The organism is Schaedlerella arabinosiphila (assembly GCF_003885045.1).
Lineage (GTDB): Bacteria > Bacillota > Clostridia > Lachnospirales > Lachnospiraceae > Schaedlerella > Schaedlerella arabinosiphila.
In genome coordinates, this window is the sequence record NZ_RHJS01000002.1 from 3,460,172 (window position 1) to 3,690,857 (window position 230,686).

210 protein-coding genes, 10 tRNA genes, 1 other RNA gene, 5 pseudogenes, 1 riboswitch and 1 other annotated feature (1 of these 228 only partly in view) are annotated in these 230,686 nt (G+C 49.3%); of the genes and pseudogenes, 46 read left to right on the plus strand and 180 right to left on the minus strand.

The window, feature by feature from the left end:
- The first annotated feature begins 20 nt into the window (after positions 1–20).
- The 3 genes from EBB54_RS16590 (at position 21) to arcC (ending at position 3,788) form a co-directional block, all read left to right on the plus strand.
- On the plus strand, positions 21–1,334 hold the full coding sequence (locus tag EBB54_RS16590; protein WP_125128259.1) for a YgeY family selenium metabolism-linked hydrolase: 1,314 nt from the start codon (positions 21–23) through the stop codon (positions 1,332–1,334).
- 102 nt (positions 1,335–1,436) lie between these two features.
- Positions 1,437–2,630, plus strand: coding sequence for a knotted carbamoyltransferase YgeW (gene ygeW / locus EBB54_RS16595; RefSeq protein WP_004077700.1), 1,194 nt, complete (start codon positions 1,437–1,439; stop codon positions 2,628–2,630).
- 210 nt (positions 2,631–2,840) lie between these two features.
- Positions 2,841–3,788, plus strand: coding sequence for a carbamate kinase (arcC, locus tag EBB54_RS16600; RefSeq protein WP_004077701.1), 948 nt, complete (start codon positions 2,841–2,843; stop codon positions 3,786–3,788).
- 192 nt (positions 3,789–3,980) lie between these two features.
- Here arcC and EBB54_RS16605 read toward each other — a convergent pair whose 3' ends face one another.
- Together EBB54_RS16605 and EBB54_RS16610 are read right to left on the minus strand one after the other, a co-directional pair.
- Positions 3,981–5,324: a sensor histidine kinase gene (locus EBB54_RS16605; protein WP_243127701.1), complete on the minus strand. Its 1,344-nt coding sequence runs from the start codon at positions 5,322–5,324 to the stop codon at positions 3,981–3,983.
- Positions 5,317–6,024 (minus strand): response regulator transcription factor, encoded by a 708-nt coding sequence (locus EBB54_RS16610; RefSeq protein WP_004077705.1) that lies wholly within the window; start codon positions 6,022–6,024, stop codon positions 5,317–5,319. Before EBB54_RS16610 ends, EBB54_RS16605 begins: the two co-directional genes overlap by 8 nt.
- A 267-nt stretch (positions 6,025–6,291) precedes the next feature.
- On the opposite strand from EBB54_RS16610, the gene EBB54_RS16615 reads away from it, so the two are divergent.
- Complete coding sequence (locus EBB54_RS16615) at positions 6,292–7,425, plus strand: aldo/keto reductase (protein WP_125128261.1); 1,134 nt, start codon at positions 6,292–6,294, stop codon at positions 7,423–7,425.
- A gap of 250 nt (positions 7,426–7,675) precedes the next feature.
- Here the strand turns inward: EBB54_RS16615 and EBB54_RS16620 are convergent, their stop codons facing one another.
- From EBB54_RS16620 to EBB54_RS16775, 32 genes are all read right to left on the minus strand, one after another.
- Complete coding sequence (locus EBB54_RS16620) at positions 7,676–9,073, minus strand: AAA family ATPase (protein ID WP_125128262.1); 1,398 nt, start codon at positions 9,071–9,073, stop codon at positions 7,676–7,678.
- Positions 9,074–9,191: 118 nt separating this feature from the next.
- On the minus strand, positions 9,192–10,553 hold the full coding sequence (locus EBB54_RS16625) for an ATP-binding protein (protein WP_125128263.1): 1,362 nt from the start codon (positions 10,551–10,553) through the stop codon (positions 9,192–9,194).
- Between the two features lie 384 nt (positions 10,554–10,937).
- Complete coding sequence (locus EBB54_RS16630) at positions 10,938–11,921, minus strand: sensor histidine kinase (protein ID WP_125128264.1); 984 nt, start codon at positions 11,919–11,921, stop codon at positions 10,938–10,940.
- A 138-nt stretch (positions 11,922–12,059) separates the two neighbouring features.
- The gene (locus tag EBB54_RS16635; protein ID WP_004077716.1) at positions 12,060–12,737 is read right to left on the minus strand and encodes a response regulator transcription factor; all 678 of its coding nucleotides are present in this window, start codon (positions 12,735–12,737) and stop codon (positions 12,060–12,062) included.
- A 12-nt stretch (positions 12,738–12,749) separates the two neighbouring features.
- Positions 12,750–15,542 (minus strand): ABC transporter permease, encoded by a 2,793-nt coding sequence (locus tag EBB54_RS16640; protein ID WP_125128265.1) that lies wholly within the window; start codon positions 15,540–15,542, stop codon positions 12,750–12,752.
- Positions 15,539–16,240, minus strand: coding sequence for an ABC transporter ATP-binding protein (locus EBB54_RS16645; protein ID WP_125128266.1), 702 nt, complete (start codon positions 16,238–16,240; stop codon positions 15,539–15,541). Before EBB54_RS16645 ends, EBB54_RS16640 begins: the two co-directional genes overlap by 4 nt.
- Before the next feature lie 277 nt (positions 16,241–16,517).
- The gene (locus EBB54_RS16650; RefSeq protein WP_243127702.1) at positions 16,518–20,267 is read right to left on the minus strand and encodes a hypothetical protein; all 3,750 of its coding nucleotides are present in this window, start codon (positions 20,265–20,267) and stop codon (positions 16,518–16,520) included.
- Between the two features lie 788 nt (positions 20,268–21,055).
- Positions 21,056–21,556, minus strand: a complete 501-nt coding sequence (locus EBB54_RS16655) for a superoxide dismutase family protein (protein WP_125128268.1) — start codon at positions 21,554–21,556, stop codon at positions 21,056–21,058.
- Between the two features lie 108 nt (positions 21,557–21,664).
- The gene (locus tag EBB54_RS16660; protein WP_125128269.1) at positions 21,665–22,609 is read right to left on the minus strand and encodes an RluA family pseudouridine synthase; all 945 of its coding nucleotides are present in this window, start codon (positions 22,607–22,609) and stop codon (positions 21,665–21,667) included.
- Positions 22,570–23,202 (minus strand): hypothetical protein, encoded by a 633-nt coding sequence (locus EBB54_RS16665; RefSeq protein WP_125128270.1) that lies wholly within the window; start codon positions 23,200–23,202, stop codon positions 22,570–22,572. The genes EBB54_RS16660 and EBB54_RS16665 overlap by 40 nt, the downstream gene beginning before the upstream one ends.
- Positions 23,203–23,279: 77 nt before the next feature.
- Entirely contained in the window at positions 23,280–23,684 is a 405-nt protein-coding gene (locus tag EBB54_RS16670) for a nuclear transport factor 2 family protein (protein WP_125128271.1), read from the minus strand.
- A gap of 99 nt (positions 23,685–23,783) precedes the next feature.
- Entirely contained in the window at positions 23,784–24,128 is a 345-nt protein-coding gene (locus tag EBB54_RS16675; protein ID WP_125128272.1) for a hypothetical protein, read from the minus strand.
- A 119-nt stretch (positions 24,129–24,247) separates the two neighbouring features.
- A complete protein-coding gene (locus tag EBB54_RS16680; protein ID WP_125128273.1) occupies positions 24,248–24,436 on the minus strand; it encodes a hypothetical protein in 189 nt (62 codons plus the stop codon).
- Positions 24,437–24,447: 11 nt separating this feature from the next.
- Positions 24,448–24,582, minus strand: a complete 135-nt coding sequence (locus EBB54_RS32510; RefSeq protein WP_408640802.1) for a type II toxin-antitoxin system RelE family toxin — start codon at positions 24,580–24,582, stop codon at positions 24,448–24,450.
- 134 nt (positions 24,583–24,716) lie between these two features.
- The gene (gene queA, locus EBB54_RS16690) at positions 24,717–25,742 is read right to left on the minus strand and encodes a tRNA preQ1(34) S-adenosylmethionine ribosyltransferase-isomerase QueA (RefSeq protein ID WP_125128274.1); all 1,026 of its coding nucleotides are present in this window, start codon (positions 25,740–25,742) and stop codon (positions 24,717–24,719) included.
- On the minus strand, positions 25,739–26,449 hold the full coding sequence (locus EBB54_RS16695) for an RDD family protein (protein ID WP_125128275.1): 711 nt from the start codon (positions 26,447–26,449) through the stop codon (positions 25,739–25,741). The genes queA and EBB54_RS16695 overlap by 4 nt, the downstream gene beginning before the upstream one ends.
- Complete coding sequence (sppA, locus tag EBB54_RS16700) at positions 26,430–27,407, minus strand: signal peptide peptidase SppA (protein WP_125128276.1); 978 nt, start codon at positions 27,405–27,407, stop codon at positions 26,430–26,432. The genes EBB54_RS16695 and sppA overlap by 20 nt, the downstream gene beginning before the upstream one ends.
- An 82-nt stretch (positions 27,408–27,489) precedes the next feature.
- Positions 27,490–29,907 (minus strand): phenylalanine--tRNA ligase subunit beta, encoded by a 2,418-nt coding sequence (gene pheT / locus EBB54_RS16705; protein ID WP_125128277.1) that lies wholly within the window; start codon positions 29,905–29,907, stop codon positions 27,490–27,492.
- Between the two features lie 147 nt (positions 29,908–30,054).
- On the minus strand, positions 30,055–31,074 hold the full coding sequence (gene pheS, locus EBB54_RS16710) for a phenylalanine--tRNA ligase subunit alpha (RefSeq protein ID WP_125128278.1): 1,020 nt from the start codon (positions 31,072–31,074) through the stop codon (positions 30,055–30,057).
- Positions 31,075–31,200: 126 nt separating this feature from the next.
- Positions 31,201–31,484 (minus strand) — a binding site (T-box leader).
- A gap of 193 nt (positions 31,485–31,677) precedes the next feature.
- On the minus strand, positions 31,678–32,139 hold the full coding sequence (locus tag EBB54_RS16715; protein WP_125128279.1) for a MarR family winged helix-turn-helix transcriptional regulator: 462 nt from the start codon (positions 32,137–32,139) through the stop codon (positions 31,678–31,680).
- A gap of 78 nt (positions 32,140–32,217) precedes the next feature.
- The gene (locus EBB54_RS16720; RefSeq protein WP_125128280.1) at positions 32,218–33,273 is read right to left on the minus strand and encodes an NAD(P)H-dependent flavin oxidoreductase; all 1,056 of its coding nucleotides are present in this window, start codon (positions 33,271–33,273) and stop codon (positions 32,218–32,220) included.
- Between the two features lie 36 nt (positions 33,274–33,309).
- Positions 33,310–35,043: an acetyl-CoA carboxylase carboxyltransferase subunit alpha gene (locus EBB54_RS16725; protein ID WP_125128281.1), complete on the minus strand. Its 1,734-nt coding sequence runs from the start codon at positions 35,041–35,043 to the stop codon at positions 33,310–33,312.
- A 93-nt stretch (positions 35,044–35,136) separates the two neighbouring features.
- Positions 35,137–36,480 carry an acetyl-CoA carboxylase biotin carboxylase subunit gene (locus EBB54_RS16730; protein WP_125128282.1) on the minus strand — a complete coding sequence of 448 codons (1,344 nt, stop codon included), beginning with the start codon at positions 36,478–36,480 and terminating at the stop codon, positions 35,137–35,139.
- A gap of 30 nt (positions 36,481–36,510) precedes the next feature.
- Positions 36,511–36,939, minus strand: a complete 429-nt coding sequence (fabZ, locus tag EBB54_RS16735) for a 3-hydroxyacyl-ACP dehydratase FabZ (protein WP_004077755.1) — start codon at positions 36,937–36,939, stop codon at positions 36,511–36,513.
- 89 nt (positions 36,940–37,028) lie between these two features.
- Complete coding sequence (gene accB, locus EBB54_RS16740) at positions 37,029–37,511, minus strand: acetyl-CoA carboxylase biotin carboxyl carrier protein (protein ID WP_125128283.1); 483 nt, start codon at positions 37,509–37,511, stop codon at positions 37,029–37,031.
- A gap of 15 nt (positions 37,512–37,526) precedes the next feature.
- On the minus strand, positions 37,527–38,762 hold the full coding sequence (fabF, locus tag EBB54_RS16745; RefSeq protein ID WP_004077758.1) for a beta-ketoacyl-ACP synthase II: 1,236 nt from the start codon (positions 38,760–38,762) through the stop codon (positions 37,527–37,529).
- A 109-nt stretch (positions 38,763–38,871) separates the two neighbouring features.
- Complete coding sequence (fabG, locus tag EBB54_RS16750; protein ID WP_125128284.1) at positions 38,872–39,642, minus strand: 3-oxoacyl-[acyl-carrier-protein] reductase; 771 nt, start codon at positions 39,640–39,642, stop codon at positions 38,872–38,874.
- 60 nt (positions 39,643–39,702) lie between these two features.
- Positions 39,703–40,620 (minus strand): ACP S-malonyltransferase, encoded by a 918-nt coding sequence (gene fabD / locus EBB54_RS16755; protein WP_125128285.1) that lies wholly within the window; start codon positions 40,618–40,620, stop codon positions 39,703–39,705.
- Positions 40,621–40,748: 128 nt separating this feature from the next.
- Entirely contained in the window at positions 40,749–41,675 is a 927-nt protein-coding gene (gene fabK, locus EBB54_RS16760) for an enoyl-[acyl-carrier-protein] reductase FabK (RefSeq protein WP_125128286.1), read from the minus strand.
- A 53-nt stretch (positions 41,676–41,728) separates the two neighbouring features.
- Positions 41,729–41,953, minus strand: coding sequence for an acyl carrier protein (gene acpP / locus EBB54_RS16765; RefSeq protein ID WP_004077767.1), 225 nt, complete (start codon positions 41,951–41,953; stop codon positions 41,729–41,731).
- A gap of 168 nt (positions 41,954–42,121) precedes the next feature.
- Positions 42,122–43,183, minus strand: a complete 1,062-nt coding sequence (locus tag EBB54_RS16770) for a beta-ketoacyl-ACP synthase III (RefSeq protein ID WP_125128287.1) — start codon at positions 43,181–43,183, stop codon at positions 42,122–42,124.
- Positions 43,184–43,377: 194 nt separating this feature from the next.
- Positions 43,378–43,575 carry a hypothetical protein gene (locus EBB54_RS16775; RefSeq protein WP_148099378.1) on the minus strand — a complete coding sequence of 66 codons (198 nt, stop codon included), beginning with the start codon at positions 43,573–43,575 and terminating at the stop codon, positions 43,378–43,380.
- Between the two features lie 463 nt (positions 43,576–44,038).
- Between EBB54_RS16775 and EBB54_RS16780 the strand changes: the two genes are divergently transcribed.
- On the plus strand, positions 44,039–44,671 hold the full coding sequence (locus tag EBB54_RS16780; RefSeq protein ID WP_004077781.1) for a hypothetical protein: 633 nt from the start codon (positions 44,039–44,041) through the stop codon (positions 44,669–44,671).
- A 62-nt stretch (positions 44,672–44,733) separates the two neighbouring features.
- Here EBB54_RS16780 and EBB54_RS16785 read toward each other — a convergent pair whose 3' ends face one another.
- From EBB54_RS16785 to EBB54_RS16875, 19 genes are all read right to left on the minus strand, one after another.
- Positions 44,734–45,588 (minus strand): YihY/virulence factor BrkB family protein, encoded by an 855-nt coding sequence (locus EBB54_RS16785; protein WP_125128289.1) that lies wholly within the window; start codon positions 45,586–45,588, stop codon positions 44,734–44,736.
- Between the two features lie 167 nt (positions 45,589–45,755).
- A non-coding RNA gene (ssrS, locus tag EBB54_RS16790) (6S RNA) lies at positions 45,756–45,936 on the minus strand.
- Positions 45,937–46,035: 99 nt separating this feature from the next.
- Positions 46,036–46,767: a lipoate--protein ligase family protein gene (locus EBB54_RS16795; protein ID WP_125128290.1), complete on the minus strand. Its 732-nt coding sequence runs from the start codon at positions 46,765–46,767 to the stop codon at positions 46,036–46,038.
- 42 nt (positions 46,768–46,809) lie between these two features.
- Complete coding sequence (locus EBB54_RS16800) at positions 46,810–47,370, minus strand: DUF5714 domain-containing protein (RefSeq protein WP_125128291.1); 561 nt, start codon at positions 47,368–47,370, stop codon at positions 46,810–46,812.
- Complete coding sequence (locus EBB54_RS16805; RefSeq protein ID WP_125128292.1) at positions 47,358–48,722, minus strand: DVU_1553 family AMP-dependent CoA ligase; 1,365 nt, start codon at positions 48,720–48,722, stop codon at positions 47,358–47,360. The genes EBB54_RS16800 and EBB54_RS16805 overlap by 13 nt, the downstream gene beginning before the upstream one ends.
- Before the next feature lie 11 nt (positions 48,723–48,733).
- On the minus strand, positions 48,734–50,002 hold the full coding sequence (locus tag EBB54_RS16810) for a radical SAM protein (protein WP_125128293.1): 1,269 nt from the start codon (positions 50,000–50,002) through the stop codon (positions 48,734–48,736).
- The gene (gene trsS / locus EBB54_RS16815; protein ID WP_125128294.1) at positions 49,995–51,359 is read right to left on the minus strand and encodes a radical SAM (seleno)protein TrsS; all 1,365 of its coding nucleotides are present in this window, start codon (positions 51,357–51,359) and stop codon (positions 49,995–49,997) included. Before trsS ends, EBB54_RS16810 begins: the two co-directional genes overlap by 8 nt.
- A 20-nt stretch (positions 51,360–51,379) precedes the next feature.
- Entirely contained in the window at positions 51,380–52,720 is a 1,341-nt protein-coding gene (locus EBB54_RS16820) for a 2-hydroxyacyl-CoA dehydratase family protein (protein ID WP_125128295.1), read from the minus strand.
- Positions 52,721–52,773: 53 nt separating this feature from the next.
- Positions 52,774–53,067, minus strand: coding sequence for a lipoyl domain-containing protein (locus tag EBB54_RS16825; protein ID WP_125128296.1), 294 nt, complete (start codon positions 53,065–53,067; stop codon positions 52,774–52,776).
- Between the two features lies 1 nt (position 53,068).
- The gene (locus EBB54_RS16830) at positions 53,069–53,659 is read right to left on the minus strand and encodes a DUF5714 domain-containing protein (protein WP_125128297.1); all 591 of its coding nucleotides are present in this window, start codon (positions 53,657–53,659) and stop codon (positions 53,069–53,071) included.
- Positions 53,660–53,676: 17 nt separating this feature from the next.
- Positions 53,677–55,071: a dihydrolipoyl dehydrogenase gene (lpdA, locus tag EBB54_RS16835; RefSeq protein WP_125128298.1), complete on the minus strand. Its 1,395-nt coding sequence runs from the start codon at positions 55,069–55,071 to the stop codon at positions 53,677–53,679.
- Positions 55,072–55,106: 35 nt separating this feature from the next.
- Positions 55,107–55,859, minus strand: a complete 753-nt coding sequence (locus EBB54_RS16840; RefSeq protein WP_125128299.1) for a class I SAM-dependent methyltransferase — start codon at positions 55,857–55,859, stop codon at positions 55,107–55,109.
- Between the two features lie 2 nt (positions 55,860–55,861).
- Positions 55,862–56,053: a DUF7479 domain-containing protein gene (locus EBB54_RS16845; RefSeq protein WP_004077805.1), complete on the minus strand. Its 192-nt coding sequence runs from the start codon at positions 56,051–56,053 to the stop codon at positions 55,862–55,864.
- 11 nt (positions 56,054–56,064) lie between these two features.
- Positions 56,065–56,319, minus strand: coding sequence for a hypothetical protein (locus EBB54_RS16850; protein ID WP_125128300.1), 255 nt, complete (start codon positions 56,317–56,319; stop codon positions 56,065–56,067).
- 112 nt (positions 56,320–56,431) lie between these two features.
- The gene (locus tag EBB54_RS16855) at positions 56,432–57,862 is read right to left on the minus strand and encodes a 2-hydroxyacyl-CoA dehydratase family protein (protein ID WP_125128301.1); all 1,431 of its coding nucleotides are present in this window, start codon (positions 57,860–57,862) and stop codon (positions 56,432–56,434) included.
- Positions 57,863–59,017: a 2-hydroxyacyl-CoA dehydratase subunit D gene (locus EBB54_RS16860; RefSeq protein ID WP_125128302.1), complete on the minus strand. Its 1,155-nt coding sequence runs from the start codon at positions 59,015–59,017 to the stop codon at positions 57,863–57,865. It abuts the gene before it with no gap.
- Positions 59,018–59,080: 63 nt separating this feature from the next.
- Positions 59,081–59,872 carry an acyl-CoA dehydratase activase gene (locus EBB54_RS16865; protein ID WP_125128303.1) on the minus strand — a complete coding sequence of 264 codons (792 nt, stop codon included), beginning with the start codon at positions 59,870–59,872 and terminating at the stop codon, positions 59,081–59,083.
- 199 nt (positions 59,873–60,071) lie between these two features.
- A complete protein-coding gene (locus EBB54_RS16870; RefSeq protein ID WP_125128304.1) occupies positions 60,072–60,644 on the minus strand; it encodes a TetR/AcrR family transcriptional regulator in 573 nt (190 codons plus the stop codon).
- Entirely contained in the window at positions 60,631–62,067 is a 1,437-nt protein-coding gene (locus EBB54_RS16875; protein WP_330554696.1) for a 2-hydroxyacyl-CoA dehydratase family protein, read from the minus strand. The genes EBB54_RS16870 and EBB54_RS16875 overlap by 14 nt, the downstream gene beginning before the upstream one ends.
- Before the next feature lie 226 nt (positions 62,068–62,293).
- Between EBB54_RS16875 and EBB54_RS16880 the strand changes: the two genes are divergently transcribed.
- Entirely contained in the window at positions 62,294–63,076 is a 783-nt protein-coding gene (locus EBB54_RS16880) for an EFR1 family ferrodoxin (RefSeq protein WP_125128306.1), read from the plus strand.
- An 80-nt stretch (positions 63,077–63,156) separates the two neighbouring features.
- Here EBB54_RS16880 and htpG read toward each other — a convergent pair whose 3' ends face one another.
- From htpG to EBB54_RS17010, 26 genes are all read right to left on the minus strand, one after another.
- Complete coding sequence (gene htpG, locus EBB54_RS16885; RefSeq protein WP_125128307.1) at positions 63,157–65,292, minus strand: molecular chaperone HtpG; 2,136 nt, start codon at positions 65,290–65,292, stop codon at positions 63,157–63,159.
- 208 nt (positions 65,293–65,500) lie between these two features.
- Entirely contained in the window at positions 65,501–66,934 is a 1,434-nt protein-coding gene (gatB, locus tag EBB54_RS16890; protein ID WP_125128308.1) for an Asp-tRNA(Asn)/Glu-tRNA(Gln) amidotransferase subunit GatB, read from the minus strand.
- A 5-nt stretch (positions 66,935–66,939) separates the two neighbouring features.
- Entirely contained in the window at positions 66,940–68,502 is a 1,563-nt protein-coding gene (gene gatA, locus EBB54_RS16895; protein WP_125128309.1) for an Asp-tRNA(Asn)/Glu-tRNA(Gln) amidotransferase subunit GatA, read from the minus strand.
- Between the two features lie 25 nt (positions 68,503–68,527).
- Complete coding sequence (gene gatC / locus EBB54_RS16900) at positions 68,528–68,821, minus strand: Asp-tRNA(Asn)/Glu-tRNA(Gln) amidotransferase subunit GatC (RefSeq protein WP_004077828.1); 294 nt, start codon at positions 68,819–68,821, stop codon at positions 68,528–68,530.
- Between the two features lie 66 nt (positions 68,822–68,887).
- Positions 68,888–69,979: a hypothetical protein gene (locus EBB54_RS16905; RefSeq protein WP_125128310.1), complete on the minus strand. Its 1,092-nt coding sequence runs from the start codon at positions 69,977–69,979 to the stop codon at positions 68,888–68,890.
- Positions 69,980–70,048: 69 nt separating this feature from the next.
- Positions 70,049–71,380, minus strand: a complete 1,332-nt coding sequence (aspS, locus tag EBB54_RS16910; RefSeq protein ID WP_125128311.1) for an aspartate--tRNA(Asn) ligase — start codon at positions 71,378–71,380, stop codon at positions 70,049–70,051.
- Positions 71,381–71,816: 436 nt separating this feature from the next.
- Positions 71,817–73,019 (minus strand): S41 family peptidase, encoded by a 1,203-nt coding sequence (locus tag EBB54_RS16915; RefSeq protein ID WP_125128312.1) that lies wholly within the window; start codon positions 73,017–73,019, stop codon positions 71,817–71,819.
- Positions 73,020–73,047: 28 nt separating this feature from the next.
- Positions 73,048–74,214, minus strand: coding sequence for a murein hydrolase activator EnvC family protein (locus EBB54_RS16920; RefSeq protein ID WP_125128313.1), 1,167 nt, complete (start codon positions 74,212–74,214; stop codon positions 73,048–73,050).
- Between the two features lie 135 nt (positions 74,215–74,349).
- Positions 74,350–75,303: a permease-like cell division protein FtsX gene (locus EBB54_RS16925; RefSeq protein WP_125128314.1), complete on the minus strand. Its 954-nt coding sequence runs from the start codon at positions 75,301–75,303 to the stop codon at positions 74,350–74,352.
- On the minus strand, positions 75,293–75,979 hold the full coding sequence (ftsE, locus tag EBB54_RS16930; protein WP_004077841.1) for a cell division ATP-binding protein FtsE: 687 nt from the start codon (positions 75,977–75,979) through the stop codon (positions 75,293–75,295). Before ftsE ends, EBB54_RS16925 begins: the two co-directional genes overlap by 11 nt.
- A gap of 112 nt (positions 75,980–76,091) precedes the next feature.
- On the minus strand, positions 76,092–77,183 hold the full coding sequence (locus EBB54_RS16935) for a PucR family transcriptional regulator (protein ID WP_125128315.1): 1,092 nt from the start codon (positions 77,181–77,183) through the stop codon (positions 76,092–76,094).
- A gap of 259 nt (positions 77,184–77,442) precedes the next feature.
- Entirely contained in the window at positions 77,443–78,153 is a 711-nt protein-coding gene (locus EBB54_RS16940) for a WecB/TagA/CpsF family glycosyltransferase (RefSeq protein ID WP_125128316.1), read from the minus strand.
- A 103-nt stretch (positions 78,154–78,256) separates the two neighbouring features.
- Positions 78,257–78,466, minus strand: coding sequence for a small, acid-soluble spore protein, alpha/beta type (locus EBB54_RS16945; protein ID WP_004077848.1), 210 nt, complete (start codon positions 78,464–78,466; stop codon positions 78,257–78,259).
- A gap of 203 nt (positions 78,467–78,669) precedes the next feature.
- The gene (locus EBB54_RS16950) at positions 78,670–78,861 is read right to left on the minus strand and encodes a PspC domain-containing protein (RefSeq protein WP_004077850.1); all 192 of its coding nucleotides are present in this window, start codon (positions 78,859–78,861) and stop codon (positions 78,670–78,672) included.
- A gap of 93 nt (positions 78,862–78,954) precedes the next feature.
- Positions 78,955–79,851: a DUF4097 family beta strand repeat-containing protein gene (locus tag EBB54_RS16955; protein ID WP_125128317.1), complete on the minus strand. Its 897-nt coding sequence runs from the start codon at positions 79,849–79,851 to the stop codon at positions 78,955–78,957.
- A gap of 3 nt (positions 79,852–79,854) precedes the next feature.
- Positions 79,855–80,739 carry a DUF1700 domain-containing protein gene (locus EBB54_RS16960; RefSeq protein ID WP_125128318.1) on the minus strand — a complete coding sequence of 295 codons (885 nt, stop codon included), beginning with the start codon at positions 80,737–80,739 and terminating at the stop codon, positions 79,855–79,857.
- The gene (locus EBB54_RS16965; RefSeq protein WP_004077856.1) at positions 80,736–81,059 is read right to left on the minus strand and encodes a PadR family transcriptional regulator; all 324 of its coding nucleotides are present in this window, start codon (positions 81,057–81,059) and stop codon (positions 80,736–80,738) included. The genes EBB54_RS16960 and EBB54_RS16965 overlap by 4 nt, the downstream gene beginning before the upstream one ends.
- 179 nt (positions 81,060–81,238) lie before the next feature.
- Positions 81,239–84,949, minus strand: a complete 3,711-nt coding sequence (gene addA / locus EBB54_RS16970; RefSeq protein WP_125128319.1) for a helicase-exonuclease AddAB subunit AddA — start codon at positions 84,947–84,949, stop codon at positions 81,239–81,241.
- A complete protein-coding gene (locus EBB54_RS16975; RefSeq protein ID WP_125128320.1) occupies positions 84,950–88,405 on the minus strand; it encodes a PD-(D/E)XK nuclease family protein in 3,456 nt (1,151 codons plus the stop codon).
- Between the two features lie 20 nt (positions 88,406–88,425).
- Positions 88,426–89,406: a helix-turn-helix transcriptional regulator gene (locus tag EBB54_RS16980; RefSeq protein WP_243127887.1), complete on the minus strand. Its 981-nt coding sequence runs from the start codon at positions 89,404–89,406 to the stop codon at positions 88,426–88,428.
- Between the two features lie 102 nt (positions 89,407–89,508).
- A complete protein-coding gene (locus EBB54_RS16985; RefSeq protein WP_162307165.1) occupies positions 89,509–90,564 on the minus strand; it encodes a response regulator transcription factor in 1,056 nt (351 codons plus the stop codon).
- 339 nt (positions 90,565–90,903) lie between these two features.
- The gene (locus tag EBB54_RS16990; protein ID WP_125128323.1) at positions 90,904–92,283 is read right to left on the minus strand and encodes an ABC transporter permease subunit; all 1,380 of its coding nucleotides are present in this window, start codon (positions 92,281–92,283) and stop codon (positions 90,904–90,906) included.
- Positions 92,280–93,026 carry an ABC transporter ATP-binding protein gene (locus EBB54_RS16995; protein ID WP_125128324.1) on the minus strand — a complete coding sequence of 249 codons (747 nt, stop codon included), beginning with the start codon at positions 93,024–93,026 and terminating at the stop codon, positions 92,280–92,282. Before EBB54_RS16995 ends, EBB54_RS16990 begins: the two co-directional genes overlap by 4 nt.
- Before the next feature lie 21 nt (positions 93,027–93,047).
- The gene (locus EBB54_RS17000) at positions 93,048–93,758 is read right to left on the minus strand and encodes a hypothetical protein (protein WP_125128325.1); all 711 of its coding nucleotides are present in this window, start codon (positions 93,756–93,758) and stop codon (positions 93,048–93,050) included.
- Positions 93,759–93,797: 39 nt separating this feature from the next.
- On the minus strand, positions 93,798–94,256 hold the full coding sequence (locus EBB54_RS17005; RefSeq protein WP_125128326.1) for an RNA polymerase sigma factor: 459 nt from the start codon (positions 94,254–94,256) through the stop codon (positions 93,798–93,800).
- 270 nt (positions 94,257–94,526) lie between these two features.
- Positions 94,527–95,282 carry a hypothetical protein gene (locus tag EBB54_RS17010; protein ID WP_125128327.1) on the minus strand — a complete coding sequence of 252 codons (756 nt, stop codon included), beginning with the start codon at positions 95,280–95,282 and terminating at the stop codon, positions 94,527–94,529.
- Positions 95,283–95,752: 470 nt separating this feature from the next.
- On the opposite strand from EBB54_RS17010, the gene EBB54_RS30215 reads away from it, so the two are divergent.
- The 3 genes from EBB54_RS30215 (at position 95,753) to EBB54_RS31250 (ending at position 98,296) form a co-directional block, all read left to right on the plus strand.
- Positions 95,753–95,911, plus strand: coding sequence for a hypothetical protein (locus tag EBB54_RS30215; RefSeq protein WP_154677800.1), 159 nt, complete (start codon positions 95,753–95,755; stop codon positions 95,909–95,911).
- Positions 95,912–96,023: 112 nt separating this feature from the next.
- Positions 96,024–97,922 (plus strand): IS1634 family transposase, encoded by a 1,899-nt coding sequence (locus EBB54_RS17015; protein ID WP_125126599.1) that lies wholly within the window; start codon positions 96,024–96,026, stop codon positions 97,920–97,922.
- Positions 97,923–98,203: 281 nt separating this feature from the next.
- Positions 98,204–98,296 (plus strand): putative holin-like toxin, encoded by a 93-nt coding sequence (locus EBB54_RS31250; RefSeq protein ID WP_243127703.1) that lies wholly within the window; start codon positions 98,204–98,206, stop codon positions 98,294–98,296.
- Between the two features lie 365 nt (positions 98,297–98,661).
- Here the strand turns inward: EBB54_RS31250 and EBB54_RS17020 are convergent, their stop codons facing one another.
- Both EBB54_RS17020 and EBB54_RS17025 read right to left on the minus strand, forming a co-directional pair.
- Positions 98,662–99,264: a PilZ domain-containing protein gene (locus EBB54_RS17020; RefSeq protein WP_125128328.1), complete on the minus strand. Its 603-nt coding sequence runs from the start codon at positions 99,262–99,264 to the stop codon at positions 98,662–98,664.
- Positions 99,265–99,766: 502 nt separating this feature from the next.
- Positions 99,767–102,109 carry a glycogen/starch/alpha-glucan phosphorylase gene (locus EBB54_RS17025; RefSeq protein WP_125128329.1) on the minus strand — a complete coding sequence of 781 codons (2,343 nt, stop codon included), beginning with the start codon at positions 102,107–102,109 and terminating at the stop codon, positions 99,767–99,769.
- A gap of 134 nt (positions 102,110–102,243) precedes the next feature.
- On the opposite strand from EBB54_RS17025, the gene EBB54_RS17030 reads away from it, so the two are divergent.
- Positions 102,244–103,158 carry an AraC family transcriptional regulator gene (locus EBB54_RS17030; protein WP_125128330.1) on the plus strand — a complete coding sequence of 305 codons (915 nt, stop codon included), beginning with the start codon at positions 102,244–102,246 and terminating at the stop codon, positions 103,156–103,158.
- Positions 103,159–103,175: 17 nt separating this feature from the next.
- Here EBB54_RS17030 and hydE read toward each other — a convergent pair whose 3' ends face one another.
- The 4 genes from hydE to EBB54_RS17050 all read right to left on the minus strand — a co-directional run bounded on the left by hydE (position 103,176) and on the right by EBB54_RS17050 (position 108,045).
- Positions 103,176–104,213: a [FeFe] hydrogenase H-cluster radical SAM maturase HydE gene (gene hydE, locus EBB54_RS17035; RefSeq protein ID WP_125128331.1), complete on the minus strand. Its 1,038-nt coding sequence runs from the start codon at positions 104,211–104,213 to the stop codon at positions 103,176–103,178.
- Positions 104,214–104,290: 77 nt separating this feature from the next.
- Positions 104,291–104,911, minus strand: a complete 621-nt coding sequence (locus EBB54_RS17040; protein WP_125128332.1) for a metallophosphoesterase family protein — start codon at positions 104,909–104,911, stop codon at positions 104,291–104,293.
- Positions 104,912–104,918: 7 nt separating this feature from the next.
- Entirely contained in the window at positions 104,919–106,829 is a 1,911-nt protein-coding gene (locus EBB54_RS17045; protein ID WP_125128333.1) for a BMP family ABC transporter substrate-binding protein, read from the minus strand.
- Positions 106,830–106,935: 106 nt separating this feature from the next.
- Positions 106,936–108,045 carry a GDSL-type esterase/lipase family protein gene (locus tag EBB54_RS17050; protein ID WP_125128334.1) on the minus strand — a complete coding sequence of 370 codons (1,110 nt, stop codon included), beginning with the start codon at positions 108,043–108,045 and terminating at the stop codon, positions 106,936–106,938.
- Between the two features lie 148 nt (positions 108,046–108,193).
- Here EBB54_RS17050 and EBB54_RS17055 point away from each other — a divergent pair.
- The 6 genes and pseudogenes from EBB54_RS17055 to EBB54_RS17085 form a co-directional block, all read left to right on the plus strand.
- A pseudogene (locus EBB54_RS17055) lies at positions 108,194–108,319 on the plus strand (sporulation transcriptional regulator SpoIIID); the annotation flags it as partial.
- Positions 108,320–108,512: 193 nt separating this feature from the next.
- Positions 108,513–109,328 carry a hypothetical protein gene (locus EBB54_RS17060; protein WP_004077909.1) on the plus strand — a complete coding sequence of 272 codons (816 nt, stop codon included), beginning with the start codon at positions 108,513–108,515 and terminating at the stop codon, positions 109,326–109,328.
- Between the two features lie 457 nt (positions 109,329–109,785).
- Positions 109,786–111,027 carry an AAA family ATPase gene (locus tag EBB54_RS17070; RefSeq protein WP_243127704.1) on the plus strand — a complete coding sequence of 414 codons (1,242 nt, stop codon included), beginning with the start codon at positions 109,786–109,788 and terminating at the stop codon, positions 111,025–111,027.
- A complete protein-coding gene (locus EBB54_RS17075; protein ID WP_125128336.1) occupies positions 111,020–111,715 on the plus strand; it encodes an RloB family protein in 696 nt (231 codons plus the stop codon). Before EBB54_RS17070 ends, EBB54_RS17075 begins: the two co-directional genes overlap by 8 nt.
- 199 nt (positions 111,716–111,914) lie before the next feature.
- On the plus strand, positions 111,915–113,597 hold the full coding sequence (locus EBB54_RS17080) for a recombinase family protein (protein ID WP_125128337.1): 1,683 nt from the start codon (positions 111,915–111,917) through the stop codon (positions 113,595–113,597).
- Positions 113,584–113,739, plus strand: a pseudogene (locus EBB54_RS17085) (sporulation transcriptional regulator SpoIIID); the annotation flags it as partial. The gene EBB54_RS17080 and the pseudogene EBB54_RS17085, both read left to right, overlap by 14 nt.
- Before the next feature lie 185 nt (positions 113,740–113,924).
- Here EBB54_RS17085 and EBB54_RS17090 read toward each other — a convergent pair.
- From EBB54_RS17090 to EBB54_RS17110, 6 genes are all read right to left on the minus strand, one after another.
- Positions 113,925–114,602, minus strand: a complete 678-nt coding sequence (locus tag EBB54_RS17090) for a TIGR00266 family protein (protein WP_125128338.1) — start codon at positions 114,600–114,602, stop codon at positions 113,925–113,927.
- Entirely contained in the window at positions 114,592–114,816 is a 225-nt protein-coding gene (locus tag EBB54_RS29930; protein WP_148099380.1) for a hypothetical protein, read from the minus strand. Before EBB54_RS29930 ends, EBB54_RS17090 begins: the two co-directional genes overlap by 11 nt.
- Positions 114,803–117,046, minus strand: a complete 2,244-nt coding sequence (locus tag EBB54_RS17095; RefSeq protein WP_125128339.1) for a sensor histidine kinase — start codon at positions 117,044–117,046, stop codon at positions 114,803–114,805. The genes EBB54_RS29930 and EBB54_RS17095 overlap by 14 nt, the downstream gene beginning before the upstream one ends.
- Positions 117,018–117,716, minus strand: a complete 699-nt coding sequence (locus EBB54_RS17100) for a response regulator transcription factor (RefSeq protein WP_004077920.1) — start codon at positions 117,714–117,716, stop codon at positions 117,018–117,020. The genes EBB54_RS17095 and EBB54_RS17100 overlap by 29 nt, the downstream gene beginning before the upstream one ends.
- A 197-nt stretch (positions 117,717–117,913) precedes the next feature.
- Positions 117,914–118,423 carry a DedA family protein gene (locus EBB54_RS17105; protein ID WP_125128340.1) on the minus strand — a complete coding sequence of 170 codons (510 nt, stop codon included), beginning with the start codon at positions 118,421–118,423 and terminating at the stop codon, positions 117,914–117,916.
- Between the two features lie 152 nt (positions 118,424–118,575).
- Positions 118,576–119,901 (minus strand): amidohydrolase, encoded by a 1,326-nt coding sequence (locus tag EBB54_RS17110; protein ID WP_125128341.1) that lies wholly within the window; start codon positions 119,899–119,901, stop codon positions 118,576–118,578.
- Positions 119,902–120,300: 399 nt separating this feature from the next.
- On the opposite strand from EBB54_RS17110, the gene EBB54_RS17115 reads away from it, so the two are divergent.
- On the plus strand, positions 120,301–120,825 hold the full coding sequence (locus EBB54_RS17115) for a cob(I)yrinic acid a,c-diamide adenosyltransferase (protein WP_004077925.1): 525 nt from the start codon (positions 120,301–120,303) through the stop codon (positions 120,823–120,825).
- Positions 120,826–120,943: 118 nt separating this feature from the next.
- Here the strand turns inward: EBB54_RS17115 and EBB54_RS17120 are convergent, their stop codons facing one another.
- Positions 120,944–121,702, minus strand: a complete 759-nt coding sequence (locus tag EBB54_RS17120; RefSeq protein WP_243127888.1) for a nucleotidyltransferase domain-containing protein — start codon at positions 121,700–121,702, stop codon at positions 120,944–120,946.
- A gap of 135 nt (positions 121,703–121,837) precedes the next feature.
- Positions 121,838–122,362 carry a peptidylprolyl isomerase gene (locus tag EBB54_RS17125; RefSeq protein WP_004077928.1) on the minus strand — a complete coding sequence of 175 codons (525 nt, stop codon included), beginning with the start codon at positions 122,360–122,362 and terminating at the stop codon, positions 121,838–121,840.
- A 256-nt stretch (positions 122,363–122,618) separates the two neighbouring features.
- Between EBB54_RS17125 and EBB54_RS17130 the strand changes: the two genes are divergently transcribed.
- The 3 genes from EBB54_RS17130 (at position 122,619) to EBB54_RS17140 (ending at position 125,244) form a co-directional block, all read left to right on the plus strand.
- Positions 122,619–123,731, plus strand: coding sequence for an ABC transporter ATP-binding protein (locus tag EBB54_RS17130; RefSeq protein WP_004077930.1), 1,113 nt, complete (start codon positions 122,619–122,621; stop codon positions 123,729–123,731).
- 102 nt (positions 123,732–123,833) lie between these two features.
- Complete coding sequence (locus EBB54_RS17135; RefSeq protein WP_125128343.1) at positions 123,834–124,751, plus strand: PucR family transcriptional regulator; 918 nt, start codon at positions 123,834–123,836, stop codon at positions 124,749–124,751.
- Complete coding sequence (locus EBB54_RS17140; protein WP_004077934.1) at positions 124,744–125,244, plus strand: hypothetical protein; 501 nt, start codon at positions 124,744–124,746, stop codon at positions 125,242–125,244. The genes EBB54_RS17135 and EBB54_RS17140 overlap by 8 nt, the downstream gene beginning before the upstream one ends.
- Positions 125,245–125,332: 88 nt before the next feature.
- Here the strand turns inward: EBB54_RS17140 and EBB54_RS17145 are convergent, their stop codons facing one another.
- The 6 genes from EBB54_RS17145 to cls all read right to left on the minus strand — a co-directional run bounded on the left by EBB54_RS17145 (position 125,333) and on the right by cls (position 131,146).
- On the minus strand, positions 125,333–126,073 hold the full coding sequence (locus tag EBB54_RS17145) for an NAD-dependent protein deacylase (protein WP_125128344.1): 741 nt from the start codon (positions 126,071–126,073) through the stop codon (positions 125,333–125,335).
- A gap of 11 nt (positions 126,074–126,084) precedes the next feature.
- A complete protein-coding gene (locus EBB54_RS17150) occupies positions 126,085–126,690 on the minus strand; it encodes an HD domain-containing protein (RefSeq protein ID WP_125130861.1) in 606 nt (201 codons plus the stop codon).
- A 96-nt stretch (positions 126,691–126,786) separates the two neighbouring features.
- Positions 126,787–127,341, minus strand: coding sequence for a DUF6465 family protein (locus EBB54_RS17155; protein WP_125128345.1), 555 nt, complete (start codon positions 127,339–127,341; stop codon positions 126,787–126,789).
- A 156-nt stretch (positions 127,342–127,497) separates the two neighbouring features.
- The gene (locus EBB54_RS17160; RefSeq protein WP_125128346.1) at positions 127,498–128,367 is read right to left on the minus strand and encodes an aldose 1-epimerase family protein; all 870 of its coding nucleotides are present in this window, start codon (positions 128,365–128,367) and stop codon (positions 127,498–127,500) included.
- 70 nt (positions 128,368–128,437) lie between these two features.
- A complete protein-coding gene (tig, locus tag EBB54_RS17165) occupies positions 128,438–129,520 on the minus strand; it encodes a trigger factor (RefSeq protein ID WP_125128347.1) in 1,083 nt (360 codons plus the stop codon).
- Positions 129,521–129,670: 150 nt separating this feature from the next.
- Positions 129,671–131,146, minus strand: a complete 1,476-nt coding sequence (gene cls, locus EBB54_RS17170; RefSeq protein ID WP_125128348.1) for a cardiolipin synthase — start codon at positions 131,144–131,146, stop codon at positions 129,671–129,673.
- 239 nt (positions 131,147–131,385) lie between these two features.
- Between cls and EBB54_RS17175 the strand changes: the two genes are divergently transcribed.
- Positions 131,386–131,835: a hypothetical protein gene (locus EBB54_RS17175; protein WP_004077947.1), complete on the plus strand. Its 450-nt coding sequence runs from the start codon at positions 131,386–131,388 to the stop codon at positions 131,833–131,835.
- 113 nt (positions 131,836–131,948) lie between these two features.
- Here the strand turns inward: EBB54_RS17175 and EBB54_RS17180 are convergent, their stop codons facing one another.
- The 5 genes from EBB54_RS17180 to EBB54_RS17200 form a co-directional block, all read right to left on the minus strand.
- On the minus strand, positions 131,949–132,416 hold the full coding sequence (locus EBB54_RS17180) for a DUF1934 domain-containing protein (RefSeq protein ID WP_004077948.1): 468 nt from the start codon (positions 132,414–132,416) through the stop codon (positions 131,949–131,951).
- 60 nt (positions 132,417–132,476) lie between these two features.
- Positions 132,477–133,298, minus strand: coding sequence for a glutamate racemase (murI, locus tag EBB54_RS17185; protein WP_193554409.1), 822 nt, complete (start codon positions 133,296–133,298; stop codon positions 132,477–132,479).
- Positions 133,299–133,352: 54 nt separating this feature from the next.
- Positions 133,353–134,366: a 6-phosphofructokinase gene (gene pfkA / locus EBB54_RS17190; RefSeq protein WP_125128350.1), complete on the minus strand. Its 1,014-nt coding sequence runs from the start codon at positions 134,364–134,366 to the stop codon at positions 133,353–133,355.
- Positions 134,367–134,561: 195 nt separating this feature from the next.
- Positions 134,562–138,035, minus strand: a complete 3,474-nt coding sequence (locus tag EBB54_RS17195; RefSeq protein ID WP_125128351.1) for a DNA polymerase III subunit alpha — start codon at positions 138,033–138,035, stop codon at positions 134,562–134,564.
- Between the two features lie 141 nt (positions 138,036–138,176).
- Entirely contained in the window at positions 138,177–138,416 is a 240-nt protein-coding gene (locus EBB54_RS17200; protein ID WP_004077953.1) for a hypothetical protein, read from the minus strand.
- A gap of 248 nt (positions 138,417–138,664) precedes the next feature.
- Between EBB54_RS17200 and EBB54_RS17205 the strand changes: the two genes are divergently transcribed.
- Entirely contained in the window at positions 138,665–139,585 is a 921-nt protein-coding gene (locus EBB54_RS17205; RefSeq protein WP_125128352.1) for a DHH family phosphoesterase, read from the plus strand.
- 134 nt (positions 139,586–139,719) lie between these two features.
- Here EBB54_RS17205 and EBB54_RS17210 read toward each other — a convergent pair whose 3' ends face one another.
- The 7 genes from EBB54_RS17210 to EBB54_RS17240 form a co-directional block, all read right to left on the minus strand.
- Positions 139,720–140,967, minus strand: a complete 1,248-nt coding sequence (locus EBB54_RS17210) for an adenosylhomocysteinase (protein WP_125128353.1) — start codon at positions 140,965–140,967, stop codon at positions 139,720–139,722.
- A 341-nt stretch (positions 140,968–141,308) separates the two neighbouring features.
- Positions 141,309–143,402 (minus strand): ABC transporter permease, encoded by a 2,094-nt coding sequence (locus EBB54_RS17215; protein WP_125128354.1) that lies wholly within the window; start codon positions 143,400–143,402, stop codon positions 141,309–141,311.
- Entirely contained in the window at positions 143,399–144,175 is a 777-nt protein-coding gene (locus EBB54_RS17220) for an ABC transporter ATP-binding protein (protein ID WP_004077968.1), read from the minus strand. The genes EBB54_RS17215 and EBB54_RS17220 overlap by 4 nt, the downstream gene beginning before the upstream one ends.
- Positions 144,176–144,403: 228 nt before the next feature.
- On the minus strand, positions 144,404–145,411 hold the full coding sequence (locus EBB54_RS17225; protein WP_125128355.1) for a sensor histidine kinase: 1,008 nt from the start codon (positions 145,409–145,411) through the stop codon (positions 144,404–144,406).
- 39 nt (positions 145,412–145,450) lie between these two features.
- Positions 145,451–146,128 (minus strand): response regulator transcription factor, encoded by a 678-nt coding sequence (locus tag EBB54_RS17230; protein WP_125128356.1) that lies wholly within the window; start codon positions 146,126–146,128, stop codon positions 145,451–145,453.
- Positions 146,129–146,245: 117 nt separating this feature from the next.
- Complete coding sequence (locus EBB54_RS17235; protein ID WP_004077973.1) at positions 146,246–146,680, minus strand: hypothetical protein; 435 nt, start codon at positions 146,678–146,680, stop codon at positions 146,246–146,248.
- Between the two features lie 119 nt (positions 146,681–146,799).
- Entirely contained in the window at positions 146,800–147,117 is a 318-nt protein-coding gene (locus EBB54_RS17240) for a metal-sensing transcriptional repressor (protein WP_044990547.1), read from the minus strand.
- Between the two features lie 301 nt (positions 147,118–147,418).
- Between EBB54_RS17240 and EBB54_RS17245 the strand changes: the two genes are divergently transcribed.
- The 6 genes from EBB54_RS17245 (at position 147,419) to EBB54_RS17270 (ending at position 148,137) form a co-directional block, all read left to right on the plus strand.
- Positions 147,419–147,490 (plus strand) — tRNA-Glu (locus tag EBB54_RS17245).
- An 85-nt stretch (positions 147,491–147,575) separates the two neighbouring features.
- Positions 147,576–147,648: transfer RNA gene (locus EBB54_RS17250), tRNA-Thr, on the plus strand.
- A 24-nt stretch (positions 147,649–147,672) separates the two neighbouring features.
- Positions 147,673–147,746 (plus strand) — tRNA-Ile (locus EBB54_RS17255).
- A 94-nt stretch (positions 147,747–147,840) separates the two neighbouring features.
- A tRNA-Asp gene (locus EBB54_RS17260) sits at positions 147,841–147,914 on the plus strand.
- 56 nt (positions 147,915–147,970) lie between these two features.
- Positions 147,971–148,043 (plus strand) — tRNA-Val (locus EBB54_RS17265).
- Positions 148,044–148,051: 8 nt separating this feature from the next.
- A tRNA-Leu gene (locus tag EBB54_RS17270) sits at positions 148,052–148,137 on the plus strand.
- A gap of 162 nt (positions 148,138–148,299) precedes the next feature.
- Here the strand turns inward: EBB54_RS17270 and fliD are convergent.
- Together fliD and EBB54_RS17280 are read right to left on the minus strand one after the other, a co-directional pair.
- Positions 148,300–149,223 carry a flagellar filament capping protein FliD gene (gene fliD, locus EBB54_RS17275; protein ID WP_125128357.1) on the minus strand — a complete coding sequence of 308 codons (924 nt, stop codon included), beginning with the start codon at positions 149,221–149,223 and terminating at the stop codon, positions 148,300–148,302.
- Between the two features lie 110 nt (positions 149,224–149,333).
- Positions 149,334–150,257, minus strand: coding sequence for a hypothetical protein (locus tag EBB54_RS17280; protein ID WP_125128358.1), 924 nt, complete (start codon positions 150,255–150,257; stop codon positions 149,334–149,336).
- Between the two features lie 355 nt (positions 150,258–150,612).
- On the opposite strand from EBB54_RS17280, the gene EBB54_RS17285 reads away from it, so the two are divergent.
- The gene (locus EBB54_RS17285; protein ID WP_125128359.1) at positions 150,613–150,987 is read left to right on the plus strand and encodes a DUF3795 domain-containing protein; all 375 of its coding nucleotides are present in this window, start codon (positions 150,613–150,615) and stop codon (positions 150,985–150,987) included.
- Positions 150,988–151,051: 64 nt separating this feature from the next.
- Positions 151,052–151,465, plus strand: a complete 414-nt coding sequence (locus tag EBB54_RS17290; protein ID WP_004077978.1) for a DUF3795 domain-containing protein — start codon at positions 151,052–151,054, stop codon at positions 151,463–151,465.
- Between the two features lie 184 nt (positions 151,466–151,649).
- Here EBB54_RS17290 and EBB54_RS30695 read toward each other — a convergent pair whose 3' ends face one another.
- Entirely contained in the window at positions 151,650–152,249 is a 600-nt protein-coding gene (locus EBB54_RS30695) for a hypothetical protein (RefSeq protein WP_193554363.1), read from the minus strand.
- A gap of 50 nt (positions 152,250–152,299) precedes the next feature.
- Between EBB54_RS30695 and EBB54_RS17305 the strand changes: the two genes are divergently transcribed.
- Positions 152,300–152,533: a helix-turn-helix domain-containing protein gene (locus EBB54_RS17305; protein ID WP_125130863.1), complete on the plus strand. Its 234-nt coding sequence runs from the start codon at positions 152,300–152,302 to the stop codon at positions 152,531–152,533.
- Between the two features lie 139 nt (positions 152,534–152,672).
- Here the strand turns inward: EBB54_RS17305 and EBB54_RS17310 are convergent, their stop codons facing one another.
- Complete coding sequence (locus tag EBB54_RS17310; RefSeq protein ID WP_125128360.1) at positions 152,673–153,299, minus strand: nitroreductase family protein; 627 nt, start codon at positions 153,297–153,299, stop codon at positions 152,673–152,675.
- A gap of 3 nt (positions 153,300–153,302) precedes the next feature.
- A complete protein-coding gene (locus EBB54_RS17315; RefSeq protein ID WP_004077986.1) occupies positions 153,303–153,791 on the minus strand; it encodes a MarR family winged helix-turn-helix transcriptional regulator in 489 nt (162 codons plus the stop codon).
- A gap of 194 nt (positions 153,792–153,985) precedes the next feature.
- On the opposite strand from EBB54_RS17315, the gene EBB54_RS17320 reads away from it, so the two are divergent.
- From EBB54_RS17320 to EBB54_RS17330, 3 genes are read left to right on the plus strand one after another with little or no spacing between them, the layout of a single operon-like run.
- Positions 153,986–154,405: a MerR family transcriptional regulator gene (locus EBB54_RS17320; RefSeq protein ID WP_125128361.1), complete on the plus strand. Its 420-nt coding sequence runs from the start codon at positions 153,986–153,988 to the stop codon at positions 154,403–154,405.
- A 27-nt stretch (positions 154,406–154,432) separates the two neighbouring features.
- Entirely contained in the window at positions 154,433–154,651 is a 219-nt protein-coding gene (gene dmpI / locus EBB54_RS17325) for a 4-oxalocrotonate tautomerase DmpI (RefSeq protein ID WP_125128362.1), read from the plus strand.
- A gap of 29 nt (positions 154,652–154,680) precedes the next feature.
- Complete coding sequence (locus EBB54_RS17330; protein WP_125128363.1) at positions 154,681–155,454, plus strand: SDR family NAD(P)-dependent oxidoreductase; 774 nt, start codon at positions 154,681–154,683, stop codon at positions 155,452–155,454.
- Positions 155,455–156,007: 553 nt separating this feature from the next.
- On the opposite strand, the gene EBB54_RS17335 is transcribed toward EBB54_RS17330, so the two are convergent.
- The 5 genes from EBB54_RS17335 to EBB54_RS17355 form a co-directional block, all read right to left on the minus strand.
- Positions 156,008–156,424 (minus strand): YjdF family protein, encoded by a 417-nt coding sequence (locus EBB54_RS17335; RefSeq protein ID WP_125128364.1) that lies wholly within the window; start codon positions 156,422–156,424, stop codon positions 156,008–156,010.
- 442 nt (positions 156,425–156,866) lie between these two features.
- Positions 156,867–158,525, minus strand: coding sequence for an IS66 family transposase (gene tnpC, locus EBB54_RS17340; RefSeq protein WP_016298377.1), 1,659 nt, complete (start codon positions 158,523–158,525; stop codon positions 156,867–156,869).
- Between the two features lie 152 nt (positions 158,526–158,677).
- A complete protein-coding gene (gene tnpB, locus EBB54_RS17345) occupies positions 158,678–159,031 on the minus strand; it encodes an IS66 family insertion sequence element accessory protein TnpB (RefSeq protein WP_125128365.1) in 354 nt (117 codons plus the stop codon).
- Positions 159,024–159,368, minus strand: a complete 345-nt coding sequence (gene tnpA / locus EBB54_RS17350) for an IS66 family insertion sequence element accessory protein TnpA (protein ID WP_125128366.1) — start codon at positions 159,366–159,368, stop codon at positions 159,024–159,026. The genes tnpB (EBB54_RS17345) and tnpA (EBB54_RS17350) overlap by 8 nt, the downstream gene beginning before the upstream one ends.
- Before the next feature lie 83 nt (positions 159,369–159,451).
- A complete protein-coding gene (locus EBB54_RS17355; RefSeq protein WP_125128367.1) occupies positions 159,452–160,213 on the minus strand; it encodes an MBL fold metallo-hydrolase in 762 nt (253 codons plus the stop codon).
- Between the two features lie 141 nt (positions 160,214–160,354).
- On the opposite strand from EBB54_RS17355, the gene EBB54_RS17360 reads away from it, so the two are divergent.
- Positions 160,355–160,717, plus strand: a complete 363-nt coding sequence (locus tag EBB54_RS17360; protein WP_049946600.1) for a TnpV protein — start codon at positions 160,355–160,357, stop codon at positions 160,715–160,717.
- A gap of 50 nt (positions 160,718–160,767) precedes the next feature.
- Here EBB54_RS17360 and dinD read toward each other — a convergent pair whose 3' ends face one another.
- From dinD to EBB54_RS17405, 9 genes and pseudogenes are all read right to left on the minus strand, one after another.
- The gene (gene dinD / locus EBB54_RS17365; protein WP_205128757.1) at positions 160,768–161,478 is read right to left on the minus strand and encodes a DNA damage-inducible protein D; all 711 of its coding nucleotides are present in this window, start codon (positions 161,476–161,478) and stop codon (positions 160,768–160,770) included.
- 175 nt (positions 161,479–161,653) lie between these two features.
- A pseudogene (locus EBB54_RS17370) lies at positions 161,654–162,428 on the minus strand (transposase); the annotation flags it as partial.
- Positions 162,429–162,580: 152 nt separating this feature from the next.
- Positions 162,581–162,934, minus strand: a complete 354-nt coding sequence (tnpB, locus tag EBB54_RS17375) for an IS66 family insertion sequence element accessory protein TnpB (RefSeq protein WP_016294944.1) — start codon at positions 162,932–162,934, stop codon at positions 162,581–162,583.
- On the minus strand, positions 162,927–163,271 hold the full coding sequence (tnpA, locus tag EBB54_RS17380) for an IS66 family insertion sequence element accessory protein TnpA (protein ID WP_125128369.1): 345 nt from the start codon (positions 163,269–163,271) through the stop codon (positions 162,927–162,929). Before tnpA (EBB54_RS17380) ends, tnpB (EBB54_RS17375) begins: the two co-directional genes overlap by 8 nt.
- 378 nt (positions 163,272–163,649) lie before the next feature.
- Positions 163,650–165,197: a glutamine-hydrolyzing GMP synthase gene (guaA, locus tag EBB54_RS17385; protein WP_125128370.1), complete on the minus strand. Its 1,548-nt coding sequence runs from the start codon at positions 165,195–165,197 to the stop codon at positions 163,650–163,652.
- A gap of 112 nt (positions 165,198–165,309) precedes the next feature.
- Positions 165,310–166,665 (minus strand): MATE family efflux transporter, encoded by a 1,356-nt coding sequence (locus EBB54_RS17390; protein ID WP_004078046.1) that lies wholly within the window; start codon positions 166,663–166,665, stop codon positions 165,310–165,312.
- A gap of 232 nt (positions 166,666–166,897) precedes the next feature.
- A complete protein-coding gene (locus EBB54_RS17395; RefSeq protein WP_004078047.1) occupies positions 166,898–167,125 on the minus strand; it encodes an HPr family phosphocarrier protein in 228 nt (75 codons plus the stop codon).
- Between the two features lie 143 nt (positions 167,126–167,268).
- Positions 167,269–168,795 (minus strand): response regulator transcription factor, encoded by a 1,527-nt coding sequence (locus EBB54_RS17400; RefSeq protein ID WP_125128371.1) that lies wholly within the window; start codon positions 168,793–168,795, stop codon positions 167,269–167,271.
- Between the two features lie 96 nt (positions 168,796–168,891).
- Positions 168,892–170,472 (minus strand): sensor histidine kinase, encoded by a 1,581-nt coding sequence (locus tag EBB54_RS17405; RefSeq protein ID WP_243127706.1) that lies wholly within the window; start codon positions 170,470–170,472, stop codon positions 168,892–168,894.
- Between the two features lie 484 nt (positions 170,473–170,956).
- Between EBB54_RS17405 and EBB54_RS17410 the strand changes: the two genes are divergently transcribed.
- Together EBB54_RS17410 and EBB54_RS17415 are read left to right on the plus strand one after the other, a co-directional pair.
- Positions 170,957–171,028 (plus strand) — tRNA-Gln (locus EBB54_RS17410).
- Between the two features lie 34 nt (positions 171,029–171,062).
- Positions 171,063–171,136: transfer RNA gene (locus EBB54_RS17415), tRNA-Pro, on the plus strand.
- 208 nt (positions 171,137–171,344) lie between these two features.
- On the opposite strand, the gene EBB54_RS30220 is transcribed toward EBB54_RS17415, so the two are convergent.
- Together EBB54_RS30220 and EBB54_RS17420 are read right to left on the minus strand one after the other, a co-directional pair.
- Entirely contained in the window at positions 171,345–171,512 is a 168-nt protein-coding gene (locus EBB54_RS30220; protein WP_154677801.1) for a site-specific integrase, read from the minus strand.
- 212 nt (positions 171,513–171,724) lie between these two features.
- Positions 171,725–172,552 (minus strand): annotated as a pseudogene (locus EBB54_RS17420) (IS1380 family transposase); the annotation flags it as partial.
- Between the two features lie 312 nt (positions 172,553–172,864).
- Between EBB54_RS17420 and EBB54_RS17425 the strand changes: the two are divergent.
- Both EBB54_RS17425 and EBB54_RS17430 read left to right on the plus strand, forming a co-directional pair.
- Positions 172,865–173,377, plus strand: a complete 513-nt coding sequence (locus tag EBB54_RS17425; RefSeq protein WP_125128373.1) for a relaxase/mobilization nuclease domain-containing protein — start codon at positions 172,865–172,867, stop codon at positions 173,375–173,377.
- Positions 173,370–173,561: a helix-turn-helix domain-containing protein gene (locus EBB54_RS17430; protein WP_125128374.1), complete on the plus strand. Its 192-nt coding sequence runs from the start codon at positions 173,370–173,372 to the stop codon at positions 173,559–173,561. Before EBB54_RS17425 ends, EBB54_RS17430 begins: the two co-directional genes overlap by 8 nt.
- 192 nt (positions 173,562–173,753) lie before the next feature.
- On the opposite strand, the gene EBB54_RS30700 is transcribed toward EBB54_RS17430, so the two are convergent.
- The 21 genes and pseudogenes from EBB54_RS30700 to nagB form a co-directional block, all read right to left on the minus strand.
- Entirely contained in the window at positions 173,754–174,539 is a 786-nt protein-coding gene (locus EBB54_RS30700; protein WP_243127707.1) for a transposase, read from the minus strand.
- Positions 174,540–175,395: 856 nt separating this feature from the next.
- Positions 175,396–175,563 carry a hypothetical protein gene (locus EBB54_RS17440; RefSeq protein WP_243127708.1) on the minus strand — a complete coding sequence of 56 codons (168 nt, stop codon included), beginning with the start codon at positions 175,561–175,563 and terminating at the stop codon, positions 175,396–175,398.
- Complete coding sequence (locus tag EBB54_RS17445; protein ID WP_243127709.1) at positions 175,557–176,747, minus strand: AAA family ATPase; 1,191 nt, start codon at positions 176,745–176,747, stop codon at positions 175,557–175,559. The genes EBB54_RS17440 and EBB54_RS17445 overlap by 7 nt, the downstream gene beginning before the upstream one ends.
- Positions 176,735–176,869: a ParA family protein gene (locus tag EBB54_RS32260; protein WP_334295301.1), complete on the minus strand. Its 135-nt coding sequence runs from the start codon at positions 176,867–176,869 to the stop codon at positions 176,735–176,737. Before EBB54_RS32260 ends, EBB54_RS17445 begins: the two co-directional genes overlap by 13 nt.
- 260 nt (positions 176,870–177,129) lie before the next feature.
- Positions 177,130–177,327, minus strand: coding sequence for a hypothetical protein (locus EBB54_RS17450; protein WP_243127710.1), 198 nt, complete (start codon positions 177,325–177,327; stop codon positions 177,130–177,132).
- Entirely contained in the window at positions 177,324–177,563 is a 240-nt protein-coding gene (locus EBB54_RS17455; protein WP_125128375.1) for a hypothetical protein, read from the minus strand. The genes EBB54_RS17450 and EBB54_RS17455 overlap by 4 nt, the downstream gene beginning before the upstream one ends.
- A gap of 319 nt (positions 177,564–177,882) precedes the next feature.
- Positions 177,883–178,053, minus strand: a complete 171-nt coding sequence (locus EBB54_RS31265; RefSeq protein WP_243127711.1) for a hypothetical protein — start codon at positions 178,051–178,053, stop codon at positions 177,883–177,885.
- Between the two features lie 53 nt (positions 178,054–178,106).
- Positions 178,107–178,316, minus strand: a complete 210-nt coding sequence (locus EBB54_RS17470) for a hypothetical protein (protein ID WP_125128376.1) — start codon at positions 178,314–178,316, stop codon at positions 178,107–178,109.
- 29 nt (positions 178,317–178,345) lie between these two features.
- Positions 178,346–178,714 (minus strand): PLP-dependent transferase, encoded by a 369-nt coding sequence (locus EBB54_RS17475; protein WP_125128377.1) that lies wholly within the window; start codon positions 178,712–178,714, stop codon positions 178,346–178,348.
- Positions 178,715–178,732: 18 nt separating this feature from the next.
- Entirely contained in the window at positions 178,733–179,629 is an 897-nt protein-coding gene (locus EBB54_RS17480) for a DNA/RNA non-specific endonuclease (RefSeq protein WP_125128378.1), read from the minus strand.
- Positions 179,626–180,045: a ribonuclease Z gene (locus EBB54_RS17485; RefSeq protein WP_125128379.1), complete on the minus strand. Its 420-nt coding sequence runs from the start codon at positions 180,043–180,045 to the stop codon at positions 179,626–179,628. Before EBB54_RS17485 ends, EBB54_RS17480 begins: the two co-directional genes overlap by 4 nt.
- Before the next feature lie 149 nt (positions 180,046–180,194).
- A complete protein-coding gene (locus EBB54_RS17490; RefSeq protein ID WP_125128380.1) occupies positions 180,195–181,409 on the minus strand; it encodes an LL-diaminopimelate aminotransferase in 1,215 nt (404 codons plus the stop codon).
- A 25-nt stretch (positions 181,410–181,434) separates the two neighbouring features.
- Positions 181,435–182,271, minus strand: coding sequence for a diaminopimelate epimerase (gene dapF, locus EBB54_RS17495; protein WP_125128381.1), 837 nt, complete (start codon positions 182,269–182,271; stop codon positions 181,435–181,437).
- A 50-nt stretch (positions 182,272–182,321) separates the two neighbouring features.
- Positions 182,322–182,876, minus strand: a complete 555-nt coding sequence (locus tag EBB54_RS17500; protein ID WP_004078057.1) for an ANTAR domain-containing response regulator — start codon at positions 182,874–182,876, stop codon at positions 182,322–182,324.
- A gap of 123 nt (positions 182,877–182,999) precedes the next feature.
- Positions 183,000–184,331, minus strand: a complete 1,332-nt coding sequence (gene glnA / locus EBB54_RS17505; RefSeq protein ID WP_125128382.1) for a type I glutamate--ammonia ligase — start codon at positions 184,329–184,331, stop codon at positions 183,000–183,002.
- Positions 184,332–184,399: 68 nt separating this feature from the next.
- The gene (locus EBB54_RS17510; RefSeq protein ID WP_004078060.1) at positions 184,400–186,514 is read right to left on the minus strand and encodes a glutamine synthetase III family protein; all 2,115 of its coding nucleotides are present in this window, start codon (positions 186,512–186,514) and stop codon (positions 184,400–184,402) included.
- Between the two features lie 215 nt (positions 186,515–186,729).
- Positions 186,730–187,593, minus strand: coding sequence for a class II fructose-1,6-bisphosphate aldolase (gene fba / locus EBB54_RS17515; RefSeq protein WP_004078062.1), 864 nt, complete (start codon positions 187,591–187,593; stop codon positions 186,730–186,732).
- A 293-nt stretch (positions 187,594–187,886) separates the two neighbouring features.
- A pseudogene (locus EBB54_RS17525) lies at positions 187,887–189,337 on the minus strand (AAA family ATPase).
- A gap of 147 nt (positions 189,338–189,484) precedes the next feature.
- Complete coding sequence (locus tag EBB54_RS17530; protein ID WP_125128383.1) at positions 189,485–191,023, minus strand: asparagine synthetase B family protein; 1,539 nt, start codon at positions 191,021–191,023, stop codon at positions 189,485–189,487.
- A 164-nt stretch (positions 191,024–191,187) separates the two neighbouring features.
- Complete coding sequence (gene nagA / locus EBB54_RS17535) at positions 191,188–192,333, minus strand: N-acetylglucosamine-6-phosphate deacetylase (RefSeq protein WP_004078081.1); 1,146 nt, start codon at positions 192,331–192,333, stop codon at positions 191,188–191,190.
- A gap of 34 nt (positions 192,334–192,367) precedes the next feature.
- The gene (gene nagB, locus EBB54_RS17540) at positions 192,368–193,102 is read right to left on the minus strand and encodes a glucosamine-6-phosphate deaminase (RefSeq protein ID WP_004078082.1); all 735 of its coding nucleotides are present in this window, start codon (positions 193,100–193,102) and stop codon (positions 192,368–192,370) included.
- 266 nt (positions 193,103–193,368) lie between these two features.
- Between nagB and EBB54_RS17545 the strand changes: the two genes are divergently transcribed.
- Positions 193,369–193,440, plus strand: a tRNA-Glu gene (locus EBB54_RS17545).
- Positions 193,441–193,487: 47 nt separating this feature from the next.
- Here the strand turns inward: EBB54_RS17545 and EBB54_RS17550 are convergent.
- The 6 genes from EBB54_RS17550 to murB all read right to left on the minus strand — a co-directional run bounded on the left by EBB54_RS17550 (position 193,488) and on the right by murB (position 197,981).
- Positions 193,488–193,727, minus strand: coding sequence for a hypothetical protein (locus EBB54_RS17550; protein ID WP_125130871.1), 240 nt, complete (start codon positions 193,725–193,727; stop codon positions 193,488–193,490).
- Between the two features lie 127 nt (positions 193,728–193,854).
- Positions 193,855–194,817, minus strand: coding sequence for a diacylglycerol/lipid kinase family protein (locus tag EBB54_RS17555; protein ID WP_125128384.1), 963 nt, complete (start codon positions 194,815–194,817; stop codon positions 193,855–193,857).
- A 107-nt stretch (positions 194,818–194,924) separates the two neighbouring features.
- Positions 194,925–195,182 carry an HPr family phosphocarrier protein gene (locus EBB54_RS17560; RefSeq protein ID WP_004078084.1) on the minus strand — a complete coding sequence of 86 codons (258 nt, stop codon included), beginning with the start codon at positions 195,180–195,182 and terminating at the stop codon, positions 194,925–194,927.
- Positions 195,179–196,141 (minus strand): DNA-binding protein WhiA, encoded by a 963-nt coding sequence (gene whiA / locus EBB54_RS17565; RefSeq protein ID WP_125128385.1) that lies wholly within the window; start codon positions 196,139–196,141, stop codon positions 195,179–195,181. The genes EBB54_RS17560 and whiA overlap by 4 nt, the downstream gene beginning before the upstream one ends.
- A gap of 16 nt (positions 196,142–196,157) precedes the next feature.
- On the minus strand, positions 196,158–197,036 hold the full coding sequence (gene rapZ, locus EBB54_RS17570; RefSeq protein WP_125130873.1) for an RNase adapter RapZ: 879 nt from the start codon (positions 197,034–197,036) through the stop codon (positions 196,158–196,160).
- 39 nt (positions 197,037–197,075) lie between these two features.
- Positions 197,076–197,981, minus strand: coding sequence for a UDP-N-acetylmuramate dehydrogenase (gene murB / locus EBB54_RS17575; protein WP_125128386.1), 906 nt, complete (start codon positions 197,979–197,981; stop codon positions 197,076–197,078).
- A gap of 161 nt (positions 197,982–198,142) precedes the next feature.
- Between murB and EBB54_RS17580 the strand changes: the two genes are divergently transcribed.
- From EBB54_RS17580 to EBB54_RS17590, 3 genes are all read left to right on the plus strand, one after another.
- Positions 198,143–199,450, plus strand: coding sequence for an HlyC/CorC family transporter (locus EBB54_RS17580; protein ID WP_125128387.1), 1,308 nt, complete (start codon positions 198,143–198,145; stop codon positions 199,448–199,450).
- Positions 199,451–199,577: 127 nt separating this feature from the next.
- Positions 199,578–199,665: transfer RNA gene (locus EBB54_RS17585), tRNA-Ser, on the plus strand.
- Positions 199,666–199,807: 142 nt separating this feature from the next.
- Positions 199,808–200,572 (plus strand): N-acetylmuramoyl-L-alanine amidase, encoded by a 765-nt coding sequence (locus EBB54_RS17590; RefSeq protein WP_004078093.1) that lies wholly within the window; start codon positions 199,808–199,810, stop codon positions 200,570–200,572.
- 121 nt (positions 200,573–200,693) lie between these two features.
- On the opposite strand, the gene glmM is transcribed toward EBB54_RS17590, so the two are convergent.
- The 5 genes from glmM to EBB54_RS17615 all read right to left on the minus strand — a co-directional run bounded on the left by glmM (position 200,694) and on the right by EBB54_RS17615 (position 206,287).
- The gene (gene glmM / locus EBB54_RS17595; protein ID WP_125128388.1) at positions 200,694–202,043 is read right to left on the minus strand and encodes a phosphoglucosamine mutase; all 1,350 of its coding nucleotides are present in this window, start codon (positions 202,041–202,043) and stop codon (positions 200,694–200,696) included.
- Between the two features lie 159 nt (positions 202,044–202,202).
- Positions 202,203–202,835 (minus strand): endonuclease III domain-containing protein, encoded by a 633-nt coding sequence (locus EBB54_RS17600; protein ID WP_004078103.1) that lies wholly within the window; start codon positions 202,833–202,835, stop codon positions 202,203–202,205.
- A 53-nt stretch (positions 202,836–202,888) separates the two neighbouring features.
- Complete coding sequence (locus tag EBB54_RS17605; protein WP_193554365.1) at positions 202,889–204,268, minus strand: MATE family efflux transporter; 1,380 nt, start codon at positions 204,266–204,268, stop codon at positions 202,889–202,891.
- A 304-nt stretch (positions 204,269–204,572) separates the two neighbouring features.
- Complete coding sequence (locus tag EBB54_RS17610) at positions 204,573–205,598, minus strand: sugar kinase (protein WP_125128390.1); 1,026 nt, start codon at positions 205,596–205,598, stop codon at positions 204,573–204,575.
- 47 nt (positions 205,599–205,645) lie between these two features.
- The gene (locus EBB54_RS17615) at positions 205,646–206,287 is read right to left on the minus strand and encodes a bifunctional 4-hydroxy-2-oxoglutarate aldolase/2-dehydro-3-deoxy-phosphogluconate aldolase (RefSeq protein WP_004078109.1); all 642 of its coding nucleotides are present in this window, start codon (positions 206,285–206,287) and stop codon (positions 205,646–205,648) included.
- Between the two features lie 227 nt (positions 206,288–206,514).
- On the opposite strand from EBB54_RS17615, the gene EBB54_RS17620 reads away from it, so the two are divergent.
- Complete coding sequence (locus EBB54_RS17620; protein WP_004078111.1) at positions 206,515–207,279, plus strand: IclR family transcriptional regulator; 765 nt, start codon at positions 206,515–206,517, stop codon at positions 207,277–207,279.
- Positions 207,280–207,354: 75 nt separating this feature from the next.
- Here the strand turns inward: EBB54_RS17620 and EBB54_RS17625 are convergent, their stop codons facing one another.
- Positions 207,355–208,005 carry an HAD family hydrolase gene (locus tag EBB54_RS17625; RefSeq protein ID WP_125128391.1) on the minus strand — a complete coding sequence of 217 codons (651 nt, stop codon included), beginning with the start codon at positions 208,003–208,005 and terminating at the stop codon, positions 207,355–207,357.
- A gap of 171 nt (positions 208,006–208,176) precedes the next feature.
- Here EBB54_RS17625 and upp point away from each other — a divergent pair, with 171 nt between their 5' ends.
- Positions 208,177–208,806, plus strand: coding sequence for a uracil phosphoribosyltransferase (gene upp, locus EBB54_RS17630; RefSeq protein WP_004078114.1), 630 nt, complete (start codon positions 208,177–208,179; stop codon positions 208,804–208,806).
- Between the two features lie 108 nt (positions 208,807–208,914).
- On the opposite strand, the gene EBB54_RS17635 is transcribed toward upp, so the two are convergent.
- The 10 genes from EBB54_RS17635 to EBB54_RS17680 all read right to left on the minus strand — a co-directional run bounded on the left by EBB54_RS17635 (position 208,915) and on the right by EBB54_RS17680 (position 223,386).
- Positions 208,915–209,715: an SDR family NAD(P)-dependent oxidoreductase gene (locus EBB54_RS17635; protein ID WP_004078116.1), complete on the minus strand. Its 801-nt coding sequence runs from the start codon at positions 209,713–209,715 to the stop codon at positions 208,915–208,917.
- Positions 209,716–209,793: 78 nt separating this feature from the next.
- Positions 209,794–212,061, minus strand: a complete 2,268-nt coding sequence (locus EBB54_RS17640) for an amylosucrase (protein ID WP_125128392.1) — start codon at positions 212,059–212,061, stop codon at positions 209,794–209,796.
- 279 nt (positions 212,062–212,340) lie between these two features.
- On the minus strand, positions 212,341–212,805 hold the full coding sequence (gene smpB, locus EBB54_RS17645; RefSeq protein ID WP_004078120.1) for an SsrA-binding protein SmpB: 465 nt from the start codon (positions 212,803–212,805) through the stop codon (positions 212,341–212,343).
- 67 nt (positions 212,806–212,872) lie between these two features.
- Positions 212,873–215,005 (minus strand): ribonuclease R, encoded by a 2,133-nt coding sequence (gene rnr, locus EBB54_RS17650; RefSeq protein WP_125128393.1) that lies wholly within the window; start codon positions 215,003–215,005, stop codon positions 212,873–212,875.
- A 244-nt stretch (positions 215,006–215,249) separates the two neighbouring features.
- A complete protein-coding gene (secG, locus tag EBB54_RS17655) occupies positions 215,250–215,492 on the minus strand; it encodes a preprotein translocase subunit SecG (RefSeq protein ID WP_004078124.1) in 243 nt (80 codons plus the stop codon).
- A gap of 244 nt (positions 215,493–215,736) precedes the next feature.
- A complete protein-coding gene (locus EBB54_RS17660) occupies positions 215,737–217,920 on the minus strand; it encodes an alpha-galactosidase (protein ID WP_125128394.1) in 2,184 nt (727 codons plus the stop codon).
- Between the two features lie 268 nt (positions 217,921–218,188).
- On the minus strand, positions 218,189–219,031 hold the full coding sequence (locus tag EBB54_RS17665; protein WP_004078127.1) for a carbohydrate ABC transporter permease: 843 nt from the start codon (positions 219,029–219,031) through the stop codon (positions 218,189–218,191).
- A complete protein-coding gene (locus tag EBB54_RS17670) occupies positions 219,031–219,897 on the minus strand; it encodes a carbohydrate ABC transporter permease (RefSeq protein ID WP_004078129.1) in 867 nt (288 codons plus the stop codon). Before EBB54_RS17670 ends, EBB54_RS17665 begins: the two co-directional genes overlap by 1 nt.
- Before the next feature lie 21 nt (positions 219,898–219,918).
- Complete coding sequence (locus EBB54_RS17675; protein ID WP_004078131.1) at positions 219,919–221,202, minus strand: ABC transporter substrate-binding protein; 1,284 nt, start codon at positions 221,200–221,202, stop codon at positions 219,919–219,921.
- A 324-nt stretch (positions 221,203–221,526) separates the two neighbouring features.
- Complete coding sequence (locus EBB54_RS17680; protein WP_125127523.1) at positions 221,527–223,386, minus strand: IS1634 family transposase; 1,860 nt, start codon at positions 223,384–223,386, stop codon at positions 221,527–221,529.
- Between the two features lie 479 nt (positions 223,387–223,865).
- Here EBB54_RS17680 and EBB54_RS17685 point away from each other — a divergent pair, with 479 nt between their 5' ends.
- The gene (locus tag EBB54_RS17685) at positions 223,866–224,723 is read left to right on the plus strand and encodes an AraC family transcriptional regulator (RefSeq protein ID WP_004078133.1); all 858 of its coding nucleotides are present in this window, start codon (positions 223,866–223,868) and stop codon (positions 224,721–224,723) included.
- A 148-nt stretch (positions 224,724–224,871) separates the two neighbouring features.
- On the opposite strand, the gene EBB54_RS17690 is transcribed toward EBB54_RS17685, so the two are convergent.
- The 5 genes from EBB54_RS17690 to EBB54_RS17710 form a co-directional block, all read right to left on the minus strand.
- The gene (locus EBB54_RS17690; RefSeq protein ID WP_125128395.1) at positions 224,872–226,488 is read right to left on the minus strand and encodes a Na+/H+ antiporter NhaC family protein; all 1,617 of its coding nucleotides are present in this window, start codon (positions 226,486–226,488) and stop codon (positions 224,872–224,874) included.
- A gap of 352 nt (positions 226,489–226,840) precedes the next feature.
- A riboswitch (Lysine riboswitch) is annotated at positions 226,841–227,090 on the minus strand.
- Between the two features lie 125 nt (positions 227,091–227,215).
- Positions 227,216–227,791, minus strand: coding sequence for a response regulator (locus EBB54_RS17695; protein ID WP_004078135.1), 576 nt, complete (start codon positions 227,789–227,791; stop codon positions 227,216–227,218).
- A complete protein-coding gene (locus EBB54_RS17700) occupies positions 227,763–229,019 on the minus strand; it encodes a sensor histidine kinase (RefSeq protein ID WP_243127712.1) in 1,257 nt (418 codons plus the stop codon). Before EBB54_RS17700 ends, EBB54_RS17695 begins: the two co-directional genes overlap by 29 nt.
- Positions 229,020–229,378: 359 nt before the next feature.
- Entirely contained in the window at positions 229,379–230,338 is a 960-nt protein-coding gene (locus EBB54_RS17705; protein WP_125128396.1) for a carbohydrate kinase family protein, read from the minus strand.
- A 185-nt stretch (positions 230,339–230,523) separates the two neighbouring features.
- Positions 230,524–230,686 carry the end of a LysM peptidoglycan-binding domain-containing protein gene (locus EBB54_RS17710; RefSeq protein WP_125128397.1) on the minus strand. It continues 1,655 nt past the right edge of the window, so the window shows 163 of its 1,818 coding nt (coding positions 1,656–1,818); its start codon lies beyond the right edge, outside the window; the stop codon is at positions 230,524–230,526.

The following is a 230,686-nucleotide window of genomic DNA, read 5'->3' on the forward strand; positions in this document are numbered from 1 at the left end:
TCATAAGGAGGATAAAAAACATGTTTGATTTTGACAAGATTAAGGAAGCTGCCCAGGGGTATGAGAAGGATATGACCGCGTTCCTGCGCGCCATCGTAAAGAATCCGGGAGAGAGCTGCGACGAGAAGGCTCACATCGACACCATCGCTGCTGAGATGAAGAAGGTTGGATTCGACGAGGTTCAGATTGATCCCCAGGGAAATGTAATCGGCTACATGGGAACCGGCGACAAGATCATCGCTTATGATGCGCACATCGACACCGTAGGAATCGGCAATATCGAGAACTGGAACTTTGATCCCTACGAGGGATATGAGAACGAGACCGAGATCGGCGGACGCGGCGTGTCTGACCAGTGCGGCGGTATCGTATCTGCAGTATACGGCGCAAAGATCATGAAGGACATGGATCTGATCCCGGAAGGCTGCAAGATCATGGTTGTAGGAACCGTTCAGGAAGAAGACTGCGACGGACTTTGCTGGCAGTACATCATCAACGAAGACAAGGTTCGCCCGGAATTTGTTGTTTCCACAGAGCCTACAGACGGCGGAATCTACCGCGGACAGAGAGGACGTATGGAGATCCGTGTGGACGTGAAGGGTGTTTCCTGCCACGGCTCCGCTCCGGAGCGCGGTGACAACGCGATCTACAAGATGGCTGACATCCTCCAGGATATCCGCGCATTGAATGAAAATGACGCTGAAGACGGAACCGAGATCAAAGGTCTTGTGAAGATGCTGGATGAAAAGTACAATCCGGACTGGGAAGAGGCTCGTTTCCTTGGACGCGGTACTGTAACCGTATCCCAGATCTTCTATACCTCCCCGAGCCGCTGTGCGGTTGCTGACTCCTGCGCGGTATCTCTGGACCGCCGTATGACATTCGGCGAGACCTGGGAGAGCTGCCTGGATGAGATCCGCGCACTGCCCAGCGTGAAGAAATACGGAGACGACGTTGTAGTTTCCATGTACAACTACGACCGTCCTTCCTACACAGGATGCGTATACGAGATCGAGTGCTACTTCCCGACATGGGCGATCCCGAAGGATCACAAGGTAACGAAGGCTTTAGAAGCTGCTTACAAGGGACTCTACGGCGATCAGAGAATCGGCGCTGCTGACACTCTGGAAATGCGTCAGGCACGTCCTCTGACAGACAAGTGGACCTTCTCCACCAACGGCGTTTCCATCATGGGAAGAAACGGAATCCCCTGCATCGGCTTCGGACCTGGCGCAGAGGCACAGGCTCACGCTCCGAATGAAATGACCTGGAAGCAGGATCTGGTAACATGTGCTGCTGTATATGCTGCACTTCCGACAGAATACTGCAAATAAATTATTTTCCTTTTTTCTGCCGTAGCAGTATGGATACGGTACACGATATACGAAACCTATTTACCCTAATACTTTACAAATTTTTTTCAGGAGGATTTTACAATGAAAACATTACAGGATTATATCGACAAGCTCAACGCGTTAAATTTCAAAGAGATGTACAACGGAGACTTCTTCCTTACATGGGAAAAGTCAGACGACGAGATCGAGGCAGTATTTACCGTAGCTGACGCGCTGCGTTTCATGAGAGAAAACAACATTTCCACAAAGGTTTTCGAGAGCGGCCTTGGAATCTCCTTATTCCGCGACAACTCTACCCGTACCCGTTTCTCCTTTGCTTCTGCCTGCAACCTGTTAGGTCTGGAAGTTCAGGATCTGGACGAAGGAAAATCTCAGGTAGCCCACGGCGAGACTGTCCGTGAGACTGCTAACATGATCTCCTTCATGGCAGATGTCATCGGTATCCGCGACGATATGTACATCGGCAAGGGAAATGCTTACATGCACGAGGTTGTTGACGCTGTAACTCAGGGAAATAAGGACGGCATCCTGGAACAGAAGCCTACCCTTGTAAACCTGCAGTGCGACATTGACCACCCGACACAGGCAATGGCAGATATGCTCCACATCATCCACGAATTTGGCGGTGTTGAGAATCTGAAGGGCAAGAAGCTGGCTATGACATGGGCTTACTCTCCGTCTTACGGCAAGCCGCTGTCCGTTCCCCAGGGAATCATCGGACTGATGACACGTTTCGGCATGGACGTTGTACTGGCGCATCCGGAAGGCTACGAAGTATTCGAGGAAGTAGAAGAAGTTGCGAAGAAGAACGCGGAGAAGTCCGGCGGTTCCTTCACAAAGACAAACAGCATGGCTGAGGCGTTCAAGGATGCGGACATCGTATATCCGAAGAGCTGGGCTCCTTTCGCTGCAATGGAAAAACGTACCGAGCTGTACGGAAACGGCGACACAGACGGCATCAAGGCTCTGGAGAAAGAACTGCTTGCACAGAACGCAGAGCACAAGGACTGGGCTTGTACCGAAGAGCTGATGGCTACCACAAAGGACGGAAAGGCTCTGTATATGCACTGCCTGCCGGCTGATATCACAGGCGTAAGCTGTAAGGAAGGTGAAGTAGACGCGTCCGTATTCGACCGCTACAGAGATCCGCTGTACAAGGAAGCAAGCTTCAAGCCGTACATCATCGCTGCAATGATCTTCCTTGCAAAATTTGCTGATCCGGCTGACATCCTCAAGAAGCTGGAAGAAAACGGAACACCGAGAGTATTTAAGTAATCATCGGGAACAGCAGCAATATGAAAAACAGACTGTGCAAGTTTACTTGCTAAGGGCTGATTTTTCATATTGCTATTGGGCGGGACGCCCATGAACCTCAGACAGGAGCTTCGAAGAAGCGGATAATCTGCGCAGCAGATGGGTCTGAGGTCTGCTGTTCTGAATTGGAAATCGTTACATACAAGAATCCTTACAGATAGAAAGGCAAATATGATGTCGAAAAAGAAAAGAGTTGTCATCGCGCTTGGCGGAAATGCTCTTGGAAATACTCTGCCGGAGCAGATGGCAGCAGTAAAGATTACCGCTAAGGCAATCGTAGATTTGATCGAAGACGGCTGTGAAGTCGTAGTATCCCACGGAAACGGCCCCCAGGTCGGCATGATCAACAATGCCATGATCGCATTGACCCATGAAGATCTGGAGCAGCCCAACACTCCCCTCTCCGTATGCGTTGCCATGAGCCAGGCTTATATCGGCTATGACCTGCAGAACGCGCTCCGCGAAGAGCTTTTGAACCGCAATATCACAGATATCCCGGTTGCAACCATGATCACCCAGGTCCGTGTGGATGAAAATGACCCTGCTTTCCAGAATCCCAGCAAGCCCATCGGCAAGTTTGTGGATGCAGAGCAGGCGAAGATGATGGAAGAAAAATTCAACTATATCATGAAAGAAGACGCAGGAAGGGGCTACCGCCGTGTAGTAGCTTCCCCGAAGCCGGCAGAGATCATCGAGATCGGCACGATCCGTACCATGGTGGAGGCCGGCAACCTGGTCATCGCCGGAGGCGGCGGCGGAATCCCTGTCACCAGGCAGGGCAACCACTTAAAAGGCGCCAGCGCCGTAATCGACAAGGACTTTGCAAGCTGCCTGATTGCAAAGGAACTGGATGCGGATTATCTGATCATCCTGACAGCCGTAGAAAAGGTCGCGCTCAACTTCGGCAAGCCGGATGAAAAATGGCTCAGCGACGTCTCTGTAGAAGAGGCAGAACAGTATGTAAAAGAAGGCCACTTCGCACCTGGCTCCATGCTGCCGAAGGTACAGGCTGCGATGGACTTCGCGTCCTCCAAGCCGGGACGCACCGCCCTGATCACACTTCTGGAAAAATCCAGAGACGCGGTACAGGGCAAGACCGGAACCATGTTCCACGCATAGTATGATACAGAGCCGTCCCATACTGCGCCGGGTACGCACCGCGCATCGGGATCGGCTGAAACTGACATGACTAACTCCATAAAAACTCCTCAGGAGGGGGCTGTCGGGAAAACCTGAATTTCCCAACAGCCCCTTTTTTATCTCAGCGTATCAAAAAACGCTGTCCACGCAGGCTTTACTTGCACTTCATATTCATATGCAAAATTCCAGGCACGCTTTAAACTGGTCGCAGTCGATCCGGATATCAAATTCCCCGCCCAATGCTTTCGCGTAGGTACTTACGATCGCCAGCCCCAGGCCGTTGCCCTCGCTGGTTCTGGACTGATCCCCGCGTGCAAACCGCTCTACAATATCCTCCTTCGTAAAATCCATAAAGTAACCGGCTGTATTCGTGATCTCGATACGGATTCTTCGCCTTGGTTCCTCTATCGGCTCTGTCCGGACAGGCTCAGAGGGTGAATCCTGTGTCTCTGCCAGGTAAACGGACTGCTCTGCGGCTGCCTTGGAGCCTTCATCCCTTCGGATCTCTGTTTTCACGAATACCCTCGTCTTTTCCGCGGAATATTTCAGCGCGTTCTCAATCAGGTTCTGGCAGATCCGGTAAAAATAGGTGTTATCCGTATAAATCTCTGTGTTCTCTTTCGTAAGCAGCGTCACAAATTTCAGCCCGCTTTCTTTAATCCGGTCGTCCATGTCCGCAAAAATCTGCTCAATCAGACGGTTCACCTCAAAGTGCTCCCTGTGCAGCTCCACATTGCCGCTGCTTGCCTTTGCCAGGGAGAAGAGGCTGTTGATCATCTCTCCCAGCTTCTCCGTCCTGGAGGAAATCACGTCCACATAATCCCGGACGATGCCGCTCAGCTCCTCCTTTTTAATCAGTTCGATGTAGCCCACGATGGAGGTCAGCGGTGTTTTCAGGTCGTGGGATACGTTGGTGATCAGATCCACCCTGAGCTGGTCGCTGCGCGAGACCTTCTCCAGGCTCTTCTTCTCTATCTCCAACGCCTCTGCCAGCCGCTTCTGCTGCATCATTTCGATCTGCCCCATGATGCCCTCCAGCTTCCGGTTCCAGAACCGGCTGAGCCTGTTCCGGCAGATCAGGTATTGGGTCGGGACTGTCATGAAGATCATGTATGCCACCCCGTAGTTATACCAAAATTTTGACTCATAGGACCAGCCTGCATAAACCAGTTCAAAAAACAGCAGATACACCGTTGCAGACAGTCCTGCGGCTGCCCCGATCCAATACAGACGTTTTATGGATTTTTCCCTGACTGTTTTCCATTTCTCATATTCATATCCGGCGCAGTCCTCCGGCTCCCCATATTGATGAACCAGATACAGTTTTAAAAGGATCGACACCCCCACCCCCAGCCACATATTTCCCTGTGCTCCGATCAGAAACGTTGCCTGCGGAGAATGATATCCACCATATGCTGACATGATCCAAAGTCCTGCAAGCCCGACGGCCACTGATGTAAGCCCTGAGATTATTTTCCCTTCTCTTCCTAAAAACCGAATAAACTTCTCATACATATTTTTCCATTTTGTAGCCAATGCCCCACACCACCTTTACATACCTCGGCTTCTTTGTATCAATCTCGATCTTTTCGCGGATATGCCGGATATGCACCATTACCGTATTCTCTACCGTATAATCCGCCACTCCGCCCCAGACCCGTTCATAGATCTGTTCTGCCGGAAATACCTGCCCCGGATGCTCCATGAGAAGCTCCAGGATCTTGTACTCCGTAGCGGTCAGATGCACCTCCTCCCCTTCCACAACCGCCACCCGCTGCTTTTTATCCAGCACCAGGCCGCCGTTGATGATCTGGTCCTCTGCCGGTTCCGGCTTTTTCTCACCCCATGCATGGTACCGCCGCAGATGCGCCTTGACCCTGGCGAGCAGCTCCGCCGGGTTGTAGGGCTTTTCTACATAGTCGTCCGCTCCCAGCGTCAGCCCGGACACCTTGTCGCTCTCTTCGGTCCTGGCCGACAGGATGATCACCGGAATCCTGCTTTTCTCACGAAGCTTCATCAATGCTGACAGCCCGTTGAGCCTGGGCATCATCACGTCCAGAAGAATCAGGTCGATCTTCTTCTGCTCCAGGGCATCCAGCGCCTCCATTCCGTCATACGCCTTTTCCACCTGATAGCCCTCAAATTTCAGCAGTTCACTGATGGAATACACGATCTCCTTATTATCATCTACAATCAGTATCGTCTCATTTTCCATGGGGATCTCCTCCTAACTGAGGCCATAATACAAAGCTGCTTTTCCCGCGGCCCTTTTGTGTTTACATGACTACTATAATAAAACCCGCTTAAAAGAAACTCAATATAATTCTTAAAAATATCTTAACTATTCACAGCAATGATGTTTCATTCCATTTCTATTTTTCCTTCTTGACTTAAAGTCCACTTTAAGGTGTATGATAAAAACCAGATTGATATCCTGACAACATATGGTCGGCAAGCACAATTGGAAAAGGAGAGATGGATTATGATTTATAAGGAGTTTCAGAATTTAAAATTATCTGCACTTGGCATGGGCGCCATGCGTCTGCCCACGATTGACGGAGATGATTCCAGGATTGACGAGGCGGCTTCTGAAAAAATGGTTGCCCGCGCCATGGAAAAGGGAATCAACTACTATGATACCGCATGGGGATATCACGGCGAACATTCGGAGCTTGTCATGGGAAAGCTTTTGAACAAATATCCCCGTGAGAGCTACTATCTTGCCACAAAGTTTCCCGGATACGACCTGGCAAACATGGACAAGGTGGAATCCATTTTTGAGCGGCAGCTTGAAAAATGCGGCGTATCCTATTTTGATTTTTACCTGTTCCACAATGTCTGCGAGATGAACATTGACGCTTATCTGGATCAGAAGTACGGCATCTTCGATTATCTGATGAAGCAGAAGGAAAACGGCCGAATCCGGCATCTAGGTTTTTCCGCCCACGGAAGCGTTGAAGTCATGAAGCGTTTTCTGGACGCTTATGGGAAGCATATGGAGTTCTGCCAGATCCAGATGAATTATCTGGACTGGACTTTCCAGGATGCCAAAGGAAAAGTGGAGCTGCTCCGTGAGCACCGCATCCCGGTCTGGGTGATGGAGCCGGTCCGCGGAGGAAAGCTTGCAGCACTCCCGGAGGAACATGCCGCGAAGTTAAAAGCCCTCCGCCCGGAGGAAGGCATCCCGGCATGGTCGTTCCGTTTCCTGCAGTCCTTCCAGGATGTGACGGTGACGCTCTCCGGCATGTCCAACTTTGAACAGTTGGAGGATAATATCCGTACATACGAGGAAGACAAGCCTTTAAATCAAGAAGAGATGGACACACTGCTCGGTATTGCAGACGAGATGCTGGGCAAAAAGACGCTCCCCTGTACGGCGTGCCGCTATTGTGTGAGCCACTGCCCCCAGGAGCTGGATATCCCGTCCCTGCTTGCGCTGTATAATGAGCACTGCTTTACAGACGGCGGATTCATCGCACCCATGGCCCTTTCCTCCTACCAGAAGGAAAAGCTCCCCAGCGCATGCGTAGGCTGCAGAAGCTGTGAGGCCGTCTGTCCCCAGCAGATTCTGATTTCGGAAGCAATGTCTGATTTTACGGCGAAGCTGAATATGTAAAGAGGGTTACGCCAAAGTCTTCACTTATTAAAAGAAATGAGGCTGTCGGGAAATGCGGTTTACCTGCAATGTATTGCTCTGTTGAACCAGGCAGGCAATATATTGGACAAACCGTATCGTTTTCCGACAACCTCATAATCTGAATAACAGCATTTATATTTGAAGTGAAACAAATACCTTCACATTGCTATTTCTACTTTCTTTCCGGCAAAGGCAATTCCATACTTCACAATATCATGAATCCCTCGGTCTAAGAGATCTGTATCATAATGCTAAGAATCTCCTTATTCGGCAGCGCCAGTTCCATAAAGGTTCCAAATTCCGTTTCAACTGCATTACTCACAGGCTTCAAATATCCTGCGATCAGGAGAAAGCTGAAAATCGTATCCGTTCCGTCTGTAATTCTTGGATAAATCACGTCCATATTTAACGATGCCTGTACCGTCTGTCCCTGCATCAAAGAAAACAGATTCTCAGCAATATCCGGGGTGAGGGAAGCCATAATTTCCCGGATAATCTCATTGTCACTGGTATTGGTCCAGTAGGGTTTTGCCTGACAATGATTATAAAAATAATTTGCTACAGACCATGGATTAAAGATTTCTGTGTTTCCAAAACGATATCCATCGTACCAGTCACATAATTCTTCCAATTTATCCTGTTGTCCATAATAAGCTGCCATCTCTTTTACTTCGCCCTCGGTAAATCCAAAATACTTACTATATTTCTCATCCAAAACCGAATTGACAATCGGATTATTGAGTCCACTAAACAGACTCTCTTTTGAAACGCGAAGAATACCTGTAAGAACACCAAATGCAAGAGAAGGATTATCCTTTAACCCTCCTGACATGAAATTTCTCATAAAAGTTATCACTTCATTATAGAAATTTAGGGTATGTCCCTGTTGAATCGGCGTATCATATTCATCGATCAGAACAACAGCTTTAGACTGATGATGCTTTTCGAGCATGCGTCCCAGATTCAGAAGTGCTCTGGTATACTCAACTGCATTCAGCCGATCAGACTGCATTCTCAACAGATAGTCCTTTTCCACAGGGTTAAGACAGGTGCTTGTAAAGAGTTCATCATGTCTCATGTATTCATCGCGGATAACATTTTTGATTGCTTCAAATGTACTTGCCCAATCCGCAAATTTTGCGTCTTTAAAGGTAAGTGAAATCACTGGGAAAGTGCCCTGAAGCTTCTGATACTTCTCGCCGCAGGACCAAATCTTTTTATCTCTGAAATAAACGGAGGTATCTTCTTCAGTCTTTTCAAAAAAGCTCTTGAGCATATCAATGGCCAGAGTTTTACCAAATCTTCTGGGTCTTGTAAACAGGATTACCGGTACCTGATCATCGATCAGATCACGAATCAGAAGTGTTTTATCAACATAGTAACTGTTTTTTACTACATCCATGTATGATGTATTTCCGACCGCACAGGAAAGCATTCCCTCTTTTCCTTTTCCAGAGTTTATATTACCCCGGTAAGCAAACACGGATTCTTCCGGAATCTTCCAGTCACGCCCCTCTTTTCGAGCGCCCTCAAATGTCTGTTTATTACATAGCCCCACTACTCTTCTGGTTGATAATTTCAAAATTTTAGCTGCTTCTTTTGTTGAAATACACCTGAAATCGGTCATACCATCACCCCTTTTCGGAAACAGTACAGCATTTTTCGGAATTTACTGCATTCATTATACCTGACTTTCATCCGCTTTGCACTCTTTTTTTATTTTGGTATACTTTTGAGCCAGAAACTTACCCTTCTTTTTCCACAATCTCCATCAGCGATACACTTTTCAGATACCGTTTCAGCAAAAAGCAGCAGAAGTGCGGAAACGTAAATATTTTTCCGCTGTATCCGATATTCCCCATTACCAATTTGATTCCATATTTGATATCCGGATACCTGTCACTGGCGATCAGCGTCTGCAGGGACTTTGCCCTTCCGTTCACCGCCTTTACTTCCAGAGGGATCAATTCCGAACTTGTCCGTATAAAAAAATCCTCCTCCAGTGTGGAATTTTCTTTCTTAAAATAGTACAGCCCGTATCCGCTTTTGGAAAGCGCTTCTGCTGCCACATTTTCATACAAAGAGCCTTTATACACCCCTAGATTTTTATTTTCCCGAAGGTCGTCCTGTGCTTCCTCATCCAGCATTGCCACCAGCAGCCCGCTATCGGCAAAATACAGCTTCAGTTTTGTATCATCATAATTCCCTTTCAGCGGCAGTTCCGGAAAATGCAGGCAATAACAGGTATTCACGACCCCCGCGTCCTTAAGCCATTCGATGCAGCCCCGATAATCCTTGAATCTCGCGCCGGATGCCACCTTTGAAATCTGGAACTTCTTATTGTCTCTGGCCAACTGTACCGGGATATGGCTGAACACATTGAGAATCCTGGTTTGATCCATCCCTTCCGCATATTTCCGAATATCTTCCTCATAATCCGCAAGGAGCTGCCTCTGTGTCTGCAGCGAACCCTCAAAAGTCCCCTTTTCAATATAATCACGAATCACTGCAGGCATACCGCCGAGGATACAATAGTCGATGAACAGTTCCGAACAGATCTTCATCATGACTTCTGAAAATGCTTTCAGCTTTTTCATATGATCCAGCATATCCTCCACAAAATCATCCCCATATCCTCTGGCCCACAAAAATTCTTCGAAATCCAGCGAATGCATTTCAAAGTCCTGCTTATATCCCACACTGTTGCTCTCAATTCTTCTGTAATTGATCCCCAGAAGGGAACCGCTGCATATCACATCATATTTTCCGTCCATGGAAAAAAATTTCAGCGCTGTGGTAATCTCCGGAAAATCCTGCAGTTCGTCAAAAAACAGCAATGTGCTTCCCGGGTCAAAATGCTTATCCGGATCCAGCCGTGAAATATTTTTGATAATATTTTGTACCCCATAGCCGTCTGAGGTGATCATTTTATATTTCGGTTCTTCCACAAAATTGATCTCTACGACGTGCTTATAATTTTCTTCTGCAAACTTCCGAATGGATTCCGTCTTTCCAATCTGCCTGGCGCCCTTCACAATCAGGGGTCTTCTATGTTCATCCTGTTTCCATTCCTTCAAATACACATCTATTTTTCTCTGCAGATACATCCTCTCACCTCAATTTTCCCGGTACATCATAACTGCCCTCTTCACTGATCTATGGCAGTTATTTTCGATGTACCTGTTATAATGGAATCATCTTTCTTCCTATCATAACATTTTATGGGGGAATTACAATATACATCACACAAAAAAATGAGGGAATTTTCGACATATTACAACATTTTATGAGGGAATTGTATTTGATATCTCACAAAACATGAGGGAGTTTTCGTTGATACACTACAAAAACATGCGGGAATTTTCGCTGATAGAACGTAAAGCATGTAGGATTATCGTTCACACATTGCAAAGCATGAGCCAGTTACAGTCAACATGCCGCAAAATCATGACCTAATTACGATAAAACACCGCAAAACGATACACCAGACATCAGATCACCACCTCTGAATACATCTTAATATGAAACTCTGTCCCCACCCCTTCCTCGCTGCTCACGCTGACCGTTCCATTCTGCAGCAGGATCATCTGCCGGGACATGGCAAGTCCGATTCCCACGCTGTCGCCGGATTGATTTCCCGCCTTATAAAACCGGTCGAAAATATACGGAAGGTGTTCCCTGGCGATCCCTTCGCCGTTGTCCCTGATTACGATATTTGTGGCAAGATTGTTCTGGTTTGCAAAGACCCATACCTTCCCGCCCGGCTGCGTATGCTCAATACAGTTTTTCACAATATTGGAAACCGCCTCCGCCGTCCAGTGCTCGTCGCAAATCAGCCGGATATCCCCATCCGCCTCCACTGACAGCTCCACCTCCTTTAGCTCCGCCAGGATTTCAAAGGGCTGGCAGGATTTCAGGAGCAGTTCCCGGAGCGGCACATCCTGCTTCTTCAATTTCAGCATATTGGCATCCATCTGGGACAGCGTCAGCAGATTCCGGATCAGCCATGTGATCCGGTTCACCTGTGAATCAATCTTATCAATAAATTCCGCCCTCTTCTCCTCGTCCAGGTTCGGATTTTTCAGCAGATCCGTCATGATCGTAATGGATGTCAGGGGCGTCTTGATCTGATGGGAGATATCCGAAAGCATCTGCGCAAGGTACTCCTTTTCCTTGAGCGCCCCTGCGGATTTCTCCTGATTCTGGACAACCAGCTTATAGAGCTCACTCTGCAGCACACCGAGCTGCCCTTCGCTGTACTTCGTCATCTCCGGAAGCTCCGGGTTGTCCTGCAGCTTCATCAGATACAGGATCAGTTCCTCCAGCCTTTTTTCTCTCCTGTACCGTGTCCTGACAGAAATGAAGCACAAGGCCGCACAGCACAGCAAGCCCAAAAAGGCGGTATGAGAACCGCCTGACAAAATAACCATATACGCTGAAAATCCCAGAATGATCCACTGCATTACCATCTCCATAACCCGTCTCCTGTGCCTGCAGTCAAATCGATAAAACTGCATCCTGTTTTTGACCCTCGCGGCAGTCACCAAATATCCATACAGGCATGGCTGCCTGTCTCACTGCTTCGCGGGAATTAAAATCCACTATTTTCCGGCTCACTCCATCCGATACCCGATTCCCCGCACGGTCCGGATAATCTGCCCATCCGCCGTATCACCCAGCTTCTTCCGCAGCCGTTTCATATACACGCTCAATGTATTATCATTTACAAAATCCCCTGCCTCATCCCAGATTCCTTCCAGAATCTGGCTCCGGGAAAGGGTCTGGCCCCGGTGGTTGAGAAAGATCAGAAGAAGCTTGTATTCCATGGCCGTGAGAATGATCTCTTCCTTGTCCGAGTAGACCCTGCCTGTCTGCAGATTGACCTGGTTTTTGCCTACCTGGACGATCTGCTCCAGGCCTCCGCCCTGTGCGGAGGTCCTTCTTAAAATCGCCTTCATCCTGGCCAGCAGCTCCCGGATTCGGAAGGGCTTGCAGATATAGTCGTCGGCCCCCTGCTCCAGGGCCATCACCGTATGCACCTCATCCTCACAGGCCGTCAGAAAGAGGATCGGAGCGCTGCTGTTTCTCCGGATCTCCCGGCAGACCTGGTATCCATCCCCGTCCGGCAGCATGATATCCAGCAGATAAAATCCAATGTCCCGGCAGTTTTGAATCTGCTCCAGGGCCTCCGATACTCCCGCCGCGGAAAGTACCTCATAGTTTTCCTGCAGCAGCGCAAACTTCAATCCCTCCCTGATAATCTCATCATCTTCCACAATCAGAACCTTCATTCCTTCTCCTCCTCATACCCCCTCCCTGCGCATATTCTCGTACAGCTCCTCCTGCCGTTCCCTGCCAAAGCCATACAGTGTAAGCCCTGTCAAAACCGCTCCTACCACCAGGGCAGCTCCCGCAATCCAGAGCCAGGGGGTGGGAAGCTCCAGATTCCCGAAGATCACCACCAGTCCAAACCGGACGCAGGCAATCAGCATTCCGGAAAATACTCCTGCCAGCAGCAGCGCCCACAGGAAAATCCCCGCACATTCATACAGCAGCATTTTTTTCATCTGCCCTGACGCCATGCCCACCGATCTCAGCACCGCAAGCTCCTGCCGGCTCTCCAGCCGCCAGCCCCGGATCGAATTAAACAGATTCAGCAGGCAGATCACCGATGTCAGCACAATGAAGCTGAACAGCATCACATCCACGATACCGGAAACCGCATTTGCCATGGTGGACTGATACTCGGTCTCCAGGATGCCGAACCTGGCGTCGTCCTGTTCACTGGCCCGCTGCAGACGGTCGATTATATCCGTAGGCTTTCCGTTCATCCGGATGAGCAGCATCTCATCCATCATACTGCTGGCCGCGCCTTCTACTCTGAGGATGTCTGCCATCCTGCTGCCGGCCGCCTCATTTACAATCAGCCACATATAATTGTTATTCTTAAACTCCACATAATCCTGCAGTTGGTTTGTCTCTGCAAATCCCGCGATCTCAACAGGCACCTCCACCTCTTTCTCCTCGTACGAAGAATACAGGCTGACAGGCACCGTATCCCCTTCCTTCATGTCCGTCATCCTGGAAATACGAAACATACGGTACTTCTCCGGAGACATCCCACCAATCATAAAGCTGGATGTAGACACGGCTCCTGTACTCAGCACAATAGCGGATGTCTGCTCCGGATCCAGCAGCCTGTCGGCATCTGCCCCGATTTTTCCGGCCATATCCCGCATGGTATCCATATCTACGGAAAGAATATTCACCGGCATGCTGGCGCCTCCTCTAAAACCATGTTCCTCCCGGAACTCTTCCTCCGAAAGTTCTCTGTGATAGTACAGGTTAAAAACACCGTGAAGCGCGTCCCAGTATTCCGCTCCATAGGCATCAACAGGTACCTGGCCTGCGAACATGCCGTCTCTCCATTTTGCGGTATATTCTACGCCCGCATCCTTCTCAATTTCCTCTTTCAGCGCTTCTAATTTGGATTCACCGGCATAAAGGACATAATCATACCGCTCCGTATTGAGAGACATTTCCTCCTCTCCCATTTTCACGCGGATGATCCTGTGGACGGCATCAGATCCGAATATGGTCACAGTCAGAACCACCAGAAAAACCGCCGCCGCAGATCCTACGGAACGAACTTTTTTGTTCCGGCGGAGCAGCATATTTTTTGCCAGCATCCCCTCCGCGCCGAACATATGGATAAATGAAGCCTGCATCTGATACTGCCTGCTCTTTTTCCAAATATTTCCGCGGATGCATTCCACCGGACCGATCTTTCCGATCTTTCTTGCAGGAAGCCATGCCGAAATCAGTACGGTCACCGTGCTGGCCAGGATCACGGCCGCCAGATTTTCCCAGGAGATCCGGATCACGGCCGGATCAATCGTCACCAGGCTGCTGATTCTCAGGAAGGAACCTATGAACGGGCGGAACGCCGCCATGGCCAGCCGGATCACGCCGATCCCCAGCAGGACACCGGTGGGCAGGGCGAATACCAGCAGGAAAAACGCTTCATAAAAGATGCTGCTTCTCTTCTGCCTTCCGGTGGCCCCGATGGAGCAAAGCATCCCCAGGTATCTGCTCCGTTCCTGAAAGGACATGTTAAATACATTATATATCAAAATCACTGAAGCCGCCATAATCAAAACCACAAAAAATACCGTCATAAACTTTACAACCAGATTTAATGTTGTATCCGAGGTACTCGCGGTAAATGCCAGCACATAATCATTGACGTCAATCTCATAACCGCCGGCCCCGGCAGCTCTCAGCAGTGCAGGTATATCCTGATCCGGATTGTTCTCTACATCCAGAATCAGGGACAGGTTGAAGGTTTCCAGCGCTGCGGCCTGGCTGTCCTCCAGCAGTGTGATGGCCGTATAGCCCGCCGCCCCCATCTGCTCATACGCAGGCGGCTCCATGATTCCTACTACCTGGTAAGTTCCCTTTTGTCCCGTATATGTCCGGTTTTCCCGGAAGTCCTCGTTTTCTCCCCAATAAGGAAACTCTTCCGGCACGTCCTTTGTCTCCCCATATTTTATTGTAATGTTCTGGAATGGGAATACGGTTTCTTTTATTTCAGAATTAATCCCGGTGATCGAGCGTTCAAAAAACTCCGCTTCTACCAGATCCCCTACGGCAATGTCCGAGCCGTCCTCCGCCGCGCTTTTGCTTACAATGATCTCCCGGGAGTTCTCCGGAAGACGCCCTTCGCTGAGCTTAATGTTCATCCAGTCAAAACAGGGCGCGGAGTACGCCTTCAGGTTGAGATACGGCCGCTCCGGATTGGCCGACGCTCCGAACATGGTACTGCCGAAGGCGGCAGACAGGGCAGTTTCCTTTACGTTTGGCATTTCCCGCACTTCTTCGTACTCCTCAGATGTAATGCCGTACATGCTCACATGCCACTTTCCGTTCTTTAAAGACGCCACATCCTGCAGGTAGTAAATGCCCGTATCCCTTCCCACAAACACGCAGGTCATCAGCAGCACCATAAATACGATTCCTGCAAATGTGGTGAACGTCCGCCCTTTATTCTGTTTCATATACTGTCTGGTCACATAAAAGACAATATTCTTTTTCACCGCCTGTCACCTCCCGACATCCGTATCCGTTCATCCCGGGTGATACGGCCGTCCTCAATGCTGATCATCCGGTCTGCCTGCAGCGCAATGCTTTCATCATGGGTAATCAAAAGCAGGGTCTGCTTCTGGTTTTGGTTGGATTCTTTCAAAAGCCGGATGATCTCCGCCCCGTTTTTCCGATCCAGATTTCCGGTGGGCTCATCCGCCAGCACGATGGCCGGCCGGTTATACAGCGCCCTTCCGATCGAGACCCGCTGCTGCTGTCCCCCGGAAAGCTGCCCCGGCAGGTTTCTCCTCCGGTCTGAAAGCCCCATGCCCTCCACGATCAAGTCCAGCCGTTCCTGATCCAGCTTCCGTCCGTCCAGGAGGTGGGGCAGCACAATATTCTCATCCACATTCAGAACCGGCAGCAGATTATAGAACTGGTAGATCAGTCCCACCTGCCTCCTCCGAAAAATCGCCAGCTTATCCTCGCTCAGTCCGTGAATGTCTGTTTTCCCGATAAATACTTTTCCCTCCGTGGGCTTATCCACCCCGCCCAGGATATGCAGCAATGTAGACTTTCCGCTCCCGGAAGGCCCCACGATTGACACAAATTCCCCTGCTTCCACAGAGAAAGAAATCTGATCCAGCGCTTTCACACAGGTGTCGCCGGAACCATAGATTTTTGAAATATTTTCACATCTGAGTATTTCCATTTAAAATGTCTCCTTTCAGGTATCATTTGCACGGCAGAGTACCTACTGCCGGGTCTGATCTGTTTTTTCTGTTCCTTATGATATGTTTATTATACCTTCAGCATATGACACCACGGTGAATTTTTCGGTGACAAAATTGTCATTTAACTCAAAATCGCAATAAGTCAAAGATCCATGCAAGCCTGGCTGCCTGGCTCGTTGCTTCGCGGGAATCAAATGCCCTCTGCCCAGCCGTATACTGACTGGACAGAGGGCGCTTCGCTATCTGTAAAACCGTTTATTCTCCTGTTTTCGGACTCTTCCTCTTACTGAAATCAATCTCTTTTTTCTCATCACTGCCGGAAGTGTCACTGCCTTTTTTCTCATCCCCTCCGTTAGAGACCGTATCTTTTTTCTCATCACGGTCGGGAGCGAGAGTACCTTCCCCTTTGTTTCCGGAATCTGTTTCATCGTCCTGATCCAATGGCGCTTTTTCAAAAACTACCACATACTCGGATGCATGCGAGAAAGACAAACTGATATTGCCGTCCTCCCCGATCTCTCCGGCATCCATGTAGATCATCTTTCCGGAACTGTCATAATAATATAATTTTCCGGTGCTGCCGCTGTGCTCTGCGCCAAGATTCACGGTAAGGTCTGCCCTGAATCCAAATTCTCCATTGTGGGTCAGGGTAATCTGGGTAGCCGGATTTCCTCCCGCAAGGGAATCCACAATGGCCGGAGGAATACCGTCTGTATCAACAATGACTTCCAGATCAATATCTTTCAGGTCGGCTGCAGCCACTTCGTCTCCGCTGATCGACCAGCTATAAGCCCCCATGTCAAGGACAATGTTGACTTCCTTCCCTTTAATGGCTTCCAGAATTTCTTTCGGCACTACAGTCGCTTTTCCCATCTCCACATGTACCGTTTCCCCGCTTCCGTTCTGTTCAATATCGGACACGATTTTTTGGATTTCTTCCTCCGAAAGCTTTTCGCCTGAAGGCTCCTCTGTGGCCCCGTCCTTATGTTTCGCGTCTGCCACGATAAATTCCTTGTCTCCGGTAATCTTCACAGTTTGTCCCTGTTCAAAGCCTTCCCAGAGGATATCCATATACGTTTCGTTTTCAACAGGCAGCGTAAAATCAGAGTCTTTTTCCACAACCACATATTCAAAGACATCTTTCGGATATTTCAAAATCACGACACAGTTCGCGTACTTCGCCTGTATATTCATTTTCTTATATCTTGCAATGTCTGTACCGGCCGCGATACCGACCCAATCCGACAATACAAGATCTTTGAGATGGTTCAAATCGTTCAAGGCCTTTTTCACTTCTGTTAAGGCGGCATTGTATGTAAGGTTTTCTCCATCCAGAGCTATAAGCCTGCTGCCGGAGACGAGTTTTCCTTCTTCTCCCCGGTAGGTATAAGATACCTCTGCCGTTGTCTTTCCTTTGTATACGGCTGTCACGTCTAAGTTTGTCATCTCATGGAAAATCAGTTCGCTGCCGTCAATCCCCGGAAGCGCCCATTTTTCGAACTCGATTCCTTCCGGTACGGCCGGTACTTCCAAATCGGCCAGGGCATCACGAATGGTCGTACCCTTTTCATATGTTTTGGAAACGATCTTAGATGCTTCGTTCCCATTTTCGTCAAGATACTTGATATTCCATGCAACCAGGCAGTTCTCATATCTGGCTTTTATGCCGACATATCCCATATCTTCTACCTGCGTGTTTTCATCCCCGCCGTCCAGTTCATATCCGGAAAGAAGATCCTTGTCCGCATCTTCCGGAGGTACAAAGGAGGCCAGCATTTCCCCGTAAGTCGCATCTTGATCGACAAACTGCGGTACGATTGCCATCGTCATACCCTTGTCCTTGCTTACATAAGTGAGTACCGCATTCACACAGATTTTGTCATAAACTGCACGGAAATCATAAGAAGGATTGGACGTATTTCCAAAAAACAGCTCTGTGTCTTCGCCAATCTCCATACCGGTGTTTTCCTCCCGGTATTTCACATTTATCCCTTCTGCCGGCAGCGGCGGACATAGTTTCAGCCCTTTGATGGAATCCCTTCTCCCCACTTTGATTGTCTTATTCTCCACAATCGGGCCGTAGCTGTAAGCGCCGGTCTCCCCACGTACGTATCCCTGAATGGAAAAAGTGGCATCCTTTACGTCTTCTCTGTAGGTTTCGTCAGTTTCTACTCTGTAATACCAGGGGCAGGTCTCGCGCCAGTCTGGTTTGAACTTATCCAGAGAAGTGCTATTTCCTTTAAGATCAGATACACTCAAAGACGTAAGCATCCATTCGCATGGATATGTGTTATTTGTAATAGAAATTGAACCGATATATTCCTTGGTATCCGCATTGTAATGCAGGCTCATGCTTTCGTTGCTGGAAACATTGGATACCTGTGGGTAGAAATATGCATTTGCCCGGCTGGACGGGTGTTCCTCATCTACTTTCACAGTTAAGGTGACTGTATCGCCTGGATGGAGCATTTGTCCATTTTTATCAATGGCAATGCTTTCAATCACAGGCGGTTTTGTGTCATCCAGATATCCTTCTGGATCTACGGTATAATACCATGGTCTGGTTGTATTCCAGTCTGGTTTGAAATCTGACAAGGTTGTGATATTTCTGTTCTCATCGGATAAACTCAAATAGGTAAGCTCCCATTTCGTCGGGTAAGAATTTTGTGTAATATTTATTGTTCCTGTATATTCCATGGTATTGCTATTCAAATACAGGTAACAATTTAAATATGAAACTCCCGAAGCCTGGGGGGTGAATTTTATGTTCATTGAACTTGAAGGATTCTTTTCCTCTACCTTTACTTTGACGGAAACTTTTTCCCCGGCTTTTACCGTTTGTCCGTTTTTGTCTATAGTGATGCTTTTAATTACAGGTTTCTCCCTGTCATACTTATCGTTGACAACTGTAAATTTTAAGTTTTTACCTGATTCATCCTGTCCCGGATCAAAAAAGAAATCCTGTCTTTCTGAATATATATAAATACGATCAATTGTCCATTCTGACGGGTAAGTAGTTTCTTGGACTGTATAAGTCCCTGTCAGGGTCTTCGTTTCTGCATTATATTCCATATATATGTATTCTGAATACGAAGGACTATTCACAGTTTTAATACGAAACTGTGCACTTCCCATTTCGATATCTTCACATTTTACTTGTGCCGTGAGTGTCACTGTGTCCCCTTCACGCAGCATTCCATCCGTATTAGAAGAGTTTTTCTCCAGTTTATAGTCAGAAAGAGTGAATGTTCCGGTATCTTTGAACTTAAATGTATAGCGATATTTCCCATCCTCCATAACAGGCCAATCTACATAATTGTTTGTCTCATCTTCCAGTTGAATCTTGTCAACATAATAATTGCCTTCATAGCCTTTCAGATGGCTACAGTTATATGTTCCTTCATAGAGATTTTCAGCTCCCTCAGATTGATGGAATGTAACACTATTTGTGAAGCTACTATTTTTTCTCCGAATCACAACCCTGATATTTTTGATAACGCGGTCTGCATCATAGGCTGACAATTTAAAATGAAGTGTATCTTTTTTTGTCAGTTCCCGTCCATTCTCCTCAAATTCGAAGCTTTCAATAACCGGCATGTTAATATCATAAGAAAACGGCATAATCGAGGGTTCATCCGTTTCTTTCGTCGCTGGCGTGGTCGAAGGCTCGTCTGTTTCCTTCGTCGGCGGCTCGATCTCGAAATCATCCATTTCCTTTGCCGGCGGCTCGATTGCGGAATCATCCGTCTCCTTTGCCGGCGGCTCGATTGCGGAATCATCTGTCTCCGTCATCGGCGGCTCGGTCGCGGAATCGTCCGTTTCCGGCGGCGGTATAATCGTAGAATCATCGGTTTCTTTTGCCGGCGGTTCAACTGTTGGCTCAATGGTTTCTTCCGCCTGCGTTATATCGTTCGGAACCGTAGTTTCCGTCGTTTCCTCCTGTGTCGCGTTTTCTTCTGTCTGCGCTTCTTGCTCCACTACATGGTCAATTTTCTCTACTGCCATACCCTGCATTGGAAATACCGCCGTTGCGATTATGGACGCTGACAGCAAAATTCCTAATAATTTTCTTCCGGATCTTTTCATCCATGAGACCTCCTTTGTAAAGTATGTTATATAAAATTGAGCAGGAATCATTCCTCCTGCCTGCAGCGACAGATCCTCATTCATTCCCCCTTTCTGTTTAATAAGAATATTGATCGCATTGGAACGTGAAAATCCGCCATAGCGGAAAGGGTTCTTCCACCTGGCTTGAGGGCCCCATTTCCAGGACAGACATTGTCGGTTCCAATACCGGTGTGTGCAGGATAAAAAGGAACAGAAAACGTACCTTTATTTTCCTGCACACAAAAAAAGGCAATAAATCCCTTTTCAGGAATTTATCACCTGTACTCATAAATCTATCGCCACAGAGAGATTTTACCACATCTATTGAATTTCTACAATACAATTATGTCTATTTTGTTAATTTTTTGTAACTGTTTTATTACTGTTTACACGGTGTCGTGCATTTGCCGCACGGCATCCGGCCAATACCAAAAACCTGCCGCTGGCAGCTTTTCTTGATACGATGGTATTCAGCGACGGGGCTGGCATCCAGCCCCCCGACTCTCCGTTCCGGTCCGCCCCAAATAAGCTCGCGGACGCTTAAGACCGTCGCCAGACGGCTTTTCAATAGGCTGGATGCATGACAGCTCGCAACCGGTCATCTTTTCAATGGGCTGGATGCATGACAATCCGCGGACGCTTAGTCTATGATTTCCAATGACTATTTACTGCTGTCCGCAGCCGCCCTATTCGTCGTCCTCCTCCATCTCCGGACGAACCCGCCATTCCCGGATCACCCCGCAGGCAATCTTTATGCCGCTGTCTCCGGACGGCTGGGAATGGAAATCATCCGGCTGCAGATGGATGACCACCGTTTTCCCAATCACTTCCTCGGGATGTATGCGTCCTGTATACACAGCCATCCACGCCGCCCCTCGGGTGGATAACAGGGGAGGCAGATCTCCGGCATGCTCGGGATGGGCCTTTCCTTCCGGATTATAGTGCCCCCCGGTATTTTTCAGAAGATCCGCGTCATCGCCTGTGCAGGCGCCGCCCTCGTGAATGTGAAATCCGAAAAAATGCCCTGCCGTTTCGTTGTCCTCGTCCGGCAGTCCGTAGATCTCCGCCATCAGAATCGTACCGCCGAATACATCATAAAAGGTAATTCTCCCGTGGATCTCCGGATATTCCTCCGTTCCTCTGATATCCGCATACGCCTCCGGCGCCCCGTTCAATTTTTCAATCATATCTTTCACCCTCCTGGTTCCTGCTGTATCCTGCTTGAAAACGCCGAATACATTCTCCCTGTCTATAACTTATGCAGAGGGTAAAATTATGTGCATGAAATCCTGCAATTAAATTCCGTATCCGTAATCCCATTGAAACGGAATCTGCATGTCTTCCGGCAAAGGCGCTCTAAACTCCATCCTCTCCTTCGTAATCGGATGCACGAACCGCAGCCGGCAGGAATGCAATGCCTGCCGGCTGATATACTCCATATCCGGATTATACAGATAATCACCGACCAGCGGAAACCCGAGATATTTCAGATGAATCCGAATCTGATGGGTACGTCCTGTTTCAAGACGGAGTGAGACCAGGCTGTGCCCGTTCTTCTCTTCCACCACCCGGTAATGCGTCAATGCGCGCTCCCCATGTTCAAAATCCACCTTCCGCTCAATGATTGACCCCTCCCTGCGGGACAAAGGAGCGTCAATCGTGCCGGAAGGCGGAAATACATTTCCCCGGACGATGGCCAGGTATTCCCTTTCAATCTCATGCCGGTATCCCATCCCGGACAGAATGTTTGCACTGAGCATGTGCTTCGCGACCACAGTCAGCCCCGAAGTGTCCCGGTCCAGACGGTTTGCACATCGAAAGATAAACGCTTCCTTCTGCTGTTGGTAATACCATACCAGCCCATTGGCAAGGGAATAGTGGTAATTTTTCATGGATGGGTGCATCGGCAGTCCGGCAGGCTTGTCAACCACCAGGATATCCTCATCCTCATAGATGATGCGGAGGGGAATGTTGACCGCCGGAATCTTTTCGGAGCTGTCGGTTTCCCGGATTCGCACCGCCAGCTCATCTCCCGTGGACAATGTTTTCTTCAGAATGCAGTTCAGCCCGTTGACCTGGATGCTGTCCGGCATCTTTTTCAGTTCCGTCAGGTTCTGCCTGGAATACCCCCGGCGGCGCAGATACTGCTCGATCCGAAGTCCCTGGTCTGCTTCGCTGATCAAATAAAGGAATGTGCGGTTCACTGTCCTGCCGCTCCGTTCTTCCAAAACGGCATCCATTTTTCCGTCATCTGCTCAGTCTCATTGATCTGATCCAGTTTCCGTTTTGCGGCTTCAGAGCCAAGTTCTATTTCCGCTTCGCAGACTCTTTTTTCACCCTCACGTCTCACACGTGCCTGATCCGCTGTCTGAGTTTTCTCCAGATCCGCAGATAACTTCGTCAATTTGGCGATTGTCCCGCCATCAGAAGCCGGCGTGCCCGTCTCCTCCGTCTTCTGCGGCTTTTGGCCTGAACTGCCCTGTTCCTTGGCGCTCTCGTTCTGCTTTGCCATCTCCGAAGCAATCTGTTCATCAATCTCCTCCAGCTGCTTCTCGTACTCTTCCAACTGTTCCTGAAGCCCGGCCATACTGCTTCCATCCTCATCGTCCAGCATCCTGGTAAGCAGTGATTCTTTGTTGCTGCGCAGCATTTCCTTCTGGTTCATCAGATTTGCCAGAAGGCTGGATGCCTTCCCCTGGGGCGAAATCAATGCCGTATCCGTCCGCATCGCCGGCAATGCCTGCTGCCCATGATCCATGCGGTTTCGGTTCACACTCTGATTGATTGCCGCCGCCGGGAAAAAACTGGTTGTCTGACCTGCATAAATCCTCATAGCCACTTCCTCCTTTTCGCTGTTCCGTGAAAAAAACTTCCTCTCCTTAAATTTATCGGTTATCCGGCCTGAACCGATTACTTCAATGAAGCGAACGGGCGCTTTTTTGCTGCCGGCGGTATTTTACAGCCAATTTTTTGATCCAGCCGCCACTGAGGAGCTGCCCCGTCATCTCCCCAGTATTCGTCCAGCGAAAGAATTTTACCGTTTTCTGTCTTCATAAATGATACTGCATGAAAGGACAGGCTCCTGTCGCAGGTATATACATGTACGACCGCCACAGATACATCCCCCATGGTTTCTACACGTTCAATCTCCCCGTCCCATTCTCCCGGATACTCGCAGTTTGCCCTTATGTATTCCTCCACCGTAAACTGTTCATCCGTACAGTGCCAGTTAATGTATGCATCCCTGCCAAAATACGCTCTCATCCGATCTGCGTCTTGCTTTAGTACCGCGTCCCAGAAACCTTGTATGTCCATGGGTCCTACCTCCTTAGGGTCATAAAAAGCTGCTGGTAAAAGCAGCTTTCATCAATCATCCTGTTTCAGAAAAGCAGGAAAGTCCCCTGCCGTTTTTCTTTAATCTCCTGACCTCAGAAGCTTCAGTAATTGCTCAAGATTCGCAGCAATATTCTCATCTTCCAACTGGTCAACCCGGTCTCTTGCCTGCTCCAATCTGGCCTCTTTTTCTATTGCCATTAATTTGGCAAGTATCACGTCGCTTCTATCCTGCGGCTTTCCGCTTTGATCCGCCGTTTTTCCTGCCTGCGCCTTTCCGGCCTTGGATACAGCCTTTCCTGACTGTGCTTTCTTGCTTTTTGCGGCAGTCTTGCTCGTCTGTACCTTTCCGCTTTTGGCCGCCGGCTTCCCTGCCTGCGCCTTTGCACCCTGTTTTACAGTCTTTGTGTCTTTTTTCTTAAACAAAGGAATCCCTCCGCTCCAAATTTTTACTCATATCGTGAGCATTGCATCTCAATGCTGTCCTGCAATATATATGATTATTCCGGCTGCTCTCATTTTTTCTCCTGTTCTTTTATATAGCTCTACGCCCACACATCTTCGTGAGAAAATAACTGTCCTCTTTCGATTTCCTGTCTGGCTTCCTTGATTGCTTCCACTTCATCCGGCGTAGCCGCATCCTCCTGAACAAATTTTAAGAGAATCCGGCAAACCGTATCAATTTTTTTTTCGTCTACAATCTCAACCAGACTACGCAACGTATCTCTGCTCATGTATCCACCTCCTACAATCCTTTATACGCTTCGCCTCTGAGCAGTACGGCATCAATAATAATTGTATCATACTCCATCTGGTAGATCACCCGGTAATCACCAATCCGGAGCCGATATAAATTTGAGCAGCCTCTTTCGGTAACTATACTTTAGCGTGCGAATGTGCCTCACGTCAAGCAGTATTTTCCCAATTAATATTTTATTCACAAAAGGCCCAGGAATCCAATTCCTAAGCCTTTTTTCCGAATTTGCATCTGTTTACAAATATATGAAAACTGTTTTAACAGATCAACATCGCATCCCCAAACGAAAAGAACCTGTACCGTTCCTCCACAGCCTCCTCATAAGCCTTCATCACCTGCTCCCGCCCCGCCAGCGCGGAAACCAGCATGATCAGCGTGGATTCCGGCAGATGGAAGTTGGTGATCAGTCCGTCCAGTACTTTAAAGCGATACCCCGGATAGATAAAGATCTCCGTCCAGCCGCTTCCTGCCTGAATCCGGCCGTTCTCATCCGCAGCGGATTCCACCGTCCGGCAGCTCGTCGTCCCAACACAGATGACCCGCCCGTTTCCGGACTTTGCACGGTTGATCTTCTCCGCTGCTTCCTCCTGGATCTGATAAAATTCGGAATGCATATGATGATCCGTGATCTCCTCCGCCTTCACCGGCCGGAAGGTTCCAAGCCCAACGTGAAGTGTGACCCTTGCGATATCCACCCCTTTTTTCTCAATCTCCTGCAGCAGCTCCGGCGTAAAATGAAGCCCTGCCGTGGGCGCGGCAGCGGAGCCCTCATGAACGGCATAAACCGTATTGTACCGCTCCCGCTCCTGGAGCTGGTGGGTGATATAAGGGGGCAGGGGCACCTGTCCCAGACGGTCTAAGATTTCCTCAAAAATCCCCTCATAGGAAAACTGCACCAGACGGTTGCCCTCTTCCACAACCTCCAGAACCTCCCCCACAAGCAGCCCGTCCCCGAAGCTGATCTTCGCTCCGGGCCTGGCCTTTTTCCCGGGCTTGACAAGGGTCTCCCATATGTTATTTTCTTTTCGCTTCAGCAGTAAAACCTCAACCTTCGCTTCTGTTCCCACCTTGGAGCCGATCAGCCTTGCCGGAATCACCTTGGTATCATTGATCACCAGGCAGTCGCCCTCCTGCAGATAGTCCAAAATCTCCCTGAACACATGATGGGAAACAGCCCCGGACTGCCTGTCAAGCACAAGCAGCCTGGAGCTGGAACGATCCGCCAGAGGGTCCTGAGCGATCAGTTCCTCCGGCAGTTCATAATAAAAATCCTGTTTTTTCATAATTCGTCAGAATCCCCTTTTTCTTCTTCCGCCTGCCTTCCGGCCTCTCCTGCGCCGAATGCCTCTTGCTGCCTTTCGTTTGGCAGGATCTGCGGCACTGCCTCTGCGGGATGCACATTCTGTTCGGCAGGCTCTACCATATGGTACGGTCCGCTTTGAGGTTCCGCCGGATATACAGGCGGCGTCTCCACCGGGCGCGCCTGTGCAAAGGGATACACAGGATATACCTTCACTCTCTTTCCGTATACCACCCGGGTATCGCAGAGCATATCATGGAAGCCCCGTTTTTCCCTGTCCACTCCGATGATCAGATACCCGATACAGACAAAAATACTGCTTAAGAATCTTCCCACCGTCTCCCGGTATACCACCGTCAGCAGATCCAGCTCCCCGCTTTCCTCTACGGAGATCACCCGCAGGTTCATGACGCGCTTGCCCGGCGTCGTCCCCGTATACCTGGTACACAGGATAAAATACAGCGCCTGTCCCAGATACAGCACGATGTCCTTCAGCGTATAGTGGAACAGGATATTTCCTCCCAGCACCGTTCCATACAGTGCCGAGAGCACCCCTGACATAACCAGCCTGACCACCAGCAGCAGCAAAAAAGCGATTGCGCTGTCGATCAGATACGCCGCCAAACGCACCCAGAAGCCTGCATATGTCACGCCTGCATCCGCTCTGCAGCTATCGTAATTGTTCTGCATAATACATCGGCACCCCGCTTTCCATAGATGATGCGGTTTCCTTTAGTATCTGGGCTTCCGACTTCGGAACGAGCTCCCGGAGTTCCGAAAAAAACGATGCGAAAATATTTTCCTCGCTGACCGGCTGATAATAATCCCATACGCCCAGTTCATCACTCATCTCGTTCTGCATATACTCATAGGAGCCGATCTCGTCAATGAGCCCGTTTTCCAGGGCCTGCGCCGCCGTGTATGTCCGCCCGTCGGCCAGAGCGCGCACTTTCTCGTCCGGCATATTCCGGCCATCTGCAACGATTCCCACAAATTTTCCGTAGTATTCGTCAACCTGACTCTGGAATACCGCGATCTGTTCATCTGTCAGCTTCGAACTGTCCTTAAAATCTCCGCTGGCAATGCTGACATAGCGGATGCCCAGCTTTTCATACAGGCCCGTCATGTCCATTCCTGACATGATGACTCCGATGGAGCCCGTTGTGGTATTCGTATTCGCATAGATCTGATCCGATGCCATGGAGATCATGTAGCCGCCGGAAGCCGCGTAGTGGGACATATAGGTCCATATCGGATTGCCGGACATTTCCTTATACTCTCTCAGCTTATCGTACAGCTCCTCCGATTCATATACCGTACCGCCCGGCGAATCCACGTACAGAAGGATACCCTTATTGTTCGGATCATACATTAGATTGTCAATATAATTCATGGTATCGGTATGCTGATACCCTTCCGCGATCTCAAAGATGCTGGTCGCAGTCTGCTCCTGGATCGTACCCACCACTTCCACCACCGCAATATAGTCGTAATTGGGGGTGTCATAACCATAGTCCGAAGTCAGCATTTCAACCATACTCGCCTGCAGCAGATTCTGGGACACCGTATTGGTGAATACGCTGGTCACTCCCACCGCGATAAACAATACCGCCGCGACGATCAGGCCGCCTATCTGTTTTTTCTTCATCTCTGCCTCCTTGTTGTTATGGATGAGACCGGCAAAGCCTGCTCATCCATCCGCAAAAACCGCACAGGCGCACCCTGCCTCTTTATTTCCTCAGCTCGATCCCCATGCCTTCCAGCGCTTTGAGGATCCGCTCCATGGCCTCTGTCACCTCCGCGTCTGAGAGTGTCTTGTCCTTTGCACGGAATACGGTGGAATATGCCACCGACTTGAAGCCTTCTCGGATCTGCGCTCCTTCGTACAGGTCGAACAATGCATAGCTTTCCAGATACTGTCCTCCCTTAGCGGAGATCACCTCTTCGATCTGTCCCGCCAGGATGTGCTTCGGCACCACCATGCTGATGTCCCGGGTCACTGCCGGATATTTTGCGATTCCATAATATTTCCTGTCAAATGTAGCATACTCCATAATCTCCGGCATGTCAATGACCGCCACATAGGCGCGCTCGCCGATTCCGTAGATATCCGCCACCTCCGGATGGAGTTCTCCGAGATATCCCACAACCTTTCCGTCATACAGGATGTTTGCCTGGCGACCCGGGTGAAGGTACGGTTTTCCTGCATTTGGATCGTAGGTCTCCCTGTCCTTCATGCCGATCTTCTCGAAAAATTCCTCGACCACGCCCTTCATGCTGAAGAAATCCCCTTTTCCATACATTCCCAGCGTAAACTGCATCCGTTCCTCGGGCAGGTCGGTCAGCGGAAGGCTCTTCGGAAGGTAAATATTTCCAAGCTCATAGAGGCGCACGTCCTTATTTCTTCTATTATAATTGGTAGCCAATGAGGTCAGCATCCCGTTCAGGGAAGTGGTGCGCATGATGCTGTAATCCTCTCCCAGCGGGTTCATGATCTCCACCGTCCGGCGCAGCGGCGAATCCTTCGGCAGAAGCAGTTTATCAAATACCTTGGGGCTCTCGAAGGAATAGCACATCCCCTGGCTGAATCCGCAGAACTCCGCGATATCCCTTGCCGCCTGCTCAATCCGCAGCTTGAAGGACAGCTTTCCGGTCGTCGCTTCCCCGTTTGGCAGCGTGGTCGGGATATTATCATATCCATAAAATCTCGCCACTTCCTCCGCAATATCCGCAAGCCGGAACAGATCCTGCCGGAAGGTGGGAGCGATCACTTCTTTTGTCTCCGGGTCATATTCCAGGTCAATTTTTTTGAAATATCCCAGCATCTCTTCCTCGGAAATATCGGTTCCCAGCATGGCATTGATCTTGTCCGCGTCAAACGGAACACGAACCGGTTGCTTCTCTTTTCCATACACATCCACGGTTCCGCCCACCACTTCTCCGGCGCCTAACTCTTCCACAAGCTGACATGCCCGGTCGATGGCCGCCTTCGCGTTGTTCGGGTCCAGGCCCTTTTCAAACTTGCCCGATGCATCTGTCCGAAGTCCCACGCGCTTGCTGGACTTTCGGATATTGACGCCGTCGAAGCATGCCGCCTCGAAAAGCATGGTCTTTACGTCGTCTGTGATCATGGAATTTTCGCCGCCCATGATCCCGGCGATGCCGATGGCCTTCTCGCCGTCGCAGATCATCAGCACGTCCTTGTCCACCTTCCGTTCCTGTCCGTCCAGCGTGGTAAATGTCTCCCCGTCCTGTGCAGTCTTGACCACGATCTGATGCCTGGCAATGGTCTCCAGGTCGTAGGCATGCATAGGCTGTCCGTATTCTTCCATCACATAGTTGGTGATGTCCACCAGGTTATTGATGGGGCGGATTCCCACGGAGGCCAGCCTTCTCTGCATCCACTTGGGCGACGGCCCAATCTTGATATTCTTGACGACCCTTGCACAGTAACGCGGGCACAGGTCCGTATTTTCCACAGAAACCTTCACATAGTCGTTGACGTCCTCGTCATTTCCTGTCTCTGTCACCACCGGAGGCACAAATGTTTTGTCAAATGTAGCCGCAGCTTCTCTTGCGATCCCGACCACGCTGAAGCAGTCCACCCGGTTGGACGTCACCTCATATTCCACGACTACATCGTCCAGTCCCAGTGCCTTTACCGCGTTCTCACCAACCTGAGCATCCTCCGGGAAAATGTAGATGCCTTCCTCCGGCGCCTCGGGATACATGTCCCGGTTGGAGCCCAGCTCTTCGATGGAGCACATCATCCCGTTGCTTTCCACTCCCCGAAGCTTCCCTTTTTTGATCTTGATCCCACCGGGTGTCTTAGAGCCGTCATGCCCTCCGGCCACCCGTCCGCCGTCCAGAACCACCGGAACCTTCGCCCCCTCGAATACATTGGGCGCGCCGGTTACGATCTGGGTAGTCCCGGTTCCAATATTCACCTGGCATACCACCAGCTTATCCGCATCCGGGTGTTTCTCGATCTTTTCAATCCGGCCGATCACGATTTTATCCAGATCCGCATCCAGTTTCTCATAACCTTCCACCTTGGTACCGGACAGAGTCATCGCGTCCGCGTATTCCTGCGCGGTCACATCCAGATCCGGCACATATGCTTTTATCCATGATAATGAAGTATTCAAAATCTATTCCTCACTTTCTATGATCCTTTCGTTTTCCATCCCCGCATTCTGTCAAAAAAGTCTCTGTCATGATAGAAATACGAGGGACGATTCGTTACTGTTATACATTACTGCATCACTCGATCCTGCCTGATTCCTGTTTGTTCCTCAGAACTGCTTTAAGAAACGGATATCATTTTCATACAGCAGCCGCATATCGTCGATTTCATATTTCAGAAGCGCGATCCGTTCCAGTCCCACGCCGAACGCGAACCCGCCGTATTCTTCCGGATCGATCCCGCACATTTCCAGCACATGGGGATGCACCATACCGCAGCCCAGGATCTCGATCCAGCCTGAGCCCTTGCAGAAACGGCAGCCCTTCCCGCCGCATTTGAAGCAGCTCACATCCACCTCCGCGCTGGGCTCGGTGAAGGGGAAATGATGGGGACGGAATTTGGTCTTTGTCTCCGGCCCGAACAATTCCTTTGCAAATACCTCCAGCGTTCCTTTCAGGTCCGCGAAGGAAATATGCTTGTCAATGACCAGTCCCTCGATCTGATGGAAGGACGGGGAGTGGGTGGCATCCACCTCGTCGGAACGGAATACCCTGCCCGGCGCGATCATACGGATCGGCAGCTTTCCCTGCTCCATGACACGGGCCTGCACCGGGGATGTCTGGGTACGCAGCACAATATCCTTATTAATATAGAAAGTATCCTGCTCGTCCTTTGCCGGATGATCCGCAGGAATATTCAGTTTTTCAAAATTATACAGGTCGTATTCCACCTCCGGGCCTTCCACAACCTCATAGCCCATTCCCACGAAGATACGCTCCACCTCTTCCAGGGCGATGGTGTTGGGATGCCTGTGGCCGACGCTGTTCTTCTTAGACGGCAGCGTCACGTCGATGACCTCGGCTTTGAGCTTCTCCTCGCGGATCGCCTTTTCCATTTTCTGCTTTGTCTCTTCCATGATCGCTTCGATGGCGGCCCTCGTCTCGTTCACAAGCTGGCCCACCTTCGGGCGTTCCTCGGGCGCAACATCCTTCATCCCTTTGAGTACGGCGGTCAGTTCCCCCTTCTTCCCAAGGAACCGCACGCGTACGTCATTGAGCCTTTCCGGCACATCCGATGCCTGGATCTGCGCGATGGCTTCTTTTTTGATCTGTTCCAATCTGTCTTTCATTCTGGTTTCTCCTTTCTTAGATGCAGACAATATTCCATTCCACTGAATGTCTGCTGCTCTCTGAAAAGCAGCTTCTAACTTACGGCAATACCAAATTCCCACAAAAAAAGACTTCATCCCCTCCAAAAAAGGGACGAAGTCATAATCCGCGGTACCACCCTGATTCCCATGGTTTCCCATGGGCGCTCTGTCCTTGTGTAACGTACAACCTACGGCATTCCCTACTTTCCAAAGCCGAAGGCTTCGCTGCCTCTGCCCCGTCTCAACGGCGGACGCTTTCATACAGCGGTTCAGGAATACAGCTCGCGTGGGAAATTCGATCGTCATCTGAACTAAAGAGAACTTTCAGCCGGTGATTCTCTCTCTCTGATAGAAAATGAGTCTCTACTCTGCACGGTCATTGCTTTTACTGTCCATTTATAATCATATATACACATCTCGGATATCTGTGCACTGCCTCAACAGATACCCTATTATTTTAACATAGGAAACTTGAATGTCAATACCCATTATAACATTTCGCTGATCTGCAGCAAGTGCACGACACCGTGTGAACAGTAACGATCTGCCGTCTCTTTATATCAGCTTATATAAATCTGTATCTCAATCCGCCATCCGCTCCTGATCTTCCTCGTAATTCCTGAAAAATACAGCAAGCCCGTTTAATGTTTTTGCCAGAAGCGGCAGCTCTCCTTCGTTCAGATTCGCAATTGCGGCATTGGTCATCTGGCGGTGAAATCTCTCGTGATGAAAATACGCCTTTCTTCCTTTATCCGTCAGGCTGATGTATACGACACGGCGGTCCTGGTCGCACCTCCTGCGCTCTGCGTAGCCCTTCTTTACCAGGCTGTTCATGGAGGTCGTCAGCGACCCTGCAGTGATCTTTAACTTCCTTGCAACAGCGGACATCGTACTGTCGTCCCCAAGACCGATGGCTTCTATAATATGCATGTCGTTGTTGCTGATATCCCGAAATTCATCTGTGATGATCGCTTTCTCTTCAAGCTCCAGAATTTCATAAAATAAATTTACCAGAATATCGTTGATTGTTTCATATGCATCCATAGTATCCCTCGCTTCTTTCCGGAATTTTACCGCAGGTCTGTCCTTCATACCTGTAATCGGAAACAATGCGCCGTTTGTCTATTTCCCATTGGGAAACAGCGACTCCACCACTTCCCGCACCGTCTCGATGCGTTTTGCCCGATACGCCTTCGCCCCGCAGAATAATAACGCTTCTTCTATTCTTCCCCTTGCCGCGGCAATCAATGCATCCGTAATGCAATAGGGGATTTCCGCCGGATTGCATTTTGCCAGGCAGCCATGGCACGGTGTATGGGGAATTTTCTCTCCCAGCATAACACGTTTCATGAAAGGATTCATGATGGCCCTCCCCGGCATTCCCACCGGACTTTTGACAAGGACGATGTCCTCCTTCGTCGCGCGCAGATAGGCTTCCTTATAGCGGTCGTCTGCGTCGCATTCTTCAGTCGTCACAAACCGGCTGGCAACCTGTACGCCGTCCACGCCGGCCGCAATCACGCGCTTTACATCCTCCCGGTCATAGATCCCGCCTGCCGCCGCTACGGGGATCTTCTTTCCATATTTCTCTTCGTATCCCCGTACGACCTCCAGTATCCGCCTGATTTCTTCCCGGTAATCCAGGGACGCATAGCGTTCCAGGGCTTCCCGGTCGAATCCCAGATGCCCGCCTGCCTCCGGCCCTTCGATCACCACCAGGTCTGCCGTCTGCCGGTATTTCCTGTCCCAGTATTTCAAAATGACCTTTGCCGACTTTTCGGTGGAGACGATGGGGGCGATCTTCGTCCTGCTGCCCTGCGTCAGCCGCGGAAGCTCTGTGGGAAGGCCCGCTCCGGAGATAACCAGATCCGCCCCTGCAGAAACGGCAGCCTTCACATGGGCCTCATAATCCCGGAGGGCAACCATGATATTGTATCCGATGATCCCGTCCGGGGAAATCTCCCTGGCCCGTTTCATCTCCTGTTCGATGGCCCGGAGATTGGCTTCCCCTGGATTCCGGTCAAAATCCGCTTCCCGGAATCCGATCTGCGCTGTGGAAATGATCCCCACACCGCCCTGGGCCGCAACCGCTCCTGACAGCCCTCCCAGACTGATTCCGACTCCCATGCCGCCCTGAATCAAAGGAATCCTTGCCGTTTTATCTCCGATTTTCCACATGGTTTTCTCTCCTCACTGTCTGCTCTCCCGCAAACGCTACATCTCCCGGAAACGCTGGTACCTCTTCCTGGTCAGTTCTTCCGGCCCCATCCCGCAGTAGGTCTCCAAAAATACGGAAACAGCAGATTCCAGCACTTCACACACCGGCCCCATATTTTCCTCCGTATAATTCTCCGGCTCCGGAACGATCTTCTCTATGATCCTCAGGCTTTTCAGATCCGACGCGGTAAGCTTCATGACCTCCGCCGCCTCATCCGCCCGCTTGCTGTCTTTCCAGAGGATACTTGCGAAGCCCTCTGGTGAAAGAATGGAATAGACGGAATTTTCCAGCATCCAGACCTCATCTGCCACCGCCATGGCAAGCGCTCCGCCGCTGCCGCCTTCTCCGATGATGACAGAAAGGATCGGGGTCTCCAAAGAAGACAGCTCGAACAGGTTTCTCGCGATGGCCTCGCCCTGTCCCCGCTCCTCCGCTTCCAGGCCGCAGAACGCCCCGGGCGTATCGACAAAGCAAATCACCGGACGTCCAAACTTCTCCGCCTGCTTCATCAGACGCAGCGCCTTGCGGTATCCGTCCGGAGAGGGCATTCCAAAATTGTGCTCCACGTTTTCCTTCGTGGACTTTCCCTTTGCCTGGGCAATCACTGTCACAGGGATTCCGTGAAAATACGCCAGCCCGCCGATGATCGCCGGGTCATCCTTATAATAACGATCCCCATGCAGCTCCATAAAATCCGAAAACAGATGGGAAATGTAGTCGCCGCCCACAGGGCGTTCCTTCTGCCTGGAGATCTGCACGCTCTCCCACGCATTGCGGACTTTTCCGTATGCCGCAGATTCCACCCCTGCATTTTCCCATGGATGCGGATTTCCGGTGGAAATTCCCGTTCCGTATTTCTGATTTTTCACCATTTCCCTGGGCGCGCCGGCGTGCATTTTCAGGATCTGGCCCAGCACCGCCTTCTGCTCTTCCCGATCTACGATCCGGTCAATAAAACCATGCTCCAGAAGAAATTCCGACCGCTGGAAGCCTTTCGGAAGCTTCTCCCCGATGGTCTGCTCAATCACACGGGGGCCTGCAAACCCGATCAGCGCATTGGGCTCCGCCAGGATGATGTCACCCAACATGGCAAAGCTGGCCGTCACGCCTCCTGTGGTGGGATCAGTCAATACGGAGATATAGAGCTGTCCCGCGTCGCTGTGCCGCTTCAGTGCGGCAGAGGTCTTAGCCATCTGCATCAGGGATACAATGCCCTCCTGCATCCTGGCGCCGCCGGAGCAGGCAAACAAAATCACCGGAAGCTTCTCCCGGGTGGCGCGCTCCACGGCCCGGGTGATCTTTTCCCCCACGGCTTCCCCCATGCTGGCCATCAAAAATCTGCCGTCGCAGACACCGATCACCGCAGGCTGTCCCTCAATCTCTGCCCTGCCGGTCACTACGGCCTCTTTTAAGCCCGTCTTTTCCTGCAGCGCCGCCACCTTTTCTTCGTATCCCCTGAACTGCAGCGGATTGCAGGTCACCAGTTCTTCATCCCACTCTTCAAAGGTATCCGGATCTGCGATCATCTCGATCCTCCGGCGGGCATGCACCCGAAAATACCCATGGCATTTGGGGCAGATATAGTTTCCTTCCCTCACGTCCTCCGCAATGATCGCCGCCCCGCATTTATTACATTTTCTGAGCAGCCCTTCCGGCACCTCCGGCCGGGACTCACTGAACGTACTCCGGTTCCGCCTGTTTGTTTTCTTAAACATATTCTGAAGCTTCATCAGTCATTTCCCTCACATTCTGCCTGCCGGTTCCAAAAAAAAGCGCCGATTACCGGAAGTTTCCCGCGGCCCTGTATCTGTCACGGCAGTCTCTTATCCACGACTCATCTTCTCTATAAATTCAATATCGACATCTCCCGACACAAAATCCGGGTGGTTCAGGATTTCATACTGGTAATCCACATTGGTTTCTATGCCTTCAATGATCACCTCGCCCAGGGCGCTGCGCATCTTCCGAATGGCCTCTTTCCGGTTCTTGGCATGGACGATCAGCTTCGCCAGCATGGAGTCGTAATAGGGCGGTACGGTGTAGCCGGAGTAAATCGCAGAATCAATCCGCACGCCTTTTCCTCCGGGAAGGTACATATCCGTGATGGTTCCCGGAGACGGGCGGAAGTTCTTCTTCGGATTTTCCGCGTTGATCCTGCATTCCATGGCGTGTCCGATGATCCGCACATCCTGCTGGGCGTAGCTTAACTTCCTTCCGTCCGCGATCCGGATCTGCTCCTTCACCAGGTCGATGCCTGTCACCCACTCCGTGACCGGATGCTCCACCTGAATCCTGGTATTCATTTCCATAAAATAAAAATGGTTGTTTTTCTCCAGCAAAAATTCCACGGTTCCGGCATTGGTGTATCCCGCCGCTTTCGCCGCCCTTACAGCCGCTTCCCCCATCTTCGCGCGGAGTTCCTCAGACAACGCCGCGGAGGGCGCTTCCTCGATCATCTTCTGGTGATTTCTCTGGACAGAACAGTCCCGCTCGCCTAAGTGGATGGTGTTTCCATATTGATCCGCCAAAATCTGAAATTCAATATGGCGGGGGTGCTGCACATAGTGCTCCAGATACATGGTGCCGTCCCCGAACGCCATCTGCGCCTCTTTCTGTGCCGTTTGAAAGCTGGCCTCAAATTCCTCCGGGGTCTCGGCCACACGCATGCCCTTTCCTCCGCCTCCAAGCGCCGCTTTCACGATCACCGGATAGCCGATCTCCCGGGCAAGGGCTGCCCCTGCCTCCGCGTCCGTCAGCGGCTCCGTGCTTCCTGGCACCACCGGCACGCCTGCGGCGATCATGGTATTTCTGGCTTCCTGCTTGTTTCCCAGTTTGCGGATCACCTCGGAACGGGGGCCGATAAATGTAATATTACATTGTTCGCACAATTCGGCAAACCTGCTGTTTTCTGAAAGAAACCCAAAGCCCGGATGGATCGCGTCCGCGCCGGAAACGATGGTGGCGCTGATGATCTGCTCCATACTCAGGTAACTCCCGGCCGAAGGCGCAGGCCCGATGCAGATCGCTTCATCCGCGAGCTGGGTATGCAGCGCCTCCCGATCTGCTTCTGAATACACCGCCACCGTCTCAATCCCCATTTCCCGGCAGGCGCGGATGATCCGCACGGCAATCTCTCCCCGGTTGGCAATCAATACTTTTCCTATCATAGTCTCTCCTTCATTCTGCTGCCTCAACACTTATCCTACCATAAAGGACAGCTCCCCGCTGGCAACCACCTTTCCGTCCACAGTGGCTACCGCGTCTCCCACGCCATAGGGGCCTTTTTGCTTGATGATCTTTGTCTCAAGCCGCAGCTTGTCGCCGGGACGTACCATTCCTTTAAACCTGCATTTCTGGATTCCTCCGAAAAAGGCGATCTTGCCTTTGTGCTCCGGCATACTTAAGATCGCCACCGCGCCCACCTGGGCCAGCGCCTCCACGATCAGGACTCCCGGCATCACCGGCTCTCCCGGAAAATGCCCGGCGAAAAAATCCTCCCGGTATGTGACGCATTTATAACCGACGGCATACTGTCCCGGCTCATAGTCTTCAATTTGATCAATCAGCAGAAACGGATGCCGGTGCGGGATGATCTCCATAATCTGCTTTGTATCCAGACGATTCATATTCTTTTCTCTTCCTTCCCTTTGTTCCCGCGGTTGGCGCACTCCCACACGGAACACGCAAAACACGGGGATCTGTACATCCTGTATTCCTACCGGATGATGAACAGCGGCTGTCCGTATTCCACCGCTTTTCCGTTCTCTGCCAGAATCTTCACTACCTGGCCGCTAAAGTCGCTTTCAATCTCGTTCATCAGCTTCATTGCCTCCACGATGGCAAGTACCTGTCCTTTTTTCACCTGATCCCCCACCTTTACATAGGCTTCTGCGTCCTCTGCAGGAGCCGCGTAAAAGGTTCCTACCAGCGGCGAGGTTACCACCTGCCCGCCTTCTGTATCCAGTGTGCTCTCTGCGGGAGCCGCCGCTTTTTCGTCAGCTTTCCCTTCTATGCCCCCGGTCTGCGTCTCCACTTTTACAGCGGTTTCCATACAGCGCGTGGAAACTGCCGCCCCATCCGCAGATCCGTCCACCACTTTTTTCATGGCGATCTTCACTCCGCCTTCTTCATATTTAAACTCTGTCAGGGATGAGACTGATACAGCGTCTACCAATTGCAATACCTGTTCAAACTTCATTCTGTCACCTCATATTCACTGTACTTTTTTGAGCAGCAATGTGGCATTGTGCCCGCCGAACCCAAGGGAGTTACTCATACAGATATTGACTTCCTTTTCCACCGGCGCGCCGATGGCATAATTCAGGTCGCATTCCTCGCCTGCCTCTGACGTCCCCACGGTCTGATGGATGAAGCCGTCCTGCATGGTCTTCACGCAGACCACGAACTCCACGCCTCCTGCCGCGCCCAGCAGATGCCCGATCATGGATTTCGTGGAATTGACAACCGTCTTTTTGGCCGCTTCCCCCATGGCGTACTTGATGGCCCTTGTCTCATACAGGTCGTTGTAAAATGTGCTGGTTCCATGGGCGTTGATGTAGTCTACGTCCTCCGGAGCCACGCCGGCTTCCTTCATGGCCAGCTTCATCGCCATGCCTGCGCCTTCGCCGTCCTCCGCAGGGGAAGTGATGTGGTAGGCATCCCCTGTACAGCCGTATCCCGCCAGCTCCGCGTATATATGGGCTCCGCGGCGTTTCGCGTGCTCCAGTTCTTCCAGCACCACGATCCCGGCTCCTTCGCCCAGGACGAATCCATTTCTGTCTTTATCAAATGGAATCGAAGCCTTAAGCGGGTCCTCGGTTTTGGACAGCGCCGTCAGCCCGGTAAATCCGGCCACACCCGTAGGGCAGATACAGCTCTCCGTCCCGCCTGCCAGCATGATATCCGCGTCTCCGTACTGAATGGCCCGGAATGCGTCTCCGATGCAGTTGGTTCCGGTGGCGCAGGCCGTCACCACGTTGGTGCATTTTCCTTTCAAACCAAGCTGGATGGATACGTTTCCTGCCGCCATGTTGGAGATCATCATGGGCACCATCAGCGGATTCACACGGGAAGGTCCCTTTTCCACGATCCTGGTGTAGTTGTCCTCCACCGTTTTCAGGCTTCCGATCCCGGAGCCGATGATCACTCCCGCACGGTAGGGGTCTTCCTGCGCCAGGTCAATGCCTGCATCCGCAAAGGCTTCCTTTGCCGCAGCAACCGCATACTGCGAAAAAAGTTCCATCCGCTTTGCCGATTTAAAATCCAGCCTCTCCTTTGCCACAAAGCCTTTTACCTCTGCCGCGATCTTCACTTCATATCCGGATGCATCAAATTTTGTGATAGGGCCAATCCCCACTCTGCCCTCCCTGATGCCGTTCCAGAACTCTTCTGCCGTATTTCCGATGGGCGTCACCGCACCCAGCCCGGTTACTGCTACTCTTCTTTTCATTGCCTTCTCCTTTATCGTTGCAAAATTGTAATGCTTCGGAACATCTGTCCGCAGACCCGTCTGCTTTTTTCCGGATTACCGCTGTCCCGAAATGATTACATAAAACGTTTTACATCGCCATGCCGCCGTCTACATGAAGCACCTGTCCGGTCATATACCCGGCGCCCTTCGATGCCAAAAACAGCGCTGCCTCCGCGATATCCTCCGGCTCCCCGAATTTTCCCAGCGGAATCTGCGCCACTGCGCCTTCCTTCACTTTCTCGGAAAGTCCTTCTGTCATCTCTGTGTTGACAAATCCCGGCGCGATCGCGTTGACCGTGATTCCCCGGCTGGCCAGCTCCCTGGCCGCTGATTTTGTGAGCCCGATGATTCCGGCCTTAGATGCCGAATAATTGGCCTGCCCCGCGTTTCCCAGCACACCGGAAACCGAAGAAATATTGATGATCCTTCCGCTTTTCTGCCTGAGCATCTGCCTGGACGCAAACCGGATGCAGTTGAACGTCCCCTTCAGATTCGTATTCAGCACCGCGTCATAATCCTCTTCACTCATCCGCATCAAAAGCCCGTCCCGGGTGATCCCCGCGTTGTTCACAAGGATATCCAGACGTCCGGTCTGCTCCGTCACCGCTTTTAAAAATTCCTCGCAGGCTGCGAAGTCCGCCACATTGCACTGATATAAAAGGGCTGTTCCGCCCTGTTCTTCAATCTCTGCCTTGACCGCTTCCGCCCGTTCCTTTGAGCCCTGGTAATTGACCGCCACCAAAGCGCCTTCTGACGCAAGCCGCAGTGCGATGGCCCTTCCGATCCCCCGGGATGCCCCGGTGACTACGGCTGTCTGTCCCTCCAGAAGCCCGTTTCCTGTTCTCTTCTCATTCTGCATAAATCCTGCACCATCCTGTCTCTGTCTGAGGTCTGTTCTTATAGATTCTCCGCTGTGCGGTTATAACTTTTCCCGGTCTTCCCAGGAAGCGATGTTGATCACCTTCACATCCCGGCTGATCTTCCGCAAAAATCCTGCCAGCGTTTTTCCCGGACCGATCTCCACAAAGGTGGTCACACCGTCCGCGATCATCCGTTCCATGCTCTGCTGCCAGCGCACGGAGGAGGCCACCTGCTCCCGGAGCAGCTTCTTCGTCTCCTGGATGTCCCTCACATATTCCGCCGTCACATTGGTCACATAGGGAATACGCAAAGGTGTCAGCTCCGTCTTTTGCAGCACCTGCTCCAGCTTATCCCCGGCTTCCTTCATCATGGGCGAATGGAAGGGCCCGCTGACCTTCAAAGGCAGCACCCGCTTTGCCCCGGCCTGGGAGAGAACCTCCGATGCCTTTTCCACACCCTGACGGTAACCTGTGATGACGATCTGCCCCGGACAGTTGTAATTGGCTATGTACACGCCTTCCAGTCCTGCGATGGCCGTCTCGATCTGTTCTCCCGACAGCCCAAGCACCGCTGACATGGCGCCTTCCCCGTCCGGGACTGCATTCTGCATATAAATGCCCCGTTTCCTCACGGTGGTGACGGCGTCACAGATCTGCATCCCGCCGGCCGCCGCAATGGCACAGTATTCTCCCAGGCTTAAGCCTGCCGTCACATCCGGCGCAGGGAGACAATCCTCCAATGCCCCGGCCATTGCCAGGCAGGTCGTCACAAGTGCTGCCTGGGTGTATTCCGTCTGATCCAGACGGTCGTTTTCCTCAAAGCACAGCGCCGCCATGTCCAGGCCCAGCAGTTCGGACGCCTGATCAAAAATCTCCTTCGCGGCTTTGCTCTGCTCATAGAAATCCTTTCCCATGCCGCACTTCTGCGCCCCCTGCCCCGGAAAAATCCACGCTGTTTTTTCTGTACTTCCGCTCATATCCATTCCTCCCGGTTATCTGCAGCCAATCTGCACAGCAAATTGATTGCCTTCCTGCCCGCCATCCGCAAAGCAGATGTTCCATGCGGGCAATTCCCGTATCTGCTCATACCAGACTTCACACCGCCCTATTTGTTTCCCAGCAGGGCTTCTGTCTCCCGAACCAGTTTTTGGATCAGGTCCTGGCAGCTCATTTCTTCCTTTACCAGCCCGGCAATCTGTCCGGACATCACGCTGCCGTTCACTACATCCCCGTCCACTACGGCCTTCCGAAGGCCGCCCAGGGTCAGGTTTTCCAGTTCTTCAAAGCCTGCGCCCTCCTGTTCCCTGCGGAGGTATTCCTTGGTCATCTGGTTTCGGATGGCGCGTACCGGATGGCCGGTGGATCGTCCGGTTACCCGGGTGTCGATATCCTTAGCCTTGATGATGCATTTCTTATAATTTTCATGAACCTGTGACTCTTTGGTTACTACAAAGCAGGTTCCCATCTGCACGCCCTGGGCTCCCAGCATAAATGCCGCCGCAATCCCTCTGCCGTCTGCGATTCCGCCGGCCGCAACAACCGGAACCTCCACCGCGTCCACAACCTGGGGAACCAGCGCCATGGTGGTGCTCTCTCCGATGTGTCCGCCGGCTTCCATTCCTTCCGCAACGACCGCGTCCGCGCCGCAGCGCTCCATCCGCCGTGCCAGCGCCACGGAAGCCACAACAGGGATGACCTTGACTCCGGCTTCCTTCCACATGCTCATGTACTTTTCCGGGGAGCCGGCTCCGGTGGTTACCACCTGCACGCCTTCCTCCACAATGACTTTCGCGACATCATCCGCATAGGGGCTCATCAGCATGATATTCACGCCAAAAGGCTTCTGCGTCAGTGCTTTTGCCTTGCGCACCTGCTCCCTCACCCATTCGGCGGGAGCGCTTGCCGCTCCGATCAGACCCAGTCCGCCTGCCTCTGATACACCGACCGCAAGGTGATGCTCCGCCACCCATGCCATCCCGCCCTGGATGATCGGATATTCTGTTCCTAAAAGTTCTGTCAGTCTTGTCTTCATTGCTAAAACCTCTTTTTCGTTATTCCCGCTCGTGTCCGTCCTGCGCCGGACGATTATTTATGCTCTTCAATATAATCCTTCACATCTCCGATGGTCTTGATCTGCTCCAGGTCTTCGGTCGGGATCTTCACTCCGAACTTATCCTCCAGCTCCATGACCATCTCAAAGAGATCCAGTGAATCCGCGTTCAAATCGTCTGAAAAAGAAGTTTCCTCCGTCAGTTCCTCTACGTCTGTTCCCAATGATTCTGCTACTAATTCTTTGATTTCTTCCAACATAATTTTTCTTTCCTTTCCTGATTTCCTTTTTAATCTGTGTTCCATTGCTCATTTATCTTCATGAAAGCATTGGCTTTGCAGCCATGCCGGCATGACTTTTTTTGTATATCCGGCCGGTCGTCTCTCACCGCGGACCGCGCCCGTACCATACGCGGTCTGCAGCTTGGACTACCATTTCAAAACGGCGGCTCCCCATGACAGTCCTGCTCCGAATCCGGACAGTATGATGGTCTGTCCCGATTTCAACCTTCCGTCCCGGTTCATTTCATCCAGAAGGATGGGAATGCTTGCGGAGGACGTGTTGCCGTACTCATCCAGGTTCATGGGGAATTTTTCAATTTCCACATCCAGACGCTTTGCCACGGATTCCACAATCCGCCTGTTGGCCTGATGGAGTACAAAATAGTCGATCTGTTCCGTCTGCATACCGCTGTGTTCCAGCAGTTCACGGATTGCCTCCGGAACCTTCTTTACTGCGAACCGAAAGACCTCCCGTCCATCCATACGGATGAACTCTTCCGGATGGATAGATGCCTGGTCAACATGAGATTGTATTGGGAGGTCTTCTTCCGCATATCCCGACGCATCCTGCCCCGCCGGGTGGGCGTCCTGCCTGTGCCCTGCACTTTCTTCCTCCGCCCAGCCTTTCCTGTGGCGGCTCATCAGAGTCAGCGCCCCGCCGGATGCCCCGTCCGAATGCATCACCGGGGAAGGCAGCTCTCCCGGCTCCGCCTTAAGCACCGCGGCGCCCGCACCGTCCCCAAACAGGATGCAGGTTCCGCGGTCCTTCCAGTTCACCATATTGGAAAGGCTCTCGGAGCCGATCAGCAGCGCGGTTCGGCACAAGCCTGCTGCTATGTATGCCTGTGCCGTATTGTAGGCGAATAAAAATCCGGTACAGGCCGCGTTCAGGTCGAAGCAGGCCGCATGAACCGCTCCCAGCTCCTTCTGCACTTCACAGGCCGCACAGGGAAGGAGCACTTCCGAAGTAAATGTACACACGATCAGCAGGTCTACCTCCTCTGCCCGGACATTGCCGTCCTCCAGAGCCCTTCTTGCCGCTTCCGCCGCCATGGATACCGTTGTCTCTTTCTCAATGATATGCCGCCTCGCCACTCCCGTCCGCTCCCGAATCCAGGCATCGTTGGTGTCTACCATTTGAGATAAATCATCATTGTCCAGAATATGACCCGGCACACAAGAGCCGGTTCCGCATATCTTTCCTATCATCTCTTTTCTCCATCTTCGAAAATATCTTTTATTTCAAATATTTTTATTTTAAAATGTTTTGATTATCAAAGTATATATGCATAGAGGACGCTTGTCAATACCAAAAATAAAAAAAGCCTCCTGCGAGACTTTTTTCGGCAAAACTCATGATTCATTTCTATTCTGCATGTTATAAATCGTCAATAGTCATACATTTATTCAGATATATTTTTCCCACGTTCACTCGGTATTACAAAACTATCCCAATCCACTGGTTTCTTTTTCTTCTCAGCTCGAGGAACATTTAATACGGTAACTACTACATCTGCTCCATCATATACCCGGATGTCATCTTCCACCTCAACAATATTTCCACGTATAATGCCTTTTACTGCAGCCAGCATTTTTTCCACCTGCTTTCTTCAAATTTTTATGTATGTAAAATGTATCCTATCGAATCATTCTAATCTACTAAATAGTATAGGCTATTTCAAATGGATTTACAAGCGGTATTACAATAAAGCAAAAACAACGTTACTGTTCACACCCTACGGGTGCTCCAGTAACAGTATCCAGCCCATTTTTAGTCGCCTTCGGCGAGGGGCTGGATATTATGGCAAATGTTACTTTATTGGCCGGACGCCGTGCAGCAGGGTGCACGACGCCGTGTGAACAGTAACAAAACAACTCAAATTCGATGGTAAATACACCTTGAATGCCCATAATTTTTGTGATATTGTATATCTGAAAGCCGTAACGATTCGGAAAAGCAGGTTACAGATCCGACTGCCATCTGGAATCGCTGCAAACATTCCAACTGTACTCCAAGCCTTATCCATACAGTCGGGAAAATTTAAAATCGGGAGGAAAAAGGAAATGAAAAAAAGGATCTCACTGATGATCGCAATCGCGGTCTGCTTTTCCATGCTGCTTAGCGGATGTGGAAAAAAACTGACAACGGAAAACGCGCCGGATTATGTAAAATCCGCATTAGACGCGTGCTACAAGGCGGATTTTGACGCCTATATGGAATTTACAAAAAGCACTCAGGAAGAAGCTGAAGAACTGTATCAGACAGGATTGGATACCAATATGGAAGCCAGCGGAATCGTTGCGTCCTCCGTCAGTTCCGACCTGCAGGATCAATATCGCCAATTATTTGCCGATTTACTGAGTATCAGCAAATATGAAGTCGGAGAAGCCAAAGAAGACGGCGACGGATTCACCGTTGAAGTGACCGTAGAGCCCTTTATCATGTTCAATGACCTGCAGCAGGAATTAGGGCCCATGCTGGAATCCGAGGAGGCCCAGGCATTGGCGGACGAAGAGATTGAGCAGTATATTTACCAAAAGATGTACGAGCTGATGTCCTCCAAGCTGGATGCGCCGGAATACGGAGATCCGGAAACCGTTACCATACATATCCAGCCCGACGGCGACGGAATCCAGACCATCAACGAGGATGATCTGGCCGCGCTGGATGCGGCTATGTACTCCGCGGTTCTGTAAAACAGAGTACCCCCAGGCAAAATGCGGCGGCCAAGAGGCAGATCCCGGTTCGGGACTGCCTCTCAGCCGACCGGAATGCCCTGGTCTTCATATCTCTCCAGCAGGGCATTGATCTCCCCGCCCAGCAGGATCACATACATACACATATAGAACCACAGCAGAATCAGTATGATCGTCGTCAGGCTTCCATACATCGTAGAAAATCCCGTAAACACATCCAGATAAATAGAAAATACAAACGAGATCAACTGCCAGCCGCAGGCCGTGAACACGGCTCCCGGAAGCTGCTTCTTCATGGTGGTTTTGATCCCGTCCTTCCGGTTCGGCAGATATTTGTATACCAGATCCCAGAATACCGTCAGTACCCCCAGGATCAGGAGCGTCCGAATCCGGATAATCAAATCTGTCACATGCCGCAGCAGCGGTACATGCTCATTGATGAACAGGCTGATGCTGTTGCCGAATACGGACAGCGAAAGAGAAAGGACGATCGCCAGTATAAAGATCACCATGTATATGGAGGCGCGGATTCTCAGAAAGATATAGTTCCGGGTTTCCGTATTTTCATATACACAGTTCAGGCCGGACGTCATGGAGAGTACGCCTTTTCCCGCCGACCACAGCGCCATCAGTATGGTAAACGGGATGATCGAGCCCGACTGGTTGTAGACCTGCGTCACAAGCATGGCGATCAGCCCCTCCACCGAAGACGGAAACACCTGCAGCACCGCCTGCATGACATCCTCCTCCGTGACCGGCGTAAACTGTACCAGGGTCAGCAGCAGGATAATGATGGGAATCAGGGACAGCAGAAAAAAATAGGCAGCCTGTGCCGCATAAGCGCTGGTATGGTGAGAACTGAACTGCCTCGTTACATCCAGCACGTTTCTGATCCGCCCTTTTTTACTCTCTTTCATAAACCACCTCTGGAAATTTTGATTTTTATTATTAGAAGAAGCTTCTCTTTCTTTATATAAACTGTAAGAAACCGGTTATACTTAAAAAGAGGCAGCTGTATCGCAGCCGCCTTTCTTGTCTTAGAATCCAGCAAAACGCGCCAGCGACGCGTTTTGTCGGATTGTCGTATATGCCCAAAATGCCGTTCCCTGTATTTTGACTCCTAGCCGCTGGCTAGGTGGGCAACCGCATCTGCTTTTTTGTCTTCCACTGCTGAACGGAGGCCTGACATATTACAGAAATATAAGAATCCCGTTTAAAGTTTTGTAGGTTCAAAATTACAGGGGTATCGAACATTCCAGGTAGTACTTTTCTTTTCTGAGAGTATTATAACCTATTTGTTGAAAAAATACAACTACTATCCTCACAAAATCTCACCGGAATCCTACGAATCAATGGATAAAAATTCAATTTTTTCCAAATACCCAGTTTCGGGATTCCAATTTTTTCCGCTCTTCTGCAATCGCCTTCGGATCAAGCTCCCGGGCTTCCCTCTGCACTGCCTTTAACCCGTACATTTCTTCAAATGCCTCCAGCATTGTTTCTTTCAGGCCGCCCACCGTCAGCCCCGGAACCAGTTCTCTCAGGTTCATCACCCGGGCCCTTACGGAATCAATGCCCTTCAGCCGCAGCTTCTCCCCGGAGACCGTCAGATATCGGGACAGCCTGTCCAGATCCACGCAGACCATCAGCGTCCCGTGGTGGCAACAGACATCGCCTCGTTCATAATACGCATGTCCTGAAAATTTTTTCCCTTCGGCCAGAAGATCATTCCGCCCTGATTTGGCGGCATGTACGCCAAGCTTCTTTGAGGCGTTCAAAACGATCTGAGTCTGACGCTCCACATCATAGTCTTCTCTTCCTGCCAGAAATGTAAAATTCAGATTTCCCAGATCCTGATAGACCGCACCCCCGCCCGACAGTCTGCGTGCCAGGCAGACGCCCTCTTCCTCCAGCAATTCAACCCGGCATTCTTTCCGGACATTCTGGTTTCTCCCCACCACCACGGCAGGCTGATTCTGCCACAGGTACAGGATGCATTCCCCCTCCCGGCAGTGAAGGAGCAGATACTTCTCCAATGCCAGATTGTAACAGGGCGATGTATCCACGCTTTCTATATAAGTCAGTCTTTCCACCATACCCGTCTCCCCCCGGCATTTCTTCTTTTCCCCATGAGCCTTTTATGTCACAAAAAACTCACACTTCTTCCCCTGGCAGTCCTTGTTTTCCGGGTAGGACCTGCAGTCTAACATGGCCGCCGAAAGGCTGCAGCCCATGTACCGGTTTATTCCCTGCACCGCCTCGTATACGGAAATACGCACAGCCCTTTTGCAGCACCGGGGGCCGCCGTACTCTGCCAGCCGGCTCTGGATGCCGGCCGTGATCCGGTTCACCGTACGCAGGTCTCCCGTGGAGAAGGGATGTGCCGACAGAAGGATTCCTGCCGCCGCCCCAGCCCCCATCAATGCACCGCAGCAGCCGTACATCGCACAGACTCCCACCGGAATGATATTGGTTCGGACGTATGCCTTTACCAGAAGGCTTTTCTTTTCCATATGAAAACAATTACAGTATGCCGTCAGGATCGCGGCCGCCGTCAGATAATGATGCTCCGGCCCGTGCATACGGACCTCTCCCAGTTCCATAAGCCGGTCCGCAATACGCACTGCGTCCGTACTTTCACATGTCCTGCAGCAATCCGTAATGGCATTTGCGATTTCTTTTGGTATTACTCCTGCCATATTTCTGCCGCCTTCCCGATTTCCTGGATATGCTTCTTTTCGAAGCAGAATTTCCGCAGTGTCCCGGATGGCAGCAGCTCTATCCGCGGCCGCTCCATCCCTTTCCATTCCGAAAGCCCCTCCAGCCGTTCCATAAGCCGGCTTCTGACAGCCCCGCCGTCCTCCCTGCACAGCTCCACATACAGAACCAGTTGGTTTCCGTCTATATAGGGCCTGTAATCCGCAATTTCATCCACGGAATAGATCACCTCCTCCAGCATAGCCGGATATACAAGGTGCGTTTCATCCATCTGGTACGCGCCCTCAAGCCTTCTCACGATAGGCCCTATCATCTGCAGCTTCTGGCCGCATCCCGAATCCCTCAAGTACGCCAAATCCCCGCTTCGGTAGCGGATCAGCGGCATTGCCTCCCGTCCGATGGTAGTGTAGGTCAGCTCTCCCACCGCTCCCTCTTTGACCCTGTTTCCGGTTTTCGGATCAACCACCTCCGCATACACATCCATCTCATTATAATGGTATCCGCCGCATTCCTGACACTCAATGGCAAATCCCCAGCCCACCTCCGTCAGCCCGTAGTGGGCAATCACTTTGCAGGCAAACACACGCTCCAGATACGTTCTCACAGGCTTTGATATATGCCCCATGGTCACATACAGAAGCTTCATTCCCAGGCTTTTCAGATCTGTTTTATCCTCCATCTCCTTTGCGATCCGGTACATGGTGGTGATATCTCCAAACCAGACATTACACCGATTCGAGACGGATAAGGAAAACAATTCCTCCGAGGGCGCCGCCATATCCCCTACAACCGCGTTCATCCCCCGAAGACGAACGCTTTTTGCATACAGCTCTGAAGCCCCTCTTCCCTCGGAATTTGTGAGCAGACTCAGTATCCGGGTGTCCTTTGTATCCGCAATGGTATTCATCGCCGTACCGATAAAGTCCATAATATTCCGGACATCCGCCTTCGAAAAATAGATCCTTTTCCGGATTCCGGTCGTGCCTGAGCTGTAAAATGTAACCGGACGCTCGACGTTCCTCTGGGATATACATAAAAATCCGTAGCCTGATCCCCTCAGGTCATCCGGGAAGGTAAAGGGCAGCTTTTCCAGATCCCGAAACTCCCGGATCTCATCCGGCACAATCCCTGATTGTACAAATTGTTTCCTGTAAAACGAGCTGTTTTCATATACATGCCGGATCGTCCTTTGAAGCTGGTATTTCCTGTATTCCCGAAATATCCTTTCATCCGCCCCGCCGTTCCAGTCCGGATGCAGTCTCTGATACTCCCCATCCTGCCCGATCCTCCTGGCACAAATTTCATACAGTCCCTGTTCAAATGTAATGATCATCCCATTCTCCTCTACGCAATCCCGGGACACAGCTTATTTCCGTATATATCACTGAGATATTTTGTGCAGAGCGGACGCATCTGCCGATCCCTTCCGATGATCTGTACGGAACATCTCCTGATCCTCAAAAGATCCATATTCCATGCGTCCTGAAACGCCATTCCCCCGATGCTGATCATCTTCTTATCCCCCGGAATCCACAGTAATTTTGTGGATTTCCGTATACTCCGGTATCCGTCCTCGCTCTTTTCCCGTCTCATCCTCCGGTTTAAAGAACGCAGCTTTCCCGTCCCGTCACACAGAAAGATCCCCTGGAAGGTACATGCCGCATGTTCATATGCTCCGGGCAGAAAGTCCTGAGCCCGCACCTCGCCTTCTGTCTGGGTCTCGATCCTGCGGATCACCTCCGGAATAGTGATCCTCGGATTTTCCCCCTCCGGGTAGATTCCGAAATAGCTCACCGGCTGAAAATATACGCCCCTCACCGCAGGCATATAGCTTTTTGCAAAACGGATGATCTCGCCCAGCTGGCCGTCATTGCTCCCCGGTATTACGCAGGGCACCAGCACCACCGCCAGTCCCGCTTCTGCGCAGTGTTCCACAGCCTTCCTCTTCTGGTCCAATATACTTCTCCCATACTTTGTCTGATAGGCGTCCTCCCGAACCCCGTCAAAGCCCAGATATACCGTTGTCACCCCGCTGTCCTTTAACAGCCTGCAGTAAGCAATGCTCCCGCTCAGACGAAGCCCGTTCGTATTGAGCTGGACATAGGAAAATCCGAGCTCCCTCGCAGCCCTGGCGATCTCCGGCAAGTCCTCCCGCACGGTGGGCTCCCCGCCGCAGAGCTCCACCAATGCGTCCTGCCCCGCATGTGCCCGGTAAAAGGCAAGCTGCTCCCTGCATTCCTCCACTGAGGGTTCATAGCGCCTGTCCCCCTTCTTTCTGGTAAAGCAGACCGGACAGTCCATGTTGCAGCGGTTTGTGGTCATCAGCGCGGCGGAGCAGGGCTGCACCTGCGCACATCCGGCAAACTCCCCTTTACGCATCTGCTCACAGACTTCCTCCTCTGTCCTGGGAAGGCGATCCGTATGGATTCCGCCGTCCTCCAGCCACTTCAGATAGTTTTCCGGAGAATCTTCCCAGATCAGCGTCTTCATGCTTCCATGCTCCAGGCAGGATTTTTCCATATATACCCTGTCCTGCTCCGCCGTTATTTTTGCCGGAATTTCTTTCAGGCAGTAAGGACAGACGCTGAGGGTACAGCTAAGTATTTTACTCATTTTTATACAACCGCTCTCCTTTCAGGCTTGTCAGATGGAAGGCGCACAGCGGAACTGCCTGTCCATCATATGTAATCACATGCACGCAGCAGCCTTTCAGCCTTCCGATGTCAATATTGTATGCGTCCTGAAATCCCATTCCGCTGACCGACAGGGTATAGTTTTTCAGCCGCCGGATAAATTCCTTCATGGACTTCCTGCCGGGCCTGGTCTCCCCTGCGCGGCTGCTTTTGCCTAAAGGCAGCGCCTCCTCATCCTGGAGCTTCCAGTGCTTGTTCGTAAATGCATTGGCCTTCCGGGCAAAATCGGTCCCTTCCGGCACCTCTTTATTCTGCATATGTTTGGTGACAGGTTTCAGTCCTCCGTCTTCCTCCAGATAGTACAGCGCGCTGAACGCACAGTGGGAATCGTATCTCTTTCTCGGCACGAAATCCTCCGCTTTCATCTCCCCGCCTGTCTGGCCCGTCAGACAGGCGATGACATCCGACAGGTTCATGCGATCCCAGATCAGACTGCCCTGATCGTTGGGATATCTTCCAAAATAACTGATCGGCTGGAAGTGCACCCCTTTCACAATGGGCATATGCTTCTTTGCATATGCGATCAGGTCTCCAACCTCTCCGTCGTTGAGACCTTTTACCAGAACCGGCACCAGCATGACCCCGATGCCCGCCCTCTCACAGTTGGATACGGCCTGCAGTTTGATATCCAGCATGTTTTTCCCCCGGACCTTCCTGTATACCTGGTCCCTCAGGCTGTCAAACTGCAGATAGATCAGATCCGCGCCTGCTGCTTTCAGCTCCCGCAGGTAGTCCGGGTCTTCTGCGATCCGTATCCCGTTGGTATTTACCTGGATATGGGAAAATCCCATCCGCTTCCCCATCCCCAGGATTTCCGGCAGGTCCTTTCTGACCGTGGGCTCCCCGCCGCTGAGCTGGATGGAGCAGTCTCCTCCGTTTCGGTATGCCGCCTCATACATCCTCTGGATTTCCGTAAGCCCCGGTTCATACCGCGCCTTCTTTGTATCCGCAAAACAGACTTCGCACTCCATGTTGCAGCGATACGTAATCTCCAATACAGCGGTACAGGTCTTTCCTTCATGCCCCCTGCACAAGCCGCAGTCAAAGGGACAGTCCTTCTCCATCTCGGAACCGTTTCTGCACGGTTCTGCATGTACGGACTGTTCCATCCATTCCCGGTACTGCGCTGCATCGCTCCAGACCAGCACCCGGTACGTTCCGTGTTCCGGGCATTCCTTTTCCAGAAATACCCTTTTGTCCTCCTCGATATGCCGGGCCGGAATTTTTTTCAGGCATTCCGGACACAGGCTTTGCGTCTCATTGATGATCTTTTTCATAACAGCCTTTTCATATCCTCTTATGCTTCCCTGCTCAATACCAGTGTCTCAACCACACTCTCCATCCTGTCTCCTGTAAAAACCTCCTGGTTCCAGAAATCCGTTTCATACATCAGCACATGCTTCCCGGTCCGTTCTTCCACGATCTTCTGCAGGAGGTTCTGCAGCGCCCCCATCCATCTGTCAAACGGAAACATGCCCAAAACCAGCCCGTCCAGGTGGTTTTTTTCAATGATCCCGCAGATTTTTCCGGCTTCTTCAGCAAGGTCTTTTCCGATCAGCATCCCCATACATTCGATTGCCATATCTTCCAGCGGATTTTTTCCCTGGATCGCCACCGCCGTGCTTGCAAAAGCCGTATGGTTCAGAAGCCCGATCCCATAATCCTCCATGATCTTTGCGTATTTTGGATTGCAAACCGGCGTATAATAAACTGCGTACCGGTATTTCATAGGCCGGCAGGCTTTTTTTTCGGATACCCTGTCCTGCATTTCTTTCAAAAGCTCTGCCAACAGCTCTGCAATCTCATCCAAATCTGTCCGAAAAGATGCCAGAAGCAGAGTTTCGATCAGTCCCACCTCCTCGTTTCCGATCACAAACTCTGCCGTCCGGTTGAGAAATCTCAAAATCTGTTCCCTGCGCATTGCCAGCATAAAGCGTTTCATTTTTAGCTTCTTATAGAGCGCTTCGTTCTCCCCAATCTGGTATCGCTCCCTGATCCTCGCAAAACCGTGTTCGATCTGCCGTCTGAGATGCTCCTCCTGGCAGCCGCTTTTTGCAGGCTTGTGAACAAGGATGCGGATGGTCTCCGGCTCCTCATCCTCCAGCATGGCGTCCTGCTTGGGCGCCTCGTTGCACAAAAGGCCGTAGGACCACCGGATATCCGGACAGGGCACCATCTGTTTTTCAATCAGCAGTCCCCGCATCAGGTTTACCCCGCAATGCCTGCATCCATTGGAGGCCGCCAGCTTTTCCTCCAGGCCGATGATCCCATAGAGCACCACCATTGCAACAAGGTCCGGCGTACAGACTTCGGCATCCAGTCCGGCTTCCCTGAGCGACTCTCTGAGCCAGTACATTCCCGTATTTGTCCCGGGGACATTATAGTAGATTTTGACGCACGGCTCCTCCCACAGACGTTCATAGCCGATCCATTCCCTTACATACAGGCGCAGAAGCGCCCTGACACCGGATAATTCCATGTGAAAATATTGGGGAAGATATTTCTCACAGCACCGTCTCAGGTCTTGTTCTGTCACGCCGAACCTGCCGCATGCCCGAACCAGATACGGCTTCACCTCCCGGGCATCCGGAAACTGCAGTAACTTTAAAAATTCCAGATAATGATCTTTTGCATCCATTCCCTTTCCCCTTATCCCCCGGCCGGCCGTATCCGGACTCCGGTTCTTCCTCTCTATTCCTGCCGCAGAATATAGCCCAGGATGTCCTGATATCCCACGATGCTCTCATCTTCATAACAAATTTTCTGCAAAATCCCTGTGCAGGGTGCATGGATCTCCAGCACCCTTTTCTGCACTTCGAAGGAGCACAGGGTGTCCCCTTCTTTTACTCCATCCCCTTCCTCGGCGTTCCAGAATACCATCAGGGATTCCGCCGCCGTATCCACCGGCCGGTTCTGACATTCACATTCAAATCCCGGAATCTTACACGGCATCAATTCCCGGGGTACGACAATGGGTACCAGCATCCTATGCCTCCTCTGCGAAAAACGGACAGGCTTCTTTTTTACAATCCAGATTTCTGCCGCTGTAGCTGCAGCGGATTTGTTCCGGCATCGAAAGCCGGATTCCCAATTTTTCCTCAATGGTCTTCCGGGCGGAATACAGGGCCAGGAAACAGCAGCGCTTGCAGCACCGGGGCCCTTCCACCCCTGCGATAGCCGTCAATGCGTCTGCCGTTGCCTGGTTTGCCGCTGCCCATCCCTCCTGGGACAACGGGGAAATCTCCTGGTAAACGCTGTAAAAGATTCCCACGCCGATCCCTGCCCCGCAGGCCCCGTAGAACCCGCAGAAGCCGCCGAGGACATCTCTGGCCCGCTGCTCTGCTGTATCCAGCTTTTTGAGAAGCTCCCCACGTTCCCCACCCGCGGCCCCGTGGCAGGCTGTCAGAAGGACCGCGGGCACAATATAATGGTGGTAAGGATAATGCATCGGTATTTCCCTGATTTCCATGAGTTCCGCTGCCATCTCATATAAATCCGTCTTTTTTTCATCGAACAGGGTCAGGCATTTTTCTTTGATTGCCCCGAAAATTTCATCCTTCAGTACGATATTTCCCATTTCCTTCATCCCCTATTTTACTTGTGAAATGCTTTGCCTAACGCATTTTTACAGGTTTCCATCACGATCTCTGAAAGCGTCGGATGGGCATGGATGCTGTCCGCCACATCGTCCAGGGTCAGCCCGTTTTGAATCGCGGTTGCCACCTCCTCAATCAGCACGGAGGCGTCCTCTCCGAAGATGTGTCCCCCGATGATCTTATGATCCTCTTTTCTGGCGGTTATTTTTATCAATCCAGTGGTCTTCTGCATGGCCATTGCCTTCTCATTGCTGGAAAAGCGCATTTTTCCGACCAGTACCTGGATTCCCTGTTCCTCTGCCTCATCCGCGGTGATGCCTACCATTGCGATCTCCGGATGGATAAAGACCGCGGAGGGGATCACATCGTATCTCATATGCGCATCGTTTCCGGCGATCACTTCCGCGGCAATCAGCCCCTGCTTCTGCGCCTTATGGGAAAGCTGCGGCCCTTCCGTAATGTCTCCGACCGCATAGATGCCGGGAATGGATGTCCGCATCTGGTCGTCTGTGACGATCTGCCCCTTCGGAGTCATTTCTACCCCCACCGCCTCTAAGTTCAGTTCCTTTGTATTCAGGCTCCGCCCGATGGCAACCAGCGCCTTGTCCGCTTCAATCTTTTCTCCGTTTGCCAGCTCACAGCATACCCTGCCGTTTTCCTGCACCTGGATAGACTGGATGCCGGAACCGCACTTTAACGTAATTCCATTTTTCTCCATATATTTTCCGACCGCGCCGGTGATCTCAAGATCTTTCAGCGTCGGCACAACATGGGGCATCATTTCCACAATTGTGACCTTGGAACCAAACGTGGAGAAAATGTCCGCAAATTCCAGCCCCAGCGCCCCGGCTCCGACTATAATCAGTTCTTCCGGCATTTCCTGCAGATTGAGCGCCTCGTCGCTGGTGATAATTTTTTCTTTGTCAATATGAAACGCAGGGATCATGGCAGGCTCGCTTCCGGTCGCAATGATGATATTTTCCGCAGTAACGGTTCTTGTCTCCTCTCCGTTCACAAGCTCTACCGTGTGGGCGTCGAGCAGCCTGGCCTTTCCCTGCAGCCTGTCAATGCCTCTTGGTTTGATCAGCATGTTGTCCAGTCCGAACTTGAGACTGTTGACCGCCATCATCTTTTTCTGATGGATCACCCTCATATCCGGTTTTGCGTCTGTCACGGCAATCCCGTATTCCTTTGCCCCCAGAACCTCCGCATAGACCTTTGCCGACTGCAGCAAAACCTTGGTCGGAATGCACCCTCTGGATACACAGGTACCTCCCGTGCCGTTTTTGCGGTACTCTACCAGCCCCGTTTTCTTTCCCAGGTCCGCGCTCCGCATGGCGGATGCACATCCGCCGGAACCGGCCCCAATACTTAACACATCATAATCATACATCCCGCAGCCCTCCTCTTTTTATACGATACTTTACATTATCTACATTTTTCATAGACCATCTGGCAGTAAGACAGCTCCGCCCTTCGGAAAAAGGTGTCTGTCTTCTGCGCCGTTTCGCCGCATCCTTTGCATCCGGATTCCCCGCTGTGAAAGTACCTGCTCAGATATCCGCCGATCTCCCCGATCCCCACTTTGTATACCTTGCACAGCCACAGGGTGATCCGGATCAGTTCTCCGTATTCTTCCTGGTAGCGTATCCGGCGAAATCCGGCCTTCTGCAGCATATCCTCATAGCACTCCTTTGTCTGGACACCCGCGAAGCAGGGAATATGCACCACTTCTTCCCGCAAAAGCTCCTCCCCGCTGTTTCTGATCACAAAGTCGTGAAGCAATAGTCTCCCGCCCGGTTTCAGCACCCGGCCATATTCCCGAAGCGCCTCATTTTTTTTCGGAATGGGGGAAAACGCGGATTCACTGAACAGCCCGTCGAAGCTTTCGTCCTCAAAGGGAAGCTCTGCGGCATCCGCGCAGAGATACCACAGCTTTTTGCCTTCTCCGCCGCCGTGCTTCTCCACTGCCCGGCTGATCAGTTCCCCGGAGATGTCAAAGGCTGTCACATCCAGTTCTTTTTCCGAAGCAAGATAAGCCGACGCTTCTCCCACAGAACACCCGGCTTCCAGAATTTTCATGCCCGGCTCCCATGCCGTATAGGGCATTCCCTTTTCCAGAAGCCGAAACCTCTCAGGCCGGATCTCAAATGCTTTGGCAAGCGGCAGATTTGTTTCCATATTTATTTCCCTTCCAGCATCTGTTCCGCGGATGCCAGCTCATTTACCACATACTCCCCGTCCAGGTATTCCGTCCCGCACTGCGGGCATCTGTATCCGGTTCCCGGAGGAAGGTCCACCTCCCCGTAGATCAGCGCAATATCAAATACCTCTTCCATATCTACATTGCATTTGCTACATTTCCAATCAGCCATGATTCTTCCTCCTATTCCCCGTCTTCCGTAAGTTTTACTCTGTGGCTGTATGCATTCTCTACAGTGATTTTCCCGCTGTCGTCTCTGGTATACTCCGCATACACCGTAAATTCACCGAGCCGTTTCTTTCCCAGGCATCTGCTGCCGCCTTCTTCATACAGCTTCTGCGTTGTCTCTGCGTATTCCACAGCTTCCTTTACATCCGCTTCCTGGATTCCTCTTTCCTCCATCAGCCCTTTTGCTTCATTGCTTATCTCGATTACCATGTATTGTCCCTCCATATGTAATGCGTCCAATTCCCATATTTTTTCATCAATTTTCATAACTAGGAGGCAACCACACTGTATGCGGTTGCCTCCCCCTTAAGGAAAATCAGTGTCAGTTCATCTCCTTCTTCATATACAGAAGCTGAGAAATACTTTCGATACGGGTACGCAGCGCCTCTTCACTGTAGTCACGGTCATCCCAGAAATCGGATTCCATATAGAAATGCGGAACACCCGTTTTCTTTTCTACCAGGTCTGCACACATCTTCTGGTGTGCTCCCAGCCATCTGTCGAAGTCAAAGAAGCCCATCAGCATGCCGTCAGGCTGGTTTGCATTTACCTTTTCCACCATGGACTCTACTTCGCAGCCCATGTTCTGTCCCATCGGGAACCGCAGCCATTCTTCTGCGAAGCTGGAATAAATATCCGTCGCATACTTATGGGGCGACATCTGGCTCTTGCTTGGTGTCATCGTCTCGCTGAATGTGGTGGCAACACCGTTTTCACGGAACAGCCTGTCTACCCACGGGATACAGAACGGTACAAAGTAGCTTCCAAGCTTCGGAGCACCCTTCGGGGTCACGCCGCTGCCGGCCTTGATCTCTGCACGGATCTCCTGGAGCAGTACGTCGATTGCAGGCTCCATATAGGTATATCCGTTATTAAACGCGGTCACCATCGGCATTGCAAACTGGGTCAGCGCATTTCCTCCGATGGGAACCGGATCTGCTTTACATACGAGGGATACCAACTGGCCGTATTTGAAGGAATACTTCAGATTTTTAGCCTGTGCGTCCTTCAAAGCCGTCTCATTGATTTCGATTCCTGTAAGCTCCTGGATCTGGCGGATACCGTCTTTAAATACGCCTGACAGATATTTGATACGTTCCTGATCTTCGTAATCTGTCTCGTCAATATTGGTATCATGCGCGATACGTGATACAACGGCGGTCCACTCTTCTCCCACCAGGCACTGGATAAATTCATCGGTCTTCGGTCCTTCGTCGCAGTTCATTCCCCAGCTCCAGATGACATTCGGAGCGACCAGAATCTTCTTCGCAAACGCGGATACACGCATCTTATTCAGCGGGCAGTGGCGGCATCCATATGTAAAACCGATCTCCTCCGCATAGTTGATATACGGAGCCGCATTATGGAAGAAGGAATTGATCGTATTTACAAGCAGGAAATCCGGGAACCCTACATACATATCCGGACTTGCGGATTTCATAGTGTAATAGGAAAGGGGCACGCATGGAATGATCCCGTATACAACCGGCTTTCCTTCTTTCTTGTTCTCTCTTGCGCCGACCACCAGGTCCACAATCTCCCGCAGGAATGCGCCGATCATCATACGAAGTCCTTTGAACTTGATATCCCAGTTCGTCGGAATAAACTCATTGATCGCAAACTCTACATTTTCATCGGACAGTCCGATGATCTCTGTCGCTTCCATCCACCTGGGCAGAAATGCGTCCAGTTCTTCCCCGTGAAACTCTGCAAGTTCCAAAAGCTTTTTGTTCAGTTCTACACACTTAGACATTTATTTTCCCTCCTTAACACTTTCCACGAAGCTCTCAATTCTTGTTGTAAGAGGTCCTGTAGACTCTCTCGAATACTCATAAGAAGACTCCAGCTTGAGCATCGGAACCTTACTCTCCTCCAGCCATTTTGCGAGACAGGTACATTCCATATCATAGATCTCATCAAAGCAGAGCTGATACCATACTACGCCGTCGATCCTGTAGTCTTCGATCATCTGTTTAAAATATGCGTACCTCTCCTTCCATCCCGGCTGCATCACGGACAGCGGCAGTGTATCTACATAGCGGTTCTTCGCGAAATTATGCACCAGATTTCCTTCGGTCTCCACATCCTTCTGCAGTACGCGGTAGCCTTCGTCAAAGTACTCTGCAACAATCGCCCCGCCGCTCTGCTCAAAGATTCTCGGAACAGTGTAATCACCGATGGCAACTGCACGGCCGATAAACAAAAGTCTCGGCGCGTCTGCTTCAAAGATTCCTTCCGCGTCTGCCAGCTTATTGTAAATCGTCTCCAGCTTCTCCAGCATAACGTCCGGATCAACGATAAATGAATAGTGGTGAAGGTGGATCACATCGTCCAGGCCGACAGGCGGATTGTCCTTTTTCCGAAGGTCGTTGATCTTCCTCAGCCACCCATTGATCTGATTGGATTTTTCAAAGTTTGCCTTCGCCTCATCCCAGTCCACTTTCTTTCCTGTAATCTCCTCTACCTCAGCGATCATCTCGCGCAGGGACCGCTCATAATAGGCATCCGCACCGTCTGTTTTCCAGTCCGCCGGAATCCCCACCTTGTTTACTTTGATTCCCTTAAATTCCAGCAGCTCCGTAATACGTCCGATATGGTTGTCTGTCTGCTGTGTAACCAGCAGGTCGCTGATCGGCATGATCGGGTCCAGCCCAAGCTGCATAAATCCGGCCAATGACCGTGCCAGAGGATTCATGAAACGAAGCATATAGTCCAGAACCGCATCCGTAGGCTCCGGTTCCCCGCCTCTCAATGCGAGATAGGTCTGGGCGCCCGCCGCGCGGATGATTTCTTCCGGAATATAGGTTCCGTTGTACTCGATGATCTTCGCTCCGTCCTTCTTTGCCTGAATCAGTTCTTTTACTCTTCCTCTTGAAAGAGCATCCAATTCTTTCATAATTTCTCTCACTTGTGTCTGCCTCCTTTTTCTTAAGTGATTTTTATTGCCACGCAGAATAAACTGCGCAGGTTTCTATGCCTTCTGATGTTCCTTCCGCGCCCGGAGAGCCGCCCCGAGGGCCGCCGTGGACTGGGGCTTTTCAATTGCATGTACCTCTTTATTCAGAAGCTTTGCAAAAATGCGCTCAATCCCCTTATTATTCGCAACTCCGCCGGAAAAAACGATGGGTTCCGGAAATGAGATTCTTGCCGCCTTGCCCTGGGCAATGATTCTTCTGGCTATGGATACCCCCGTCCCGGCCGCAATATCTTCAATCGGAATATTCTGGGACAGATGGGATATGATCTCCGACTCTGCGAAAATCGTACACATACTGCTGATCTCAACCGGATTTTCCGCTTTCAGAATCAGGTCTGAGAGTTCTTCCATCTCTACTCCCAGAAGCCGGTGCGTCAATACTTCAAAAAATCTTCCCGTACCTGCCGCGCACTTGTCATTCATCCCGAATTTATCCACATTTCCGCCTGCGTCCAATTCGATGACCTTGCTGTCCTGCCCGCCGATGTCTATGATCGTACGTGCACCTGGGTACACATACTCGGTTCCCACCGCATGGGCAATGATCTCAGGAATGTTTTTATCTGCCCGTTCAAACGCTTTCCTTCCATAACCGGTGGATATCGTATATGCGACGTCCTCTATGGAAGCGCCTGCCTTCTCCAGCACGTTCTGCAGTACCTTCTCGCCGCTGGCATTGCGGTTAAACTCCGTCATAATCGATGCGAACATGACTTCCCGGCCGTCCTCGTCTACAAGCGCGGCCTTTGAAGTCGTAGACCCTATATCAACTCCTGCGTACAGCATATTGTTCTCCTTTCGCTTTTATTTACATTGTAAATAATCATGTAAAATTGAAGCACACCTCTGTGCGCTTTATTTATTTACATCGTAAATTTTATAGTATAAAAATAACATGTATTGCACTTTTTGTCAATTGGCCACACATGTTCTTTTTATTCTTTATGCATATTGCACAAACCCCAATATTCTTTTTTGTCGGATTTCACCGCCCCAGGTCAAACACACGATCTACGCAATATTCTACCTGATACAAAAATTCATCTTTGGACAGCGGATTGATCCCGTTAATATATTTTTTCAGCTCGCTGTACATCATATCTTCACAGATCCTGCATGCAAGCTGGTAATCCCGTTCTTTGCTGTACTTATAATAGGACTGGAGCGGATTGACAAATAACCGCAGTTCCGCGTCCGCATAAAACTTCGTGTACCCTTCCCCCAGCATAAATTTCATTAAATTCCTGTGCTTTTCGCCGTATTCATAAAACTGCTCTGCATAAATCTTTATAAATGCAGCCACACCGCTTCTGTCCTTTTTCTCTTTCAGAGACAGCTTCTGTATAATGTTTCGGAACAGTTCATTGTATCCCCTGATCATCAGTTCCCGCTTCACTTCATCAATATTGCTCACATAATTATACATGGTCATAGAGGAAACCCCAAGCTCGGAAGCGATCCGGCGTGCGGACAGAACCTCGATCCCCTCCTCTTCCACAATCGATACCGCAATATCTATAATCTGCTGTTTGTCATACAGAACTTTATTTCTTCCCATAGTCTGCCCTTACCATCTGACGAATTCTTGTATGGTAGGAGATATTCTGAATTCGAGACAGTCTGCCCTCCTTAGTAAATGTTGCGTCATTCCAGAAATTCCCCTCCAGATAATAATGGGGAATCTCTGTACTCTCCTCAATAATCTGAATCGTAGTCTTATGCATGCCCTCTATCCAGCAGTCAAAAGAGAAAAAGCCATATAATACGCCGTCCACCGGTCTTTCTTTCAGGATGCGTATCACCATGTTGGCCTCATCCCCGGAATTGACAGACGACGGATGGGACAGCCACTGCTTCGCCATAATCCTGTAGATGTCCGAATCGTCCTCGCACTGCTTCTGGATGGAGGAAGTCGCAAAATACATATCATACGCAATATTGATCCCCTGGCTTTCGAAAACCTGCCCCACCCAGGGGACACAATACGGCGTAAAAAAGCATGCAAACTTCGGAGCACCTGCCGGCAGCCTGCCTTCCCTTCTCTGAATCCGCTCCCGGATCTCCTCCGTAAAGACATCAATCGCCTCCAGAAAATACTGCCATCCCGTATCAAAGGGTGTATGCTGTATAGAACTGAACAGCGTAAATTCATTGCAGGAAACCGGCTGCGGATCGGCCTCGTAGATCAGCCGGGTCATTTCCTCCAGCTTTGAGACATATTCCTGATAGAGTTCCTCTGCTTTTATGATATGCTGTTTATTCACGACAATACCAGTATAACCTGAAATCTCTTTTTGTGCAAATGCTATCCTCTCGGACAGATATGCAACTCTTCTGTCATCCTGGGCTTCCCGAACTCCCATCTTCACATCGTGGGGCATCATTGTGACCACAGAGTGCCCTTCCGACTCCATATTCAGGCATTTCATATACTCGTCCGTTTTGGGCCCTTCATTGCAGAGCATCCCCCAATTCCATTCGACTGTCGGCGCCGCGATGATCCCTTCGCACTGGGCATTGATCCGCATCCGGTTTTTTCCGCAGTGCTGCCCGTTTTTATTCAGACAGGAAAAGTCCTTTCCCTGCATCAGCTCCGTCTTTCCAAATAATACCCGGATCACAGAGATCAATAGAAAATCCGGCTGCGAGATGTGAATCTGTTCCCCGCCTGCCACCTTATTTGCATAGACTGCCGCCGGATGTACGGGTAAATTGCAGTATATGATCCGGTCTCCCCTTTCCTTGAACTCCGAAAGCCTGGAAAACTGGATCAGTTCACGGATATAGGCCCCGATGCACTTTCTGACGCCCTTTAATGAGATATCCCAGTACTGCGGTATCCATTTCTCCAATGAATACCGCACATCCTCCTCCGAAACATTGAGTAGACCGCACACATTTTTCCAAAAAGGAAGGCTTTCCTGTACTTCCTCCTCTGAAAACTCAAACGCCGCTAAATATTGCCTGTATATATCGCCCATCAAATAATGTCCCTTCCCGAATCCAAAAAATATTTTCTAGTATTATACATCACATTCTACATTTTTTAAAGATATACACAGTAAATTTATCTGCGAAAATCAGGAATCCCATGCAATTTTCCCCATTCCATGTTATAATCTATTTACGCGCGAGATTCACCATGCCGGCTTTCTTTTCACCTGCCCGGTATGGATGGACATATCAAAGGATAAAGGAGTTTTTACTATGAAGATGAACGAACTGAAATTGGTCTATTTCAGCCCTACAGGAACCACAAGGAAGGTCATCATGGAAATATCTGCCAATATTAACCTGAAATCCGTCTCATACGACCTGACGGTACATAAGGAAAAAAAGCCTTCCCTGAAATTTAAGAGCAATGACCTGGTGCTCTTTGGAATCCCGGTATATGCGGGCCGTGTGCCGTCCACTTTTCTGGAATATTTTGAAAATCTTTCCGGACAGGGTACGCCGGCTGCTCTGGTTGCCACCTACGGCTGCCGGGAATACGAGGACGCGCTGTTAGAGCTGAAAAACGAAGTAGAAAGCCGGGGCTTTAAAGTCATCGGCGCGGCGGCATTTCCCACCGAGCACTCCATCGTCCGCTCCATCGGGCTCGGCCGTCCCAATAAACAGGATCTGAAAGGAATTGCGGACTTCGGCATGCAGTTAAACCGCCGTGTCCAATCCGAGACATCCTTCGACCAGTTCAATATTGTGGTTCCTGGCAATATGCCTTACCGGAAGGCCGGGGCTGCCCAACTGACTCCCAAGGTCGATGTTACCGCATGTACCATGTGCGGTTCCTGCGCAAAAAGCTGTCCCACAGGCGCTATAGACGCGAAAGACCCAAAAAAGACGAATAAAAAGAAATGTATTAGCTGCCAGAAGTGTCTCCGGATCTGTAAGCAGAAGGCCCGTTATGTCAGCGGCACAAAAATGAAGCTGCTCACCGGAAAGCTGAACAAGGCATGCCAGAGTGACAAGAAGGCGGACATTTTCCTCTAATATGGAATTACATACCGACCGCAGCACAAAAAAACAGACTACCTTTGTTAGATAGTCTGTTTTTTATCTGTGTCTGATGATTATTTTGTCAGCAGCATCATGATCTCGTTGCTTCTCTGTACAAATGCGGTCATTTCCTCCGGATTGAGAGGTTTATGCGCGATCATTGCCAGGTCATAGAGCTGCTTGCAGATCATGGATATATGTGTATCCTCCTTGTTCTCCGTCACAAACTTCACCAGCGGGTGGTTTGCGTTCAGTACCAGCGTCGCCTGTCCGCCAAGACCCATATCCATGCCGCCGCCCATGCTGTACATGCGCATCATTTCCTCCATACGCCTGGACTGCTCGGAAAGAACAGCCATGGAAGCAATGCTGTCGTCCTTGAGCTTCTCAACCTTGACTTCCAGCTTCTCGTTGTTCAGTTCCTTGCGGAACAGCTCCACCAGCTCGTCTGTAAGCTTCTGAAATTCTTCCTTGTCGCTCTCATCTACTTCATCCTTCAGGGAATCATGCACCTCCGCATCAATCCTCTGGAACCTTACATCCTCATTTCGCTGCTCCAGGTAGGTGATAAATGCGGAATCAATGTTGTGTGTCAGGATCACCGCATCCTGTCCCTGTTCCTTGAACATCTTGATATACTGGCTCTGCTGCTGTTCATCCGTCACGTAGTAAACGTTGAGAGGTTCTTTTTTCTTCTCCTCCTCGGAGTCTCCGACAACCTCCGCTTCTACGGCCTCCGCCCCGTCGCCGGCCTTACTGTCCTGTGCGTCAGCATCTGATACTTGCGCTTCCTCCTGCGCCGCTGCGTCTACGGTCTCCGGATTTTCCACAGTCTCTATATTTTCCTCTTCACCGGAGGCTTTCTTTGCATTCTCAATATATTCTTCCAGAGTCAGGTACTTGTGCTCCAGGTTCTTATAAAGGATCGAGCCCTTGATCTTGTCTCCGAACTTCTCGTCCTTTAAGCATCCGAACTTGAGGAACGGGCTGATATCATCCCAGTACTTCTCATAGTTCTCCTTGTCGGTCTTGAACATGCCGTTCAGCTTGTCCGCCACCTTCTTGGAAATATAATCCGCTACTTTATTTACAAAACCGTCGTTCTGCAGCGCGCTTCTGGATACGTTCAGCGGCAGATCCGGACAGTCGATGACGCCCTTTAATACCATCAGAAATTCCGGAATCACTTCCTTGATATTGTCCGCGATAAATACCTGGTTGTTATACAGCTTGATGGTTCCCTCGATGGAATCGTATTCCGTATTGATCTTCGGGAAATACAGGATTCCCTTCAAATTAAACGGATAGTCCATATTCAGGTGGATCCAGAACAACGGCTCCTTATAATCCAAAAATACCTTGCGGTAAAATTCAATATATTCTTCCTTCGTACAGTCGCTTGGGTTCTTGCCCCACAGGGGATGGATATCACTGAGGGAAACCGGACGCTTCACGATCTTCGCTTTCTTCTTCGGCTCGCCCTCTTCGCCTTCCTTAGGCTCCTCCGTGATATGCTCTACCACTTCGTCTGTCTCCAGCACGTCTGCCTCGTCGATGGTCTCATACTCTGTCTCCGCATTCGCCTTGGACAGGAAGATCTCCACTGGCATGAAGGAGCAGTACTTCTCCAGCACTTCTCTTGCACGGTACTCATTGGCAAATTCCAGGCTGTCGTCATTCAGGAACAGGGTAATCTCCGTTCCCACCTCCTGCTTGCTGCCGTCCTGCATCTCGTACTCTGTGCCGCCGTTGCTGACCCAATGTACCGATACGGCATCCTTACGGTAGGACAGGGAATCAATGTGCACCTCATCGGCAACCATGAATGCGGAATAGAAGCCCAGGCCGAAATGCCCGATCATCTCATCCTCCGTGGTCTTATCCTTATACTTCTCCAGGAACTGCGTAGCGCCTGAGAAGGCGATCTGCGTAATATATTCTTCCACTTCCTCTGCGGTCATACCAAGGCCGTTATCAATAAACTTCAGCGTCTTCTCTTCCGGGTTGACGATCACCTGAATCTTTGCCTTGTAATCCTCCGGCATCTCATATTCGCCCATCATGTCCAGCTTTTTCAGCTTTGTGATCGCGTCGCAGCCGTTGGAGATCAGCTCTCTCATAAAAATATCGTGGTCAGAATATACCCACTTCTTGATTATTGGAAATATATTCTCACTGTCAATGGATAAATTGCCTCTTTTTGTTCCCATGTAAAACACTCCTTTTCTATGATTTTCATGTATTGATATATGAACCTGAAACAGACACTCCTGTAAGCCATTCTGTGTCCGCTTTCTTTGTCTAGATGATATTCTAATACAGGTTTTTTAAAAAGTCAACACAAAATTAGCACTCTTTTTAGGTGAGTGCTAATAAATTCGTAAAGTGTTTATTAAAAGTCTATAAAAACAGAACTTTTTATCCCAGCATTTCCCGCAGCATCTGGTTCACCTTTCCCGGGTTCGCCTTTCCCTTCATGGCCTTCATGGTCTGTCCCACCAGCGCTCCCAGTGCCTTTTCTTTTCCGCCTTTATAATCCGACACTGCCTGGGGATTGTCCGCGATCACCTGTTCCAGCGCTGCCTTAAGCTTTCCCTCGTCATGAACCGTTTTCAGTCCCTGTTCTTCCACATACTTCTCCGGGTCCACGTCCTCTGCAAAGACCTTCTCAAACACCGCCTTCGCCACGGAACTGTTGATCGTGCCCGCATCCGTCAGTTCGATCAGCTTCGCCAGATTTTCCGGGGAAAAACGAAGCTCTTCAGGCTCCATTCCATGTTCCTTCATCAGGCGCATGGTCTCCACCATCAGCCAGTTGGATACTTTTTTCGGCTTTCTGCAGATGGCTGTTGCGGCCTCGAACAGGTCCGCCATGCTCTTGGACTCTGTAAGGATCTCCGCATCGTACCGGGGGATGTCAAATTCCCTCTTATACCGCTCCAGCTTTTCCGTGCGCAGCTCCGGCTGGCGGCTTCTGACTGCCTCAATCCATTCCTCGCTGATGACGACAGGCACCAGGTCCGGTTCCGGAAAATAGCGGTAATCCTGGGCGTCCTCCTTGGAACGCATGGCATAAGAGCTTTCTTTGTTGTCGTCCCAGCGGCGGGTCTCCTGAACCACGGCCTTGCCTTCCTCCAAAAGCTCGATCTGGCGCTCCCTTTCCCCCTCAATGGCACGGGAAATGGCCTTGAAGGAGTTCAGGTTTTTCATCTCCGTGCGTGTTCCGAACCGGGTGCTTCCCACCTCCCGCACGGACAGGTTCACATCCGCACGCATGGAGCCCTCCTGCAGCTTGCAGTCCGAGGCCCCCAGATACTGTATGATCTGGCGGAGCTTTTCCAGGTATGCAATGACCTCCTTGGCACAGCGCATATCCGGCTCGGACACGATCTCCACCAGGGGCACGCCGCTTCGGTTGTAGTCCACCAGGGACGTGTCGTCCCATTCGTCGTGAACCAGCTTTCCCGCGTCCTCCTCCATGTGCATCTCATGAATCCGCACCCGCTTTTTTGTATCCCCCGTTTCAATCTCCACATATCCGTTTCTTGCGATGGGGAGATAAAGCTGGGAGATCTGATAATTCTGGGGATTATCCGGATAAAAATAATTCTTCCGGTCAAACCTGCACATCCGGGTGATCTCACAGTTTGCGGCAAGCCCGATTGCCATGGCATATTCCACCACCTGTTTATTCAGAACCGGAAGCGCCCCCGGCATCCCGGTGCAGACTGGGCAGGTATGGGTATTGGGGGCTGCCCCGAATGCCGTGCTGCATCCGCAGAAAATCTTTGTCTTTGTGGCCAGCTCCACATGTACCTCCAGCCCGATCACGGTCTCATACTGTTTTGCCATCGCGCTTACGCCTCCCTTCCTGATGCCGGATTCTCTGTACCTGCCGCCCGGCTGATGCTCTCCCGAAAATCCCCGTCCTGACGTCCTTTTGTTCCTGCTCCGATTCTGACATCCGCAGGCGCCTCGTACTCCTTCTCTGTCGCGCATTCATAAGCATACGCTGCACGGATCAGCTTTTTCTCCTGAAAACTGTTGCCGATCAGCTGCATGCCGATGGGCAGCCCTCTGCTGTCTTTCCCCACAGGAACGCTCATCCCCGGCAGTCCCGCCAGGTTCACGGAAATGGTATAGATATCGCCCAGATACATTTTCAGCGGATCCTGCAGGCTCTTCCCCAGTTTCGGCGCCGTAGTCGGAGCCGTCGGGCCGAGGATCAGGTCATAGGTTTCAAACGCCTTGTCAAATGCCTGTTTGATCAGTGCTTTCGTGCGCAGCGCTTTCAGATAATAGGCATCATAATACCCGGAGCTGAGCACAAAGGAGCCGAGCATGATCCTGCGTTTCACCTCTGCGCCGAACCCTTCGGACCGGGTCTTTTTATACATGCTGTGAAGCCCCTCGCAGTCTGCCCCGCGGTAACCGTATTTTACCCCGTCAAAACGCTCCAGATTCGAGCTGGCCTCCGCCGACGCGATCACATAATAGGCCGGAATCGCATATTTCACAAGGCTTAAATCAAACTCTTCCAGCACCGCGCCCCGTTCCTCCAGCACCCGGGCCGCCCTCCAGATGGCGTCCGCCACTTCCGAATCCAGCCCTTCCCCCATATAATCCCTGGGAATCCCGATCTTCATTCCCTTTATGTCCCTTTCCAGGGCGGATGTAAAATCATAATCCTGTCTCTCCACGGAAGTGCTGTCCTTCTCATCGCGGGACGCCACCGCTTCCAGGATCGCGGCACAGTCCGCCACATCCTTTGCCACCGGCCCGATCTGATCCAGAGAAGATCCGTATGCAATCAGCCCATAGCGGGAAACCGTACCATAAGTAGGTTTCAGCCCCACCACACCGCAGAAGGAGCTTGGCTGCCGGATAGAACCTCCGGTGTCCGACCCCAGCGCATACCAGCATTCCTGCGCCGCCACGGCCGCACAGGAACCGCCGGAAGATCCGCCCGGCACATACAGCAGGTTATGGGGGTTTTTCGTCGGCCCGAAGCAGGAGGTCTCTGTTGTGCTCCCCATGGCAAATTCATCCATGTTGGTCTTGCCGACGACAACCGCCCCTTCCCTCTGCAGATTTTTCACCGCCTCCGCCGTAAAGGTGGGGCGATAGTTGGAAAGAATCCTGGAGCTGCAGGTGGTAAGCTGCCCCTCGATACTTATGTTATCCTTGACGGCCGCCGGGACGCCTGCCAGAGGCCCCTTTAGTTCTCCCCGGTCAATCTTCTCCTGTACTGCCTCCGCCTGGGCTAAGGCTCCTTCTTCGTCCAGAGTCACATAGCTGTTGATCTCCGGCTCCACTGCCCTTGCCTGTGCCAGCACGGCTTCCAATGCCTCCCTGACCGACACGTCTCTATCCTTGATTTTCCTGCCCAGCTCAAGGGCTGTCAGTTTTAACAGATCCATAACCTACACCGCCTTTTTCTCTCATTTATCCAATCGTTTTCGGTACCACAAAGCTGTCCTCTTTCCTGAGAGGCGCGTTCGCCAGAGTCTGCTCCCTGTTGTCTCCGCCGGTTACCACATCCTCCCGAAATACATTGTGTACCGGAAACACGTGACACATGGGCTCCACCCCCGCAGTATCCAACTCATTCAGCGTGTCGATATAATCCAGCATCTTTTCCATATCTGCCTTTGCGGCCTCTTTTTCCTCCCGGGACAATTCCAGCTTTGCCAGGATTCCCACATACTCCATGGTTTCGTCTGATATTTTGTTTGCCATACATACGCCTCCGTAATTGCTTGTAAACGCGGGCAGTCCCCTGCTGCAGATTTTGGCGCCGCCCTGTTAATCATACTGATAATATTCCCAATAGTCCCCGGTTCCAATCACCTCGCTGGGAACCAGTTCCAGAGAATTTTCCTCTGCCGTTACCACCGTACCTTCCCGCAGATACAGATTCCGGTAGGTATCGTCCATTTCTTCACCGCTCAGCCAGTAGGACGTTTCATAATACCCATCCTCATAATCTTCATCTATGATCATGCACCGCAGGATTCCCCAGCCGGATTCCACATGAAGGTCATACACGCCCTGGACGATCTCATCTCCGACTGTCAGTGTTTCATCCTTCTTAACGGTTACGGTCTCTGTCAGCGGATTTTCCGTAAATTCCAGATCATCCGTCTGTCCGTTTTCCGTCGTCAGTTTCAGGATAACAGGATCCCTGACCGTCACATGCGCCCCCTCATAGAGCCGGATGTCTTCCAGAACCTGCACTTCATCATACTCTTCCTCGGTTCCAAAGGACTGCCAGATATAGATTCCGTTTTCCATATCTTCCAGGCTCAGCCCGCCGCTCCCTTCCAGAAGCTCCGCCGTATAACTTCCCTCCGGCAGATGGACGCCCACCAGATATTCTCCCTGGATCAGTTCCGTCTCATAGTGATCCCCTGTTTCCGCCAGCTCCCTCTCGGCGTATTCGTAGGGTCCCGCATAACCAGGGTCTGCCTCCGGTTCACTGAGCCCTCCGAAATGCAGGCCGTTCTCAGAAATGTAGTTTGCCACGCCTCCCATCAGAACAAACACAGATATAATCACGGCCACGGCTATTTTTGACTTTCCGGACGAGTGTGCATTCCAGGCCGTATTTCTTCCGTTGTTTCCAAATTTTGTATTCTGGAACTGAGCATTGTATTTAAAAACAGGCTTGCTTTTTTTCTCTTTTTTCTCCGTCTCAAAGCTGCCTTTATCCTGCTCTGCCTTGTAGCCGCATTTCTCCGAAGCCTGCCCGGCATCCCCGTTCATACTCTCCACCGTATAGCTTTCGTTCAGATGATAATGCTTCCTGTGGATCCTGGTATTATCCAGCCCGCAGGCCGGGCAGTATCCGCCGCGAAGCTTTCCCCCGCACAAATAGCATTCATTTTTGTTTGCCATTCTCCCTCACCATCTCTTTCCGAGCAGGGAACGCTCCAGAGACTGCATCCGGCCTTCCCGCCGTGTTCTCTACGGTTCCAGTCTGCTCAAATCTCTTGGGAACAATGTAGTTTCCCGCACATTGTCCTCCTCCATCAGTTTCATTGTAAGACGTTCCAGGCCGATTCCCAAGCCGCCATGGGGAGGCATCCCGTGCTTGAAAGCGCTTAAATACTGCTCCATGCCTTCCCCGGTCATCCCTCTGGCCTCCATCTTTTCCAGCAGCCTGCGGTAATCATGAATCCTCTGGCCGCCGGTCGTAATTTCCATTCCCCGGAACAACAGGTCAAAACTCAGAGTAAAAGCTGTATCCTCCGGATCGTCCATTGCATAGAAGGGACGTTTTTTTGAAGGATAGTGGGTGACGAACACAAAATCCGCATCCCACTCTTCCTTTGCATACCGGCTGATCAGGCTTTCCTCCTCCGGCTCCAGGTCAAAGGGGTTTTTGATCCTCCGGCCGTATTTTTCAGACACCAGGCGCTTGATTTCGTCAAACCTTACAGCCGGAATCCGGTCCGTCTGCGGCAGCTCCACGTCCAGAAGCTTTAACTCCGTCCCATAATCCTGTTTCAGCAGCTTCATGGTATACTGCAGAAATCCGGTTTCCATGGCCATGATTTCTTCAAATCCGTCGATATAGCCCATCTCAAAATCCAGGCTGGTATATTCATTAAGATGCCGCTTCGTGTTGTGCTTCTCCGCACGGAATACCGGGGCTGTCTCGAATACCCGGTCGTAAACCCCCACCATCATCTGCTTATAGAACTGGGGGCTCTGCTGCAGGATCGCCGGCCGGTGGAAATAATCCAGCTTAAAGACGTTTGCCCCGCCTTCCGCGCTCTTCGCCCCGATCTTCGGCGTATGGATCTCCGTAAATCCTTCCCCATAGAGAAAATCCCGGAATCCCCTTACCAGTCCTTCCTGGAGCTTGAACCGGGCGCGCTCCCGGAGGTTTCTCAGGGCAATGGGGCGGTAGTTCAGCTTTGCTTCCAGGGAGGTGGACAGCTTCCATTTTCCGATTGCCAGCGGCAGCGGCTCTGCCGGTTCGCTTAAAATCCGGACTGCCGAGATCCGAATCTCAATCCCGCCCGGCGCCTTCTCTGAGTTGATCAAGATTCCTGTTACCTCTACTGTATCCGCTTCTTTCAAATCTTTCAAGAAAAAGTTTGTAATTTCTTCATCGGATACACACTGAACAAGTCCCTCCCGTTTTCTGAGGATGATGAAAGCCACATTGCCCATGTCACGGATCGCATGAATGGCGCCGTTTACTTTTACGGTATTCCCCGCCAGATCCTTTGCCATTAATTCATGCAATTCCAATGTCTCTTTTTCTTTTACTCCGGTTACAAATTCCATACTCTTTCTCTCCTTTCCGCTGCGCAAAAAAAGTCCCGGGATGCCATCTGCGCATCCCGGGACGGAATTTATTTCGATATAAAATCCGCGGTACCACCCGCATTGAACAGTCCTGCCTGCCCCCTTGCAGATCAGAAACTATCCCTCTCGTCATCGCATATAACGCCTGCTTCGCGTACCGGCCTACTCTTCCTTCAGCCGGTCGGCTCCCAAGTGTTCCCTTACGGAGCTGCCGGAAAGATCCCTTCCTGACACAGCTCCTGATCTTCTCCCCTGTCTGGCGCTCTCAGTCGGTGACGCCGCCTTCCTGTCAGGTTCTGATGACCAGAGTCTTGTTCTCTGCCTTTGATAATTTTGCACTTCACTATGCTAAAATTGTTTACAATAATAGCACAGTTTTTTTACCTTTGCAAGACTTTTTTCTCAAAAATGTATTTTAAAGTTCTTCTCGGATCACTTCCAAAGCTTTGTCAAGCTGGTTATCCGCTTCTTCGTCCTCTTCATTCGGCTCATATTCCACTTCCACATCAGGAGTGATCCCGGCCTCATTGATACTTCTCCCGCTGGGCAGAAAATACTCGGATGTGGTGACCTTGATATAGGATCCGTCCAGAAGGCTGATGATCTCCTGCACCACCCCTTTTCCATAGGTGGTCGTGCCTACGATCTTTCCCTTTTCATAATCCTGAACCGCACCGGAAAAAATCTCGGACGCACTGGCGCTGTATCCATTTACCAGAACCGCCAGCGGCCGGTCAAACTCCTGCTTCCCGTCGCAGGTGTACTCCTCTTCCTTGCCGTCCTTATTCTCCGTGGAAATGATCGTTCCCTTGGGCAGGATCAGCCGCAGCATATCCAGAACCGTGTCCAGATCCCCTCCCGGATTGCTCCGCAGGTCAATGACAAGGCCCTTCATCCCTTTCCCATCCAGTTCCGCCAGAGCCGCCTTGAACTGCTCATAGGTCACCGAGTCAAATTCCGTGACCCGGATGTATCCCACCTGGGAGTCCTTCATCTCATATTCTACCGTCTGCGCCTTCACGATACGGCGTACTGCCGTAATCTCCTTTTCCTCGGAACCCCGGATCACGTGCAGCGTCACCTTGGTGCCTTCTTCCCCTTTGATCCAGGCAACCACCTGGTTCAAATCTTCGTCCGTGATCTCATGATCGTCCACCTGATACAGGATATCCCCTGATTTCAGCCCGGCTTCCTCTGCCGGAGAATCCCGGAACACATTGGTAATGGTCACGATCTTTGTCTCATAGCTCTGGGATAGGCCGGCCCCGATTCCCGAATACTCTCCGGAAATCCCCTGCATCAGTTCCTCGGCCTCCTCCTCCGTGTAATACACGGAATACGGATCTCCCAGGGCGCGCACATAGCCTTCATACATCCCCTCCGTAAGGGCACTGTCGTCGATCTCATCCTCCCGGAGGTACACACTGTCGATCACTGCACGAATCCTTTTAAGCTTTTCCTCCGAAAATCCTTCCTCTTCGCCTTCTTCCCCGATCGCTGACAACTGGGGCACAGCACTGGCCACGGTCCCTCTGATCCCGTTGACAGCCGTCACAATACATAACATAGCAAGGGCGCCACACAGCGCCCCTTTCAAAAATCTATACTTTTCGTTCATTCTCAGCTCCATTTTGATTTGCTATTTTTTAGAGATATATCTGCGGATTCACAGGCGATCCGCCCAGCTCCACCTGGAAATGGAGGTGCGGGCCGGACGAATACCCGGTTGACCCCACATATCCCACCTGCTGGCCTTTGCTCACCGACTGCCCCGCAGTCACTGCCAGGGCGGAATGGTGCATATACTTCGTCACAAACCCGTTGCCGTGGTCTACGACAACCCAGTTCCCGGCGCTGTCACTCCATCCGGCGATCAGCACGGTTCCTGAATCTGCAGCATATGTAGGCGCTCCGCTTGATGCCGCAAGATCCAGCCCGTTGTGGAACGAATTGTCAAAGGTCCGGTAGCCGAAGGTACTGGAAACCGATCCGCTGGGGCACGGATTCGTAAACTGCCCGTTGCCGCTTACCACCACATCGGTGCTTGGAATATACGCGCTTCCCCCGTTGGCCCTTGCGGCCGCCTCGGCTTCTGCTGCTGCCGCAGCGGCAGCGGCTGCAGCGGCCGCCGCTGCCTGCTCCTCCTGCTTGCGTTTCTCTTCTTCCGCCTGCCGGATGAGTTCTTCCAGCAGGGCGGCATTTTCACCGATCTGTCCTTCCAGGTCTGCGATCTGCAGATTCTTATCCGCCAGAAGCTGCTCCACCTCAGCCTGCTTGGCAATCAGCGCATCCTGCAGGTTTCTCAGAACCACATATTCCTCTTGCAGAGCTCTTTCCCTGGCCTCCACTTCACTGCGGATCTTCTGAAAATCTGCCAGCCGATCCCTGTCGTATTCTGATAACTGGTTGACATACTCCACGTTGTTCAGAAAGTCACCCATATTTTCACTGTTCAGCAGGACCTCGATAAACTGGGTATTCCCTACCTCGTACATATATCGAATCCGCTTTTTCATACTCTGGTACTGTGTATTCTCATCCACCTTTGCCTGTACAAGATCGTCCTCGGCCTGCCTGATCTCGGCCTGCTTGTTGGTCAGCCTTTCCTGCGCCACGTTCATCTCCCCGATGATCTGATTCAACTGATCCGTCAGCGCGTTCTTCTCTGCCTCCGCCGCCTCCTTCTCTTCGTCAAGCTGGTCCGCAATCTCCTGCGCCTCTTCGATGGTCGTTGCCTGTACATTTACCGCTGTCCCCATGCACATTGCAAGTACCAGTACCCCGCTTATTATACTCCTCTTACATTTTTTCATACAGCCCACCTTATCATTTAACGTATCTATTACAATGCATGTATTACTGTATTGGCCGGATGCCGTGCAGCAAGTACACGGCAACGTTTGACCAGTCACGGCGCCGCCCTTTGAAAGCTGCCTGCCATGACAGGATCAAACTTTCAGATGCTTACGTACGGTAAAGTAACTTCCGAGGAAGCCGATTCCCACTCCGAGTCCCAGCCCAATCGGCAGTAAATAATGGTATACCCTCAGTACCGGAAGGAAGTCTATGATATTGGTCAGGATACTGAACTTCTCCATAATATATGCGACTGCCTTTCCATAAAGCACATATAAAAGCGCCAGCGGAAGCACCGCGCCCACCAGGCCGATGATCAGACCCTCAATCACGAAGGGGGAACGGACTACAAAGTCCTTTGCTCCGATATATTTCATGATCGCGATCTCTTCCTTCCGAACCGTAATACCCATGGCAACCGTATTGCTGATCAGGAAGATGGAAACCCCGAACAGGATCAGGATGATAGCAACGGAAATATATGCCACCAGAACGTTCACGCTGGAAAGCATGTTGGCCACCAGGTCAGACTTCTTCACACTGCGCACCCCGTCCAGGCTTCCCGCGAACCGAACCAGATCCTGCTGGGTGGTGGAAAGCGACTTTCCGCCCATCAGGCTGATATCCACATCGTCATCCAGGGTCTTCATGTAAACCTCGTAGTTGCTGGAGTTTGCCAGCGGATTGTCATTGCGGAATCCGTCTGCCAGTTCTTCATTCTCGCCGAAATACTTGCTCCTGAATTCCTCCCACGCGTCATCCGCAGACACATACTTTACGTCAGACACATCGTCTCTCCCCCGAAGTGCCTGCCCGATATTGTCGATCTGCGCCTGGGTGATGCCGTCCTCAAAGAATACGGTGATGGCCACCCCTTCCTCCGCGCTCTTGATAATATACTGAAAGTTGAATAATATTGAAAAAAACAATCCAAACAGAAAAATACAGGCGGACATCGTGGCAATAGATGCAAGTGAAAACATCATGTTCCTTCCGATATTCTTAAATCCCTGTTTGATTACATATCCTATCGTACTAATCCTCATCTATATACCCACCTCTTTGTTCATCACTGACGATCACACCATGCTTCATAGTGATCACCCGTTCATTCATCTCGTTAACGATCTCCTGGTTATGTGTTACCACAAGAACCGTAGTCCCCCTCTCGTTGGCCTCCTTCAGAAGGCTCATGATCTCCCATGAATTGGTCGGGTCCAGGTTACCGGTCGGCTCGTCGGCCAGCAGGATCGCCGGTTCGTTGACAATCGCCCTTGCAATTGCCACCCGCTGCTGCTCCCCCCCGGAGAGTTCCTTTGGATGCGATTTATACTTCTGAGCCAGCCCTACCAGTGAAAGCGCCGCGGGAACCTTCTTCTTGATGACCCTGGTGGGCGTCTCGGTGACACGCAGGGCGAATGCGATATTCTCATAGATATTCCGGTCCTTAAGCAGGCGGAAATCCTGGAAAACCACGCCCAGCCCTCTTCTGTACTTTGCAATATGCCGATGCTTCATTCGGTTCAGATTCCGGCCATTGACAATGATCGTTCCCTCCGTCGGGTCCAGCTCCTTCATGATCAGACGGATCAGGGTAGATTTGCCTGAGCCGCTGTCTCCTACAATGAAGACAAATTCACCCTTTTCAATCTTGACGGATACCCCATTGAGGGCGGCATTGCCCTTTGTGTACTCCTTCGTTACGTTTTTTAGCTCAATCATATGCTCCTCCTGAATACCATACTCTTTCGTAAATTCTAAAAGTGATACTGAGAGGCAGATTCTTCTGCTCCCCGGCATATATGCCACCGTCCTACCTGGAACCTGTATCTTTTCAGTATTCCAATGTCTCCATATACTTCATATACTTCACCACCATCAGGGCGATCTTAAAGGTGATCGCATCCTCAAACACGCGCAGGTCGAGCCCTGTGCTCTTCTGCAGCTTGTCCAGGCGGTATACCAGCGTATTCCTGTGGATATAAAGCTGCCTGGACGTCTCTGACACATTCAGGCTGTTTTCAAAGAATTTATTGATCGTTGCAAGTGTCTCTTCATCAAATTCATCCGGGGATTTCCCTTCAAATATTTCCTTGATGAACATCTTGCACAGCGGAAGCGGAAGCTGGTAGATCAGACGGCCGATCCCCAGGCTGCTGTATGCCACGATATCCTTCTCCACGTAGAAGATCTTACCGACATCCAGCGCAAGCTTCGCCTCTTTATATGACTTGGAGACCTCCTTGATGTCATTCACAACCGTGCCGTAGGCGATGTGCATCTGCTCATCCCCGCTGTCCTCCCGCAGGATCGTCAGCATCTCCTTGGCCATCCGGGCCAGCTCCCTGCTGCCGTCCTTCTCGGACAGTTCCTTCACGACGATGATATTTCTCTCATCCACGGCCGTGACAAAATCCTTCGCCTTTCCTCCCAAAAGGTTGCGCACGTTATCCAGGGCAGCACTGTCCTTTTCGTGTGAAGTCTCAATAATAAAGATAACACGTTTTACTTCTGTGTCAATATGTAATTTTTTGGCGCGGTTATAAATATCCACTAAAAGCAGGTTGTCCATCAGCAGATTCTTGATAAAATTATCCTTGTCAAACCGCTCTTTGTACGCCACCAGGAGATTCTGAATCTGGAATGCCGCGATCTTGCCCACCATATAGGCGTCGTCGCTCTCCCCGCCTGCAAGCAGGATATATTCCAGCTGCTGCTCGTCAAAGATCTTGAAAAACTGGCAGCCCTGAATGACCTGGCTGTCTGCCGGAGAAGCCCCGAATGATAAAATCGCGCTTTCAAAATCCCTGCTCTCGCCGAAAGTGCTGGCCAGTACTTTTGCTTCCGTGTCAAATACACAGAAATCAATCCTAGAAATACTCTTCAATCCTTCAATTGTGTTCAGAAGTACCTGATTCGTTATCATAATTTATCTCCTCCGCTCATATACGCTTATCCATGTGCATTTTTCACAAATCTTTTTTCCGTGGTTTAAATCGGAACACACAGATATCGTATATATGTTAATACAAAACGCCCAAAAAATAAAGAGGAAATCCATGATATTTATGCATTCCCCCATATATTTAACAAAAAATTCATTTTTTGCCGTCGAGTAGAAATTATGCATTCTGCCTAATTGACATATTTTTCCTCTCCATGTAATCCCTGTTCCTGCGTTCTCTTTATTCCTCCTGCCTGCTTTTCTGCCGGTCAACCAGATGACGCAGCGTCCGTTTCAGTAAAAATTTTCGAAGCTTTCCCGAAGGCTTTTTTATATTTTCCTCCTGCAGCAGGATCAGGCTGCAGCCGATCCAGAGACGGGCGTTCAAAAGCGCCTTTGCCTCGGTGATGAACCGCTCCTGCTCCGGATAAGGCAGCACGGATATGATACAGTCCGGTTCCGCACCGTTGATCTCATTGATGACACTGTCCTTCCTGCCGCCTTCCTGGGGCAGCAGGGCATGTCCGGCGGGCAGAAATCCCTTTGCATAAGGCCTCAGCTTCTCCTGGAGCAGCAAAAGATCCGTCTCCTGGTCTGCCAGAAGAAATACCTTCTTGCCTGTCCTCTGGAGATACTTCAGAAACATTTTCAAAAATACCCGCTTTTCCATCTCCTTCATCAGACGGCCGTTGCTCCCGGCGGCGCCGCCCAAAGGCCCCGCCGCTTTCTCCGAAGCCTCCAGGATCTCCTTCTCCCCCGGCAGTACCAGATCCATCTGCCGCATCATCTCCCGCCACTCCGAATCATCCTGCCCGTGTACCAGCAGCTCCAGAGTCACGATCTCCACGGTATTGACCGTTTCGCTTTCCATAAATTGTACGATTCTTTTGAGCGTGTCCTTTGCAGTCAGTGCATCGATGTCTATCTCAAAGATATCTATCTTATTTTCCATGACAACTCACCCGTTTCTTTTTCCCGATTCGTACAATTGTATCAAAAATGTCTTCTTTTTTCAACCACCTGTGTTTAATTTCACACTTTTATAACAGTTGGGCTTACTTTTTCTGTCCGTCTTCCCCGGGATGCATCCGTTTCCTGCGGGTGATCATTCCCCCGATCCGCCCCGTCTCCTTGGAGGACAGGGAGCGCCACCCGTCCTGCAGGACCCGGTCAAGGAGTCCCAGTTCTTCCGCGATCTCATATTTCAGCTTTTCTTCCGGTTCCAGATTCTTTAAGTCAATCTTCTGGTTCTTCTTTCCAGACATCACAGCCTCCTCCTTCTATCTCTGCTATGAAACTCATACGCCGGGTCCGCGCACCCTCGCGCCGCGCTGATGCCGGGCCGGGCCGTACACAAGAAGTATTGCCAGAAAGTAAAAAGGCATTCAAAAAAGAATGCCTTTTCTAAAAGAACCCCTCTGCAGGAAACTATTTTCTAAATCTTAGAACCTTTCTTTTCCTGCTGTTTTTACATTTCATCCGGTATGATCACCGCCGCCACAAAATAGGCCAGCCCGCAGGTTCCGAAGCTGCACACCCCGGCCAGCGCCACAGCCAGACGGATCAGCGTGGGGTCGATATTGAAATATTCTCCCACACCTCCGCATACTCCGCAGATCATCCTGTTTTGTCTTGAACGATAAATTCTCTTCTGATCCATTCTCTATGTCTCCTTTCTATTGATTGTCTGTTCACAGTACGGCAGATCCCCTTTTCTTTTGGATCGGCCGGTACGGCAAAGCCGCGTTTTATCTCAGCCGTCAAAGGACACGTCTACCAGGCCGATGCCGCACTCAATCTCCATCTTTTTGCTTCCGCCGTTATGAATCTTGTGCTCGCTGCCCAGTCCGCTGTAGGTGTCTCCTCCCACGGTCACAGAACCGATCCCGCATTCCACCTCGTAATTATAATCCTCCTGGCTCCCGGACGCCGTATAGTGGACGGTGCCTACACCGCATTCGATCTTTGCCTCCCGCAGCGCGTCGCCGTAAAGAACGGCTTCTCCCGCACCGCATTCCAGATCCATCTCCTGCGCCTGGAAGGAATCCAGATACACCTCTCCCGCACCGACCTGGATCTCCAGTTCCTCTGCGCGCAGGTCGTCTGCCTTCAATACCCCGGCGCCCACCTGAATCTTTGCCTTCTCAAACTGCAGATCCGCGGGAATTTGGAGAAACAGGGTTCCCTGACAATATGCGCCCTGGAACATCTTTTCCCATTTGTTTCTGTTCTTCAGCTCAATCTTGAGTTCTCCGTCTTTGCCGGTCATCACAAAATCATCCAGGATCTCCTGGTTCACATTGTCTGTATCCGCAAGAATCTCGCTGCCGCCCCATTTCGCAATATACACTTCCAGACAGGTCACGTCGATCTTCAGTTCCCGGATATCCGAAAACTTCCGGCCCGGATAGGAATCGCCGTATCCATCGCCGCTTCCGCTTTCACTTCCTGCATCATGATTCTCCACCAGTGTTTCCACGTCCACAACGGAGCCGCTGGATTCCCAAAAATTTTTCATCCCCGAAATACCGAATGTCCCCCGGACGGCTTCCATCGTTGCCCCCAGCAGCATTCCGGAAATGCACAATGCGATTCCCAGGATGCCCAGAGCAATACACATTCCCCAAAAGACCTTCCAATGCTTTTTCATCACCTACATCCCTGCCTTTCTTTGAAATGGCTTCCGGCAGATCCCCACCAGAAACCGGAACAGTGCCGGATAGATCAGCATACACAGACGCACTGCCGCCACCGCCGCAATCAGCCCTATGACAAAGGTCAGAAGTCCGATCCCCGCTGTCAGAAGGGCTGCAGAGGGCAGGACGGCCAGCTTTGAAAGTCCCGCGCATAGGATCACGATCCCGGAAATCCCCACCGCGGCAGCGCCAATCACCAACGCAAAGAATATGGAAACTGCGGCAGCCACCACCCCGAAAATCACCGCCGCTGCCGCGATCAGCACCGGAAATGCCACCGGCACCGCGCAGAGGACGATCAGCGCGATCAACAGGATTTTCAGCCCCCGGTTCGTCCATGGGCCGGTTTTCTGCCGGTAAGAAGTATTCCCCTGGCTGCCGCTGCCGTATGCATCTCCATACCCATGACTTTCATTTGTATAAGCATGACTCCCTTTTTCATAGGTCTGCTGCCCTGATCCGTAGGAATAGCTGCTGCCCCGGGAGGAATCTCCTTCCGCGCGCCCGCTGTAAGATGCCTGCTCCTGGTAGGAATACCGGTTCTGGGACTTCTTCTCCTTCTTCGGCTCCCGGCGCATCAGATCGTCCTTCTTCACAAAGCGTTCGTCCGTATATCCATATTCCGTAAATTCGCCGCCGTCCATGCCGCCGCTTTTCAGGCCGGCTTTGATCAGAGCCGCCACCTTCTGGGGGCTGCCCAGCTCTGAAATCACCTCTCCCTCGTTCTCCTTGCCGGCGTCTGCAAAATAATCCGAGTAGTACTGCAGCGCTTCCTCCTTCTCCTCCGTCGGGACTCCTGCAAGCAGTCCTTCCAGTTCTTTCATAAATTCCTCGTAGCTCATACAGTCATCCCTCCTTCAAATATATCTGAAATCTTCTTAGAATAACTTTTCCACTCTGTCCTGTACAGGTTCAGCTGCACCGCGCCTTTTTCCGTCACTTTGTAGTACCGTCTGTTCCTGCCGTCAAACTGCCTGTCGTATACTTCCAGGCATTCATCCTTCTGCAGGCGTCTGAGGACGGGATACAGTGTCGATTCCGACACGTCAATCGCCTTGCGCACATCCTGCGTGATCTTGTACCCGTAAGTTCCTTCCGCATCCCGGGTCACGACCGCCAGGACAATCGCATCCAGCAGCGCCGCACCAGTGTTAAATACCATCCTATCACCTCTTTGCTATCCTATGATCCGGATGTAAAAAAACGCGTTCCTCTGCGAAAAAAATATCCGGATCATACGAAAAGAATCTATGCCGCAGTTCAAAATAATATTACGCTTTTCTTAATATTGTTCTTTTTTCTATATTATATTCAGTATAATATTATTTGTCAATATGTTTTTTAAAATTTTATTTCCTGCTTTAAGGTAAAGGAATAGATGATCTTTTCTTTCACCCGTTTTCCAAGAAGCAGCTCCAGCGCTTCCGCATAGTATTCCAACTGGGCGTGATATTTTTCCTTCAGATCCTTCGCGCTCTGCACCCGGTCCGTCTTGTAATCCAGCACCACCAGCTCCCCGTCTTCCTCAAAATATACGTCGATGATTCCCTGGATCAGAATCACTTCCCCGCATGTCCCTTCCGGGTAGATCTCTTTCGCGTCCACCCCCAGCACAAAGGGCTGCTCCTTAAAAAGGTAGGACTGCCGCGCCGCCCGGTGCATCCGCTGTCCGGAAGGGCAGTGCAGAAAGCCCAGGATGTCCGGAATCCGGATACAGGCCGCCATTTCCTCCGACAGCTTTTTTTCCTCCTGCAGCCCTGCTATGGCAGCCTGCAGTTCTTCTTCCCCATAGTCTGTTGTAAAATCCAAAAGTTCCAGCAGTTTGTGGTACGCGCTTCCCCGGGAAGCCCCCGCCAGTTCCTCGCGCTCCTGCAAAAACCGGGGGATCAGTGGGATCACATCAGGCTCCTCACAGGCCAGTTCCCCGCCTTCCTCCGCAAGATAGGCCCGTTTTTTTAATTCCGACACCGTGAATTTCATTTTCAGCTTCCGGTCCGATTCATAGGAATAGGAAAAGCCTGCCTGTTCCTCCAGCCGCGCGTTCAGTTCCGGGTCATAGACCCGCCCGGTATCCCAGTGCTCCAGCACGTCTCTTGCAAGCAGCTCCCCTTTTTCCTCCGCCGCGTCCAGAAGGGCCGCCTCTCTCAAGCCCCTGACGCAGACCCGCACAGGCGCCTCCCCTTTGCAGACAGCCGGAAGCACCCAGTCCAGATAACTGCGCGCGCCGGCCAGACGGTAAAAAGGCAGGGCACCTTCCGGCGCCGGGCTTTCTCCCTGAGAAGCTGCTTCCGCCAGGACCTTCTCCGCTTCCGGAAGCTGCCCGGTGAGAATCAGCTTTTCCTTGGCCCGGGTCATGGCCACATAGAGCACCCGAAGCTCCTCCCCAAGGTTTTCCAGCATCACCTCCCGCTGGATGATCTTTTTCAAAAGGGTGGGAATCTTCGTCCTCCGCTTTAGATCCACCGCGTCGATCCCCACGCCCCACTCGGGATGGATGATCATGCTGCCCCGCATATCCTGCGTGTTGAACCGCTTGCCCATGCCCGCCACGAACACGATGGGGAACTCCAGCCCCTTGCTCTTATGAATGCTCATGATCCGCACCGTGTCGGACTGTTCGTCCGCGATATTGGCCTCCCCGTAATCCACGTTGTATTTTTGAAGCTGCTCGATATAACGCACAAAGTTAAACAGCCCCTTATAGCTGCTCCCTTCAAATACGGCCGCCTTCTCCACCAGCATCTCCACATTCGCCGCCCGCTGTTCGCCCCCCGGCATGGCGGCGATATAAAGGCCGTATCCCGTCTCCTCCAGAATCTTCCAGAGCAGCTCATGGATGGCCGTATAGGGCACCAGATTCCGAAAACGCTCCAACTGTGCATAAAAATGTTCCAGCCGCTCCTGGAGCTCACGGGAGCGGATCTCCCCCTCTCCCGATTCCTGCTCCGTCCGTCCTGCCTTTACATACTGCTCCGCCGCCTGGTAAAACGCGCCCTCCGGATAAGCCCTGCGGATCTCCGCCATCTGCCCTGCATCCAGCCCCCCAAAGGGAGATGCCAGCACCGCGGCAAGGGGCACGTCCTGCCTCTGGTTGTCCAAAAGCCGCAGATAATCCAGCAGCACACAGATCTCATATGCCTCAAAATAGCCTTCCCTGCTGCCCGCGTAGGCGGGAATCCCTTCTTCCATCAGGACTGCCGAAAAGACGTCCGCCCAGCCCCGGATGCTCCGGGTCAGAATCACGATGTCCCGGTATCCTGCCCTCCGGTACTCCCCGGTCTTTTTATCCTTCACCAGCCCGTTTCGAACCAGCTCCTTGATTCGTTTCGCCACCATCCTGGCTTCCATCTGCCGGTTGGTCCCTTCCGCACAGGCCCCGTCCTCCTCGTCCGCTGCAAGCTCCGAAGCCGCCGTGTCCAGAAGCAGCAGCTCTGTCTCGTGAACCGAACTGCCGTCCTCCCCGGCAAGGGGTTCAAAATCCGCCCCCGGATAAAGCGCCGCCTGGTCGTCATACACAATCCCTCCCAGTTCCCTGCGCATGATCCGGCGGAACACGTCGTTCACACTGTCCAGCACCTCCGCCCGGCTCCGGAAATTTTTATGAAGGTCGATCCTCTGCCGGTCGCTGTCCCCGGTATCGTAGGCGGCATATTTTTCCATGAACAATTCCGGCCGTGAAAGGCGGAACCGGTAGATGCTCTGCTTCACATCCCCCACCATAAAGATGTTGTTCCTCCCCCGGCTGACCGTGGATACGCTGGTCAAAATGGATTCCTGGATCAGGTTGCTGTCCTGATATTCGTCAATCATCACCTCCGTGAACTGCTCCTGGTATTCTTTCGCCGCCGGAGAGGGCACCAGCTCCCCGTCCTGCTCTGTCGTCAGAATCTGCAGGGCAAACTGCTCCATATCGCTGAAATCAATCATATTTTTGCTCTGCTTGAGTTTTCCAAATTCCTTTCCGAACCGGATCACCAGCTCCGTAAATACCTGCATGGTTCCGAAGGAGGATTCCATGTCACTCAGCAGTTCTTCCGGCGTTTCATAAAAGTAAGCCGCGGCCAGATCCTTCACCAGCTTTTTCACCTGATCTCTGAGCGACTTGATCTGCTCCCGTTTTTCCGCAGAGACGCTTTCATCTTTTTTCGCGGACAGACGCTTCCAGGCAACCGCCGAGATCCGCCCGTACAGCGCCGCAAAATTTTCTGCCTTGAGAATCCCTTCCACCATCTCCAGATCCGCTTCCAGCATGTCCCCATACATATACGGCCCGTCCGGTTCCTCACAGATCCGGATTCCCTGTTCAAGAAGCTCCCGGATATCCGCCAGGTACTGCTTCACCTGGGACGCGGCCTTTTGGAAATATATCGGCTCCCTTACGCCGCCTTCTGCCGTATCTGATACGGATGCCTCCGGCACTTCCTGGTTTTCAGATTCCTCCGGCCGGACGGGTTCGTACGTCCGGGCGCACTGCCGAAGCCATTTTTCCGGCTGGGGGTAGCTTCGGGAATACTCGTAAAGCTGCAGGATCAATTCCTCCAGCTTCCGGTCGTTTCTTCCGCTTCCCAGCTTTTCCACAAATTCCAGAAATTCCTCTGTCCCTTCCGCGTAGCAGGCTTCCAGCAGTTCCTCCAGAACGTCCTGCTTTAAGAGCTTTAATTCCCCTTCTTCCGCAATCCGAAATCCCGGATCTATATCAATGACATGAAAATGCTCCCGGATCACGGAAAGGCAAAAGCTGTGGATGGTGGTGATCCTCGCACTGTGGATCAGAGTCGCCTGACGCTGCAGATGCACGTCCTCCGGCCTGTTTTCCAGCTCCTTCTCAATGGCTCCCCGGATTCGCTCCTTCATTTCGGCCGCCGCTGCCTCCGTAAATGTCACAATCAGGAGACGGTCCACATCCACCGGATTGTCCCTGTCTGTCAAAATCCGAATGATCCGTTCCACCAGCACCGCGGTCTTCCCCGATCCTGCCGCCGCGGACACCAGGATATTCCGGTTCCGAAGCTCGATCACCTTCTGCTGTTCCCTGGTCCACTGTACACCCATTTAAAAATCCCCCTTCTCTGCCGCTCCAGGCGTCTCTTCCCCCGGCTCTCTCCGAAGCCGCCCTGCCTGTTTTGTTTCCTCCGTCTCCTCCCGGATATGCTCCATCACTTCTTCTTTGGAATAGTTCTCCAGGCTCCGGTAGGCATATCCGTCCAGCCGCGGATCGAATCCGCAGATCCCGTGGTAGGCGCAGTAATCACAGCCTGTACTCCCGTTCAGTTCATAGGGCGCGGCCTGTGCATTGCCTTCATTGATCTGTTTTTTCAGTTCCTGCTCCTTTTTCTTCGCAAAGGACAAAAACAGCGCGAAGTCCTCCGGCTCCAGCACGCGGGAACTTTTGCTCAGGCTCCCGTCCTTGTTTTTTCCAACCGGGATCAGATTGGAGCTGCCGTTCAGATCCCGTTCCAGATGGCCGATCACCGCTTCATCCGCATTCACCAGCCCGTCCAGGCGAAGCTCTTTGAGCAGCTTTCCTTCCAGCACCCGGTCATCCGATTCCTTCTCCACAAAGGGATCCTGCATACGGTAATAAAAGATCCCTGCCGGAACCACCTCCGTCTCCCCGCTTTTATGCTTCCCCGTTTTCCTCTGTTCAATCTCCAGGGCCGCATTGAGGTACACCGGAAGCTGCATCTGCAGCCCGTGATAAAATGCCGTGATATCGAAGCTTTTCATCCCGGTCTTATAATCCGTCACCTTCACATAGACCCTGCCCTCGTCCGCGCAGGTGTCGATCCGGTCGATCTTCCCGCTGCCGAATTTCAGTTCAAATCCGCTGGGCTTAAAGTCCCCCTTCTCCATCTGCTTCGTCAGCGCCCACACGGAGCGCCGGATCAGATTCTCAATCCGGGTGATCATATACTCGTTGCGGGCGCTGCTGAACAGCACGGTATTGCCGTAATCCGCGATGCTTTCCTCCACGCTCTCCCGGATCAGGCTTTCCCTCAGCTCCTCTGTCAGTTCCGTCCAGTCCATCCGGTACTCCTCCGCTTTTCTGGCAAACCGTTCCATGGACTGGTGGGCGATATTCCCCAGATCCAGCGATTCAAACTGATATTGTTCCCGCTCCGAAAGCCGCAGCCCATAAGTCAGAAAGTGGGCGTAAGCACAGGAGGCAAACTGCTCCAGCCTGGTCACGCTCACCCGGGAATCGTCTCCGAACAGACTCCTGGCCGCAGCCCTTGTCAGCCGGTCCGGTTCCTTCCTATAAAATGCCGCGTCCAGAATCCTCGCAGCCCCTTCCGGCTCCTGCCTCCGGTACCAGGAATACAGCTCCTTCCAGTCCTCTCCAAGGCCCTGCCTGCGGCTGCGCAGCCCCTTTGCAAGATAGAAAGCCCCCCTGTCCCGGGTCAGCTCCTGTTCCGAAAGCGTGCGCATTTCCTCATCCTGTACCATAAGCTCCGGAAACAGCCGGCGGATATCCTGGATCAGATAGGCCGGGCGAAGCGCCTTCCCGTCAGAGGATACCTTGCAAAACGACAGATACAGCTTTTCCGACGGTTTGGTCAGATTCATATAGAGATAAAATTTCTGGATATAGGTCTTTTCCTTTGCCCCCGGCGAGAGAGACAGCTTCTGCGCGGAAAATTTTTCCCTGTCCCGCTCCGACAGAAGCCCTCCCTGTCCCAGATTGCCCGGAAGAAAGGTGTCGTTGGCTCCCACGAAAAACAGCACCTTTAAATTGTTCAGACGGGTTCTCTCCACATCCCCGATGACCACCTGATCCAGGCTGGGCGGGATCACGCCCACTTTTGCCTCCTCTAACCCGGCATCCAAAAGCTCCCGGTATTCCTGCAGGGACACCGGTTCCTCCCCCAGCAGCTCCGCAAATTTGTCAAACAGTTCAATGACAATGCGGTAAATCTGGGAATATTCTTTTGCCAGGGCCAGCTCCCCCTCGGCCTGGAACCGAAGCTCCAATCTCTGAATCTGCTCCTGAAGCTTCTCCTGGACAAAATAATCATACACAGCCAGGGTGATATCCCCCACCGTCTTTTTCCGTTTCCGCAGAATAAACAGGAGGTTCTCCAGCTTTTCCACAAACCGTACCCTGAGGCCGTTGAGGAGCTGCAGTTCTTCCTCCGTACATCCCCTTGCGGCCCGCGTCCATGGCTCCTGCCATTTTTTGTAGCCCTTGATCCCCAGGGCAATCACATGGTTTTCCAGACGATCCGTCTCCTCCGTCGTGAATCCGGACATTCCGGTGCGCAGAAAACGGAACACGCTTTCATAGGAAAAGTTTTCATCCGCCATGGCCAGAAGGCTCCGCAGGTATTCCACAAATGCGTTCAGCAGGATGCTTTTCTTGTGATCCATAAATTCCGGAATCCCAAAGGCATCGAAGGCTTTTTCCAGATGCGCCGCATAGGTGTTCATGTCGCTGGCAATCACCGCCATGTCCCTGTAGCGGTAGCCGCCTTCCCGTACCAGACGCCGGATCTGTGAGGCCACATACTCCGCCTCCTCTTTCGGATTGCGGACCGCGTGGATGGAAACTGCGTCTGCCCGGACTTCCTCCGCCGGCGCTGTTTCCCCTGCGTTTTGCCGCTCCTCCTTTCCCATATACCGGAACAGCCGCTCTTCCAGCAGTCCCATGGCCGGGTTCTCCCGGAACCGCCGCACCGGCTTTTCGTACAGGTACACCGGCTCCTCCACCAGGGTCTTCTGCTCCCCGGCAATCTTCACAAGCCCTGTCACCATCTGCTTGCTGATGGCAAACAACTGATAGGGGTGGCGATACACAAAGGGGTCTTCCCGCTGATCCATCACCACAGTGACCACCACCTTTTTGCAGACCTTCATCAATTCTCCCAAAAGCTTATTCTGCACCGGCGTAAATCCGGTAAATCCGTCCAGAACCACCACGCTGTTCTTCAGAAGGGCCGACTCCGGCACCAGTTCGCTCAGTACGTCCAGCAATTCCTCCTTTGTAATATATTTGTCCGCCAGATAGTCCTCAAATCCTTCGTATACCGTCCGGATATCCGACAGTTTGTAATACAGGTAGCTCTCCGGCTCCAGAGTTTCCAGAAATTCATCCAGCTCCTCCACGCCGATCCCGTACTGGGTGAACTCGGAGATTACGGATTTCACCTCGCTGATATACCCCTGTTTTTTCAGGTTCCCTTTTAAAATCTTCAGATCCTTCTCATACTTTCCCGCGATCTTCCGCAGGATCAGGTTCTTCCCTTCGTCGTCCAGTACCCGGTGTCCCTCTTTCCCCAGCTCTTCAAAGATCCGGTGGGAGAGACGCACAAAGCTTAAGACGTCAATGTTCATGATCCCGTGCCGCGGATGCGCCATGCACAGGTCTTTCTGAGTCTGCATGGTAAACTGCTCCGGCACCAGAACCAGATAGCTGGTCTGGGGATGCTCCATGGAATCCTTTACGATCTGTTCATATAAATAATGAGACTTTCCTGCTCCTGAATTTCCAAAAATAAACTGCAATGACATCCGTGGTCCCTCACCTTTCCTTATTGATTCAAATACCCGTTCAGTTCCCTGATCAGCTCGTTTTTACTGTTCACATTGACTTTCGCGTAAATATTGTGCGTGTGCGTCTTTACCGTGCCCATGGAAATATACAGTTCCCCGCAGATTTCCGCGGCGCTTTTATAGTCCGCCATGCAGCCCAGGATCTCCGCCTCACGGGGCGTCAGCCTGTACTTTTCGATAAATGCCTGCATTCCTTCCCTGGGTTCCTGCCTGACCGGGAAAAATTCCCCCTCCGGCTCCGCAATGGGTTCCTCCTGCCGTTCTGGGACGTCAGGCTCCTTATAAATCTCTGAAATACATCTGCCAGCGGAATATATGCAGAGAAACATCCACAAAATATTCTCCGAAAAATTCCGCTCGGAGATATAGGGGATGTCCGACAAGAAAGAATCAATATGGGAAATGACCAGGCTGTCTTCCAGCAGTATGCAGAGGTTCAGCAGAAATATTCCGAAGATGGGAAGCGTGTACCTGCCCATCTCTTTTTTCCGCTCAGGCTCCTGTTCCTGAAACAGGCAGATTCCGAACCAGGCGCAGTACCCCAGCCGGTAAAACTGCCGGACGGAATAAAACAGCCAGACTACCAGATCCGTCTGGGGCTGGAACACCAGATAAATACAGATCCCAAGCATGGGCAGAATGGAAAGCCCATAGATGTTTTTCCATCTCCGCCCGGTGATCCAAAACAGAAGCAGCAGATCCAGCAGAAGGATCGCTGCAGAAATCCCGATCCTTAATGCCGGGTAGCTGATGTGGCTTAGATCCCCGGGACTGATCAGGCCGGTCGGAAGCCCGACGAACACAATATAGTGCAGCTCTGTCAGTTCCGTCAGATAACAAGTAAACAGCAGGATCAGGTACAGATATTGTTTTTTCTTTGTCCTGAGATACAGGATTCCTGCCGGAGATACTGCTGCCGCACAGAGGGCAATCAAGAAAACACTGTAAAAAAATATCACTTTTTCCAAAACGGCCACCTCGTTTTTGCCAGGGGAGTACCTGCCGCATCCTCTGCCGCGTCTTTCTCCCCGTCTTTCACACTAACATTCCTCTAAAGTCTCTTATCTATGCTCTGCCAGAGCACGGATCAGTTCCTGCCTGCTTTTCACCTGAACCTTCATATAAATATTATGGGTATGGGTTTTCACGGTTCCGACGGAAATATTCAATTCCCCGCAGATCTCCGCGGTCGTCTTATCGCCAAGGATGCAGTGCAGGATCTGGATCTCCCGGGGCGTAAATTTGAATTTTTCTGCTATCTCTGTCAGATAATCGGGCTGCTCTCTGCTCTGCAGTGATACCGCCGGTCCGGGAAATTTCATCATTTCAGCGGGATTCGCCAGACCGGGGCTTTTCACGATTCCAGATCTGTCCGCAGTTCTGGCAGACACAGTTTCAAAGCGTTCTGTAACTCCGGGACTTTTCGCAGTTCCGGATCGTTCCAGTTCCCGCATGCAGTAGACCGTAGAATACAGCATAATAAAAAGCCAGAGTATATTTTCCGAAAAATTCCGCTCCGTCACGGAAAGCATATCCATAAAATAAGTCTGGATATGGGAGATCAGCAGGCTGTCCTCCAAAAGGATGGAAGCACTCAGCAAAAACACGCCCAGAATCAGAACCGAACAGCGGCTCATTCTTTTCTGCACAGCCTCGTCCTTTTCAAGAAATCTGCGAACCAGGAACATCACGCAATATCCGAAGTGGTAAATCTGGCGCGGCAGATAAAACAGCCAGATCGTCAGCAGTGTCTGGGGAAGCCAGGCTATATACCCGCAGAACAGAATCACTGCCGCGAAAAGCAGCAAATAGCTTTTATGGAATTTTAAACTCATGATGTGCAGCAGAATCAAAAAATCTAAAAGCAAGATGGAAACCGTAGTAAAAATCCGCAGAACCGGAAAATGGATCAGATCAAAATATCGTGTATCCGCCGGAAGGCAGAAACGGGCTATATAGAGCAGCTCCACCAACTCCACCAGGTAGCTGGCCAGCAGCAGGCATATATACAGGTGGATATTCTTTTTTGACTTCACGTATAGAAGAAAAGCCATGGACAGAGAAAAAGAGCATATGATCGTCAGACTGATTCCCAGAAAAAACATCGAAGATGCCATATGATCCCCCTCCTTCATTCCCCCCGGAATGCGGCTTCAACACAAAGAGTAAGTTGCCGAAAACTGCCGCGGCAGCTTTTCTGCATATTATCCTATCAAAAAAGCGGGAAAAAGTCAAAATTTTTCCCGCTTCCGCCCGGCTTTTCCACTCCTGGAAATGCTGCCGAAAAAGCCCTGTTTTCAAAGGGTTTAGAAAGGTTTATATCAAAAGATGGAGAAAGGTGCGTAAAAATCAATCTTCTGGAAAGTGAAAATTTCTGCTGAATCTGATCAGATAGCCTTCCCAAAGCCATTCCGCATCAGATGATCCGCCAACTGATCATATCCGCTCTTATTACATTAAACTCCCACCTGCTGTTTCTGCCAGATCCTTCTCCCAAGAAATAACAGCACTGCCGAAAGAAGGGCATACATGACCGGCGCCGCCTCAAACTGAGTCAAATATCCCCCAAAAACAGAGAACAAACGGTCGTCCCATAATCCCCAGGGTATCAGAAGATTGGTAGGCAGCAGATCATAAACCTGTGAGAGCGTCCTGAGTTGAAAAGGGATATCAATAAACAGCGTAAATGTCATAATACCGACCAGAATTGCCATAACACTCACACCTTTTTTCAGCCATTCCGACAAAAACAGAATCACAATACTGTACATTGCAGATATCGCCAGGAGCATGAAAAACAGAACTAAAACAGATTCCCCGACACTCATCCTCCATGAGGACAGCGGAAATTCGATCTGCAGCGCCCCACCAAACCCGTCCGCCCCATAGACCGCCAAATCAGAAAGCAGCGTGATTCCAGACAAAAGCAGCGCCGCGGCCGCGCCGAATGTGATTCCTGCCAAAACCTTCGCGATATACAGCTCTCTTTTTCCATGCCTGGTGCATAAGATCACCGCATCTGTTTTCTGCTGATGCTCCATGGAAAATACATTGGAAAGGCTGACCAGGAGGAGAAGCAGCAGCATACAGTTTACGACATATGACTGATTCCACAACTCTCCCCACCCTTCTGCATATTCGTATGTGAAAGGGAGTTCAAGCCCTGCATCATTCTTTTTCCAATATTCCATTTCTTCCTGCTTCAGCATCTGATCCTCCCTGTTTTGGGCAATCAACTTCTCCCGCTCCGAATACAGCCCGGCCGCATCCATTGTTTTCCCGTCTCCATAGTCCATAATCCTATAGACGTAGATGCGGATCGGTGTATACTTCTGAGCAGCCCACAGCCTGTCCCAGATATCTTCCGGTTCTGTTTTTACATCCGCCTCTTCTTTTGCATCTCCATCCCCCTCTGCATCCGTCTCTTCTTTTGCATCCGTCTCTTCTTCTGCACCTGCCCCTCTCTCTGCATCCGTCTCTCCCGGTTCAACACTCACTACTATCCCAGTTGCCGGGTCCACGTCTTGGGACTCGCGTTTCATCCCCTCTCCCCGAGAAAAATCCTGCATTTCCTGAAGCAGGGAGTCGTCTATCTTTCTTCCTGAAAGCGCCCTTGCGCATTCTCTTCTTATTTTCATCATCTCATATCCGCTTACAACGATTTCCTCATTTCCTTCACCGAAATCCGATGATGTACTGATGAGATCCACAAAGCTTAAGGATACACACAGCAAAAGCATGATGCCGCCGGTAATCCATACGATTCTTCTGCATACGATCTTTCTGAGTTCATAAACGTATAATGTCTTTATTTGGCGTGTTTTCGATCCGTTCATAGATTCCCTCCTGACTCTTTCCCGCTTTCATTCATTTTCTGATACAGACCTTCATCCTCAAACTGCTCCAGATAAAATTTTTCCAGATCCCCCTGTCCTTCCTGCCATTCTCCCTGAAAGATCAGCCTGCCGTCCTTCATCATCAGCACCGTATCCGCAATCTGTTCAATATCTGATACAATATGTGTGGAAAGAATTACAATCCCTTCCTTCCCGGCTTCCCCAATCAGATTCCGGAAACGGGCACGTTCCTTCGGGTCCAGCCCCGCCGTGGGTTCATCCAGAATCAGAAGCCGCGGGCGGTTCAAAAGCGCCTGCGCGATTCCCAGCCGCTGCTTCATGCCGCCGGAATAGGTTTTTATTTTTTTCCTGCCCATATCTCCCAGAGATACCAACTCCAGAAGTTCCGCCGCCCTGCGTCCTGCCTGGGATCTGGCCAGCCCTTTCAGGGTCGCCATGTAAACAAGAAAATCCATTCCCGTAAATTCCGGATAGTAGCCAAAATCCTGGGGCAGATACCCCAGCCCTGCACGATATTCCTCCGTGGATACATCCAGGCCGTCTAAGGAAACGGTTCCGCTGTCACATCTTAAGATTCCGCAGATCAGCCGCAGAAGCGTTGTTTTTCCTGCCCCGTTAGCCCCCAGCAGGCCGTACACTCCCGGATGCAGTCTGAGTGAAATACGGTCTACCGCAATTTTATTCCGAAATTGCTTTGTGACTCTGTCTAAAATAAGTTCCATACCAATCCCTCCATTCTGAAATCATACACAAAGAAGTTCTGAAAGTCTGTTCATACTGCGTTTCCACTCTTTCACCCCATATATGGCTACCGCCGTCAGCATCAAGGTCCAGGCCGGAATGTACCTTGTCCCGAACAGAACCGGATACAGCTTCTGTACAATCAGATTGAGAACGCTGACACAGGCCGCAATCCCAAAACACGCATACCAAGATTCCGCCCCCTTTGTTCTCCGCGCCGCCCACAATCCGGCATCGGCTGTCAGCAGGTAGGGCACCAGCAGATACAGCCCTGTCTGAAAAACAGATGCCCCGTGAAGCCGAGCGCAAACCGGGATCAGAAAAAGCAGCAGAAGCAAATGTACGATACCCAGAATTTCCATCCTTGCAAGCACCACGCTTTTTAAGGAAAAGCGGGCGGCCATTTCCAGCTCGGACATCAAGAATATATGGGACCGATTCTGTTCCGTCACAACAGATACTGCCGCAAACGGGAGCAGCGCGGAAATCCCCCACATCACATCCTTTCCGAACATATGGGCTCCCATAAATGCAATCCCAAACAGAACGGCGGAAATCCCCCATACATATTTCCGGATATATCCTGCCTGCGAAAGCACAAAGGACAGATTGCTGATCCCCGGCTGCGGTATCCTTTTCAAAAATGCTTCCTTTTGTTTCGGCGCAGGCGGTTCGAATGCGTCCCGCAGCGCCTTTTTTAATTTCTCATCCATCTGAATCCCTCCCGTCGTCAACTGCCGCCGATTTAAGCCTCATCCAAAATCCTCTCTGTCCAGCAGAGCCCGAAGCCGTTTCAGCGCTTTCTGTATTTTCCTGTAAACCGCAAATCTTGATACCTGTAAAAGCCCGCAGATCTCCGATACCGTAAGCTCATTGACATATCGAAGAAGCAGCAGCTCCTGTTCCTCTTCTGCAAGCTGTGACAACGCCGTTTTCACAGCTATACTCATAAGCACCTGATTTTCCGGGGCTTCATCTGCAAGTTCTGCAAGCTCCTCCAGCGGTTCTGTCCGGGTACGCCGGTACGCATCCATACACAGGTTTCGCGCAATCGTATAGAGAAACTGTAATTTTTTCCCGCGCTCACAGTAATCTCTGCTTTCCAGAAAGCGAAGAAACGTTTCCTGTGTCACATCCTCTGCCATCTGCCGATGCCCCAGCTTAAAATAGCAGTAGCGGTATATTTTATCATACTGATCTTCTAAATCCATGGTTCGAACTGAAACCTCCTTTGCGCCTGCCGGGTGTCCTCCTTCACTTTGATTAACGGTTTACACGGCACAGATGTGCGGGTCTATTTGGAAAAATTTTAGAATATACGAAAAAAATTCAAAGCAAAGCACGGTCTGAACTGCTCCGGCTTTTGGCTGTAAATGGAAAAGATGCCCTCCCGCTGTGGAAGAACATCCCTTTTATACTTATGTAATTCAATTATATTTCCAATAACACTCTTTGAGATTAAATCTCGTAAACCTGAACTTTTAAACGGCCCTCGCTTCAAGCTTGGAAACTCTTTGATCCAGATTCCCAATCAACTTCAGAGACAATTTGAGTGTTTCATTTTCATTTCCGATCATACGGTAGTAGCCCTCAAAAATTCCAAGCCGCTTCTTTACATTGTCAAACTCTTTTTGATACTTTTTATCATACCGCTCCATCTCATCAAATAGAAATTCTTCAGATTGGCTGATTCTGGTGTCCATCTGTTCACTGATCCGCTTCTCGGATTGACGTATTTTGACATCCATTTCTTTGCCCAGACGCTTCTCTGACTGACATATTTTGTCATCTATCTCTTTGCCCAGACGCTTCTCTGACTGACATATTTTGTCATCCATCTCTTCGCTCAGACGCTTCTCTGACTGACGTATTTTGACATCCATCTCTTTGCTCAGACGCTTCTCTGACTGGCGTATTTTGTCATCCATCTCTACACTCAGACGTTTCTCTGACTGACGTATTTTGACATCCATCTCTTCACTCAGACGCTTCTCAGCCTGCTCTACACGTGTATCTATCTGAGCACTCAATCTTTCCTCGGCCTGCTCTACACGTGTATCTATCTGAGCACTCAATCTTTCCTCGGCCTGCTCTACACGTGTATCTATCTGAGCACTCAATCTTTCCTCGGCCTGCTCTACACGTGTATCTATACGTTTGCCCAATTTGTCCTCTGTTTGCTCTGCCCTGACATTAATTAATTCGGCAATAGCCATCAAATCTTTTTGATCCAACATTCCGCTTCTCCCCCCTTCCCTATTCATTTGATTTTCCCAGTATAGCATAAACCGGGAAATTTTGTAACCCAGTTCACTGCAAGTTCACATATTTCATTCATAATGGAACCATAGATGATAAATTGTATAAATTATGGTTAGATGATAAAAAGAACTCTCAACTTACCCCAAGGCTAATCATCGACACAAGTGCCGAATCATACCAATAAGTTGACACGCCCAAACGGGTGCATCCAATCAGCGGCAGGGTCCATTTAAAATGGTACCTGTTTTTCGATTTCAAATCGGGAAATTGACGCAGGGATTTTTCTGTGGCGAGGTGGCACTCATAGGACGCCCCTCATAATTTCCGGATGGGGCCCTGATTCAGGGTCGTGGTTCCCTCCATTTAGGAGGTGGGGTCTAATCAGATCCTCCCTGTCCCTTCAACACTGAAATATCGGAGCATATTTTTTTCCCAGGTCTGCACATTGAAAATAGTATATCTGCCAAGGCAGCCGGGGGACGTGCTCCCACCCGTTCCGAGTCTTGTAGGAAAGGGTGGTGCTTATGCAATGAGTACTTATGAGGAACTTCAGCTAATCGTATCGGTGGCATTATTGATCGTGTCGATCCTGAACGGGTTTTAAACACTTTTGAACCGCAAAAAACGCCATAAACCGCAAAAATGCGGCTTTTTTTATGTCAAATTTTATAAAATTATATGTTGTACGGAGTTGTATATTGTGTTATAATGGTATTATGAAATTGAATTATGACAGAAAATCAAAAAACCCAACTTATTTTATCCAGCAAGGATTCCGCAATGGCAAAAAGACTTCTACCAGAAATGTAGCTGTGATCGGTAAACACTTGGATCTTCTTAAGATCACTGATGATCCCCTTGCTTATGCCAAGCAAAAAGTTGCCGAATATAACGAGCAGATGAAAAACAGTAAGGTCTCTATGGAGGTGACAATCGACTTTGACGAAAAGATCAAAGCATCAAATGACCTTATTTCATCGGACACCAGCCGCAATATCGGCTACTTTTTCCTGCAGTCCGTTTATCATAACCTTGCAATTGGCAGCTTCCTCAAAAAAGTATCCGCTGATTCCCGGATCACCTTCGACCCCAACCTTGTGAACCGGTTTCTGACCTGCGCAAGAATACTGGAACCAGAATCCAAGTTTGCTACGCTCCGCCATCTGGGCCGTTATTATGAGCAGCCGGAAATTGGGTACCAGCATATCCACCGGACACTGGATCTTCTGGCTGAAAACTATACCGGATATCTCCAGAACCTTTTCCAATATAGCTGCAGGATTGTCAGGCGTAATACTTCCGTATGTTACTTTGACTGCACAAATTTTTATTTTGAAGTTGAGTCGCCTGATGATGATTATGTTGATGAAGTGACCGGGGAATTTATAAAAGGCTTCCGTAAATACGGCCCTTCCAAACAGCATCAGCCCGCACCATTGGTAGAGATGGGACTCTTCATGGACGCGGACGGGATTCCTCTTTCCATGTGTCTTGCCCCGGGGTCAGATAATGAACAGACACTTGCCATCCCCTTGGAAAAAGAACTGACAAAAATGTTTAAAGGGAAGACGTTTATTTATTGTGCAGATGCAGGGCTGGGGTCACTCAATATCAGACGTTTTAATTCCATGGGTGGGCGGGCTTTTATTGTGACCCAGTCAATCAAAAAAATGGCAGGCACTCTGCAGGAAGCTGTTTTTAACGATTGCGACTACCGGCTTCTTTCTTCCGATGATCCGGTTACGATTGATAGCATGAAAAGCTTTGACCATCATAAAAAAGAAAATTATCGTCTTTATCAGGACAAGGCATACAAAATAATAAATGCTGACCGTCTGGAAGACCTGGGTTTCTATGAAGAAAAAATATGTAAAAATGGAAAAAAGAGACAGGTAAAAGCCAAAGGGATGCTCAAACAAAAGATTATCATCACGTTTTCCAGAAAAACCATGGAATATCAGCGCTATATCCGCAACCGGCAGGTTGAACGAGCCAAGCGCCTGCTAAAGGATTTGGACCCTGAAACATATAAAAAAGGCCCAAATGATGTGACAAGATTTATCAAAAGGGTATCGGATGGGAGCGTGAAGGATATTTACGAGATTAATGAAGAACGGATCAGGGAAGAAGAAAAATACGATGGTTACTATGCGGTTGCTACCAGTCTGGATGATGATGCCGCCCAGATTCTTGAGATATCTTCAAAACGGTATAAAATAGAAGACTGTTTTCGGATTATGAAGACAAATTTTTCCGGCCGTCCTGTATATCATCATACCAAAGAACATATCACCGCTCATTTTATGATATGCTACACAGCACTGCTGATCTACCGGCTGATGGAAAAGCAGCTTGAAGATTACTGTAAAGATTATGACCGCAGGTGTGGTATTGACCACAATGATCCTGCGGAAAGAATGCATTTTACCATTGATAATATCATTGAGATGCTGAAAAATATGAATGTTGTAAATGTCCAGGATATGTACTATATGTCGACCTATACGGGGTCAAAGCTGTGCACTGCACTAAATAGCATTTATGAGCTTGGTCTGGATAAAAAATACTATCAGCCAAAAGAGCTAAATAAAAGAATAAAAAAAATTTCAAGCTAGGATTTCCATACAACATTTTCAAAACACCAAAAAGAAGGCAAAACCTCGTGTTTTCAATGGTTTCGCCTTCTTCTATTAATTCAAAGTGTTTAAAACGGGTCGTGGTTCCCTCCATTTAGGAGGTGGGGTCTAATCAGATCCTCCCTGTCCCTTCAACACTGAAATATCGGAGCATATTTTTTTCCCAGGTCTGCACATTGAAAATAGTATATCTGCCAAGGCAGCCGGGGGACGTGCTCCCACCCGTTCCGAGTCTTGTAGGAAAGGGTGGTGCTTATGCAATGAGTACTTATGAGGAACTTCAGCTAATCGTATCGGTGGCATTATTGATCGTGTCGATCCTGAATTACGTCAAAAGGAACAATAAGAAATAGCCGTCCCGCTCACTGGCAATGACTGGACGACTATTTCTTTAGGTCTAATTTAATTATTCGCCGGGGCGGGTGAGACGCATTCACCCTCCGGCTGTCTTGTCAAGTATATTATATGCAATTTTATTGCCGTTGTCAAACCATTTATAGGCATTTCCATTCATTTCAAAAGGCACCGCCACGTGCAGGAATGAAAGGAAGATGATAAAATGCCAGCTTATAAAGATGAAAAGCCCGGTCATTCCCTATTTTTATGGTTTCCGGGTTTTCTGTTACAAGTCACACTTTGACCAGGTGTGCCTGTAACTCATGCCAACGTCGATCCGCAGTTTCATCTCCCGCACCGCTCCAGCGCCGGAATTTCTCCTCTACCATACCCTTCCCGACTGGCGCATATGCAGATACCGTTTGATATCCCTTTCAGCCCCTTTGGGAAATTCCAAAAACTGGCACCCATACCCAAATCTTCCGTCGCGGAAAACCTCTTCCCGAATAATCAGGGCCTTCATCCGGTATTCCGTTTCTACGAAGCAATAGGAAAACTCAAGTATGCCGTCATACTGCAGCTTCGTCCTGGTGATAAAGTAAATACCGCCCTCGCTGATATTCTGGATAATCCCTCCAAATTCCGCCTGCTCTGGAGATGAAAATATCGTTTCTTTCTCCATATTAGACCTGAGACTCCTCCGGGCTTCTACAATCTCAATTACATCTAGGATATCGCAGTCCGCAACCCACGGCGCAGGTATGGACGGGTCATAATTACTCCTGACGACAACTGCACAGTGCGCTTTGATACACCCGATCTCGCTGTCAAAAAAATCAATCCGAATGTTCACCGTATCCGACAGTTCCTGCTCCCTTTTCAGAAGGAGAAGAATCTGCTCCCCCGCACATTTCACCGGAATCCTTTTCTGATCCGCATCCGCTGTCTCATAAACCGAACATATAGTACAATGATTCAAAACCATTGGCTCTGCCCCTCCTTAACTAAATATACACACCCTGAAATTCCCACCGCATATGCCCCAAGGGCACCCCATTATGGCCATTCGACCGTTTCATAAGGTATACCCAAGGGCATCCCATTATGGCCATACGGCTGTTTCATAATGTATAAAAACTGCATCATAAAACGGGATTTTTCTTTTTTCGCACGATTCTATTCCTGACCTACGTATTATAACCGATCTATTTTATCTTTACAATACAGAAAGCCGCCAAATATCCATGCAGGCATGACTGCCCGTTACTGTTCACACGGCGTCGTGCACCCTGCTGCACGGCGTCCGGCTAATAAAGTAACATTTGCCATAATATCCAGCCCTCGCCGAAGGCGACTTAAAATGGGCTGGATACTGTTACTGGAGCACCCAAAGGGTGTGAACAGTAACTGACTGCCCGGCTCATTGCTTCGTGGGAATAAAAACGCCGCAGTTCACCGACCTTCCAGTGAACTGCAGCGCTTCTATATTATATGTTTTTCTGATCTGTTTCGTCCTGCCCCAAATGCCCGTTCCCGGCCCGAACAGCTTCCTCTTCTATGCCTGAGACTTCCTCTGTCTCTCCCAGGTGCCAGATGTCCTCATTGTACTCCGCAATCGTCCGGTCAGAAGAAAAATATCCTGCCCCGCTGATATTGAGCAGCGCCATCTTCGCCCACTTCTCCGGGTTTACGGCATAATCTGTAACTGCCTGGTTTTTGCGCACAACATAAGCATTAAAATCGGGAAACGTCTGGAACCAGTCCTTTCCGACCAGCTCGTTTTTCAGGCTCCTGAGGCTCCCTTCGTCCCCTTCTGAGAGCATCAGCTCCCCATCGATAAAATCAACCGCACGGCGGAGGTTGGGGTCTGTCTCATACCACTCCCGGGCGCAGTAATCTCCTTTTTCATAGAGCCGGATCACCTGTCTGCTGCTCTGTCCGAAGATATAGATATTCTCCCCGCCTACACAGTCCGCGATCTCCACATTTGCCCCGTCCATCGTTCCAAGCGTAACCGCTCCGTTGAGCATAAACTTCATGTTGCCGGTGCCCGATGCCTCCTTTGATGCCAGGCTGATCTGCTCGGACAAATCACAGGCCGGGATCATCTTTTCCGCTGCCGTCACATTATAATTTTCGACCAGCACAATCTGAATCCACTTGGAAACCTCCGGATCCTTTTCAACGACTTTTGACAGCGTCAGCAGAGCATGAATGATATTTTTTGCCGTAATGTAGGCCGGAGCCGCCTTCGCACCAAACACGGCGGTAATCGGCGCTGCCGGTAGATGCCCGTTCTTGATCTCAAAATACTGGTGGATGAGATATAAGAGGTTCAGCTGCTGCCGTTTATATTCATGAAGCCGCTTTGACTGAATGGAAAAAATGGAATCCGGCTTCAAAGCAACTCCCTGCTTCTTGAACAGCCAATCCGAAAACTTTTTCTTATTCGCCGTCTTAATTTCCATCAGCCTTTTCAGTACCTTCTGATCGTCCCCATAGGCGGCCAGTTTTTTCAGCTCCGACGCATCTTTCTTAAATCCCGGGCCGATCAGGCTCTCGATATACTCCGTCAGCTCATGGTTGCAGGACAGAAGCCACCTTCTGAAGGTAATGCCGTTTGTCTTATTGTTAAATTTTTCCGGATAGAGCTGATAAAACTGATTCAGCTCGCTTTCCTTGAGTATCTCCGTGTGAAGGGCCGCCACGCCGTTTGTACTGTGGGTAAAATGAATATCCATATTCGCCATGTGTACCAGGTGCCCCTTGTCAATGATCGCCAAATCTTCCCTGTCCGTTTTTTCCTTCACGGCTTCATCCAGCTTGCGGATCACAGGCATGAGCTGGGGAACCACTTCCTCCAGATAGCTTTCCGGCCATTTTTCCAGCGCTTCCGCCAGAATCGTGTGGTTCGTGTACGCGCAGGTTTTGGTCACGATCTCCGCCGCCTCTTCAAATGCAATCCCTTTTTCACCAAGCAGGCGGATCAGCTCCGGAATCACCATGGACGGATGGGTATCGTTGATCTGGATTGCTGCATAGTCCGCAAGATCGTGAAGCTTACATCCCCGTTTTTCACATTCCTCCAGAATCATCTGCGCCCCGGCGCTGACCATAAGGTACTGCTGGTAAATGCGCAGCTTCCGGCCTTCGTCGTCGCTGTCGTCGGGATACAAAAACAGGGTCAGGTTCTTGTCGATCTCCGTCTTATCGAATTGGATTCCTTCCGAAATGATGCCCTCGTCCACCGTATCTAAGTCAAACAGGTTCAGCTTATTGGTGCGCCCGTCATAGCCGGTCACATCAAGTCGGTACAGACGCGCCTCATATTCTTTTCCCGCAAGGCTTACTTCATAGGTCTTTCCCGTATCTTCGGCCCACTGCGCGCCGTCCAGCCAGTAGTCGGGAGTTTCATTCTGACAGTGATTCCGGAAATTCTGACGGAACAGCCCGCAGTGGTACATAAGCCCCACACCGTCTCCCGGGAGATCCAGTGTTGCCAGAGAATCCAGAAAACACGCCGCCAGGCGCCCCAGTCCGCCGTTTCCAAGGCTTGGCTCCGGCTCGATCTCTTCCAGCTCGGCCAGCGATTTTCCAGATTCCTTTAAAAGCCCGTCCACCTCGTCATAGATTCCCAGATTGATCAGATTATTGCTCAAAAGCTTTCCGATCAAAAATTCCGCCGAGATATAATACAGCTTCCGTCCTTTGACCGCCTTTTCCCTGGCCTTGCTCTCCTCCTTCACAATGGTCATCAGTGCTCTATAAATTTCTTCATAACTGCATTCTGCGATCGACTTTTTACAAAGTGCTTCCAATCTTGCTTTCATGAGAATACCCCTTTCACATCTAAAGATCTCCTATTACCAGTTTCCTTTTTTATAATTCCCTGGTATCTTAATTTCTACCACATTTCCAAACGAAATACCTGTACTTTCGTCGCAATCTATTATACAATACTATCATGAAAGAAGAACATTTACCCAATCAAGCCCCCATTGCAAACGGATACCATGAGACGAAAAAGCACACCGGCTTCCTGTTCCCCTACAACGTCTATCCCTGTACCATCCCTGACGATTTCCCTTCCGTATCGCTGCACTGGCAGGATACCATGGAGATCGTCTACATCAAAAAAGGACGGGGAAGGGCCCAGGTAGACCTGTCTGTTTTTGAAGTTCATGCAGGTGATATTATCCTCGCACTGCCCGGACATCTCCACGGGCTAAGGCATATACATGGGGAACGTATGGAATATGAGAACATTATTTTTGACATGACTTTTTTGGGAAGCGGCGTGATCGACCTGTGCAGCCAGAAATACCTGCTGCCCCTGCTGCGGAACGAGTGGAAGCTGCCCGTATGCGTCACCCCCCTGGATGACTGCCACGCTTCCCTGTCCGCCTGCCTTGACAACGCAGACATGCTGTGCAGCTTACGTCCGACGGGATACGAGCTGGAAGTCAAGGCGGATATGATGAAATTCTTTTCCATTCTATTTCGGACGGCAGACCCGGCGAAGCAGGAGCCCCCTGTTCCCGCCAATATTGACCGTTTAAAAACGATCCTTCATTTGATTGAGGAACAGTTTCAGCAACCCCTCACGGTGGAGGAAGCCGCTGATGTATGCGGTTACAGCGCCAGCCACTTTATGCGCTGGTTCCGGCAGGTGACGGGAACCAGCTTTATCCATTATCTCAACCGTTTCCGTCTGGAAAAGGCTTTTCAGGAATTGAAAACTACCGAAAAAACCGTTTTGGAGATCTCCCAGGAGGTCGGTTTTGACAATCTGTCCAACTTCAACCGCCTGTTTAAAAAACAATTTCTCATGACGCCCAGGGAGCTTCGAACCGTAAAAAAAGAACTTCCATCCACATAGGAAGTTCTCCTTTTGATTTACAGGACGGCATCCCCTCGTTCCGCCGACAGACAGTATCCCACCGATTCCACTCTGCGCGACAGACAGTCTCTGCATTCTGCCGCTTCCTCTCCGGTGCAGATTTTATTGTCATACAGATCATACTGCTTCCGGTTTTTCAGAGGGGACAGGTTGGGCATCACCACATTGGCGCCGGCCAGCAGACCTTTTTCCCTGCCCTGCGAATCCAGAGTTCCAAGCGCGGTCGTTGCCGGGATCAGCGCCTTCGGCAGGAGAATCCGGATCACAGACAGCAAAAACAATGTCTGTTCCACGCTTCCCGCCTCTGCCTCCGCAAACGGCGTGTCATGATGCGGGATAAAAGGCCCCACACCGACCATAGCCGGATGCAGTTCTTCCAGAAAGCACAGGTCTTCTGCCAACGCTGCGTTGGTCTGTCCCGGGGAGCCAACCATGAATCCGGCGCCCACCTGATAGCCAAGTGCTTTCAGATCATACAGGCACCGTTTCCTGGAAGACAGGCTCAAATTCTCCGGGTGGAGTTTTCGGTAATGAGCTTCATCCGCCGTCTCATGCCGCAGCAGATAACGGTCGGCTCCCGCCTCCCGGAACAGCCGATAGCTTTCACAGGGCCTTTCTCCGATGGACAGGGTCAGAGCGCAGTCCGGATAACGCGCCTTGATCTCTCGAATGATCTCAGCCATTCTCTCATCCGTAAAGTAAGAATCCTCCCCGCCCTGAAGCACGAACGTCCGGAATCCCAGTCCGTATCCGTTCTCACAGCAGTCCAGGATTTCCTCCCGGCTCAGGCGGTATCTGCGGGCCTTTTGGTTTCCGCATCGTATCCCGCAGTAATAACAGTTGTTTTTACAATAATTGGTAAACTCGATCAGACCTCTTGTAAAGACCTTATCTCCGTAATACTGTTTTCGGAGACGGACCGCTTCCTCCCGCAGCTTCGTGCGGACACCGGCATCGCCGCCTGCGTCCAGCAGTTCTATATACTCCGTCCTGGTAAGGGTATGGTCCCGTATCAATTTATCCGCCAGAATCAATGGTCGTTCTCCTTTTTGTCTCCATACTGCAGCCGTTCCCGGCAAAAACCCCGAAGTCCGTCTGCCGTTGGGGACTGTCAAAAAATATGTTCCTTTAGATTTTCATCCTCAAATTCGAAGATGCAGCGTTCAAATGCGTTGATCACATGGGTATCCTGATATTTATCGTACCGCTTGTGGTTTCTTCCATAAGACATATGTACGTGCCCGTGCAGAAAAAATTTGGGGCGGTATTTCTCAATCAGCGACCGGAAAACCTGAAACCCCTGATGCGGCAGATCCCGCCCGTCATTTAACTGATAGGCTGGTGCATGGGTGACCAGTATATCAAAGCCCTGATGCCGGAACAATTTGAGCCACAGCTTCGCGGCCCTGCGCTTCATCTCCCGCTCCGTGTACTGATGCGCCCCTGGGCAGTAGCGCATGGAGCCGCCTAGCCCAAGTATCCGCACCCCTTCGTGGACATAGATCTGATCCTCAATGCAAATGCAGCCCTCAGGCGGAATGCGTTCGTATTTTCCATCATGGTTTCCGTGTACATACAGAACCGGTACGGACGAAAGAGTTACCAAAAAGGACAGGTAATTGGGATCCAGATCTCCGCAGGAGATGATCAGGTCAATCCCTTCCAGTTTGCTTTTTTCGTAATAATCCCACAGATACTTTGACTCTTCATCCGCGATTGCCAGTATCTTCATTCGACAGTTAACCTTCCTTTTTCTGTACTCCCTGCTGCTCGATAACAGGCTTTGCCTCTTCCTTGAGCTCTTCTTTTTTCGGAATGGAACCGATCACGTTCTCTGCCAGCCAATCCATGGTCATGATCTCTTCCGGCGACAGGATTCGATCCGGCTCGCCCTGTACAATTCCCGTCTGGGAATACAAAATCCCGGAAAACGGGTTGAATATATCGGAACTGATGGTCGCCCTCAGCAGTTCTACCAGACGCTTTGTCCCGATGGGCAGGTTCTGGGAGCAGATCACGTCGATCACGCCTGATGACATCCCCCACCAGTAATTGATGGCTTTTGTGGATGCCGGATTGTCGTCGTACTTCCAGGTTCCGTCCATGATCGTCCGAATCAGCCTTTCGTAAAACTTTCCCCAGTGCCACAGCGGCATGGCAAGATTTCTCAGCCATCCCCCTTCCATATGGTACAGTCCGAAGAACCGGGAAGCGTCCTCCGGGATCACCATGTCCCGTCCCGATACACAGGAGGACTTGTTGCTTCTGATTTTTTCATCAATGTCCACATCCTTCAAAGTGGACCATTCCAAAAACACCTCCGCCCGCGGGTTGATCATCTTTGCCCCCAGCGCAAATGCATTGATATTCGCGATGGAACCACAGATCGGGTAATCCGCAATGTAGGTCATCCGGTTATTTTCCGCCATCGCTCCGGCAATGGCGCCCATCAGAAACTTTGCCTCGTGCATCCGGGAATAATAGGTTCGGATGTACCGGTGGGACGTATTCAGGGAGCAGTTCAGAATCCTGATCTCCGGATTCGCGATGGCCGCCTTCACACTTGCCTGTACAAAGGACGGCGTGGTCGTAAAGATCAGGTTGCAGCCCGAACCGATGGCCTCCTCCAGAATGGCTTCAATATTTTCCAGAGTTGCGTTCTCATAGCTGACCGTCTGAACCTCTTCCGAAAATGTCTGTTCCAGATGCAGCCTTCCCAATTCGTGGGCATAGGCCCAGGCTGAGGTTCCCGGTGTCTTTTCGTAGATGAAGGCGATCTTAAGCTTCGGTATGCTCAGCGGCAGGAGAAGGCTCAGCAGCGGCTTCTTTTCCTCATTGGGCTTCATCTTTAAGTCAACCACCTGATCCTCCTGCAGAAGTTCAAACTCCTCCCAGCTCTTTGTCATCAGCTCTTTCAGGTCGCTGGTGGTCTTCTCGTCAATGGCCTCATATCCGTATAATGTGATAAACGCCAGAAAGGCATCTCCCGTGGTGATCCTGAGCTTTCCGCCGCCCTGCGTCTCGTACTCCCCGGAAAATCTGGAATAAATGGAGCTGAATTTCAGGAGTTCATCCTTTGTCCATTCCTCCTCCGGCCCTTTTCCCACTGCCTCCTGCAGCTTCGCGAAGCTGCCTTCCTGTGTAAACCAGATATAATTGATAGGCGCGCACCGGTAAAAATCCAGAAATTCATAGTAGATTTTATTTTCCTTTTCCTCCGTGCGCTTCGGAATGATCCGCGTCACGTTGCCGGGAATAGAGACCACGCCGAAATATTTCATAACGCTGACCCGCTTATTCCCCTCTTCCACGTAGAATTTGTTCATATATTCATATGCCTTGATCGGTTCCCGGATTCCTTCCTCCACATGGCTTGTACTCAGACTCGCCCATTTTGAAGCAAACTCCGTAGTCTCGCGCAGGATCGGCATAAAATTCCCTGAAAAGGAATTACTTCTTCCCACTGTTTTCGTCCCGACGATCTGGTCTGCGGGAATCTGCACCAGCCCAAGGGGCATCTCCGAATACGACCCCTTCTCCGGCATGAAATCATCCAGAACCTGCAGGGTCGGCCTCACCCCGCGGAGCATCCGTGCCTGATAATCTTTTTTTCCCAATCTATATGCCCTGCTGTAATCTTCGCTTCCCATAATGCCCTCCTATTGCGATCACACTTCCATTGAAAAGCTGCCTTAATCGAATCTGTATGTTATCACTTTGTTTCTATTCTGTCAAGAAAAAGGGAGCATAAACTTTTCACATAAACTTCTGTTCATCCGCAGCTCCTGCCTTCTTGCGCCGGTGCCTTCTCACAAGCAAAATGATTCCCACCAGTACCAGGCATACCCCTGCTCCGATTCCGACTCCGACCAGAAGTCTTTTCCTGCGCTCCTGCTGCCGCTTCTGTTCTGCCTCCTGTGCCTTTTTCTGAGCTGCCTCCTCCAGTTCTCTCTGCATCTTCAGCACTTCCTCGTCGGACTCCTTGCTCTGGAAAACGCTCAAGTCCAGTTCATTTTCCATCAGCATCCGGATCATGTCCTGTCCGTCCTGGTTGGGATGCAGACCGTCGGACTGGGTCAATTCCTCAATGCCGGAATTGAACAGATCCACCACCTGATATCCATATTCCTCCGCGTGCTTCCACATAATCTCGTTCATACCGGAGATCACGCTTTCTAACACCGCGTTTAATGTTCCGGGCAGTTCCCGCCCCTCCATCGGATTATAGATGGTGGTCACCGCCATCTGCGCATTCTCCTTTCTGCAGGAGGCGATCGTTTCCATGGCAAGCACCCATTGTTCTTCAAAAGAAGAATAATCCCAGCCCCCGATGGCCGAAGCGACGTTCATCAGAAGAAGCGGGTTTTCTGCAATTCCCTCCTGCAGAGCCGCCAGTGCTTCATCCGCCGTATAGAAGCGGGTCTGGTTGTTGAGAATCTCCCGTGATACTTTTTTAAACTCATTCATCAGGTCATTGGAACCGATCGTCAGTGTGATCAGCTCTGCCTGCGAGAGCATCTGCTGCACCTCCGGCTCGTCAAGCACCGTCGAATTTAACTTTTTTGTGGTCAGTCCATTTTTGGTATACCGACTCATCCATATTTCCCTGCTGCTGATCTTATGCAGATCTCCGGCGATCAGAATCGGGTAGCACGTAACTTCCGTTTCCTCCGCCCCATAATATCCGTTTGGTATACTGTCCCCCAGGGCAATATACCAGACCGGGCCGTCCCCGTTTATTCCTGACGTCTGTATTTCCTCCGCTGATACGCGCCGTCCAAAGGACATGACGCAGACCAGAAAAAACACGCCCAGCAAAACCCATTTTACTCTGCGTGCATATCCAGGCAATTTCATATACCGCATTTTTTTTCATCCATCCTTTCCCTCCGAAGCCTCTCCTATATCCTAACACAACACCCCCATCCATGTATACAATAAAATATATCCAGATAGACATACATCCAAATCCATCCGCATACATTGTAAAAACAAGGTTTGCAGGGGGATTTTCTTGAAAGATTATATTGAAGAACGAGCCGTGGAAATCGCCAATTATATCATAGAAAGCAACTCCACTGTACGGCAGACGGCAAAAAAATTCGGAATCAGCAAAAGTACAGTACATATGGTTGTAACTAAATAAAACGGTTCATAAAACGAAGTAGATTACGTGAAGAAAAATCATGTAATCTGCTTTTTTTCGGAAGCCAAAACAAAAAGGCGCTATCTTGATATTTGTATGAAAGATGATCGTTTATTGTCTTTTTTATCGTTTATATTGTATAATGTGTGTGTATAACAGAATCTTAGACACAAATGAGGAGGAGAAAATGACAGAAATCATAAAAAAGAATAATGTAACAAAGTTAGCGCTGGTGGCTGCAGCACTGGTGATCATGCTTTTTTCTATGGCAGTTCTTTCAAAGGCAGCAAGCAATCCGGAAAATCATAAAAAAACAATAGCGGCGCTGGATGAAAAAAAAGCAGACGTCCTAAAATTAACGGCAGCCTCAGCGGCAGCATCCACAGCGATTGCAGCAATTCCTGGTGATTCAACAACGCCTGTGGCGAATAAACTTGCAGATTTGACCTCGTACTTTTTGATTATTCTGATGGTGATCTTTTTGGAGAAATATCTTGTCACCCTTACGGGATATGCGGCATTTTTTATATTAATTCCGGCAGCGTGTATCCTATTTGCTGTGGGAATATGTCTAAACAGAACATTTTTAAAGGCACTGGCAGCGAAAACGGCAGTTTTCGGGTTTGTTATATTTATGATTATTCCGCTAAGTATAAAAGTCACTGCGATGATAGAAGAAACATACGAATCAACGATGGAAACGACTATGAAGGAAGCACAGGATATAACGGATGAAATCAATGATAACACAGATTCAGAGGGCAACATAATCAGCAAGTTTGTGTCGAAAATCAAAGATGGCGTGTCAGGATTGATGGAAAAAGGGGAAAACCTTTTAAATCACTTTATTGAGGTCGTTGCCGTGATGATGGTGACATCTTGTTTCATTCCGATTATCGTGCTGCTTTTTATGCTCTGGTTTGTTCGGTTATTATTTGGAATACAGATCAATGTACCGAAAGACCTTCCTCACAGATTCAATAAGAAGATACATGAAAAATAAATAATGAAACAGCTTAGACATTGTCATACCCAAACTGATTGCCAGCTTATGAAGCTCTTTCAGTTTGGGTTTTTATATTTTACAATTATTTTTAAAAAGAATTGGACTATTTTAATCTGTATTTTCATAGTTATGGAAAAAAGAAAAGCTGGTAAGCGGGAGGTGGTTTCGATATCGCTAATAAAACAAAGCTTCATTTTCATTTTCATAATCCAAATTCAGCGGAGGAAACCGCTAATTACATAGTAAAAATATTTATTGAGGTCAATCAGTTTAAAATTGACCAGGTGTTACAAGAAACCGCAGAAAAAATGGAAATACAGAGCGAAGAGAATCGGAGTCTTTCTTGTTGAAGGGCTCCATTTCATCATAAGCAATAAACCAAATACATAAATATGAGATTTTTTCTCAAATTTATGTTGTAGAATCAAAAATATTATGTATAATAGAATAAAGAATGGAGGTAGCAGATATGTTGTGTCAATTTACAGTTAAGAATTATAAAAGTATACGGGACGAGATAACATTTGATATGCAGGCAGCCGCAATTTCAGAGCATGATAATAAAATTATTAAAGATATAGACGGTGAATCATTTTTACCAATTTCGGCGATTTATGGACCTAATGGGGGAGGAAAATCTAATGTATTAGAAGCATTGCACACATTGGACTCCAAAGTGTTAAGACCTCTCTGTGCTACTTGTGATAAGGCTTATTGCGATTATAAAGCCCGTAAAATTCCTGTAGAACCATTTGCATTTTCTGAACAGGCGAAAGATGAACCGACAGAATTTGAATTGTTTTTCAGAACGGAAAAAGCAGAATATCGATATATTCTACATGTGAAAAAGGATGAAGTTGTTTATGAAAGTCTTGACCGAGTGAAAATGGATACCGGAAGGCGTTCGGCGCTTTTCAGAAGAGATACAGAATCAACCGAATTAAAAGGAATCTTTGGGAAATTAAAAATTAGCGAGGATCTTTCAGCAACTTTACCATTAATTTCTTATCTTGGAATTACCTACAAGAAAAACGATGTGGTAAAGGATGTATTGAACTGGTTTGAAGATGCTATTGATTTTTTGAACTACGGAAATCCCTATCAGGAACTGAGAACAGCGATAGCGAAGTCCGAAGATATAAAACATTTAGTGTTAAATATGATTAAAGAGATGGATTTGGATATCGAAGATTTTAGAATTGAAGAAAAGGATAATGACCACATCGAAATTTTTACAACGCATATTGTAGATGGGTATAGCGCAGAAATCACATTGTCGGAAGAATCCAGCGGAACAAGAAAACTGTTCGGGTTACTTCCGTTTATTGCCAAAAGCCTGATTTATGGAACTACGCTGGTCATAGATGAACTGGATGCAAAGATCCATCCAGTGTTATTGCAATATGTAATTAAGCTGTTTACAGATATGAGTATAAACAAGAAGGGCGGGCAGTTAATTTTTACTTCGCATGATCTGTCTACCATGAATAACGAAGTATTCAGGAGAGACGAAATCTGGTTTGTGGCAAAGGGAAGGGGGCAGAATTCAGGCTTATATTCTCTGGTTGAATTTAAGAATGATAAGGGAGAATCTGTTCGTAAGGACGCAAAGTATGATAAACAGTATTTGGAAGGTAAGTATGGTGCAGATCCTTATCTGAAAAAGATTATAGATTGGAGTGATGTAGGTGCCTAAAAAAGCAGGAATGGAGGCATGGAAGAAAAAACGCCGTCAAGAACATCTGGAGAAGAAAAAGTACCGCTATTATATCTTCTGTGAGGGCGAACAGACGGAACCTCAGTATTTTGCAGGTTTTAAGCGATTGATTGAAGAGAATCCAATTTATAAGGATATGGTGCTGATAGAAATAGAACCTTGTGCTGCTGAGACAATGAGAGTAATTGGTATGGCAGAGAGGTATGTGAAAAAGAATAAGATACAAAAGGGGCAGATTTGGTGCGTGTATGATAAAGACAGTTTTCCAGCAGATGATTTCAACGGTGTGGTTTTGCGTGCAGAGCGGTTGAATAAGGAGAATCCTGAATTACAGTATCATACGGCGTGGAGCAATGAGTGTATTGAGTTTTGGTTTCTTCTGCATTTCGCTTATTATACATCGAATAATCATAGGAAGGAGTATATTTCTTTTTTGAATGATAAGTTTGGGGAACTGGGAATTGGAAAATATCAGAAAAATATGAAGAATATTTTTGATATTTTAATGGAGAAAGGAAATCCAAAGCTGGCGATACGGTATGCAAAACGGATTATAAAAGATGGACAAGATAAGACGCCGACAGAAATTGCACCGGGAACGAAAGTGTATGAGTTGGTGGAAGAATTGGCAAAGTATTTGCCAGAAGAAATAAAAGATTATTTTTGAAGGATAGAAGAATAACTTGATAATAGAACATCTGCGGAAGAAATAAATGGATAATTTAAGTCATATAGATATAATAGAATAGCAGGAGATTATTGAAATTTGTTTGATAATCCCCTGCTTTTATGTTTACAATTACATTTAATTAGATATAATAAAGTTGTAACAGAATGATATGAATATAACAGAGAGGTCATTTGATATGAACATAGCCGCATATTGTCGTGTATCCACGGACAAAGAAGATCAACTGAACAGTCTCGAAGCCCAGAAAGCTTTTTTTGCTGAATACACCGCTCGTACAGGCGACACTCTTATTAGATTATATGCAGACGAAGGCATTTCCGGAACAAAAATTAAAAATCGTAAGGAATTTCTCCGAATGATGTCCGACGCTGAGCATGGTCTGTTCGATATGGTAGTGGTAAAGGATATCTCCCGTTTTGCCCGTAATACAGTGGATCTTCTCCAAAATATCCGCAAGTTGAAGTCATTAGGCATAGAAACTCAATTCCTCACCGCCAACATGACCAGTATGGGTAACAGTGAGTTTGTCCTGACTATTTTTGGTGCATTGGCACAGGAAGAAAGCGCCAATACCTCCAAGCGTGTGAAGTTCGGCAAGAAGATGAATGCAGAAAAAGGACGAGTTCCTAATATCGTTTATGGCTATAATAAGACCATAGGCGATTATTTCAATCTGGAAATCAATCAGGAAGAAGCGAATATTATCTGTCAGATCTACCAGTGGTACACAAAAGAAGGCTATGGAGCCGCCAAGATTTCCAATATGTTAAATGAACGTGGACTAAAAACAAAGCGCAACTGCCAGTGGAGCCAAAACGCTGTCTGCCGTATCCTTACAAACGAGCTATATACAGGGAAAATCATCAACGGCAAACAGGAGGTGGCCGATTTTTTAACCGGCAGGCGTACCGATAAGGACGAGACAGACTGGATGGTTGTAGAACGTCCGGACTTGCGCATCATTGAACCAGAAACATATGAAAAAGCACAGCAGATACTGCAGTCCAGAAATAAAGCATTTAACATCAAGCATGAACGCCAGAGCAACAAATATCTCTTCTCAACCCTCATCAAATGCAAGGAATGCGGCTGGTCGTTCAGGCGTACCGTCCGGACTTATAAGAATACCTATGTGCGTTGGGTATGTTCCGGGCATAACGGCAGAGGTGCCGATAGCTGCCCTAATGCTGTGACTGTGGATGAAGAAGGGCTGATTCAGGCATTACAAGATTATTTTGCTGAAATGCTGAAACAAAAAAAGAACGTAATCCAGAATGTTGTCCGCGAATTCCAACGTATCTATAAGGCAAAAGATGAAAACATAGAATACGAAAAAGAATTAAACCAGCAGCTTACCAAATTACAGAAAACCCGCCAGAAATTTATGGATATGTATACAGACGACCTGATCTCCCGCGAAGAGTTGAATATAAAGATCGGCGGTATGCGAAAGGAAATCGAGCGTCTTGAAAACGAACTGAAAATGGTTTCCTACCATCTGACAAAAGGAGAGCAATTAGAGCATATTCTTGGCAATACCTTCAAAGCAGTAGAAGATATCACAGACGTACATCAGATGACCAATGAACAACTCAAACAGATTATCCAGAAAATTGAAGTGGACAAAGAAGGCAATGTGGACATTTTCTTACGCTTATTTGGAGATTTAGGACTAGATGAAGCCGTAATGATTGAGAATACATCAAATACAACTGAGGATGAGCCAAATGCAATTGGGGATTCGCCTAATACGAATGAAAATACAGCAAATAAGACTGAGAATATGCCCAATATGGTGGGAAACATGCCAAATACAGTAGAAAGCAATAGCATTCCAAATAATAACAACCATACATAAAGACGTAACCGAGCGGCTCATTCAGATCAATCCTGCTCTTGCGGCCCAGACCCGCAAGGTATTGGACACCAACAAATCCGAACGGCATATCCGGGGCGGACTTGCTACCAGAGAAAAATATCTGCACTTAGAACATCGGTAGAATAAGAGAGAGCGTAGAACCCACTTTCGTGTTCTACGCTCTTTCACGTCTCATACACCATCCGATACTGCCGTACAGATTCCGGCCTCTGCCTGGTAATCGGCCGAAATCTGTACAGCAGCTTTTCCATTTTTCACTTCCTGAATCCATTTTACTGCATTTCGCGTAAGTTCCCTACCGCCCTCTTACTTCGTCGGTATAAACCGTGCGATCTCTCCCGCCACATTGGAGATAGGCATGGTCTGCAGCCAGATATGTCCCGGGCCGCTGATCACTGTATTGAAAATCCCTTCCCCGCCGAATACCATGTTCTTTACACCCGGTACAGACCGGATATCAATGCTGCAGGTAGATTCCATGGCCGCGAGATATCCCGTATCCACCACGATCTCCTGCCCCGGCTCTAAATCATACTCAATGATATGCCCGTCAAATTCCAGAAATGCCGTCCCCTGTCCGGACAGGCGCTGCATGATAAAGCCCTCTCCGCCGAACAGCCCGGCCCCGAACTTCTTCTGGAAAAATACGGACAGATCCACTCCGGCCTCGGATGCCAGGAATCCGGACTTTTGAACGACCAGTTCCCTGCCCGGCCCAATATCGTAAGCCACGATCTTGCCCGGAAAGCTGGACGCAAACGCGATCATCCCGGAACCGCCCTGCGCCGTATATACATTCTGAAACAGCGCCTCTCCCGCAAACATCCTTCCGAGCGCCTTGCCCAGACCTCCGTTTGAAGTAGTCTCCATCTTCATATTCGGGGACATCCAGCTCATAGACCCCCTCTCCGTGATCATCCGCTCTCCGCTGTCCAGATAACAGAGTACGACCGGCAGTGTCTCACCTTTGATTTCATAACGCATACGCAACTCTCCTTCCCTCTTTCAATATTTTTATGTTTTTACTTTCTGCTGCTATTCCATTGTGCTCGCATTTTCCGGGAAAGTCAAGAAAAAGGCGGGGGATAAGTACCTCTAATTTGTTGATTTCCGGTCTGTTTTCTGTTGATTCCGTGTGGATTGCAGGTAGAAAACTCCCGGCGTTTTCTATCTGACGCACCTGTTTACTGTACTTCACCGCCGCTCTTTTCCGGAAGATAAGCAGCCGCTTCCTCCGTCCGTTTCGGAAGCCGGATATTGACCTTAAACAGATCAGCCTCTGTCGACACCTCCAACGTCCCATAATGCAGCTCCGTAAAGCTTTTCGCAATCGCCAGGCCCAGGCCCGACCCTTCTGTATTCCTGGCGGCATCGCCCCTGACAAACCGGTCTGTGATCTCGCTTGCGTCAAAATCAAGCTCCGCCGCGGACACATTTTTCATGGAAATGCACACCTCATTCCCTTCGTCCCTCATCTCAATATACACCCTGGTATGGGGCATCGCATATTTCGTAATATTGACGATCAGGTTTTCGAAAATGCGGTATGTCTTCTGGCTGTCCAGCAGCATGACCACCTTTTCCTTCGGCAGGTTCCACCGCACGTCCAGATTAGCCTCCCGAATCCTGCTGTCGTTTTCCAGGCCCACCTGCTTTAAAAGCTCCGCCACATCTGCCTTCATAAAATTCATTGTCACGTTCCGGCTGGTTGCCTTGCTGATCTCAAACAGATCCTCAATCAGCACCTTGAGCCGCAGGGACTTCCGTTCCAGGACTGCCAGGTATTCCATCCGCTTCTGTGGATTCTCCTCTTTTTTCAGCAGGTCCACATAGGTAATGATGGCAGTCAGCGGCGTTTTCAGGTCATGGGATACATTGGTAATCAGCTCTGTCTTCATCCGCTCGCTCTTCACTTCCTCTTCCACCGCCTGTTTAAATCCCCTCTGGATCTTCTGGATCTCCGTCTTCATGGGATTGAATACCCCCAGATCCCCTTCGATCGGGGCATCCAGATTTCCCTCTGCCAGCAGGTTCATGGATGCCAGCAGCAGCCGATATTTCCACTGGATATCAAAGAAATATCTGCGCAGGAATAAAAACAGGATGCAGGAATATACGAAAAGCGCCAGTATCCCATAAAACCAGAAACAACTGACCAGTGTCAGGATGATAAAATTCACAAGTACAATCTTAAAGATCACATGATTCGCCTGTTCCGTAATATCCACATGCAGAATACGGTCATAAATCCGCTTTTGCATTCCGCGGATGCGCTTCCACATCTTCCGAAACAGCCCCGAAGCTTCCCCGGCGCCCTGCCGCACCTGCTCTCCAAGCTCATCTTTGCGTCCTTCCGCCCAGTAAATGATACGCGCGCTTATGGTACGCTCCTTCCAAAACCTGCCCCTCATTGTAAATATAGCCCGCAGGCATGTCGTCCCCCAGTAGACACACCCGAAGACACAGAACCACATCAGCAGATTCAAAAGCTTTGCCGTCCCGTAAGTAAGTCTTCCCGGAACCCCCATCTCACCGATCATATCTGCAAGCCTGTGATTCAGCGTATTCCAGACCGCCGATGCAAAAGACTGTTCCATCGACAGGACAACCGGAGATGCAAACAATACCACTTCAAAAGGCATCTTAAAAATAGGATATCCTCCCAGATCCCAATTCTTATTGCACGGAATCAGGAGAGCCGCCAGCATGACCAGCAGGCACAGCCCCCATTCAATGACCAGATACGGCTTCATATTGCTCAGCGTTTCCGCATTATGCATGCTGCCTGAAAAATAGCTGTTCTGAAGGTACCGCTGGAGATTTTCTTCAGTAAATGCATAGACGACCTTGATCAAAGAGGGATTCTGCAGATAATACTGTATCCGTTCTCCCTCCACATAATCATAGGATCCATCCAGGCTGTTGAAAACCGCCTGCTCCAGATAATACCGTTCATCCTCACTTGTGCAGCTTCCGTCTACCTCCACGGTGCTTAAGTCTCCGTCCCCGGCGTATTCCAGTACGATCCGCAGGCCATAATCCGAATTTTGCTCCAGCAGCTTCCCCGTAACCTCCGGGCTGCTTCTTCCCAACAGTCCCTTCTTCTCATCCGCATTCTTTTCCTCTAAGGAAAATACTTCATAATCCATATATTTGCGCATCAGGAAAAAGTTATCGCTGCCGAAACGCTGCATCACTTCATTCAGTTCCAGGCTCTCGTGCATTTCATTATAAAGGTAATATCCACCCCTCAGCAGCTCATCCATGGATTCTTCCATCACTCCCGCCGCAAAATTCCCTTTCAGCTCCGATTCCATCAAATCGGCAAATACCGGATAGGCCGATACCATGGCAAACGACGCGAACAGGACAACAACTGCTGCCAATATAACCGCAAATCTACGGCTGTTTTTCAATTTTATAGCCAACGCCCCACACCACCTTCAAATATTTTGGATTTTTCGGGTCCACCTCAATTTTTTCACGAATATTGCGGACATGTACCATGATCGTATCCGTATTGATCGCCTTCTCCTGCCATACCCGCTCATAGATCTCTTCCGCGGAAAAGACATGCCCCGGATTCTTCGCCAGAAGCAGAAGGATCTTGTATTCGATGGGAGTCAGCTTCACCGGATTCCCGTCCATGGACACCTCCACCGTATCCTCATTGATCTCCAGTCCGCCGATCACATGCACATTTTCCTTCGGCTCCAGCTTCTCCAAAAATTTCCGGTAACGGCGGAGCTGGGAATTGACCCGGGCCATCAGTTCCATCGGGGTAAAGGGTTTCGTCACATAGTCGTCCGCCCCGATATTCAATCCCATGACCTTATCCACCTCCTCCGATTTCGCGGACAGCATGATCACCGGAAAATCATGTTTTTCCCGCAGCTTCATCGTCATGCGGATGCCGTCCATCCGTGGCATCATGATGTCCACGATGGCCAGGTGGATTTCTTCCTTTTCCAGTACTTCCAGACCCTCCACACCGTCCGCCGCCTGATAAACCTGGTATCCCTGGCTCTGCAGATAGATCTGCACCCCTTCCCGAATCTCTTTGTCGTCCTCTACTACTAACACATGATTCACTTCCATGTCTCCCGCCCTTTCTTCCGTTATTTCGATTCTTTCAAATGAAACCATTGCATGCCTTGTTTTTCACAATGTTGTATCGTCAACAGGCCGGTCTGTCAAGTTCCTTCAGCCGCCGATACCTGTATGATACGGACAAAACACCGGATTGTCAAATGAATGCTGCCGCTCACACCTGCGTTGTCCACAGCAGCGTTTCCTCACGCCAGTGCACGGATTGCCGTTTCCCCGAAGAAATACCCGGCCCCGACAAACACCAGGTTCCAGAGGAATACCCCCATGGCGGAGCTCACCGTATATACGCGGAAATCCATCCGTACCACGCCCGCGGGAATGGAGATCAGCGTGCGCACCATGGGAAGCAGTTTGCTTACAAATACACCGACACCGCCCTTCTCCCGCAGCATTTTTATCTTGTCCTCAATCAGCGGCTGCTGCTTTGGAAATTTTCTATAGTAGAATCCCAGCAGCTTCTCTCCCCCCAGCCTTCCCAGGAAATACAGCGCCCAGCTCCCTGACAGTCCTGCCCCTACGGAAATCAGAAGCACAAGCGGGAAACTGATTTCTCCCTTCGCCGCCCAGATCCCGGCCAGCGGCATGATCAGCCCTGCCGGAAACCCGGGAAGATTCAGATACTCTAAAAACACGATCGCAAAAATAAAGAATGCACCGTACTGCAGAAAAAATTGTGTCAATGTCTGGATTGTCATAACGCCAGCCCCCTTTCTTTGATTGTCCTTATTCTAACGGACATATCTAAAGCGGACTGTTAGAACAAACAAAAGATTTTCTTAAGAAAATTGAAGAAAAAGTGAATCCCTTCAGGAATCCACTTTCATTCCGTTACGTCCGGCCTGCCGGTTCACAGGTTGGCAGACCCCCCATGCTCCTTCCAGACCTGTTCCAGCAGTTTCGGCTCCTGCACCAGGCGGACGCAGCCAAGCGCCATGCATTCTGCCGCATACAGCATCCCTTTCTTTCCGATACTCATACCGGCCTGTGCGGTCGCCGCCCAATGATGGAGGGGCGTGCCTTTGCACATGGCCGCCGCGCTCAGCATCACCGTAGGTACGGTATGGCTCACGTCCGATACATCCGTCCCGATGGAAAGCCGAACCGGCTCATCCTCCAAAGGTTCCAGCCCGGAAAAATACGTTCCTCCGTTGTCCAGTCCCGCCGCCCCGCTGATCTGCGCCGCAAAGTCCAGTTCTTCTTTCGTATACTCCGGCGTGGGAATCTGCCTCATAGCCTGATAAAAAATTTCTGCAAGAGTACGGTTCAATTTCATTTCCCGGTTGCAGGTCACACGCTCAATCTCCACACGGGTCCCGGTCATCAGAGCCGCTCCCCTGGCGCAGTCGTCCACCCGCTCGGAAGCATCCTGCGTGCGTTCCCATTTGGCCGAACGGATGAAGTAATTGGTAGACGCATAGGCAGGCACGATATTGGCCGGTCCGTCGGTATTGGTATAGGTATAGTGCATCCTCACGTCATCTTCCACATGCTCCCGCAGATAGTTGACCCCCACATTCATCAGTTCTGCCGCGTCCAAAGCGCTCCTGCCCATTTCCGGGTGTTTGGATGCGTGGGCAGCGGTTCCGAAAAACTTATAATTCTTAATATCCTGCGCCTGCCAGATATCATAGCTGACCCGGTTCCGGTCAAAGGGGTGCCATGTCACAGCCGCTGACAGCCCGTCAAATATCCCTGCTTTGTTCATGATAATCTTGCCGGTCACGATCTCCTCCGCCGGACATCCGTATACCTGAACCGTCCCCGGTATCTTTTTTGCCTCCATCCATGCTTTCAGGGCACAGGCCGCCCCGGCGCAGGCAGTTCCCAAAAGATTGTGGCCGCAGCCGTGACCTGCCCCTCCCGTGGGGCTGTATTGACTGGAAACCTCCTGGCCAAGTCCCGGCAGCGCGTCATATTCCGCAAGAAATCCGATAACCGGGCCTTCTGATCCCCACTCCGCCAAAAATGCCGTCTCCAGCCCCGCCAGTCCCCAGGTGGTCTCAAATCCTTTCTCCTCCAGGCGTTCTGCCAGATATCGGGAAGATTCCTTCTCCTGCATCGACACCTCCGGATGCCGGAAGATCACATCTGAGATATCTGCCATCTCCCCCTCATGCTCCTGAATCCACTCTGCAATAAACTCCGCCGCAGTCCACTCTTTTTTCTCCAACATACAGTACTCCTCCTTACTGAATCCATGATACATTCTCTGACTATTTATTAAATTTCCATTAAAATTTTGTTTAATTTTTACAATCCTCATTGCCATTCTGAAACTTCTGATGTATAATATATACATAAACAGCGGTTTCTGTGCTTTTTCCGGAAACGGCTGTAATTATATCTACTATAAGATTACAAAAGGGGGACGATAAATTATGAAAATTTTATGACCGCCGCCAGCACTCAGGCTGACAGGTCATGCTGGATACGACGGTATATCTTATATTATGGCCGGATGGCCAAAATGTAATGCCTTTTCTGCATACATTACCACACATAAAACAAGCCGGGGTACCCCTTGTATCTTCCGGTTTGCAATCATAAAAAAGTACCATAAGGGGATATGGCTATGAGCATCTATACCAAGAAGGGGGACAGCGGGAAGACTTCGCTGATGGACGGCATCAGCGTGTCCAAGTCCGATGACAGAATCGAACTTCTGGGCACGATTGATGAGCTGAACAGTTCTATAGGGCTTGCAAAGGTCATTGCCGATCATCCGCTTTATGACGATCTTGCCCGAAGGCAGCAGGAGCTGCTGCAGATGATGAACGGAATCGCCGATCCGCGCAATCCCGATCATCGCTTCACCAAGGAAGAAACCCTGACGCTGGAAGAGGGCATTGATCATATGGAGAGCTTATTTCCACGAATCAAGGATTTTGTTCTGTACGGCGGCTGTGAACAGTCCGCACGCCTGGATATGGCACGTGCTGTCGCAAGGCGGGCCGAGCGGCGGTTTCGGAAAGCAGCGCTGAAGTACGGAGCAGACCCGAAGGCAATGCAGTATCTGAACCGTTTGTCTGATTACCTTTATGTAGCGGCGCGGTATGCCGACTACCTGTTTTCCGTCCCGGAGCCTGAGAGCCCGTGACAGGAGAACATACAACATAACATATGACATGCAATAATGTGAAAAGAGGCATCCCCGCCGCACAGTCGCAGCTCGGGATGCCTTTTCCATGCTTTCGGCTCCGAACCGAAAAGTCTGATTATTCCAGGACGCTGTAAAAATATTGGTTCAGCAGTTCCCAGGACTTCTTGCCTTCGTCCTTTAAAGTAGAAACCTCTTCGTCCATCCTGTTGATGCTCTGCTCAATATAGTCGATCAGCTTTTTATTTCTCGGGGCTTTTCCCAATTCTGAGGACGCCTTCTTCCTGCCCAGCAATTCTAATATGTAATCCTTCCACTGCGCGTCCAGCTTCTGCCTCACCAGCTCTTCAAAGAGCATGGGCGGCGTGCTGCCGTCCTCCAGCAGCCACTTTGCCAGGAGCATCTGCCTGAGCAGGTAAAAATACTTGACCTGCCAGATCTCATCGTCCCGAAAATACGTCCGAAAATCCAGGGAGGCCGTATGCAGATAATTCCGCGCGCACTTCTTCACGGAAAAATATTCCGGCAGAATCTTCTTAAGCTCCAGCCCTTCCGGCGTAGACCGGTAAATCGTCGGAGAAGCGAACCACTCATGCACCTCCGGCGTAGACCGATAGACCAGCCGAAGCACCCTGCGCAGGTCCCATCCTTCAATATCCAGAAGGTCGTCCTGCTGCGCATCGATCGAATCCCGGATCTCTTCCAACCGAAGATATTCTTTTTTATCTCTTATATATATGAAACGCACATCATAATCGCTGTTTGGAGAGGAAAATCCCCAGGCTCTGCTTCCGGCCTCTACAGCCCATATGATCCTGATCTGTTCCCGATGTTCTATCTCATTCAACTTTGCCCGAATTATCGCATCCACTTTCATTCCCTCGCATTTCATGTTCTGTCATTCTAGTATATAGCAGGCAATTTCCAAATGCAATGCTTACATTTTTAAATTTCTATAAATAAACCATATCGCTGTTTACATCTATGGTGTTCACAGCAGCGGCGTTTTCCTTTACTCTGCCAATGTCTCCGGCTCTGGATACTCTTCCCCGAAAGTCTCCACCGTCACTTTTTTCATTACCTGCGGCTCAAGCGGCCTGTCCTGGTAATCCGTCCCGGTCTCCGCAATTTTGTCGACCACGTCCATGCCTTCCGTGATCTTGCCGAACGCCGCGTACGCCCCGTCTAAGTGGGGTGACTTTTTGTGCATGATGAAGAACTGGGAACCGGCCGAATCGGGATGCATCGCACGCGCCATGGACAGGACTCCTGCATCATGCTCCAGATTGTTTTCAAAACCGTTCTGTGAAAACTCTCCCCGGATGCTGTAGCCCGGGCCGCCCATTCCCGTACCGTCCGGACATCCTCCCTGAATCATAAAGCCGCTGATCACACGGTGAAAAATCAATCCGTCATAGTAGCCTTTCTGCACCAGCGAAATAAAATTCCGCACCGTATTGGCCGCAATCTCCGGATAGAGCTCCGCCTTCATGATCTCTCCGTTTTTCATCTCAAATGTAACAACTGGGTTCGCCATAATCTTGCCCTCTTTTCCTTCTTTCTATAGTTTCCTCATTAAAATATCAGTACCTATTGTAACGAAAAAAATGCCTTACGTCAATTTCTGATTTGCAAAATCGTAATTGAGATCTGCGATTTTTGTCTTCACTGGTTGAAATGTACATTTCTTTTTCTTTTTTTTAGTTACTTATTACATTGTCTGTTTTCTGATTCTCCATTATACTAAATCCAGAAACAAACGAAAAACATTTTTTTCAAGGAGGCTATTTGAAATGGCAAGTTTATCATTAAAAGGGATTCAGAAAATTTATCCAAACGGATTTCATGCAGTACAGGACTTCAATCTTGAGATTGAAGATAAGGAATTTATCATCTTCGTAGGACCTTCAGGATGTGGAAAGTCTACCACACTTCGTATGGTTGCCGGTCTGGAAGATATCTCCGGCGGTACTCTGACGATCGACGGCAAGGTTATGAACGATGTTGAGCCGAAGGACCGTGATATCGCGATGGTATTCCAGAACTACGCTCTGTATCCGCATATGACAGTATATGACAACATGGCTTTCGGTCTGAAACTTCGTAAAGTACCGAAGGATGAGATTGACAAGAAGGTTCGTGAAGCTGCAAGAATCCTTGACCTGGATAAGCTGCTTGACCGTAAGCCGAAGGCTCTTTCCGGTGGTCAGAGACAGCGTGTTGCTATGGGACGTGCCATTGTACGTAATCCTAAGGTATTCCTGATGGATGAGCCTCTTTCCAACCTGGATGCAAAGCTGAGAGTTCAGATGCGTATCGAGATCTCCAAGATTCACGAGAGCCTGGGCGCTACCATCATCTACGTAACACATGACCAGACAGAGGCTATGACCCTTGGTACCAGAATCGTTGTTATGAAGGACGGTATCGTACAGCAGGTAGATACTCCGCAGAACCTTTACAATACACCTTGCAACCTGTTCGTAGCAGGCTTCATCGGATCACCGCAGATGAACTTCCTGGATGCAGTTGTCAACATTTCCGGCAACGATGTATCTCTGAAGGTGGGCGATTATGTATTGAAGGTACCGGAGAGCAAGAAGCAGGCTCTGATCAAGGGCAATTACAATGGAAAGACCGTTGTTCTTGGTATCCGTCCGGAGGACGTACATGATTCCGAAGAATTTATCGCTGCAAATCCTGACAGCGTTGTTGAGTCTACCGTTAAGGTTTACGAGCTGCTCGGTGCAGAAGTATATCTGTACTTCGATGTAGCAGGTACACAGATGACCGCACGCGTAAATTCACGTACACCGCTGAGAACCGGCGATAAGGCTGTATTTGCTCTGGAAATGGATCGGATTCATCTCTTTGACAAAGAAACAGAGTTGACTATTACAAACTAGTAGTTTAAAATAAGAATAGCAGCTTACGCTCCGGCGAGGCAAAATAAAAAAGGCTGTACGGTGTACAGCCTTTTTCATATTAGTTAAACACGGGTGATGACTATGGAATATACCACACAGCTAAACTCCGCCGTCAACGAACTGCAGAGGATTACCGGTATCAAGCTGGAAGTTGCGGCAGGGTCCGCACAGGAGGAGGAACGCGCCTTAAAGCAGATCCGCTGCCTGTGCAATGCCTACAAAGAAAAGTTTAATAAGAATCATTTTCTGAAAAGTCTCATGACCGGAAGCGTCTCTCCTTTTGAAGCAATGGAAGATGCGCTGCGCCTGCACATCGCTCCGGAAGAACGGCGTGTTCTCTTTCTTCTGGAAAAAAAAGGGCCGCTCAATGATACGGTAAAGGAGATCTTAAAAAACCTGTTTCCGTCCCAGACGAAGTCCTATCTGGTCCCCATGACTGAATGCGGTGTCGCCATACTCCGCCCTGTGAAAGCGGCGGAATCCGAGCAGGAGATCTCCCAGCTCGCCCACATGATCGTGGATACGCTCAACGCTGAAGCTCTGACCCAGGTATGGGTAGCCTACAGCGGCGTCATCGGCCACCTGACCGAGCTTGCCGGTGCCTGGCAGGAGACCAGCCTGGCTTTAAAGGTAGGAAAGCTCTTCTACTCCGAGCAGACTGTATTTCCTTATAACCGTCTGGGGATCGGAAGGCTGATCTACCGGCTTCCCATCCCGATCTGCGAGGGATTTCTCAAAGAACTCTTCGGAAACGATATTCCGGATTCTATGGATGAAGAAACCACTGCGACCATCAACCGTTTTCTTCAAAACAACCTGAATATCGCAGAGACCTCGCGTCAGCTCCATATGCACCGCAACACGCTGATCTACCGCTTGGATCAGGTAGAAAAGCGCACCGGTCTGGATCTTCGCAGATTTGAGGATGCCATGACCTTTAAGATCGCCTCCCTGGTGATGAATTATTTACAGACAGAAAGGAACTCCGAACATGAATGATGCTTTTTATGAACAACTCGTAACCCGAAAAACCAGGCCCCTGGATGTCCTCATCCGCATTCTGATCATACTTTTTATTGCGGCGGTGGCAGTCGTAGGGACTTTGTTCATTGGATTTCTTGCTTTTTTCATAGCAGTGCTTCTGGCAATGGGCGCATACTACTTCATATTCCCGCGTCTTAGTGTAGAATATGAGTATACGCTTCTGAATTACGACATCGACGTTGCCGCCATTTTCAGCAAAGAAAAGCGGAAAAATATTACCTCTTTCGATATCCGCCAGGCTGAAATCATCGCGCCGAAGGGCTCTCCCAGGCTGCATTCCTACAGCCCCGGCAAGATCCAGGACTTCTCCTCCGGCAACGCGGACGCGAAAGTCTATGCAATCATGATCCCGTTGGATCAGGGCGTCAACTGTATCTATCTGGAACCGGATCAGAAGATGCTGGATCATATGAAATCCTGGACTGGAATGAAGCTCTACGAAGACTGATCCTCCCCATTTGCGGCCCGGCTGTCCGTGAATGGAAGCGATGAACCCAAAATACCACATGGGGCGGCAGTATCCGTGATAGAACACATCACAGATGCTGCCGAACTTCAATTCCCCCCATAATCTGCCCGATGGGAGCCGAAATCGTCAGATCCGCTCTCACTGCGCGCCCTGTCTCGGATTTGTTGATGACCACCAGATATTTTCCCTGGAAATAATCGATAAATCCGGCTGCCGGATAAACCACCAGAGAGGTTCCGCCGATGATCAGCATGTCCGCATTGGAGATCGCGCGGATCGTTCCCTCAATGACCCGGGAGTCCAGTCCTTCCTCGTAAAGCACCACGTCCGGCTTGACCAGTCCGCCGCATTTTTCACACCTGGGAACTGTGGATGTCCCTTTTACATATGCGGCATCATAAAACGCATGGCAATCCATACAATAATTCCGCATGATGCTTCCGTGCAGTTCATACACCGCTTTGCTGCCTGCCGTCTGATGCAGGCCGTCGATGTTCTGCGTCACAACCGCGGAAAGCTTCCCCGCCTGTTCCAGTTCGGCCAGCTTTAAGTGCGCTGGATTCGGCTGTGCATCCAATATCATCATTTTTTCTTTGTAAAATTCAAAAAAGGCGTCTGTGTGCGCCATAAAAAAGCTGTGGCTCACCACCTGCTCGGGTGAATACCGATACGCCTGATGGTAGATCCCGTCAGCGCTCCTGAAATCGGGAATGCTGCTCTCTGTTGACACTCCTGCGCCGCCAAAAAATACAATCTTCGAACTCTCGTCGATCATCTTCTGCAGCTGTTCTGTTTCCTTCTCATACATGATTTGCCTCCTCACGCGTCTACCACATGCCCGCGCCCGATGTGCTTCTGGATGATCTCTTTCATACAGTTCCATACTGTCTCCGAGGTCTCCTCAATCTTTTCATTCCGCTTATAGATCTGGGACTTTTTCACCTGATGCTCCTGCCAGCTCAATCCGTCGGCCGCGTCATTCAGAAGAAGGGGCTGGAAATTATCAAGCAGATGCGCGTACTTGGCATCCGGAGTCTCATACGCTTCAAACTCCTCCCACAGTTCCCGGAAATAGGTTCCCTGATCCTCCGGAAGAATCCCAAAAATCCGGTCAGCCGCCGCCACCTCCCGGCCCCTCTTTGTCTGCGCTCCCACAGAGTCATAGGCATAAGTATCCCCTGCGTCGATCTCCACCAGGTCATGGATCAGCACCATGAGCATCACCTTGCCGACATCCACCGCTTCCTCCGCGTATTCCCGGAGCAGATATGCCATAAGCGCAATGTGCCATGAATGCTCAGCGTCATTTTCCCTGCGCCCGGTATCCGCAAGATACGTCTGTCGGAATATATTCTTCACCTTGTCAATCTCTACGATAAATCGGATCTGCTTTTCCAGCCTTTCCAAATTCCGTTCTTCTCCCATATTCATCCTCACTTTTCCGGTATAGAAAAAACAGGCATTTTTCAGCCTGTTCACTCTATCCTGTCTTTCACCGAACCGCTCGGCTGATTCCACCTGTTACAGTTCGATCTTACCGCTTGTATCGTCATTTACTACATAATATGCAGCTGATTCCTCCGGTTTCAGATATATCTTAACGTCCTTCATGTCACCGACCTTATTCTTAAGAACCTTTGTCCACACTTCCTTGACCTTCTGGAAAATCTCTTTTTCTGTATATTCTTTGCCGTCGAACTGCAGATACATCTGGGTCTTCACATCTGCTTTTGAAGAAGGCTTCTTTGCCGCAGGTTTCTTCTCCGCAGCTTTCTTTGCTGCAGACTTCTTCTCTGCCTTTGCAGGTGTATCTTCTACAAGGACTCCGGCTTTTGTCTCAATCGCTTTTGTGGTGTCTTTCTTTGTTGCAATCGCTTTCTGTACCGGCTTCGGTTCTTCTTTTTTCTTTTCCGCCGTCTTTTTCTCTGCTGTCTTCTTCTCCGCCGGCTTCTTTGCCGCCGTCTTCACCTCAGCCGCTTTTGGTTCCGTTTTTTCTTCGGTCACTTCCGTTGCTTTCACTTCCTTTGCGGCCGTACTTTCAGCCGCTGCTTTTGTTGAATTTTTTCTCGGTGCCATAATTGCTCCCTCCTAAAAACACTCAAGTATCAACTTCCTTCGTAAACAATTGTCACAAAGTCCGTCTGCCGTACTATCACGTTACTTTTTATATACTGAGTAGTAAACACTCTATGACGAAATTATTATACATCATTTTTAAGAAAAGGTCAAATCTTATGCTACAATTATCTGATAAGATTTAATAAAAATTTCATTTTTGGGCAGTTCAACCACCCCCGGCTTCCTGGAAATCTCTTCCGCAAACCCGATATTGTCGCATCTTCCCTGCCAGGGCTCCAAGCATACAAAGGGCGCATCCTTTACTGACCAGATCCCAAAGCTTGGAAATCCTTTGCAGCGCATACCCACATAAGGCGTACCGTCCTTTCTGCAGAGCCAGACCTCGCCGATCTGCCCCTCGTCAAAGATAAGCGCGTCCCGCAAAAACATCTCCTCCGTAACCGGGCACATCTCCTCTTCCAGCTCCAGCGGATACGTCCTGTCAGGCACCCCGGTGCCCGTCTCCGGGTCAACCAGAATATAGGTCAGCGTCTCTTTTCCAGGGAATTTCAGAAGATAGTCTTCCTTCTTTTCATCCTTTCCTGCAAACCGAAATGCCGGATGCCCGCCGATCGTAAAGTACATATTCCGATCCGAACAGTTCTTTACCTGCCATTCCACCGTCAGTTCTTTTCCCATGAGCACGTAGCGGATATACAGTTCAAACTCATAGGGATAAACTTTTTTGGTATCCTCCGAGGATGACAGGCAGAACAGCGCCTCCTCCCCTGAAGACGAAACGCAGGTAAATACACTGTCTCTTGCAAACCCGTGCTGTACCGTGGGAAACGTATTTCCCTCGATCAGCACCTGGCTGCTGAAGGTTTTTCCGACATTCGGGAACAGAACCGGAGAATGTCGCTTCCAATATGCGGGATCGCCTTCCCACAGGACATCCGTATTCTTCTGTCTGTCAAAAATCCTTACCACCTCTGCGCCAAGCTCTGCGATTTCCACGCAGAGAAATTGATTTTCCAGCTTCATCCCTCTCTCCTCCTTCTTCCGTTCCCTGATATCTCCTGTATCTGCTAAAAAGCCTGCTGCCCCGGATTGCCTATTTTTCTTTCCCTTCATCCGATGACTGCTCAACCTGTACGCTCTTATCCACCAGATACTCGGCTACCTTTCTCTGAAGGATCGCCTTTCTCAGAAGATCCTCGCCTATCCGCTCCTTAAACGCCTCCACGTCATCAGAACCTGCTTCTTCGGCATATTCCTTAATCAGCTCCTCATATTCCGACTCGGATGGCTCCAGCTTCTTCTCCTTCGCCAGGAGGCTGCATGCCAGGTTGGCCTTGACGATCGTCTCTGAAGATTCCTGGGTCTCCTTTTCAAAATCCTCCATGGACTTGTTCATATATGTACTCAGAAATTCTTCAAATTCCAGGCCATAGCCCTCTGCCAGCTTTTTGTAGGTCTCCTCGGTGGTCTTGTACTCCGCTTTTACCTGATCCTCCGGAAGCTTTTTCACCTCCGTCTCATCCAGCATGGCCATCAGGGCCGCGTTCTGAAGGGTTGATTTGATCTGCAGTTCGTTGTTTTCCTCCAGCCGCTTGCGGATCTCTTCCTTATATTCCTCCACGGTCTTGGATTCCTCGCTGTGCTCCTTTACCCATTCGTCCGTCAGCTCCGGCGTGATGATCTCATAGATCCCATTCAGCGTGATATTAAAATTGGCCGGCTTATCAGCCACTTCTTCATTCCGGTAGTCTGCCGGGAATTTTACGGAAATGTCAAAATTGTCCCCCGGCTTGTGGCCCACGATCTGCTCCTCAAAGCCCTGGTACTCTCCCTCGGCCGGCAAAAACTGCCCGGAGCCTAAGATCAGGGAAGAACCGACCGCGCTTCCGCCTTCAAATTCCTGACCGAAGATCGTACCCGTATAATCAATGTCAACGGTATCTCCGTCCTTGGCCGCCCGGTCCGTAATCTCCTTACGCTTCTGGGACGCCGCCAACTGGCTGCTGATCGAGCTCTCAACCGATGAATCCGATACTTCAGTATTGTCCAGCTTGGGAATCTCAAGCCTTTTATACTTGTTTATCGTGATGTATTCATCCGATAATGCCGAGCTGCAGCCTGCCAGAGATACTGCCAGCATACTGCTTACTATCACTGCAATCCATTTTTTCTTCATCTTTTCACCTCATAATTCTTTGCAAAAGCTTTTTCGGCAAATCCTTATCATCTGCCGACTACCGTTTCAGTATACCATATTCCAGGATTGAAAAAAAGTCATTTTTAGATTTAATTCAGGGATTCACTTCCAGCAGCCGGGACATGTTTTTTAAAGCAGGGGGGAGAGCAGCCGGCTGAACTGCTCCTTCATCCGAATGACAAACCCTCTCTGGTCATAGACTTTCCTGGTGACATGGGTGCATTTTGTCATATCGGTCTCAAAGATCCTCTCCAGACGCTGTACCGTGCGTTCGCTGTAGATCACCGCATTCACTTCGAAGTTCAGGCCGAAGCTGCGGATATCCATGTTGGCGGTTCCCACGCAGGCCACCATGCCGTCCACACTGAGCGTCTTGGCATGGAGGAAGCCGTTATTGTACACATAACATTTTGCGCCGGCCTGAACCAGTTCCCCCAGATAGGAGTAGGTGGCCCAATAGACAAAGGGATGGTCCGGCTTGCAGGGCACCATGATGCGCACATCCACCCCGGAGCGACTGGCGATCATCAGCGCGTCTAAGATGGAGTCGTCCGGGATCAGGTAGGGCGTCTGGATATAGACATGCTTTTTCGCACTGTGGATCAGTCTCAGGTAATTGTCGTGGATGGTCTTTGTCTGGGAGTCCGGCCCGCTGGAAATAATCTGCACCGGATCCCGCCCGTTTCTTGTATAAGTAGGGATTTCAAACAGGTTATCCTGGAGGAACAGATTTTCCTTCGCCGCATAATTCCAGTCCAGCACGAACCTTACGGCAAGGGACGTCACTGCCGCCCCTTCAATGCACAGATGGGTGTCCCGCCAGTAACCGAATTTTTTGTTTTTTCCCAGATATTCCCTTCCTACGTTGAAGCCCCCCACAAAGCCGATCCGACCGTCAATGACGACGATCTTCCGGTGATTCCGGTAATTCATCCGAAGCTGGAACTGGCCCAGCAGGGCCGGAAAAAATTCCGCCACCTGTATCCCCGCGCATTCCAGGCGGTTCCAGTCCCGGTTATGCATGGTGCGGCATCCCATACTGTCGAAGAGGATACGCACCTCCACGCCCTCCTTTGCCTTCTGGATCAGCAGCGGCTCGATCTTCTGCCACAGCTCGTCATTCCGGATGATATAATATTGAAGATGTATATAGCATTTCGCCTGCTTCATCTCGTCGATCAGCGCCCGGAATTTTTCTTTTCCGTCCGCGTAAATCCGCACGTCATTGTTGTCTGTCAGCACCGCCTGGCCGACCTCCAGATTGTACAGGATCAGGTTCTCAAACCTGCGCATCTCCGGATTCGCCAGACGCAGCCGCTTTCGGTAAATCCGCTCCTCCTGCCGCCGAACCGCATACTTCAATTCCCCTTCAATCTCCTTTGCCTTGAACATCCTGCTCTTGTGAAAATCCTGCCCGATCATCAGATACAGGACAAATCCCAGGATCGGGATAAAGTACAGGATCAGCAGCCAGGTCCACACGGTCTGGGGGGATCTGCGCTGAAAAAATATGATCACCAGAGACAGGAATATATTGATGATCACCAGATGATCCATAATAAAATGATACGCGACCGCAGTCCCGTTCCAGATCGTCTCCGCCATAAAAACCTCCATCCAGGAAAATACAAACATCGGAAAATTACAGTTAACGAAAGAATACTTCCAAATCTATTGTTTGTCAAGATTCTGTTACTATACCCAAAATCACATCTACCGCCCCATCATACGCAGTTTTAAAAAATTGCATAAAAAACGCGGCAGTTCGTCCAATGTCTGCTTGCACTTCGCCGAAAACAATGTTACAATAGATTACGGAAAAAGAGTAAACAGGAGGATTTGCCGTGAGTACAGTAACGATTGTATTGCTGGTAATCTTGGTCATTTTGATTGCCGCGTTTATCGCACTTTATTTTTTTGGAAGGAAAATGGAAAAAAAGCAGGCTGCGCAGAAGGAACAGATGGAAGCCATCGCGCAGACGGTTACGATGATGGTGATTGACAAAAAGAAAATGAAGCTGAAAGATGCCGGTTTCCCTGCCGTAGTCGTGGAAAATACCCCGAAGTATCTCCGGCGTTCCAAGGTTCCGGTGGTGAAGGCCAAGATCGGCCCGCAGATCATGTCACTGATGTGCGACGCCCAGGTCTATCCTCTGATCCCGGTAGGCGGCAAGCCCATTAAGGCGGTTCTCAGCGGGATCTACATAACCAGCGTAAAGGGCATCCGCGGTTCACTCGAGAAGCCGGAGCCAAAGAAAAAATTTCTGGATCGTTTTAAAAAAGAAAAGAAATGACCCCATACCGGGTCTTCCATACAAAAAAGCTGCCGCTGGCAGCTTTTTTGTATACCAACGTAAAAGGATACGGCGCGCCGTTCGAAAAGGCGCGCCGTGTTCTTTTGCATTTTTTACATTTCCAGAGAAAAATCTCCTCCGGTTCTGGAGACAATATTCATCTTGATGGTGCAGTCTGCCATCGGCTCATGGTTGACGTCCAGCTCATAGTCCAGCGAGACGTCTATATTTTTGTCTGTCACCTTCACTTCCATGCTCTTGGTATTTACACCCACAAGCATCTGACCATACGGAGTCTGGTAATAAGTAAGATTCTTCCTGTTTTTTTCAAAAACCATATGTGAGTTTGAGATTCCCCGTTTGATGATCTCCAGGCTGTCGTTTCCCGAGATCTTGATCTGATTCTTTGTCACTCCGGGCGTGCCTTCCATCAACTCGTCATAAATGACATAGTGCTTTCCGTTTTTGCAGTAATAGCTTGCCGGAGTCACCACCTCGATCGGTTCATTCTCCTCGTCCGGCAGGTCTGATATTGCATCCTGATGCAGACCTGAGATACTGACCAGTACATCTTTCGTCATATTCCATCCCCCATATTTTGACCAATATGTAAAATAAATTGATTACCTGCTTACCGCTTTTCAATAGCTCTCTATATTCACCACATTTGTCTCCGGTACGTGAAAGGGCATCACCGTATTGGCAAACTGGCGGAATTTCTCAGCCGTATCGCTGACATAAAACTCATATCGGCTTCCCGATGCCTCCCTGCCATCGCTGCTCATTTCCCGCTCTTCCAGAAGGGTCTTGAGATCAAGGGCGGTCTCGTAAGCCGGATTGACAATCTGAATGTCCTCGCCCATATAAGCACGGATTCTGGAACGCAGCAGCGGATAGTGGGTACAGCCCAGGATCATAGCGTCAATGTCCGTAGCCCGCAGGGATTCCAGATAATATTCGATGATCTCCTGCGTCACCGCGTGCTCCTTGAACCCTTCCTCCACCAGCGGCACAAACAGCGGACAGGCTTTCTCAAGAACCTGTATCCGGGGATTCAGCTCTCGGATGATCTTCGTATACATCCCGCTCCGAACCGTGGCATCGGTTCCCACAACGCCGATCTTCTGATTCCTAGTGGCCTTCACCGCGGCCCTGGCGCCTGGAACCACCACCCCAAGGATGGGGACGTCAAATTCATCCCGCACGGCGTCAAGAGCAAGAGCGCTGGCCGTATTGCAGGCAATGACGATGGCCTTCACCTGCTTGGTCTTCAGAAAACGGATGATCTGCTCCGAAAAACGGATCACTGTCTTTTGGGACTTGCTGCCGTAAGGAACCCGGGCAGTGTCTCCAAAATATACAATATTCTCATCCGGAAGCTGCCGTATGATCTCACGCACTACGGTCAGCCCGCCTACTCCTGAATCAAACACACCGACCGGTGCCCCTTTTTTACACTCCATACTCACTTCTTTTCCCCTGGATCTTTCTTTTTTCATGCGGACGCATGATGTCTGTTACAGCGCCAGCACCTTGGAGATCTCATACTGATGGTTCGAGATCTTCTTCTTCATACTCAGTGCCTCGTTGATATCATAATCCACAAATTCGCCTTCTTTATAACCTACCACACGGTTATACTTGCCTGCTATGAGCATCTCCACCGCCATGGCTCCCATGGTAGACGCATAGACTCTGTCCTTACAGGTGGGGCTTCCGCCGCGCTGCATGTGTCCCAGGATCGTCGCCCTTGTCTCGATTCCGGTAGCCTCTTCAATCCTCTTTGCCAGATTGATGGTATCGCCGACGCCTTCCGCATTGATGATGATGTAGTTCTTCTTACCGCGTCTCTTGTTCGCCATAATATCCTGGATCAGAGCCGCTTCGTCAAAGTTTTCCTTTTCCTCCGGCAGCAGGATTCTCTCCGCGCCGTTTGCAATCCCGCACCAGAGCGCCAGATAGCCCGCATCACGTCCCATAACCTCAATGATGCTGCACCGCTCATGAGAGGTCGAAGTATCACGCACCTTGTCGATCGCTTCCATTGCGGTATTTACAGCAGTATCAAACCCGATGGTGTATTCCGTACATGCGATATCCAGATCAATGGTTCCCGGAAGACCGATGGTCTTTACACCATAATTGGCAAGCTGCTGAGCACCGGCAAAAGAACCGTCTCCGCCGATAACAACCAGTGCGTCAATACCGTATTTTTTACAGATTGCCGCCGCCTTCTGCTGCCCTTCTGTAGTACGCATGGATTTGCAGCGCGCAGTCTGGAGGATCGTTCCGCCCCGCTGGATCGTATCTGACACGTCACGGGCAGACAGATCAATGATCTCTTCCTTGAGAAGACCGTGATATCCTTTACGTATCCCACGTACCTTTAATCCGTGTGACAAAGCTGTCCTTACCACCGCACGGATGGCAGCGTTCATTCCCGGAGCATCGCCTCCGCTGGTCAGTACGCCGACCGTACGGATGCTGTCTTCCATTTCATCCAATACTTGTTTGTTTTCCAATTCTCCCATGCTTCCTTCCTCCTCAGGTAATTAATAGTAAGTAACCTGCGGAACATCTGCCGCCGCAGTTCTTCCGCATATGATGGAACCAGAACTTACCAGGCACATCTGCTCCCGGCTGCCTCCGCGCCTGAAACAAGGAACCAGGAATCAGGAATTACATTGCCTGATCTTTCACATTCTTCGTGATTTATTCTAAACCATTTACAGGCGGTTTTCAAGAGTCTTTTCGACTACTTTTACCCGCTTTTCTCCGTATTGGTTCATCAATCTGCTTAATACCTGCGGGCTGATCTGGATATTCCGGTTTCTGGGCAGTTTTTTGATCGCCCGCTCGGCCTGGCAGTAGATCACCACCTCGTCCTCCCCCTCGGAATCTTTCAGGTGTTCGAACAAATCCTGCTCATGTTCCTGGTAGGATACCTTATCCGGAAACTGTATCCACAATTCCTTTTTTTTCTGCTCAAAGGGGATGACTTTCTCACAGATCAGCTTGCTGGGCCTCTCATCCTCCTCGGAAACCCGCCCCCGGATAAATACCTTCTGGTCCACCTCGAGAAGCGTCCGGTTCTTTTCGTAATCCCGCGGAAATACGACCACCTCCACGGTTCCCAGCAAGTCCTCCACGGTGACAAAGGCCATCATCTGGTTTGTCCTCGTATGCTTCACCGTCTTGTCCGTGATCAGGCCGCCTACGGTCTCCCTTGCCCCGTCCCGGACTTTGGAACGCCCGGATTCCTCATCGGGCTGAAAATCCGGCGTCACGGCGGAAATATTGTTTCTCCACGTCTCCTCGTATGCATCCAGGGGATGGCCGCTGATGTAGATGCCCAGCACTTCTTTTTCAAAGGCAAGCTGATTCTCCCTGGAGTACTCCCCTACATCCGGCAGGCGGATTTCGAACTGGCTTTTCTCCTCCTCTTCCACCAGGTCAAACAGCGTCATCTGCCCGGTCATCGCGTACTTCTTCTCCTGGTTCACATGATCTAAGATCTGCAGGTAAATGCTCATGAACTGCTTCCGGGTTCCTCCCAGACAGTCCAGCGCGCCGGCCTTGATCAGGTTCTCAATAACCTTTTTGTTCAGCACTTCCTTAATGGACATCCGGGTGATAAAATCTTCCAGATTTTTAAAATTGCCAAATTCCTCCCGATCCGCGACGATGGACTGGATCACCTGCTTCCCGATGCTTTTTATGGCCGCAAGCCCATAGCGGATCTGCCCGGAGTCCACGGAAAAATCCGCATACCCACGGTTGATGTCCGGCGGAAGGATCTGGATGTCCATGCCCCGGCACGCGTACACATACTCCGCCACCTTGGAAGGATTTTCAATCACGGAGGTCATCAGCGCCGCCATAAATTCCACCGGATAATAATATTTTAAATATGCGGTCTGGTAGGCCACCACCGCATAGGCCGCGGCGTGAGACTTGTTGAATGCGTATTTTGCGAAATCAATCATCTCATCGTAAATTTTATTCGCGGTCTTTTCATCAATCCCGTTCTTCACGCAGCCCGGCACCTGGGTCTCTTCGTCGCCGTAGACAAAAATCTGCCGTTCCCTGCGCATCACATCCCCTTTTTTCTTGGACATGGCGCGCCGCAGCAGGTCGCTCCGGCCCATGGTATATCCTGCCAGATCCCGCACGATCTGCATGACCTGCTCCTGGTACACGATACAGCCATAGGTGGGGGCCAGAATCGGCTCAAGCTGAGGGCAGTCGTAGACCACCGAGCCAGCCCCGTTCTTTCCTTTGATATACTGAGGGATAAAATCCATGGGGCCCGGACGGTACAGGGCGATCCCGGCGATGATATCTTCCAGGCTGTGGGGTTTCAGTTCCTTCATGAAGCCTTTCATCCCCGGGCTTTCTATCTGAAAGATCCCGTCCGTCTTTCCGGTTCCCACATAATCCAGCACGGCCTTATCGTCATAGTCGATGGTATTCATATCCAGCTCCGGAGCCTTCCGCCGGACCATATGCACCGCATTCTGGATCACCGTCAGAGTCCTCAGCCCCAGGAAATCCATTTTCAGCAGTCCCAGCTCTTCCAGCGTGGTCATGGTAAACTGGGTGGTGATGGAACCGTCCTGAGCCCGGGACAGGGGCACATATTCATCCGCCGGCTCCTGGCTGATGACCACCCCGGCCGCATGCATGGAACTGTGCCTGGGCAGCCCTTCCAGACGTTTTGACATGTCGATGACATTTTTCACCTGCTCGTCCGTCTCATAGGCTTTGCGGAGCTCCGGGTTCATCTCCAGCGCTTTTGCAATGGTAATATTGAGTTCTTTCGGAATCATCTTCGCAATGGAATCCACAAACGCATAGGGCAGATCCATGACCCGGCCCACGTCCCGGATCACTCCCCGGGCCGCCAGGGTTCCGAAGGTGACGATCTGCACCACCCGGTCCTTGCCGTACTTGCGGACCACATAGTCAATGACCTCCTGCCTTCGTTCAAAGCAGAAATCCACGTCGATATCGGGCATGGACACACGCTCCGGATTGAGGAAACGCTCAAACAGGAGCTGATACCGCAGGGGGTCGATATCCGTGATCCCCAGACAGTAGGACACGATGCTCCCCGCTGCAGAACCCCTTCCCGGCCCTACCGCGATCCCGTGGTCCCTGGCATACTTGATAAAATCCCATACGATCAGGAAATAGTCCACATACCCCATATTTCGGATCGTATCCAGCTCGTATCTGAGCCGTTCCCGGTTCTCTTCGGCCTGTCCATTGTAACGCTGTTCCAGACCTTCATAACACAGTTTGTTGAGATATTCCCAGGAGGTCATTCCATCCGGCACGTCGTACCTGGGCAGCTTTGTCACCCCGAACTCGATCTCCACACGGCAGCGGTCGGCGATTCGCTGTGTGTTCTCCAGGGCCTGCCGCGCATAGGGAAACAGGGATGCCATCTCCTCCGGTGATTTTACATAGTACTGTCCGCCTTCATAGCGCATCCGGTTCTCATCCGACAGCTTTTTCCCTGTCTGGATGCAGAGCAGGATGTCATGGGGCTTCTCATCCTCCGCATAGGTATAATGCACGTCATTGGTGGCCGCCAGTTCGATCCCCAGCTCCTCCGACATCTGCAGCAGCCGCTGGTTCACAAGTTTTTGTTCCGGGATGCCGTGATCCTGCAGTTCGAGAAAATAATTTCCTCTGCCGAAGATCTCCTGATACTCCAGCGCTTTTTCCTTTGCCTCTTCGTACATCCCCCTGGCCAGATACCGCTGCACCTCCCCGGCAAGGCAGGCGCTAAGCGCGATGATCCCCTGGTGGTGCTCCCGCAGAAGTTCTTTGTCCACACGGGGCTTATAATAATATCCGTCCACAAAACCTTTGGAGACGATCTTCATCAGATTGGCATAACCGGTATTGTTCTCCGCCAGCAGAACCAGATGGTAATAACGGTCGTCCCCGCCTGTGATCTCCCGGTCGAATCTGGAGCCGGGCGCCACATAGACCTCGCATCCGAGAATGGGATTGATCCCGGCCTTTTTCGCCTCCCGGTAAAAGTCGATCACCCCGTACATAACCCCGTGGTCTGTGATTGCCGCGCTGTCCATGCCCAGTTCCTTTACCCTTGCCACATATTCCGATATTTTATTTGATCCGTCCAGGAGACTGTACTCCGTATGGACATGTAAATGTACGAAACCCATGCTCCACCTCCCGCCTGCAGCCGCTTTTGTATGATCCTTAAAACAGCCGCATATGAACGCACTGCCGCCGGCAGCCCCTCCGTATGTTATAATATGAAAAAACAGGGTGGTTCCCGAAAGAACCACCCAGCCTGCTCCGTATTAGTTGCTGCCGTTCATCATGAAGCTGATCAGCCTGTCTGTATCTTCCTTTTCATAAGCAAGGATCTCCAGCTCCGGAATCTCACCGTTGGAGAAAATATTTGCCATGGATACATACTGGGAAAGCTTGGACTTCAGATTCAGACGGTCTCCCTCGCCTGTTACCAGTTCCACCTTGCCCCTGCACTGATCTACCACCTTAAAAAATCCTTCTATGTCTGTAATATTCTGTACCTTCATAGTTTGTTACCTCCTCAAAAATTTTAAAAACCTGTTTCAATCTTTTTCTGAGTTACGCTACCATTATACATGATTTCCAAAAGAATGCAATCTTTTTTTGTATTTGCCCTAAAACAAGAGTTATGCTATACTAATAGCAGCGAAAAACGGCATATGTATTTGTGCCTGATTTCAGAAAAATATTGCCGGGAGCGATTTTCTGCGGCGTCTTCCGGACATAAAAAGAATGATACAAGGAGGACATTTTGATGAGATTAGTGACACGTTCTGATTTTGACGGCCTGGCATGCGGAGCTTTGCTTCTGGAGGCAGGCATCATCGACAACTGGAAGTTTGCACATCCCAAGGATATCCAGGATGGACTGATGGAGATTGACGAGAATGACTGCCTGGCAAACGTACCGTTTGTAGAAGGCTGCGGACTCTGGTTTGACCATCATTCCAGCGAACACGAACGTCTGGAGCTGGAAGGCAAATACAAAGGGGAGAGCCGTATCTGTCCCTCCTGCGCAAGGATCATCTATGAATACTACGGCGGCAAAGAGCGTTTCCCGCAGTTCGACGATCTGATGGAAGCGGTTGACAAGGTGGACTCCGGCAACCTGACCATCGATGAAATCATGAACCCCTCCGGATGGATTCTGGTTGGTTTTCTGATGGACCCGAGAACCGGCCTGGGACGCTGGAGACAGTTTTCCATTTCCAATTACCAGTTGATGGAAAAGCTGATGGAAGCCTGCCGCACCATGAGCACCGATGAGATCCTGGCATTGCCTGACGTCCAGGAACGGATTGAGGTCTATCACGAGCAGACCGAGAAGTTTAAACAGATGGTATCCGAGCATACAAAGGTTGACGGCAATCTGATCGTTACCGATCTGAGGCATGTGGACCCCATCTACACCGGCAACCGCTTTATGATCTACAGCATGTATCCTGAGCAGAATATCTCCGCCTGGATCGTCAGCGGACGGGGCGGGCAGGGCTGTTCCGCCGCAGTGGGCTACAGCATCCTGAACAAGACGTCCGATGTGAACGTAGGAAGCCTGATGCTGAAATATAACGGCGGCGGACATAAGAAGGTAGGCACCTGCCAGTTCAGCAATGAAACAATGGATACAGAGCTGCCGAAGATGCTCGAAGAACTGAGCGCTCTGGCAAATAAGTAAGCATCCCTCTATACATACGAAAAGCTGCCTGCGGCAGCTTTTCTTTTTCTGATTTTGCAGACGGCAGAAACTTAAACTTCATCCTGCCGCTCCGGGTTTTCGTCTAATTCCTGACAAAAAAACAGCAGCAGCTTTTATACCAGAGACTGATTCAGATACGCCTCCTGTTCCGGTGTCAGGGTGTCGATCTCTTTTCCAAGGAAACGAAGCTTTCTCACCGCCACATCCTGGTCGATCTCCACGGGTACATCCACCAGCATCTCTGTCATTTCTTTTCCGTGCTCTACCAGATACTTCGCGGAAAGCGCCTGGATGGCAAAGCTCATATCCATGATCTCCGCCGGATGTCCGTCCCCTGCGGCCAGGTTCACAAGACGGCCTTCCGCCAGAACGAAGATCCACCGTCCGTTCGACAGCTTGTAGCCCTGGATGTTTTTCCGCATTTCCTTCGATTCCGCTGCCATGGCGCGCAGGCCGGCCATATTGATCTCGCAGTCAAAATGTCCCGCGTTGCAGAGGATCGCGCCCTCTTTCATTTCCACAAAGTCCTCTTCATCAATGACCTTATCGCAGCCGGTCACTGTCACGAAAAAGTCGCCCAGCTTTGCAGCCTCTTTCATCGGCATCACGTCAAATCCGTCCATCACCGCTTCAATGCCCTTCACCGGATCGATCTCTGTCACGATAACCCTTGCGCCCAGGCCCTTTGCCCGCATGGCAACACCTTTTCCGCACCATCCATAACCGGCTACCACCACGATCTTGCCTGCCACGATGAGATTCGTGGTACGCATAATCCCGTCCCACACAGACTGCCCCGTGCCGTACCGGTTATCGAAGAAATGCTTGCACTGCGCGTTATTGACCCGGATCATGGGGAATTTCAGATCGCCGGCTTTGTTCATCGCCTCCAGGCGGATGATGCCCGTTGTGGTCTCCTCACAGCCTCCCAGGATGGCCGGGATCAGCTCCTGCATCTCTGTATGGACCATGTGCACCAGATCGCCGCCGTCGTCAATGATGATATTGGGTCCCGCGGAAAGCACCGCGCGGATGTGGGAATTGTACTCCTCCTCCGTCGCCCCGTACCATGCATGGACCTCCAGCCCCGCCTTCACCAGCGCGGCCGCCACATCATCCTGAGTGGAAAGGGGATTGGAACCCGTTACATACATCTCGGCCCCGCCTGCTGCCAGCACCTTGCACAGATAAGCCGTCTTTGCCTCCAGATGTACGGAAAGGGTGATCTTCTTCCCTGTAAATGGTTTCGTCCGGCTGAACTCTTCTTCCAGCATGCGCAGCAGGTCACAGTTTCTCTTCACCCATTCGATTTTCTGTTCGCCTGACTCCGCCAGGCCGATGTCTCTGATTTCGCTACTCATTTTCTTCTCTCCTTCCGCCGCACATGCGGCACTTGTGATATCCAGCCGAATTTTTATTAACGTGATGGTCGTCTGTCCTATCATCACTCTATGCTGCCATTCTCACCTGCAGTATCCAACAGCAGCAAAATCCGGCCCATGGGAAACCGCCTTACGGCAAGAGGCCGGATTCCAGTCCCGTTACGGGACCGGACTGTAACTTCATCATTATATTATCCCACAAGCGCGCGTTTGTCAATCTGCAGGATTTCCTACTTTACGGATGTCTCCGCAGCAGACGAGTGCATTTTATGTTACTGTTCACACCCTACGGGTGCTCCAGTAACAGTATCCAGCCCATTTTATTTCTTCTCCGCCCACATACTTACGATATGATAGTATCCTCTTGAGGTGATCCGGTATACCATCATGTAGAATACCGCGAATACCAGATAACAGCAGACCGTAACGATCAGCAGCAGCTTCAGATTGGTCAGGCTGAACAGGAGCAGCAGCTTATGGACCATCGGAAATGCAAAGGCCAGATGGATTCCCGCCATGATCAGGGGAAGGAAGAACACCGTCAGTACCTGAGAATTGACGCTCCGCCTGATATCCGTTTCCGTCATGCCTACCTTCTGCATGATCTCAAACCGGGCCTGATCCTCGTAACCTTCCGAGATCTGCTTATAATAAATGATCAGCACTGCTGCAAAGACAAACACCACGCCCAGCAGGATTCCCAGGAAGAACAGGCTTCCATACAGGCCGTAGAACGTCGCCCGCTCTTTTGCCGCGCACCGGCTGTATGCCAGAAAAGGAGACGTTTCTTCCGTGCCGTCTAACGCATCCTGGTCTGCCTTCATCCGCATCATTTCGTGCTCCAGCGCTGCCTGAGCCCTGTCCAGAATCCGCATCTGCATCTCGTCCCCGCAGTCCAGGTCAAATCCATAATTCCAGCGGAATCCCATGACCGGATTTCCCCATTCATTCACAAGCCCTTCCAGCGGGCGCGCCGCTTCCGCCAGATCCGGGACGAAGATAAACATGGTCGGGATGATCTGCTCCGCATCCACACCGTTTTGTACAAACTCCGGAACCACCTTTTTAATCCGCATCGCCTCTCCGTCATTGACCGTAATGGTATCCTTCTCATAATCACGTTTCGTCGTATAGATGAGGACCTCTCCCGGCGCCAGCGCTTCCTTCTGATCCATCATACGGTTATAATCCTCCAGCGGCACGAGAAAGATCTGCCACGCATCGGCATAGTCGCTCATTTGAAACGCAGAGGCATTTTCATCATGGGTACGAAACTGACCTTCCGCCATGATACATGAAAAATCCACGAGCGGATAATCCAGCACATTCTCTGTGATCAGAGTCCCGTCCCCTTCTGCCGAAACAGCCTGCCCGGCAGCTTCCCGAACACGGTCCATCACCCCGGATTCCATGGCTTCCATACTTCGGAAGCTTGCGTCGATCATGATATTTCTCGGATAACGGTTTCGCAGACTGTCCTCGGTTCCCGCATACAGGCACACGGTTCCCGAGAGCATCACCAGCACCATGGTACACAGGATACAAATGGATGCCAGACCTGCGCCGTTTCTCTTCATGCGGTATATCATGGAGGAAATGGACACAAAATGTCTGGTCTTATAGTAGTAGCTTTTGTTCTTCTGTAAGATTCTGCAGATTGTCACAGAGCCTGCGATAAACAATAAATAAGTCGCAACGATGACCATGATGACTGCCACGAAAAACCAGAGCAGCGCCTCAATCGGATTCTCAATGGAAACCGCCAGATAATAGGCCGCCGCCAGGATCACCAGGCCGGTCAGCGCCAGAAGCCAGTTTGCCTTAGGCGGTTTTTCCCCCGCATTCTCACTGTGCAGCAGCTCCATCGCGCTCTCTCCCCGGATCTGCCATAAGGTCTGGAGCAGGATCACCAGAAAAATGATGGAGAACCACTTTAACGTTTCCAGGATTGCCTCAGCCCCCAGCGAAAAGGAAAATTTTGCTTCCCCCATCAGCAGATTGACCATCCCCAGCTCCGCGAACTTGGAAAATGTGATCCCGGCCAGCAGGCCGCCGCCCATAGAGATCACGGCACTCATCACGCTTTCGCTCACCAATATCTTGGCCAGGTTCCATTTCCCCATACCCAAGATATTGTAAAGGCCAAATTCTTTTTTCCTCCTGCGGTTCAGGAAGGAATTGGTATAGAACAAAAACAGCAGTGAAAACGCAGCGATCACATACATCCCGAATCCCAGCATGGACTGCATGACCTCCCCGCCCGGAACAGACTGCAGCGCACTGCTGGTATTTAAAAACGCCACAATATAGTACATCATGACCATACCCATGGATGCCAGGATATAGGGAATATACAGGCGGCTGTTTTTCCGGATTCCCATCCAGGCCAGTTTTGGATAAAACATACTTTTCATCGACCCTCACCTCCCTGAAACTTTTTTGACGCCAGCGCGGTCAGCGTGTCAGAAATCTTCTGATAGAGCTGTTCATCTGTGCTGTTGCCCCGGTAGATCTGGTGGAATACCTCTCCGTCCTTGATAAACATTACCCTCCCGGCATGGCTTGCCGCTTTGACGGAATGGGTCACCATCAGGATCGTCTGCCCGTTTTGGTTGATCTCGCCGAACAGCCGGAGCAATTCCTCCGTGGCATTGGAATCCAGCGCCCCGGTAGGCTCATCCGCCAGTATCAGCCTTGGGTTTGTGATCAATGCCCTGGCCACGGCCGCCCGCTGCTTCTGTCCGCCCGACACCTCGTAGGGATATTTTTTCAGAATCTCCGTGATTCCGAGCTGCACTGCAATCGGCGCAAGCCTCTGGCTCATTTCCGCATAATGCTTTCCCGCCAAAACCAGTGGAAGATAAATATTGTCCTCCAGTGAAAAGGTATCCAGCAGATTGAAATCCTGGAATACGAACCCCAGATTGTCCCTGCGGAATGCCGCGACTGCAGATTCCTTGATCCTGGAAAAATCCCATCCGTCCAGCTTTACCATGCCGCCTGTCGGCTTATCCAGGGCTGCAAGGATGTTCAGAAGGGTCGTCTTTCCGGAACCGCTCTCTCCCATGATAGCTACATACTCGCCTTCCTCCACGCTGAAAGATACCTTCTTTAGCGCTTCCACCTTATTCCCGCCAAAACGGGTCGAATACACTTTTTTCAATCCATTGACTTCCAATATGCTCATCACAATTCCTCCAATATGTTTTTATCCTGTCCCAGAGGGAGGGGATTTTTGTTTTTCTCTTTGCTTCTCCATCATCATATCAAAAAAGAGAAATGTACTGCCATCGAATTGACTTACATTTCTCTTTGTGAATCTTACAGTTTTGTAAGGCGGCTGCATCCAGTATCCGCCCCTGTACCAGTTCCTTCATAATAAATAGCGGACACATCCCCCGCGCCTCTGCCGAGATCACCGGGAGCGTGGCCCTTTGAACCGGATTCGAATGACGGTTCCGTTTTCCAGAGAAGAATTGGCTGTGATCACATGCCCCAGATTATCGCAGATCCTGCGGCACAGGTACAGACCGATCCCGCTTGCCTTTTTATCACTTCTTCCGTTATATCCGGTATATCCTTTTTCAAAAATGCGTGGAATGTCCTCGGGTGCGATTCCGATCCCGGTATCCCGGATGCACAGAATTGCATCCCCTGCCTCTTTTGCCATGGCGTCCGATTCCATCTCGATCGTGATCCTGCCGGATTCCGTGTATTTCAGACTATTGGAGATGACCTGCTCCAGGACGAACTGAAGCCATTTTTCATCCGCCACTGCTCTGGTATGTAATGGGCGGTAATCCAATTGCAGTTTTTTCCTTATAAACTGTCCGGCAAACTTTTTCACTGTCTGCTTGACAATCTCGTCCAGATCATATTCCCGGATCACATAATCGGTAAAATCCGAATCCAGACGGAGATATCCCATCACCATCTCTACATACCGTTCGATCCGCGCCAGGTCTTCGAGTATCCTCCGGGCAAACTCCGAATCCTGGTTCTGCAGATTCAGGCGCATGGATGCAATGGGCGTTTTGATCTGATGCGCCCACACGGTATAATAATCAATCATATCGGAGTAACGGAGGTTCATCTGTGTCTCCAGCTGCTTCTGTTCCTCGCACAGCCGGCTGATAATCTGCTGATAGTCCCGGTCTTCCACTGTGATCGGTTCCGGAAATGATTCCTGCAGCGCAGATGGAAGCCTGCCAAGCTCTTCCAGCCGCCGGTGCCGCAGCCATTCCCGGCGTATGCCGGATATAAGGAAAAGCAGTCCCAAAACCGTGCACACAAACGCAGGATACAAAACCGCTCCTGCCGGAAGGCGGTACAATAAAAATGCACATAAAAATACGAGGCAGAACAGGAAAAATACAAATATTCCCTTTCGCCGCTGTCTGAAATATCCGATGATAAAATGCATATAGCTCCTTTTCCTTTCGGCACTACACGAAGACCGTTCCTATGTCACCGTAATGATATATCCCACACCTACTTTGGTGGTAATAAATCCTTCCAGCCCGGCGGCATCTAGCTTCTTCCGCAGCCGGTTCACATTGACGGTCAATGTATTCTCATCCACAAAGCTGTCTGTCTCCCAGAGCCGCTCCATCAGCCGCTCCCTGCTGACGACTTTCCCCTTGCTCTCCATCAGCGCCAGCAGTATGCGGTACTCATTTTTCGAAAGATTGATCCTCTCCCCCTGGTAGACCAGCGTATTGTCTCCCATATTCAGAAGCGCGCCCCGGTGCTCCATCACAGGCACCGTCCCCGCAAAGTCATACGTCCGGCGCAGCAGCGCCTGTATCTTGGCGATCAGTACGCTGCCGTCAAAAGGCTTCACAATAAAATCGTCGGCCCCCATGTTCATTGCCATCACAATGTTCATACTGTCCGACGCCGATGAGATAAACATAACCGGCACGCTGGACAGTTTACGGATCTCGCCGCACCAGTGGTATCCATTAAAAAAAGGCAGTCCGATATCCATCAGAACCAGATGGGGGGCATACTCTGCAAATTCTGCCATGACATTTCGAAAGTCCCTGACGCATTCTGCTTCCAGTCCCCACAGCTTGGCCTGCTCTCTGACTGCCTGTGCAATTCCTTCATCATCTTCCACGATCATTATCCGGTACACATTGCTCCGCCTTTCCGATTTTTTCTTAATGGTAATGATATCGGAAATGAGGGAAAAAGTCAACGCTGCCGGATGGTTTTCTCTATCCGCCGGCTTTACTTTACCGGCGGGGTGTTTTTATAAAAACTGCCGTATTTCCTCCACCAGCTTTTCTTCCAGCCTGATCAGACGTTTTGCGATGTCCTTGGATTTTTCATCCGCTGCCTCGTATTGGTTGAGAAAGCGGTTCAAAGTTTTGATCCCCATATTGCAGCCGTCGGTCATCAGATCCGCAACCGTCTTGTCGGATTCATCCAGGGCAAGCTTGGCATTGGTCTTGATCCAGGACATGCCCTTTGCCATCGCGTTGGGTTCCTTTCCGTCGTCATGGTATCGGGCCAGAAGTATCTGGATCTCCTCTTTGAGTGTTTCATGCTTTGCCTTGCATTCTTCCAGATATTTTTTCAGATCCACGCTCTTTACGGACTGCAGCGTATCCTCAATGGAGGACACCCCCATCTTGATTCCTGCGTCACATTCTCTCAGCAGTCTCACCGTATCCTGTTCTATCATAAAAAATCCAGCCTCCTTCTATACATTCCATGTATCTGTCCGCAGCAGCGCACATGGCTGCTGTTCTGAACTCTTACATGAAAGTATGCCCGGTTCGGCTGGTTTTCATTACATTCTTATTATACAAATTTGTCGATTGCCTCATTCAGCTTGATGATCGCGTCCTGATCGTTCTCTTCCACCGCTTCCACGATGCAGTGATTCATATGGTTCTTCAAAACCACTTTTCCCGTGTTGTTGATGGCGGAACGGACCGCCGCCAACTGGATCAGAACCTCGCTGCAGTCCGCATCCCGCTCGACCATGCGCTTGACTGCTTCCAGATGGCCGATCGCCTTGGACAGCCGGTTCACCACCGCTTTCTTTTCCGCCGCACTGTGGACGTGTCGGTGTCCCGTCCCATGGCTGTGCGCAATACCGTTTTCATGCATATGCATATGAAGCTTTTCATCCAAAATCTGTTCCTCTGTCTGTTCTTCTTCAAAAACCTTCTGCCCTGCTGCAGTTTGTAAGTTTTCCGTCTCTGACCTCATAAATCCGTCCTTTTTCTTTTTATTTTTCTGAAATGGATGTGCAGAAAGGATTCTTTATTTCAGGGTTTCCCTGTGACATCTAACGATTATACTCCGTCCATGTAAAATCATCAACATAAAAATAAAAAAATGCTTGCAAACCGACAAAATATATGCTATCATTCAAATTGTCGCTACGATGTCAAGCATCGCAAGGCGTCATACTGGCTCCGTGGTCAAGCGGTTAAGACATCGCCCTTTCACGGCGGTAACACGGGTTCGATTCCCGTCGGAGTCATTGGATTTTTTGTCCGCATGCTGTCTTATACATAGATTGACGCACCGGACAGCAGGATGCATTTATTTTCTGCAAGATATGATATGCCGATGTGGCTCAATTGGCAGAGCAGCTGATTTGTAATCAGCAGGTTATCGGTTCGAGTCCGATCATCGGCTTTGTTCCTTTAAGGGACATATTTTGGACCTTTAGCTCAGTTGGTCAGAGCAATCGGCTCATAACCGATCGGTCCTGGGTTCGAGTCCCCGAAGGTCCATTTTCATATAAGATGTGGAATATATTTTTCATATTTTATATGTTGCACAATACAGGATATTTGTTTATAATGTATTGTATATTTATAGTTGTACGGCCCAGTGGCTCAGTTGGTTAGAGCGCCGCCCTGTCACGGCGGAGGTCGAGAGTTCGAGTCTCTTCTGGGTCGTTGATCAGATAAGATTAATAGCAGTTTTGTTTTATCTGATTTTTTTCAAAGGTTATGGGGTCTTAGCTCAGCTGGGAGAGCATCTGCCTTACAAGCAGAGGGTCATAGGTTCGAGCCCTATAGGCCCCATACCATATGCCGCAGTGGCGGAACTGGCAGACGCCCGGGACTTAAAATCCCGTGGGTAGTGATACCCGTACCGGTTCGATTCCGGTCTGCGGCAGTTCTTAAGAGTAGAGGAAACGTTGTAAAATGGACGTTTCCTTTATTTTTTTGTTTTTATAGCTTGAACGCTTCTGCACACACAGGCTGTTGGCAACGCCCTTTCCTTCCGAAAAAACCCCACGTAAATCAAACATTTACGTGGGGTTTTGATTCCGCATCTTTATACCAGAGTGTTCAGAAGCATGCCAACCGCATAATAATTGCTGAGGTTGTAAGCTCCGCTCTTTGCAAAGTTTGCAAAAGATGTAAAGTATGCAGACATAGAATCATCCGATGAGAAATCGGAATAATCAAACCCTGAAGCGGAGGAGTTCTTGTCATTGGATGTCGAAGAAGATTCTGTCTTTGAACTTCCCACTACAGTGTCAATAGATGAATCCAGGATAGAACTTGCTTTCGTACCTGTACGCTGTGCAATACCATACTGGCCGCCCATCACGTCCTTCGCAAGATCATAGCCGCTTTCCAGCGACTTCTTTAATTCATCATTATCCACCTGAAGCTTGCCGTTTTTATCAAGGCTGATTCCCAGTGATTTCTTCATTGCATTTTCCGTCGGAAGGGATCTCTTCAGAGATTCTAACTGACGAGCAGCTCCTGCACTGCGGTTGGAATTGCTCTCAAGGAAAGATATTGTACTATTGTACTTATCTGCGAAATCATTGATTGCAGAAATAATATCTTCCTGCGCCTTATCCACCTTTGCCTGCGCCGCCTTTTTTTCGTCCTCAGTCTGTGCTTTTGATAATGCTGAAACAGCACTCTCGTACTTGGAGAACACGTTGTCCTTTGCGCCGACCTGCAGCTTTTGAGACGCAGACTCCAGATCTGTAAGGGACTTCTTATAGTTCAGCAAAAATGAAGACGCGCTTGTAGCAGCACTGCTGTTGCTGTAGCTGCTGCCTGATGTCTTATTTGTGCTGGAAGTACTGCTGGAGCCAGATGTCTTATCTGTGCTGGAGGTACTCTCTGTGGGCTTATAGCCAACACTCTCTCCCAAAGCGTTTGCCTGAGAATTTGCTTTGTCAACCCAGCCTTGATAGTCAAACATAGGACTATAACTGGATACTGAACTGATTGCCATAATGTCATCTCCTTTCTGGTATGGCAAATACCTTTTTTATGTTGAAAAGGAAGACTCCTTCTTATAATATTTCGGCATTACTTCTTTGAAAGTTAATCAAACACGGAAAATCAGGACAAAGATTTTTCATCTGCACGGATCGCTTCCAAAAACGCTTTATGAAAATCCGATATTGACGGATATCGTTTCTCCCTGTCAAAGTCCACAGCCCGCAGGACCGCAGAATAGGAGGCGCTTCCCAGCGACCAGTATTCTATTTTACAGGGCAGAAATTGGTTGTCCTTATATCTGCGGTCAATCTCCTCCTGTGTATATTTTCCGAAAAACTCAAACATGAGAGCTCCTAACGTAAAAACATTCGTCGCCTCGTCAATCACTGCTCCCAGCCTATACTCCTCCGGCGCCTTCAGCCTTTTCGTCCCCCAATACGCCTCTCCCGCATCATTGTATGCAGGCTGTTTCCTGAACAGATCAATATCGCAGATCATCATCTTATCCGCCGCAAAATCATAGATCAGGCTTCCGTCATAAAAATCTACCGCCACATAATGCCTGGCCGAAACGTTCTCCAAAAAAGAAAACAGACATTCTGCCGCAGAAAGCTTCCTCCCCGGCGAAAGCTTTTTGAACCGCCCGGCCGGACCTGCCTCTCCCGGATTCTTGTCATACTTTTCAAAATTCCAATGGTCAAAGAGACACTCGCCTTCTACCCACCGAAATACAGCGGCATAGCAGTCCAAAACCGGATAATGCTCCAGCAGTTCCACCAGGTTCTGGTGCTTTAAAATCTGATAAAGCTCTGCTGCATTTTTCAGAGTCTCCACCGACTCACCGGGCGAAATTTCCGCGTCTACCGTGTCCACACCTGCAATTTTAATAAAATATCTGTCCTTTCCATTTCCAACGCCAAAACAGATACACCCTGAACCGGTTGCGTCTATTACTGAAAATACTGTTCCATACTTTTTAATCCATGTCAGATCACAGGGCTTTTTGAGTCTGAATTTTACGTTGTCTATTTCCTGTATTACCATACGCTACCCCGCTCTTTCATAATCTCCGATCATACTTTTGCCGGTCTTTGATTTTTTGTTTTGCTTAATCTTTTCTGTGCCTTTCTTTTTCTTCGATTCTCTGTTCTTAATCTTATCACATAAGCAGACATTTTTCCATCATTGTAAATCCCCGCCTATCTATTTTTAATTTACTTCTGATTTTTAAGAAGCCTGTTATATTTTTATATTCCTAAAAATCCGCACCGCTGTGGCAGCAGCATCAAACGGTAAATGATCGCATTTCTATTGTGTTCTTTCTATTGTGAAAAATAGTGCTTTATGATAAGATAGTGGAATATTGAAGCAGCAGCTCAGAGTTTGGGGAGGGCAAATAATGAAACGGGAATTGGGAATCGCAAGGTGCGGACTTGCATGTTGCCTATGTTCAGAAAATGTCACATGCAATGGCTGTTATTCAGATAACTGTCCCGACTACAGCCGATGCGAAAATAGAAAATGCTCCATTGAAAAGGGATTCTTAGGCTGTTATGCCTGTGAAATGGACTGCAAAATGGGATTACTGAACAAAATCAAGCCATATGGTTTTACACTGTTCATAAAAAGATATGGGATAGAGAGCCTTCTTGACTGCCTTGTGGAAAATGAAAAGAGAGGAATCCTATATCATCGCAAAGGAATTATCGGCGATTATGATGATTTTGACGATGTGGAAAAGCTGATAGAATTTATAAGGACAGGAAAACACTGAACTACCGGTTGTCAGATCATTGAGCAAAATAAAAATCGGAATTGAAAGAATGGGGTAAAAACTGATGAAAATGCCTGATGAACATATTGATACAAGTATGTTTGCCCCCTGCGGAATGAATTGTAAGGTCTGCTATAAGCATTGTTACCACAGAAAGCCTTGTGCCGGCTGTCTGAACAGCGATCAAGGGAAACCTGAGCATTGCCGTAAATGCAAAATCAAGGACTGTATCAAAGAAAAATCTTTGTCCTATTGCTTTGATTGTTCCGAATATCCATGCAGGCTGATTAAAAATCTCGAAAAGAGCTATAACAAGCGGTATCAAGCAAGCCTTATAGAAAACAGTCGGTTTGTTCAAGAGTATGGCCTGGATTGTTTCATGGAACAGCAGAAGGAAAAATATACTTGTCCTGAATGCGGCGGTATTATTTCCATTCATGATGGGGAATGCAGTGAATGTAAAGAAAAAGTAAAATAGACAATTTCCTGTTGCGGAAAAGTCAGCAGTCAGGAAATTGGATGCGAAATCGGATTATAAGGAAAGCTCTATCGGAAATACAAAACCAAACAAATAGGAAGCCCTGATTTTACGAAGGAGGCCTCCATTTTTGTTGTCTTCAACAGGTTTCTCCGGTGTTGCTGGCTCATCTAATATTTGCTGCTCACTCCCTTCTTGGAAGATAATAAGCATGAATCTCTACCTTTTCTCCATCATATTCCATATCAACCCAATAATCCCTTATAGAACATCCCACATGCCCGTCTTGTAAGGAATAAATCTCCAGTGTCTTGAAATCCACCAAACACAGCGGAATCGCTTGTTTCTTCTCATATTTCCACTTAGATGTTTTCAGAGAATCTGTGATCTTATCTAAACATGTCTGGCATAAATGTTCCTGCAACATTTGTGTATCCGGTCTGTAATCCTCTGGCAGACTTACATCAACAGACGCCATTCCCCTATCAGGCGATCCGGATGTCATAAGAAACACCTCACCCGTATTTGTCATTTGAGTAAATGTGTGGGCATCATCACTTTTTAAAGGATTCCCTTGATCATCGTACTCTTTCAAACCAAAGTCCACTACATACCAGTCATTTAGCGATATTAAACCAATCGTATCAAAGTTTCGATAATACCCCATCAGACTCCGGTCACTGCTTCCGCATAAATAGCACTCTTCATGATCTTCCAAAACAGATTTAATGCCTTCATAGGACACATCCTCTATTCCCTGTTTATGCTGCCATATTTCAAGCAACTCATGCCTAAAATATGTGATCACTATAATAGACAGCTAAGGGAAAAATGATGGAACAAAAAATAAAGCAAGAGGGCATTGATATTGGCGGAAATATTCGCAGAATACGATTAGAAAAAGGAATAGGACAAACAAAACTTGTCGGTATGTTGGATTTAGAAGGCATCGGAATGACCAGAGAAGCCTTAGTAAAAATCGAACGCGGCATTCAACATATTACCGGCTCACAACTTCGTGGTATCCGAGATTGTCTGAAAACCACCTATGATGAACTCTTAAAATAAATATCTGAATATAATAGAATCCCTCTGTGGCATATGCATTGCAATATTTACAGGCGTGGATACAGCCCGCATACGGATTGATCGTAAACGGTCAGATTGGATTTTGTGTTCACATTTTTTGCTTCCATTTCTTTTATAATCATTTCCATCTTCCAAAGCGTATTTGTTTATCTATGTCGGGGTTATATTGCTCTAATTGCAGTTCTTCGGGATCTGCATAACCAATACCGATAAATACAGGTATCATATAGGTCGGCGGCACCTTCAGTTTCTTCTTAACTATATCGTGTTCTTTATTCAGCGGTATGCGCATTGAGCAGGATAGTCCTTCTGCCGTTGCCGCTAAAAAGATATTTTCTATCACACACCAAATCGTAGCAAAGGGATTTAATTTTGAAACGTACTCGCCGTTCAATTCCTTTGATTTGAATAAAGGAATAATTGCATATGGTGCTTCTTTCAGCATAGTATATTGCTTGGGCATAGCGTAGCCGTACATTTTTTGCCCCAATGTGATCTGATAAGGTCTGGGCATATTGAGATACCTGTCGGCATCGAATTTATCCGCAATCGCTTTCGCTTCGGAAAAAGCATATTCTTTTTCTTCATCGGTTCTTAAAACGATAAACTGCCAATTACGGTTATGATCCCAAGTGGGTGCTCTGTTTCCTGCTTCCAAAATTCTTTTAATGACCTCAAAATCGACTTCTGTATCTAAAAATTCCCTCGTCGTTTTCCTTTTGTTAATTGCCTCGTAAAGTTCCATAATTCAATCCTCCGTTTCCTGATTGATAAGCTCTGTCAGATTTTTTGTAAATGTCCGTGAGAGATCAATCAGTTGTTTTTGCTCCTCCTGTGTAAACATAGACATTGCCGTATCTTCTGCCCATGTAATGTGGCGTACTACTTTTTCACAGTAAGCTTTGCCTGCTTCGGTTATCCGTACTAATTTCTCCCGTTTGTTTTCTTTTCGCTCTTCAACCGTTACATACGCCTCGTTTAAAAGGTTTCGTATAATCAGATTGACTGTCTGTTTCGACTGAAAGGTTCGCTGGCAAATCTCCGTCTGCGTCACACCACCCTTGCCATAGAAATCGTCATAATATAGAACATTGACTACCAACAGTGTTTTCATCAGCATTCCGTGACGTTTAGCGTACTCATCATACAACGCAAGCTGCTCATCCCGAAATTTGCAGTACAGATATGCGTTTTTCTTGGTTTCCTTTGTTATATCAGCCACCTCCCATATAGTCAATTACAGTACAGTCAATTAATTGACTCATTTCAGTTTAGCAAGTTTTGCACTGTTTGTCAATACCGCAAGCTGATCTTAGACTATAAAACAGCGGCAAGAATTTTTCTTATATCTTTTCTGCCCATTATGATATAATTTTTTATTGACTTGAAGTGCGCTTCATAGTTTATGATGAAACAGAAAGGCGGATTTATATGTATTCAGCAAAGGAAGCGGCCAAAATAACCGGGTTGTCAACAGCAACTTTAAGATATTATGAAAAAGAGAATTTATTGCCCCCAATAGCTAGAAACAACCAAAAATACAGACAATATACAGACGAGGATATCGAATGGATAAAAATGATACAATGTATGCGCATGGCAAATATCCCCATTCATTCCATTAAGGATTATGTTTCACTGTTAATACAGGGGGGAGAAACACTTGAACAGCGTTTTGTTATGGTACAAAATCATATGGAAGATATTAAAAAACAAATGATTTCTCTGCAAAACGCATTTGACCTGACACAAAAAAAGTTATCATTCTATGAAAAACTTTTAGCGGATTCTTCCTATAAAGAAATGTCATATAGCGAAGAATGGAAGTTATTTAATCATGGTGAAAATTAGAGAGGAAAAACAGGAGGAAATTAAGAAATGCCTTATATCACAGTAGAAAGCAGCGTTTTATCAGATATGCAAAAAGAGGAACTGATAAAGCAATTAACAGAAATATCTTCTGAAATCATGAAAATACCACAGGAATTTTTTGTAACAACCATAAAGGAAGTACCGGACAAGAACTTTGGTATTGGCGGAAAAACCATTGATAAGGTAAAAGCTGAATATATACAGATCCATAATAAGCAAATGTAGGCTATTCCAGGCACAGGCGGAGAAAAGAAATGGGAAATGTTTTAATTACAGGAACAACAAGCGGGCTTGGAAAAGCGTTTACTGAAAAATTTGCCAGTATGGGAAATAACATCATACTTGTATCAAGAGATATTCAAAAGCTGAAAAAACAGCAGTTATATTTACAGAATCAGTATCATGTGACCGTAAATTTTATTGCATATGATCTGACAAAAGAAGATGCCGCAGATTTGATTATGGAACAAATAGAGACTTGGAATACGCCTATTGATTTTCTTGTCAACAATGCAGGTTTCAATGAGTGCGGCTTATTCTCTCAAACAGATCTGGACAAAGAAATAAAAATGATTGACTTGCACATACGTTTTATTACGCAACTTACAAAACGTATTCTGTCAATAATGAAAAAGAACAACTACGGACATATACTTAATATTGGTTCAACAGGTTCTTTCATTCCCTCTCCCTCTGACGCAGTTTATTCAGCAACAAAAGCATATATCATGTCTTTTTCAAATGCCCTTTATGGAGAATATAGAAATACCGGAATAAAAATCACTTTGCTTTGTCCCGGAGCAACGGAAACAGAATTTGCACGGAAAGCAAATATAGAGCAAACCTTGCTTTTCAAATATGCCGTAATGAAACCTGATAAAGTTGTCAAAATATCCTACCCTAAAATAATAAAAGGAAAACGTTTAATTATCCCAGGAATATATAATAAACTTCTCGTTTTTTTCTCAAAAATAATTCCTATTGAGATCACAAACAAACTAACAATGATTATGATGAAGAATTATTAAAAGGCAGGTGGTGATATATGGAAAATATTCGTGCTAACGGTTCATGAACAGGACGAAAAAATCATTGATAAAATCATATCGGCAATCACTACTTATATGCAGATTGAGCCTATGCAGACTCCCCCTGTTTCCGTCTGCTCTTTCAAAAGAAGATTCGCAGCGGAAAATTCTGATACTTCCTGCCGGATTGCTTCGCCCCCTTTCCTTATCTGCCCCGTTTCCTGCCCTGACGCTGCCTGCTGGTGAAAAGTGGAAGAGCCGGCTCATTGCACACATAAATAAGGACGGCAAAAACGCCCTCAGGTATGTGGATTAGTGGCCACAGCTAAGGGCGTTTCTATTATGATTTTTCACAGTCATGCAAGACATTGAAAAAATGTTCTGATACCATTAAACCGCCGGACATCAAGAATAATACCGCCAAAACAACTTTTATCTATTTGTTATCAAAAGTCATTTCCAAGGCCCGTAAGCCCGCATAGCCCCTCTTGTTCACTTTAAACATAGTTAATCACTATATTACTTTTCTCAAACAAATATATTCCGTCAGGTATTACCTCCCCCTATGCTTCTCTTTCCTTTTCTGCTGTTTCAGTTCAAACTGCCGCTGTTTCTCCGCTTCTCGCTGTTCCCGACTCACAATCTTACGTTCCGTTTTCAACTGCTCCTGCTGCAATTTCAAAGCCTGTTGCGATTTTGTTCCTATCCCAGTATTCTGTACCTGTTTCCGCACTTCACGCTGTACCCGTTTAGGATTACGACAGGCTTCTTTTACATCAGTTGCCACAGCCGGACTAAATCGTAACCGATAGTAACTTTTCAGAACAAATTCATAAACCTCATGTTCTTTTGGTTCCGCGCCAAACGTAACCTTACACACAGATAGCTTTCCATCTGATACACGTTCAAACACTCCCACCCAAAACGGTTCTTCAAAAAATACTGTCAATTTTCCCGATACTTTGTCCATGACAATTCCTCCTTAAAATGGTTGTAATGAACAAAGAACGGACGACCCTAAGGAGGGAGGGCTACTTACACCAAATCGGTGCGACTGGACTACCTACCAGTTCTGCAAGGTTCTCTTGCGTTGTGTTTTTATCTTTGCCCCCATATATTACCACAGAAACGCCCATTTTTCCACAAAAAATGGCAATCCACATATAACTGCAAACTGCCATGTCATCATTTCCTTTATCCGGTTTACTTACATGGTGCTAGGACCATGTGCTAACCATCACCAAAAGGAGCATTATCTTTTCCACAGCTTATTTCTTATGTAAGCAAGAAATAATCCGTACCTATTCAAAATCACCAATGTTTGCTAAACTGTGCCTTAATGAGAGTTGATCTTTTATATCATCACCAAGTTATCTGTACTTTGACAAAAAAAATCCACCCAGCAGTTTCTGCTAAGTGGACGCACCTGGACGATTTGTACGACAGGACTCCGGTATGGATTCTGACCATGGTAATAGTTGCTGGAGATCTTCTTTTGACGGGAATGGCCCCAGATCTTTCATACGTTCCAGTATGTAAGCCACATAGTCATATGGCTTAAGCCCATTCAGTAACGCCGTCTCCGTGATGCTGTATACGGTCGCGCTGGCCTCCGCGCCTTTGATGCTTTTGGAGAACAGCCAGTTGCGGCGGCCAATGGCAAAGTTCTTGACCGCCCTCTCCGCGGCCGAGTTATCGATACTCAGATGTCCGTCTTCCAGATAGGCTTTGAGGTATTTTTCCTGATTTAAAGCGTATAAAACGGCCTCTCCTATTTTAGAAGACCTGTTTACAGAGCCTTCTAAAGTATGCAGCCATCCGAAGAAAGCCTCTAAAAGCGGTTTTGACTGCTTCTGACGCTCAGCATATCTTTCCTCAGGAGATTGGTTACGGATCAGTTCCTCTATTTTATAAAGCATGCCAATCCGTGCCATTGCCTGGTATGCAGTTGTTTCTTTCAGCTGTTCTTTGGTAAAGCCCTTTTTCAAAGGGGTCAGGGCTTCATCAAACCGCCGCCTTGCGTGTGCCATGCACCCTGTCACGGTGATCTGCTCCGGGAGGCCGTGGTAAGCCTGGTATCCATCACAGGTCAGATAGCCACGGAACTCATCCCCCAGGAATTCCACCGGATGGTATCCACCCCTGGTCCTTTCATATTGGAAGAGGACCATCCGTGGGGATCCGCTGTATTCATCCGTAAGATACACCCACATCCAGTTCTGGGTTGTCCCTTTTTGCTCGGGCTCATCGATCACCTGGAGTCGGGTTTCATCACAGTGGATATATCTGCTGCGCAGGAATTCTTCCCTCATCAGGTCATAGATCGGCTGCAGGTACCGTTTTGCGCACAGGATGATCCAGTTGGCCATGGTCTTTGTTGACAGGTTCAGGTTATATCTTGCGAACTCCCTCTCCTGTCGCGCAAGCGGCATCCCGTTCACATATTTCGCATTCATAATGCCGGCAACGAGGGATGGTGTCGCAACACTGCCTTTGAGAAGTGACGGATCTTTCTGCGGGCGCTTCATCATCCCGCATTTGGGACAGGCATAAACATAGGTGGTCTCCTCCACCACTTCAAATCGGGCAGGGATGAATTTCAAATATTTTACGGTCTCCGTAGTCACCACTTTATATTTTGTCCCACATTCAGGGCAGAATCTGTCGTTTCCTTCTAATTTATGTTTGATCACTTCTGTGGTTTCAAAAGCGGAAAGGTCCTCTTCCTTTTTTCCGGTTGGTTTTTTACGTTTATAAGATTTTGGATGGATCTCCTCCATCTCTGGCTCGGCTGCATTGGGATCGGCCTCCTGCTCCGCCTCATTGAACAGGTCCATCTGCTCATAGCCTTCCGCGTATTTTTCGCTGGAAGAGCCAAACTGCTTCCTCTGCGCAAGTGCCAGCCGATCCGAAAGCAGTGCATTCATAAACTCCAGTTCCTTCGTTTTTTCTTTCAGGAGCTGGATCTCTGTTTCCTGTTTTTTCTGATGCACCTGCATGGCCTGTATCAATGTGATGATATTCTCTTTGCTCATATCCTGCAATTGTTTTTCAGAAAAAAGCGGTTCCATGATCCAGCCCTCCTATCTCTTGTGGTCTGAGAAAAGTATATCATGAAACCGCTCTGTTTTCGAGAGGAAACCGGATGGAAAAACAGAGGAAAATTCATTGAAAACTGCCACTTTTTCAGCTTTTTGCGAATTGACAGGAAAATCGGTGTAGATTAGATTGTGATCTTCGGATGATGTTCCTCAAAAGCGCCTTTTGGGTCGAGGGACAGTCCATCACATAACCAATGAATTTCCTTTAAGGTCACTTTTTTCAACTCATCCGGCGTATCCGGCCAGCGGAAGTAATTGCGGTCGAGCCGCTTCATCAGGATCCAGAAACCGGATCCGTCCCATTGAAGGATTTTGATGGATGTCCGTCTGCGGTTACAGAAGGCGAACATGCAGCGGGAATACGGATCCAGATGGAATTTTAGCTTTATGATCGCGGCCAGGCCGTTATAGCTCTTGCGCAGGTCTGTACTGCCGCAGGCCAGGTATACGGTGGTCCCGCCTGACAGGTCAAGCATAATTTTTTAGTGTGTGGATCAAAGAGGCCATCAGTTCACACGGGCAACCGGTGCTGACCTCTATCCGGATACTTTCTGGAAGATGGATCGTTATGGAAGGATACTCCGACAACGGTTGGGAGGAAACCTCTAACTCAGAAGGGAGTCTGGCAAAGACTGGTTCCATCCCTTGATCCAATTCGGAAGGCTTCTGCATTTGTTTTCTGATCCAATAACTGAAAGTCGACAGGGGGACTTGATTTTCCTGACACCATTCTTTTCTTGACAATCCGCTTTTTTGGAAATCCTGAATTCGCTTCATCCAGAAATCTTCTTTTGTAAGGTTCGTTTCATTCATAGGCAATACCTCCCTTGATTTGGAGCTATTGTATCAAAAATGATGGAGGATTCATAGATACGGATTATTTCGTGCTTACTTTCTTATAACCATACTCCCCAATCCCCATAATCAAATGTTCCACTTCCATGATGAAGTTTTCCGTCCGCCTTGAGATTTCTAAACGCTTCCCGCATACGGATTAAGATTTCCGGTTCTATATCCAATGAATGATGTGCCGGAAGCACTTTCTTCACAGACAATGCCGCAACTTTTTCCAAAGAATCAAGGTATGCTTCCGGGTCAGTAGACGGATAATAAGCAAACAGAATATCTTTATATACCAAATCACCTGTAAATAAATATTCCCTGCTTTTTTCCCAAAAGCACATATGCCCCGGAGAATGTCCAGGAGTATGCAGCACTTCAATTTCCCTGCCGCCAATATCGATGATGTCATGGTCTGCCAGCACTTTTGTTGGCATACCTTGAAAAAACTCATAATCGTTCACACAAAATCCTTCGGGCAAATCACAGCGGTCTATGACCATCTCTCTTATCGTTTCGATTGATAAAGGAAATTTACCATTCAGCCAATCCAATTCATCAGCGTGTGCATAAAAATCCGGGAAATACTTATGTCCTCCAATATGATCCCAGTGAATATGCGTGGCTACTGCTGTAATTGGTCTATTAGTAAGTTTCAGTACTTCCTCATATATATTGGAAATGCCAAGCCCTGTATCAATAAGCAGACTTCGAGTATTTCCATTCAGCAAATAACAATGTGTCTCCTCCCAATGGCGGTATTCGCTGATAATATATGTATTTGCATCAATTTTATCTATTGTAAACCAGTTATCCATTACTCCACACTCTTTCTTTGAATATATATTATATTCCGTTGGTAGCATTTGTAAAGTTTTTTAATAGACATATATAGAGAATCAGATTCATTTTCAATTAATGTTAGTAACACTTTTCTATCTGATTCATTCCATAGAAAAATGCCTGATATAAAAATAACCCACTTTGGTTTCATATTCGCTCAAATTTCAATAGTGTTTTATTACCAAAATTCGCAACTACCAGAGGATAATGAAATCCGTCCTATAGGATTAACATACTTTCGGGAACACCATCCCGTTTTGTATATGGACTTGTTTCTATCTGGTACTTTGACCAAACATCTCGCAGATACAAATGAATCCGCCCATGAGCGCATGGATTTAATCGTAAAACAAATGGCAAAACAGCAACGAGTCAATGAACAGCTAAAATCTTCTGATTGGCTCAAATGGTTACAGACCATGAATAATATACAAGCCTCAGCAAGGGAAATCATACTCTCAGAAATCGTATACGCATAACTACCATCTTTTATGGTCGGCGCTGGCACTCCATCAGCGCCGATCTACAATTATTCATCCAACATTAATTTTCCCGCTTTTGCTTTCGCCTTTAATCGGGCAAGTTGTTCTTTTTCAACCTGTTGAATGCTTTTTTCTGGTGTCGGTAAATCTTCCGGCATTGTACCACCTATTTTCTCAATAGCGCCTCTCACTTCTTTCCCAACCTTATAATGAGTAGCCGTCGCTGCCTTTGCACCAGTAATCTCATCTTTCTGTAGTTTTTCTTCCGTCTGTGATATTCTGAACAAATTAGCAACAAGCTCCGTACTTCCCATATAATCAAGAATTTTTTGCCCTACTTCCAAACCTTTTCTCTTGTGTATATCGTCAACATCTAATCCACCATATAATCCCATGTATCCGGCATTTTGGAAAATCGCAAATTCTTCATTTGTAATAACTCCTGCGTCATGTGCTGTTTCTGCAAGAAGTTGATTCCACTGTTTAATATCTCCACGCACTACCAAACGTCTTCTGTCTTCATCTAATTCGTTAAAATGATCTGCCACTTCTTGCCGATATGTTTGAATGGCAAAATATGTCTGTCCTAAAGCTATCACTTTTTTTCGTGGATCACCGTTCTGTACAATCAAATAACAAGCATAACGAGTAAGCTCATAATCCTTAACAGGCTTACTCGTTGCACCAGCACTTACGATTTTCCTGACCTCAGGAAAATCGGCCGAAATGATGTGACCGCTGTTTTCACAAGCAATCATGGCTCGCTTAATCACGTTATGAAAAATTTCACATTTTATGCGTTTCTAATAAGTTCTTCAAGATCATCCATCGTAATATTAGTAGGTATATCATGTCCACTAACAACTTGATCAAACAGTTCTTTCTTTTTATCTTGCAGTAATTGAACTTTCTCTTCTATTGTATCAGCTACAATCAACTCTTCCCTCATCAGGTCATAGATCGGCTGCAGGTACCGTTTTGCGCACAGGATGATCCAGTTGGCCATGGTCTTTGTTGACAGGTTCAGGTTATATCTTGCGAACTCCCTCTCCTGTCGCGCAAGCGGCATCCCGTTCACATATTTCGCATTCATAATGCCGGCAACGAGGGATGGTGTCGCAACACTGCCTTTGAGAAGTGACGGATCTTTCTGCGGGCGCTTCATCATCCCGCATTTGGGACAGGCATAAACATAGGTGGTCTCCTCCACCACTTCAAATCGGGCAGGGATGAATTTCAAATATTTTACGGTCTCCGTAGTCACCACTTTATATTTTGTCCCACATTCAGGGCAGAATCTGTCGTTTCCTTCTAATTTATGTTTGATCACTTCTGTGGTTTCAAAAGCGGAAAGGTCCTCTTCCTTTTTTCCGGTTGGTTTTTTACGTTTATAAGATTTTGGATGGATCTCCTCCATCTCTGGCTCGGCTGCATTGGGATCGGCCTCCTGCTCCGCCTCATTGAACAGGTCCATCTGCTCATAGCCTTCCGCGTATTTTTCGCTGGAAGAGCCAAACTGCTTCCTCTGCGCAAGTGCCAGCCGATCCGAAAGCAGTGCATTCATAAACTCCAGTTCCTTCGTTTTTTCTTTCAGGAGCTGGATCTCTGTTTCCTGTTTTTTCTGATGCACCTGCATGGCCTGTATCAATGTGATGATATTCTCTTTGCTCATATCCTGCAATTGTTTTTCAGAAAAAAGCGGTTCCATGATCCAGCCCTCCTATCTCTTGCGGTCTGAGAAAAGTATATCATGAAACCGCTCTGTTTTCGAGAGGGAACCGGATGGAAAAACAGAGGAAAATTCATTGAAAACTGCCACTTTTTCAGCTTTTTGCGAATTGACAGGAAAATCGGTGTAGATTAGATTGTGATCTTCGGATGATGTTCCTCAAAAGCGCCTTTTGGGTCGAGGGACAGTCCATCACATAACCAATGAATTTCCTTTAAGGTCACTTTTTTCAACTCATCCGGCGTATCCGGCCAGCGGAAGTAATTGCGGTCGAGCCGCTTCATCAGGATCCAGAAACCGGATCCGTCCCATTGAAGGATTTTGATGGATGTCCGTCTGCGGTTACAGAAGGCGAACATGCAGCGGGAATACGGATCCAGATGGAATTTTAGCTTTATGATCGCGGCCAGGCCGTTATAGCTCTTGCGCAGGTCTGTACTGCCGCAGGCCAGGTATACGGTGGTCCCGCCTGCCAGGTCAAGCATAATTTTTTAGTATGTGGATCAAAGAGGCCATCAGTTCACACGGGCAACCGGTGCTGACCTCTATCCGGATACTTTCTGGAAGATGGATCGTTATGGGAGGATACTCCGACAACGGTTGGGAGGAAACCTCTAACTCAGAAGGGAGTCTGGCAAAGACTGGTTCCATCCCTTGATCCAATTCGGAAGGCTTCTGCATTTGTTTTCTGATCCAATAACTGAAAGTCGACAGGGGGACTTGATTTTCCTGACACCATTCTTTTCTTGACAATCCGCTTTTTTGGAAATCCTGAATTCGCTTCATCCAGAAATCTTCTTTTGTAAGGTTCGTTTCATTCATAGGCAATACCTCCTTGATTTGGAGCTATTGTATCAAAAATGATGGAGGATTCATAGATACGGATTATTTCGTGCTTACGTTTTAATATGGATTCGTTCAGAGCCAAGCGGAGTTTGGACAATATATGCGATGAATGTTTACATTCAAGAGCGTATATTGGCAAAAATCCATTTGGCGGATACGCCACAACTGGGAAATATGTAATATTTCACAGTATGGCTCTGAACATTGCCAGCCACTTTAAAATCATTCTGCTACCTGTAAACCATCAGACAACGAGAATAATCACACTGAAATGACTGTTATCAATTTGTTATCAAAAGACCTTTCCAAAGCCCACAAACCCGCATAAACACCGGATTTAGTAAGCATTTTTGTTTATTCGAACTCAATCGTCCCCGGCGGCTTACTAGTCAGATCATACATCACTCGATTCACCCCTCTGACCTCATTGATAATCCTGCTCATCACCTTATTCAGCACCGCATACGGCACCTCCGCCGCCTCCGCAGTCATAAAATCAATTGTATTCACCGCCCGAAGCGCAACCGCATAATCATAGGTTCTCTCATCCCCCATCACGCCCACGCTCCTCATGTTCGTCAATGCGGCAAAATACTGTCCTACCGTCGCTTTCATCCCGGCAGCGTCCATCTCCTCACGGTAGATGGCGTCCGCGTCCTGCACGATTTTCACCTTCTCAGCCGTAATCTCACCGATGATCCGGATACCAAGCCCAGGCCCCGGAAACGGCTGGCGGAATACAAGCTTTTCCGGAATCCCCATCTCCAGGCCGGCTTTTCGAACCTCATCCTTGAACAAGTCGCGGAGCGGCTCAATGATCTCTTTAAAGTCCACATAGTCCGGCAGACCTCCTACATTGTGGTGGGACTTGATCACGGCGGACTCTCCGCCCAGACCGCTTTCTACCACATCCGGATAAATGGTTCCCTGCACAAGAAAATCAACCGCACCGATCTTCTTTGCTTCTTCTTCAAAAACCCGGATAAATTCTTCTCCAATGATCTTCCGTTTTTCTTCCGGTTCTTCGATGCCCGCAAGCCTGTCGTAAAACCGTTCCTGCGCGTTGACGCGGATGAAATTCAGGTCGTAAGGTCCCTCCGGGCCGAAAACCGCCTCCACCTCGTCGCCTTCATTTTTACGCAGCAGGCCATGATCCACGAATACGCATGTGAGCTGACTGCCGATCGCTTTGGAAAGCATCACGGCCGCCACAGAGGAATCCACTCCGCCTGACAGGGCGCAGAGCACCTTTCCCTTGCCCACCTTTGCCCGGATCTCACGGATGGAGTTTTCCACAAACGTATCCATTTTCCAGTTTCCCCCGCAGCCGCATACGTGTTTTACAAAATTATTGATCATCTTTGTGCCTTCTGCTGTATGCAGCACTTCCGGGTGGAATTGGATGGCGTATAATTTCCGCGATTCGTCTTCCGCAGCCGCAACAGGACAATCCGCGGTATGCGCCGTAACCTCAAATCCCGGCGCCGTCTGGGAAATATAATCAAAGTGGCTCATCCAGCATACGGTTTTCTCCTGTACGCCTCGGAACACTTTGGAATCCGCCCTGTCGATCAGAACCTCCGTCTTACCGTATTCCCTGACTGCCGCGCGTTCAACCTTGCCGCCAAGTTCATGCATCATCAACTGCGCGCCATAGCAAAGCCCAAGAACTGGAATCCCCAGTTCAAACAGTTCCCTCGGATATCTGGCAGAGTCCTCCTCATAACAGCTGCTGGGGCCTCCGGTCAGAATGATCCCCTTGGGATTCATGCCCTTAATCTTCTCAAGTCCGGTCTTATATGAATAAATCTCGCAGTACACGCTGCATTCCCGCACCCGCCTTGCTACAAGCTGATTATACTGCCCGCCGAAATCCAGAACAATCACCAATTCTCTCTTCATATGTTACCTCCCTTTTCAAAATAAACTGTTGGATTCTCCAACCACACAGTTAAAACCATTTTCAAACAGCAGATGGATCTGCAGACCGCTGCTTTATATCAGATCCTTTTCCTCAAACTGCCTTTTTCAGCATCCATCTTCCGCTTTTATACCGAATCATCATACATACCGCCCGGAAGCACCAGTCTATAATCATAGCCGCCCACACGCCAAACACGCCCATCCCCATATATTTTCCAAGGATATAGCTGAACACGATCCGAAACAGCCACATGGAAATCAATGAAATATACATGGTCACCTGGGCATCCCCAGCCGCCCGCAGTGTGGACGGCAGGCTGAATGAAATGGGCCAGACCAGCATACTGCTTATAGTATGCAGATAAATGATCTGCCGGGTAATTTCCGAAGTGATGTCCGACAGGTTGTAGATCCGCAGAATGATCGGAAGCAGCAGCACGATCAGAATATTCATCAGGCACATCCCGGCATACGTGATGCCGATCAATTTTTTCGTATAATATCTGGCCTGGTCATACATATCGGCTCCCACACAGCGGGCAATAACTGTCGTAATCGCAAGATTGACCGCCACTCCCGGCAGGATCTCAAACATAGCGATCACATTGCAGACCGCGTTTGCCGCAATCGCGTATGTGCCAAAGGAGGACACCAGGCTCAGCACCAGAATCTTCCCAAGCTGAAACATACTGTTCTCCAGACCGTTGGGCACGCCAATACTCAGAATGCGGCGTATCATCCTCCCATCTGGCCTGAAATGGAAATCCCGGTCAATATGTAAGCGCAGCTTCTGGTTCACCAGCATCGCGATGATCACAATCGCTGCCGTCATACGTGAAACCAGGGTGGGTATGGCAACCCCTTCCGCGCCCATATGAAATCCGTAGATCAGCACCGCGTTGCCGGTCACATTGATCAGGTTCATCAGGATCGAGACCTTCATCGGCGCTTTGGAATCTCCCATCGCCCGAAAAATAGCCGCGCCCGCATTATACATTGCCAGAAATGGAATCGATGCGGAGACGATCAGCAGATATATATTGGCATGCCTCATAACATCCCCGTCTATGGAGCCGAATACTACATGCAGGATAAACCATTTCCCACAGTAAATAACCACCATCAGGACAAGAGATACCAGAGTCACAAACCATACGATCTGTGTGGAGGCACGGCACGCCAGCTTTTCATCCCTCTGGCCAAGGTACTGGCCGCAGATAACCGCCCCTCCGGCCGCAAGCGCGGAAAATGCGTTGATAAACAGCACCATGATATTATCTACCAGAGAAACACCGGAAACAGCGGCTTCCCCTACGCTTGCGATCATAACGGAATCCGCCATGCCTACAAGCACCGCCAGGAACTGCTCGATGATCAGCGGCACGATCAGGACGGCCAGCGCCTTATCATCAAATAAATATAATCTTCTTTCTTTTGCCTGTTTCATCTCATATCCCCCGATTCCTCTCTTTGTAGTAAAAAAGACTTCCCGGCGCATATTATACGCCGGGAAGCCTTTCAAATCAAGACCCAGATATATAATTTGGAAAAGTCACCGTCGTGCCTGGCAACGGAAACAATCCCATTGGAGGGTTCACAGCTCCTCCATAACAGCATTAAAACGGATGCGAGTTATCCGTAAAAAATAGTACTATGAGGGGGGAGGGGTTGACTAAATTTTATGCTGCTATATATCTGGAAATCTCCTGCCTTAGCTGATTCGCATCACCGTACACACGCAGTTCGGCAACGTTATTCAGCCCTAGATTCATGAGCCCGAGGAGCGACTTCGCATCCACGACAAGCCGGCCTCGTTTCATGTCCATTGTGATATCATATTTCTCAACAGTGTTTAAAAAGCTCAAGATCTCTTCAGGATTTTTGAACGTCACGTTAAAACAATTCATTGCTTTAATCTCCTTCATTTCCATCTTTAGATTCTCTAACAGTGTATCCAAATATTCTATCTCTATTCAGCATAATCATAATAGCATAATTTTCCCTCCCTGTTAGGGGGAAATTTCCCAAAAAAGCGGAAAATTTTAATCTTTTATTGAACTTCCTTTCTATATTCTGTAGGAAGCATTCCCACTTCCTCTTTAAATACCCGGCTCATATATTTGGGATCCGAGTAGCCTGCCAGCTCCGCAATCTGGTTCATTTTCAGGTGTGTTTCCACCAACAGCTCCTTTACTTTTTTAATACGATATTTCCGCACGGTCTCCGTAAAAGTGTTCCCGGTTTCCTTTTTAAACTGCGCACTTAAATATTCTTCGGACACAAACAGCTTCCTTGCCGTCTCCTCCAGCGTGATCCCCTGATTGTAATACTTCCGGATCAGCACCTTCGCCCTGTGGATCAAATCACTGACCGAGGGTTCCTCCAGCTTCGGCTCTGAGTAATCCAATATCCCCATAAATTCGACCATACCCTGTTTGATCTGGCTCCACGTATCCGCTGACGCGATCCTCTGCAGGATCTTCTGGATATGCAGCTCTGATTCTTCTTTCTTTTCCTTCTGCGAGCTTACCAGGCTCCAGTTAAAACGAATCAGACTCTCTTTGATCTGAGAAGGAAGGTGCGTCTCCTGCACCAGATATTCGTACAGCCGCTCATAGCAGAGGACAAGCTCCTCCCAGTTTTTTTCACGCAGCGCCCGCTTGGCGCGGTCCTCCAGCTCCAGAGGATACTTGATCGGTACGATCTGCTGCTTCTGTATGGCTTCTCTGTAGATCAGCGTCCGATCCGGTGAACACAGATTCCACTCCAGATCCTTGCGCATCTCCTGGAGCACCCTGGACATGTCCAAAAGCTGCTCAATTCTCCTCCATACACACACGACCGGCTTTTTCAGGTTATCGCACAGCATCGGTACAACCGACTTTTCAAAATATGTAAGCTGTGATTCTCCCCCAGACTGCCGGTACAAAATCATCAGCAGCATTTCCCAGCCTTTCAGCTCCCGGATATTGGCCGCAAATTTTACCGTATGATCCGCCACATGCTCCAGAAGCCCCTTTGCCGTCTCCTTTTGCGCCTCGTAGCCATTCCCCAGCCAGACCATAAATAATTCCGCCGGTTCCTGCACTGTAAATCCATACTTTTCACGGGTCTGCTCGTGAAAATACGCATCCGGCTTCAATTGCCCGTTGATACATCCCATGAAAATATTTTCCAGTGAAAATCCATATTCTTTATGCTGGTCGCGCCGAATCTCCTGATCCACCTTGTCCAACGCTTTTTTCAGTTCAGAAATCTTCAAAGGCTTCAGGAGATAATTGATGATTCCCAGCTCAATCGCTTCCCTGGCATACTCAAATTCCGAATATGCTGAAATCACCAGCACCTTGCATCTCACCTGTTCTTCCTGAAGCTTGCGGATCATGGCCAGTCCGTTCATGTCCGGCATCCGGATATCCACAATGATCAGATCCGGACGCACGCTGCGGATCAGTTCGTATCCGCTCTGGCCGTCCACCGCCTTTCCAACCACCTCATACTGCGGGTTAATCTGGTGAAGAAGTTTGACCATCCCCTCCCGGATCGCAGCTTCATCCTCAACAATTACAATTCGCATGCTTCCCCCTCCTTCACCATGCACATAAAAGCAGATTCTCGCCAATCCGCTTTTTCAAAACAAATACGATCCCATGACCGTATATTTCCTGATTCCTTATCCATTGCTCTGCATTTCCGCCATCAGCGGAATAAATAAATGTATTCTGGTATAACTGTCAAGTATGCTCTCGAAATATACTACAGCTTCTTCTCCATAGTATAATTTCAGGCGCTTCCTCACATTGGCAATCCCCACATGCTCGCCCATGTCTGCTGTCTCATCATTCAGTTTACGCAGAAGTCCTGCTTCAATTCCCTTCCCATTATCTTCGATCGTGATATGGATCTGGCCGCCTGCCAGGCCCACTCCCACCACCAGGACGTCATTGCCTCCTTTATTCAAAAATGCATATTTCAGGGCGTTTTCTATAAAAGGCTGCAGCAGGAGTTTATGGATTCGAAGCTCCATCAGCTCCTCGGGCACCTCCAGCTTTAATTTTGTCTTTCTGCTCAGCTCTACATTTCCCAGCCACACATAGTGCTCCAGCCATTGAAATTCCGTGCGCAGCGTCGTCATGTCATCTATATTTTTTACGGAATACCGCAGGATATCTCCTAAGATCCCCAGCATCTCGCTGATCTCATACTGTTCATTTTCAATGGCCTTCCAATTGATCATATCCAGTGCATTGTACAGAAAATGCGGTGCAATCTGAGCCTCCAGCGTGGTTGCCTGGACGCGCTTACGCTCCTGCGTTGCCTGCTTTCCCAGTTCTACCTGCCTCTGGATGTAGATGATCATACTGTTAAATTTGTTTTCGATTCTTCCCATATCCGGAATGATACGCGTTTTTTCTCTGGCCCGGACGGTAAAATCACCTTTTTCTACTCTGCTCATTGCATCTACATAATCGTTTACTACTTTGAGATAAGGTTTTCTTATCAGATAGGCAAGAATAACTACAACAAAGCCGGATACCAGGACAATGATCCCCAAAATCAGATACTGAATATGAAGCAGGTCCTTATATGCCCTGACCGGCTGAATATTGCAGATTGTGAATCCGCTGGCTTGATTGAAAAGGCAGGTATATTGATTTGTCTCCGTGTCCATGACTTCTTTGCATCTGCATCCAATATCTGATTTGGATGGTGCGCTCACGACGATATCCCCGTCCAGCAGGTATCCATGCCGGAATCCGCCGGAATTTAAGACTTTGCAGATCTGTTCTTCTTCAATATTAATCACTGCCGCGGCCTGATGCTTTCCGCCCGCCCCGTAGCTTTCCAGATTTCCTGCGATCTGGAACAGGTATATTTCCTTCCCATTGTCTATCACCGGTTCTGAGATTCCCCGGTATACATTGCCCATTTTCACTTCCGGAATCCCTAATTCCTCTATCCACGGGCTGCTGACAGACGATGAACCAAGACCGTCATAAAAAACAGTCCTACCATCAGTTAACGAAATCATAATGCCTTTTATTCCCTCGTACCGGCTGCAGATCTCTTCCAGCCTGTACTGCAGCATGCGGGTACTTTCCTCCTCTTCATCCCCTGCTGCGTCGATACGTTCTACCATGTTCAAAATTTCTTTGTCCGTACACAGGTCATATAAAATCGTTGTATACTTCTCAAACACCATCTCCAGCCCTTGATTGGAAGTGTTCAGATTGCTGTCTATACGTTTCTCCATATCTTTCTTTTCTATCTTAAGTGTATAAAGCTGCATTGACGCTGAAAAAATCAAAACAGGAATTAATGCCACAGAAAGAAAGACAAACAGCAGTCTAAGGGGCATTTTTTTTCTCATGAAACCTCCTTATTAAATTTAACCGCTGAACCGGTACGAAAATCCAGACATTTTTCCGCTCACTCCGCGCCTGTCCGGCAGCCGCAAACTGATTCCCGATTCACTTTAAGCCGTCAGCCCGAATGGCTGACAGAAAAATATATAAACTTGCCCTATCCCCAATCCCCCACTATTTATACATATAGTATAACACATTTTTCGTAAAATGACGCAATTAATTAATTATTTTGACATATATATTTTGGGTAAATCGGTACGCAGAAAAAAAATTGGTAGATTTACAATTTTTTTCAAAAAAAGACTTGATTTTTTTTGTAAGTCTGATATAATAACGATGTTGCGTCCGGTAAGAGAGGACAACACACAATGCGGAATGGTGTAATTGGCAGCACAGCAGACTCTGACTCTGTTAGTAGGGGTTCAAGTCCCTTTTCCGTAGTCGGGAATCTGAATCAGCAGATTCCCTATTTTATCGGAGTGTGGCTCAGCTTGGTAGAGCGCTACGTTCGGGACGTAGAGGCCGCAGGTTCGAATCCTGTCACTCCGATTTTTGTTTGAGAAGCCGGAATCCTTATGAATATTAGGATTCCGGTCTTTTTTTATTCTTTGCTTTACCGCTTTTTCTACAAAAACTTTTTCTTTTCACGGCTGTTCTAACACTTGTTCTAACACCTATGCCATCCTGTTTTTCAGTATGCCCGTCAGCCGTTCAGACCGTTCTACTAGGTTCTCCTGATTCAAATGCGTGTAGATGTTCATGGTCGTATAAAAGTCAGCGTGCGCAGCCATTCCTGTATCTCTTTCGGATGCCAGCCCTTGGATGCCAGCAGGGAGGCCGTGGAATGCCTGAGCGCACTCTGGATAATCTCATGCAGAACAGCATCATTCAACGCAGAATTGATAATGAATTTTTGACTCCTCACAGTACGCACAGCCAGCCCGGAATGCTCCTTCTCGTTAAAAACTTCTTCGAGTACGGCACTGCCCTGTATGTAGTGTGATTACGATTAAGACTCATTATTATAATATATCCTGAATTATTCACGGCGGTATAAGCCCGCATAAAATCCGCCGTAGTTACCTCCCGTGATAGGGTTAGAAATTTATTGTGGTTGTCAAAGTCCGTTAACTGCTGCTATTCCAACTGTGGCCGCAGGTTATGGATATTTTCCAGTGTTTCATAGAATTCTTTCTTGTAGGGACAGCTGCTGCACAGTTTGAAATATTTATACCGTGCAGACCTTACCACTCTTGCGGCTATTTTCAGCAGCTTGAAACGGATAGTATCTATACACTATTTCCTCATACTGGCGGCAAGCGCCAACCGTCTGAACCAATTGAACAGATTATAAGCCAGTGCATGGACCAGGAGGCGGTTCGCATTTACCAGCTTTGAGGGACTGCTTACAGAGGCAAAGCCAAAGCCGCTTTTGCCTTCCTTGATGAAGTTCTCCATTCTGCCCCTTCCGCAATAGAACTGGATTACCTGATAAGGTTCCATTTCCAGTGTCGTGACAATAAAGGTATACAAATGGACCATCTGGCCATAGGGCTTTTCGATTTTGAAAACCACCCTGCGCGGATGGCTCCACGAACCAGCCTGGTACATAAATTCCCCATACTCGACGGCGAAATCCACCTGGTTGGATTTCGTTGCGCAGTACAGCGCCTGGCTTTCATCTTCTGCCAGTTCAAGGAGCTTTGGATTTTCCTTGAGCCGGATGGCATATTTGCAGTTTTTGTCTTCAAGGACTTCATACAGGCCTGGGGACGCAAAACCACTATCACCCCGGAAATAAAGCGGCATATCCGGGAAATCGCAGAGGAATTCATCCAAAAGGGACTCCATAAAAATATCTGCCTCTTTGCTGCAATACATGGTGCCGTCACGGAGCTGCGCTTTCAGCAGGTCGCCGGTCAACCCGTCGTAACATAACAGCGGATGATAACCGATATCCATATAAAGACCCTTTCTTTGGTTTTGATTTGGATTGGACACCTAAATTTTACCATAGATTGAGGTCTTTTTCTATTCACCAAATAAGTGAAAGACAATATTCAATTAAAATACAGTAACTATGCGGGTTTCAGCAGTTAATGCTGTTACTCCATGAATAATTCAGGATAAATAATATTATTATATTTTTTATCTGTTACCTGCTGAAATTGACTTAATGGAACTAACAAATGATTATAACCAGCTCTATTTAAGAGCAAAAAACAATGAACAATAAAGAAACGCAGCAAATATTAAAACTTGTTAGGAGGAATCACTATGAAGAAAGAAAGGCTCTGTAAAAATATAAATGTAAATGGTTATGATAATCCTGATGCTATAGATAAAACGATTGGTTATATATACCGTACTAACGATAAATCCCCTCTTCCAATATACTGTTATGGATGTATTGAATGGCCGCCTACGTATGACCGTCTGATAAAGGAATATCATCTTGTAAGGGAAACATCACAGACCAATACATCAGACCAACAGTTAATGCATTTTATCATTTCCTTTAATATTCCAGTACAAAATGTCACAGAAATACATTTCCATTTTTCTGATGATATTGCTAAATTGTTCTGTAATGAATATCAAATTTGCTATTCCTACCATACAGATAACGGGCATCCCCATTTCCATTATATAGTGTCTACGACAAGTTATATTGACGGAAAGCCCTTTTTAAGTAATGACCGGATGTCCTGCTATGAATCACAAATATACAGCCTCGCAAATACATATGGCTTTATATTTCTTTTGGAAAGGGTGGTAGAAAATGTTTGAAACCTTCGACGATATCATGACCATAGAGGAACTGGCAGAAGCCTTAAAGATCGGTGCCTGCCAAGCCTACAAGATTGTCCGTACCGGTAAGATTCCTGCATTTAAAGAAGGAGGGAGCCGGAAAATCACAAAGCATGCCTTGACAGCCTATGTCTTAGACAGGAGCCGGCAGAACCAGCATTGAGCCAGTATTAAAGCCTGCCGCCGGCTTTTCCCGTATACGATGGTATCTCGCAGAAGGAGGCCTTCTCTTTCGGTCTCCCTCTGCATTGCTGCAGACCAGGCAGTAAAAAATACCGCTTTATCTGCTATTTTTGATATATGAAATAAAACATACCGATTATCGAATTATTCTGATAAATAGCTCCGCCCAATATTATACAGCCTGCTTTTTAAACAGATTCAAATATTCCTGTGCCTGCTGTAAAGTGATATCCAGTTTTTTCTGTAATCTTGCCAAAATATCGCTTTCGGGGAGTTCAAAATCATATCCTGATTCAATAATTCCCAGAGCCCTTCCTCTTACTTCGCCAATCGCTTCGCCATGCACTTTGCCACGTGCTTCGCCTCTTGCTTCACCGATTGCTTCGCTTTCTTTTGCAATTTCTTCAAATAAAGTACACATAGTCACCTCTCCTTTTTCAAAAGCATTATAATCAATCTTACTGTTCGTTGCGCCTGCGACAGTCATAACAACTGACTTATCGACCTGATGTTCCTCACCATATTGTATTGCCTTTTTCTTTGCCTCATTCTTAGGCGTGCTTTTATCCAAAATGATCTCCAAAAGATTAAATAAATCCACATTATTTGCATTATGAAGCACTAAGGCATTCCGTCTTGCTTCTACTAACAGTATCTTGTAATCATTTACATATCTGGCGATCTTCTCCGGGATATCCAGCATCCCATGCAGGGTAGTCGGGCCATCCCAGACTTTGTCTCCATAATAGACAGATACAGTGATCACAGGTATAAACCTGTCTGTTTTTTTCATTCTTGACAGATATTCATCCTCATTCATTCCTTCTGAGGTCTTATATTTTTTTGCATTGTCGTCATACTGTTTTTTGTATGTGCCATAATCATACCCCATAATACGCATAGGAATAGCATAATGAATATGCTGCTGACTCTCATTTCCAAGCAGTACATATTCCACTCCGTGAACTACAGATTTCTTCCTTATTTTTATATTGTCCCTGGAAGCCTGGATGCTCTCCGCATATTCCCTATGCTCCAATACAGATGATTCGTCTGTATCTGCGTCTTCCAGCTCTTCCGGCTTGATGACTGGTTCCCCGTCAAACAAAACCGCATTGAAGAGATCTGCAAACTGCTCGTTATTACGCCAGTAATTTTTCAATACTGTATCTGGTTTTAATTTCTGTATTTTATCAGACATCTTGTGGTCCTTTCTCTGATATGTTCAGTATACTATATGAGTTATCGTGTTTTCAAGGTTTGCCAAAAATATTTTTTAATCTGAATTTACTCTAAATACCGCCCCCTTTCAAAAAATAATCGCAATGGACTCGTTCATGATCCCCCCTTCTTTTAGGCAGACAGGGCAACCCGTCCTGTCCGCCGCAACATAATATTTTCCAAATTTTCTGTTTGTGCGTTTGAAATGATACATTGAAAATACAGACGAAACCTTTTTTTAATGTTTCTGAAATGTGGATTCTGATTTTTTGCCGATAATCTGACAGGGAAAGACAATCTGGTGATCCAATACTGAATGTAGATTTGAAATATCTTATGAACAATTATAATGCCCTTTGGCTGGAAATGTCAATTCCAAATGCACATATACGTGTCTGCTTTTACATTTTTTATATGGAGCGCATATCTCCTTTCGATTTATTTTTCTGAATGTTTTGCTGATTGCTGTCGTTATACTGCCCTCGTTTTTGCAGATCCATTTTACAGGAAGTTTTTTCCTGCGCTAATCAGCTTGCTTCACATTTATAATATATCACTGATTTTTTGAAGTTTTACGCCACCTGCACAATCCGTCAATCCATCGTGATCCTTTCAAAAAATGCGTATGAGATTTCCGCTATTTCAGAGCACAGATCCGTAAAATCCATACTCTCAGGCAGGTGGCTGTATATATGGATATCCTTTGCAATTTCGATGATATCCTCCGTTGTGATATTCGGTTTCCTACATTTGTTCAGCATCTTCCCCAGGCATTCCAGTTTTTCTGCGGTGCGGTGTTTGATTCGGACACCTTTTTTATCGCATCAGCAACCTTTTTTGTCGCGCGGGCAATCACTGTACTCTGCTTCTCCCATTCACGCAGGATTTTCTTATGCTGGAATACCTTCTCCGTATGCGACATTTTTTCCACCGGTTTTTCTTCTTCCTGCGGCTGCTGCACCGTGTTCGATTCGAACCCTTCCTTCTGCTTCTCCTTCTGGATTGTCTGTTCTTGGATTGTCCGTTCTTGGATTTCCTGTTCTGGAATTGATTGCTCTGAAATTGACTGCTCCGGCGTGTTCTCTTTTGAGCCGCCTTTATTTCCGCCGTCTTTTTTTACTGTACGCTTCCCTGCAATCTCTTTCACGGAAATATTTTTGCCCTCTGCGGTTTTCTCTGCGACTGCTTTCTGTTCCTCCGGTGACAGCTTTGCCGCCTCATATGCGGCGGATATTCCCATATTCCCGTTTTTAAACTGATCCTGTATCTCCTGTACCGCATTGTGGGTAATGCTCTCCATCTTTGCGATATTCGAGCTGCTCTCATTCATCAGGCCCGCGACCACATCCCTCAATTTTCCCGGTATTTCCAGGCCGTCCTCTTTCTTGGCCCTCATCAATGCCTCTTTCAGCCTTTTTGCCTGCTGGGTTTTCTCCCACGCCGTCAGTTCCCGGTTGTATGCGTTTCCCATCAGCAGGGAAAGTTCCAGCATGGGCTGGGTCATATCCTTATACAGATAGCGTACCTGCTGGTATTCCTGATGCCCCCTTTCTATATTCAGGATATTGGCACGGTACCTCCGGTGGCCGCTTACGATCCAGAACTGGCCGTCCACCTTCCCAAGGACTGTCGGCTGCTGCTGTCCCACCGCAAGGAAGCTGTCCGCAAGCTCCTCGATATTTTCCTGGGCATAAAAGTTACTGTCAGATGTCTTCACCTCATATGGGTTCAGCGCCTTTGCATCTTCAATCTGTTCCGCCACGATATCCAGCCCTTCCAGAGCATCCTCGTCAATCTTGACCAGCACAATGACCTCATTCGTGACCGCAAGGGCATTGATTACGTTCAGGCTGATACTCGGTGGATTATCAATGATACAATAGTCATATCCTGCAGCAGAACCATGATCCGCAGCATTCCCTTCTTTCGGCCCTATGGCTTCCATGAACTTCTTATATTTCCCTGTTTATCGTTATCCAGTATCAAGATCTTATAGCCCCTGCGCCATAACTCATACGCAATATTTACTGTTGAAAAGCTTTTCGCGACTCCGCCTTTAAATTTAATAAACTAATCGTTCTCATTTTCTTTCCTTCTTTCTACTTTTATTTGTTAAATTTTTACACCATGTTTTTTAGTTTTTCATACTGGATTTCAGCTGATGTTCGAAAATAGCACCTTTTTAAGGCACAAAAAAACGAAGCATTTCTGCCTCGGTTCTGCCTGCCCTCAATTTTAAAAAACTTTTGAGTTATTGTGCGATTACTTATCATGCAACATTTCAAGATATTCCAACATCATTGATGGAGAATATACGATTGGCCTTTCTAAATCAGACTCCAAAGAATCTTTATCGCCAGATAAAATAATATCCATTTCATGAGCTTCTCTTTAAACTCCTGGTCGATATACTCAGAAACATATAGTTCATGCTCTGATTCAAACAGCATATTGAGCAATCTTCCTGTCCTCTCGCCAAATACCAAGGCTGATATAAGAACATTTGTATCAAGCATTGTCTTCATAAATTCATCCGTTCCCTTCTAAATGCTGCCATATCCTCAATCATGCTTTCTTCCGAATCCCATCCTTTATCTTTCACAAACATTTTTTGGATTTCCGCAAGAGTATTTTTACTTTCCTCAGCCCTCTTTTTCTTACGTGAAGATACCAAATATTCTATAAAACTGATTGCAGTTCTATAATCTTCTTCCTCTAAATGATTCAGCATATCACTGACTACTGCGCTTGTAGGTGCCATATCGATTCCTCCTTCAAACAGTTTTCAAAATGTTGACCACAACCACTAATAATAGTATATCTGCTTTTTTTCGTAAAATCAATGCGTATCCCGATGTAAGAACTTCTTTCAATGAAAATCTTTTATCATCTCCGCCTTTTAATTTCTTTTAGATTCAATAAACTGATCATTTTTCTTCGTTCCTTTTTGTATTTTACGGATTTTCCGGTTCCGATTTTCTTCTTTTACAACGAAAACATAAATACCATACCGCCCTTTTATCTCAGAAAAAGAGTATCTGTTTGACTTTTCAAGCGTTCTTATTTTATCAACAATCTGTCTACATGTTTACTGTGCTGCCCAAAATCCAGTTCATACAAGTTTCCCAGAATTTTTTCCTCATCATTGTGTGTGATTTCTGCCACAAAGGCAAGAATCCCGTATTTTGGTGCAGAACAGCTTCCAGAGATTGGATCAGATCTACACCCATAAATTTATTCATCAATTCCACCTTCTTTCTTTTTCCGTACTGTCTTTTGAATTAGGTTCGAAAAGAACACCTTTTCAAAGCACAAAAAACCGGAGCATCCCTGCCCCGATTCTACTGGTATTCCATAAATGAACATCCATTATTTGATTTTGCTTAATAAATACATCCCTTATGCTTTTGGAATCTACCTTCCTTAAATATGCCTGTTCCAGTCTCAGAGTCAGGCAGCCTGCATGAAATTCATCCTCCGCCTGCTCTATATCTGCCGTATAAATCACAATCATGCGGATATGCTTGCTTCCTTCAAATCAATCTATCTTACAGCCCGAAACGCAGTATCCAGCGCCTCGATCAGATCTTCCACTTTCTCGATCCCGATGGAAAGGCGGATCGTATTCTGTTTGATTCCCTGATCCAGAAGCTCTTCTTCGGTAGACTGGCTATGTGCCGTCTTTGCGCCCCCCTTGATTTCAAAGGTAAAGATCGATCCGCCCCCATGCGGCAGATACTTTTTATACAGCTCATGGCCTGGTTCCCCGGCAGCGACGGATGGCGAATCGTCTTGGAGGCCGCGATATGCTCCCCGGCCTTTGCCAGCGCCTGAAATGTATACGCAATCGCCGCCGCGCCGGATGCCACAGCCAATGCCGCCCCAGTTTTTAGAGTCTCTTATATTTGCCATCTATAATCTCCTGTTCACTTATCTCTTTGCCTTCCGATATCCTGCCTCCTGTGCTTCCTGCTCTGTCTCGAAGATCACCAGGTACTTTGAGTCGGCCATCTCCTCGTAAGCTGCCTGCCCCGGACAGTGGTAGATCTTTGACCGGGAATTTCCACGAATGTCCCCCTCCGAAGTCTCTGCCTTCGAAGTACCGGATGCGTCCAGGGAGCTTTCCCCGGTTGCATAGTCGATCTGGATTCCCGGCTGGACATTGTAGACATAGACGTTATAGGCAATCCCTTCCCCTTCGTCTTCCACCGAAAACGCTTCCATCTGCACGCCATCCGCCAGCAGGTTGTCCTCCCGGAAAACGGGTGTGACGCGGTACAGGACATGATTGCCGGTTTCCTTTACATAGTCGGCCACCATATTTTCAAAGGGCAGCATCCCTTCCACATTCATATAGCGGGTGCCCGTGATCAGGTTCTTATCATTCGCATTTTCACCGGAAAGCTGATAGCCGATCAGATGGCACCGGTTGTACAGATATTTTCCGTCCACAATGTCATATTTCACCGTCTGCCATCCTGTCGGTTTTACCTGGCCGATGCTTCCCCGCTTTTCCGTGGGCATCAGGTCTGTCCCTACATTGGCGTAGGCCGTGCTGCACCTTCCCAGGCTGTCCAGTTCGCCGTATTGCTCAAAGGATTGCAGATTCCATTCGGATTTTGGAAAATCCGGTTCATTTCCGTTGAGCACGATGTAAGGCTCACCGGAATACTCCGGGATATCGGCAAGCGAAATCGTCTGTGTTTCCCTGGAACCCCCGCCCTGTCTGTCCGCGGAAATTCCGCCGGGCGTGCAGGCTGTCAGAAACAGACAGCACAGAATAAGCAGCCATTGTTTCCAGCTATTTTTCTTATGTTTGGGCTTCATCTTATCCTCTCGTAAACCTCCTTTGTAACCTTCTCATGGGAAGAGCCTTGAAACTCCTCCGTTCTTTTCAGCTCCCATGAGCCGTCGGACAGATCCAGCGAAAACTGCCGGTCAGCCGGATATCTCCGGTTCCATTTATAGAGGATGACCTTCCCGATGTACTCCTCAAAGCCGGCGGTTTCCGTTTCTTCGACAAAGCAGGCATCCCCCTTTCCTGCCTCATTTAAAATATCCTCCGAAATGCGGATATCCGCCCCTTCGGCTTCTCCAAATAATTTTCCGGAATACGGACTCATATACAGCTTTTTTCCTCTGCATTCCAGAAGTATATCCTCACAGACCACGGAATCCCGGCTCTGTCGGCGATTGTTGAACATCATTCCGTTTCTGTCATCCACACATGCAATTATGATCATCGTTTTCTCCCCTGTTTTGTATCCGATCTGCACTGCAAAGACTGCCTGTCATCCTGTCTCCGCTTCCACTCAATCCGTTATCCGATTGGTCTTCCGTTTTCCGATTTATCTTCCGCTTTTCGATGGGTCTGCGCAGGCAGCAGCCATTTTTATATCTTTCTGATCCGCTCAATCGCAGCTACGGTATTTTCGTAGCTGCCGAATGCAGTCAGTCGGAAATACCCTTCCCCGCTGGGACCGAACCCGGAGCCCGGCGTCCCCACGACCCCGGCTTTTTCCAGCAGATAATCAAAAAACTCCCAGGATGTCATGTTTTTCGGCGTCTTCAGCCAGATGTAAGGCGCATTGATCCCTCCGGATACGCTGTAGCCGGCATTGTTCAGCCCCTCAAGGATCACCCTGGCATTGTTCATATAGTAAGCAATCTGTTCTGCAAGCTGCGCTTTCCCTGCTTCGGAGTACACCGCCTCCCCGGCCCTCTGGACAATATACGGGGCGCCGTTGTATTTTGTGCCGTGGCGTCTTGCCCACAGGGAATGCAGCGTCACATCCCCGCACTTCAATTCCTTCGGGATAATCACTGCACCCAGGCGCACCCCGGTGAATCCGGCATTCTTGGAAAAGCTGCGCAGTTCAATGGCGCATGCCCTTGCTCCCTCGCATTCATAGATGGTATGAGGCACATCCTCCTCGGAAATGTAAGCTTCATAGGCCGCGTCATAGATGATCACCGCCCCTTCCCTGTTCGCATAGTCCACCCATTCCTGAAGCCGAGGTTTTGTGATCGTGGAGCCGGTAGGGTTGTTGGGGAAGCACAGGTAGATGAGATCCGGCCGCTCCTTCGGCAGCTCCGGCGCAAAATCCGTCTCCGCCGTACAGGGCATGTAGATCACATTGCTCCAGATCCCCCTGTCTGGATCATAAGTGCCCGTCCTGCCCGCCATCACGTTGGTGTCCACATAGACCGGATAGACCGGGTCGCAGACCGCGATCCGATTCTCTGTGCTGAAAATTTCCTGGATATTTCCGGAATCGCACTTCGCGCCGTCGGAAATGAATACCTCGTCGGCAGAGATATCGCATCCCCGCGCCTGGTAGTCATGCTTCGCCATGGCGCTGCGCAGAAATTCATACCCCAGATCCGGCGCGTATCCGTGAAATGTCTCCCTGTGGGCCATCTCATCCACCGCGCTGTGCAGGGATTCGATGATGGCCGGCGCCAATGGCTGCGTCACATCGCCGATTCCAAGGCGGATGATCGACCGGTCCGGATTTGCCGCCGTGTAGGCCGCCACCTTTTTTCCGATGGTGGAAAACAAATAACTCCCCGGCAGTTTCAGATAATGTTCATTGATCTTAAACATGGATACTCTCTCCTCTATTCTCTTACTATGCATCCGGCCATACGCCGTCAAATACCACCTTTGCAGGCCCGGTCATGTATACCCTGTCCTGCCTGCGGTCCCACTGGATCAAAAGGTCTCCGCCCAGCAGCTTCACCGTCACTTCCTCTTCCGTCAGGCCGTTCAGCACACAGGCCACCGCCACCGCGCAGGCTCCGGTACCGCAGGCCAGCGTTTCTCCCGACCCTCGTTCCCATACCCGCATTTCCACCGTCTGTCTGTCCAGCACATGGACAAATTCCGTATTGATCCGGTTTGGAAAACAGCCGTGATGCTCAAAGAGGGGGCCAACCTGTTCAATTTTTAAGTTTTTCACGTCTTCCAGAAACACCACCCCGTGGGGATTGCCCATGGATACGCCTGTGATATGGTATTCCATGCCGTCCGCCTGGATGGGTGCGTCCAGAACTCTGTCCCCCAGGCCGATGATGGGAATTTTCTCCGCCTCCAGGATCGGGCTGCCCATGTCTACTTTCACCTGCCGGACCTTCCCCTCTTCCACAGTCAGATCCAGATATTTGATTCCCCCAAGCGTCTCTATGGAAATCTGTGTCTGATCCGTGAGACCGTAATCATACACATATTTTGCCACGCAGCGGATTCCGTTTCCGCACATCTCCCCCCGGGAGCCGTCCGCATTGTACATCTCCATCTCAAAATCCGCCTTCTCAGAGGGCTTAATCAGAATCAGTCCGTCCGCCCCGATCCCAAAGTGCCTGTCGCTGACCTTTACCGCCGTCTCCGCCGGATGCTCCACTGTCTCCTCCAGACAATTTACATATACATAATCATTTCCCAGGCCCTGCATTTTCGTAAATTTCATATCAATTCTCCTGATTATTTATATCCTGTTCTGTTTTTTTCAATAATACTTTACACCGTATCGCTCATGATCGTCAACACCATCTGCGCAGTTTCCAGCATATTTGTCCCGCTGTCCATACTGCTTTTCTGCAGATATCGGTGGGCTTCCTCCTCGGACATGCGGCTGCGCTCCATCAGCAGGGCCTTTGCCTGTGCGATCACCGCCTTCTGAGCGGCGCTCCGGTTCTTTGCCGCCTCCCGGCGTTTCTTCCTCCGGCGCCGTATCCCCTGCTGCAGCATTTCCACGGTGTTCAGCAGGTCATAGACCTTCAGGGGCATGGGCAGCCCCACAACCCCGTCTTCCAGGCCGTCGCCCCACTTCTCCGGTGAGGAGATCAAAAGTACGTCAATTGTATCCGGCAGGTACTCCCGGAGCTGGGAGTACATCATATCCTTCATCCTGTATCCGCAGATCACAATCCCGTCGTCCATCGTATCCGCGCACTGCAGCGCCTGGGCTCCTGTCGTACACACCCCGGCCACTTCCAGGCCGCTGCGGTTCAGGATATTCCGGATATTTACTCCCACTTCCTTTTTGGGAAATACAATGATCATATGGATCATCTCTGCTCACCCCCCTGCCTGTTCCCCAACTGCAGCCGCAAATCCGGTGATTTCGGAGCAGTCTCCGAACCCCCGGCTGCCTCGTGCGTCCTGACGAAGTCCCGCCGCAGGCCCTTTGTCCCGTCATACCTTGTACAGATAATTGGCGATCTCCCAGTCTGTCACCTGCAGGCAGTATTCCTTGTATTCCTGTTTTCTGGCCGCTATGATATCCGATGCCAGCTTTTTTCCCAGAGCCGCCTGGATATACGAATCCTGTTCCAGTTCCCTGACCGCTTCCCCCAGGTTCGCCGGAAGCTTCTCGATCTGCAGCGCCGAGCGCTCCGCGTCGGTCATCGCCTGGATATTTTTGTCTATGCCCTCCGGCGGAAGGATCTGGCCGCGGATTCCGTCCAGACCGGCCGACAGCAGTACCGCAAGGGCCAGATACGGGTTGGCCGAGGAATCCGGGCTTCTCAGCTCGATCCGGGCGTGTTCCCCGCGCACGGGCGGTATCCTCAGCAGCGGGCTTCTGGTGCTTGCCGACCACCCCCTGTACACCGGAGCTTCAAAGCCCGGCACCAGGCGTTTATAGGAGTTGACCGTAGGATTGGTGATACAGGTAATGGCCTGCATATGCTTCAGCAATCCCCCCATAAAATAATATGCCTCCCGGCTGATGCCGTTTTTATCCGAATCATCCCGGAATATATTCTTTCCGTCTCTGTGGAGGGACAGGTTCAGGTGCATCCCGGAGCCCGCCGTCTCCGTCCTGGGCTTGGGCATGAACGTGGCGTGCAGCCCGTGCCGTTTTGCAATGGTCTTGACTACCATTCTGAAGGTCATGATATTGTCTGCGGTGGTCAGTGCCTCGTCAAACTGAAAATCAATTTCGTGCTGCGCCGGAGCGTTTTCATGGTAGGAGGATTCAATGACGAATCCCATCTCCTCTAAGGTCAGCACCATATCCCGCCGGGCATTTTCCCCAAAATCCAGCGGCCCCACGTCAAAATAGCCGCCCTGCTCGTGGGTCAGCGTCGTGGGCAGGCCGTCTTCATCCGTATGAAACAGGAAAAATTCACATTCCGGCCCTGCCTTCATGGTATATCCCATCTCCGCAGCCTCTGAGAGCACCTTTTTCAAAACCTGCCGCGGATCGCTTTCACAGGGCGTCCCGTCCGAACAGTGGATGTCGCAGATCAGCCGCGCCACCTTCCCCTGCTGGGGACGCCACGGAAAGATCTCAAAGGTGTTCAGGTCTGGATACAGGTATAGATCCGACTCCCCCGCCCCCGGAAAATCCCGGATCGGGGAGGCGTCAAACATGCATTTGTTGTCCATGGCTTTTTTCAGTTGGCTTACGGTCACCGCCATATTTTTCATAGTCCCGTATATGTCGGTAAACTGCAGCCGGATAAAGCCCACATCCTCGTCCTCGACCAGCTCCATTATCTCTTTTCTTGTATAATTATGCATCCCATGCCTCCTGTCTCTCTGAAAAAGGGCGTTCTTCCTATTTGAAAAACGCCCTTTTAAATACTATCCTACACTTCAAAAATCAGATCTCCGTAAGAAGGCATCGGCCATACGTCCTTATCCACGATCATTTCCAACTGATCCACCGGAGCCCGCAAAGCCTCCATCGCCGGAAATACATCTGTATGGTAATAATTTGCCTGTACAGGCCCTTCTTCCTTGGCTGCTGCTTCCTCGGTCGCCTGGATAAGTTTCTCCAGCGCCGCCTTCGTGCTTTTCAGCAGCTCGGTCACCTCTGTCAGCAGTCCGGACTGTACGCTTACGTCTGCCCCTGCTTCCCTCACCGCCAGGATGGTATCTGCCAGCGTCTTCGTATATCCCATGACTGCCGGGATGATCTGCTTGCTGGCCATATCGATCATGGTACGCGCCTCAATGTTGATGGCCTTGGCGTATGATTCATACTGGATCTCCGCACGGGATTCCAGCTCGGCCTTTGTAAATACGCTGAACCGCTCGAACAACTCCACGGCCTTGTCTGTAGTGATGGAGGGGATCGCCTCTACCATGGATTTGATATTCGGAAGCCCTCTTCTCTCCGCTTCTTTGACCCATTCCTCGGAATATCCGTTTCCGTTGAATACAATCCTCTGGTTCTCGATCATATATTTCTTGATCAGATCATGCACTGCCATATCAAAATCATCTGCACTTTCCAGGACTTCACAGGCATCCGCAAATGCTTCCGCAACAATGGTATTTAACACAATGTTGGGATTTGCGATAGAATCCCGGGAACCCACCATACGGAACTCAAATTTATTTCCCGTAAATGCAAACGGCGAGGTTCTGTTTCTGTCTGTCGCATCCTTGGACAGATCCGGAAGCGTGGTCACACCGGTCTGCAGCTTGCCGCCCTTTAAGCTGTGTGTCGCTTCTCCGGTGCTGATGAGCTGCTCCATCACATCCTCGAGCTGCTCCCCGAGGAAAATGGAAATGATCGCCGGAGGCGCCTCGTTTGCACCAAGCCTATGGTCATTTCCCGGATCTGCCGCAGACTCCCGAAGCAGATCCGCATGCTTGTTGACCGCCTTTAAAATACAGGAAAGTACCAGCAAAAACTGTGTATTCTCATGGGGTGTCCTGCCCGGATCCAGCATGTTGATGCCATCGTCCGTCGTGATGGACCAGTTGTTGTGCTTGCCGGAGCCGTTGACTCCCGCAAAGGGCTTCTCGTGGAGCAGGCATTTCATCCCGTGCTGACATGCAACCCGCTTCAGTGTCTGCATCACGATCTGGTTGTGGTCTACCGCAATGTTGGCTTCCGCGTAAATAGGAGCCAGCTCGTGCTGTGCCGGCGCAACCTCGTTATGCTGAGTCTTGGCCGATACGCCCACCTTCCACAGCTCAGTATTCACATCCCGCATGAATCCCGCGATCCTCTGGCGGATGGTGCCGAAATAATGGTCGTCTAATTCCTGGCCCTTGGGCGGCATTGCCCCAAACAGGGTGCGCCCGGTATAGATCAGATCCTTCCTCTGCTGGAACTTCTCCGCGTCAACCAGGAAATATTCCTGCTCTGGGCCTACGGAAGGAGTGACCTTTCTGGATGTGGTATTTCCAAACAGACGAAGGAGCCTGAGTGCCTGCACATTGATAGCTTCCATGGAGCGCAAAAGCGGAGTCTTCTGATCCAGCGCCTCTCCTGTATAGGAGCAGAATGCCGTCGGAATACAGAGTGTGCCGCCTGCCGCGTCCTGTCTCACAAATGCGGGAGAAGTGCAGTCCCATGCCGTATAGCCTCTTGCTTCAAATGTAGCGCGCAAGCCCCCGGACGGAAATGAAGACGCGTCCGGCTCTCCCTTGATCAGTTCTTTTCCGGAAAAGCTCATCAGGATCTTTCCGCTGGGAAGCGGAGCGGAGATAAATGAATCGTGCTTCTCGGCCGTCACGCCGGTCAGAGGCAGAAACCAGTGGGTATAATGGGTCGCGCCCTTTTCAATTGCCCATTCCTTCATCTCATGGGCAATGACGTCCGCTGTCTCAAGATCCAGTTCCTTTCCCTCTTCAATCGTCTTTTTCAGGTTTTTGTACACTTTCTTCGGAAGACGCGCCTGCATCACCGTATCGTTAAATACATTTTCCCCAAAAATATCTGCTACGTTGAAAAATTCTGTGCTCATAATTCCTTCCTTTCTGCATGATCCCTAATGAAGAATGATCGGGAAAACGCCCGCCCTGGACGAATCAATTCTGTCCTTATGTACAAGCCGTTTCCCGGCAGTTCCTGAAAGTAAAAGAGGACACTCCAAGCATTCTTGGAACGTCCTCGTTCTTTTCTACGTCTGTCAGTATAACTCAATCCTTCCAAAAAGGCAAGTAATTTTTAAACTTTTTTTCAGGCTTTTCCAACAGAACCGAATAATTCCATCTTTTCTTTTACTGTCGCCTGGATTGCGTCAAAGCCCGGCTTCAAAAGCTTACGCGGATCAAATCCCTTGCCTTCCAGGTCTTTTCCTGCTTCTACATATTCTCTTGTCGCTGCCGCAAAGGAAAGCTGGCACTCTGTATTTACATTGATCTTTGCAACGCCGAGAGAGATCGCCTTCTTGATCATGTCAGCCGGGATTCCTGTACCGCCGTGAAGTACCAGAGGCATGTCCCCTGTCAGCTTCTGGATTGCATCCAGAGTCTCAAAGCTTAAGCCTTCCCAGTTAGCCGGATATTTTCCGTGGATATTGCCGATTCCTGCTGCCAGGAAGTCGATTCCGAGGTCAGCGATTCTCTTGCACTCTTCCGGATCTGCACACTCGCCCTTGCCCACTACACCGTCTTCTTCTCCGCCGATCGCACCTACTTCGGCTTCCAGGGACATTCCCTTTTCATTGACGATAGCAACCAGTTCTTTTGTCTTCTCTACGTTCTCTTCGATTGGGAAATGGGAACCGTCAAACATAATGGATGAGAAGCCTGCTTCGATGCACTTCATACATCCGTCGTAGCTGCCGTGATCCAGATGCAGAGCAACCGGAACCGTGATCTTCAGCTCTTCCAGCATGCCGTTCACCATGCCGACTACTGTCTTGTATCCTGCCATGTACTTGCCTGCGCCCTCAGACACACCAAGGATCACCGGGGACTTGCACTCTTCTGCTGTCAGAAGGATGGCCTTTGTCCATTCCAGGTTGTTGATGTTGAACTGTCCAACCGCATAGTGGCCTGCTTTTGCTTTTTGAAGCATTTCTTTTGCTGATACTAACATAATAACTTTCCTCCAATTCTCCCACCCCGCCGCTTTTATGCAGCGGGAAATATTTTGACTCTTGTTCCATTATATCCCATTATCAAAAAAAAGACAATCTTAAATTTTATAGAATGCAGAATCAATTTTCCCTAAAAGCCATTTACGTTTTTTATAGGCACGACTCCTCAAAGTCATATAAAACATCATTTGTATCCGGAACTTCCAGCCCCTGATCCAGTGCATAAATAATGTTAGAATCCCACCGTACAGATAAAAGCCGGGAATCAGCCAAAGCAGTTCCCGGCTTTCCTTTATATTCCGGACATCCGCACCATGCATCCGTTTTTACGGCAGGCAATGCCATATTTTAAGATGGTTATCATCCCCTCATCGATCAGCCGGTCTGCATAGTGCTTTTCCTCAATCTGCTTCAGCGCATGCCGGCAGACGGCTTCCAGGTTCGGTTCCTCGGAATATTTGATTTCGATCACAATTCCCATGGAAGCGGACTTCATCTTCACCAGAATGTCGCTATAGCCTTCGCCGGACTCCGCATTGGAGCTTCCTGGAACCTGGAGAGAAGCTGTTCCTCAAAAATCATACGGATTTCCTGATTAGGAATCACAAGCTCATAGGTATTCAGATCCGTTTCCTTTCGCCTGGTCAGATATCCCGTTGTGAAGAGAACACTCCACAGATTGTCAATGTTGTCATACAGTTCCCGGTAAGTCAACTCCTCACTGATCGTTTTTGTAACAGACAGACCGTTCACCAACTGTTCCAGATCATCCATGGTCTGATCCGTTGCTTTCCGGATGAGCGTGTGAATGATGGTATTGCCGCTGGAATTGATCCAGAAAGCCCTGGGACGCGAATTTGGATCAAAACGGAGCTGATTTACATAGTTTATGACGTCCCAGGGGCAGTATACATCCGCGTTTCCAAAACGATAGCCATCATACCATTCTTTGATCAAGTCATGTTTATCCCCCAACTCATAGTATTCCAGCATAGTTCTTACTTCTGTGTCAGAAAAACCAAAGTATTCATCGAACTGGATATTGGTGATGGACATGACATTCAAATTATTCAGCCCGGTAAAGATACTCTCCTTCGTGACCCTAAGACACCCTGTCAACACAGCAAAAAATAGATTTTCATTGGTCTTTAATGCCTGTCCGAACATGCCGCGGATCAGGTCTGTCATCTCGTCATAATATCCGTGATGCCGTGCTTTGTCCAAGGGCACGTCATATTCATCTATTAACAGAATCACCTTCCGCCCATAATGCTTACAGAGAAGCCAGGATAAAATCCGCAGGCTTCTCTTCAAAATATTAAGGGATCTAAGGAACTCCTGGCCGCTGCCAATATCTAACCGAACCAGTTTTTCATATTGTGCTTTATCTTCCTGGGAGAGCCGGTCACTTTTCAGAAGGAAATGGAAACGCAGCACTTCGTGACAGATGACCTCACGCAGCATGGCAACAGCACTTTCAAAATCTCTCGCCTCCACATCCTTCAGTGTAAGAAAAATCACCGGGTATTTCCCCATATACTTTTCACACAGCTCTTTTTCGCCGGAAATGTCCAGTCCGTCAAACAGCTTTGGATCGCAGCCATAAGAAAAAAAATATTTGAGCATATTCATATTCAGTAATTGGCCAAACCTTCTAGGTCAGGTAACAAGGTTCACTTCTCCACAGTTGTTTAAAAGCTCTGTGATCAGCCTCGTCTTATCCACATAGTAGAAACCTTCCATACGCAGTTTTTCGAAATCCTCAATACCAATGGGAAGTTTTGCTGCTGGCTTCAAGGTATATCCCTCCTTTTCTCACTTAATAATATGGAGCAATATTCCGTTACAGATTCTTCAAAATGATGCTGCTTTAGGAACTGTTCTCTGCTTTTACCGCTTCACAAAATATTCCTCATACCACACCAGGAACGTATAGATCGTCCACACCTTCCTCCAGTTGTCCGAATTGCCTCCTATGTAATCCTCAAAAATCCCGTTGATCTCCTCCACGTGGAAGAACTTCTCCGCAATCTCACTCTGGAAGAGTCTCCGCACATCCTGATTATACCGGTCGTCTGCCATCCAGATGCGGATGGGTACGATGAAGCCCAGCTTCTTACGGAAAGCGATCTCCTCCGGCAGCATCTTTGCCGCCGCGGTACGGAACGCCACCTTGTTCTGCTCTTCGTTCACCTTGTACCGGGAGGGCATCCGGGATGCGATGTCGAAGATCCGCATGTCGGTGAGCGGCATTCGGATCTCCAGACCTGCCGCCGTGCTCATCTTGTCCACATTGAGATAAATGTCCCCTTCCAGCCAGATCTGGATGTCGATATCTGACATTTTAGACAGCGGGTCAAGTCCTTCGATCTCCTCATAGATATCCCTGACCAGATTGATCGGAAGATTCGTCTCATCATACCGCTTCAGAATCCGCTTCTTCTCGTCTTCCTTCATAATATTGGTATTGCCCACATAAAAGGTCTTGAGATTCTCCCCGTAGCGCTCCGCATTGCGGTACATATTGTAGCCACCGAAAAATTCATCCGCCCCTTCCCCGGAATAGCACAGCTTCGTGTGCTTCGCTGTATCCTGGCAGGCGATGGCAAACACGATGGCCGAGGCATCCCCCAAAGGCTGCTCCATATGGTACATGACATAAGGCACGATGCTGAAATACTGGTCAGGCGTGATCAGGCTGCGGAAACACTCCCGGCCCAGAATCCTTCCCGTCTCCGCCGCCAGCCTGGACTCGTCGAAGCGTTCCTCCGCATAGCCGCATGTATCTGCCGTCTTCGCGTCGGACATGGCCAGCACATAGGAAGAGTCCACACCGCCGGACAGGAAAGATTCTGCCGTCTCGTCCTTTGCTTTCACCTCCGGCATGATCTGCCCGATGGTGCTGTGGATTTCATCGGCCCAGTCCTCCAGGGACTTGCTCTCATCCGGATGAAAGCTCGGCGTCCAGTAGCGCTCCACCGTAACCTTTCCGTCTTTCCAGATCAGATACCGCCCGGGCAGCAGCTTTTTCACCCCCTTAAAAAATGTATCCTCTCCTGCGCCGTAGGTCAGAGTCAGGTAGATCTGCAGCATATCCTCGTTAAGTTCCTTCACAAATCCGGGCTGTTCCATAATTCTTCGGATCGTTGTGCCATAGAGCAGCCTTCCGTCCTCTGTCTGATAGTAATAGAACGGCTTCGTCCCGAACTGGTCTCGAAGACAGAACAGAGTCTCTTCCTCCTCGTCCCACAATGCGAAGGCAAACATCCCGTACATGTGGTCTGCCATCCGGCATCCCCATGTCTTGTATGCTTTTGCCAGGATCGCCTCCTCCCGCTCCCCGCGGGCCAGAGAAGGATCAATGTCCAGTTCCCCGCACAGCGCTTCCCAATTCCGGATATGGCCTCTGTATTCTTTTACTTTTATCATTGTCGTACCTCTCCTCTTCTTTTGTCAGAACTTCCCCGTCTGCCCAGCAAATACCTCCGGCAAAGCTGTCTGGTACTATCGGTTCTATCTGGTTTGCTTTGCAGCAGTAAGGAACTGCCATGAAATCACATTCCATGACAGTCCCTTACTGCTGCAAAGCCTGATCATTTCACAAGCTTTCTTCCATTTATATATACAGCCTTCACCTGCAGGTCCTTATCCAGCAGAACCAGGTCCGCATCCTTTCCCGGCGTGATGCTTCCGCACCGGTCATAGATCCCGATCTCCCGGGCCGGATTGGCCGTTGCGCAGCCTACCGCCGTTTCCAGCGGGATCTCCATATCTAGGACAGCCCTGCGCAGGCATCCCATCAGGTTCGTCGCGGAACCGGCAATGGTCCCGTCGGCCAGGGTGGCTTTCGCTCCCTTCACATACACATCCTGTCCGCCCAGCGTATACTCTCCGTCGGTCAGCCCGGTAGCACGCATACTGTCGCTGATCAGGATCACCCGCTCTGCCCCAAACATCTCAAAGGTTGCACGCACTACGGCAGGATGGATATGGATGCCGTCGCAGATCAGCTCCACATGGCAGTTTTCCGCATCCCGCGCGGCTCCGATCACTCCCGGGTCCCGGTGGTTCAGAGGGGGCATGGCATTGTACAGGTGGGTCACATGGCTGGCCCCCCTTGCCAATGCTTCCGATGCGGTATCATAATCCGCCGTCGTGTGCGCAATCGAAATGACCGTCTCATCCTTTACCTGGTCAATAAATTCCATTGCGCCTTCTGTCTCCGGCGCAATATCTACCAGACGGATGAGGCCGCCGGATTCTTCCTGCAGCTTCCGGTACAGCGGCACACTGCAGGGACGGATATGGTCCGCAGCCTGTGCGCCTTTCTTTTTTGCACTGATAAACGGGCCTTCCATATTGATGCCCACCAGCTTCGCTCTACCTTCTTCTCCCGCGCCTGATTTTTCCTGCTTCTTGTAATCTCCTGCCGTACTCATGATCTCATGAAGCAGCTTCTCTTCCAGCGTCATCGTAGCGGGGCAGATCGACGTGATACCACTGGAAGCCTCATACTCTGCCATCCGTCCGATGGCCTCCCCAGACGCGTCGCAGAAATCATCCCCCACGCATCCGTGAAAATGGATATCTATAAGCCCCGGGATGGCAAAGCAGCCTTCCCCGTCCACCGTCTCATCGTTACCTGCCGCTTCCGCCGCAAACTGTCCTTCTTTTATATAGATTTCGCCTTCTGTAAAAACCTGGTCTTCTCCATATACCAATACATTTTTTATTACCATATCCTATGCCTCATTACTTTCTCAAAGTCTTCCCCTATGAAAGAGAGAGCTTAGACAGCGCCGCCTTGTCCGCTACTACGGTCACATCCTGATGCATCTGCAGGATGGATGCCGGTACTTCCGGTGTCACATCCCCTGAAAATGCTTTCGCTACGATCTCTGCCTTATCCTCCCCGCTGACAACCACAAGGATCTTCTTCGCCTTCATGATCGTACCGATTCCCATGGTATACGCCTGCTTCGGCACCTCATCCGCGGAAGCGAAGAAGCGCTTGTTTGCCTCAATTGTGCTTTCCGTAAGATCTACGCAGTGTGTCATCTTCTCAAATACAGGAGCAGGCTCATTGAATCCGATATGCCCGTTATGACCCAGACCGAGAAGCTGCAGATCCGCGCCGCCCAGGCTGTCGATCAGCGCTTCATATCTTCTGCATTCTTTCTCCGCGTCGGGCTCCATTCCATTCGGCACGTTGGTACATTCCGGACGGATATTTACATGGTTGAACAGATGATCGTGCATGAAATAATAGTAGCTCTGGTCATTTTCCCGGTCCAGCCCCTTATACTCGTCCAGGTTCACGGTAGAGATCTTTGAAAAATCCAGATCCCCCTTTTTGTACCATTCCACCAACTGCTCATAAAGCCCGATCGGTGTGGACCCGGTAGCCAGCCCTAATACGCTGTCCGGCTTCATAATCACCTGTGCGGAAATGATATTCGCCGCTTTCCTGCTCATATCCTTGTAGTCGTTTGCTTCAATAATTCTCATGTTGTCAGCCTCCTCATTCTATATTGCTGAATACGCAGCAGTTCCCCCGACTGTACAGGACAAATCCGCCGCCTAAACTCTGATATTTCCATACTACCAAATGAATGTAGGAATGTAAACCATTTCTGCCAAACAATTCCAGAAAGAATTTACAATCAATTTGCATAAAAAAATAATTTTATGCTTGCACTATTGCAAATCATGTGATATAATCAATCTTGCTTGTGAGACAGAACGATTCAGACTGGATCAGAAGTGCAATATATGGCTCCATGGTCAAGCGGTTAAGACGCTAGCCTCTCACGCTGGAATCAGGGGTTCGATTCCCCTTGGAGTCACTATCATTATTACCCGGAACTTTACTGTTTATGTAGAGTTCCGTTTTTTATTGCCTGAACAAGTCGGAATGTGTGCCGGTTCTGGTTAGCTCCAGACTCTTCCACAATTCATCCAGTGTGTCAAAACATTCACCGCCTCCGTTTTCCAGCTCCTTCATGGCTGCTATCGTTTCATTGTTTGGAATTTCCCCAAAGCCGGTCAAGTTTTCCAGTATGCCGACAACATAAACCATCCTTTCTTCATCAATTACATCCAGAAGCTGTATTGCCCTTTCTTTGTTGCTCATGATCTGCTCTCCTCTCTTTTTTTGCCCCAGTACCATGAATAATACAATCGGCGGCAGGGAATCCCCTACCGCCATCTTAAAATCCGCATCCTGCACTGCCAGATTCTGTTCACCTGGAAGCAGAATGTCAGATCTCCAGTCCTTCTTCCTCTTTGATCTTCTCCAGAAGCTCTTCTTTCTTTACTTCCAAACGCGCCTTCGTATCTTCCGCTACCATAATCAGAAGCCCCTGCTTCTTGTTCAATATGGTCACTTCATCGTGCTCCCCGCCAAATTCGCCGTCCAGAGTCCAGGGGATCTCTTCCACAGACTCGAAATGGATCTCCCCGGAGCGGAATGAGTATACGTGGTTGGAGTCGATCTGCTTGATCACGAGCGACGCAATGATCTCATTCAGAGCGATGGGGTTCTTCGGCGTCTTGATCAGCGTCACCTCAAACAGGCCGTCGTCAAATATGACATCCTTTCCGATGATCCCCTTGAAACCGCCCACCGACCGTGAATTGGTTACCATGCCGAACATGAAATCATCCTCAATCACTTCCCCGTCATGTTCCACCCGGACATGGTAAGCCGGAATATTGAATATCTGCTTTGAGCCTTCCAGGATATATGCCAGATGCCCCAGCACGTTTTTCATACTCTGCTTCGTCCCGTAGGACACGTCTGTAAACAGGCCGAACGCCGCAATATAGACAAAATAATCGTCGTTGAACTTTCCCACGTCGCAGGGAAACGGAACTCCGTTGACCGCCACATCCGCCGCCTCCAGTATATTGCCGGAAATATGCAGGCTGTGCGCAAAATCGTTGGTAGTCCCAGCCGGGATATATCCGATGGGCACCTTTCCTCCGCGTTTGGAAACCCCTGTCACCACTTCGTCCAGCGTCCCATCCCCGCCGCTGCACACAATGATGTCATAATCTTCCGTATAAGTGACTGTCTTCGCCAACGCATCGTGATAGCACTGAGTCGGATATGTGGTGACCTCATAGCCGCCTTTTACCAAGATATCAATCACATCTGCAAGCTTTGGTTTTAATACACCTGTCCCTGCATTCGGATTATAAATAAACAGCATCTTCTTCATAATTCTTTCATCTCCCCGTTACAGGCAAAAACTCCTCTTCTGTCATATCCTGTTATGAAAAATATTAACTCACAGACAGAACTTTATACTCGGAAAACAATATGAAATTATTTTGATGTCATAAAAAATGTTTTGATCCCCTCTGCGGCTTTCTCTTCATCCTCCCCCTCTGTGAAGATCGTAACCTCTTCCCCTTCTGAAAGGCTCAGACTCATCATCCCCATAATGCTCTTCGCATTGATGCTCTTGTCCTCTACCTTGATATACACTTTACTTGCATACTGACTTGCTTCCTGTACCAATAATGCAATCGGTCTTCCGTCAAGCCCCTTTTCCTGTCTTACGACAACTGGCATTTCAATCATAATCCTGACCCTCCTTGTTCTTGTTTCACTTTTTCTGCCAATTCCTCCAGCTTTCGAAGTCTGTGATTTACCCCAGATTTCCCAACCGGCGGAGACAAGATTCCCCCCAGCTCTTTCAATGATGCGTCCGGATGGGACAGGCGGGCAAGCGCCACCTCTTCCAGCCCTTCCGGCAATTTTTCAAAACCGATAGTGTCGCGCAAGTATGTAATATTCTCCATCTGCCTCACCGCAGCGGAGACGGTTTTGTTAATGTTTGCAGTTTCACAGTTTACCTTACGATTTACCGTGTTGCGCATCTCCTTCAAAATCCTGACATTTTCCAGTTCCATCAAGGATACATGCGCTTCCATGACATTCAGGATATCTACAATCTGAGAACCTTCTTTCAGATAGACAACATATGACTTCTTCCTCGGTACGATCTTGGCGTCCATCGCAAAGCTGCGGATCAGCTTCTGGATCTGTACCGCCATCGACTCGGCTCCGCAGACGATCTCAAAGTGGTAGGACTTGGCCGGATCGCTCATAGATCCCGCAGCCAGAAAAGCCCCCCGGATAAACGCCCGCCTGCAGCAGGTCTGCTGAACCACGATCGGATTCGCAATGCGTACCTCCTCAAATTCCCTCCCGGGCTCGTCAATCAGCTTCGCCGCCTGGAGTATCCGCAGCGCATCGCCGTGCCGTCTGACGACCACCGCATAGACAACACTCTTCTTCGTCATGTTCTTCCGAATTGAGATATCAGCATCTATATTAAATGTTTTTTCGATCAATGTAAAGACTTTTCTTGCAACAGCCTGATTTTCCGTGTGGATTTTCAGGCAGTACTGGTCTCTGCTGCCTATGGCAATGGAACCGCAAATGCTCAGCAAAGCCGCCAGTTCCGCGATCTGGCAGTGTCTGGCCGTGCTCAGGCTCCTGGAAAGTTCTTCCTTTACATTCCCAGAAAATGACATGTCCGCTTCCCGCCTTTCAGTGCGCTTTTACAATGGCGTCCTTTTCGATATCCCTGTGTTCGATCCGCACGCCATAATGCTCCTTTTTCTGCATATACTGGTACATGACATTCGCCAATGTGACGGAACGGTGCTTTCCTCCGGTACACCCGATTCCGATCACAAGCTGATTCTTCCCTTCCAGAATATAATTCGGAAGCAGGAAGTCCATCAGCCCCATAAGCTTTTCCACAAACGCCTGCGCCCGGTCGTTGTCCATGACATACTCCTGAACCTCCCGGTCGTTTCCTGTTTTTTCCTTAAGCCCTTCTATATAGTAAGGATTGGGCAGGAATCGCACGTCAAAGACCAGATCCGCGTCCTGCGGAATCCCGTATTTGAAGCCAAACGACATCACGGAAATGTACAGATTCTTAAATTCCTTTCCTTCCACGAAGATCTTTTCCAGCGCCTGCTTTAGTTCCCTGGTAAGCATCTTGCTTGTATCCAGTATATACGTTGCCTGCATCTTTAAGAACGCAATCCGTTCCCGTTCTTTTGCGATCCCGATATCCACCCTGCCGATGCCGCCCAGCGGGTGCTGTCTGCGTGTCTCCTTGTACCGCTTGACAAGTACGTTGTCCCGGGCATCCAAAAACAGAATTTCATACCGGATACCCTGGGCGTCCATATGGCTTAACTGTTCTTCGATCCCGTCCAGCGCCTGTCCGTTCCGGATATCAACCCCCAGCGCCGCCTGGCTGATCTCCGCATCCGGAAGCATGAGCATTTCCGCAAACTTGGGCATAAGCGGAACCGGCAGGTTATCCACGCAGAAATACCCCATATCTTCCAGCATCTTCAATGCGGTGGACTTTCCCGCCCCCGACATTCCCGTTACTATGACAAACCGCATCTTACCTGCCACCTGTCCTTTCTCCTTCCGGATCGTCCCCTAAAACTCTCCGATCATCTTGACTTCCGGCTCCAGCCGTACTCCGAACTGTGCGTATACCTTTTCCGACACCTGCTCCATCAGGGAGCGGATATCCTTTGCCGAAGCCCGGTCTTTGTTGATTACGAACCCGCAGTGCTTTTCGGATACCTGCGCTCCGCCCACCTGAAATCCGCGCAGCCCGGCATCCTGAATCAGTTTCCCGGCAAAATATCCCTCCGGCCGTTTGAAAGTACTTCCAGCGCTGGGATATTCCAACGGCTGCTTGGAAGTACGCTGTGTTTTGAGCTCCTCCATGCGTTCCCGGATCTTCTCCGGGTCTCCCGGTTCCAGGTGTATGGATGCGCCCAGAACCAGGCCCTTGTTCCTGGAGAAAACGCTGGTCCGGTAGCCCAGTTCCATATCCTCCGCCAGAATGTCCTCAAATGCTCCCTCCGCACTCAGAACCCGGGCCTCGATGAGCACCTGCTTCATCTCCCCGCCGTAAGCTCCGGCATTCATCATCACCGCGCCTCCCAGCGTCCCCGGAATCCCGGAAGCAAATTCGAATCCGGACAGCGCACCGGCCTGGGCTTCTGCCGCGATTTTCGAAAGCAGCGCGCCGGCCTGGGCATGAATCACCGAATCCCGGATCTGAATCCGGTTCATCTTCTGATAGATCTGCAGGATCACGCCCCGGTAACCCAGATCCCCTACCAGCAGGTTGCTCCCGTTTCCCACAATATAAAAGGGAACCCCCGCCGCCCGGATGGCAGCCAGGGCCTTCTGCACCTGCCCTTCTTCCTCCGGAGTCACAAACAAATCCGCCGGGCCGCCCACCCGAAACGTGGTATGTCTGCTCATCGGCTCATCCTTAAGCACATTGTCCTCACCCAATATTCTGCATAATTCCTGATACAAATCCATACACCGTCTCCATTCATTCTATAAGGTTGCTGTTCAAAGTCACACTGTAATATCAATATACAATAAAACGAATCGAAATTCAACTTGCAAATTTCGCGGGAATGATGTATAGTTAACTGGTATACTCGTCGAGTTTAAAGTAAAAGGAGTTGAAGATATCATTGGACCCGAGTGACGCCATACAATTTTTCATATTGTTTATCCTGTTGTTGTTATCAGCCTTTTTCTCTTCTGCGGAGACAGCCCTTACCACGGTAAGCAAGATCAAGATGCGCTCCCTTGCAGAGGACGGCAATAAGCGGGCGGCAACCGTGCTGGATATTACGGAGAACCATTCTCCCAAGATGCTGAGTGCCATTTTAATTGGGAATAACATCGTGAATCTCTACGCCGCGTCCCTGACTACCACATTAGCGTACAGTCTGGGCGGAGCAATGGTCAGCATCGCGACCGGTATCCTGACCGTGGCAATCCTCATTTTCGGTGAGATTACCCCGAAGAATGCGGCCACGATCAATTCCAGCAAGCTTGCGCTGGCGTATATTCCGATCATCAAGATATTTATGACGGTCATGACTCCGGTCATTTTTATCGTAAATCTGTTATCCCGGGGCGTATTGTTCCTTCTTCGGATCGACCCGAACGCGAAGAACAATGCCATGACCGAGGATGAGCTTCGTACAATTGTAGATGTCAGCCATGAGGACGGCGTGATCGAATCCGAAGAGAAGGAGATGATCTACAATGTATTCGACCTGGGAGATGCCCGTGCAAAGGATGTCATGGTTCCCAGGGTGCATGTGACATTTGCGGACGTCAACAGTACTTACCATGAACTGTTAGAGATTTTTAAAGAGGACAAGTATACCCGACTTCCCGTGTATGAAGATACCACGGACAATGTCATCGGAACGATCAATATGAAGGATTTGCTTCTGTTCGACAACAGGGAGCACTTCCACGTACGGGATATTCTCCGGGAAGCCTATTTCACTTATGAGTATAAGAGCATCTCCGAACTGCTTGTAGAGATGCGTGACGCTTCATTCAACATTGCCATCGTATTGGACGAATACGGCGAGACCGCCGGACTGATCACACTGGAGGATATTCTCGAGGAGATCGTCGGTGAGATCCACGATGAGTACGATGAGAACGAAGAGAATTTCGTTCAGAAGGTGAATGATCTGGAGTATATTGTAGAAGGCTCCCTGAGCCTGGATGATCTCAACGACCGGCTGGATCTGGAGCTGGAGTCGGAGGATTATGATTCCCTCGGAGGCTTCATCATTCAGCGCCTGGACCGTCTGCCTGAGGTGGGCGATGAATTTACGACCGAGGATGGTATCCGCATGATCGTAGACCGCCTGGATAAGAACCGGGTAGAGCTTGTGCATATATACCTTCCGGAAAAGGATCTGCCTAGTCCGGAACATGACGAAGAGGAAGAACGTGAGGCTGCTGACTAGCAGCAGCCTTGCTTCCATATATTTGATACTTTGTATCACGGCCCGACGGCCGTAACAGAATCCCCCTTGGGGTTATATTTTGACGACAGATTCGGCGGTCACAAACCGCCGGTTATCTGCTGATTTTGGAGAGTTATCGAAGTGGTCATAACGAGCTGCACTCGAAATGCAGTTGTCCTTTACTGGGCACGTGGGTTCGAATCCCACACTCTCCGTCTGAAAAAGTCGCTGCTGTACAGAGCGGCTTTTTTGAGTTCCTTTTGCACACTTCCGGGTTTCCCGTCATATTTTGATAGAAAGTATCTGTTCAATTTTTCTGCGGATACAAAAAAGAAGTTTATGAAAGGAAACGCTGCTATGCCTATTTCAATCATGCTGGATGCCGGCCACGGCGGCCGCGATCCCGGTGCAGTCTATAACGGCCGCCAGGAAAAGGACGATACGCTCCGCCTGACCCTGGCTGTCGGTGAGATCCTTCAAAACCACGGACTGGACGTGGAGTACACAAGAACGACCGATATCTACCAGTCCCCCTATGAAAAAGCAATGGAAGCCAACAACGCCGGCGTGGATTATTTTGTTTCCATCCACCGCAACTCGTTTCCCACTGATAATGTAGTCTCCGGTGTCCAGTCACTGGTCTACAACCTCTCCGGGATCAAACTGGAGATGGCGGAAAATATCAATGACCAGTTGGAAGCGGTGGGCTTTGTCAATCTTGGAGTCGAAGCCCGCCCCAACCTGATCGTCCTGAACAGGACGAAAATGCCTGCGGTCCTGGTGGAAGCCGGGTTTATAAATTCCAACACGGACAATGCGTTGTTTGATGAAAATTTTGATGACATTGCCCAGGCAATCGCCTCCGGAATCCTGGATACGCTGAATCACCCGGATTCTGTTCCTGATCCGTCGGTTTACTACGTACAGGTCGGCTCCTTCCGCAACCCGGCCTACGCCAACCGGCTGCTGAACGAACTGCTGGAACAGGATTATACGGCTTCCATCGTAGAAGGGGACGGCTTTTTCCGTGTACGTGTAGGCAGCTTTGAGAATCTGGAGGATGCCGCAGAAATGGAACAGGACTTAAAGCGGGCCGGATATCCCACCATAATCGTAAGCTGAACGGATGTTTTCCATTTATCTGGCGAAGGGTATCTGTTTCCCCCGCCCAAAACGCAGGAAAGGACGTAACAAAATTAGATTTGCTGCGTCCTTTCCTGCTGATTTTTTATTCTGCATGCAATTACTGTACGGCTTCCAGACCCTCCGCCCGGATCACATCAATCACCTGCTCTACATGCTGCCTGCAGATCTCGTCTGTGGCCGCCTCTACCATCACGCGGATCACAGGTTCCGTACCGCTCTCACGGACCAGAATCCTTCCGTCGCTTCCCAGCGCCGCCGCCACATCCTCCACCGCTTTCTGCACTGCCGGGTTCTCCCTGGCCGTTTTCTTGTCAGTAACCCGCACATTTTTCAGAAGCTGGGGATAAATCTTGACGTCCTCGCATAATTTTGCAAGCGTCTGTTTCTTTTCCATGATCACTTCCATGATCATCAGAGACGTCAGTATACCGTCTCCGGTTCTCGCGTGCTTACTGAAAATGATATGTCCCGACTGCTCGCCGCCCAGGACAAACCCGTTGTTCATCATGTTTTCATATACATATTTGTCGCCTACCGCGGTCTGCTCATACTTCATACCAATCTTGTCGCAGGCTTTGTAAAGCCCCAGGTTCGACATCACCGTGGTAACGATCGTATTGCCTGCCAGCCTTCCCTGTTCCATCAGGTATTTGCCGCACATATAAAGCACCAGGTCACCGTCCACAATCTTACCATTCTCATCGACAGCGATACAACGGTCCGCATCCCCATCATAGGCAAAGCCCGCGTCCAGCTTTTTCTCTTTTACAAATTCCTGGAGCACTTCGATATGCGTAGAACCGCAGTTCTGGTTGATATTGAGTCCGTCCGGCTCATTGCTGATCACGTAGGTCTTTGCCCCCAAAGCGTCAAATACGCTTTTGGCAATGCTCGAAGCGCTGCCGTTCGCGCAGTCCAGACCGATACGCATATCCTTGAAGGAACGGGTAGCCAGTGAAATGAGGTGGCCGATATACCGGTTTCTCCCCGCCGCATAATCAATCGTACGTCCGATCTGCTCTTTCGCTGCCAGCGGCAGCTCTCCTGTCACCCCGTCAATGTAGTTCTCAATCTTCTCTTCGACCTCTGCCTCCATCTTATGGCCTTTTTTGTTGATCACCTTGATCCCGTTATCATAATAGGGATTGTGGCTTGCAGAAATCATAATGCCGCAGTCAAAATCCTCTGTCCTTACCACATAGGATACGCTGGGCGTGGTAGTGACATGGAGCAGATATGCGTCCGCCCCGGATGCCGTCAGCCCGGCCGCCAGCGCGTACTCGAACATGTAACTGCTTCTTCTGGTGTCTTTTCCGATGACGATCCTTGCTTTGTGCTCCTGTCCGAAATACCAGCCCAGGTAGCGTCCCACTTTGAATGCATGCTCTACGGTCAGGACAACATTGGCTTCTCCCCGGAAGCCGTCAGTTCCAAAATATTTTCCCATTTTTTCTACCTTCTTATTTTAAAATTTGCCATAGAAAAGTATTGATAAATGGCTCTGCCATGCAGAGCCTTCTTTGACCATACCTATTATATTATTTTCCACTCCAAGATACAACTGTTTTTTTCGTATTCCGATTTTTCAAATCAAAGCTGCTTCAAATCAGAGCTTTTTTGCACAGATGTCCGCAACACAGCACTGACCGCAGAATGGGCTTGTCCGTGCGGTGCAGACATCCCGGCCGTGATACACCAGGCGGTGGCAGAAGTCGCTCCCCTCCTCGGGAGGAATCAGCTTCCACAGCTCCATCTCTACTTTTTTCGGATCCTTGATCCCGTCTACCAGTCCCATCCGGTTGACCAGCCGGATACAGTGGGTGTCCGTGACGATGGCAGGTTTGCCGAATATGTCCCCCATGATCAGGTTGGCGCTCTTCCTGCCTACCCCCGGCAGCTTCAAAAGGGCGTCAAAATCATCCGGCACCTTTCCGCCGTACTGGTCTCTGAGGATCTTCATACAGGCGCTGATATCCCGCGCCTTACTTTTTCCAAGGCCGCAGGGGCGCACAATCTTCTCAATGTCCTCCGCGTCGGCCGCTGCCAGGGCATCCACATCCGGATATGTTCCGTACAGCTCTTCCACCACCACATTGACCCGGGCGTCCGTACACTGCGCGGCCAGGCGGACGCTGACCAGCAGCTTCCATGCCTGGTCAAAGTCCAGGCTGCACTCCGCGACAGGGTATTCCTTTTTCAAACGTTCTATGATCTCTGCGGCAAGCGCTTTCTTTGTCATTTGCTTTCACCCATCCCTTTTATCTCTTACATATCCGTTTCTCTGCAGTATTCTTAACGCAGCGCAGTCTTCCTCCATTTTCCTTTCCTGTAGAAAAGAGCCGTAGCCAGCGCCCCGACGATCCAGGAGAGCAGCAAGGATATGAAGATGCATTCTTTTCTTCCCTGGGGGAACTGCTCGCTCCGGGTCAGGTATACCAGTCCGTAAGCCAGCGGAACCCTGACAATAATGGTGGTGACCATGGAGATCCACATGGGAGTCATCGTATCTCCGGCGCCTCTCATCACGCCGGACAGGGACTGGGTCACCGCCATGGCGATATAGCCCACTGCCAGGATGCACATCATATTCATACTCAGCGTAACCAGACTTTCCGTATTGGTAAAAATTCCCATCAGGCTTTTCCCGAATAACAGGATCAGCCCTGTAATCACGGCCGACGTGCCAATTGCCATGAACGTCCCCTGCTTTGCCCCCTTCGCCACACGGTCATAGGCTCCTGCACCTACGTTCTGTCCCGCATATGTGGTCATTGCCGTTCCGAAGGAAAAGTTCGGCAGCATGGCAAATCCGTCCACACGCATGACGATCACGTTTGCCGCGATAAACTGCTCTCCGAAGCTGTTGGTCAGAGACTGCACCACCAGCATCGCCATCGACAGGATTGCCTGCGTCACACCGGAAGGCACGCCCAGACGGACGATATTCATGGAATGGTACTTCGTCATTTTCAGATATTCCCGATTCAGGTCAAACAAATCCTTCATCTGCATCAGCCTGCGGACGCAGAGCAGTGCGGAAATGCCCTGTGCGATAGCCGTCGCAAGCGCCACGCCATCTACTCCCATACCGAAATATACGACAAATACCAGGTCCAGGATGATATTCAGGATACTAGCCACGATCAGATAGACCAGCGCCGAGATGGAATCGCCCAGTCCCCGCAGGACGCCGCTCAGGATATTGTAGTAAGCAAGCCCCGCAGACCCGATAAAGAGAATATGGAGATAAGAGGTACACCAGTCAATGATGCTGTCCGGTGTCTTCAAAAGCAGAAGCAGGGGCCTTGTCAGCATCGTAGCCACCACCATGACAAATATGGACGCCAAAGCAGTCAGTACGATACAGTTTCCAATCGTGCTGGACAGATCCTTCCGGTTCTTTGCGCCGAAATACTGAGACACCATGATGCTTGCGCCCATACTGATCCCGATAAACAGCACGATCAGCAGATTCAGGATGGGCCCCGCGCTCCCTACCGCGGCCAGCGCGTTGTCGCCTACAAAGTTGCCGACCACCACGCTGTCTACCGTATTATAAAGCTGCTGCGCAATATTCCCGATCAGCATGGGAACCGTAAATATCAGTATATTTTCCCATGGCTTTCCCACTGTCATGTCAACCGGAGCAAATAATTTCTTCAGATATTCCATTATGTTTCATCTCTCCTCCCATTTTTTGTTATGCATGATTCTCCCCCCGTTAAGAAGGTCGGCTGTCAAGAATCTATTTCCTGCCAGCCGACGCTCAATGAATATATACTAACACGTTATGCCAAAATATTACAAGACCTTTTTTATAATTTCAGTTGTTTTTTGCGCGGAACAGGGCTGCCACAAGTGACAGCCCTGTTTCCAATCAGCAAAATGGGAGAAATGTCCGGAACAGAGCTTCAGGCACTTCTGTTCCGAATTTTGATACTGAGCGACGGATCAATCCGCCGCACAGTACTGTATATTATCTCTGGACACGGCCGGAAGCATCGCCGCCGGCAAGTTTTGCGACTTCGTCCATAGATACCATGTTATAATCACCCTCAATGGAGTGCTTGAGACAGGACGCCGCCACCGCAAATTCTATGGAAGCCTGCGGGTCATAGCCGCCCAGCACTGCGGCGATGAGTCCGCCGCCGAAGCTGTCTCCGCCGCCTACGCGGTCTACAATGTGCATCTTGTACTTTTTACTGAAATAGTAATCCGTTCCGTCAAACAGCATGGCGGACCAGTTGTTGTCATTGGCCGAAATGGACTCCCGGAGCGTGATCGCCACCTTCTCAAATCCGAAGCGGTCTGCAAGCTGTCTTGCCACGTCCTTGTAGCCTTCCCGGTTTACTTCGCCTGCGGTCACATCTGTATTGGCCGCATGGATTCCAAATACGTCCGCCGCGTCCTCTTCATTCGCAATGCAGACATCCACATATTTGCACAGCTCGCCCATCACCTGGCCGGCCTTTTCCTTGCTCCACAGCTTGTTCCGGTAGTTCAGGTCGCAGGAGATCTTCACGCCTGCCTCTTTTGCCGCCTTGCAGGCATCCAGGCAGATCGCAGCCACACCGTCGTTGAGGGCCGGTGTAATACCTGTAAAGTGGAACCACTCGGCGCCGTCAAAGATCGCTTTCCAGTCAAAGTCCTCCTTAGCCGCCGTATAGATGGAAGAGCCCGCCCTGTCATAGATAACCTTGGATGGTCTCTGGGACGCTCCTTTTTCCAGGAAATAAATGCCCACACGGTCTCCGCCCCGCGCAATATGGGAAGTATCTACCCCGAATTTTCTCAGAGAGTTGATCGCAGCCTGTCCGATCTCATGCTTCGGAAGCTTTGTTACAAATGCTGCGTCGAACCCGTAATTTGCCAGAGAAACCGCTACATTGGCCTCACCGCCTCCGTATGTGGCCCCCAGCTTATCCGCCTGTACAAACCGATAATATCCCTCCGGCGCGAGCCGCAGCATGATCTCACCAAACGTTACCACTTTTTTTGCCATTGTTTTTCACCTTTCCCTTCTGTCCTTCCCCGGATACAGATCCTGTCCTACCTGCTTCTGATGTCTGCAACCAGCTTCACTGCTTCTTCTGTCATTTTCTGAATCTCATCAAACTTCCCGTCTCTCACCAGGTCGCCTTTTACCATCCAGCTTCCGCCGCATGCGATGATCTTATCGCAGCTCAGATAGCTTTCCAGATTCTTTGCATTGACCCCGCCTGTAGGCATAAATTTCAGTCCCACATAAGGCGCGGCCATCGCTTTGATCGTCGCCACCCCGCCGAACTGCTCTGCCGGGAAAAACTTCACGATCTTCAAGCCTCTTTTTACCGCCTGTGCTACCTCGGAAGGGGTGATGCATCCTGGAAATACCGGGATATTCTTTTCAAGACAGTAGTCCACGATCTCCGGGTCAAATCCCGGGCTTACGATAAACTTTGCCCCTGCATTCACTGCACGGTCAACCTGGTCGATGGTGAGCACCGTACCTGCCCCTACGAACATCTCCGGATACTCTGTCGTCATCATCCGGATCGACTCTTCCGCCGCATCCGTGCGGAACGTCACTTCCGCGCAGGGAAGTCCGCCCCCGCACAACGCCTTTGCCAGCGGCGCGGCGTCCTTCGCGTCGTTCAGCACAACAACCGGTACAACACCCATCTTCTGAATCTTTTCTGCTACTTCTCCCATGATTATTCTCCTTATCTTTTAGTTTCATAATATGAAATTCAATTTCATATTATGAACTTCATGCTTTTATTATACTCCACATTGAAAGATTGTCAACCTTTTCCAGAAAGATTTTTCATAATAATTAGTATGTCCCTCTTTTTGCAATATCATTTGCTCTTTTTTCATAAACATGCTACAATACCACATGGTCAAAATACTGGCCAATACGACAAGAGGTGAAGCACATGGAATCCAAGAACCCGATCCAGGTATCGGAACGCATCTTCCATACCATCGAATATCTGGCGCAGTCCGGCCCTACAGGCCTGCAGGATCTGAGCAATGAGCTGGGGCTCAACAAGAGCACCGTCCACCGGATCTTAAACTCGCTCATCTGTATGGATTATGTCCGGCAGGATACCGAAACTCTGAAATACAGCCTTAGCTTCAAATTCTGCAGGATCTCCAACCAGATCCTTTCCCAAAACAGTATGATCGATATAGCCCGTCCTTATATCAAGCAGCTCGCGGAACGCAGCGGCGAAACCGTCCATCTGGTACAGATCGACCATATCCATGCGGTCTACATCGACAAAGTGGAATCTCCCCGGAACTCGGTGCGTCTCGTGTCCATGGTGGGAAAAAGCATCCCACTCTACTGCTCCGGAGTGGGCAAGGCGATGCTGGCCGATATGCCGGATGAAAAAATCCGTTCCGTCTGGGAGCAAAGCGATATTCGGAAGATAACGGAATATACCATCACTGATTTGGCTGATTTTCAGGAGGAGATCCGCAAGATCCGGAGAAACGGCTATTCCCTGGACAATGAGGAAAATGAACCCGGCGTCCGCTGCATTGCCGTATCCCTGAAAAGCTTCCAGGGCAAACCCTCTTATGCACTGAGTATCTCCGCGCCGAAGGACCGGATGGAGGACAGCCGGATTGAGGAACTCAAAGAAATGATTCTGAATACAAAAGAAAAAATATCTCAGGAAACAGGAAGCTTTTAGCACAGGCTTCCTGTTTTTTCCTGTCATCGTACGCCAAAAGGCGGCAGGCTTTCGGCATACGATGACGCACTTTTCTCAGGATCCGAAGACAACCGGATAGATATCTTTTACAGTCTCTGCGATATAGGAAGCCCCTGCCTCCTTCAATTCCGTATAGTCCCCATATCCGAACAGTACGCCCAGGGAGTCGATCCCGTTTTTTTTGGCTCCCAGAATATCATGCTCCCGGTCGCCCACCATCAGCACCCTGGACCGATCCGGAATATCGCAGGTCTCAAGCACATAGGCGATTACCTCATCCTTTTTTGTGCGGGTTTCGTCCAGGCTCGCGCCTGTGATCTGTTCAAAATAGTCCGCCAGGCCGAAATGCTCCAGAATCCTTTTTGCAAAGACCTGGGGCTTTGAGGTCGCCACAATGGCCCTTTTTCCGGAATTCCGGATCTCTTTCAACAGATCCTCTATGCCAAAATATACCGTATTTTCGAAAATCCCCTTGTCCACATAGTACTCTCTGTAATACTCCACCGCCTTTTCGGCTTCCTTTGCGGAAAATCCGTAATATTTCTCAAAGGATTCCCTTAACGGCGGTCCGATAAATTTGTACAGCTCCGTTCTATCTGTCACTTCAATCCCGTACTTTTTTAATGCATATGCCACGGAATTGGTAATTCCCAGCCCGGAATCCGTCAATGTCCCGTCCAGATCAAATAAGATCACATCATACATGGCTTCTTCTCCTTTTCGTCATTTTTCCTGCTTTTATCTTAGCATAATTTCCCCAAACCTGGAAGCCGGAAGATGGATTTGCGAACCGGGATTGACTTTACACTGAAGTTTCGCTAAAATGTCCATAGTATCTACAGAAAAAGCATCTATAGAAAAACAGAGGTATAACACATGAAAAACGTATTTATTATGGATCATCCTTTGATTCAGCACAAGATTTCCCTGCTCCGCAAAAAAGAAACCGGAACCAATGAGTTCCGCAGGCTGGTAGAAGAGATTGCCGTCCTGATCGGTTTCGAAGCTTTCAGGGATCTGCCGCTGGAGGATGTGGAGGTAGAGACCCCCATCGAGACATGCATGACACCGATGCTTGCCGGCAAGAAGCTGGCCGTCGTTCCCGTCCTGCGTGCCGGATTGGGGATGGTGAACGGCATCACGACGCTTGTCCCGTCAGCTAAGATCGGGCATATCGGGCTTTACCGCGATCCTGAGACTCACGAGCCGCATGAATACTACTGCAAGCTCCCGGTGCCTATTGAACAGCGCCAGATCGTGGTTGTCGATCCCATGCTCGCTACAGGGGGCTCGGCGGTAGCCGCAGTGGACTTTATCAAAAAACACGGCGGCAAAACAATCAAATGCATGTTTATCATCGCCGCACCGGAAGGAATCGAGCGTCTCACGAAGGCCCACCCGGACGTACAGGTCTATGTCGGGCATCTGGACAGGGAGCTGAACGAGGCCGCCTACATCTGCCCGGGACTCGGCGACGCCGGCGACCGCATCTTTGGAACGAAATAATAAAAAAAGTGAAATCCCGGAGACATTCCCCGGGATTTCTTTCATATGATACATTTCTGTTTTTTCATCCGGCGCACCGGTTCTTTTTTACATATCTGATACGGTTTCTTACGGTCTCTGTCCCATTCCGCCTTCCAGAGTGATCGTCTCGCCGGACATATACTTGAAGTCCGGAGAAGCAAGCTGCACGCAGACACGCCCGATCTCCAGCTCCGCGTCTCCGTAATGTCCTGCCGGCGGCATATGCACATTCGCCTTGAAAGCATCCGGATAAGCTGCCTCAAAGTTCTCAAGCTGTGCGGTCCAGGCCAACGGGCACACGATGTTGACATTGATTCCGTCCTTGCCCCACTCGGTTGCCGCCACGCGGGTCAGTCCGCGGATGCCTTCTTTTGCAGCCGCATACGCGCACTGTCCGAAGTTTCCGAATAATCCCGCGCCGGACGCGAAGTTGATCACAGAGCCCTTTGTCTCTTTCAGATGCGGATAGCAGGCTTTCATATAGTAGAAGGTTGCATACAGTCCGGAGTACAATGCCAGATTAAACTGGTCTGTCGTGTGATCCGCAAGGGTTACTCCGGAAGCAGAAGCCTGGGCGTTGTTGATCAGAACATCAATTCTTCCGAACGCATCCATGGCCTGCTTTACCACATTTTCAACGACCGCCTCATTGTCTGAACCGGCGCTGACATCCGCCTGAATCGGCAGAACCTTGACATTGTAAAGCTTCTCCAATTCTTCCTTGGCGTCAGTCAGCTTCTGCACATTCCGCCCTGTGATGACGATATTCGCACCTTCTTTTGCGTATGCGGTCGCAATTCCGTATCCGATGGAGCCGCATCTTCCGTCACGCAGAACCGCTCTTCCTCCGCCTGTGATGATTACTGTCTTTCCTGTCAAAAATCCCATATCTTTGACCTCCTTCTTTCTATACTGATTCTTTAAATTAATGCACCTGCTTGTACAGATACGAATTAATTTCCTTTATCACGCCTGCCTTTTCAGGTAGTAGAAGCCGTATGGAGGGATATGTACGCCTGCCGGCTGGATTTCTTCTCCGGAGATCAGATCCACATAGCTTCCGTCGATCTCGTTGATCCACGCGATCTTGTCATATTCGCTGAAATTGAACAGCCCGAACAGCTTCTCCCCTTCGAAGTATCTTCCGATGCAAAGCACTCCCTGCTCCCAGGTCTCTACCGTCCATACATTGGCGTTGGTCACGAATACCTTCTCGGATTTTCGGATCTCTTCCAACTGGTTCAGCCTGCCGAACAGCTTTCCTTCAACCGTTTCGGAATCCGTGATATTCTTCGCCAGATCCCATCTCATAGCTCCCCGGTGGATATAGCGGGAATCCTCTACCTTATCCGGGTCCTCCTTATAGGTATAGTCGTTGACCTGTCCCATCTCATCTCCGCTGTACAGCACCGGAATCCCGGACTGCATAAACATATAGGCGTGCAGCATCACGTCCATCTGGATCGCCCTCTCCATGGCCTGTGCGTCCTCTTCAAAGCCTGCCTTTTCGATTCCGCACATGGATGCGGTAGTGCCACAGAAACGCGCGTCTCCAAGCACCAGATCCTCATTGTAAAGCACGCCCCGGCTGGTGCTGTTGCCGGTATAGCCGCGGAAATAGTCGTTCAGATACTGCTTGTGGGTGCGCTCATGTATCCCTTCCTTCTCCAGAGTCGGATAATCCAGCCCCCATCCGATGTCATCGTGGCAGCGCAGATAATTCAGGAATACATACTCCTTCGGCAGATTATTCACAATATCAAGCTGCCGCTTGAGAAGCCGTACATCCCTGGTGGCTACCGTGTGCCATGTGGTGGCCATCGTGGTCACATTGTAGAGCATATGGCATTCCGGTTTTTCCACGGTTCCAAAATAAGGCACCACCTTCTCCGGTTCCATAACCACTTCTCCCAGAAGGAGGATACCCGGGCAGACGATCTCACCGATCATACGCATCATACGTACAATGGTGTGTACCCTTGGCAGGTTCCTGCAGTCCGTATTCAGTTCTTTCCATATGTAGGGCACCGCATCGATTCGAATGACATCAATTCCCTTATTTGCAAAAAACAGAAAATTGTACATCATCTCATTGAATACCCTTGGGTTTTTATAATTCAAATCCCACTGATAGGGATAAAACGTCGTCATTACATAATGCTTGATATCATCCAGCCAGGTAAAGTTCCCAGGCGCCGTAGTCGGGAATACCTGGGGCACAGTGCGCTCATACTGCTGCGGGATGGCGTCATTGTCATAGAAGAAATACCGGCTCATATATTCGCCGTCGCCCTGGCGCGCGCGCTTCGCCCACTCATGATCCTCCGAGGTATGGTTCATGACAAAATCCATACATACATTCATGTTCTTCTTGCGGCACGCCGCGGTCAGGCTTTCCAGGTCTTCCATGGTTCCCAGATTTTCCTGTACCTTCCGGAAATCTGAAACTGCGTATCCGCCGTCGGATCTTCCTTTCGGAGTCTCCAGAAACGGCATCAGATGGATGTAATTCACATTGCTCTTTTCCAGATAGTCCAGCCTGGCTTCTACCCCTTTGATATTTCCCGCGAAATTATCTATGTAAAGCATCATTCCAAGCATATCGTTCTGCTTGTACCAGTTCGGATTCTCCTCCCGCTTCCGGTCTGATTCCTTCAGTTCCAGGTTTCGTTCCTCATAGAACCGGTGAAGGTTGTCGCACAGCTCCGCAAACATGGAATCATTGCCGTACACTTCAGTATAAAGCCATTTCAGTTCATCAAAATGGCGCTGGAATCTTCTTTTGTATTCTTCCTCCTGGCGGTTTTTCTCTTCCTCTGTAAGCTCAGAAGCCGCCTTCTTCTCCTCTGCAGGCGCCGCTTTCTCAGCCGCTTCCAGTTCTGCTTTTTCCTCTATCTTCTCAGACTCCTTCGACTCTGCTTTTTCCTCTATCTTCTCAGACTCCTCAGGCTCTGCTTTTTCCTCTATCTTCTCAGACTCCTCAGGCTCTGCTTTTTCCTCTATCTTCTCTGCTTCCTTTGGCTCTGCCTCTTCCACTGTCTCTGCTGCTTCTTTTACTTCTGTCTCGGACTCCGCTGTCTCTGCTTCCGTCTGCACATCAGGAGAAGGGATCTCTCCGGTTGCTGCCTGCCCGGCTGTCTCCTGTGCCTTTGTCGTTTCTGTCACTTCCGCAGCGTTTTGCACCTGTTTCTTGATGTTGTCTTTCTTGGCCCTGGCCGCTTTTTTTCTGCTCATGATTCATCCTCCCGTTCCGAATTACATAGTACCGCGGTGCACCGGACCAAATGCGGACCTCGCTGTGTCCGCCGCCCCGTAAAAGCTGCCGCAGGCAGAATTTACGCAGGTCTTTCTATCTTCGTCCGGCATCCGCTTATGCAACTAACTCCACGTAAAATGATAGCATACCCGACTTTAGAAAACAACCGTTTCAAACCGATATGTTGCACAAATTTTCACTCTTTTTTTTGTATGTTTCTTTGCCGCAGCCGCTTTCAAAGCGGAGGAAAAAGAGCCTTACAGATTCCGCACCTTGAACTCTCTCTGGGCCTCCCGCTTCTGATCCTTTTTGGCGATATCGTCCCGCTTATCATACTGCTTCTTTCCCTTCGCCAGCCCGATCTCAAGCTTCACCAGGCTGCCGCTGAAATACACCCTGAGGGGAACCACCGTATTGCCCTTTTCCTTCATCTTTCCGAAGATCTTATCAATCTCTTTTTTGTGAAGAAGGAGCTTCCTCACCCGAAGGGGGTCTTTATTGAAAATATTTCCTTTTTCGTAAGGCGAGATATGCATTCCATAGATAAACATCTCTCTGTCCTCCACACGGATAAACGACTCCTTGATGCTGCACTGTCCCATCCGCAGGGACTTCACCTCCGTTCCGTGAAGCACGAGCCCCGCCTCGTATTTTTCCAGGATAAAATAATCATGGTATGCTTTTTTATTATTCGCGATCAACTTGCCCTCTGCCTTGCCCATAATGTATGCCTTTCTCTTTAAAATCCGGCCGCTGTCCGTTGATTGGGCCGCGGTCTCCAGTCCCGGGTCATGACACGAATCCGAACTGTATCGTCCTCTGCACCCTGTCTGTCTCCAGAACCCGGACCCGTACGGTCTGCCCCAGCCTGTAGACATGATGGGTGCGCTCCCCGATCAGTTCATGGCGGTCTTCCCAGTATTCATAATGGTCGTCCGTCATATTGACCACATGTACCAGTCCCTCAATCGTATTGGGCAGCTCCACATAAGCCCCCCATTTTGTGATTCCGGAAATCACGCCTTCAAATTCTTCCCCGATCCGCTCCTGCATATATTCCACTTTTTTTAATTTTACGGTCTCCCGCTCCGCTTCCTCCGCGCGCCGTTCCATGACGCTGGACTGCATCGCCACCTCCGGAAGGATCTTTTCATAATGCGCCATCCTATCCTCCGTCATGCGGCCTCGGATATTCTCCTTGATAATCCGGTGGATCTGCAGATCCGGATACCTGCGGATGGGTGAGGTAAAATGCGTATAATACTTGGCCGCCAGCCCGAAATGCCCCGTATTTTCCCACGTATACTTGGCCTGCTTCATAGATCTCAGCGCCAGGCGGCTGATCAGCGCTTCCTCAGGAGTTCCCTCCACCTTGCCCAGAAGCTTCTGCACCTCTTTCGGACGCACCTCGTTTCCCACATGGATATGATAGCCGAAATTATCGATAAACGTGCTCAGTTTTCTAATCTTATCGTCATCCGGAGTCTCGTGGGTCCGGTACAAAAAGGGAAGCTGCCTCCAGTAATACTCCTCGGCCACGGTTTCATTTGCCAGAAGCATAAAGTCCTCAATCAGCTTGGTCGCCACATTCCGGTCGTAAGGTCTGATCTCCACGGGCCTTCCGTTTTCATCCAGCATCATCTTCGTCTCCGGAAAATCGAAATCTATGGAACCCCTCTGATGCCGCTTCTTACGCAGAATACGGGACAGCTCCGCCATCCGCTCAAACAGGGGAACCAGCCCCTCATACCGTCTGATCTCCTCAGGGTCCTGTTCTTCCAGGATCTTCGCTACGCTGGTATAGCTCATGCGCTCGTCCACACAGATCACCGTCTCCGCGATCTCCGAATCCACCACTTCCCCTTTTGCATTTACCCGCATAATACAGCTCAGGGCCAGACGGTCCTCCCCCGCGTTGAGGGAGCAGATTCCGTTGGACAGCTTGTGGGGCAGCATGGGGATCACCCGGTCCGAAAGGTATACGCTGGTTCCGCGCTTTAATGCCTCCCGGTCCAGCGCGCTGTTCTCCTGGACATAATTGGTCACATCCGCAATGTGCACGCCCAGCCGGTAGCAGTCCCCTTCCTTAGTAAGGGACACGGCATCGTCCAGATCCTTCGCGTCCTCGCCGTCAATGGTCACCATCTGCCAATCCCGCAGATCCCTGCGGCCTGCCATATCGGCCGGAGTCACGTCCTTCCCCACCCGTTCGGCCTGGTTCATCACCTTTTCCGGAAATTCCACCGGAAGGTCAAAACCCTTTACAATTGACATGATGTCCGTCCCGGGGTCATTGATGTGGCCGATCACTTCCGACACAAAGCCCTCCGGGTTCTTCTGATCGCCGCCGTAGGAAGTCAGTTCCACGACCACTTTATGCCCGGTCATGGCGCCCTTTTCCCTGCCTGCCGGGATGTAGATATCCTTCATGATCCTCTGGTCGTCGGGCCGAACAAATCCGTAGTTCCTGCTCTTTTCATAGAGGCCCACGATGCTGACTGTCCTGTGGGACAACACACCCACGATCTTCCCCTCGGTCCGCTTCCTGCCGCGGTCCGAGTCATCCTTCTGCCGGACGATGACAAATTCCACCTCGTCTCCCTGGAAAGCGCCGCCCCTGTTTTCTTCCGCTATATAGATGTCCTCTTCCTCACCCTCCCGGCTGATAAAGCCAAAGCCTCTGGCATTGGCCTGGAAAGTTCCTGTAAGGCGCTTCGCCTGTCCTTTGGCGTACTTTCCGCGCTTGGATACATAGATCCTGCCCTCCGCTTCCAGGGCATTGAGCACTTCCTTCAATTCTTCCCTCTGCTCCCGCGGAATCTGAAGGAGCATCGCAATTTCCTTGATCTTCATAGGCACATAGAAATCATCACAGATCAAATCATAGATAATTTTCTTGCGCTTTTCAAACGTATTATCCATATTTTTTCTCCTCTGCTTTTTTGTCTTTCTATATCTGGAACTTTTTACACAAATCTTATCTGCATATTCTGTCCCTGGCTGATCACATTATACGAAAAAAACACTCTATACCGCTTATAGAGTGCCTTCCTCATCCTGTACCAGAGACGAAACCTATGAAACCTATCCTGCCGCTGTCCTTCGTTCCTGCCTTTCATCCTGTGAATCCTGCTGCCGTTGTTCCGCCGCGCTGCCGTGCCTGCCCTCAGTTAAATACACCCAGGTTCAGTACGACTGCCAGCACGATGAACAAGATCGCAAGAAACTTTGTAGACTTCACAAGCGCCCCCTCCATGGAACGTCCCTTATTCTGTCCCCAATAGGTATCTGCTACGCCGCTGATTGTCCCGAGTCCGGCTGACTTTCCTTCCTGAAGAAGAATAATCGCTGACAATGCGATACAATCTATCACAAATAGAATCGTCAATACAATCTTTAAAATATCCATCTGTGCACACCTCCTAATCTAATGGACCAACTCACAAGTAAATCTATTTTAGCACACCGCTTCATAGATGGCAAGCATTTCTTTTGACCGTTTTTGATTCGTTAATTATATTGCTGCCTGCCGGTTACAGTTCACGGCCTGACCAGCCGCGGGCTGGATGTCCGCCCCATCACTGAATCGGCCGGATGCCGCGCAGCAAGTGCGCGGCACCGTATGAACTGTAACGGCAGGCAGCCTTTTCCTTCTATCTCTCCATCTCAAAGTAAAGCTGGTGCGCCTCGTATTCCCCGAATGCCGCCGGAAGGGGGATTCCTGCCTCCATCAGCGCGTCCGCCGCATACAGCCTGCCGCTTACCTGTTCCCGGTACATGCATCCGCTTTTCAGACCTTTCAGCTTCACATAGTCCACCGTCATATTTCCATGGACTTCCAGCATTACCGAATATACAAGCACCTGTGCCTGATCCTCGGAAATAAACTGCCATGCCCCGACCGCCTGCTCAAAGGGATTGGTCAGCCGGTAATACAGCCCGTTCTGGATCAGCGGCGCATACCGATGGTAGTCTGCCACCTGCCGGCGGATATCCTGCTTCTCCTCTTCCGTAAGCCTTCCCAGATCCAGCTCATATCCAAAGGTTCCCGACATAGCGGTAATGCTCCTGGTAGCCAGGGACGTCACTCTGCCTGTCTGGTGGTTCGGCACCGCCGACACATGGGAGCCCACCGTGGACACCGGATATCCGAAGGAGGTACCGTACTGAATCCTCACACGGTCCACCGCATCCGTATTGTCACTGCACCAGATCTGGGGCGTATAGTAAAGCATCCCGGCATCGAATCTTCCTCCTCCGCCGCTGCAGCCCTCAATCAGGATATTCGGATATCTCTGTACCAGCCGCTCCAGAAAATCATAAAGGCCCAGAACATAGTCATGCAGTACCTTTCCCTGCTCGTCGGTTCCGCAGGAATAGATATCCGCAAGCCCTCTGTTCATATCCCATTTTACATACTCAATATTTCCCTGGTCCAGAACCTTGCAGATCTGTTCAAAAATGGAATCCACGACCTCTTTTCTGGAAAAGTCCAGCACAAGCTGATTTCTCGCACGAACCGGATTCCGTCCGGGAATCCGCATAGCCCAGTCCGGATGCCGCTTGAACAGTGTGCTGTCCTCATTGACAGACTCGGGTTCGATCCAGATCCCGAACTTCACGCCCAGGGCGTTGATCCTTCCGATCAGGCTCTCCAGGGATTCTCCCAGCTTCTCCTCATTGGCATACCAGTCGCCCAGACCGCTGTTGTCATCGTCCCGCTTTCCGAACCATCCATCGTCCAGTACCAGCATCTCGATCCCCAGCTCCGATGCCTGTTTTGCAAGCTGGTAGATCGCCTCACCGTCAAAATCAAAATAAGAAGCCTCCCAGCTATTGACCAGGATCGGGCGAACCTCGTCCCTGTATTTTCCTCGGCATAGATGGGTTCTGATGCAGGCATGCAGATTCTGGGACAGCTTCGACAGCCCCATCCTGCTGTAGGTCATCACCACCTCCGGAACCGAAAATTCATCTCCGGATTCCAGCGGATAAGAAAATCTCTCTTCATAAAGCCCCAGCTGTATCCGGGTCTGATTAAACTGGTCGCGCTCCACCTCTCCCTTAAATCCGCCGCTGTACAAAAGGGTCATTGCATAACAGCTCCCCGCGTCCTCCGTGGTCTCCCGATCCGCCAGTATCATCAGCGGGTTATACTGGTGGCTGGAGGTTCCGCGCCTGCTGCCGATGCACATGGTGCCATGGACAACCGGCACCCTCTGGAAATTCCGTTCCATTGCATGACGCCCGTAAAAACTGATAAAGTCAAATTCTCCGTTTACAAAATCCAGGCAGGCCGGCTGTATCTTCTCCAGATACACTTTGCTTGTCCCGCCGTTCGACACCTTTGCGCTCCGGGTGATCACATCCAGCTCCGGCAGCACGCCGTAGAGCAGATCCACCCTGACCTTTGTCACCGGATCCTCCATATGGATCTCCAGCGTCTCCGCCTCCGCTTCCTCCGCATACACCGCGGGAAGCCCTTTGATCGCATACTTTCCTTTTCGAATCTCATAACCATGGAACCGGAGGTCGCAGCTTACCGAGCCGTCCGCGTTTCTCACCGCGATTGCCGGGCTCCTGTAGTCGCCGTTCCCCAGACATGGAAATTCCTGTGGTAAAACATCCATCGAATACGTCCGGTCGCTGCCCACATCATAAGGATTGCCGGAAAACCCTCTGTCCGCATAAGTCAGCAGATAATCCATGCAGCCATCCGTCTTCCTGCCGTAGTATAAATGCAGAAGAAACCCGAAGGGATCAACCTGCATTTGATACGTTGAATCGTTCGTGTGCAGTGTAAAAGTTTTCCTCGTTTCATCAAAAACAATTCCCATACCTTATTCTCCTTTTCTCACAATGCACCTGATACAGCGTATATCAAGTTTAAAGTTTGTTGCAGAATAACCGCAAATAAGTATAGCGCATCCGATACCGCTGCGCAATCACTTTTCCACATTTTTCCAAAAAATTTATATCCGCCGCCGACATTTGCTCCCGGCTCCCAAAACACAGACAAAGCGGACTTATAGAAAGTCCGCCTTGCCGTATGAGCTGCCGCTTTGATTGGGGTAGCCTCACCCTGTCTGTTACAAACAGATTTAATTATTTTACCGCTCCGTTTACCACGCCGTTCAGGATCTGCTTCTGGCAGATGATGTAGAAGACCAGTATCGGCAGCAATGCCAGCAGGTAGGATGCAAATGCCAAGTTGTAGTTTGTACCGAACTGTGTCTGGAATGTAAGCTGTGCCAGAGGCAGAGTATTCATTCCGCTTCCGCTCATGATAACCAATGGTGTCATAACGTCATTCCATGTACCCAGCGCTGTCAGTACCGCAACGGTAGCATGCATGGGCTTCATGATCGGGAATATGATGCTCCAGTATGTCCGGAAAGTGCTTGTACCGTCCACACGCGCCGCCTCTTCCAGAGCCACCGGGATATTAACCAGATATCCGGAATACAGCAGTACGTTCATGGGCATATAGAATACCACGTAACAGAGGATTACACCTACCAGGTTGTCAATTCCCATCTGCGCCGTCTGTTTTACCAGAGGCATCATCAGGATCGCAAAGGGTACGAACATACCGCTTACAATATACAGATAGACAAAGTTGTAAAATTTATTTTTTGCTTTATTTCTTCCCACCGCATATCCGATCATGGAATGGATCAGGATGGACACAACCACCGTGATCACCGTGATCAGAAAGCTGTTAAACAGGGAACGCCAGAAATCTGTCACACGCATTGCCTCCGCAAAATTCGCAAGGCTCCAGCTCTTCGGAAGGGATAAGATCCCTGAGATGCTGTTTGTCATCTCGCTGGGCTGCTTGAATGCGATAACAATCGTCATATAGAGCGGAAAAGCTACGGTGATCAATCCAATGATCAGCAGGATCGTAACAGGCCAGTTTACTCTCTCGTTTACTTTCTCTTTCATTATAACTGCTCCTCCCTCTTACTTGTAAATGTCATCTGTGCTACGGAGATCACTACAATCATGATAAAGAAGACAACTGCATTGGCGCTCTGGAATCCAAACTGTCCGCCTGACATACCATTGTTGTAGATCAGGTAGGAGATGGACTCTGTACTCTGTGCCGGGCCGCCCTTTGTCAACGCCATGATCTGATCGAATACCATCAGGAAGTTCTTCATACACAGCGTCATGTTGATGCTGAAAAACGGAAGAATCAGCGGGAAGGTCAGGTGCTTGAACTGTGACCATCCGGTAGCGCCGTCAATGGAACCTGCTTCATATACATCCTCCGGTACGGTCTGCAGACCGGAGATGTAGATGATCGTATTCATCGCGATAGCCTGCCATGCACACACGATCATGATCGCAACCCATGCCCACTTTGTGCTTGCCAGCATACTGGTTCCTTCTCCGCCCATCATCTGTACGACTGCTGGAAGGATATATGTGAAGAAATAGTTGAAAATATAACCGACTACCAATGCGCCCAGGATGTTCGGAATAAAGTACAGTCCGCGCAGCGCGCTCTTAAATTTGATCTTGCTGTTCAGTCCCAGCGCCAGGATCAGGCTGACCACATTGACCACAACGGTAGAAAACAGAGCCAGCTTAAATGTGAACCAGTAGGATTTGCCGACACGGCCGTCCCCGAACAGGTCGATGTAGTTTCGGATTCCAACCCAGTTATATGTGCCGTATCCTTTAAAGTTCGTGAAACTGTAGATTGCACCCTTGATCAAAGGCAATGTATTAAACAAGAAGAACAAAATGAGGATCGGTATCGTCATCAGTAAAAATGTCCGTTCTCTGTCATTCATTTTTTTCATTTTCTTCCCACTCCTTTCCGATTACTCATTTCCGTGTGCCGCTTCATATTCCTCTACCAGGCGGATAATGTCGCGGTTGTAACGCAGCCAGTCCTTATCAAATTTTGCAAGGAACGCATCTACATCCTGGTTGATCAGGAAGGTCTGGATCTGTGCGTCCACTGCCATCTCGGAAGGATAGTAGTGATCCTGATAGTCAGACATGATTCCCTGCTCAATATACTCTGTCATACCGTCCACTTCGCTTGCAAGCTCAAAGCTGTCGTCCTTACACGGTACTGCATTCTGGTCATCCAGGTACATCTGGATATTGTCGTTTTCCAAAAGGAAGTCAAGCACCTCATAAGCCGCTTCCTTGTTTTTACATTCGGACGTTACACAGAACTGAAGGTCTACACCGGAGTTCAGTACGTTGCCGCCTTTTTCATCGCTTCCCGGCATTACAAAGGAGTCAATGTTCATATCCGGATTTACGGATTTGATCTGAGGTACTGCATAGCTTCCGATGGTATACATTGCGCACTCGCCGTTCGCAAAAGCGGTACAAGCGTCATTGTAGCCATACGCAAAGGGTCCTTCTTCACCGTATTCTACCAGCTGCAGCATTTTTTCCGCAATCTCACGGTACTCGTCCGTAAAATTGGTCTCGCCGCGGTTCACCTGCTTGCACACGTCAGCCGGCGCCAGGTCTACTGCCAGGGCGTTCCACGGTGCCAGACAGGTCCAGGTATCCTTGAAGCCGAAATACATTGGCAGCACGCCTTCTGACTTGATCTCTTCGCACAGATCCATGAACTCATCCCATGTCTCCGGGATCTCCCATCCGTGCTCCTCGAACATATCTCTGTTGTAGAGCACTCCGGCTGCGTTCGCCACATAGGGAACTCCGAAGGTTCCTTCTGTCGGAACAAACTCCAGATTCTCCAGGATGTCCAGGTAGGACTGCTTGATGCTGCTCAGGCCCTGGTAATCGGAAACATCGGCAAGGATATCAGAATCTACAAAATAAGAATAGTTGATATCTCCCCCGATTCCGATGATATCCGGATAGTTCTCACGGATAAACCGGGTTTTCAAAATAGTCATTGCGTCATTCGGTGAGTCGATCTTAAGTACGATGTCGTCATGAGTTGCGTTGAACTCTTCTTCCAGCTTCTCGAATACACCTACTGCTTCCGGCTTGTACTGCACCAGCTCAACCACGGTCTTGCCTGCGTTTTCATCTGTCCCGCATGCACTGAGACACATTGCGATCAGCATGATGCCTGCCAGAAGTACACTTACTGCTGCTTTTCTTTTTCTCATTGCTTCACTTTCTCCTTTCCTTTACAGAAACTTCTTTGGTTTCTCTGATGAAAATATTATACATTCCATAATGCGACTGATAAATAGCCGCATTTTAGGCCTTTTATACCTTTGTGCTATTTTATTAAATTTTTATAAAAGTCACCTAGCATTTTGGTATATAGTGAAAAAAATACACTTTTCCAAATACTTTACTCTTGCATAAATGGCGCGGTGCGTGTATGATCCCGTTTTCGACACTTTGAAAATTTAAAAACTCCGATAATCCTTATAAATACTGGGATTGCCGGAGTTTTCTTTGGCAAAAAATGTTGTATGTAATCGCTATCCTAAAATTTTTTTTATTTTTTTATTCAGTTCCGTTGGTTTGTAATGAAGTCTATCCAAATCTAAAGATGTTAATTGGTTCAGTGCATCAAGTGCTTTGCTGCCATTGTAGAGTGCCATATACTCGACATCATGTATATTCGTTACATTCATGTTTTTCAATGTGGTGATCAGATTCTCCGGAGTGACATGTGTCCCCTGATCATCCAGCCTGGCCTCAAGCAAGCGATATACCAGCAATGCCGTATAGCATATCAGAAAGTGCGCCCTGATACGATTCGGCAATCGATGGTTTACAGGTCTCCCGGTGAAATTCGTTTTCATGATCCTGAAACAATCCTCTATCTGATATCTCTTGTGTGAAACTGCCAGAATTTCCTTGGCCGGGTCACAAAGGTTTGTTGCTGCGGCATAATATCCGTCATATTTCTCTTCTTCTGCAATCTTCGATTCGTCGAGAACATATTCAATGGTTGCTTTTTCGCCAGATTTTGTATGAGCGACCCGCTTCAAAAATCGTTTTACATCATTTGGCCCTTTTTTTATTTCTTCCGGATCTTTTTTCTCTAACAGCTTTCGTGCACGTTCGATTTGGCGGTCACGTACAGTTCTCTGATATTCCATCATTTTTCTTGAAAACGTTATGATCAGGCGCTGTTTGAGAGTGCCGGTTGCTTTCACGCGTTTGACTTTGCCATTTTTTAATATTTTTTCTTCGTACAGCCCAAGATCAATGACCTTATCTGCAAGGACTACCTTATACGCGAAATCATTATATAGTTTCAGGTTTTCTTTCTTGTGTCTGTCAAAGCCCTTCATATCTTCTATTTTTATCAAGGTGTCGTTGGACAGCAGCCGGTAATCGCAGTCATTGAATACCGCCTGTTTGAGTGCATTACTAAGTTTTTTGATGGACTGGGTCACAATAAAGGCCCGGCCCCCCATACTGTTAAATTTGCGGATGTTATAGGAACCCAGGCCGGCATCCGCACAATAAATGAATTTGGAACCATCTATCATTTTAAGGACTTCTTTTTCTAAAGGGATTGCCGTAAGCTGTTCACTGGTATTACCGGAATGGAGGCACATGGTGATGGGAATGCCCCTGCTGTCCATGAAAAGTCCCATCTCTACAATCGGGTTCGGGCGGTGTTCTTTGCTCAGGCCATATTTTCTCAATCCATGGATCACCTCACCGGTCACTTCATCCACGATATCTTCGTCGGGCTGTTCGCACTCGAAGTAGAAATTCGTACAGTCATAATAAAGGACAGAAGTATCACGTTTGACGATCGAATTGCTATACTTAAAAAGCCACATCAGGTAATCGTCATAATTATTTTCTAAAAGATCCATAAACCGGAGGATGTGCTGGTAATCGAAATCCGGCTGCTCGTAGTAGGAATCCCGGCGGTTCCAGGTGGCAAGCTTAGAGCTGGGATCCAGGATTCTCGCGTAGGTAAGGAAACGTGAGATTGTAAAACAGTCATATGTAACTCTCCGGGTGTCCGTTTTCTGGCGAAAGAATTCTTTAAGGCTGAGATGTTTCATAATATTCTGAAGAAAGAAATATCCGATGTTGACCCAGTTGGAGGAAGAGGCTTCAAGCTCTGTAGATTTCACCTTTTCGTTAAAATCGGCAGTCAGATTAAAAGTGACTTTACCAACGCGGTACTCTTCATTCATTTTTCTGATTTCTTCTCTGACATATGCTTCCGGATCGTCTGTTATTTTGAGAAGTTCAGAATGCTTCCCGAAGTTTTTGACATTTCGAGTGGTAGTTTTTTTCCCATTTCGGATTCCCTGCTGTGCGTAATAGGTAGGATCCTTGAGACGTTTATCAAAGTAAAGCTTCATAGAACATCACCTCAAAAACATTATATCACAAACATACAGCACATACAACATAAAAACAAGAAAAATTTGACAAAAAAATACGCCTACCATAAGGCTTTAGAACAATTTTTCATACTTGAAACTGTCGAAAACCCGATTGCTTCACTTTCTCCTTTCCTTTACAGAAACTTCTTTGGTTTCTCTGATGAAAATATTATACATTCCATAATGCGACTGATAAATAGCCGCATTTTAGGCCTTTTATACCTTTGTGCTATTTTATTAAATTTTTATAAAAGTCACCTAGCATTTTGGTATATAGTGAAAAAAATACACTTTTCCAAATACTTTACTCTTGCATAAATGGCGCGGTGCGTGTATGATAAGTACGATTCAATTCTAAGTAAAGGTTTTCAAAGAGTCAAAAAGCATAAAGCATAAAATGGAAAAATTTCTACAGCAACAGACTTTACCGGTCAACCCGGTTTCAGGAGGTTATTATGCATGAATTAATTTTTTCCGTATTTCCGAACGAGAATTTTGTTGACCTTGGGTTGTACCAATACGGCTGGGAGCAGTGCGAACCATCCCACTCCTACGGTCCTGCCGCCAGAAATCATTACTTATTCCACTACGTCATTTCCGGAACCGGCACGCTGATGTCGGATGATTCCAACGGCGTCACACAGACCTTTCAAGTCAAAAGCGGCCAGGGATTTATGCTCTTTCCCGGTCAGATCACTACCTACATAGCGGATAAGAATCTCCCCTGGGAATACGCATGGGTTGAATTTGACGGCCTTCGCGCAAAGGGCGCGGTGGAGCTCGCCTGTCTGTCCATGAATCAGCCGATCTACCATGCGCGTTCCAAAGACATGCGCGAAAATATGGTAAAGGAAATGATGTATCTTGTAGAACACAAGGACATGCCCCCCCTGCACCTGATCGGGCACGTATATCTGTTTCTGGATTTTCTGACCCGCTCCGCCGTCCACATGACCGCTCCGAAGACCGGACGTCTGCGTGACTTTTATATTAAGGAGGCGCTTACCTATATGGAGCAGAATTTCCAGAATGATATCTCCGTGGAGGATATCGCCGCTACCTGCGGACTGAACCGCAGCTATTTCGGAAAGATCTTCAAAGAATCCCTGGGCAAGACCCCCCAGGAATTTCTGCTGAACTACCGGATGGTCAAGGCCGCGGAGCTGCTCAAGCTGACCGGGCTGTCCATCGGGGATATCTCCAATGCGGTGGGCTATGCCAACCAGCTTCATTTTTCACGGGCATTTAAAAATATGTACGGTCTTGCCCCCAGGGAATGGCGGAACCAGAACCGGTTGATGATCCCGACCTGAAAACCGGCTGCCGCCTTTGGCGCTTCATACCGGATATACATACTGAAAACCTGCCGCCGGCAGCTTTTCTGCATACGATGGTATAAAAAAATGCCGCTTCTGTTTCGTGAAGCGGCGTTTTTTATATTCCTTATATATCCGTTTTCTTTTATTCCAAATTCATGTTTTTACTCTTCATGACGTACAGGACTCCGATCATCAGCAGGACGCCGATGGTAAGCGGAAGCAAAGGCGTCTGCGCAAAGCCCGCGATGACGTAGGTCACGCACGAAACCGCCGCAACAGTCACCGCATAGGGAAGCTGAGTGGACACATGGTTCACATGGTTGCACTGAGCGCCTGCGGAAGCCATAATGGTGGTATCGGAAATCGGTGAACAGTGGTCGCCGCACACCGCGCCTGCCATACATGCGGAGATAGATATGATCATCATGGTCTCATTGGTTTTTGAAAATGCCTCTACAACAATCGGGATCAGGATACCGAATGTTCCCCAGGAGGTGCCGGTAGCAAACGCCAGGAAGCATCCTACCAGGAAGATGATTGCCGGAAGCAGGTTCACCAGGCCGCCTGAGCTGGATTTTACAATCTCAGCCACAAATACGTCCGCCCCCAGGCTGTCCGTCATGGCCTTCAGCGTCCACGCAAGCGTCAGGATCAGGATCGGGGACACCATGGCCTTAAAGCCTTCCGGGATGCAGGCCATAGACTCGCCGAACTTTAGCACCTTTCTCACCGCATAGAATACAATCGTGATGATAAACGCAAAGAAGCTGCCCAGCATCAGCCCTACGGAAGCGTCGCTTCCTGAAAACGCCTCTACAAACCCGGCCCCTTCAAAGAAACCGCCCGTATAGATCATTCCGATCACACAGCAGAAGATCAGCACGACAATCGGAAATACCAGGTCAATGACCCCGCCCTTCGGATTGCTCTCCTCTTCTTCCGCGTTTGCATAAGGCCTGTCGGGCGTTGTGTAGAGATCCCCTTTCAGGGCATTTTCTTCATGCTTTCTCATCAGGCCGTAATCCGCGCCCATAATCGTCAGGGCAATCATCATGACAATGGTGAGCAGGGCGTAAAAGTTGTAAGGGATCGCACGGATGAAAATGGACAGTCCGTCTTCCCCTTCCACAAATCCGGTCACTGCCGCCGCCCAGGAAGAAATCGGTGCGATAATGCAGATCGGCGCCGCCGTGGCGTCAATCAGGTAGGCCAGCTTGGCCCGGGATACGTTGTGCTTGTCCGTCACCGGACGCATCACGCTCCCCACGGTCAGACAGTTAAAGTAATCGTCTATAAAGATCAGCACTCCCAGAAGCACCGTGGCAAGCTGCGCGCCTACACGGCTCTTGATGTGCTCGCTTGCCCAGCGTCCGAATGCAGCAGACCCGCCGGCCTGGTTCATCATGCATACCAGGATTCCCAGAAGTACCAGAAACACCAGGATTCCTACATTGTACGCATCCGACAAGGAGCCGATGATCCCGTCCTGGAACACATGGGTCATCGTCCTCTCAAAGGTAAACCCGGAGTAAAATACACCTCCGATCAGAATCCCGACAAACAGGGAGCTGTATACCTCTTTCGTAATCAGCGCAAGCACGATGGCCACAACCGGAGGGATCAGCGACCAGAAGGATGCATACATAGAGGGTACATACTCTTCGGCCTCCTCCGCGGCAAGCGCCAGCATCGGACAGCACATGGCCAGCAGCAGGGACGCGGAAACCGCCCACATCATTTTGTGTTGTATTCTTTTCATTTTCCAACCTCTCTCTTCCTTAGAAATGTTTGATAGTTTTCACAGCCTCTGCGGCATACGGAAAACCGCCCCCGGAAATGGCTGCTTATCCGGAGTTTTCTCATCAGAGTTACTGTTCACACCCTGGCCGGGTGCTCACAGTAACGGCATCCAGCCCATTGAAAAGTCGCCTGACGGCGAGGGGCTGGATGCCCGCCCCATCACTGAATTGGCCGGATGCCGTGCAGCAAGTGCACGACACCGTGTGAACAGTAACTCATCAGATACTGATGAAAAAATACCATGAATAACGTCATGCAAAAAGCAGGCGCATTCATGGTATTATTCCTGTATATTCTATATTCCTTGTATCTCCCGTGATAGCGCTCCACTGATGTGACAGTCCGCAGCATATTCTGCCGCGGCCCAGAAGCCGTCTCACAGGGACAGACACGTCTCCTTCGGCGGTCTCCCCTTTCCCATTTTGCAGCGGCAGCGCCTGTCGGGCTGCCTTGTCTCCCTGGACTTTACTGCACGGACAGCACACTGGGCCGATATAAAAGCCTGCTCATTTTTTCGCTGTCCTTCCTGGTACTGATGAATCCCGCACCTCTATCAAGTCTGTTATTCAATTAATAAAGTTGTATCACTTCTCACAGCAGATGTCAAGAAAGAAAATTCTTCCAGCATCCCCAGAAGCCTGTCCTTTGTGAAAGTTACGGCCTGACCGGCCGCGAACTGTAATTCCTTATTCTTTAAACATACGGAATACATGCACCAGTTCTTTCTGGTTGTCCAGTCCCAGCTTCTTCACGATCCTGCCTTTTTGATTCGCAATGGTCTTGGGGGATGATAAAAGCGTGTTTTCTTTTCCCATCATGATATGAAACACGGCCTTTTCTGCTTCCGAAAGGCAGGACAGCGCCGCCGATGCGATCAGATATTCCTGCGCGGTATGTCCTTCCGCAGTCGCACGGATATTTTCCACCAAAAAAGACATCTGGCTTTTGAATATGTAACCCGATGCAAATGCTTCCTCCGCAGCCTTGAAAATCATATCCGGCGTCTCCAGCGCGGTCAGGATCAGCACCTTCGCGTCCGTCCGGATACGGATCTCCCTTGAAAGACGAATCCCGTCCAGATTCGAAACGCCCAGATTCAAATCCATCAGCACGATGTCCGTATGCTCCTCCACCACCTTAGAAAGCACCTTTTCCTGATCAGGGCCGGCAACAGTCACTTCGATATCCTTATGCTTTTTCAGTAATTTCTGAACCAGGTATACAAAATCCTCGTCATCCTCTACAATCAATACTTTTATCATTTTCCTTCTGTCTTACCCCCCCCCTGAATCCCCGGGGTAAACACAATGTGAACTCTGTACCCTGCCGCTCCGGCTCTGTAGAGCTTTTTACCTTTATATAGCCGTTATGCCGCCTGACCACATCCCTGCAGTAGGCCAGCCCCAGGCCGAAATGTGAATAATCCACATAACTGGTATAGTAAAAGTCAAAAATATGCCCCAGATCCTTTTCCGGTATTCCACGACCTGTATCAGATACACGGAGTAAGACAATATCTTTCTTTGGTCTCTGAGCCGCGAAGGTCAGAGTGCCTTCTTCTCCCATAGAGTCAATTGCGTTTGCTGCCAGGTTACATAATACCTCCTTCATGTGATAAGGGTCGCAGTATAAAGCGGAAAGATCGGGTTCTACTTCAATCTTTACCGTCCCTTTCCACTCTGCAAGTTCGCCTGCAATCTCTTCAAAAAGCGCCTTTATGTCAATGCATTCGGGTTCAAGCTGAATATCTCCGGAACACAGGTTGCTCCGACGGATAAATTCTTCGATATGGGTAACGGAGCGGTCCAGAATATCCAGTTCATCTTCTGTTTCCGGGATTCCCAGTTCTCGGATGAACTGAGTCCCCAGGCGAAGCTTCGCAGTTTCATTTTTCAACATGTGGATAATATACCTGATATCCTCCGGAAGCTGAACCTTGTCCTCCGACCAGTCAAAATACTGCCTGTTCAGCCGCAATCCCCAGATTCCTTTGTGGAAAAGAAGGTAGAGATAATAAAACAGCAGCCCGAAAATAATCAAAACATTGCCCTGCCAGAGCTTGTAAAGCTTTTCAATCTTGAGCATGTGGACAGGGAATATGCTCAGCAGCCAGTACCAGAGCGGCAGAAGCACATATACGGCTATAAACCTGCGCTGATTGATCTGGCAGCTTTTTCTTTCTCTCACAAGGGTCACCACAACCAGTACGGTCATAAACAAACCATACAGCAGGTTGTAAATACCTATTACCATAAAGGCTTCTTCGTGGGTCTTAATGATTGCCTTTGTCTGACTCCAGGGATATATAATCGCAAACACAAGCGACGGTAAAAAAACAACCACTCTCAGAACCTGAAACACCCTTGGCCTGCGCTGTTCCATGCTGCCGAAATATAAGCCGCAGAGAACTCCGCAAGGCATCGCAAGATAGTAGAGCACCGCCGTCAGAACCGAGTTGATCAGTTCGTCTACCTGATATCTCACTCCCATGAAACAGGTGCATACACCTGAGAAAAAACCGCCGTAATATATGTATTCTTTCCATACTCCAAGACTCAGCAAAATGCCGGTGATGCAGCAAGCACCATTGGTTCACCTTGTTTCCGGGGCTGGACAGCAGGATCATCAAGTGCAGCACCCAGATCAATACCGTAAAGAGCAGCAAAAATGTGACCGGCAAGCCTTGTTCTACCATACCTAATCCCCCCAAGCCGGACAAGACAAGACCTCATTCTTTTTTATGTTATAGTAACACAATAGACGTGTCAATAATATTCCTCCCCAATCTTCCCAAACTTTATAGGACTTCGGATTCCCGGCCGGTTTTTTCCAGGCTTCCAGGTATTTACTCAGCTTCGGATCAGCGCTTCCACTTCTTCCTTCTCCGGCATGGCACGGATCGCACCCTTTCTTGTTGTAACAATGGCCGCCGCCGCGTTTGCGAAGGTCAGCATTTCTCCCAGCTGCTCCTCCGTCAGGTTCTCAAAATCGTGCTCCAGTATGTAATAGAGAGAACTTCCGCAGAAGGTATCCCCGGCGCCGGTGGTCTCAATGGTGTTGCACTTAAATCCCGGCCTTTCCACGCGCATTCCCTTATAGTACGCACGGCTTCCGTCCTTTCCCATGGTCAGCAGGATCAGCGGGATCTGGTACTTTTCCTGAAGGAAACGGATGCCCTCATCGTAGTCCTCCTTGCCGGATACGAACTGGATCTCATTGTCGGAAATCTTCAGGATATCGCAGAACCCGAAGCCGTACTCCATCTGTTCCTTCGCCAGCTCCAGGGAACTCCACAGCGGCGGGCGCAGGTTCGGGTCAAAGGAAATCAGAAGCCCTTTCTCCTTCGCTGCTCTGAGCGCTTTTTTGGTGGCCTCCCGCACGCCGTCATGGGTCATGGACAGGGTTCCGAAGTGGAACAGACGGGTCTGCGCCAGAAACTCTTCATCTACCTCTTCCGCCGTCAGCATCATATCCGCCCCGGGGTTCCGGTAAAACGAAAATTCCCTGTCTCCGTCCGGAAATGTGTGGACAAAGGCCAGGGTCGTGTTCACCTGCTCATCTGTCAGCAGGTTGGACGTATTGATCCCCACGTCTTCCAGTGTTGCCCTGAGCAGTGTCCCAAACTGGTCTTTCCCTACTTTGCCAAGAAACGCGGTCTTTTTTCCCATCTTATTTAAAAGTGCCAGCACATTGCACGGCGCCCCTCCGGGGCATGCCTCAAACAGGTTGTTGCCCTGTTCGCTTTGGCCGCTCATCGTAAAATCAATTAAAAGCTCACCCATTGCGATCACATCAAATTCTTTTCCCATCGTTCCTTCTCCTTTCACGCCAGCATATGGATATGCTGCTGTTTACACCCAAAATCGTACGGGAACAAGCCGGTTAAAATAGCTTTTGTACCTTCTGGACATTTTTTACGATATTAGTATAGCGGATTTTCACACAGAATACAATGATACAAATCATATTCCATATTTTTTTACCATATTAAACATCATTTTACCGGAATCAGCAGCGTCTGGCCGATATAGATCATATCGCTGGTCAGTCCGTTCAGCTCCCGGATCGCCTCCACCGTGGTTCCGTACCGCCTGGAAAGCTCCCACAGGGTATCCCCTACCCGAACCGTATATTCAATATACGGCTTGACGGAATCC

Bases quoted from the DNA above. Each gene is read 5' to 3' on its own strand.
- EBB54_RS16955 (WP_125128317.1), bottom strand. From the start codon at position 79,851: ATGAAAAAGCATTGGAAGGTCTTTTGGGGAATGTGTATTGCTCTGGGC.
- EBB54_RS16925 (WP_125128314.1), bottom strand. From the start codon at position 75,303: ATGAGGATTAGTACGATAGGATATGTAATCAAACAGGGATTTAAGAAT.
- EBB54_RS17550 (WP_125130871.1), bottom strand. From the start codon at position 193,727: ATGAGCAACAAAGAAAGGGCAATACAGCTTCTGGATGTAATTGATGAA.
- EBB54_RS17140 (WP_004077934.1), top strand. From the start codon at position 124,744: ATGAATGATGCTTTTTATGAACAACTCGTAACCCGAAAAACCAGGCCC.
- glnA (WP_125128382.1), bottom strand. From the start codon at position 184,331: ATGCATAATTATACAAGAAAAGAGATAATGGAGCTGGTCGAGGACGAG.
- EBB54_RS16830 (WP_125128297.1), bottom strand. From the start codon at position 53,659: ATGGGAAATATCGTACTGAAGGATGAAATTTTCGGGGCAATCAAAGAA.
- EBB54_RS16610 (WP_004077705.1), bottom strand. From the start codon at position 6,024: ATGGAAAATGAGACGATACTGATTGTAGATGATAATAAGGAGATCGTG.
- EBB54_RS17485 (WP_125128379.1), bottom strand. From the start codon at position 180,045: ATGATCATAATTGCATGTGTGGATGACAGAAACGGAATGATGTTCAAC.
- fabG (WP_125128284.1), bottom strand. From the start codon at position 39,642: ATGCAGAATGAGAAGAGAACAGGAAACGGGCTTCTGGAGGGACAGACA.
- murB (WP_125128386.1), bottom strand. From the start codon at position 197,981: ATGGATTTGTATCAGGAATTATGCAGAATATTGGGTGAGGACAATGTG.
- EBB54_RS17005 (WP_125128326.1), bottom strand. From the start codon at position 94,256: ATGGATTTAGAAGATCAGTATGATAAAATATACCGCTACTGCTATTTT.
- EBB54_RS17000 (WP_125128325.1), bottom strand. From the start codon at position 93,758: ATGGATGAGAAATTAAAAAAGGCGCTGCGGGACGCATTCGAACCGCCT.
- EBB54_RS16870 (WP_125128304.1), bottom strand. From the start codon at position 60,644: ATGGGAAGAAATAAAGTTCTGTATGACAAACAGCAGATTATAGATATT.
- EBB54_RS17695 (WP_004078135.1), bottom strand. From the start codon at position 227,791: ATGATAAAAGTATTGATTGTAGAGGATGACGAGGATTTTGTATACCTG.
- EBB54_RS17105 (WP_125128340.1), bottom strand. From the start codon at position 118,423: ATGACAATCCAGACATTGACACAATTTTTTCTGCAGTACGGTGCATTC.
- EBB54_RS17015 (WP_125126599.1), top strand. From the start codon at position 96,024: ATGAAATTGAATTATGACAGAAAATCAAAAAACCCAACTTATTTTATC.
- EBB54_RS17180 (WP_004077948.1), bottom strand. From the start codon at position 132,416: ATGACGAAAGATGTACTGGTCAGTATCTCAGGTCTGCATCAGGATGCA.
- EBB54_RS17600 (WP_004078103.1), bottom strand. From the start codon at position 202,835: ATGACAAAGAAAGCGCTTGCCGCAGAGATCATAGAACGTTTGAAAAAG.
- EBB54_RS16665 (WP_125128270.1), bottom strand. From the start codon at position 23,202: ATGAGGATTTATGCAGGTCAGACAACCAGTTTTTTCCCGGCGGCGGCA.
- EBB54_RS16630 (WP_125128264.1), bottom strand. From the start codon at position 11,921: ATGGAGATGGTAATGCAGTGGATCATTCTGGGATTTTCAGCGTATATG.
- fliD (WP_125128357.1), bottom strand. From the start codon at position 149,223: ATGGCAATCAGTTCAGTATCCAGTTATAGTCCTATGTTTGACTATCAA.
- EBB54_RS17160 (WP_125128346.1), bottom strand. From the start codon at position 128,367: ATGAAGCTGGAAAATCAATTTCTCTGCGTGGAAATCGCAGAGCTTGGC.
- EBB54_RS16780 (WP_004077781.1), top strand. From the start codon at position 44,039: ATGAAAAAAAGGATCTCACTGATGATCGCAATCGCGGTCTGCTTTTCC.
- EBB54_RS17320 (WP_125128361.1), top strand. From the start codon at position 153,986: ATGTATTCAGCAAAGGAAGCGGCCAAAATAACCGGGTTGTCAACAGCA.
- EBB54_RS16915 (WP_125128312.1), bottom strand. From the start codon at position 73,019: ATGAACGAAAAGTATAGATTTTTGAAAGGGGCGCTGTGTGGCGCCCTT.
- EBB54_RS17130 (WP_004077930.1), top strand. From the start codon at position 122,619: ATGGCAAGTTTATCATTAAAAGGGATTCAGAAAATTTATCCAAACGGA.
- dapF (WP_125128381.1), bottom strand. From the start codon at position 182,271: ATGAAATTTACGAAAATGCAGGGCCTGGGAAATGATTATGTATATGTA.
- EBB54_RS17490 (WP_125128380.1), bottom strand. From the start codon at position 181,409: ATGTTTAAGATCAATGAACATTATCTGAAACTGCCGGGGAGTTATTTG.
- EBB54_RS17610 (WP_125128390.1), bottom strand. From the start codon at position 205,598: ATGGCAAAAAAAGTGGTAACGTTTGGTGAGATCATGCTGCGGCTCGCG.
- EBB54_RS16590 (WP_125128259.1), top strand. From the start codon at position 21: ATGTTTGATTTTGACAAGATTAAGGAAGCTGCCCAGGGGTATGAGAAG.
- EBB54_RS17660 (WP_125128394.1), bottom strand. From the start codon at position 217,920: ATGGGAATTGTTTTTGATGAAACGAGGAAAACTTTTACACTGCACACG.
- EBB54_RS16845 (WP_004077805.1), bottom strand. From the start codon at position 56,053: ATGGCTGATTGGAAATGTAGCAAATGCAATGTAGATATGGAAGAGGTA.
- EBB54_RS17040 (WP_125128332.1), bottom strand. From the start codon at position 104,911: ATGAAGATACTGGCAATCGCGGATGAAGAGTCAAAGTATCTGTGGGAT.
- EBB54_RS17620 (WP_004078111.1), top strand. From the start codon at position 206,515: ATGGAATCCAAGAACCCGATCCAGGTATCGGAACGCATCTTCCATACC.
- gatA (WP_125128309.1), bottom strand. From the start codon at position 68,502: ATGGATCTGTTAAAACTGACAGCCCTTGAGCTGGGCAGGAAAATCAAG.
- EBB54_RS17285 (WP_125128359.1), top strand. From the start codon at position 150,613: ATGAAACGGGAATTGGGAATCGCAAGGTGCGGACTTGCATGTTGCCTA.
- fabZ (WP_004077755.1), bottom strand. From the start codon at position 36,939: ATGAATCGTCTGGATACAAAGCAGATTATGGAGATCATCCCGCACCGG.
- EBB54_RS17195 (WP_125128351.1), bottom strand. From the start codon at position 138,035: ATGGGTTTCGTACATTTACATGTCCATACGGAGTACAGTCTCCTGGAC.
- EBB54_RS16635 (WP_004077716.1), bottom strand. From the start codon at position 12,737: ATGAAGGTTCTGATTGTGGAAGATGATGAGATTATCAGGGAGGGATTG.
- dinD (WP_205128757.1), bottom strand. From the start codon at position 161,478: ATGATTGCTTGTGAAAACAGCGGTCACATCATTTCGGCCGATTTTCCT.
- EBB54_RS16995 (WP_125128324.1), bottom strand. From the start codon at position 93,026: ATGGAACTTATTTTAGACAGAGTCACAAAGCAATTTCGGAATAAAATT.
- EBB54_RS17335 (WP_125128364.1), bottom strand. From the start codon at position 156,424: ATGGACAAAGTATCGGGAAAATTGACAGTATTTTTTGAAGAACCGTTT.
- acpP (WP_004077767.1), bottom strand. From the start codon at position 41,953: ATGTTGGAAGAAATCAAAGAATTAGTAGCAGAATCATTGGGAACAGAC.
- EBB54_RS17030 (WP_125128330.1), top strand. From the start codon at position 102,244: ATGAAAGAAGAACATTTACCCAATCAAGCCCCCATTGCAAACGGATAC.
- EBB54_RS17125 (WP_004077928.1), bottom strand. From the start codon at position 122,362: ATGGCGAACCCAGTTGTTACATTTGAGATGAAAAACGGAGAGATCATG.
- EBB54_RS17480 (WP_125128378.1), bottom strand. From the start codon at position 179,629: ATGAAGCCCAAACATAAGAAAAATAGCTGGAAACAATGGCTGCTTATT.
- fba (WP_004078062.1), bottom strand. From the start codon at position 187,593: ATGTTAGTATCAGCAAAAGAAATGCTTCAAAAAGCAAAAGCAGGCCAC.
- EBB54_RS17530 (WP_125128383.1), bottom strand. From the start codon at position 191,023: ATGATAAAAGTAAAAGAATACAGAGGCCATATCCGGAATTGGGAAGCG.
- EBB54_RS17640 (WP_125128392.1), bottom strand. From the start codon at position 212,061: ATGAGCAGAAAAAAAGCGGCCAGGGCCAAGAAAGACAACATCAAGAAA.
- tnpA (WP_125128366.1), bottom strand. From the start codon at position 159,368: ATGAATGAAACGAACCTTACAAAAGAAGATTTCTGGATGAAGCGAATT.
- EBB54_RS17500 (WP_004078057.1), bottom strand. From the start codon at position 182,876: ATGATCCATATGATCATTGTATTTCCCAAAAAGGAAGTGGGAGTAAAT.
- EBB54_RS17080 (WP_125128337.1), top strand. From the start codon at position 111,915: ATGAACATAGCCGCATATTGTCGTGTATCCACGGACAAAGAAGATCAA.
- EBB54_RS16620 (WP_125128262.1), bottom strand. From the start codon at position 9,073: ATGACCGATTTCAGGTGTATTTCAACAAAAGAAGCAGCTAAAATTTTG.
- EBB54_RS16650 (WP_243127702.1), bottom strand. From the start codon at position 20,267: ATGGCAGTAGAGAAAATTGACCATGTAGTGGAGCAAGAAGCGCAGACA.
- EBB54_RS17310 (WP_125128360.1), bottom strand. From the start codon at position 153,299: ATGGAACTTTACGAGGCAATTAACAAAAGGAAAACGACGAGGGAATTT.
- EBB54_RS16975 (WP_125128320.1), bottom strand. From the start codon at position 88,405: ATGTCATTGCAGTTTATTTTTGGAAATTCAGGAGCAGGAAAGTCTCAT.
- EBB54_RS16855 (WP_125128301.1), bottom strand. From the start codon at position 57,862: ATGTCTAAGTGTGTAGAACTGAACAAAAAGCTTTTGGAACTTGCAGAG.
- fabD (WP_125128285.1), bottom strand. From the start codon at position 40,620: ATGAGCGGAAGTACAGAAAAAACAGCGTGGATTTTTCCGGGGCAGGGG.
- EBB54_RS17090 (WP_125128338.1), bottom strand. From the start codon at position 114,602: ATGCGTTATGAAATCAAAGGTGAGACACTGCCGGTCGTACTCTGTTAT.
- EBB54_RS16950 (WP_004077850.1), bottom strand. From the start codon at position 78,861: ATGGATCAGAAGAGAATTTATCGTTCAAGACAAAACAGGATGATCTGC.
- guaA (WP_125128370.1), bottom strand. From the start codon at position 165,197: ATGAAGAGAGAATTGGTGATTGTTCTGGATTTCGGCGGGCAGTATAAT.
- rapZ (WP_125130873.1), bottom strand. From the start codon at position 197,036: ATGCGGTTTGTCATAGTAACGGGAATGTCGGGGGCGGGAAAGTCCACC.
- EBB54_RS16795 (WP_125128290.1), bottom strand. From the start codon at position 46,767: ATGGTGGAAAGACTGACTTATATAGAAAGCGTGGATACATCGCCCTGT.
- EBB54_RS17680 (WP_125127523.1), bottom strand. From the start codon at position 223,386: ATGAAGCTTTACTTTGATAAACGTCTCAAGGATCCTACCTATTACGCA.
- EBB54_RS16940 (WP_125128316.1), bottom strand. From the start codon at position 78,153: ATGGAAAATAAGATAGATATCTTTGAGATAGACATCGATGCACTGACT.
- EBB54_RS17455 (WP_125128375.1), bottom strand. From the start codon at position 177,563: ATGGCACCTACAAGCGCAGTAGTCAGTGATATGCTGAATCATTTAGAG.
- EBB54_RS16880 (WP_125128306.1), top strand. From the start codon at position 62,294: ATGAAGATGAACGAACTGAAATTGGTCTATTTCAGCCCTACAGGAACC.
- fabF (WP_004077758.1), bottom strand. From the start codon at position 38,762: ATGAAAAGAAGAGTAGCAGTAACCGGGCTGGGTGCGGTGACGCCCATC.
- EBB54_RS17145 (WP_125128344.1), bottom strand. From the start codon at position 126,073: ATGTATGAGAAGGAAACAGAACAGCTGCAGAAGATGATCGACGAGAGT.
- upp (WP_004078114.1), top strand. From the start codon at position 208,177: ATGAAAAACGTATTTATTATGGATCATCCTTTGATTCAGCACAAGATT.
- EBB54_RS17010 (WP_125128327.1), bottom strand. From the start codon at position 95,282: ATGTTGGATCAAAAAGATTTGATGGCTATTGCCGAATTAATTAATGTC.
- EBB54_RS17625 (WP_125128391.1), bottom strand. From the start codon at position 208,005: ATGTATGATGTGATCTTATTTGATCTGGACGGGACATTGACGGATTCC.
- EBB54_RS17155 (WP_125128345.1), bottom strand. From the start codon at position 127,341: ATGGCACCGAGAAAAAATTCAACAAAAGCAGCGGCTGAAAGTACGGCC.
- ftsE (WP_004077841.1), bottom strand. From the start codon at position 75,979: ATGATTGAGCTAAAAAACGTAACGAAGGAGTACACAAAGGGCAATGCC.
- EBB54_RS31250 (WP_243127703.1), top strand. From the start codon at position 98,204: ATGAGTACTTATGAGGAACTTCAGCTAATCGTATCGGTGGCATTATTG.
- EBB54_RS16725 (WP_125128281.1), bottom strand. From the start codon at position 35,043: ATGAAGCTTCAGAATATGTTTAAGAAAACAAACAGGCGGAACCGGAGT.
- EBB54_RS16840 (WP_125128299.1), bottom strand. From the start codon at position 55,859: ATGGAAACAAATCTGCCGCTTGCCAAAGCATTTGAGATCCGGCCTGAG.
- arcC (WP_004077701.1), top strand. From the start codon at position 2,841: ATGATGTCGAAAAAGAAAAGAGTTGTCATCGCGCTTGGCGGAAATGCT.
- EBB54_RS17395 (WP_004078047.1), bottom strand. From the start codon at position 167,125: ATGAATTGTTTTAACGTGACGTTCAAAAATCCTGAAGAGATCTTGAGC.
- EBB54_RS17225 (WP_125128355.1), bottom strand. From the start codon at position 145,411: ATGCATTTTATCATCGGATATTTCAGACAGCGGCGAAAGGGAATATTT.
- EBB54_RS17050 (WP_125128334.1), bottom strand. From the start codon at position 108,045: ATGCGGTATATGAAATTGCCTGGATATGCACGCAGAGTAAAATGGGTT.
- EBB54_RS16920 (WP_125128313.1), bottom strand. From the start codon at position 74,214: ATGAAAAAATGTAAGAGGAGTATAATAAGCGGGGTACTGGTACTTGCA.
- glmM (WP_125128388.1), bottom strand. From the start codon at position 202,043: ATGGGAAAATATTTTGGAACTGACGGCTTCCGGGGAGAAGCCAATGTT.
- EBB54_RS17280 (WP_125128358.1), bottom strand. From the start codon at position 150,257: ATGGTAATACAGGAAATAGACAACGTAAAATTCAGACTCAAAAAGCCC.
- EBB54_RS17665 (WP_004078127.1), bottom strand. From the start codon at position 219,031: ATGAAAGAGAAAGTAAACGAGAGAGTAAACTGGCCTGTTACGATCCTG.
- EBB54_RS16820 (WP_125128295.1), bottom strand. From the start codon at position 52,720: ATGGATGCAAAAGATCATTATCTGGAATTTTTAAAGTTACTGCAGTTT.
- EBB54_RS17690 (WP_125128395.1), bottom strand. From the start codon at position 226,488: ATGAAAAGAATACAACACAAAATGATGTGGGCGGTTTCCGCGTCCCTG.
- EBB54_RS17555 (WP_125128384.1), bottom strand. From the start codon at position 194,817: ATGAAGAAGATGCTGTTTATTTATAATCCGAATGCAGGGACAGGTGTA.
- fabK (WP_125128286.1), bottom strand. From the start codon at position 41,675: ATGAAGACAAGACTGACAGAACTTTTAGGAACAGAATATCCGATCATC.
- EBB54_RS17070 (WP_243127704.1), top strand. From the start codon at position 109,786: ATGGAGGTAGCAGATATGTTGTGTCAATTTACAGTTAAGAATTATAAA.
- tig (WP_125128347.1), bottom strand. From the start codon at position 129,520: ATGAAGAAAAAATGGATTGCAGTGATAGTAAGCAGTATGCTGGCAGTA.
- EBB54_RS17700 (WP_243127712.1), bottom strand. From the start codon at position 229,019: ATGGGAGTGAGATATCAGGTAGACGAACTGATCAACTCGGTTCTGACG.
- EBB54_RS17205 (WP_125128352.1), top strand. From the start codon at position 138,665: ATGAGATTAGTGACACGTTCTGATTTTGACGGCCTGGCATGCGGAGCT.
- EBB54_RS16875 (WP_330554696.1), bottom strand. From the start codon at position 62,067: ATGGGCGATATATACAGGCAATATTTAGCGGCGTTTGAGTTTTCAGAG.
- secG (WP_004078124.1), bottom strand. From the start codon at position 215,492: ATGGATATTTTAAAGATTGTATTGACGATTCTATTTGTGATAGATTGT.
- gatB (WP_125128308.1), bottom strand. From the start codon at position 66,934: ATGGCAAAACAGTATGAGACCGTGATCGGGCTGGAGGTACATGTGGAG.
- cls (WP_125128348.1), bottom strand. From the start codon at position 131,146: ATGGCGGAGACGATCTGGAACGGGACTGCGGTCGCGTATCATTTTATT.
- EBB54_RS17215 (WP_125128354.1), bottom strand. From the start codon at position 143,402: ATGAAAAGTATGTTTTATCCAAAACTGGCCTGGATGGGAATCCGGAAA.
- EBB54_RS16655 (WP_125128268.1), bottom strand. From the start codon at position 21,556: ATGATTGAAAAATTGAACGGGGCGCCGGAGGCGTATGCGGATATCAGA.
- EBB54_RS17220 (WP_004077968.1), bottom strand. From the start codon at position 144,175: ATGAGCATATTGGAAGTCAATGGATTGAAAAAAGTGTATTCGACCCGT.
- trsS (WP_125128294.1), bottom strand. From the start codon at position 51,359: ATGAAAAAGATCATCAATGAGACGCAAAGCCTGTGTCCGGAATGCCTG.
- EBB54_RS17115 (WP_004077925.1), top strand. From the start codon at position 120,301: ATGAGCATCTATACCAAGAAGGGGGACAGCGGGAAGACTTCGCTGATG.
- EBB54_RS16670 (WP_125128271.1), bottom strand. From the start codon at position 23,684: ATGGACATACAAGGTTTCTGGGACGCGGTACTAAAGCAAGACGCAGAT.
- tnpB (WP_125128365.1), bottom strand. From the start codon at position 159,031: ATGCTTGACCTGTCAGGCGGGACCACCGTATACCTGGCCTGCGGCAGT.
- EBB54_RS16965 (WP_004077856.1), bottom strand. From the start codon at position 81,059: ATGGTATTTAACACTGGTGCGGCGCTGCTGGATGCGATTGTCCTGGCG.
- EBB54_RS17635 (WP_004078116.1), bottom strand. From the start codon at position 209,715: ATGGGATTTTTGACAGGAAAGACAGTAATCATCACAGGCGGAGGAAGA.
- EBB54_RS17705 (WP_125128396.1), bottom strand. From the start codon at position 230,338: ATGGGAAAAGAATTTGATGTGATCGCAATGGGTGAGCTTTTAATTGAT.
- addA (WP_125128319.1), bottom strand. From the start codon at position 84,949: ATGGGTGTACAGTGGACCAGGGAACAGCAGAAGGTGATCGAGCTTCGG.
- EBB54_RS17360 (WP_049946600.1), top strand. From the start codon at position 160,355: ATGCCTGATATAAAAATAACCCACTTTGGTTTCATATTCGCTCAAATT.
- EBB54_RS17200 (WP_004077953.1), bottom strand. From the start codon at position 138,416: ATGAAGGTACAGAATATTACAGACATAGAAGGATTTTTTAAGGTGGTA.
- pheS (WP_125128278.1), bottom strand. From the start codon at position 31,074: ATGAAAGACAGATTGGAACAGATCAAAAAAGAAGCCATCGCGCAGATC.
- EBB54_RS16615 (WP_125128261.1), top strand. From the start codon at position 6,292: ATGATTTATAAGGAGTTTCAGAATTTAAAATTATCTGCACTTGGCATG.
- EBB54_RS16660 (WP_125128269.1), bottom strand. From the start codon at position 22,609: ATGGATGCCGTTTTGGAAGAACGGAGCGGCAGGACAGTGAACCGCACA.
- htpG (WP_125128307.1), bottom strand. From the start codon at position 65,292: ATGGGAACAAAAAGAGGCAATTTATCCATTGACAGTGAGAATATATTT.
- EBB54_RS17120 (WP_243127888.1), bottom strand. From the start codon at position 121,702: ATGAAAGTGGATGCGATAATTCGGGCAAAGTTGAATGAGATAGAACAT.
- EBB54_RS17510 (WP_004078060.1), bottom strand. From the start codon at position 186,514: ATGAGCACAGAATTTTTCAACGTAGCAGATATTTTTGGGGAAAATGTA.
- EBB54_RS17560 (WP_004078084.1), bottom strand. From the start codon at position 195,182: ATGATTGAAATGCCAGTTGTCGTAAGACAGGAAAAGGGGCTTGACGGA.
- EBB54_RS17150 (WP_125130861.1), bottom strand. From the start codon at position 126,690: ATGGGAGAAGAACGGAATTTGGAAAGGCTGGAAAAGCAGATCCGATTT.
- EBB54_RS17240 (WP_044990547.1), bottom strand. From the start codon at position 147,117: ATGCATATGCATGAAAACGGTATTGCGCACAGCCATGGGACGGGACAC.
- EBB54_RS17405 (WP_243127706.1), bottom strand. From the start codon at position 170,472: ATGGAGAAACGTATAGACAGCAATCTGAACACTTCCAATCAAGGGCTG.
- EBB54_RS17675 (WP_004078131.1), bottom strand. From the start codon at position 221,202: ATGAGAAAAAGAAAAGCAGCAGTAAGTGTACTTCTGGCAGGCATCATG.
- EBB54_RS17060 (WP_004077909.1), top strand. From the start codon at position 108,513: ATGACAGAAATCATAAAAAAGAATAATGTAACAAAGTTAGCGCTGGTG.
- EBB54_RS17305 (WP_125130863.1), top strand. From the start codon at position 152,300: ATGGAACAAAAAATAAAGCAAGAGGGCATTGATATTGGCGGAAATATT.
- EBB54_RS16990 (WP_125128323.1), bottom strand. From the start codon at position 92,283: ATGAACGGATCGAAAACACGCCAAATAAAGACATTATACGTTTATGAA.
- EBB54_RS16935 (WP_125128315.1), bottom strand. From the start codon at position 77,183: ATGATAACGAATCAGGTACTTCTGAACACAATTGAAGGATTGAAGAGT.
- rnr (WP_125128393.1), bottom strand. From the start codon at position 215,005: ATGGATAATACGTTTGAAAAGCGCAAGAAAATTATCTATGATTTGATC.
- EBB54_RS16985 (WP_162307165.1), bottom strand. From the start codon at position 90,564: ATGGCATCTTCGATGTTTTTTCTGGGAATCAGTCTGACGATCATATGC.
- EBB54_RS16825 (WP_125128296.1), bottom strand. From the start codon at position 53,067: ATGCTGGTACCCATTGTCGTACCCCGGGAATTGATGCCGTGTAAGATT.
- EBB54_RS17290 (WP_004077978.1), top strand. From the start codon at position 151,052: ATGAAAATGCCTGATGAACATATTGATACAAGTATGTTTGCCCCCTGC.
- EBB54_RS16605 (WP_243127701.1), bottom strand. From the start codon at position 5,324: ATGTATGAGAAGTTTATTCGGTTTTTAGGAAGAGAAGGGAAAATAATC.
- ygeW (WP_004077700.1), top strand. From the start codon at position 1,437: ATGAAAACATTACAGGATTATATCGACAAGCTCAACGCGTTAAATTTC.
- sppA (WP_125128276.1), bottom strand. From the start codon at position 27,407: ATGAAGAAAAAACAGATAGGCGGCCTGATCGTCGCGGCGGTATTGTTT.
- EBB54_RS16945 (WP_004077848.1), bottom strand. From the start codon at position 78,466: ATGTCTGGAAAGAAGAACCAGAAGATTGACTTAAAGAATCTGGAACCG.
- EBB54_RS16730 (WP_125128282.1), bottom strand. From the start codon at position 36,480: ATGATAGGAAAAGTATTGATTGCCAACCGGGGAGAGATTGCCGTGCGG.
- EBB54_RS16680 (WP_125128273.1), bottom strand. From the start codon at position 24,436: ATGAGCAGAGATACGTTGCGTAGTCTGGTTGAGATTGTAGACGAAAAA.
- EBB54_RS17430 (WP_125128374.1), top strand. From the start codon at position 173,370: ATGTTTGAAACCTTCGACGATATCATGACCATAGAGGAACTGGCAGAA.
- EBB54_RS17210 (WP_125128353.1), bottom strand. From the start codon at position 140,967: ATGAGTAGCGAAATCAGAGACATCGGCCTGGCGGAGTCAGGCGAACAG.
- EBB54_RS17605 (WP_193554365.1), bottom strand. From the start codon at position 204,268: ATGGAATATCTGAAGAAATTATTTGCTCCGGTTGACATGACAGTGGGA.
- EBB54_RS17475 (WP_125128377.1), bottom strand. From the start codon at position 178,714: ATGGCAAATATAAGAGACTCTAAAAACTGGGGCGGCATTGGCTGTGGC.
- EBB54_RS17685 (WP_004078133.1), top strand. From the start codon at position 223,866: ATGCATGAATTAATTTTTTCCGTATTTCCGAACGAGAATTTTGTTGAC.
- tnpC (WP_016298377.1), bottom strand. From the start codon at position 158,525: ATGGAACCGCTTTTTTCTGAAAAACAATTGCAGGATATGAGCAAAGAG.
- EBB54_RS17330 (WP_125128363.1), top strand. From the start codon at position 154,681: ATGGGAAATGTTTTAATTACAGGAACAACAAGCGGGCTTGGAAAAGCG.
- EBB54_RS17400 (WP_125128371.1), bottom strand. From the start codon at position 168,795: ATGCGAATTGTAATTGTTGAGGATGAAGCTGCGATCCGGGAGGGGATG.
- nagB (WP_004078082.1), bottom strand. From the start codon at position 193,102: ATGAGAATTATTGAAGCAAACGACTACAAGGATATGAGCAGGAAAGCG.
- EBB54_RS17045 (WP_125128333.1), bottom strand. From the start codon at position 106,829: ATGGGAAGCGAAGATTACAGCAGGGCATATAGATTGGGAAAAAAAGAT.
- EBB54_RS16800 (WP_125128291.1), bottom strand. From the start codon at position 47,370: ATGGCAGGAGTAATACCAAAAGAAATCGCAAATGCCATTACGGATTGC.
- EBB54_RS16720 (WP_125128280.1), bottom strand. From the start codon at position 33,273: ATGTGGAAAATCGGAGATAAAACGGCAAGGATTCCTTTGATTCAGGGC.
- EBB54_RS16625 (WP_125128263.1), bottom strand. From the start codon at position 10,553: ATGTATCTGCAGAGAAAAATAGATGTGTATTTGAAGGAATGGAAACAG.
- murI (WP_193554409.1), bottom strand. From the start codon at position 133,298: ATGGAGTGTAAAAAAGGGGCACCGGTCGGTGTGTTTGATTCAGGAGTA.
- EBB54_RS17020 (WP_125128328.1), bottom strand. From the start codon at position 99,264: ATGGTTTTGAATCATTGTACTATATGTTCGGTTTATGAGACAGCGGAT.
- EBB54_RS17110 (WP_125128341.1), bottom strand. From the start codon at position 119,901: ATGTTGGAGAAAAAAGAGTGGACTGCGGCGGAGTTTATTGCAGAGTGG.
- EBB54_RS17425 (WP_125128373.1), top strand. From the start codon at position 172,865: ATGAAGAAAGAAAGGCTCTGTAAAAATATAAATGTAAATGGTTATGAT.
- EBB54_RS17670 (WP_004078129.1), bottom strand. From the start codon at position 219,897: ATGAAAAAAATGAATGACAGAGAACGGACATTTTTACTGATGACGATA.
- EBB54_RS17235 (WP_004077973.1), bottom strand. From the start codon at position 146,680: ATGATAGAACAGGATACGGTGAGACTGCTGAGAGAATGTGACGCAGGA.
- EBB54_RS17025 (WP_125128329.1), bottom strand. From the start codon at position 102,109: ATGAAAGCAAGATTGGAAGCACTTTGTAAAAAGTCGATCGCAGAATGC.
- EBB54_RS17615 (WP_004078109.1), bottom strand. From the start codon at position 206,287: ATGGGAGAAGTAGCAGAAAAGATTCAGAAGATGGGTGTTGTACCGGTT.
- EBB54_RS16850 (WP_125128300.1), bottom strand. From the start codon at position 56,319: ATGGTAATCGAGATAAGCAATGAAGCAAAAGGGCTGATGGAGGAAAGA.
- EBB54_RS16865 (WP_125128303.1), bottom strand. From the start codon at position 59,872: ATGCTGTACGCAGGAGTTGATATAGGGTCTACGACTTCAAAGGCCGCG.
- EBB54_RS16715 (WP_125128279.1), bottom strand. From the start codon at position 32,139: ATGGATGCATATGAAACAATCAACGATATTCTGGTAAATTTATTTTAT.
- EBB54_RS17100 (WP_004077920.1), bottom strand. From the start codon at position 117,716: ATGGAAGTGAATCATGTGTTAGTAGTAGAGGACGACAAAGAGATTCGG.
- nagA (WP_004078081.1), bottom strand. From the start codon at position 192,333: ATGGTAATAAAAAATGTATTGGTATATGGAGAAGACCAGGTTTTTACA.
- EBB54_RS17390 (WP_004078046.1), bottom strand. From the start codon at position 166,665: ATGAAACAGGCAAAAGAAAGAAGATTATATTTATTTGATGATAAGGCG.
- EBB54_RS16810 (WP_125128293.1), bottom strand. From the start codon at position 50,002: ATGAGTAAAATACTTAGCTGTACCCTCAGCGTCTGTCCTTACTGCCTG.
- queA (WP_125128274.1), bottom strand. From the start codon at position 25,742: ATGAAAAAACAGGATTTTTATTATGAACTGCCGGAGGAACTGATCGCT.
- gatC (WP_004077828.1), bottom strand. From the start codon at position 68,821: ATGGCAAACAAAATATCAGACGAAACCATGGAGTATGTGGGAATCCTG.
- EBB54_RS16645 (WP_125128266.1), bottom strand. From the start codon at position 16,240: ATGGAAATACTCAGATGTGAAAATATTTCAAAAATCTATGGTTCCGGC.
- tnpB (WP_016294944.1), bottom strand. From the start codon at position 162,934: ATGCTTGACCTGGCAGGCGGGACCACCGTATACCTGGCCTGCGGCAGT.
- EBB54_RS17470 (WP_125128376.1), bottom strand. From the start codon at position 178,316: ATGATTGTGATTTATACGGCAGATATAGAGCAGGCGGAGGATGAATTT.
- EBB54_RS17440 (WP_243127708.1), bottom strand. From the start codon at position 175,563: ATGCTGAACAAATGTAGGAAACCGAATATCACAACGGAGGATATCATC.
- EBB54_RS17135 (WP_125128343.1), top strand. From the start codon at position 123,834: ATGGAATATACCACACAGCTAAACTCCGCCGTCAACGAACTGCAGAGG.
- tnpA (WP_125128369.1), bottom strand. From the start codon at position 163,271: ATGAATGAAACGAACCTTACAAAAGAAGATTTCTGGATGAAGCGAATT.
- EBB54_RS16805 (WP_125128292.1), bottom strand. From the start codon at position 48,722: ATGATCATTACATTTGAACAGGGACTGTATGAAATTTGTGCCAGGAGG.
- dmpI (WP_125128362.1), top strand. From the start codon at position 154,433: ATGCCTTATATCACAGTAGAAAGCAGCGTTTTATCAGATATGCAAAAA.
- EBB54_RS16785 (WP_125128289.1), bottom strand. From the start codon at position 45,588: ATGAAAGAGAGTAAAAAAGGGCGGATCAGAAACGTGCTGGATGTAACG.
- EBB54_RS17355 (WP_125128367.1), bottom strand. From the start codon at position 160,213: ATGGATAACTGGTTTACAATAGATAAAATTGATGCAAATACATATATT.
- EBB54_RS16695 (WP_125128275.1), bottom strand. From the start codon at position 26,449: ATGCAGAACAATTACGATAGCTGCAGAGCGGATGCAGGCGTGACATAT.
- smpB (WP_004078120.1), bottom strand. From the start codon at position 212,805: ATGGGCAAGGCAGAGGGCAAGTTGATCGCGAATAATAAAAAAGCATAC.
- aspS (WP_125128311.1), bottom strand. From the start codon at position 71,380: ATGGAATTTGTAACCGGAGTAAAAGAAAAAGAGACATTGGAATTGCAT.
- lpdA (WP_125128298.1), bottom strand. From the start codon at position 55,071: ATGTATGATTATGATGTGTTAAGTATTGGGGCCGGTTCCGGCGGATGT.
- EBB54_RS16905 (WP_125128310.1), bottom strand. From the start codon at position 69,979: ATGGCAAACAAAAATGAATGCTATTTGTGCGGGGGAAAGCTTCGCGGC.
- EBB54_RS16960 (WP_125128318.1), bottom strand. From the start codon at position 80,739: ATGAGCTACGAGGAATTTATGAAAGAACTGGAAGGACTGCTTGCAGGA.
- EBB54_RS17590 (WP_004078093.1), top strand. From the start codon at position 199,808: ATGCCTATTTCAATCATGCTGGATGCCGGCCACGGCGGCCGCGATCCC.
- EBB54_RS16770 (WP_125128287.1), bottom strand. From the start codon at position 43,183: ATGATAGGAAAGATATGCGGAACCGGCTCTTGTGTGCCGGGTCATATT.
- EBB54_RS17450 (WP_243127710.1), bottom strand. From the start codon at position 177,327: ATGAAGACAATGCTTGATACAAATGTTCTTATATCAGCCTTGGTATTT.
- whiA (WP_125128385.1), bottom strand. From the start codon at position 196,141: ATGTCATTTTCTGGGAATGTAAAGGAAGAACTTTCCAGGAGCCTGAGC.
- pfkA (WP_125128350.1), bottom strand. From the start codon at position 134,366: ATGGGAGAATTGGAAAACAAACAAGTATTGGATGAAATGGAAGACAGC.
- EBB54_RS17445 (WP_243127709.1), bottom strand. From the start codon at position 176,747: ATGGAAGCCATAGGGCCGAAAGAAGGGAATGCTGCGGATCATGGTTCT.
- accB (WP_125128283.1), bottom strand. From the start codon at position 37,511: ATGAAGTTTGAACAGGTATTGCAATTGGTAGACGCTGTATCAGTCTCA.